208 protein-coding genes, 1 tRNA gene, 2 CRISPR repeat arrays and 1 riboswitch (2 of these 212 only partly in view) are annotated in these 230,686 nt (G+C 43.0%); of the genes, 77 read left to right on the forward strand and 132 right to left on the reverse strand.

What is annotated here, in order from left to right:
• The 38 genes from TOL2_RS04465 to TOL2_RS04630 form a co-directional block, all read right to left on the reverse strand.
• Positions 1-687 carry the 5' portion of an NAD-dependent epimerase/dehydratase family protein gene (locus tag TOL2_RS04465; RefSeq protein WP_014956342.1) on the reverse strand. 501 nt of this gene lie to the left of the window's left edge, so 687 of the gene's 1,188 nt are visible here — the first part of the coding sequence; its start codon is at positions 685-687; its stop codon lies off the left edge, out of view.
• A gap of 36 nt (positions 688-723) precedes the next feature.
• A complete protein-coding gene (locus TOL2_RS04470) occupies positions 724-1,803 on the reverse strand; it encodes a polysaccharide biosynthesis protein (RefSeq protein ID WP_014956343.1) in 1,080 nt (359 codons plus the stop codon).
• Between the two features lie 7 nt (positions 1,804-1,810).
• Positions 1,811-2,311: a DUF1353 domain-containing protein gene (locus TOL2_RS04475; protein ID WP_041279254.1), complete on the reverse strand. Its 501-nt coding sequence runs from the start codon at positions 2,309-2,311 to the stop codon at positions 1,811-1,813.
• 65 nt (positions 2,312-2,376) lie between these two features.
• Complete coding sequence (locus tag TOL2_RS04480; RefSeq protein WP_014956345.1) at positions 2,377-3,342, reverse strand: Rpn family recombination-promoting nuclease/putative transposase; 966 nt, start codon at positions 3,340-3,342, stop codon at positions 2,377-2,379.
• Positions 3,343-3,393: 51 nt separating this feature from the next.
• Complete coding sequence (locus tag TOL2_RS04485) at positions 3,394-3,804, reverse strand: glycoside hydrolase family protein (protein WP_014956346.1); 411 nt, start codon at positions 3,802-3,804, stop codon at positions 3,394-3,396.
• Between the two features lie 55 nt (positions 3,805-3,859).
• A complete protein-coding gene (locus TOL2_RS04490) occupies positions 3,860-4,108 on the reverse strand; it encodes an RpnC/YadD family protein (RefSeq protein ID WP_014956347.1) in 249 nt (82 codons plus the stop codon).
• Between the two features lie 6 nt (positions 4,109-4,114).
• The gene (locus TOL2_RS04495; protein ID WP_014956348.1) at positions 4,115-4,369 is read right to left on the reverse strand and encodes a hypothetical protein; all 255 of its coding nucleotides are present in this window, start codon (positions 4,367-4,369) and stop codon (positions 4,115-4,117) included.
• Between the two features lie 209 nt (positions 4,370-4,578).
• Entirely contained in the window at positions 4,579-4,827 is a 249-nt protein-coding gene (locus TOL2_RS04500; protein WP_041279255.1) for a glycoside hydrolase family protein, read from the reverse strand.
• Positions 4,828-4,844: 17 nt separating this feature from the next.
• The gene (locus TOL2_RS04505; protein WP_014956349.1) at positions 4,845-5,222 is read right to left on the reverse strand and encodes a DUF1353 domain-containing protein; all 378 of its coding nucleotides are present in this window, start codon (positions 5,220-5,222) and stop codon (positions 4,845-4,847) included.
• A 161-nt stretch (positions 5,223-5,383) separates the two neighbouring features.
• Positions 5,384-6,358, reverse strand: a complete 975-nt coding sequence (locus tag TOL2_RS04510; protein WP_014956350.1) for an RpnC/YadD family protein — start codon at positions 6,356-6,358, stop codon at positions 5,384-5,386.
• 120 nt (positions 6,359-6,478) lie between these two features.
• Positions 6,479-6,703: a type II toxin-antitoxin system HicA family toxin gene (locus tag TOL2_RS04515; RefSeq protein WP_014956351.1), complete on the reverse strand. Its 225-nt coding sequence runs from the start codon at positions 6,701-6,703 to the stop codon at positions 6,479-6,481.
• Complete coding sequence (locus tag TOL2_RS04520; protein WP_041279256.1) at positions 6,700-6,909, reverse strand: type II toxin-antitoxin system HicB family antitoxin; 210 nt, start codon at positions 6,907-6,909, stop codon at positions 6,700-6,702. Before TOL2_RS04520 ends, TOL2_RS04515 begins: the two co-directional genes overlap by 4 nt.
• Before the next feature lie 320 nt (positions 6,910-7,229).
• Positions 7,230-7,520: a DUF2442 domain-containing protein gene (locus TOL2_RS24480; protein WP_014956352.1), complete on the reverse strand. Its 291-nt coding sequence runs from the start codon at positions 7,518-7,520 to the stop codon at positions 7,230-7,232.
• Positions 7,513-7,680, reverse strand: a complete 168-nt coding sequence (locus tag TOL2_RS24575; RefSeq protein WP_198408355.1) for a type II toxin-antitoxin system HicB family antitoxin — start codon at positions 7,678-7,680, stop codon at positions 7,513-7,515. The genes TOL2_RS24480 and TOL2_RS24575 overlap by 8 nt, the downstream gene beginning before the upstream one ends.
• A 138-nt stretch (positions 7,681-7,818) precedes the next feature.
• Positions 7,819-9,078, reverse strand: coding sequence for an MBL fold metallo-hydrolase (locus TOL2_RS04530; RefSeq protein ID WP_014956353.1), 1,260 nt, complete (start codon positions 9,076-9,078; stop codon positions 7,819-7,821).
• A gap of 226 nt (positions 9,079-9,304) precedes the next feature.
• Positions 9,305-9,640, reverse strand: coding sequence for a HepT-like ribonuclease domain-containing protein (locus TOL2_RS04535; RefSeq protein WP_041279257.1), 336 nt, complete (start codon positions 9,638-9,640; stop codon positions 9,305-9,307).
• Between the two features lie 133 nt (positions 9,641-9,773).
• Positions 9,774-10,190 carry a glycoside hydrolase family protein gene (locus tag TOL2_RS04540; RefSeq protein ID WP_014956355.1) on the reverse strand — a complete coding sequence of 139 codons (417 nt, stop codon included), beginning with the start codon at positions 10,188-10,190 and terminating at the stop codon, positions 9,774-9,776.
• 31 nt (positions 10,191-10,221) lie between these two features.
• Positions 10,222-10,509, reverse strand: a complete 288-nt coding sequence (locus TOL2_RS04545; protein WP_014956356.1) for a DUF2442 domain-containing protein — start codon at positions 10,507-10,509, stop codon at positions 10,222-10,224.
• Positions 10,510-10,513: 4 nt separating this feature from the next.
• Complete coding sequence (locus tag TOL2_RS04550; RefSeq protein WP_014956357.1) at positions 10,514-10,771, reverse strand: DUF4160 domain-containing protein; 258 nt, start codon at positions 10,769-10,771, stop codon at positions 10,514-10,516.
• 322 nt (positions 10,772-11,093) lie between these two features.
• Positions 11,094-11,405 carry a type II toxin-antitoxin system RelE family toxin gene (locus tag TOL2_RS04555; protein ID WP_041279258.1) on the reverse strand — a complete coding sequence of 104 codons (312 nt, stop codon included), beginning with the start codon at positions 11,403-11,405 and terminating at the stop codon, positions 11,094-11,096.
• Positions 11,386-11,598 carry a hypothetical protein gene (locus TOL2_RS04560; protein WP_041279259.1) on the reverse strand — a complete coding sequence of 71 codons (213 nt, stop codon included), beginning with the start codon at positions 11,596-11,598 and terminating at the stop codon, positions 11,386-11,388. Before TOL2_RS04560 ends, TOL2_RS04555 begins: the two co-directional genes overlap by 20 nt.
• 249 nt (positions 11,599-11,847) lie before the next feature.
• Positions 11,848-13,017: an IS4 family transposase gene (locus TOL2_RS04565; protein WP_014955937.1), complete on the reverse strand. Its 1,170-nt coding sequence runs from the start codon at positions 13,015-13,017 to the stop codon at positions 11,848-11,850.
• A 185-nt stretch (positions 13,018-13,202) separates the two neighbouring features.
• Positions 13,203-13,376 carry a DUF2442 domain-containing protein gene (locus tag TOL2_RS25380; RefSeq protein WP_232508066.1) on the reverse strand — a complete coding sequence of 58 codons (174 nt, stop codon included), beginning with the start codon at positions 13,374-13,376 and terminating at the stop codon, positions 13,203-13,205.
• Positions 13,300-13,509 (reverse strand): DUF2442 domain-containing protein, encoded by a 210-nt coding sequence (locus TOL2_RS25385; RefSeq protein ID WP_232508067.1) that lies wholly within the window; start codon positions 13,507-13,509, stop codon positions 13,300-13,302. Before TOL2_RS25385 ends, TOL2_RS25380 begins: the two co-directional genes overlap by 77 nt.
• Positions 13,510-13,663: 154 nt before the next feature.
• Positions 13,664-13,888, reverse strand: coding sequence for a type II toxin-antitoxin system HicA family toxin (locus TOL2_RS04575; RefSeq protein ID WP_014956359.1), 225 nt, complete (start codon positions 13,886-13,888; stop codon positions 13,664-13,666).
• Entirely contained in the window at positions 13,885-14,094 is a 210-nt protein-coding gene (locus tag TOL2_RS04580) for a type II toxin-antitoxin system HicB family antitoxin (protein ID WP_041279256.1), read from the reverse strand. Before TOL2_RS04580 ends, TOL2_RS04575 begins: the two co-directional genes overlap by 4 nt.
• 83 nt (positions 14,095-14,177) lie before the next feature.
• On the reverse strand, positions 14,178-15,164 hold the full coding sequence (locus TOL2_RS04585; RefSeq protein WP_014956360.1) for an RpnC/YadD family protein: 987 nt from the start codon (positions 15,162-15,164) through the stop codon (positions 14,178-14,180).
• A 131-nt stretch (positions 15,165-15,295) separates the two neighbouring features.
• A complete protein-coding gene (locus tag TOL2_RS04590; protein ID WP_041279261.1) occupies positions 15,296-15,487 on the reverse strand; it encodes a hypothetical protein in 192 nt (63 codons plus the stop codon).
• A 147-nt stretch (positions 15,488-15,634) separates the two neighbouring features.
• Positions 15,635-16,507, reverse strand: coding sequence for a transposase (locus TOL2_RS04595; protein ID WP_014956361.1), 873 nt, complete (start codon positions 16,505-16,507; stop codon positions 15,635-15,637).
• Between the two features lie 138 nt (positions 16,508-16,645).
• The gene (locus tag TOL2_RS04600; RefSeq protein ID WP_041279262.1) at positions 16,646-16,981 is read right to left on the reverse strand and encodes a HepT-like ribonuclease domain-containing protein; all 336 of its coding nucleotides are present in this window, start codon (positions 16,979-16,981) and stop codon (positions 16,646-16,648) included.
• A complete protein-coding gene (locus tag TOL2_RS04605) occupies positions 16,971-17,270 on the reverse strand; it encodes a nucleotidyltransferase family protein (protein ID WP_014956362.1) in 300 nt (99 codons plus the stop codon). The genes TOL2_RS04600 and TOL2_RS04605 overlap by 11 nt, the downstream gene beginning before the upstream one ends.
• Positions 17,257-17,478, reverse strand: coding sequence for an MBL fold metallo-hydrolase (locus tag TOL2_RS25390; RefSeq protein ID WP_083863870.1), 222 nt, complete (start codon positions 17,476-17,478; stop codon positions 17,257-17,259). Before TOL2_RS25390 ends, TOL2_RS04605 begins: the two co-directional genes overlap by 14 nt.
• On the reverse strand, positions 17,460-17,648 hold the full coding sequence (locus tag TOL2_RS25395) for a hypothetical protein (RefSeq protein ID WP_232508068.1): 189 nt from the start codon (positions 17,646-17,648) through the stop codon (positions 17,460-17,462). Before TOL2_RS25395 ends, TOL2_RS25390 begins: the two co-directional genes overlap by 19 nt.
• Before the next feature lie 294 nt (positions 17,649-17,942).
• On the reverse strand, positions 17,943-18,470 hold the full coding sequence (locus tag TOL2_RS04610) for a GNAT family N-acetyltransferase (RefSeq protein ID WP_014956363.1): 528 nt from the start codon (positions 18,468-18,470) through the stop codon (positions 17,943-17,945).
• Positions 18,467-18,754, reverse strand: coding sequence for a type II toxin-antitoxin system TacA family antitoxin (locus tag TOL2_RS04615; protein WP_041279263.1), 288 nt, complete (start codon positions 18,752-18,754; stop codon positions 18,467-18,469). The genes TOL2_RS04610 and TOL2_RS04615 overlap by 4 nt, the downstream gene beginning before the upstream one ends.
• Before the next feature lie 197 nt (positions 18,755-18,951).
• Positions 18,952-19,269, reverse strand: a complete 318-nt coding sequence (locus TOL2_RS04620) for a hypothetical protein (protein WP_014956365.1) — start codon at positions 19,267-19,269, stop codon at positions 18,952-18,954.
• Complete coding sequence (locus tag TOL2_RS04625) at positions 19,269-19,526, reverse strand: hypothetical protein (RefSeq protein WP_014956366.1); 258 nt, start codon at positions 19,524-19,526, stop codon at positions 19,269-19,271. The genes TOL2_RS04620 and TOL2_RS04625 overlap by 1 nt, the downstream gene beginning before the upstream one ends.
• Before the next feature lie 768 nt (positions 19,527-20,294).
• Positions 20,295-21,269 carry an O-antigen ligase family protein gene (locus TOL2_RS04630; RefSeq protein WP_148278050.1) on the reverse strand — a complete coding sequence of 325 codons (975 nt, stop codon included), beginning with the start codon at positions 21,267-21,269 and terminating at the stop codon, positions 20,295-20,297.
• Here TOL2_RS04630 and TOL2_RS24585 point away from each other — a divergent pair.
• Positions 21,268-21,546: a hypothetical protein gene (locus TOL2_RS24585; protein ID WP_148278051.1), complete on the forward strand. Its 279-nt coding sequence runs from the start codon at positions 21,268-21,270 to the stop codon at positions 21,544-21,546. The genes TOL2_RS04630 and TOL2_RS24585 overlap by 2 nt on opposite strands.
• Positions 21,547-21,626: 80 nt before the next feature.
• On the opposite strand, the gene TOL2_RS04635 is transcribed toward TOL2_RS24585, so the two are convergent.
• From TOL2_RS04635 to pyrR, 5 genes are all read right to left on the reverse strand, one after another.
• Positions 21,627-23,177, reverse strand: a complete 1,551-nt coding sequence (locus tag TOL2_RS04635; RefSeq protein ID WP_014956368.1) for a tetratricopeptide repeat protein — start codon at positions 23,175-23,177, stop codon at positions 21,627-21,629.
• Positions 23,178-23,247: 70 nt separating this feature from the next.
• Entirely contained in the window at positions 23,248-24,939 is a 1,692-nt protein-coding gene (locus TOL2_RS04640) for a bifunctional sulfate adenylyltransferase/adenylylsulfate kinase (RefSeq protein WP_014956369.1), read from the reverse strand.
• 67 nt (positions 24,940-25,006) lie between these two features.
• Complete coding sequence (locus tag TOL2_RS04645) at positions 25,007-25,411, reverse strand: hypothetical protein (protein ID WP_014956370.1); 405 nt, start codon at positions 25,409-25,411, stop codon at positions 25,007-25,009.
• 3 nt (positions 25,412-25,414) lie between these two features.
• Positions 25,415-25,918: a MogA/MoaB family molybdenum cofactor biosynthesis protein gene (locus TOL2_RS04650; protein WP_014956371.1), complete on the reverse strand. Its 504-nt coding sequence runs from the start codon at positions 25,916-25,918 to the stop codon at positions 25,415-25,417.
• A gap of 2 nt (positions 25,919-25,920) precedes the next feature.
• Positions 25,921-26,454, reverse strand: coding sequence for a bifunctional pyr operon transcriptional regulator/uracil phosphoribosyltransferase PyrR (gene pyrR, locus TOL2_RS04655; RefSeq protein WP_014956372.1), 534 nt, complete (start codon positions 26,452-26,454; stop codon positions 25,921-25,923).
• Positions 26,455-26,593: 139 nt separating this feature from the next.
• Between pyrR and mobA the strand changes: the two genes are divergently transcribed.
• The 5 genes from mobA to mltA are packed head-to-tail and all read left to right on the forward strand — an operon-like array spanning position 26,594 to position 30,565.
• Positions 26,594-27,220 carry a molybdenum cofactor guanylyltransferase gene (gene mobA / locus TOL2_RS04660; protein ID WP_014956373.1) on the forward strand — a complete coding sequence of 209 codons (627 nt, stop codon included), beginning with the start codon at positions 26,594-26,596 and terminating at the stop codon, positions 27,218-27,220.
• Entirely contained in the window at positions 27,217-27,588 is a 372-nt protein-coding gene (locus TOL2_RS04665; protein ID WP_014956374.1) for a molybdenum cofactor biosynthesis protein MoaE, read from the forward strand. The genes mobA and TOL2_RS04665 overlap by 4 nt, the downstream gene beginning before the upstream one ends.
• A 1-nt stretch (position 27,589) precedes the next feature.
• Positions 27,590-28,087 (forward strand): cyclic pyranopterin monophosphate synthase MoaC, encoded by a 498-nt coding sequence (gene moaC, locus TOL2_RS04670; RefSeq protein ID WP_014956375.1) that lies wholly within the window; start codon positions 27,590-27,592, stop codon positions 28,085-28,087.
• A 5-nt stretch (positions 28,088-28,092) separates the two neighbouring features.
• On the forward strand, positions 28,093-29,280 hold the full coding sequence (locus TOL2_RS04675; protein ID WP_014956376.1) for a DNA recombination protein RmuC: 1,188 nt from the start codon (positions 28,093-28,095) through the stop codon (positions 29,278-29,280).
• Positions 29,270-30,565 (forward strand): murein transglycosylase A, encoded by a 1,296-nt coding sequence (mltA, locus tag TOL2_RS04680; protein WP_232508070.1) that lies wholly within the window; start codon positions 29,270-29,272, stop codon positions 30,563-30,565. The genes TOL2_RS04675 and mltA overlap by 11 nt, the downstream gene beginning before the upstream one ends.
• Before the next feature lie 25 nt (positions 30,566-30,590).
• On the opposite strand, the gene TOL2_RS04685 is transcribed toward mltA, so the two are convergent.
• The 6 genes from TOL2_RS04685 to TOL2_RS04710 all read right to left on the reverse strand — a co-directional run bounded on the left by TOL2_RS04685 (position 30,591) and on the right by TOL2_RS04710 (position 34,810).
• Entirely contained in the window at positions 30,591-31,655 is a 1,065-nt protein-coding gene (locus TOL2_RS04685) for an energy-coupling factor ABC transporter ATP-binding protein (protein ID WP_014956378.1), read from the reverse strand.
• On the reverse strand, positions 31,652-32,338 hold the full coding sequence (locus tag TOL2_RS04690; protein ID WP_014956379.1) for an ABC transporter permease: 687 nt from the start codon (positions 32,336-32,338) through the stop codon (positions 31,652-31,654). Before TOL2_RS04690 ends, TOL2_RS04685 begins: the two co-directional genes overlap by 4 nt.
• A 13-nt stretch (positions 32,339-32,351) precedes the next feature.
• Complete coding sequence (locus TOL2_RS04695; RefSeq protein WP_014956380.1) at positions 32,352-33,182, reverse strand: substrate-binding domain-containing protein; 831 nt, start codon at positions 33,180-33,182, stop codon at positions 32,352-32,354.
• Between the two features lie 193 nt (positions 33,183-33,375).
• Positions 33,376-33,624 carry a hypothetical protein gene (locus TOL2_RS04700; RefSeq protein WP_014956381.1) on the reverse strand — a complete coding sequence of 83 codons (249 nt, stop codon included), beginning with the start codon at positions 33,622-33,624 and terminating at the stop codon, positions 33,376-33,378.
• Between the two features lie 5 nt (positions 33,625-33,629).
• Positions 33,630-33,803, reverse strand: a complete 174-nt coding sequence (locus tag TOL2_RS25105) for a hypothetical protein (protein WP_041279264.1) — start codon at positions 33,801-33,803, stop codon at positions 33,630-33,632.
• 161 nt (positions 33,804-33,964) lie between these two features.
• The gene (locus TOL2_RS04710; RefSeq protein WP_014956382.1) at positions 33,965-34,810 is read right to left on the reverse strand and encodes an amidohydrolase family protein; all 846 of its coding nucleotides are present in this window, start codon (positions 34,808-34,810) and stop codon (positions 33,965-33,967) included.
• 101 nt (positions 34,811-34,911) lie between these two features.
• On the opposite strand from TOL2_RS04710, the gene TOL2_RS04715 reads away from it, so the two are divergent.
• From TOL2_RS04715 to TOL2_RS04740, 6 genes are all read left to right on the forward strand, one after another.
• Complete coding sequence (locus tag TOL2_RS04715; protein ID WP_014956383.1) at positions 34,912-35,580, forward strand: precorrin-2 dehydrogenase/sirohydrochlorin ferrochelatase family protein; 669 nt, start codon at positions 34,912-34,914, stop codon at positions 35,578-35,580.
• Positions 35,577-36,410 (forward strand): cytochrome c biogenesis protein CcsA, encoded by an 834-nt coding sequence (ccsA, locus tag TOL2_RS04720; protein ID WP_041279265.1) that lies wholly within the window; start codon positions 35,577-35,579, stop codon positions 36,408-36,410. Before TOL2_RS04715 ends, ccsA begins: the two co-directional genes overlap by 4 nt.
• A gap of 27 nt (positions 36,411-36,437) precedes the next feature.
• On the forward strand, positions 36,438-37,715 hold the full coding sequence (gene hemA / locus TOL2_RS04725) for a glutamyl-tRNA reductase (protein ID WP_014956385.1): 1,278 nt from the start codon (positions 36,438-36,440) through the stop codon (positions 37,713-37,715).
• A 127-nt stretch (positions 37,716-37,842) separates the two neighbouring features.
• Entirely contained in the window at positions 37,843-38,205 is a 363-nt protein-coding gene (gene dksA, locus TOL2_RS04730) for an RNA polymerase-binding protein DksA (protein WP_014956386.1), read from the forward strand.
• An 18-nt stretch (positions 38,206-38,223) separates the two neighbouring features.
• Positions 38,224-39,801 (forward strand): ribonuclease III, encoded by a 1,578-nt coding sequence (gene rnc, locus TOL2_RS04735; RefSeq protein WP_014956387.1) that lies wholly within the window; start codon positions 38,224-38,226, stop codon positions 39,799-39,801.
• Positions 39,802-39,823: 22 nt separating this feature from the next.
• Positions 39,824-40,903, forward strand: coding sequence for an elongator complex protein 3 (locus tag TOL2_RS04740; RefSeq protein ID WP_014956388.1), 1,080 nt, complete (start codon positions 39,824-39,826; stop codon positions 40,901-40,903).
• 50 nt (positions 40,904-40,953) lie between these two features.
• Here TOL2_RS04740 and TOL2_RS04745 read toward each other — a convergent pair whose 3' ends face one another.
• Positions 40,954-43,359, reverse strand: coding sequence for a penicillin-binding protein 1A (locus TOL2_RS04745; protein WP_014956389.1), 2,406 nt, complete (start codon positions 43,357-43,359; stop codon positions 40,954-40,956).
• Between the two features lie 106 nt (positions 43,360-43,465).
• On the opposite strand from TOL2_RS04745, the gene TOL2_RS04750 reads away from it, so the two are divergent.
• Positions 43,466-43,756: a hypothetical protein gene (locus TOL2_RS04750; protein WP_148278052.1), complete on the forward strand. Its 291-nt coding sequence runs from the start codon at positions 43,466-43,468 to the stop codon at positions 43,754-43,756.
• A gap of 112 nt (positions 43,757-43,868) precedes the next feature.
• On the opposite strand, the gene TOL2_RS04755 is transcribed toward TOL2_RS04750, so the two are convergent.
• The 3 genes from TOL2_RS04755 to TOL2_RS23425 form a co-directional block, all read right to left on the reverse strand.
• On the reverse strand, positions 43,869-44,489 hold the full coding sequence (locus TOL2_RS04755; protein ID WP_014956390.1) for a response regulator: 621 nt from the start codon (positions 44,487-44,489) through the stop codon (positions 43,869-43,871).
• 15 nt (positions 44,490-44,504) lie between these two features.
• The gene (locus TOL2_RS04760) at positions 44,505-45,413 is read right to left on the reverse strand and encodes a diguanylate cyclase domain-containing protein (protein WP_014956391.1); all 909 of its coding nucleotides are present in this window, start codon (positions 45,411-45,413) and stop codon (positions 44,505-44,507) included.
• A 226-nt stretch (positions 45,414-45,639) separates the two neighbouring features.
• Entirely contained in the window at positions 45,640-49,074 is a 3,435-nt protein-coding gene (locus TOL2_RS23425) for a PAS domain-containing hybrid sensor histidine kinase/response regulator (protein WP_014956392.1), read from the reverse strand.
• A gap of 179 nt (positions 49,075-49,253) precedes the next feature.
• Between TOL2_RS23425 and TOL2_RS04770 the strand changes: the two genes are divergently transcribed.
• The 3 genes from TOL2_RS04770 to TOL2_RS04780 are packed head-to-tail and all read left to right on the forward strand — an operon-like array spanning position 49,254 to position 53,952.
• Positions 49,254-50,942: a GH3 auxin-responsive promoter family protein gene (locus TOL2_RS04770; protein WP_014956393.1), complete on the forward strand. Its 1,689-nt coding sequence runs from the start codon at positions 49,254-49,256 to the stop codon at positions 50,940-50,942.
• Between the two features lie 28 nt (positions 50,943-50,970).
• A complete protein-coding gene (locus tag TOL2_RS04775) occupies positions 50,971-51,768 on the forward strand; it encodes a class I SAM-dependent methyltransferase (protein ID WP_014956394.1) in 798 nt (265 codons plus the stop codon).
• Positions 51,769-51,780: 12 nt separating this feature from the next.
• Entirely contained in the window at positions 51,781-53,952 is a 2,172-nt protein-coding gene (locus TOL2_RS04780; RefSeq protein ID WP_014956395.1) for a S9 family peptidase, read from the forward strand.
• Positions 53,953-53,961: 9 nt separating this feature from the next.
• Here TOL2_RS04780 and TOL2_RS04785 read toward each other — a convergent pair whose 3' ends face one another.
• The 7 genes from TOL2_RS04785 to thrS form a co-directional block, all read right to left on the reverse strand.
• Positions 53,962-56,775 (reverse strand): alkaline phosphatase family protein, encoded by a 2,814-nt coding sequence (locus TOL2_RS04785; RefSeq protein ID WP_051012262.1) that lies wholly within the window; start codon positions 56,773-56,775, stop codon positions 53,962-53,964.
• Complete coding sequence (locus TOL2_RS04790) at positions 56,772-57,782, reverse strand: hypothetical protein (protein ID WP_014956397.1); 1,011 nt, start codon at positions 57,780-57,782, stop codon at positions 56,772-56,774. The genes TOL2_RS04785 and TOL2_RS04790 overlap by 4 nt, the downstream gene beginning before the upstream one ends.
• Before the next feature lie 33 nt (positions 57,783-57,815).
• Positions 57,816-58,772 (reverse strand): phosphotransferase, encoded by a 957-nt coding sequence (locus tag TOL2_RS04795; RefSeq protein WP_232508073.1) that lies wholly within the window; start codon positions 58,770-58,772, stop codon positions 57,816-57,818.
• Positions 58,702-59,535, reverse strand: a complete 834-nt coding sequence (locus tag TOL2_RS04800; protein WP_014956399.1) for a class I SAM-dependent methyltransferase — start codon at positions 59,533-59,535, stop codon at positions 58,702-58,704. The genes TOL2_RS04795 and TOL2_RS04800 overlap by 71 nt, the downstream gene beginning before the upstream one ends.
• Before the next feature lie 6 nt (positions 59,536-59,541).
• Positions 59,542-60,663, reverse strand: a complete 1,122-nt coding sequence (locus TOL2_RS23430) for an ABC transporter substrate-binding protein (RefSeq protein WP_014956400.1) — start codon at positions 60,661-60,663, stop codon at positions 59,542-59,544.
• Between the two features lie 279 nt (positions 60,664-60,942).
• Positions 60,943-61,332, reverse strand: a complete 390-nt coding sequence (locus tag TOL2_RS04810) for a VanZ family protein (protein ID WP_051012267.1) — start codon at positions 61,330-61,332, stop codon at positions 60,943-60,945.
• Positions 61,316-63,229: a threonine--tRNA ligase gene (gene thrS, locus TOL2_RS04815; protein WP_014956402.1), complete on the reverse strand. Its 1,914-nt coding sequence runs from the start codon at positions 63,227-63,229 to the stop codon at positions 61,316-61,318. The genes TOL2_RS04810 and thrS overlap by 17 nt, the downstream gene beginning before the upstream one ends.
• A gap of 84 nt (positions 63,230-63,313) precedes the next feature.
• Between thrS and TOL2_RS04820 the strand changes: the two genes are divergently transcribed.
• The gene (locus TOL2_RS04820; protein WP_014956403.1) at positions 63,314-64,447 is read left to right on the forward strand and encodes a ribonuclease D; all 1,134 of its coding nucleotides are present in this window, start codon (positions 63,314-63,316) and stop codon (positions 64,445-64,447) included.
• A gap of 12 nt (positions 64,448-64,459) precedes the next feature.
• Entirely contained in the window at positions 64,460-65,305 is an 846-nt protein-coding gene (gene dapF / locus TOL2_RS04825; protein ID WP_014956404.1) for a diaminopimelate epimerase, read from the forward strand.
• Positions 65,306-65,417: 112 nt separating this feature from the next.
• Here the strand turns inward: dapF and TOL2_RS04830 are convergent, their stop codons facing one another.
• The 3 genes from TOL2_RS04830 to TOL2_RS04840 all read right to left on the reverse strand — a co-directional run bounded on the left by TOL2_RS04830 (position 65,418) and on the right by TOL2_RS04840 (position 69,992).
• Complete coding sequence (locus TOL2_RS04830; protein WP_014956405.1) at positions 65,418-65,915, reverse strand: PocR ligand-binding domain-containing protein; 498 nt, start codon at positions 65,913-65,915, stop codon at positions 65,418-65,420.
• Between the two features lie 208 nt (positions 65,916-66,123).
• Positions 66,124-67,332 (reverse strand): (Fe-S)-binding protein, encoded by a 1,209-nt coding sequence (locus tag TOL2_RS04835; protein ID WP_014956406.1) that lies wholly within the window; start codon positions 67,330-67,332, stop codon positions 66,124-66,126.
• Between the two features lie 101 nt (positions 67,333-67,433).
• Positions 67,434-69,992 carry a hydrogenase iron-sulfur subunit gene (locus TOL2_RS04840; protein ID WP_014956407.1) on the reverse strand — a complete coding sequence of 853 codons (2,559 nt, stop codon included), beginning with the start codon at positions 69,990-69,992 and terminating at the stop codon, positions 67,434-67,436.
• Between the two features lie 253 nt (positions 69,993-70,245).
• On the opposite strand from TOL2_RS04840, the gene TOL2_RS04845 reads away from it, so the two are divergent.
• Positions 70,246-71,952, forward strand: a complete 1,707-nt coding sequence (locus TOL2_RS04845; protein ID WP_014956408.1) for an FAD-dependent oxidoreductase — start codon at positions 70,246-70,248, stop codon at positions 71,950-71,952.
• Between the two features lie 154 nt (positions 71,953-72,106).
• Here TOL2_RS04845 and TOL2_RS23435 read toward each other — a convergent pair whose 3' ends face one another.
• On the reverse strand, positions 72,107-72,982 hold the full coding sequence (locus tag TOL2_RS23435; protein WP_014956409.1) for a rhomboid family intramembrane serine protease: 876 nt from the start codon (positions 72,980-72,982) through the stop codon (positions 72,107-72,109).
• Between the two features lie 414 nt (positions 72,983-73,396).
• Here TOL2_RS23435 and TOL2_RS04855 point away from each other — a divergent pair, with 414 nt between their 5' ends.
• Together TOL2_RS04855 and TOL2_RS04860 are read left to right on the forward strand one after the other, a co-directional pair.
• Positions 73,397-74,047 carry a flagellar brake domain-containing protein gene (locus tag TOL2_RS04855; RefSeq protein WP_014956410.1) on the forward strand — a complete coding sequence of 217 codons (651 nt, stop codon included), beginning with the start codon at positions 73,397-73,399 and terminating at the stop codon, positions 74,045-74,047.
• Between the two features lie 266 nt (positions 74,048-74,313).
• Positions 74,314-75,123, forward strand: a complete 810-nt coding sequence (locus tag TOL2_RS04860; RefSeq protein ID WP_014956411.1) for a fumarylacetoacetate hydrolase family protein — start codon at positions 74,314-74,316, stop codon at positions 75,121-75,123.
• A gap of 84 nt (positions 75,124-75,207) precedes the next feature.
• On the opposite strand, the gene TOL2_RS04865 is transcribed toward TOL2_RS04860, so the two are convergent.
• Entirely contained in the window at positions 75,208-75,699 is a 492-nt protein-coding gene (locus TOL2_RS04865; protein WP_014956412.1) for a Spy/CpxP family protein refolding chaperone, read from the reverse strand.
• A 262-nt stretch (positions 75,700-75,961) separates the two neighbouring features.
• Here TOL2_RS04865 and TOL2_RS04870 point away from each other — a divergent pair, with 262 nt between their 5' ends.
• The 3 genes from TOL2_RS04870 to TOL2_RS04880 are packed head-to-tail and all read left to right on the forward strand — an operon-like array spanning position 75,962 to position 79,378.
• The gene (locus TOL2_RS04870) at positions 75,962-77,773 is read left to right on the forward strand and encodes a PAS domain-containing sensor histidine kinase (RefSeq protein ID WP_014956413.1); all 1,812 of its coding nucleotides are present in this window, start codon (positions 75,962-75,964) and stop codon (positions 77,771-77,773) included.
• Between the two features lie 56 nt (positions 77,774-77,829).
• Positions 77,830-79,176 (forward strand): sigma-54-dependent transcriptional regulator, encoded by a 1,347-nt coding sequence (locus TOL2_RS04875; RefSeq protein WP_014956414.1) that lies wholly within the window; start codon positions 77,830-77,832, stop codon positions 79,174-79,176.
• Between the two features lie 4 nt (positions 79,177-79,180).
• On the forward strand, positions 79,181-79,378 hold the full coding sequence (locus tag TOL2_RS04880; protein ID WP_148278055.1) for a hypothetical protein: 198 nt from the start codon (positions 79,181-79,183) through the stop codon (positions 79,376-79,378).
• A gap of 2 nt (positions 79,379-79,380) precedes the next feature.
• Here TOL2_RS04880 and tyrA read toward each other — a convergent pair whose 3' ends face one another.
• Positions 79,381-80,523: a bifunctional chorismate mutase/prephenate dehydrogenase gene (tyrA, locus tag TOL2_RS04885; RefSeq protein ID WP_014956415.1), complete on the reverse strand. Its 1,143-nt coding sequence runs from the start codon at positions 80,521-80,523 to the stop codon at positions 79,381-79,383.
• A 367-nt stretch (positions 80,524-80,890) separates the two neighbouring features.
• Here tyrA and TOL2_RS04890 point away from each other — a divergent pair, with 367 nt between their 5' ends.
• Complete coding sequence (locus tag TOL2_RS04890; protein WP_014956416.1) at positions 80,891-82,468, forward strand: ATP-binding protein; 1,578 nt, start codon at positions 80,891-80,893, stop codon at positions 82,466-82,468.
• A 103-nt stretch (positions 82,469-82,571) separates the two neighbouring features.
• On the opposite strand, the gene TOL2_RS25865 is transcribed toward TOL2_RS04890, so the two are convergent.
• Positions 82,572-82,763, reverse strand: coding sequence for an SDR family oxidoreductase (locus TOL2_RS25865; RefSeq protein WP_083863873.1), 192 nt, complete (start codon positions 82,761-82,763; stop codon positions 82,572-82,574).
• A gap of 166 nt (positions 82,764-82,929) precedes the next feature.
• Between TOL2_RS25865 and TOL2_RS04895 the strand changes: the two genes are divergently transcribed.
• The 8 genes from TOL2_RS04895 to TOL2_RS04940 all read left to right on the forward strand — a co-directional run bounded on the left by TOL2_RS04895 (position 82,930) and on the right by TOL2_RS04940 (position 94,768).
• Entirely contained in the window at positions 82,930-84,753 is a 1,824-nt protein-coding gene (locus TOL2_RS04895; protein WP_014956417.1) for a PAS domain-containing sensor histidine kinase, read from the forward strand.
• A gap of 311 nt (positions 84,754-85,064) precedes the next feature.
• Positions 85,065-85,655: a response regulator gene (locus TOL2_RS04905; RefSeq protein WP_014956419.1), complete on the forward strand. Its 591-nt coding sequence runs from the start codon at positions 85,065-85,067 to the stop codon at positions 85,653-85,655.
• On the forward strand, positions 85,652-86,530 hold the full coding sequence (locus tag TOL2_RS04910; RefSeq protein ID WP_014956420.1) for a methylenetetrahydrofolate reductase: 879 nt from the start codon (positions 85,652-85,654) through the stop codon (positions 86,528-86,530). Before TOL2_RS04905 ends, TOL2_RS04910 begins: the two co-directional genes overlap by 4 nt.
• 64 nt (positions 86,531-86,594) lie before the next feature.
• Positions 86,595-87,881, forward strand: a complete 1,287-nt coding sequence (locus TOL2_RS24020; protein WP_014956421.1) for a (Fe-S)-binding protein — start codon at positions 86,595-86,597, stop codon at positions 87,879-87,881.
• 15 nt (positions 87,882-87,896) lie between these two features.
• The gene (locus TOL2_RS04925; RefSeq protein WP_014956422.1) at positions 87,897-92,330 is read left to right on the forward strand and encodes an NAD(P)-binding protein; all 4,434 of its coding nucleotides are present in this window, start codon (positions 87,897-87,899) and stop codon (positions 92,328-92,330) included.
• A 136-nt stretch (positions 92,331-92,466) separates the two neighbouring features.
• Positions 92,467-92,892 carry a hydrogenase iron-sulfur subunit gene (locus tag TOL2_RS04930; RefSeq protein WP_173391114.1) on the forward strand — a complete coding sequence of 142 codons (426 nt, stop codon included), beginning with the start codon at positions 92,467-92,469 and terminating at the stop codon, positions 92,890-92,892.
• Positions 92,893-92,986: 94 nt separating this feature from the next.
• The gene (locus TOL2_RS04935) at positions 92,987-93,664 is read left to right on the forward strand and encodes a methylenetetrahydrofolate reductase C-terminal domain-containing protein (protein ID WP_041279273.1); all 678 of its coding nucleotides are present in this window, start codon (positions 92,987-92,989) and stop codon (positions 93,662-93,664) included.
• Between the two features lie 135 nt (positions 93,665-93,799).
• Entirely contained in the window at positions 93,800-94,768 is a 969-nt protein-coding gene (locus TOL2_RS04940; RefSeq protein ID WP_014956425.1) for a methylenetetrahydrofolate reductase, read from the forward strand.
• A gap of 112 nt (positions 94,769-94,880) precedes the next feature.
• Here the strand turns inward: TOL2_RS04940 and TOL2_RS04945 are convergent, their stop codons facing one another.
• From TOL2_RS04945 to TOL2_RS23440, 3 genes are all read right to left on the reverse strand, one after another.
• Positions 94,881-96,116: a type II toxin-antitoxin system HipA family toxin gene (locus TOL2_RS04945; RefSeq protein WP_014956426.1), complete on the reverse strand. Its 1,236-nt coding sequence runs from the start codon at positions 96,114-96,116 to the stop codon at positions 94,881-94,883.
• Positions 96,113-96,409, reverse strand: coding sequence for a helix-turn-helix domain-containing protein (locus tag TOL2_RS04950; protein ID WP_014956427.1), 297 nt, complete (start codon positions 96,407-96,409; stop codon positions 96,113-96,115). Before TOL2_RS04950 ends, TOL2_RS04945 begins: the two co-directional genes overlap by 4 nt.
• A 180-nt stretch (positions 96,410-96,589) precedes the next feature.
• On the reverse strand, positions 96,590-97,318 hold the full coding sequence (locus TOL2_RS23440; protein WP_014956428.1) for a hypothetical protein: 729 nt from the start codon (positions 97,316-97,318) through the stop codon (positions 96,590-96,592).
• 746 nt (positions 97,319-98,064) lie between these two features.
• Here TOL2_RS23440 and TOL2_RS04965 point away from each other — a divergent pair.
• Positions 98,065-99,981 (forward strand): methyl-accepting chemotaxis protein, encoded by a 1,917-nt coding sequence (locus tag TOL2_RS04965; RefSeq protein ID WP_014956429.1) that lies wholly within the window; start codon positions 98,065-98,067, stop codon positions 99,979-99,981.
• A gap of 162 nt (positions 99,982-100,143) precedes the next feature.
• On the opposite strand, the gene TOL2_RS04970 is transcribed toward TOL2_RS04965, so the two are convergent.
• The 7 genes from TOL2_RS04970 to TOL2_RS23445 form a co-directional block, all read right to left on the reverse strand.
• A complete protein-coding gene (locus tag TOL2_RS04970) occupies positions 100,144-100,830 on the reverse strand; it encodes an MlaD family protein (protein ID WP_014956430.1) in 687 nt (228 codons plus the stop codon).
• A 218-nt stretch (positions 100,831-101,048) separates the two neighbouring features.
• Positions 101,049-104,096 carry an efflux RND transporter permease subunit gene (locus tag TOL2_RS04975; protein ID WP_014956431.1) on the reverse strand — a complete coding sequence of 1,016 codons (3,048 nt, stop codon included), beginning with the start codon at positions 104,094-104,096 and terminating at the stop codon, positions 101,049-101,051.
• Complete coding sequence (locus TOL2_RS04980; protein ID WP_014956432.1) at positions 104,093-105,214, reverse strand: efflux RND transporter periplasmic adaptor subunit; 1,122 nt, start codon at positions 105,212-105,214, stop codon at positions 104,093-104,095. The genes TOL2_RS04975 and TOL2_RS04980 overlap by 4 nt, the downstream gene beginning before the upstream one ends.
• A 63-nt stretch (positions 105,215-105,277) precedes the next feature.
• Positions 105,278-105,739, reverse strand: a complete 462-nt coding sequence (locus TOL2_RS04985) for a MarR family winged helix-turn-helix transcriptional regulator (protein WP_014956433.1) — start codon at positions 105,737-105,739, stop codon at positions 105,278-105,280.
• A gap of 258 nt (positions 105,740-105,997) precedes the next feature.
• Positions 105,998-107,095 carry an ABC transporter substrate-binding protein gene (locus TOL2_RS04990; RefSeq protein WP_014956434.1) on the reverse strand — a complete coding sequence of 366 codons (1,098 nt, stop codon included), beginning with the start codon at positions 107,093-107,095 and terminating at the stop codon, positions 105,998-106,000.
• 185 nt (positions 107,096-107,280) lie between these two features.
• Positions 107,281-109,356, reverse strand: a complete 2,076-nt coding sequence (locus TOL2_RS04995) for a TonB-dependent receptor (RefSeq protein ID WP_014956435.1) — start codon at positions 109,354-109,356, stop codon at positions 107,281-107,283.
• 193 nt (positions 109,357-109,549) lie between these two features.
• A complete protein-coding gene (locus tag TOL2_RS23445; RefSeq protein ID WP_014956436.1) occupies positions 109,550-110,530 on the reverse strand; it encodes a helix-turn-helix domain-containing protein in 981 nt (326 codons plus the stop codon).
• Between the two features lie 115 nt (positions 110,531-110,645).
• Positions 110,646-110,822: riboswitch (cobalamin riboswitch) on the reverse strand.
• A gap of 328 nt (positions 110,823-111,150) precedes the next feature.
• Between TOL2_RS23445 and TOL2_RS05010 the strand changes: the two genes are divergently transcribed.
• The 16 genes from TOL2_RS05010 (at position 111,151) to fdhF (TOL2_RS24025) (ending at position 129,177) form a co-directional block, all read left to right on the forward strand.
• Positions 111,151-113,169: a TonB-dependent receptor plug domain-containing protein gene (locus TOL2_RS05010; protein WP_232508074.1), complete on the forward strand. Its 2,019-nt coding sequence runs from the start codon at positions 111,151-111,153 to the stop codon at positions 113,167-113,169.
• Positions 113,170-113,247: 78 nt separating this feature from the next.
• A complete protein-coding gene (locus TOL2_RS05015; RefSeq protein WP_014956438.1) occupies positions 113,248-114,363 on the forward strand; it encodes an ABC transporter substrate-binding protein in 1,116 nt (371 codons plus the stop codon).
• A 79-nt stretch (positions 114,364-114,442) separates the two neighbouring features.
• Positions 114,443-115,396: a FecCD family ABC transporter permease gene (locus TOL2_RS05020; protein WP_269764191.1), complete on the forward strand. Its 954-nt coding sequence runs from the start codon at positions 114,443-114,445 to the stop codon at positions 115,394-115,396.
• 3 nt (positions 115,397-115,399) lie between these two features.
• Positions 115,400-116,242, forward strand: coding sequence for an ABC transporter ATP-binding protein (locus TOL2_RS05025; RefSeq protein ID WP_014956440.1), 843 nt, complete (start codon positions 115,400-115,402; stop codon positions 116,240-116,242).
• Positions 116,217-117,050 (forward strand): class I SAM-dependent methyltransferase, encoded by an 834-nt coding sequence (locus TOL2_RS05030; protein ID WP_041279276.1) that lies wholly within the window; start codon positions 116,217-116,219, stop codon positions 117,048-117,050. Before TOL2_RS05025 ends, TOL2_RS05030 begins: the two co-directional genes overlap by 26 nt.
• Positions 117,050-118,081, forward strand: a complete 1,032-nt coding sequence (locus TOL2_RS05035) for an ABC transporter substrate-binding protein (protein WP_014956442.1) — start codon at positions 117,050-117,052, stop codon at positions 118,079-118,081. The genes TOL2_RS05030 and TOL2_RS05035 overlap by 1 nt, the downstream gene beginning before the upstream one ends.
• Complete coding sequence (locus tag TOL2_RS05040) at positions 118,078-119,100, forward strand: FecCD family ABC transporter permease (RefSeq protein WP_014956443.1); 1,023 nt, start codon at positions 118,078-118,080, stop codon at positions 119,098-119,100. Before TOL2_RS05035 ends, TOL2_RS05040 begins: the two co-directional genes overlap by 4 nt.
• Positions 119,084-119,896, forward strand: a complete 813-nt coding sequence (locus tag TOL2_RS05045) for an ABC transporter ATP-binding protein (protein WP_041279277.1) — start codon at positions 119,084-119,086, stop codon at positions 119,894-119,896. The genes TOL2_RS05040 and TOL2_RS05045 overlap by 17 nt, the downstream gene beginning before the upstream one ends.
• Positions 119,893-120,939, forward strand: coding sequence for a radical SAM protein (locus TOL2_RS05050; RefSeq protein ID WP_014956445.1), 1,047 nt, complete (start codon positions 119,893-119,895; stop codon positions 120,937-120,939). The genes TOL2_RS05045 and TOL2_RS05050 overlap by 4 nt, the downstream gene beginning before the upstream one ends.
• Entirely contained in the window at positions 120,940-122,103 is a 1,164-nt protein-coding gene (locus TOL2_RS05055) for a hypothetical protein (RefSeq protein ID WP_014956446.1), read from the forward strand.
• 17 nt (positions 122,104-122,120) lie between these two features.
• Positions 122,121-122,768, forward strand: coding sequence for a nucleoside deaminase (locus TOL2_RS05060; protein WP_014956447.1), 648 nt, complete (start codon positions 122,121-122,123; stop codon positions 122,766-122,768).
• Positions 122,769-122,853: 85 nt separating this feature from the next.
• On the forward strand, positions 122,854-123,024 hold the full coding sequence (locus tag TOL2_RS25110) for a hypothetical protein (protein WP_173391115.1): 171 nt from the start codon (positions 122,854-122,856) through the stop codon (positions 123,022-123,024).
• Positions 123,025-123,678 carry a class I SAM-dependent methyltransferase gene (locus TOL2_RS05065; protein ID WP_014956448.1) on the forward strand — a complete coding sequence of 218 codons (654 nt, stop codon included), beginning with the start codon at positions 123,025-123,027 and terminating at the stop codon, positions 123,676-123,678.
• Positions 123,679-123,683: 5 nt separating this feature from the next.
• Positions 123,684-125,420 carry a radical SAM protein gene (locus TOL2_RS05070; RefSeq protein ID WP_014956449.1) on the forward strand — a complete coding sequence of 579 codons (1,737 nt, stop codon included), beginning with the start codon at positions 123,684-123,686 and terminating at the stop codon, positions 125,418-125,420.
• A gap of 56 nt (positions 125,421-125,476) precedes the next feature.
• The gene (locus TOL2_RS05075) at positions 125,477-126,202 is read left to right on the forward strand and encodes a Rossmann-like domain-containing protein (RefSeq protein ID WP_014956450.1); all 726 of its coding nucleotides are present in this window, start codon (positions 125,477-125,479) and stop codon (positions 126,200-126,202) included.
• 203 nt (positions 126,203-126,405) lie between these two features.
• Positions 126,406-129,177 (forward strand): formate dehydrogenase subunit alpha, encoded by a 2,772-nt coding sequence (gene fdhF, locus TOL2_RS24025; protein WP_014956451.1) that lies wholly within the window; start codon positions 126,406-126,408, stop codon positions 129,175-129,177.
• A 141-nt stretch (positions 129,178-129,318) separates the two neighbouring features.
• Here fdhF (TOL2_RS24025) and fdhF (TOL2_RS05090) read toward each other — a convergent pair whose 3' ends face one another.
• From fdhF (TOL2_RS05090) to TOL2_RS05175, 16 genes are all read right to left on the reverse strand, one after another.
• Positions 129,319-131,358: a formate dehydrogenase subunit alpha gene (gene fdhF / locus TOL2_RS05090; RefSeq protein WP_083863471.1), complete on the reverse strand. Its 2,040-nt coding sequence runs from the start codon at positions 131,356-131,358 to the stop codon at positions 129,319-129,321.
• A 286-nt stretch (positions 131,359-131,644) separates the two neighbouring features.
• A complete protein-coding gene (locus TOL2_RS05100) occupies positions 131,645-132,883 on the reverse strand; it encodes a purple acid phosphatase family protein (protein ID WP_014956454.1) in 1,239 nt (412 codons plus the stop codon).
• Between the two features lie 232 nt (positions 132,884-133,115).
• Positions 133,116-135,065 (reverse strand): histidine kinase dimerization/phosphoacceptor domain -containing protein, encoded by a 1,950-nt coding sequence (locus tag TOL2_RS23450; protein WP_014956455.1) that lies wholly within the window; start codon positions 135,063-135,065, stop codon positions 133,116-133,118.
• 8 nt (positions 135,066-135,073) lie between these two features.
• Positions 135,074-136,126 carry an ABC transporter substrate-binding protein gene (locus TOL2_RS05110; RefSeq protein WP_014956456.1) on the reverse strand — a complete coding sequence of 351 codons (1,053 nt, stop codon included), beginning with the start codon at positions 136,124-136,126 and terminating at the stop codon, positions 135,074-135,076.
• Positions 136,123-136,755 carry a response regulator gene (locus TOL2_RS05115; RefSeq protein ID WP_014956457.1) on the reverse strand — a complete coding sequence of 211 codons (633 nt, stop codon included), beginning with the start codon at positions 136,753-136,755 and terminating at the stop codon, positions 136,123-136,125. Before TOL2_RS05115 ends, TOL2_RS05110 begins: the two co-directional genes overlap by 4 nt.
• Positions 136,756-136,837: 82 nt before the next feature.
• Positions 136,838-138,580: a flotillin family protein gene (locus TOL2_RS05120; RefSeq protein ID WP_014956458.1), complete on the reverse strand. Its 1,743-nt coding sequence runs from the start codon at positions 138,578-138,580 to the stop codon at positions 136,838-136,840.
• 41 nt (positions 138,581-138,621) lie between these two features.
• Positions 138,622-139,344: a YqiJ family protein gene (locus tag TOL2_RS05125; protein WP_014956459.1), complete on the reverse strand. Its 723-nt coding sequence runs from the start codon at positions 139,342-139,344 to the stop codon at positions 138,622-138,624.
• Between the two features lie 2 nt (positions 139,345-139,346).
• On the reverse strand, positions 139,347-140,027 hold the full coding sequence (locus tag TOL2_RS05130) for a PspA/IM30 family protein (RefSeq protein ID WP_014956460.1): 681 nt from the start codon (positions 140,025-140,027) through the stop codon (positions 139,347-139,349).
• Positions 140,028-140,288: 261 nt separating this feature from the next.
• Complete coding sequence (locus TOL2_RS23455) at positions 140,289-140,750, reverse strand: hypothetical protein (protein ID WP_014956461.1); 462 nt, start codon at positions 140,748-140,750, stop codon at positions 140,289-140,291.
• Positions 140,751-140,862: 112 nt separating this feature from the next.
• Positions 140,863-141,639 carry a DUF4198 domain-containing protein gene (locus TOL2_RS05140; RefSeq protein ID WP_014956462.1) on the reverse strand — a complete coding sequence of 259 codons (777 nt, stop codon included), beginning with the start codon at positions 141,637-141,639 and terminating at the stop codon, positions 140,863-140,865.
• A 22-nt stretch (positions 141,640-141,661) separates the two neighbouring features.
• On the reverse strand, positions 141,662-143,611 hold the full coding sequence (locus tag TOL2_RS05145; protein ID WP_014956463.1) for a TonB-dependent receptor plug domain-containing protein: 1,950 nt from the start codon (positions 143,609-143,611) through the stop codon (positions 141,662-141,664).
• Positions 143,612-144,127: 516 nt separating this feature from the next.
• On the reverse strand, positions 144,128-145,195 hold the full coding sequence (locus TOL2_RS05155) for an ABC transporter substrate-binding protein (protein ID WP_014956464.1): 1,068 nt from the start codon (positions 145,193-145,195) through the stop codon (positions 144,128-144,130).
• Positions 145,192-146,010, reverse strand: a complete 819-nt coding sequence (locus tag TOL2_RS05160; protein WP_014956465.1) for an ABC transporter ATP-binding protein — start codon at positions 146,008-146,010, stop codon at positions 145,192-145,194. The genes TOL2_RS05155 and TOL2_RS05160 overlap by 4 nt, the downstream gene beginning before the upstream one ends.
• Positions 146,011-146,033: 23 nt before the next feature.
• Positions 146,034-147,053, reverse strand: a complete 1,020-nt coding sequence (locus TOL2_RS05165) for a FecCD family ABC transporter permease (RefSeq protein ID WP_041279284.1) — start codon at positions 147,051-147,053, stop codon at positions 146,034-146,036.
• A 7-nt stretch (positions 147,054-147,060) separates the two neighbouring features.
• Positions 147,061-147,810 carry a hypothetical protein gene (locus TOL2_RS05170; protein ID WP_014956467.1) on the reverse strand — a complete coding sequence of 250 codons (750 nt, stop codon included), beginning with the start codon at positions 147,808-147,810 and terminating at the stop codon, positions 147,061-147,063.
• Between the two features lie 66 nt (positions 147,811-147,876).
• Positions 147,877-149,853 (reverse strand): TonB-dependent receptor plug domain-containing protein, encoded by a 1,977-nt coding sequence (locus tag TOL2_RS05175; RefSeq protein ID WP_014956468.1) that lies wholly within the window; start codon positions 149,851-149,853, stop codon positions 147,877-147,879.
• 475 nt (positions 149,854-150,328) lie between these two features.
• Here TOL2_RS05175 and TOL2_RS05185 point away from each other — a divergent pair, with 475 nt between their 5' ends.
• The 13 genes from TOL2_RS05185 (at position 150,329) to cas2 (ending at position 163,084) form a co-directional block, all read left to right on the forward strand.
• Complete coding sequence (locus tag TOL2_RS05185) at positions 150,329-151,447, forward strand: ABC transporter substrate-binding protein (RefSeq protein WP_014956469.1); 1,119 nt, start codon at positions 150,329-150,331, stop codon at positions 151,445-151,447.
• Positions 151,448-151,452: 5 nt separating this feature from the next.
• Positions 151,453-152,478, forward strand: coding sequence for a FecCD family ABC transporter permease (locus TOL2_RS05190; protein ID WP_014956470.1), 1,026 nt, complete (start codon positions 151,453-151,455; stop codon positions 152,476-152,478).
• Positions 152,469-153,269, forward strand: a complete 801-nt coding sequence (locus TOL2_RS05195) for an ABC transporter ATP-binding protein (RefSeq protein WP_041279288.1) — start codon at positions 152,469-152,471, stop codon at positions 153,267-153,269. Before TOL2_RS05190 ends, TOL2_RS05195 begins: the two co-directional genes overlap by 10 nt.
• A 1-nt stretch (position 153,270) precedes the next feature.
• Complete coding sequence (locus TOL2_RS05200) at positions 153,271-153,987, forward strand: hypothetical protein (RefSeq protein WP_014956472.1); 717 nt, start codon at positions 153,271-153,273, stop codon at positions 153,985-153,987.
• A 12-nt stretch (positions 153,988-153,999) separates the two neighbouring features.
• Positions 154,000-154,791 (forward strand): hypothetical protein, encoded by a 792-nt coding sequence (locus TOL2_RS05205; RefSeq protein ID WP_014956473.1) that lies wholly within the window; start codon positions 154,000-154,002, stop codon positions 154,789-154,791.
• A gap of 273 nt (positions 154,792-155,064) precedes the next feature.
• Positions 155,065-155,643 (forward strand): hypothetical protein, encoded by a 579-nt coding sequence (locus TOL2_RS05210; RefSeq protein WP_014956474.1) that lies wholly within the window; start codon positions 155,065-155,067, stop codon positions 155,641-155,643.
• 2 nt (positions 155,644-155,645) lie between these two features.
• Positions 155,646-157,805 (forward strand): CRISPR-associated helicase/endonuclease Cas3, encoded by a 2,160-nt coding sequence (locus TOL2_RS05215; protein WP_014956475.1) that lies wholly within the window; start codon positions 155,646-155,648, stop codon positions 157,803-157,805.
• A gap of 13 nt (positions 157,806-157,818) precedes the next feature.
• Complete coding sequence (locus TOL2_RS05220) at positions 157,819-159,219, forward strand: hypothetical protein (RefSeq protein ID WP_014956476.1); 1,401 nt, start codon at positions 157,819-157,821, stop codon at positions 159,217-159,219.
• Positions 159,220-159,257: 38 nt separating this feature from the next.
• The gene (locus tag TOL2_RS05225) at positions 159,258-160,325 is read left to right on the forward strand and encodes a hypothetical protein (protein WP_014956477.1); all 1,068 of its coding nucleotides are present in this window, start codon (positions 159,258-159,260) and stop codon (positions 160,323-160,325) included.
• Positions 160,326-160,373: 48 nt separating this feature from the next.
• Complete coding sequence (cas6, locus tag TOL2_RS05230) at positions 160,374-161,183, forward strand: CRISPR-associated endoribonuclease Cas6 (RefSeq protein ID WP_232508079.1); 810 nt, start codon at positions 160,374-160,376, stop codon at positions 161,181-161,183.
• A 35-nt stretch (positions 161,184-161,218) separates the two neighbouring features.
• Positions 161,219-161,713 (forward strand): CRISPR-associated protein Cas4, encoded by a 495-nt coding sequence (gene cas4, locus TOL2_RS05235; RefSeq protein ID WP_041279291.1) that lies wholly within the window; start codon positions 161,219-161,221, stop codon positions 161,711-161,713.
• 97 nt (positions 161,714-161,810) lie between these two features.
• Positions 161,811-162,800, forward strand: coding sequence for a type I-B CRISPR-associated endonuclease Cas1b (gene cas1b / locus TOL2_RS05240; protein ID WP_014956480.1), 990 nt, complete (start codon positions 161,811-161,813; stop codon positions 162,798-162,800).
• Between the two features lie 2 nt (positions 162,801-162,802).
• On the forward strand, positions 162,803-163,084 hold the full coding sequence (cas2, locus tag TOL2_RS05245; RefSeq protein WP_014956481.1) for a CRISPR-associated endonuclease Cas2: 282 nt from the start codon (positions 162,803-162,805) through the stop codon (positions 163,082-163,084).
• Positions 163,085-163,212: 128 nt separating this feature from the next.
• A CRISPR array of direct repeats spans positions 163,213-167,717; the repeat unit is 30 nt; unit sequence CTTTTAATCAGACCAGTGTGGAATTGAAAC.
• Positions 167,718-167,754: 37 nt separating this feature from the next.
• On the opposite strand, the gene tnpC is transcribed toward cas2, so the two are convergent.
• From tnpC to lon, 8 genes are all read right to left on the reverse strand, one after another.
• Positions 167,755-169,287, reverse strand: a complete 1,533-nt coding sequence (tnpC, locus tag TOL2_RS05250) for an IS66 family transposase (protein WP_014956144.1) — start codon at positions 169,285-169,287, stop codon at positions 167,755-167,757.
• A 44-nt stretch (positions 169,288-169,331) separates the two neighbouring features.
• The gene (gene tnpB / locus TOL2_RS05255; protein ID WP_014956143.1) at positions 169,332-169,679 is read right to left on the reverse strand and encodes an IS66 family insertion sequence element accessory protein TnpB; all 348 of its coding nucleotides are present in this window, start codon (positions 169,677-169,679) and stop codon (positions 169,332-169,334) included.
• Positions 169,676-169,996, reverse strand: a complete 321-nt coding sequence (tnpA, locus tag TOL2_RS05260) for an IS66 family insertion sequence element accessory protein TnpA (protein ID WP_014956142.1) — start codon at positions 169,994-169,996, stop codon at positions 169,676-169,678. The genes tnpB and tnpA overlap by 4 nt, the downstream gene beginning before the upstream one ends.
• 129 nt (positions 169,997-170,125) lie before the next feature.
• A CRISPR array of direct repeats spans positions 170,126-170,418; the repeat unit is 30 nt; unit sequence CTTTTAATCAGACCAGTGTGGAATTGAAAC.
• Between the two features lie 226 nt (positions 170,419-170,644).
• Positions 170,645-171,163, reverse strand: a complete 519-nt coding sequence (locus TOL2_RS05265; RefSeq protein WP_041279292.1) for an MmgE/PrpD family protein — start codon at positions 171,161-171,163, stop codon at positions 170,645-170,647.
• Positions 171,164-171,181: 18 nt separating this feature from the next.
• Positions 171,182-171,985, reverse strand: a complete 804-nt coding sequence (locus TOL2_RS05270) for an MmgE/PrpD family protein (protein ID WP_041279294.1) — start codon at positions 171,983-171,985, stop codon at positions 171,182-171,184.
• Between the two features lie 23 nt (positions 171,986-172,008).
• The gene (locus TOL2_RS05275) at positions 172,009-173,679 is read right to left on the reverse strand and encodes a cache domain-containing protein (RefSeq protein ID WP_041279295.1); all 1,671 of its coding nucleotides are present in this window, start codon (positions 173,677-173,679) and stop codon (positions 172,009-172,011) included.
• 27 nt (positions 173,680-173,706) lie between these two features.
• Positions 173,707-174,876, reverse strand: coding sequence for an ABC transporter substrate-binding protein (locus TOL2_RS05280; protein ID WP_041279296.1), 1,170 nt, complete (start codon positions 174,874-174,876; stop codon positions 173,707-173,709).
• A 323-nt stretch (positions 174,877-175,199) separates the two neighbouring features.
• Entirely contained in the window at positions 175,200-177,605 is a 2,406-nt protein-coding gene (gene lon, locus TOL2_RS05285; RefSeq protein WP_014956485.1) for an endopeptidase La, read from the reverse strand.
• A gap of 499 nt (positions 177,606-178,104) precedes the next feature.
• On the opposite strand from lon, the gene TOL2_RS05290 reads away from it, so the two are divergent.
• Entirely contained in the window at positions 178,105-181,053 is a 2,949-nt protein-coding gene (locus tag TOL2_RS05290; RefSeq protein ID WP_014956486.1) for a chemotaxis protein CheB, read from the forward strand.
• An 11-nt stretch (positions 181,054-181,064) separates the two neighbouring features.
• Positions 181,065-183,227 carry a PAS domain-containing sensor histidine kinase gene (locus tag TOL2_RS23460; RefSeq protein ID WP_014956487.1) on the forward strand — a complete coding sequence of 721 codons (2,163 nt, stop codon included), beginning with the start codon at positions 181,065-181,067 and terminating at the stop codon, positions 183,225-183,227.
• Positions 183,228-183,254: 27 nt separating this feature from the next.
• Here the strand turns inward: TOL2_RS23460 and TOL2_RS05300 are convergent, their stop codons facing one another.
• The 14 genes from TOL2_RS05300 to TOL2_RS05365 form a co-directional block, all read right to left on the reverse strand.
• Positions 183,255-183,446 carry a Thivi_2564 family membrane protein gene (locus TOL2_RS05300; protein WP_041279297.1) on the reverse strand — a complete coding sequence of 64 codons (192 nt, stop codon included), beginning with the start codon at positions 183,444-183,446 and terminating at the stop codon, positions 183,255-183,257.
• A 173-nt stretch (positions 183,447-183,619) separates the two neighbouring features.
• A complete protein-coding gene (locus TOL2_RS05305) occupies positions 183,620-184,846 on the reverse strand; it encodes an OmpA family protein (protein ID WP_014956488.1) in 1,227 nt (408 codons plus the stop codon).
• Between the two features lie 198 nt (positions 184,847-185,044).
• Entirely contained in the window at positions 185,045-185,230 is a 186-nt protein-coding gene (locus tag TOL2_RS05310) for a pyruvate kinase (protein ID WP_041279298.1), read from the reverse strand.
• Entirely contained in the window at positions 185,230-185,547 is a 318-nt protein-coding gene (locus tag TOL2_RS05315) for a BON domain-containing protein (RefSeq protein WP_014956489.1), read from the reverse strand. The genes TOL2_RS05310 and TOL2_RS05315 overlap by 1 nt, the downstream gene beginning before the upstream one ends.
• Before the next feature lie 176 nt (positions 185,548-185,723).
• Complete coding sequence (locus TOL2_RS05320; RefSeq protein WP_014956490.1) at positions 185,724-188,393, reverse strand: bifunctional acetate--CoA ligase family protein/GNAT family N-acetyltransferase; 2,670 nt, start codon at positions 188,391-188,393, stop codon at positions 185,724-185,726.
• A 264-nt stretch (positions 188,394-188,657) separates the two neighbouring features.
• Positions 188,658-189,683 (reverse strand): prohibitin family protein, encoded by a 1,026-nt coding sequence (locus TOL2_RS05325; protein WP_014956491.1) that lies wholly within the window; start codon positions 189,681-189,683, stop codon positions 188,658-188,660.
• The gene (locus TOL2_RS05330; RefSeq protein ID WP_014956492.1) at positions 189,680-190,780 is read right to left on the reverse strand and encodes an SPFH domain-containing protein; all 1,101 of its coding nucleotides are present in this window, start codon (positions 190,778-190,780) and stop codon (positions 189,680-189,682) included. Before TOL2_RS05330 ends, TOL2_RS05325 begins: the two co-directional genes overlap by 4 nt.
• A 47-nt stretch (positions 190,781-190,827) precedes the next feature.
• Positions 190,828-192,306, reverse strand: a complete 1,479-nt coding sequence (locus TOL2_RS05335) for a B12-binding domain-containing radical SAM protein (RefSeq protein WP_014956493.1) — start codon at positions 192,304-192,306, stop codon at positions 190,828-190,830.
• Position 192,307: 1 nt separating this feature from the next.
• Positions 192,308-192,640: a putative quinol monooxygenase gene (locus TOL2_RS05340; RefSeq protein WP_041279299.1), complete on the reverse strand. Its 333-nt coding sequence runs from the start codon at positions 192,638-192,640 to the stop codon at positions 192,308-192,310.
• Between the two features lie 224 nt (positions 192,641-192,864).
• A complete protein-coding gene (locus tag TOL2_RS25400; protein ID WP_014956495.1) occupies positions 192,865-194,268 on the reverse strand; it encodes a hydroxylamine reductase (hybrid cluster protein) Hcp in 1,404 nt (467 codons plus the stop codon).
• Between the two features lie 267 nt (positions 194,269-194,535).
• The gene (locus TOL2_RS05350; protein ID WP_014956496.1) at positions 194,536-196,035 is read right to left on the reverse strand and encodes a sigma-54 interaction domain-containing protein; all 1,500 of its coding nucleotides are present in this window, start codon (positions 196,033-196,035) and stop codon (positions 194,536-194,538) included.
• Positions 196,036-196,135: 100 nt separating this feature from the next.
• Positions 196,136-198,751, reverse strand: a complete 2,616-nt coding sequence (gene cphA / locus TOL2_RS05355) for a cyanophycin synthetase (RefSeq protein ID WP_014956497.1) — start codon at positions 198,749-198,751, stop codon at positions 196,136-196,138.
• Positions 198,752-198,761: 10 nt separating this feature from the next.
• On the reverse strand, positions 198,762-199,583 hold the full coding sequence (locus TOL2_RS05360) for a cyanophycinase (RefSeq protein ID WP_014956498.1): 822 nt from the start codon (positions 199,581-199,583) through the stop codon (positions 198,762-198,764).
• A gap of 2 nt (positions 199,584-199,585) precedes the next feature.
• Positions 199,586-200,386: an isoaspartyl peptidase/L-asparaginase gene (locus tag TOL2_RS05365; RefSeq protein ID WP_014956499.1), complete on the reverse strand. Its 801-nt coding sequence runs from the start codon at positions 200,384-200,386 to the stop codon at positions 199,586-199,588.
• 122 nt (positions 200,387-200,508) lie between these two features.
• Between TOL2_RS05365 and TOL2_RS05370 the strand changes: the two genes are divergently transcribed.
• Positions 200,509-201,606, forward strand: coding sequence for a RelA/SpoT domain-containing protein (locus TOL2_RS05370; RefSeq protein ID WP_014956500.1), 1,098 nt, complete (start codon positions 200,509-200,511; stop codon positions 201,604-201,606).
• Between the two features lie 186 nt (positions 201,607-201,792).
• On the opposite strand, the gene TOL2_RS05375 is transcribed toward TOL2_RS05370, so the two are convergent.
• The 6 genes from TOL2_RS05375 to TOL2_RS05400 all read right to left on the reverse strand — a co-directional run bounded on the left by TOL2_RS05375 (position 201,793) and on the right by TOL2_RS05400 (position 206,176).
• Positions 201,793-201,879, reverse strand: a tRNA-Leu gene (locus TOL2_RS05375).
• 66 nt (positions 201,880-201,945) lie between these two features.
• Entirely contained in the window at positions 201,946-202,590 is a 645-nt protein-coding gene (locus TOL2_RS05380) for an L-threonylcarbamoyladenylate synthase (RefSeq protein WP_014956501.1), read from the reverse strand.
• Positions 202,583-204,346 (reverse strand): phosphoribosylamine--glycine ligase, encoded by a 1,764-nt coding sequence (gene purD / locus TOL2_RS05385; RefSeq protein WP_014956502.1) that lies wholly within the window; start codon positions 204,344-204,346, stop codon positions 202,583-202,585. Before purD ends, TOL2_RS05380 begins: the two co-directional genes overlap by 8 nt.
• On the reverse strand, positions 204,343-205,302 hold the full coding sequence (locus TOL2_RS05390; RefSeq protein WP_014956503.1) for a D-alanine--D-alanine ligase family protein: 960 nt from the start codon (positions 205,300-205,302) through the stop codon (positions 204,343-204,345). Before TOL2_RS05390 ends, purD begins: the two co-directional genes overlap by 4 nt.
• A 14-nt stretch (positions 205,303-205,316) precedes the next feature.
• Entirely contained in the window at positions 205,317-205,808 is a 492-nt protein-coding gene (locus tag TOL2_RS05395; protein WP_014956504.1) for a hypothetical protein, read from the reverse strand.
• Positions 205,805-206,176: a DnaJ family domain-containing protein gene (locus TOL2_RS05400; protein WP_014956505.1), complete on the reverse strand. Its 372-nt coding sequence runs from the start codon at positions 206,174-206,176 to the stop codon at positions 205,805-205,807. Before TOL2_RS05400 ends, TOL2_RS05395 begins: the two co-directional genes overlap by 4 nt.
• Before the next feature lie 177 nt (positions 206,177-206,353).
• Here TOL2_RS05400 and TOL2_RS23465 point away from each other — a divergent pair, with 177 nt between their 5' ends.
• Positions 206,354-206,899, forward strand: coding sequence for a GerMN domain-containing protein (locus tag TOL2_RS23465; protein WP_014956506.1), 546 nt, complete (start codon positions 206,354-206,356; stop codon positions 206,897-206,899).
• A complete protein-coding gene (fusA, locus tag TOL2_RS05410; protein ID WP_014956507.1) occupies positions 206,896-208,926 on the forward strand; it encodes an elongation factor G in 2,031 nt (676 codons plus the stop codon). Before TOL2_RS23465 ends, fusA begins: the two co-directional genes overlap by 4 nt.
• A 36-nt stretch (positions 208,927-208,962) precedes the next feature.
• Here the strand turns inward: fusA and TOL2_RS05415 are convergent, their stop codons facing one another.
• Both TOL2_RS05415 and TOL2_RS05420 read right to left on the reverse strand, forming a co-directional pair.
• Complete coding sequence (locus TOL2_RS05415; RefSeq protein ID WP_014956508.1) at positions 208,963-210,402, reverse strand: M48 family metallopeptidase; 1,440 nt, start codon at positions 210,400-210,402, stop codon at positions 208,963-208,965.
• Between the two features lie 17 nt (positions 210,403-210,419).
• On the reverse strand, positions 210,420-210,953 hold the full coding sequence (locus TOL2_RS05420) for a DUF3334 family protein (RefSeq protein WP_014956509.1): 534 nt from the start codon (positions 210,951-210,953) through the stop codon (positions 210,420-210,422).
• A 432-nt stretch (positions 210,954-211,385) separates the two neighbouring features.
• On the opposite strand from TOL2_RS05420, the gene TOL2_RS05425 reads away from it, so the two are divergent.
• The 4 genes from TOL2_RS05425 (at position 211,386) to TOL2_RS05440 (ending at position 214,122) form a co-directional block, all read left to right on the forward strand.
• Entirely contained in the window at positions 211,386-211,835 is a 450-nt protein-coding gene (locus tag TOL2_RS05425) for a Crp/Fnr family transcriptional regulator (RefSeq protein WP_014956510.1), read from the forward strand.
• A gap of 13 nt (positions 211,836-211,848) precedes the next feature.
• Entirely contained in the window at positions 211,849-212,310 is a 462-nt protein-coding gene (locus TOL2_RS05430; RefSeq protein ID WP_014956511.1) for an OadG family protein, read from the forward strand.
• Positions 212,311-212,352: 42 nt separating this feature from the next.
• Positions 212,353-213,480, forward strand: a complete 1,128-nt coding sequence (locus TOL2_RS05435) for a sodium ion-translocating decarboxylase subunit beta (protein WP_014956512.1) — start codon at positions 212,353-212,355, stop codon at positions 213,478-213,480.
• Between the two features lie 183 nt (positions 213,481-213,663).
• Positions 213,664-214,122, forward strand: coding sequence for a DUF1285 domain-containing protein (locus TOL2_RS05440; protein ID WP_014956513.1), 459 nt, complete (start codon positions 213,664-213,666; stop codon positions 214,120-214,122).
• A gap of 220 nt (positions 214,123-214,342) precedes the next feature.
• Here the strand turns inward: TOL2_RS05440 and TOL2_RS05445 are convergent, their stop codons facing one another.
• Positions 214,343-214,678 carry a hypothetical protein gene (locus TOL2_RS05445; RefSeq protein WP_014956514.1) on the reverse strand — a complete coding sequence of 112 codons (336 nt, stop codon included), beginning with the start codon at positions 214,676-214,678 and terminating at the stop codon, positions 214,343-214,345.
• Between the two features lie 156 nt (positions 214,679-214,834).
• Positions 214,835-215,977, reverse strand: coding sequence for a DUF362 domain-containing protein (locus TOL2_RS05450; RefSeq protein ID WP_014956515.1), 1,143 nt, complete (start codon positions 215,975-215,977; stop codon positions 214,835-214,837).
• 255 nt (positions 215,978-216,232) lie between these two features.
• On the opposite strand from TOL2_RS05450, the gene TOL2_RS05455 reads away from it, so the two are divergent.
• Both TOL2_RS05455 and TOL2_RS05460 read left to right on the forward strand, forming a co-directional pair.
• A complete protein-coding gene (locus tag TOL2_RS05455) occupies positions 216,233-217,636 on the forward strand; it encodes an amidophosphoribosyltransferase (RefSeq protein ID WP_014956516.1) in 1,404 nt (467 codons plus the stop codon).
• Positions 217,637-217,700: 64 nt separating this feature from the next.
• The gene (locus TOL2_RS05460; RefSeq protein WP_232508080.1) at positions 217,701-219,287 is read left to right on the forward strand and encodes an SDR family oxidoreductase; all 1,587 of its coding nucleotides are present in this window, start codon (positions 217,701-217,703) and stop codon (positions 219,285-219,287) included.
• A 7-nt stretch (positions 219,288-219,294) separates the two neighbouring features.
• Here TOL2_RS05460 and TOL2_RS24785 read toward each other — a convergent pair whose 3' ends face one another.
• The 3 genes from TOL2_RS24785 to TOL2_RS05470 form a co-directional block, all read right to left on the reverse strand.
• Positions 219,295-219,441: a hypothetical protein gene (locus TOL2_RS24785; protein WP_158406061.1), complete on the reverse strand. Its 147-nt coding sequence runs from the start codon at positions 219,439-219,441 to the stop codon at positions 219,295-219,297.
• 71 nt (positions 219,442-219,512) lie between these two features.
• Entirely contained in the window at positions 219,513-220,247 is a 735-nt protein-coding gene (locus TOL2_RS05465; protein WP_041279300.1) for a cytidylate kinase-like family protein, read from the reverse strand.
• Positions 220,248-220,529: 282 nt separating this feature from the next.
• On the reverse strand, positions 220,530-222,407 hold the full coding sequence (locus TOL2_RS05470) for a Glu/Leu/Phe/Val dehydrogenase dimerization domain-containing protein (protein ID WP_083863477.1): 1,878 nt from the start codon (positions 222,405-222,407) through the stop codon (positions 220,530-220,532).
• Between the two features lie 127 nt (positions 222,408-222,534).
• Between TOL2_RS05470 and TOL2_RS05475 the strand changes: the two genes are divergently transcribed.
• Positions 222,535-223,227, forward strand: a complete 693-nt coding sequence (locus TOL2_RS05475; RefSeq protein WP_051012276.1) for a hypothetical protein — start codon at positions 222,535-222,537, stop codon at positions 223,225-223,227.
• Here TOL2_RS05475 and TOL2_RS05480 read toward each other — a convergent pair.
• Genes TOL2_RS05480 through TOL2_RS05490 form a run of 3 tightly spaced genes read right to left on the reverse strand, consistent with a single transcriptional unit; the run spans position 223,215 to position 227,983 of the window.
• Positions 223,215-223,883, reverse strand: a complete 669-nt coding sequence (locus TOL2_RS05480; protein WP_014956521.1) for a response regulator — start codon at positions 223,881-223,883, stop codon at positions 223,215-223,217. The two genes, TOL2_RS05475 and TOL2_RS05480, sit on opposite strands and share 13 nt — an antisense overlap.
• A complete protein-coding gene (locus TOL2_RS23470; protein ID WP_148278059.1) occupies positions 223,873-226,449 on the reverse strand; it encodes an ATP-binding protein in 2,577 nt (858 codons plus the stop codon). Before TOL2_RS23470 ends, TOL2_RS05480 begins: the two co-directional genes overlap by 11 nt.
• The gene (locus TOL2_RS05490; RefSeq protein ID WP_014956523.1) at positions 226,415-227,983 is read right to left on the reverse strand and encodes an ABC transporter substrate-binding protein; all 1,569 of its coding nucleotides are present in this window, start codon (positions 227,981-227,983) and stop codon (positions 226,415-226,417) included. The genes TOL2_RS23470 and TOL2_RS05490 overlap by 35 nt, the downstream gene beginning before the upstream one ends.
• 333 nt (positions 227,984-228,316) lie before the next feature.
• Between TOL2_RS05490 and TOL2_RS05495 the strand changes: the two genes are divergently transcribed.
• Both TOL2_RS05495 and TOL2_RS05500 read left to right on the forward strand, forming a co-directional pair.
• Complete coding sequence (locus TOL2_RS05495) at positions 228,317-229,000, forward strand: phosphoribosylaminoimidazolecarboxamide formyltransferase PurH1 (RefSeq protein ID WP_014956524.1); 684 nt, start codon at positions 228,317-228,319, stop codon at positions 228,998-229,000.
• A gap of 3 nt (positions 229,001-229,003) precedes the next feature.
• A complete protein-coding gene (locus TOL2_RS05500) occupies positions 229,004-230,254 on the forward strand; it encodes a phosphoribosylaminoimidazolecarboxamide formyltransferase PurH2 (RefSeq protein WP_014956525.1) in 1,251 nt (416 codons plus the stop codon).
• A 196-nt stretch (positions 230,255-230,450) separates the two neighbouring features.
• Here TOL2_RS05500 and TOL2_RS05505 read toward each other — a convergent pair whose 3' ends face one another.
• Positions 230,451-230,686, reverse strand: the 3' end of a protein-coding gene (locus TOL2_RS05505; RefSeq protein WP_014956526.1) for a ribonuclease catalytic domain-containing protein. It continues 1,744 nt past the right edge of the window; the window shows 236 of its 1,980 coding nt (coding positions 1,745-1,980); the start codon falls outside the window, past its right edge; the stop codon is at positions 230,451-230,453.

Below are 230,686 nucleotides of genomic sequence, written 5' to 3' on the forward strand. Positions count from 1 at the left end.
TTCCACGCCATAGACAGGGCCTTGCATAAGGTCTGTAACGCGTAAATCCCACATCCGAACCCCAAACCAGAAAAGATCTGTATCCATGATTTTAGTGGTATGATACAAAGAACTCGCCTGTCGTGGAAAAAGAAAGGTATCTTTTTTGCCATTATGTTCGATCTCCAGCCACCCTTCTTCAATATCAATGTTGGGAGTACCATATTCCCCCATGGTGCCGACATGAACCACATGAGTTTCAGGGCTGAAATCTTTGAGAGCGAACACCAGATTGTTTGTAACCAGCAAATTATTGGAAAGCGTGATATTAGCGTGTTTGTAATCCATTAATGAATATGGTGCTGAAGGTTGTTCAGCATAATGGATTACGGTTTCCGGAATACCGGAAAATTTTTCATTCACCGCCCACTGATAACCGGCCCGACCATTAAAAAAGGAACGGGCAAATTCCGGATCGGTGAGGTCTCCAATGGCAACCTTGATCTCCCGGCCCGTTTTTTCATGCCAGATTTTTGCTCTTTCAATAAGCGTAGGAACGGGATAGAGCATTCCAACGTCCAGCTCGGTACATGCGTTTCGACGAAAATAATTATCAACTACAGTCACGTCGTATCCAAGCTCAGAAAAATGCATGGCCGTGGGCCAACCAAGATAGCCATCACCACCGAGAATAAGTATGTTGTTCATAACGTTTAGCTCCAGTTCATTAAAATTTTTCAAGATTTATGGCCAATAACGTTCCGGGGGCTGTGTTCGACGTTCGTCAAACTCTTCGATCAAGTTATTGGTCAGAAGGAAATCCAGGAGTTCATTTTTGTTCAGTGCAGGTTCGTTGGCTGAATGATAAGCTTTATCCAGAGTCGTATTCAGGACATCGGCATAGGAATAATCAATTTCCCTGTACAAAGACCTGAATGCCGGAAGAACTGCAAAATAACGTTCAAGTTCCCATGTTCGAAAGGTTTCTTCGTCGCTCATGAGTTCTTCGTACAATTTTTCTCCGGGTTTGGTTCCGATGGTATTGATTTTAAGATCATAGGGATTGTACCCATATCTTGGAGCAAGTTCTTCGATCATTACTTCTGCCAAATCTTCTATATGGATGACCGGCATTTTGGTAACGAATACCTCCCCACCTTTGGCAATAAAAGCAGAGTCAATTACCAAGCGCACGGCCTCGCGGATACTCATTATGAAGCGGGTCATTTTGGGGTCTGTCAAAGTCACGGGACCGCCCTTTTCAATCTGCTTTTTAAAGATAGGAATGACTGAGCCACGGGAACCCAGAACGTTCCCGAAACGGGTGGAGGCAAATATGGTTTTTCCAAAGCGCATGTTGCTGTTTGCCGCAGTCATAAGCCGCTCACCCATGAGCTTGGAAGTACCCATGACGTTGGTGGGATTCACTGCTTTATCCGAACTGGTAAAGATGACTTTTTCAACCCTATTTTCAGTAGCTGAATCAATGATATTACGAACTCCCATGATATTGGTCTGCACCGCTTCCATGGGCGAACGTTCGCATAGAATGACATGCTTGTACGCAGCGGAATGAAAGACAATATCAACGCCTTTAAACACTTTGAGCAATTTAGCATTGTCCCTGATATCTGCTAAAATGAAATGGGCATGTGGATACTTGGAAAATTGTTGTTCTAAAAAGAAAATTTCACTTTCATTATTATCGAGTCCAATGAGTTCTCCGATTTCGAAGTCTTCAAGGAGCTGTCTGACCAGTTCAGAACCTACTGTACCACAAGCACCAGTTACAGCTATTTTTTTATCTTTGAAAAATTTTTGCATACATTCCTCATTTTTTATTAACGAAAAAATTGGGGTCAGGGATGAGTTCCGGGGTGTTTTGTTTGCGGTTGCTGCGCCAGACCCACCATCCGGCCACGGTCAGGGTTACCCAGCCCAGTGTATCAATGACAGCCATGCCGTTCACTGCTTTGCCCACATCCTTAAAAATGGTGTCCCAGAAGTGTTGGCCCTGGCCTTTGCCGTATTTGTAAATGGTGCCGTCGGCTTTCCAGGCCCAGAGATAGTCGTAGCGATATCCGAAATCGTGGATCAACCCGGGGATCAGCAGCAGGCCGATGGGTGAGAGTACGCCCCACAAAGGCCTGGGGATGGAGGCCCCGTCAAACAGAAAACCCCTGGGGATGATGATGCGCGGGCCGCTGTTGGGCAGGGAGTATTCCCAGTTTTCCATGACTTCCCACTGCCGCACCGTGGTTACCCAGCGCCATAGGCGCTTTGCCACACCACACCCTTTGGTGTCGATGGGGCAAGGTCTAAGTATTGGCATTTGGTGTATTTTCATGGGGTCAGGCTTGGCTTATTGGCTTATTGGCGGATGAAGTATTTGGGAAATCAGTGGTTATTTTCCAAATCAAGAAGATGCAAAGGAATTTCAACTTTTTCATTATTCAGTATTTTTTTAACCAGGGTTATATCCAAGTTAACAATTTTAGCGATCGTTTCCACAGGAAATCCTTGTTTTTTTGCGTTTTTAACCAGAGAAAATATCATTTTATTACTGGCCTTCTGCATGCCTTTCTGCATGCCTTCCTGTCTGCCTTCCTGTCTAAGTCTTTCTGCAGTTGACATAGCGAATTCTCCTCCCTTTATTGTAATAGCGGCAATTGATTCAACAACAGTGTTTATTTCAATTTCAGTTGCCCTATACAGATAGTTTATCACCGATTCCAAAAAATTCAACCCTTGGGCTTCTTGAAAAATTGAACGGCCAAGTTCAAAAAAATTGCCCAGATTTTGTGCCAGAAGTTTCTGATCAAAAATATTCTTCATGATCAGCATTGCAATGCGCAGGGAAGCCAGCGTAAAAAAATGTTCTTTGATGAACTCGTTTGAATAGGCGGAAAGATTTACGAATATATATTCAAAATCAGGAACAAATGGCCTTACCGCATCGGGCAGATTTTTAAACCGGGAACTTAAAAGTCCTGGATTCCATTTATCTGCCCCGTGATACAGCACAATGGGAATGACCGGCATTCTGGGCTGTTTTTGTTTTGCACTGTTTTTCCAGAGGTTGGCCATGTAGCGATGCAGTTGGAACGGTAAATTGTTGTCCGGGTGACTTTTATGTTCAAGCAGCAATGCTATTTTGAGATCCGTCCCGGAAAAGCGACAGGAATAAACAGTATCGGAAAAGTATTCTGCAAGCTTGGTGTCAACATGAGAGTCTTTTTCAATGGTGACTGTGGCATAGTCAATTCCTTCCCTCAACTCAGGAGGAAGAATATGCTGAAGATAATCAACTGCATGCTCACGGATTGAAAAGGTCTGTTTGAAAAACAGATCGTGGTGTCCCATTGTTTTTGATCCTAATTGGGTATTTGGTTCTGGGTTTTGAAGCCGTTGGGTTCAGGCTTGTTTCATCATGTTAATGAGGGTTTCGGCCCTTTTACCCACCTGGGAATACCAGCGGGAATCCTTCATTTCCATGGCAGCCTGGTTAAAATTCTGGTGTTCAACGGCGGCAATCATTTTTTTGAAACGCCGGAAGCGGTTGGGACCCAGATTAAACCGCATATCCACAAGCACCCGCTGTACCGGTTCCGGCAGCAGATCAAACTCCTGAAAGATTGTTTTTAAATCTTCAAGGCACTCCTCAATATCATTTTCAAGCAGCAGTGCCGCTTCTTTTTCAGTGATGCCTTTGTCCTCAAGATTTCTGCCGACCCCGATGGTGAGCTTGCCGGCAGGGCAATGGTATGGCTTTAATCTCAGGCCTTCATGTTTTATCAACTGATCGGCTATTTTTTTATGATTCATGTCATGGGGTCAGGCTTGGCTTATTGGCTTATTGATGGATAAAGTATTTGAGGAATCAGTGGTTATTTTCCAAATCAAGAAGATGCAAAGGAATTTCCACTTTTTCATTATTCAGTATTTTTTTAACCAGGGTTATATCCAGGTTAACAATTTTAGCGATCGTTTCCACAGGAAATCCTTGTTTTTTTGCATTTTGGACCAGGGAAAATATCATTTTATTACTGGCCTCCTGCCTTCCTTCCTGTCTGCCTTCTTGTCTGCCTTCCTGCCTGCCTATTCTTTCAGCATTTGTAATATAAGGCATGTTTTTCTACTTAAAAATATCTTCAAAAGTATGCCATTGGGAGGTGCCATTACGAAGATTGGATTGCACATCAAGCAGTGCTTTAGAAAAATCGGGGTTAGAGAGGATGATCTCCATACTGTCTCCCTGGGCATGCCTCTTGAGTGCCAGAACAAATTGCGTCATCACATCTGCTACTGTGGTGCGGTTTTCTTGAACATATACCTTTACAAAATCTGCCAGATCCTGGTCAATACTGATATTTAAACGTGTTTTGGGCATGGTGGCTCTCCTTGTTTCATTGTTCCTAATATACACCCATGAGGAACAGTAGTCAAGCAGAGGCTGGGGTCAGGCTTGGCTTGTTGGCTTATTGGGCAAGCAGGGTCTGACCTCGCTAACCTTTTGTTATTATAATTAATTTGTTTTAAAAAAGTCCAAATTTATCTCTTAAACCCCACTTTTTGGGGGCAAAAACAGCAGTTTAAGCATCAAGTTCGCTCATCATCTTCACAAGGGTTCTGGCCCGTTGTCCCACCTGGGTGTACCAGCGGGAGTCTTTCATCTCTGCGGCTGCCTGGATGAAATTTTGGTTTTTTACGGCGGTGATCATTTTTTTGGTTTCGACCAATGCCGATGGTCAGCTTGCCGGCCGGGCAATGGTAGGGTTTCAGTCTCAGGCCTTCGTGCTTTGTCAACTGCTCCGTCAGCTTCTCATGAAAATCTTTTTCAGTGTTCATGGGTTGCTCCTGTGGGGTCAGGGATGAGTTCCGGGGTGTTTTGTTTGCGGTTGCTGCGCCAGGCCCACCATCCGGGCCACGGTCAGGGTGGCCCAGCCCAGTGTATCAATGACAGCCATGCCGTTCACCGCTTTGCCCACATCCTTGAAAATGGTGTCCCAGAAGTGTTGGCCCTGGCCTTTGCCGTATTTGTAAATGGTGCCGTCGGCTTCCCAGGCCCAGAGATAGTCGTAGCGATACCCGAAATCGTGGATCAACCCGGGAATCAGCAGCAGGCCGATGGGTGAGAGTACGCCCCATAAAGGCCTGGGTATGGAGGCCCCGTCAAACAGAAAACCCCTGGGGATGATGATGCGCGGGCCGCTGTTGGGCAGGGAGTATTCCCAGTTTTCCATGACTTCCCACTGCCGCACCGTGGTTACCCAGCGCCATAGGCGCTTTGCTACACCACACCCTTTGGTGTCGATGGGGCAAGGTCTAAGTATTGGCATTTGGTGTATTTTTATGGGGTCAGGCTTGGCTTATTGGCTTATTGGCGGATGAAGTATTTGGGAAATCAGTGGTTATTTTCCAAATCAAGAAGATGCAAAGGAATTTCCACTTTTTCATTATTCAGTATTTTTTTAACCAGGGTTATATCCAGGTTAACAATTTTAGCGATCGTTTCCACAGGAAATCCTTGTTTTTTTGCGTTTTGGACCAGGGAAAATATCATTTTATTACCGGCCTCCTGTCTGCCTTCCTGTCTGCCTTCTTGTCTGCCTTCTTGTCTGCCTTCCTGCCTGCCTATTCTTTCAGCATTTGTAATATAAGGCATGTTTTTCTCCTTTTCATATTCTTTCAGATCTTCAAGAAAACGTTTTTCAAGCGCTTCGGGCAAAGTCAAGACCCAGTCGATAAAACTATACAGATTTAAAACCCCTGTTTTCGAATATCCTTTTTCGTATAAAAGCTTTGTCAGCTCTATTTTCCACTGCTTTCTCAATGAGTGGTCTTTTTTTGTTTCAAGCGCTTTTAAATGCGCCATTACCACTATGGCAAAAGGGTTATCCTGTCTCTTAAGATAAGCCCATTTGTCTTTATAATCAAGGAGTTTCGTTTTCAGGTAGTTCAGACTCATGGTGGAACCCCACATCCCGTATTGAAATTGGACAGGACGCCAGGAGGGAGAATCATCCGCCAGAATAGCCACACTGGTTACCGGTATTTTATACCTGTCATAAATTCGATAATTGTACACAAACATTCGTTCTGGAAAATCCAGGTTTCGTTGGGACTGTACCTCTATATGAATCAATATCCATTTTTTGGAATTATTTTTAAGGGTTACTTCTATGAGCTTATCAGTATGTTTTTGACCAACAACGGAATTTTTTGTCAGCTTCTGCAATTCTTTATCAAGAAATTTGATCTCTGTGCCCCAATCAATGTCTTTTTCCGATCCGGGAACAAAAAATTCCATGAACTGAGGGAAAAAAAATTCTATGATCTCTTTCCAGGGCGTGTCGTATGTTTGATTTTTTTTGTTCATGTTTTGGGTACTGGGTACTGGGTCAAAGCCGTTGGGGTCAGGCTTGGCTTGTTGGCTTATTGATGTTTTGCAAAGTCGCTATATGGCAGAAGTAAATCAAAAAAAGGGTTAACCCGTTACTTACATCAGCTTTAAAAGATCGTCCCGTGACAATTCACAATCACGAAGAATTTTTGTCAGCAATCCTGGACCAATTGTTTCTCCTGAATGTACAGGAATAACGGTTGACCGGCCATCAACATGCCTTAAAAAATGATGGCTTCCTTTAATTCTGATAACAGAAAATTTTATTGCCTTGAGCACTTTAATGAGCTGTTTGCCCTGTAATGATGGAGATTGTGTCATATAGGAACCGAAATTCTTTGAAATCCGATAAATTGATTGGGAATATCAATTTCATTAACTTCCACACACAATACAATAGCTTCCTTAATACGGTCTAATAAAACATCCATAGATTTTGCTTGTGTATGACAGCCTTTTAACTCTGGGACACTAGCGACATAAAAGCCCTTATTGTCCTGCTCAATTATGACATTAAATGTTCTCATAGTTTTGGTCCTCTATATTTAAACTGATCTATTGGGGTCAGGCTTGGCTTGTTGGCTTATTGGCGGATAAAGTATTCAGGAAATCAGTGGTTATTCTCCGAATCAAGAAGATGCACTTTGATGGGGTCTGACCCAGCTAAGTATTTGATGTTAAGGGCGAATCGTTCCAAAACACTGCGTTTTCACCCCTTAGAGTCCAGTTTTCAGGGGTATAATCAGCATCGTAAGCAGTTTGGGATTCACTAATTGCATAATTTTGGGAATTATCATTTTCCCTGGAACTTGAATCATTATATCCGCAAAATTCCCAGTCGATAAAACTATACAAATGTTCTTGATGCAAGCCATTTTTTAAAAGAAGATTGGCTTTCACCCGAAGGTCGGCCTGCAAGAATTCCTTCAATGCTTATGTCTTCGTCAATAGATTCCCAGTGTATACCATTTCCTTTTCCTATCAGCCTCCAATTCTTTCTTTCTTTCTCTGATGCATGTAATAACCTGGGATACCATGCTGTTGGAACAGATACAGTTCTACCGTCGTCAAGCTCCACGACCAGGCTGTCATTGGTAACAATGACGTTATTGGCATTAAGTGACTCTATTTTAATCATTTTTCATCTCTTTATATGCAAGGACCATCTCAGAAAGTGCATCCCTGAGCATGAAACGACACTCTTCAAGATTTTTCCCTTCTGTTATTACTTCCGGCCATTCTATGAGTTGCCCCATGTAACCCTTCTCAAGTTTTGTATATTTAGCAGTATAACTCATAAACATGATAATGTCCTTTCTTGATAAAATTGACCATGGACAATATTACATCATTTTTCATTTATTGTACAGATTTTAGCCCTGGGGTGGCTCTGGGGTCAGGCTTGGCTTATTGGCTTATTGTGAGGGGGCAAGGGTTCACAACCCCAGTGCCCGGGCAAGGGCATTGCGGGCGCTGTCTTCCCCATGGACCAGCCGGATTTCCCTGGGTGGGCAGGGCATGGATTTCACCCAGTTGACCAGCATGGTTTGATCCGCATGGGCGGAGTAACCGGTAAGGGTATGGATGCCTGCTTTGACCGGTGTTTGTTTTTCAATCATTCGCCTTCCAGGAGTGCCCTTTGCCTGGTATCCCACAAAAAATATGTCGTTTGCCGGATCATCCAGCCCGTGTTCCAGGTGATCTACGATGCGTCCGCCCGTACACATGCCGGAACCTGCAATGATTACGGCAGGGCCGTTGATGTCCATCAGTTTTTTATGATCCCGGTATTTTTCCACGGCATACAGATTTTTAAAATCAATGGGGTGGTCGCCCCTTGCCTTGAGAACTTTTGCCTCTTTATCCCAGAACGCTTCAAGATCTGAATAAATTTTTGTAATTTTAAGCCCAAGGGGGGAATCTATAAACACGGGAACCGTTATTTTGATCCTGTCCAGTTCATAAATCAGCTCCTGGGTTCTGCCAAGGGAAAACGCGGGGATATATACAATGCCGTTGTCGGCAAGGGCTTTATGGAGCAGCGTTTCCAACGCCTTGAACCTGTCTTTTCTGCCAGTGTGGTTTCGATCGCCATAGGTGGATTCCAGAATGAGAAGATCACAGGCCTCGGGCGGATCAGGGTCCGGCAGTATGGGGGTGTCCGTGCAGCCAAGGTCTCCTGAGAAAATTACTCGATAGTTATTGGACGGATGTTCGGGAAACGTGAACAGGATAAAGCAGGACCCCAGGATATGCCCGGCATTGCCCAGCTTGAAGGTGATTTCCTGTTTAAGGGAAAAGGTTTCATGAAGTTCAAACCCCCATGACAGGTCATCGATAATGTTTTCCAGGCGATGGATCTCTTTGTCTGATCTGTTGGAAAAAGACAGGGCGTCATGGAGCATGGGGATCAACAGGGCTTTAGTGGCGTGGGTGCAGATGATTTCGCCTTGGAACCCGGCATCAATCAGGTCGGGCACCCTGCCGATGTGGTCGATGTGGGCATGGGTTAAAAACAGGTAATCAATGTTTTCAGGTTGAACCGGAAACCGGTCAAGGGGTAGTTCCGGGTCATGGCCATAGGCCTTGCCGCAGTCCACAAGGATGTTGATACCGCCAGCGGAACCCGGTCGGGTCTGCACCAGATGGCAGGAGCCTGTGACACAGTTTTTTGCTCCTATGTGTGTGAGTCTCATGATTGGGTTTTGGAAGGTCGATCCCAATGTTTATTATGTGATAGGAGTATATTTTTCATAATATGATATATTGTAAAAGTTAATTTTGCATATCATAGTACGAAATACTGTGTGCGTCAAGTCCATCATCATGGGGTCAGGCTTGGCTTGTTGGCTTATTGGCGGATAAAGTATTTGGGAGATCAGTGGTTATTTTCCAAATCCAGATAAGTTTTGGGCCTGGCTTTCAGGCTTCAAAAGCTTGAAGTTTTTCCATTAAGACAGGCAAATCTTTCTTAATGGTATTCCACAGCACATCATTATCAACGCCGAAATATTCATGGATAAGAATATTTCGCATTCCTTTCATCTGATACCAGGGAATATCTACATACAAATCCTGGATTTCCTGAGGTACATTCGCAGCAGCTTCTCCTATTATTTCAAGATTTCTAATAACAGCATCAATTGTCTTCTGATCTTTCATCCAGCCATCGTAATTTAAATCCTTCACATAATGGAATATTCGATCCAATGCTTCGATGATGTCTTCAATTCGAAATTTCCAACTTCTAGGCGACATGCACAGCATCCCTTAAAATAGAATCACCAAGCAGGGTCTGACCTCGCTAACCTTTTGTTATTATAATTAATTTGTTTTAAAAAGGTCCAAATTTATCTCTTAAACCCCACTTTTTGGTGGCAAAAACAGCAGTTTAAGCATCAGGTTCACTCATCATCTTCACAAGGGTTCTGGCCCGTTGTCCCACCTGGGTGTACCAGCGGGAGTCTTTCATCTCTGCGGCTGCCTGGATGAAATTTTGGTTTTTTACGGCGGTGATCATTTTTTTGAAGTGTCGGAATCGGTTGGGTCCCAGGTTAAACCGCATATCCACCAGAACCCGGCGAACGGGTTCCGGCAGTAGATCAAAGGCCTGGAAGATGGTTTTTAGATCTTGAATGCACTCCTGAATATCATTTTTAAGCAGCATCAGTGCTTCTTTTTCCGTGATGCCTTTGTCCTCAAGATTTCTGCCGACCCCGATGGTGAACTTGCCGGCAGGGCAATGGTATGGCTTTAATCTCAGGCCTTCGTGTTTTATCAACTGATCGGCTATTTTTTTATGATTCATGTTATGGGTCTTGGCTTGTTGGCTTATTGAATTAGTTAATGTATCCCCATTTTTTAAATTGATCTTGTAGATTTGGTATATTTTTAAATGCCTGAAAATATAGATATTCAGGTGCTAAATCTGCGCCATTAGGCCATACAATTGTATCTAATTCGTGATCAATTTTAAATTGTGAAAATATTTTTTTATTTTTTAAAGGATCAAAAACAGTTCCTTGTAAAGATTGACTCAAATCGACTATTCCCTTTTTCCCGTCATTAAATGAAACTTCGATACGATAATTTTCTAAATATTTGGCATCGGTAACATGTAAAATCATTTTTTTACTCCAATGGTTCGATTTGTTTAGGCATTTCCTTATTTCGACACAATTCCCAATTTTCAGACAATGCATCTTTATGTATTTCATACCATTCAAGTAATAATTTTAAAGCTCTTCGAGGAAATTTTCCCTCAATAACCCCGGTTTCAATATTCACAGTTATTTCATATTCTCCATACTTCGCATGAAAATGAGGTGGCAAATGATCATTCCAATACATTGAAATTATGATTCCGAGAAATCTGCTGATCACTGGCATTTTGTGGGTCCTTACTTTGGTACTTTGGGGTCAGGCTTGGCTTATTGGCGGATAAAGTATTCAGGAGATCAGTGGTTATTCTCAAAATCAAGAAGGTGCAAGCAGGGTCCAAGCAGGGTCTGACCCAGCTAACCTTTTGTTATTATAAGTAATTTGTTTTAAAAAAGTCCAAATTTATCTCTTAAACCCCACTTTTTGGGGTCAAAAACAGCATTGTAAGCATTTAATCCCGTATCCGGAGCACCTGGGGTCAGGCTTGGCTTAGGGGTAAAGTACCCTTTATCAGGGTCAATTATTGGATTTCGATCGCTGCATAACAGATTCAAGTTGATTTCATTAACAAAATTCTTTTCAATGCTATACGGTAGACTTCCATATCTTCCCGTTTATCAATGGCAATGATTTTAATTGTTTGTCCACTTTCATGATAGACAATCCTGATTTGCTTCCTGACTGCGTACAGTTTAAAATAGCCTTCAAGATTGATACCGGCTTTGTTGCCAAGGGGAGCACCATACTTTGGATTTTGTTCCAACTTGACAAGCTGTTTCAAAACTTGCTTTTTTACACTGCCATCCAGCTTGTTAAAGTCCGCATGGGCCTCTGGAATCAGTTCAACTTTCCAGGTCTGCACGGGTTAAGCCCTCTGCATCTATCAAATCATCCAGATTAAGCGTTGATTTAGTATCTCTGCGTTCTTTTATAATTCCGGCAAGGTAGATATGTTCAAGAATATCTTTTGCCTTCTCTGTTCGCTCCCACTCGTCAAAAGGAATGATTACGGCTGTTTTATTGCCTTTGATATCTGTCACAAATTGTGTTCCCATGATTAACCTCTATCAAATTTTTTATAACTATTGCATTATAACCCGCCATACTTTGAAAATAAAGCTATTCGGGGTCTATTCGGGGTCTGACCCAGCTAAGTATTTGTTGCTAAAGGGGAATCGTTCCAAAACACTGCGGTTTCATCCCTTAGAGTCCAGTTTTCAGGGGTATAATCAGCATCGTAAGCAGTTTGGGATTGACTAATTGCATAATTTTGGGAACTATCATTTTCCCTCAGTGATGTCCGGTTAGGTTTTTGCTTGCTTTAAATTTTTTTGATCTTTGACAATATTGTTCCCATTGGAATTACCCCGGTCCAGATTCTGGCCATTCATCAGTTCGTTCAAAATTGTGGTCCTCAATTGCCGGACCCTTTTGATTGATACTTTTTCATTAAACTGTTCCTGGCAGTATATGGCCATCAGTAAATATGTGATAAGGCCTCCGAGTATCTGAACCATGAGACCATACTCACTGCGGGCTATGAGATGGTAAACTTTTAAGTGTTCTTTCCACCATTTGAAAAAATTTTCAATGGTCCACCTGAGTTTATAAACACTTGCCACTTGTTCCGCCGTTAAATCATGTCGGTCTGTTGCAACATAATATTTAACCCCGGAAATCTCATAGCCGACCACCCGTACCGGATTTTTTGTCTGGTTTTGATTTGGTGTGCCAAGCAGCGTTGCGGCATCATAGAATACATGGCTGTCGGGTTTGATAGCATTTTGTTTAACTATTGTCCTGGTTGTTCTTGCTTTAATACGGCAGACAAAGTGTTTGCTCTCTTCCTGGAGGAGATCAAAATCTTTATGAGATTGATAACCCCGGTCCATGACACCAGTTTGCCCTTTAGAAAGGATGCGGCTCACAAAAGGGCGCTCTCCGCCGTTACCTTCAGTCAGGAATATTTTATTTGGAATGCCGTGATTGATATCAAATCCACAATGCGCTTTGGCCTTTTTAGAATTTTTTCTGTAGTCAGCCCAGTGCATTGAGAGTACAGCATCAATCAAACTGCCATCAATAGAGACTAAATCACCTAATTCAGCGTGAGCTTTTGGTAGCACGCCCACTGCCTGGTTATAGAGATTTTCGAAGATGAACTGTAATTGCTCAAGGCCCCGTCCATTTATTATTTCAGAGAAGCTGCTTCTGCTAATTCCACCATCGGGAGCGATGTTTTGTTTGGCAAATTCATTTTCATCCAGATCTTGAATCAGATGTCGGGCGGATTTGTGCTCTTGGAGGTGGAAGTATACCAGAGCGTTTAATTGATCTTCAAAGGTCATTTTTAATGGACGGTCTCCTCGTGAGTGTAGTTCGGGTGCAAGTGTGAGCAACTTTACCAAAGGGAACTTGAACTTGTCAAAAGTCAGGGACTGAATTTTATGTTTAGGGATTGAGATATGCGCCATGTTGGGTCTCCTTGAAAATTAAATTTTTTCAAGGCGCGCCAAAATTTTTGCGCACATTTGTCAACAAAAAAACGACAATATTGGCTATAAAATCGAACTTTTTTTCATGCAAAAAACTAACCGGACATCACTGATTTTCCCTGGAACTTGAATCATTATATCCGCAAAATTCCCAGTCGATAAAACTATAAAAATGTTCTTGATGCAAGCCATTTTTTAAAAGAAGATTGGCTTTCACCCGAAGGTCGGCCTGCAAGAATTCCTTCAATGCTTATGTCTTCGTCAATAGATTCCCAGTGTATACCATTTCCTTTTCCTATCAGCCTCCAATTCTTTCTTTCTTTCTTTCTCTGATGCATGTAATAACCTGGGATACCATGCTGTTGGAACAGATACAGTTCTACCGTCGTCAAGCTCCACGACCAGGCTGTCATTGGTAACAATGACGTTATTGGCATTAAGTGACTCTATTTTAATCATTAAAGTAGTCATTCCAGGCCTCCATTAACTTTAATTGATGTTTTTTGGCAATTGATAAAATCCGGTTAATTTCAGATCTGGGGTCAGGCTTGGCTTGTTGGCTTATTGATGTTTTGCAAAGTCGCTATATGGCATAAGTAAATCAAAAAAAGGGTTATCCCGTTACTTACATCAGCTTTAAAAGATCGTCCCGTGACAATTCACAATCACGAAGACTTTTTGTCAGCAATCCTGGACCAATTGTTTCTCCTGAATGTACAGGAATAAAGGTTGACCGGCCATCAACATGCCTTAAAAAATGATGGCTTCCTTTAATTCTGATAACAGAAAATTTTATTGCCTTGAGCACTTTAATGAGCTGTTTGCCCTGTAATGATGGAGATTGTGTCATATAGGAACCGAAATTCTTTGAAATCCGATAAATTGATTGGGAATATCAATTTCATTAACTTCCACACACAATACAATAGCTTCCTTAATACGGTCTAATAAAACATCCATAGATTTTGCTTGTGTATGACAGCCTTTTAACTCTGGGACACTAGCGACATAAAAGCCCTTATTGTCCTGCTCAATTATGACATTAAATGTTCTCATAGTTTTGGTCCTCTATATTTAAACTGATCTATTGGGGTCAGGCTTGGCTTGTTGACTTATTGGCGGATAAAGTATTTGGGAAATCAGTGGTTATTTTCCAAATCAAGAAGATGCAAAGGAATTTCCACTTTTTCATTATTCAGTATTTTTTTAACCAGGGTTATATCCAGGTTAACAATTTTAGCGATCGTTTCCACAGGAAATCCTTGTTTTTTTGCATTTTGGACCAGGGAAAATATCATTTTATTACTGGCCTCCTGCCTGCCTTCCTGTCTGCCTTCTTGTCTGCCTTCCTGTATGCCTTCTTGTCTGCCTTCCTGCCTGCCTATTCTTTCAGCATTTGTAATATAAGGCATGTTTTTCTCCTTTTCATATTCTTTCAGATCTTCAAGAAAACGTTTTTCAAGCGCTTCGGGCAAAGTCAAGACCCAGTCGATAAAACTATACAGATTTAAAACCCCTGTTTTCGAATATCCTTTTTCGTATAAAAGCTTTGTCAGCTCTATTTTCCACTGCTTTCTCAATGAGTGGTCTTTTCTTGTTTCAAGCGCTTTTAAATGTGCCATTACCACTATGGCAAAAGGGTTATCCTGTCTTTTAAGATAAGCCCATTTGTCTTTATAATCAAGGAGTTTCGTTTTCAGATAGTTCAGACTCATGGTGGAACCCCACATCCCGTATTGAAATGGGACAGGACGCCAGGAGGGAGAATCATCCGCCAGAATCGCCACACTGGTTACTGGTATTTTATACCTGTCATAAATTCGGTAATTGTACACAAACATTCGTTCTGAAAAATCCAGGTTTCGTTGGGACTGTACCTCTATATGAATCAATATCCATTTTTTGGAATTATTTTTAAGGGTTACTTCTATGAGCTTATCCGTATTTTTTTGGCCAACAACGGAATTTTTTGTCAGCTTTTGCAGTTCTTTATCAAGAAATTTGATTTTTGTGCCCCAATCAATGTCTTCTTCCGATCCGGGAACAAAAAATTCCATGAACTGAGGGAAAAAAAATTCTATGATCTCTTTCCAGGGCGTGTCGTATGTTTGATTTTTTTTGCTCATGTTTTGGTTACTGGGTGCTGGGTCAAAGCCGTTGGGGTCAGGCTTGGCTTGTTGGCTTATTGCGGGGTAACTATTGATCCACGAATGACACGAACAAGAAGTAAAAAAATATTTTCACCCAACACGTTTTCTCAAAATTCTGTAAAAACTTCGTCTCTTGACAAAAATTTGAAATCCTTTGATTCAGCAGCTTTTTTTCTTGTTAATAATTCCTGCCCTTCATCGTTAAGCAAAATGCAAAGCGTCTCAATCTCTTTTACATCCATATTATTTATCATCCCTGCAATATTTTCTATAGAAATCTCAATGCTCACTTGTGCCATAATTTTACCCCTCTATGGTTCTTTTTTTGCCCTTTGTCATCAAATACAATGCAAAGAGTTTTAATTTTTTTCATATCCATATTGTAATAACCTCAGACGGTAAAGTCAAATTCAACAGGGGGAGTAGGTAAGCAGGGTCTGACCCGGCTAATTGTCTGTTGCTAAAGGGCAATCGTTCCAAAATACTGCATTTTCACCCCTTAGAGCCCACTTTTCAGGGGTAAAATCAGCATCGTAAGCGGTTTGGGGTTCACTAATTACATAATCCCGGGGATGGTCATTTTTCCTTGAACTCGAATCAGTGTTGACTCTGATTTGACCATATTGTTTAATCTTAAAGGAAGGAGCCGGCAATGCCTTGATTTTATATTGTCTTCCAAATTTGTGTTGATTCTGTTCGATATATTGTCGGCTTCCCACTGCCAGGTTACTGGTCCATAAACTTTCCCGCTTCAAGCAGTCATGCTGCAACGTGTACTCAACCAAATCTTCATAATATGTTCTGAATTCATCCGGGTCAGTTATGCCACAGCAGGAAAGCAGGGCTTTTCGATCAATCAATCGATACCGCCTGGGAGGATCTAAAATTTCATTATATCCGCAAAATTCCCAGTCCTTTGGATGTGTTACTGCGCCTGCTCGAACCATATTCAACTCAATATACGCCATGCATCTTAACAGGTGAACCCCATTTTCAATGGCGGTGGTATAAAAACGATCTTCCCAGAAAGCACCTTTGCGGTTTTTCCGCCTGTTGTATGCCTGCCCTGTGGCGCCGGACACCAGCTGCATGCTTTTGGAGATAATCTCTTTGCGACTGTCCACGGCCAGCAGATGGATATGGTTGCATGTAACGGCATAGGTAATCACTTTGAGGCCATAGCGTTTTTTAGCCTTAAAAAGCCAGTCCCTCCAGGCTTTTCTGTCCTTTTCAAATTTTAAAAGGTGTTCTTTTTTGTGGCATCTGTGGGTGATATGCCACAAAAAACCCGGAATATGGATTCTTTTTCTACGCGGCATGGTTACATCCATTGGATAGCTGGGGTCCTGGGGTTACAGCCGTTGGGGTCAGGCTTGGCTTGTTGGCTTATTGGCGGATAAAGTATTTGGGAGATCAGTGGTTATTTTCCAAATCCAGATAAGTTTTGGGCCTGGCTTTCAGGCCTCAAAAGCTTGAAGTTTTTCCATTAAGACAGGCAAATCTTTCTTAATGGTATTCCACAGCACATCATTATCAACGCCGAAATATTCATGGATAAGAATATTTCGCATTCCTTTCATCTGATACCAGGGAATATCTACATACAAATCCTGGATTTCCTGAGGTACATTCGCAGCAGCTTCTCCTATTATTTCAAGATTTCTAATAACAGCATCAATTGTCTTCTGATCTTTCATCCAGCCATCGTAATTTAAATCCTTCACATAATGGAATATTCGATCCAATGCTTCGATGATGTCTTCAATTCGAAATTTCCAACTTCTATGCGACATGCACAGCATCCCTTAAAATAGAATCACGGAGTTGTTTTTTTAAGGCATTTTCTGTTACAAGATCGACCGGACGTCCAACAATAACTTCCAGATATTGTTTTAAATCAATGAATCCAAAAAGGCCGGGTGTGGTTTTAAATCTGATTAATATATCAATGTCACTATCAGATTTTGCTGTGCCTTTTGATATGGAACCGAAAATTGACATTGACTCAACAGAGAATTTTTCTTTTATAATATCTTTATGAGCTTCAATTGTTTTGATTATATTACGATCAATTTGGGTCATGATATCTCCTCATATTTTCAATGGAGTATTGCCATGAACAGAAACAGATATGCGTGCAATATCCCCAACTTTGGCGTAAATGCGGTGACTTCCCTATGGCTTTGGTTGCGTGAGTGCAGATGATTTCGCCCTGGAACCCGGCATCAATAAGCTCGGGTACTCTGCCGATGTGATCGATGTGGGCATGGGTTAAAAACAGGTAGTCGATGTTTGCGGGTTGAACCGGAAATTGGTCAAAGGGGGCAGTTCCGGGTCATGGCCATAGGCCTTGCCGCAGTCCACAAGGATGTTGATACCGCCGGGTGAATCTGGACGGGTCTGCACCAGATGCCAGGAGCCTGTGACACAGTTTTTTGCTCCTATGTGTGTGAGTCTCATGATTGGGTTTTGGGGGGACTATAGTTTGGGATGCAGATTTCTATATAAACTTCAAATAGTTAGTTGTTCAGGCACAGGTTCCTGACAATATAGCTCCGCCCTGTCGGTTACAAAGAACTATGTTCCCGATTAAAATACTATATTTTTAGTTAAGAAATATAGTTACTATGCTATGTTTCTCTTTTTGTAAAGGACTTTTTTTGGTCAAGCTTGGCTTGTTGGCTTGTTGTGTGATTTTATAGCATGTTTTTTTTCATTTTCATGCCGGGTGAAAGCAGATAACCGGGTAACAGGTTAATGGTGGCTGGGTTTTGGTTTGTCTTCAAAAGATTTTAAAGGCAGAAACAGTCTTGGGCTGTCATCGGTTAAGCGAGCAAACCCGAATTGCTCATAAAATCCTCTGGCATTGTCGTTAATGGCATCCACAATCATGGCATAGATTGCAATCTGCGCACTGACCGACAGGGTTCGCCTAATGGCATCTACCACCAGCATTTTACCGATACCGTATCCCTGAGCATTTTTGCTGACCGCCAACCTTCCAACCAAAGCAGCGGGAATCGGATGCTTCGGCAACTTTTGGGCCAGCTTTTTCGGCAATTGGCTCAGTTCAATGGATAATGTACTCAGGCTGTAATACCCCATCACTGCTTTGGGCCTGTCTGGCAGTGATGCAACAAAAAGACGACTGATGCGGCGTCTGATATCCTGCCCTGCCTGCTTATGAATATAATGATCCAGCGGCTCTATATTACAATGAAAGCCTGCTCTATCATGGGCGGCGTTCAGCGGCCCTATAACCAGATTCCGGTAATTGGTCATTTGCTGATGACGCGTTTATCATACTCTTCAAAGCTTGCGGTCAATTTTTGATTAAAACGCACTGGCTCAGCCAGGGCATCAAAGAAGATCCTTGAATCTTTTGTATTCAATGTCATCATCTGATGTTCCTGTACTGTTTCCGCTGCACGCTCCAGGGCACAGGTCAGTATAAAATGACTGACTGTCTTGCCCTCAAAACCTGCCGCAAGATCTATAAGGCGTTTTGCACTGCTTTTTATACGAAGATTGATCCGTTCGTTTTTATTTTGAGTTGCTGCATCCATGGTAGAATCCCCTGAGTTTTTATAAAAAATCGTCAAGAAAACCCCTGACTCTTCAGCTTATGAGGGTGTTGACTTACATTTACACACTGCATAAATGTACATCATAACGGTGCCTTTGTCAAATATTGGCTCTGGGGTGGCTCTGGGGTCAGGCTTGGCTTGTTGGCTTATTGGTGTTTTGCAAAGTTGGATAAACTTTAAGATTTTGTGCTGTATGCTTCATCATGTGGACCCATCAGTACAAATCGAATGGTTTCATCGGCAGTTGTTGAACAATCGGAACAGGCTACAAACGCTGAATTACCTTTTTTTCTGCAAGAGGCACAATACAAATAAATGATGATAAAGTTGCGCTTGAGCGGACATGAATAAAACCCTCGGAAATTGCCCTTCAGAGGTTCACCCAGTTCAACGGGGTGTTCCATTATCTGGCGAACTTTCTGTTCAATCTGCTTCTTGATACCGGAATGCTTTTTAACCGCTTTCAGAAAGGCTTTTTCAAATTGAGCTTTCATCAATCGCCAAAAACATCTTCAAAAGTATGCCATTGGGAGGTGCCGTTACGAAGATTGGATTGCACATCAAGCAGTGCTTTAGAAAAATCAGGGTTAGAGAGGATGATCTCCATACTGTCTCCCTGAGAATGCCTCTTGAGTGCCAGAACAAATTGCGTCACCACATCTGCCATTGTGGTTCTATTTTCTTGAACATATACCTTTACAAAATCTGCCAGATCCTGATCAATGCTTATATTTAAACGTGTTTTGGGCATGGTGAGCCTCCTTCTTGTTTCATTGTTCCTAATATACACCCATGAGGAGCAGCAGTCAAGCAGGGGCTGGGGTCACCCATTAAAAGGTACTTGTCAAGAGAATAAACCCCGCCATTACAAAAAAGTTTGTTTTTTTGTCAAGTTGTTTCCTAAAATGTCAGGGTCTGACCCAGCTAAGTTGTTATTATTAAAGACTAATTGATTCAAAAAATCTCGATTTCATTTCTTAAAATCCACTTTTAGGGGGCAAAAACAGCGTTGTAAGAATTCTATTGGAGGTCAGGCCTGCGTTGTTGTCGTCCTTAGAAGGTAGCGTATCCAATGTCATCATAATGAGCAACAATGCTGACTGTGATTACGCAGACGGAATCAGATTTTTTATCTTATGCACAAAAAAATTTTCACTCCACAAGCTCAGACTATACTGCTCCGACGGTCTGAGAAATCGTTGAACATCAGCTGCTGCAGTCTGCCAGTCAATGCTGGATGCTTTTCGGGTCAACTCATGTTTCAGCCATTTTATATTTAGATCTATTTTCTGGTTTGCCCATGGTCCCCACTGAATCGGAAAATCTTGTCATTCCATATAAAATCCGCAGGCTGGTAACTCCCTGGAATCCCGCCACTTCAAAAAAATCGGCACGCCACAAACCTTAGCAGTATAACTCATAAACATGATAATGTCCTTTCTTGATAAAATTGACCATGGACAATTTTACATCATTTTTCATTTGTTGTACAGATTTTAGCCCTGGGGTGGCTCTGGGGTCAGGCTTGGCTTATTGGCTTATTGTGTGATTTCATACTGTCCTGGACAGCAATTCCTGCTAAAATTGAGAACAATAAAGCATTGGCCGGGATGTTCAGATTAAAATCACTGAAGCTGTGGATAAGTATGGCAAACACACCTGCCATGGCACCAAGGGCAAACCCTCTTTTCTGGCGGCTGTGGCTTGTAAGTTTTTGAAAGCCTGATCTGAAAAAACAGAATAGTGTGAAAATCATTATTGGGATTAGTAAAATTCCAGTCTCTGAAATAAAATGCAGATAATCATTGTGTGCGTACCGGAACAACACAGCATATCCTGGAAGCTGATAGGCAGGGTATTCCACGGCAAAGCTGTCAGGGCCTGTCCCGATCATAAGATTCTCTTTGATCTGATCAATAGCTCCCTGCCAGCATCGTATCCGGCTGCTTAGCGTGTCTACCGGGTCCTGCTGGGTCAGGGTGGTAATTCTTTGAACAACCGGCAGGCTTGAAAGGATAAACAGAGAAATAATTGTAACACTGATTCCAATTGTCAGAATCACCTTTTTGTGGACATAGTCTTTTTGAGCTAACAATACACCTGCTATAAACAGTATGGCAGTTATTGTAGACACCCATCCTCCCCTGGACAGGGTGAATGCCTGGCTTGTCAGAAGAAATATAATAACAAGGATCATGCCTGTTGTTATTTCAAGGCTTCTTTGTCTGGTGATGAAAAGCACTGTTAACATGGGGATTGCCATGTCGAGGAACCCTGCCATGTGATTGCGGTTAACATAGGGGCCTGCAAAAGAATTGTTGTATCCCGGGTAGTCCCACCAAGGGAAAGGGTTTATATCTAATTGTTTTAGTATGGCGATAATGGAGATCAGGATGGCGGTTGAGATGATCACATATACCAGGATGCGCTGCTGTTTTCTGGTTTGAATGCTTGACAGGGTTATAAAATAGGCGGCTATGTATGTGAGCAGCATGAAAAGACCTTCAAGGGCAAAAGGTTTGTGGGTTGAAAATATAAACGACAATATGCACAAAAGGATTATAGCTGTTATGGGCTTGGTTAGTGGGTATTGGGTGCTGGATAGTGGGTTTTGGATGCTGGTGAGTGGGTATTTGTTATTGGGTTTTGGGTGCTGGATTAGTTGGAAGATGGCTGCCAGTATGATGCCAATCTGGATGATGGTTGTTGCCCATGGATGGACTGATCCCTTTGCCAGGGGAGAGAAGACTATCAGGGAGCAGATTATGTAAAAAGGTATGTTCATAAGGTCATGTTCCAGTCGTTTAATTCCAGAAGGCAGCAGAATTGTTTTCCGCTGTCTTACTTGTTGCTATTTATGGCTTAGAAGTCTTTTTTGCAGGTCTTTATAGTTCTGCTTATCCGGAGCAAGGTCAATGGCCTTTTGGATATAGGCCAGCCCTTCCTTGAAAAGTCCTTCCTGCTCATGGGCCAGGGCAATCCTATAGGCAAAACCACTGTGTTTATGGTTTATACTGAAGGCTTTTTTCCAGTCCTCGGCAGCGTCAGCATATTTTTTCTGGCTCCATCTGGTCCAGGCCCGGTAATTATAAAAGTTAGAGTTTTCTTTGGGGCTGTGCTGGATTGTCTTTGTGGCGACTTCTTCGGCATGGGCATATTTTTTCTGGTTATTTAAGGCCTGGGAAAGCAGATAGTAATAATAGGGATTATCCGGATCAAGCCGGGTGGCCTTCTGGCTTGCGATTTCCATCTGGTCCCAGTCTTTTTCTTTTTGGGCTGTCTGTGCCAGAAGATAATAGGCTGGTGCATAGGGTTCTGCTGCAATGATTTGGATCAGCCTTGCTTTCCCAAGTTGGGGCTGACCCTTGTCGATCCAGCATCTGGCAACGAGCATATCCAGGTTCCGGTTTCCCAGGTTGTTCTCCTGGAGATAAACGGAAAAATTTAAAAATTTTTCAAACAGTTTTTCCCTTTTAAAGACTGTATAAATCCGGTTGATGGTGGAATTTGAATTTTCAGTTAATAAAAGACTTTTTTTAAAAGCATCAAACCCTTTTTCATATTGTTTGTTTTTTAAATACAGCTGTCCCATATGGATATGGTCATAGTATGAATTTGAAGACGGCGTATGATTCAGAAGATCTGTGTAATAAGAAATGGATTTTTCAAAGTCATTTTTTGTTGCATATATATCAGCAAGTGCTTTTAATGCATCCCTTGGCAGAATTTCTTTTGCAATTGCCTGGTGAAGTCCCTGTTCAATGTAAGGCAGCAGGTCATCAGTATAAAAGTCCTCTTTTTTCAGATTCCTGTATGATGGAGGATGAATTTCCATCATATATTGGACAAGTTCGGGAATTTTTGCTTTCAATCCCTTGTATTGCAGATATCTCACATATGCATACCGTACCGTTATACCGGCAGGTCTTAAGTTAAGAGCTTTCTGGTAAAAGGTGTCGGCATTATAGGGGTTGTTTTTTTTGGGATAAAGCCATGCGTAAGCTTTTTCCAATCCTTCGTAGGTTCGTGTGAGCCAGTATGAGTTGATATAGTGTTCAGGTTCTATTTTATCTGCTTTATCAAGATAAGATTTTGCTTTGAGCAATATATCAAATGGGGCAGGGGATAAGCCCTGTTCTTTCCACTCTTTTATGGCCAGCTGATATAATGCCTGTCCATGATTGGTATAGATTCTGAACAGATCTGCCTGGGCAAACCAGTTCTCAATTGATTTGGGCATGGCCTGTTCTGCCCGTTTAAAATGATCAATAGCCTGGGTGTAGTTTTTTAACTTAAATTGGTTGATCCCTTCCTGGTATAAAAACCTGGGCCACAACAGGGAACAGCAGATGATGAGCAGGGTTGATAAAACACAGATCAGTAAGAGTTTAAGCTGTTTCATATTGGAAGCAAGCCTTCTGCTTTTTTTTCAATAAGCCAATAAGCCAAGCCTGACCCCATCAATGACCCCATCAAATGAATCCTTTACGGCTTATATAGAGCATGACTTGCTGGGCAGCTTCATCCGGTGTCAGGCTTGTGGTGTCAATTCGAAGTTCCGGATTGGTTGGATCTTCGTAAGGATCATCAACGCCGGTAAAGCCTTTTAAAAGTCCGGCTCTTGCTTTGGCATACATGCCTTTTCTGTCGCGTTTTTCACATTCCGTAATAGGAGTTGCAACATGGACTTCAAAAAAACCGCCGTGGGCTTCAATGGATTGTCTGATCCGGGTTCGGGTTTTTTCATAGGGTGCTATGGGAGCGCAGATTGCAACGCCCCTGTTTTTGGTGATTTCCGCTGCCACAAACCCGATTCGGTTGACGTTGATGTCCCGGTGTTCCTTGGAAAAGTTGAGTTCAGAAGAAAGGTTTCTTCGGACAATATCCCCGTCCAGAAGAGTGGCCGGTCTTGTTCCGATTTCAAGAAATTTTGAATAAAGAATCTTGGCAATGGTGGATTTGCCCGCACCTGACAGCCCTGTACAAAATATGGTCAACCCTTGTTTTGACGGCGGAGGATAGGACTTTTGAAGCTCCTGGATCACTTCCGGGAAGGTTGCCCAGTCCGGCACTCGTTTGCCGTTCCTGATTCTTTTCTGGATATCGGTTCCGTTAAAGGAAATGGTGTCAGTGTTCTTTGGTACCTGGCCTGCAATTTTGTATTCATCTTCAAAGGGAAGATAGACCATCTCTTTGAATGTGACGGTCTCAACATTCAGTTCTCTGGTGATTTCCCTTGTCAATTCTATGGCCTCGTCATATTTATAAAACGGGGTGTTGCCGCTGTCATTGCCCGGGGAGGCATGGTCGTGGCCAATCACAAAATGGGTGCAGCCAAAATTTTTCCCTATGATCATGTGGAGGATTGCTTCCCTGGGGCCTGCCATTCTCATGGCCAGGGGCAGCAGGTTGAGAACATAGGTGTCAGGAGGATAGTGAGCCGCCACTTTCTGGTAGCACCGCATACGGGTAAAATGGTCAAAGTCTCCCGGTTTTGTAACCCCTGCTATGGGGAGTAACAATAGATTGGCACGGGCTTTCTGCATGGCCTGGATGGTCATCTCAAACTGGGGCCGATGGATTGGCTGCCGGGTCTGGAAACCCACGATACGTTTCCATCCAAGTTTTGCAAATGTTTTTTGCACTTCTGCCGGAGTGTTTCTGATCTGTTTAAAATCCGAGTGGATTGGAAGGTTTACGGCCTGGATTTCACCACCGATATAGGTTTTGCCGGATTTGTTGTACAGATAGTCAACGCCAGGGTGGGATTTGTCCAGGGTACCGTATATGGCCATGGCCTCTTTTTCCATGTCCAGGGGCCAGATGTCTTCGATGTTCATGATGCCCAGAAGAAATCCTTCCGGGTCCCTCAAGGCCACAGACTGTCCGGTTTCAAGGGTACACGCAAGGCTGTCCTGAATATCCAGGCAGATGGGAATCGGCCACAGCTCTTTGGATTCCAGGCGCATGCGGTCCAGAACGGATTCATAATCAATCTGTTTCATAAAGCCTTTTAAAGGAGAGAACACTCCTGTTGCAAGCAGTTCAAAATCACAGATCTGCCGGTCATTTAAAATAACATCCGGCATGGAAGATGACAGTTTTTTTAAAACAGATTGCTGTTCATGGGAAACAAGAAGATTGACCAATGGATCAGGGTTCATTTTTTTGCCTGGTTATATTTCTTATTCGGTTTGCTGCTTTATCCGGTTTTGTTGTTTTTATCCGGTATTACTCTTTTGCATTCTCATAGGCCTGGGACAGCCTTTTTTTCAGGTATTGGATTTCATCTGCATCGTATTCATAGAGGTCAAAGCAATACCCGTCTTCACCCAGCAGGCCTTCGGGGATGAGGTCGCCGGTCTCGTCAGGGTCTGTAATCATCTCTCCGTAAAAACATACGGACAGCCAGCGTTCATCGGGATCATCATCAATGACATCCACCATGGCAAACAGGGAGCGGTTTTTCTGGCTGTTGTGCCGTGGACGAAGAGAGTAGCTGACCTTTGGGCGTGCATTAAATTCCAGGGTGGTATCCTCAAGTGTTTTCAAGTGGTCATATAATTCGATAAACGCCTGTCTGGTTTTTGTTTTAGTTTCATTCCATTTTTCAATAAAGTCGTTAATTTCTTTCATTTTTTATTCCTTAATATGTTTGAGCAAGTGTCCAAGTTCAGGGAAGATCAGTTCATTACAGGCCAGTTTACAGGCCTTGATACTGCCCGGCATGCAAAATACAATGGATTGTTGTATGATTCCAGCAGTGGCCCGGGAGAGAATGGCGGCTGAATCAATCTCTTCAAAACTCAGCTGGGCAAAAAGAGGTCCGAACGCGGTAAGTTCTTTTTTAAACAAAGGCTTGACAGCTTCGATGGTAACATCTTTGGGGCTGATACCGGTTCCGCCCGACATGATGATTGCATCCGGGCAGATTTTCTGGGTGATATGTTCGGTTAATTCCCTGATGGCTTCAATCTCATCGGTAACTACCTGATGAATCACCACTTCATGGCCCTCTTTTTTTGCCTGCTTTTTTATCCATGCACCTGACTTGTCCTCAGACAGACCCCTTGTGGTTGATACTGAAATTACGGCAATTTTAATATGATTTGGTGCATCTTTTTTGTGTAAATGTGTACTCATTTTTAATCCTGTTCAATATATACCATATCCTGGTTGTCATGTTCCAAAACCATGACATTGATCATGTCCTGGTGTTCGGTGCCTATGGATATTCCTTTGTAATCGGCCTGGATGGGAAGTTCTCTGTGTCCCCGGTCCACCAGAATGGCAAGCTCAATACGGGACGGTCTGCCAAAGTCCATCAACGCATCCATGGCAGCCCTGATGGTCCTGCCGGTAAACAATACATCATCCACAAGAATGATGTCCATGTCATCCACGCAAAAAGGAATTTTGGACGGCCGTACAATTGGCTGGCGGCTGATTTTTGTCCAGTCGTCCCGGTACATGTTGATATCCATGCTGCCCACTGGCAGGGTTACATTTTCTATCTTCTGGATTTGATCTGCCAGCCGTTTGGCCAGAAAATCCCCTCTTGTCTGGATTCCGACAAGGGCAAGGTTTTTTGTCCCTTTATGTTTTTCTATGATCTCATAAGCTATTCTTGTGATGATTCTTTTGAAATCCTGATCACTCAGAATGGTTTTTTTTTTCATATATCAACCTTCCCTTGACTTAATATGTGTTTAGAATCTGTATCATCTTTTTTTATAGCGGGCAATACCTTGATTTTAAGTTTGAGTTGCTATAATCTTTTACAAAATAAACATTTAATTTTTGGCAGGACAGGTGTGAATGAAATTTGACTGTACAGGTGTGATACTGGCCGGTGGTAAAAACAGCCGGCTTCCCGGAAAAAAAAAGACTTTTCGCAAAATCGGGGATTCAATGATTCTTGAAAATATTTACGGCATGTTTTCAGAATTGTTTCAAGAGATCATTATCGTGGTAAATGAGCCTGAAGAGTTTGCCGGCTGGGACATGACCGTGGTGACGGATATTATTCCTTCCCAATGCGCTCTGGCAGGTCTTCACGCAGGTCTTTTTTATGCATCCTGTCCATATGCTTATGTGACGGCTTGTGACACCCCTTTTGTTAAACAGTCTGTGATTGAGCATATTGTGGGTCAGATAGAACCAGGGTATGAAGTGATTCTTCCCAGGACGGATGACGGGCTTGAAACTTTGTCAGCCGTGTATTCAAAAGAGTGTATTCCCCTGATAGAAAATAATCTTGCAAAAAATATCTTCATGATTAAAAATTTTTTCAGAAAAAAAAAGGTTAAAGAAATTCCCGTAGAGCAATTAAAAGCACTGGACCCGGAAATGCGCTTTATATTTAATGTCAATACACCCGATGATCTTGCGGCTGCCAAGGTAATCGCCCATAAAAACAGGGCAAAAAAAAGGAGAAAAACATGAATATTACAACAATGATGGAACAGATAAAACAACACCCGGATTACCATAAGGCCGGGATGATTTTATGCCATAACGGTGTGGTCAGGGGAACCTCGAGGGAAGGTGATGAAGTCACCGGGCTTGAGCTTACTGTGGACCATGAAAGGCTTGACCAGATTCTCAGCGAACAGAAAAAAAGACCGGGGATTATTGAGATCCTGGTTCATATCAATGAGGGCAAATCCCTTGCGGTCGGTGATGATGTCATGTTTCTTGTGGTTGCAGGCGACATCAGAGAGAATGTGCTTGGATCATTGACTGATACACTCAATTTGATCAAAGCTGAAGTTACAAGCAAAAAACAATATTATAAACAGGCAAAAAAATAAAATGACAGATTTTACGCATCTTGATACAGATGGCAGGGTTAGAATGGTAGATGTGGGAGATAAGTTTGAAACCAAAAGAGTTGCCGTGGTTGCCGGCAAAATTTTCATGGAATCAGATACTCTTGACAGGATAATGGATGAAAAAGTGAAAAAGGGTAATGTGCTTGAAGCCGCAAGAATTGCAGGGGTCATGGCGGCAAAAAAAACATCAGACCTGATTCCCATGTGCCATCCTTTAAATATCACCCATGCCAGGGTTGATTTTTCCTTTGATACGCAAAACAGTGCAATTGATATTGAGGCGGAAGTCTCTTTGAGTGGAAAAACCGGTGTGGAAATGGAAGCATTGACAGCGGTTTCCGTTGCTGCCCTGACCATTTATGACATGTGCAAATCCTATGACAGGTCCATGAAAATATCTGATATTTATCTGAAATCCAAATCCGGGGGAAAAAGCGGAACCTATACTGCAAATGCTTCGAATGTTTCAAGTAGTTAAAAATAATGCAAAATAGTGTTATGACCCCTGAAAATCTGTTGTATCTTGGCATTGGTTTCTTTTTTGGCGTTATTTTATGTGCGGTTCTGGCAAAATCAGGGGTTCTGTTTTTTTCTAAAAATTTGAAAAAATTGTCTAATGAGGCTTTGTTTGATAATTCCGCCCAATTTATGGCCCTTGCCGACAAATATTTTTCTTCTTATGTGAAAGAGGCTAAAAAAGATTTTGATATCAAGGGAAACGAGATTTTAAGGACGGTTGATCCTGTCCGGCAGACCCTTGATAAGTATGAAGCCCATCTCAATTCCATGGAAAAAGACAGGGAAAAGGCCTATGGGGCGATCACGGAAAAACTCATGGAAATGGGTCGCCACCAGGCCCTGCTTCACATTGAAACCGGAAATCTTGTAAAGGCATTAAGAGTTCCCCATGTAAGGGGACGGTGGGGGGAGATCACCTTGAAGCGGGTGGCTGAACTGGCCGGGATGACAGATCACTGTGATTTTGACGAACAGGTTTCCACAGGGGGGGGGAAAGGTTCTGTAAGGCCGGATATGGTTGTCACCCTGCCGGAAAACCGTAAGATTGTTATTGATTCCAAGGTTCCTTTGATGGCCTATCTGGATGCTCTTGAAGCTTCTGGTGAAAAAGAGAGAAAAGCCCGGATGAAAGATCATGCGCGTCAGGTGATGATGCATATCACTGCCCTTTCATCCAAAAATTATTTTCAACAGATTTCTCCGACTCCTGAGTTTGTGGTGTTGTTTATTCCAGGGGAAAATTTTTTCAGTGCAGCCTTAACAGCTTACCCGGAAATGATTGAAAAAGGGATTGAAAAGGGTGTAGTTCTTGCCACTCCTACGACTCTCATTGCACTTTTAAAGGCGGTTTCCTATTCCTGGAAACAGAAAAAAAGCTATGAAAATGCAGAAGAGATAAGGTCACTCGGGGTTGAGCTGTTTTCAAGGATTTGCAGCATGACCGGCAATATCAACCGCCTTGGAAAGGATATTGAAAAGTGTGTGTCAACTTACAATACAACGGTGGGGGCAATGGAGACAAGGGTAATGTCAACTGCCAGAAAGCTGGAGAACCTTGATGTGTCTTCTCAATCCATGGATGATTTGCAAAAAATAGTATATTCCAAAATGTTTGCCAGGGAATTTAACAATCGGTATCAAAATGATAAATAATACAGCGTTTAAACTTATTCTGGTGTTTATGGTTATCATCATCATGGCCGGTTTTTTTTGCGGATGCCAGCCAAAAGTCAGAGAAAAAATTACACGTTTTAATTCATTGAAGAAATTGAAACCTAATACTTATCCTGTGTTTACGGACAGTCTGGGTTTTAAGGACAGTTCGGTGTTGACAGACAGTCTGGATTTTCAGGATCTTGTGGATTCAATTGATTACAGCCTTGTGTATTTTAAAAGAATTCCCCTGGAAAGAAAGTTTCAGTATGGAAAAGATGCCTACACGGCCGCCCATATGATTGAGTCTTTGGAAACCATCAAGGCTTTTTTGTTAAAAAATCCTTCCGCCAATGAATTGGATGAATTTATCCGGTCTTTGTTTGTTGTTTATGAAGCCGCCGGCAATGAGGACGGTGACGTGCTGTTTACCGGGTATTTTGAGCCGACCTATGAGGGAAGTCTTGAGAAAAAAGATGATTATCCTTTTTGCCTTTATTCCAGGCCTAAAGATTTGCTGGAAATTGATTTGTCAGCGTTTTCAGATAAGTATAAAGGTCACAAGCGTCTGGTGGCAAGGGTAAATGATTCAACAAAGAAAGTTGTGCCCTATTATTCAAGAGCGCAAATTAATTCTCTGAAAGGGTTTGATGTTGAATCCGAGCCAATTGTCTGGCTGAAAAGCCGTGTGGACAGGTTTTTTCTGGAAATTCAGGGTTCCGGAAGAATTGATCTGGGCCAGGGGGATATGGTACGGGTGCATTATGCCTGCAGCAATGGAAATGCATACAAATCAATTGGACGGTATCTGATTGAAAAAAATGAAATTTTAAAAGAAAATATGTCCATGCAGGCCATTCGAACCTGGCTTGAACAGCATCCAAAAAGAATGGATGAAGTGTTGCACGAAAACAAGAGTTTTGTGTTTTTTCAACGAGAAGAGGGCGGTCCCTATGGCAGTCTGGGCGTCGATGTTACAGCCTTGCGATCCATTGCAACAGACAGCAGCCTTTTTCCCAAAGGAGCTTTGTGTTTTGCCCGGGCCCAATTGCCGGATAAAACAAATTTCAATCTTGTAAAGGACGGGCCTGTCAAGAACAGGCCTGTAAAGGATTGGAAAAAAGCTTCTTTTTTTGTGTTGAACCAGGATACGGGAGGAGCCATTAAAGGCCCTGCCAGAGCGGATATCTTTTGTGGAAACGGTTCTTATGCAGAATTTACAGCAGGTCATATGAATGTATATGGAAAGTTGTTTTTTCTTGTGCTTAAACCGGGTAACTCATGAACAAAAGGGTCGTGATTGTCATTGGCTACAGCCATTCGGTATCTTTTGAGTGAAATTTGAGAACAACGCTTTTGCCGGGATACAGATCCATTTTTCTTGTTTGATCGGGAGCAAGTCTGAGTGTAAATGAAATGTCGTGAATAGAGATTGCGACCATGATATGGCCGCTTTTTTTTTCCAGAAGCATGGAAACTATATGGCCGGACAATTTATTGTCTTTGTCAGATCTATTGCCTTTGTCCGGTTGCTTACCCATACTGGCTCCGGATTTTTTTTCAAGGTCAATACAAATATTTTTTTTTCTGATCAAAGCGGTGTCGGAATGCCGGTCAGGGGATTTTAATATGATGCGCTGACCGTCTCCAAGAATTTTTACCAAGGTTTTTGGATCTGATTTTTCAAATGGTCCTGTCAGAATATTTTCCATGCCTGTAGAAAAAACAGTGCCTCTGAAAATGGCCAGTTGTATGTCGCTGATAGAGTAAAGCCATTGCAGATCATGGCTTGCAATAACAAGAGTTGTTCCCCAGTTTTTCCGTGCATTTAATGAGGCCTGGCGGATAAGTTTGGCACTTTTGGTGTCAACGCTTGCAATGGGTTCATCAAGGAGCAGTATTTCAGGTTTCAGGATGAGTCTGGCAGCCATGGCAACCCTTTGAGCCTCTCCCCCTGACAATTCGTGCCATTTTCTGGGAGCAAAGCTTTGATAATCAAGTCCGACATTTAAAAGGGCTTCTTTGATCCGTTGTTCAAGGTTTTTTTTGTCGTTCCTGATTTTTAATCCATAGGCAATATTGTCAAACACTGTTCTTTTTAACAAGTAGGGCTTCTGTGTCAAAAGGGTTACCTTTGAGCGGATGCCGGGTGAAAAGGGAACTTCGGGGCGGCCTTTGTAAAAGAGTTGTCCATAGGTTGGTTTGCCTGCAAAGGCCAATAATTTTAAAAGAGTGCTTTTGCCGCTGCCGTTGGGTCCGAGCAATCCTGTAATCGAACCAGTCTTGATTTTAAGGTCATCAATATCCAGAACTTTTTTGCTGCCGTAATAGTGTCGGATATTTTTCAAATGGTATGCCAAATGGGATGTTTTCATTGTTTCCTTAAAAAAGAGAGCAATAGATTCACAATAAAGGCAATGGTGATCAGCACAAGTCCTAAGGCAATGCCGTCGGCAAACATTCCCTTGTTGGTTTCAAGGGCAATGGCCGTGGTTACAGTTCTGGTGTGGTACTTGATATTGCCGCCCACCATCATGGAAATGCCGACTTCGGTCAATACCCTGCCATAGGCTGTGACGGAGGCTGCCAGGATGCCGTACCTCACTTCCCAAAGACAGGTGGCCATGATATGGCGTTTGCCTGCCCCTAAAGAGACAAGGGTCAATTTAAGATCCTGATCAATGTTCTCAATGGTAGACGCTGTAATGGCTGCAACAATGGGGAAGGCAAGGATGGTCTGGCCGACTGCAATCCCTGTAAGGGTGAACAGCAGTCCCAGTTCACCCAAAGGCCCCTGGCGGGAGATGACTGCATACACTGCAAGGCCCACAAAAACAGTTGGAAGCGCCAGCATTGTATCCAGCAGTGTTCTTAAATGTTTTTTCCCTTTAAAGTCAAAATATCCGAGAACAAACCCAAAGGGCAGACCTGCTCCCATGCTGAGCAGCATGGAGCAGGTGGATACTTGTAACGTGGCCCAGACTGCAGTCCAGGTTGAGCTGTCGCCGCTTACCAGAAGCTCGATGGCTTTGATAAAGCCTGCAACAATAAAATCCATAAAGTCCTTTAAACTATTTTGCGTTGGGTATAAACAGCTTTTGTCCAAGCAGTCTGAAGTTTTTGATCAGATCCTGAGCGTTTTGTGAAGCCATCCAGTCCGAGAATTGGAGTGCCAGGTCATATTTTGCTTTGGGGCAGTTTTCAGGGGCAAGTGTTAATACGCTGTATTGGTTCAACAGGATTTGATCCCCTTCCACCAGGACTTTTAAAGGGGCATTACCGCCTTTCTGGGACTGGTATTTGATGTATGTGCCTCGGTCCGTCATGGTATACCCTTCTCTTTCCTGGGCAATATGGATGGTTGACAGCATTCCCTGTCCTGTCTGAACATACCATTTTTCTTTGTCAGGCAGTGCAATACCGGCATTTTTCCATAAAAGTTTTTCTTTTTTGTTGGTGCCGGAATCATCCCCCCGGCTCATGAACACGGCTTGTTTGCTTTTGACCGCATTCAAGGCATCAGAGATGCTTTTGCCTTTAATCCCTGCCGGATCGGTTTCAGGTCCAATGATGACAAAGTCATTGTACATGACCTGTCTTCTGTCTTTTCCATATCCGTTTTCAATGTATTTTTTTTCTGCGGGCGGTGCGTGAACCAGCAGCACATCAACATCACAGTTCTGGCCCAGCTTTAATGCCTTGCCGGTTCCCGTGGCAGTCCATTTCAGGGCTATGCCGGTTTCTTTTTCAAAATGAGGGATCAGATAGTCCAGAAGTCCTGTGTTGTCGGTGCTGGTGGTGGTTGCCATCATCAGGCTCTTATTTTGAGCCTGTGCGCTGAATGCCAGGGTCATGACAAAAGCGACTGCTAACAAATTGATAAAAATTTTCTTTTTAATCATTTTTAACTCTCCTTATTCTTAAGTAATTAAATTTTGGGATTAAATTGCCTACTAGAATAGTAGGGAAATATGTCAAAAATGGCCAATAGTCAATAAAAATGCTTAAGAATACAGATAAAAAGCAAAGAACTTACCAATAAAAACCAAAGCTTACCCAAAATACAATACCCAAAACCTAAAATACAGCACCCACCTACCTGTCTTTTAAAAAAAGATCATGATATTCATCTTCACAAATATGCTGCTTCAATTTATTGTTAATGAACAGGTATATCTCTTCTAATTCATGGTCTGACAATCTTGGGATAAATGCTTTTAAAAAAGAATCTTCAGAAAATTTTTGAAGATAAAACATTATGGTTTCCTCATCTGTTTCCCGGTCAAGACCCAAAGCTCCCAGGCCTTTATATTCTTGAATAAAATTGTGCGTATCTTTTTTCATTTAAATCAATCCTCCGGGCCAAACCCTTTTTCCGTGATAAAATGGATGGGGCATGACGCCCTGTGTTTGCAGTAAAGTTTCGGGTCTTTGCATTCAAGGCATTCCCGGCAAAGATAGATATCATATTTTGCACATCGGTAAGAAGTTTCCCGATGCGGATGGCTCTTGCATTTTCCCAACCGTGTCTCCTGTTTTGTTATGCCGATAGGCGTAAGGGTTATTTTAAGATGTATCTTAAATTTTAATTGTCAATTTCAAATGAAAAGTATCAATGAAATGGTCCAATGAAATAGACCATGGCGGTGGAGCAGTTTTTCAGGCTCACCTCATATTAATCCATTCATATTAATCCATATAGAAGGGCTGCATTCTTTCCCAGTATCTGTTCTTTTTGGATTTCATTGATAGTGGAGTTATCAATATCCTTATAATACCTGGCAGGTGTCAGGAGAGGAAAATCAGTGCCCAGAAGAACTTTGTCGGCAACTCCCGCATCAACTGCAATATTATAGATTTGTGAATCATATAAATACGGTGAAGCTGCAGTGTCATACCAGATATTTTTAAAAGCGGCTTTTGTCTCTTTTTTCATGGTATTATAAAATAAGATTCCACCGCCCCAGTGGGCAAGTATGATCTTATTGTCCGGAAAGGTTTTGGCAAGCGTGTAGATCTGCTCCAGGGTAATGGGGGTTTTGCCGGGATAATAATGTCCCACAGGTTCATTTGTGTGGATCATGCAGGGCAGGTTGCCGTTATCCCTTAGCTCGGCCATGACAGGATCAAGAGCTTTTAAGGCTGCTTTGTCAATCCCGGAAAGATAGAATGCCAGTTCTCCTGCCCCACAAAGACCTGCATCAATACATCGTCGGGTTTCATTTGCCGCACCTTCCCACGCTGCATCAAAACATGCCAGACCCTTAATTTGATTAGGATATTTTTGAGCAGCCTCAATGATAACGTTATTATTTTGGACAGCAAATTCAGGATTTCTCCAGGGGAATCCGCAAATGATCGAGATATCCACTCTGTGAGTGTCCATTGATTCGATTAAATCATCAATAGTGCAGATTTTGGCTTTGGGTGAATCATAAAGAAGTTTGAATTCAGGTTCATTATCAAAATACCGTGATCTGTTCTGTTTTACGGTTTCCGGGAAAATATGGGTGTGTGAATCAATAATCATATCAATTGTCCTAAATAATGGGTTTAGATATTGAAAAATGTCATGGGGCAATATATATATTAATTTTTTTTGGCAGACAAGGGCTTATATAAAGGATAAAAATGAAGTATTATCCCATATTTCTTGATATAAAAGATAAGGACTGCCTGGTTGTCGGCGGAGGGTCCGTCGGTGCAAGAAAGGCTGTAACCCTTGAAAAATGCGGGGCAAATGTGACAATTGTCAGCGACCGGTTTTCAGCTGAATGTGATCGTTTAAAGTCAAGCCGCATTTGTCTTGAAAAAAAAGAATATGAAAAAAAAGATGCAAAGGGAATGTTTCTTGTTTTTGCTGCAACCAATAATGCGGATTTAAACCGGCAGATAAAAGCAGATGCTTTAAAGCTCAATATACTTTGTAATGTGGCGGATGCACCGGATAAAAGTGATTTTATACTTCCTTCGATAGTGGACAGAGGGGATCTGATGGTGGCGGTTTCAACATCAGGTTCAAGCCCTGCCATGGCAAAAAAAATCAGGCAGGATCTTGAATGTCATTTTGGACCGGAGTATGCAAAATTATTGCAGCTTATGGGAAATATTCGAAAAAAACTGTTATCATCGGGGCATGCCCCGGATGATCATAAACAGGTATTCCACACCCTTATCGGGAAGGGAATCCTTGAACTGATTGAATCAAATGATGAAATAAACATAAATGCAATCTTATGGGATGTTCTTGGAAAAGAATATACATATCAAGATTTAGTGTCTTCAAGGAGCGATGAATGAATCTTCAAACCGCTGGAATGGTGCTACACATAACAACCGTACTCTATTTTATCAGCATGGCAGGGTATGTGTTGTTTTTGTTCAATCAAAAGAAAGTCTATCAAAAAGCGGCCTTTCGCCTGATTACAGCGGCCATTGCGTTTCATTTGATCAGCATGGTGATTTACACGGCGGCAACCCGGCATGTGCCCATCCTGAATTTGTCCCAGAACTTGTCAATGGCGGCATTTGCTCTGGGCAGCATGTTTTTGTTTTTCCAGTACAAATTTGATCTTAAAATTCTCGGGGTGTTTGTCTCTGTTTTGTTGTCCGGCATTATGCTGATGGTATTGATTCTGCCTGATGTGCCGGTTGAAACAAATGATGTTTTAAAAGGGTTCTGGTTTTATTCCCACATTATTCTGGTTTTTACAGGCGATGCCGCCCTTGCACTGGCATGCGGGGCAGGGATTTTATACTTGCTGCAGGAAAAGGGGATTAAAACAAAAAGTCCGGGGTTCTTTTTTAAAAGGTTGCCGTCATTGGATCTTCTGGATAATGTCGGGTATACCTGTTTAAGCACGGGATTTGCCTTGCTCACCATTGGGCTTGTGACAGGCTTTGTGTATGCAAAGTTTGTCTGGGGAAGATTCTGGAGCTGGGACCCCAAAGAGGTCTTTTCAGTGGGAACCTGGCTTGTGTATGCGGCGTTACTGCATCTTCGGCTTTATTCAGGATGGCGGGGCAGAAAATCAGCCATAATGACCATTATCGGTTTTTTTATCATCATATTTACGTTTCTTGGGGTAAATATGATGATAGGCGGGCATCATCAAGTCTTTACAAAATAAAGAAAGAGCAAACATAAAGAAAGAATAATGTCAAAAATAATATTAATCGGCGCAAATCATAAAACCGCACCCGTAGAACTCAGGGAAAAACTATCGTTTTCTGATGAAGAGACTATTGCCGCACTTGAATTTTTAAAGCAGGACAAGGACATAAAAGAAGGGCTTGTGTTTTCTACCTGTAACCGGACGGAAGTGGTTTATATTCCGGAAACCGGAGAACAGGTGGATAAAATTATCAAGCTTATTGCACAACTTAAACAAATTGATATATCAGAGTTTAAAAGCGCTTTATATGTTTATCGGGAAGATGATGCCATCCGGCATTTGTTCAGGGTTGCATCAAGTCTGGATTCAATGGTGGTGGGGGAACCGCAGATTTTAGGCCAGATAAAGCAGGCGTATAGGGTCGCTGTTGAAAATAATGCTTCCAGCGTGCTGCTGAACCGTTTGATGCACAAATCTTTCAGTATTGCAAAAAAAGTCAGGAAAGAGACAGGAATCGGTGATAATGCGGTTTCCATAAGTTATGCAGCCATTGAACTTGCCAATAAGATTTTTTCGGATTTATCCCAAAAGAGTGTTATGCTGCTGGGTGCCGGTGAAATGGCAGAGCTGGCTGTGGAACATTTGATATCCCATAAAGTCAAGCAGATTCTGGTGGCCAACCGTACCTTTAAAAATGCCGTTGACCTTGCAGGCAAATTCAATGGGCAGGCTGTCCAGTTTGAAGAAAGGGTGGATGCGTTAAAAGATGTTGATATTATTATCAGTTCAACCGGTGCAACAGATTATGTAATGACCCGGGATCAGGTTAAGCCGGTTATGAAAAAAAGACATCATCAGACCCTTTTTTTCATTGATATTGCCGTTCCAAGGGATATTGATCCAGACATTAACACAATTTCCAATGCCTATGTCTATGACATTGATGATTTGAAGAATATTGTTGAGTCAAATATTGAGCAACGGGGAAAAGAGACGGTAAAGGCTGAAAGATATGTCGAAGAAGCAGTTGTGAAATTTCGCCAATGGCTGGAGGGTCTTTCCATTGTGCCCACGATTAAGGCATTGAACGATAAAATGTCTTCCATTGTTGATGTTGAATGTAAAAAAACCCTTTCTCACTTAAGGCACCTTTCCCAAGAAGATATCAAGGCAATCAAACGCATGACCCGGGCTATTGCCAGCAGAACCATTCATGACCCCATTGTTTTTTTGCGCAATACCGGTGACCATAGAGATGATTCCCTTTATCTGAATACCACCCGTCAGTTGTTTAACCTGGATATTCCCGGAGAAGAATAACAAAATATATTTCAGCAGGCGTATCACCCGGCTGAGTGTGTTATTTAATTCTTTACATTTTAATGAATTTTAGTATAATAATACACTTCGGATGTTCTTATAAAAAGTAAGATAAAGGGCAAATAAAATGAAAAAAGAAGATTTGGAATTTTTTAAAAATCTTTTAAATGACAGGCTTCATGAGCTTCTTTCCCATGCAGATTCCACTGTGACCGGTATGACCAAGCCAAAAGAAAATTTTGCCGATCCAACGGACAGGGCATCCCATGAAGCTGAAAGAAGCTTTGAACTTCGTATTCGCGACCGTGAACACAAATTGATCAAGAAAGTCAAAAAAGCGCTCGCGCGTGTTGAAAACGGTACATTTGGAATTTGTGAGGTTTGTGAGGAAGACATCTCCATTGAACGGCTTAAGGCAAGGCCGGTCACCACTCAATGTATTGATTGTAAAACACGGGAAGAAGATATGGAGAAAGCTCTTGGCATGTAAACGGTTCAAGATAGTTCGTTGATTGATCTGCACATACATTCAACAGCGTCAGACGGGTCATTTTCTCCTTTGGAAATTATGACTCTGGCCAAAGAAACCGGAGTCAGGGCAATTTCTATAACCGATCATGATACCCTGGACGGTATCAAAGAAATCCAAAAACATCCTCTGTTTGTTTGTCCCGAATTTATTGCCGGGGTTGAAATCAGTTGTGAACCGCCAACCGAGTTCAAATATTTGGGAAGCATTCATTTGCTGGGATACGGCTTCAGTGTTTATGATAAAAATCTTAACGCCATTCTTGATGAAGCAAAAAAAGCCAGGGCTCAACGAAATCCGGAGATTATCAAGAGATTAAACAGCCTGGGGTTTGACATCACTATCGAACAGGTTGAACAGCACTTTGGTGCAACTCAGACAGGCCGTCCTCACATTGCAGAGCTGATGAAGGAGCTGGGGTATGTCAAAACCTTTAAAGAAGCGTTTGACAAGTACCTGGGCAAAGATAAACCTGCATATGTGGATAAATATAAAGTATCCTGTCAAAAGGCAATTCAAACAATTCAACAGGCAGGCGGGATTTCTGTCCTGGCGCATCCTGGTCTGTTGACGTTCAATAAAACCCATCAGATGGAAACATTTATTGATGTCTTGATCAGCTATGGTCTGGAAGGCATAGAGGTGTATTATACGGATCATGATGCTGCGATGACATCGTATTATCAACGGCTTGCAATCCAAAAGAATCTTATGATGACAGGCGGTTCGGATTTTCATGGAGATTTTAATGACGGTGTCCGAATTGGTACTGGAAAAGATAATCTTAATATTGGATACTCATTGTTTAAAGCATTAACTGTGCGGCTGGAATCAATCAAAGAAGAATATGCCAAAGAAAAACATACATTGGTCAGCATCCTTGAAAAGAATATCGGGTATGTGTTTAAAGATATATCTTTTTTGAACACTGCGTTGTGCCATAGGTCGTATTTAAATGAAAACCAGGATTCCTGCACTGGTGATAACGAACGGCTTGAGTTCTTGGGAGATGCTGTTCTGGGGCTTTGCATCGGGCAACTGTTAATGGAAAAAAGTCCTTCTAAAAAAGAAGGAGAATTGTCAAAATTAAGATCCAATCTCGTCAGCGAGCCTGCCCTTGCAGATATGGCAAGATGCATTGATCTTGGCCGTTTTATCCGGCTTGGAAAAGGCGAAGCTCTTTCCAGGGGATTTGATAAAAATTCCATATTATCAGATGCCTTTGAAGCTGTTATTGCAGCCGTTTATCTGGACGGGGGATTTGATACTGCCTACCGGCTGATTCACGATCTTTTCAGCGACAGTCTTGACGAGCTTTTGTCCAATGAAAAGATCATTGATTATAAGAGTCTGTTGCAGGAATTTTCCCAGGAGCATGGTGGCATAACTCCTCAATATGTTGTTATCAATGAAACCGGTCCTGATCATGATAAAACTTTTGAGATCAGTTTGAACCTTTTTGGTATCAAGTCCAAAGGTCTTGGCAAAACAAAAAAAGCAGCAGAACAGGACTGTGCTAAAAAAGCCCTGAAGATGCTTAAAAAAATACATTTTTGATGATTTGCCTGATTTCTCACCCATGGCCCAGACAATAAAACCTCTTGTTATTCCAGTGTTTATTCCCCATTCAGGATGTCCCCATCAATGTGCATTCTGTAATCAAACCATTATTACCAATCAAGGTTTTATTCCCAATCAAAGATCAATACTGCCGGATAAAAAGATTATTCATGATATTGTGACACAATATTCCAGGTACAAAGGCAGGCGCAAACAGGTGGAACTTGCCTTTTTCGGAGGGAATTTTTTGGGACTGGATCACGACAACATCATTGAATTGCTTGATTTGGTCCAACCGTATATCCATGCAAACAAAATTGACGGCATAAGGTTTTCCACCCGGCCGGATACCATCACCCCAACAACACTTGATCTTATAAAACCGTATACTGTCTCTGCTGTTGAACTTGGGGTACAGTCAATGAATGATGCGGTCCTGTTAAATTCAAAAAGGGGCCATACCCAGATGGATACCCTGCATGCCATACGCTTGTTGAAAGAACATGCTCTCAACATTGGTGTCCAGGTTATGGTGGGGCTGCCCGGGGATACGGAAGAGTTATTGTTGGACAGTACAAAAGAATTGGCCGAACTTGCTCCGGATTTTGCAAGAATTTATCCTTTGGTGGTGCTGAAACACAGCTTGATGGCGCAATGGTATGATCAAGGCAGATATAAGCCGCTGAGCCTTGAAGATAGTGTGAGGTTGGTTAAAAAAATGTTTCATATATTTAAGACTGCTAACGTTAATGTTATTCGCATGGGGCTGCAGGCATCTGATATAATGGAAGATAAATCAATGGTGCTTGCCGGTCCCTGGCATCCGGCTTTTGGTCACCTGGTTTTTTCTCAAATTTTATATGACACGGCTTGTCATAAGATTGATCACTACCCGGACGTGTTAAACTCCCGGAAACTGGCCCTGACAATTCATCCAAAATCAGAATCGCGCTTGAGAGGCGATAAAAATTCCAATTTAAAAAAATTTAAGCAACGGTATCCAGGGCTTGATTTCGTTCTTTGTTTAAATGAAGCAATTGCCGAAAACCAGGTGCAAATCAATGAGATTAACAGCACCACCAAAGGAAAACGGCTGTAACATTAAACCCAAAAACCAGTAAGTACACCGTACCCAAAACCCAGTGCCAACTAAATTCCTTGTTTAAAAAGATCTTCAGTATCAGAAGCAGTATCTGATTTTGGGCTAAATTCAGTGGGTACAGTGCCTTCCTTAAAGCATTCAAAGACTGTTTTTTCCGATTCTTCAGTGGGAAGCAAACCTGTTTTGGCATCTATTTTGGCAAAAACAATGCCCTCTGGAACATTGAAAGTTCTGACAGGTTTTCCTTCCAGGGCATTTTTCATATACTCAAGCCAGATGGGGCTGGCGGCGCGGGAACCTGTCTCTCCTTTTCCAAGAGGGGCTTCCTGGTCAAGGCCCACCCATACCCCTGTTGTGTATCTTGGCGTATATCCCAGAAACCAGGCATCAAACAGATTGTTTGTTGTTCCGGTTTTCCCTGCCACAGGGCGTTTAAGGGCTTTGATGCGCCAGCCGGTTCCTGATTTTACAACGCTTTCCATGATATTGGTCATGATATAGGCCGTACTCATATCAATGACTTTTTTTCGAATCAGTTTGGAAGTTTCCAGCAGATTTTGGTCCCGGTCGTAAATTTTTGTGATAAATACCGGTTCAATCAGGTAACCCAGGTTTGAAAATACGGAGTAGGCATTGATAATTTCAAGCAATGAGAGTCCGGACGACCCCAGTGCAATGGAAAGATCATGACTGATATCCGAATGAATGCCAAGATTTCTTGCATAATCAATTATATAATCAATACCGATGTCTTTAAGAATTTTAATGGTTACAATATTTCTTGATTTTACAAGGGCTTCCCGGAACAGGGTCGGGCCGAAAAACGTCTCTTTATAATTTCTGGGTTTCCAGGTGAAATCACGTTTTGTGTCTTCGTAGACAACCGGTGAATCAATAATGACACTGGCAGCCGTATACCCCTTATCCAGCGCTGCAGCATAAATAATGGGTTTGAATGCGCTTCCCGGCTGGCGCCTGGATTGATAGGCCCGGTTGAACTGGCTGTTTTTATAGTCACGTCCGCCAATCATTGTTTTTACATGGCCTGTTTCCGCCTCAATGCTCAACAAGGCAGACTGAGCTAAGGGTTCCTGTTCCAGTGTAAATTCAAGCAGGTTGTCTTCAACACTGTCATTGACGACTTTAACCAGAATGACATCCCCGGATTTAAGTACCTGGGAAGGTTTTTGGATTTTGGTTTCATAATAAGCAAGCTTTGGGTCTGGTTTCCTTGCCCATGACATGGTTTCAAATTTAATTATACCCTTGAAATTTCCTGCTCTTACATTAGTGACACTGTTTTCATCATCAACACTTAATACAACTCCCTGATAGACTTGTCCTTTTTCCATCATCCGGTTGTCAAGTTCTTCTGAAATTTGCGCACAAAAAGCTTCAATTTTAAGTGCAGGGATGTTTTTCAATGGCCCTCTATACCCCGTTCGCCTGTCAAGTTCAATCAGCCCTTTGTTGACAGCTGCCCTTCCAATTTTCTGAAGTTCAATATTGACGGCGGTATGGATTTGAAGCCCTTGTTTGTATAGGGCATCTTTGCCATAATGTTTTTCCACATATCTTCTGACATGCTCGGTATAACAGGGCACTCTTTCAATAAACCAGTTTTTCCTGGGTTTGATATCCAGTTTCAGATCAATGGCTGCGGTGGCCTCAATATTTGTTATCAGACCGTCTTCCTTCATCCGGTTCAACACATATATCTGACGCTGTTTAGCACGGTCTGGAAATCTGAAAGGAGAATATCTGCTGGGTGCCTGGGGCAGCCCTGCCAGCATGGAACATTCGGCCAGGTTAAGATCTTTGGCGTGTTTGCCAAAATAGTTCTCCGATGCCGCTTCTACACCATATGCACCGTGGCCCAGATAGATCTGGTTCAGGTAAAGAAAAAGGATTTCATCTTTTGTGAATTTTTTTTCAATTCTGTAGGCCAAAATGGCTTCTTTAAGCTTTCTTTTATAAGTTCGTTCCGGAGACAGTAAAAAAGATTTGGTGACCTGCTGGGTGATCGTGGACCCACCCTGAACAATTGTACCGGCTTTAAAGTTTTTTAAAGAGGCCCTGAATATGGAAAGAATATCAATGCCCGGATGTTCCCGGAACCTTGAGTCTTCTGCTGCGACAAATGCATGGATCAAGTTGTCCGGCATCTCAGGCAATGGAATTACAATTCGCCGCTCCTCATAAAATTCTCCTATTTTTCTTCCATCATCTGAAAATACATTGGTAACTGTTGAGGGTCGGTAATCTTCTAATGTGTTTATTTTGGGCAGATCCTGGCTAAGATAATAGTAAAGACCGGCAAGTCCTGCACATCCCAAAAGGCCTGTAAGGATCAATAGAATAAAAAACCATTTAAAAAGAGAGCTGATAATGTTTTTTTCTTTTTTTTTGCTTCTTTGTTTAAGTACTTCTGATTTGCTTTTTATTTTTGCCATAACGACCTGAAAAATGATTCAAAAGTTATTATTTTTTTAGGTGGTTATTATCAGATTCCATGTCGCATGGCAATACTTATATGGTAGGGGATCAAGCCCAAATTATTTGATAATAAGTCTATGTTTCTTGTCTTTTGAGGGCTACAAATCCCAGTCTGCCATTGAACAAGTGATGGGTCAGAAGCATTATGACTATCGTAAAGTTGAACGCCAGGTCAAAATGGTGGGTCCAGTGATGCTCGCCAAATATGCCGGTAGGGGCAATGGCAAAATGGAATATCAGATATCCCGTTACAATCATCACCGCGACAAAGGCTGTCCGGCCATGACCAGGTTGTCCGGTATGCCGACCATACTGTCTGTCAAGCGTTCACTATTTATTCTTTTTATAGCATAGCAAATTCAATGCCAATGGATCTTCGTGACCTTTTTCATTGCCTTGCTTTATCGTTGCTGGCAGAGGCATAATATTTAAAGGTGAGGATATGTCCTTTGTTTTAAATTTTTATTTAAGGGCGTTTGAGTTGAGTTGTTTTCTTTTTTTGATACCAGTCATGATTCCCATATAGTTCGTCTGAGCAGTCCGGGCATATTCCATGACTGAATTTTGCATTTGAGTTTTTTTCCAGGTAAAGATCAACTTCGTTCCAATACCCTTGATCATCCCTGATTTTTTTACACTTTGCGCAGATGGGTAAAAGACCGCTTAATTTTTTGACTTTTGCCAGAGCTGCTTTTAAATCACGCATAGTTGTGCTGAGTTGGATATGCGTGTTAACTCTGGCTTTTACCGTAACAGGGTTAAACGGTTTTGTAATATAGTCTACCGCTCCAAGGTCAAACGCTTTGGCCTCATCCATTACCTCGGATACGGCCGTGACAAATATTATGGGTATATGGCGGTTTTTCTCATCCTTTTTAATGGCATTACATATCTCATATCCGTCCATTTCAGGCAATATGATGTCAAGAAGAATTAAATCCGGCGGGTTCGGCCCTCTGACTGCTTTCAAGGCCTGTTTGCCTGTTCTGGCAGCCATAATTTTATATTCGTCCTGTAAAAAATTGGTCAATAGTTTAATGTTTATCTTTTCGTCATCTACGATCAGAATTCGATTTTGTTTGTCCATTTCATTCCTTTGATTCTATTGGGAGGCGGAAACAACACAATTGCGGCCATTGGCTTTGGCCTGATAAAGGGCTGTGTCTGCTTTTTGTGTCAATTCTATTGGGTTGTCTTTCTTGCCTGAAAGCTTTGTTGCCACACCAATGCTAATGCTCAAATATTTCGACACCTTGGACGTGGCATGAGGAATACACAATCGTTGTACTGACTGTTGTGCCTGTCGGGCGATATGGATTGCGCCTTTTAAGTCTGTTTCCGGGAGAATCATGGCAAATTCTTCTCCGCCGTAACGGGCCACAAAGTCTCCTGGTCTTGAAATAACTTCCTTCAAAGCCAGAGCCACTTTTTTTAAACATGCATCTCCTTCAATATGGCCGTAATTGTCGTTAAACTTCTTAAAATGATCAATATCCATGAGAAGCAATGACAGCAAAGAGCCGTTCCTTAATGTTTTGCCTATCTCTTTTTCAAGGACCATATCAAAGTTCCGGCGATTGGGAATCTGAGTCAAGCCGTCAAATGACGCCAGGCGGTCAAGCAGATCTGTTTTTTGCTTCAGCTGTAAATGTGTCTTGAGTCTTGCCTTGACAATAACAGGCTTGAATGGCTTGGTAATATAATCCACAGCTCCCATCTCAAATCCCAGGCTCTCGTCATCGGTTGCATCTAAGGCTGTGATAAAAATAACAGGAATTTCTCTGGTTCTCTCATTTGACTTAAGCTGTTTAATAACTTCATAACCATTTATTCCCGGCATCATTATGTCCAACAGGATCAGATCCGGCAAGGTCGATTTTGTCAAGGCCGTAATCGCGGTTTCCCCATCTTTTGCCGCCATGATTTTATAATCATCCCTGAGGAATTCGGTTAAAATTTTAATATTCTGTCTTTCATCGTCAACAATCAAGATTCGATTAAATTCATCCATATTCCATATTCCTCATTTTTTTTCCTTAATAACGGCCATGGCAGATCGCTCTGCCACAACAAATAATGAAAGATATTTAATTTCAACAGGTTAAAAGTTCTTTCATATAACTGCCACGGGCAGATCTGGTTTTTCGCTCAGATTTGCCCACAACAAAGTTTGAAAGTCACTGTTTGGATTTTTAAAGACTTTCTTATAAAAAATAAATGGAAAAGCATAGCCCATTTTATGCCTCTTCACAAACTTCGTGTTTAAGGTCATGCATGTTAGACAGCAGAATGGTTTTTAGTTCATTAAAAGTGATAAGGGCTGCCTCAAAATCAAAATCACCTGATTGGGTTAACAGTGTTTCGGCCAGATCTGCACCTGCAATATGATTTTGTTTGAGAATCTGGTGTAATTTCCCTGCATTTTCTTCAGCATCAGGATCCATTTCTTCGATCATGAGCCGGATTTTTTCAAGCAGTGCATCTATTGCAGCATTATCAACAGGAGCGCTATCCGCATATGATTTATTCAGGGGTTCTTTTATATGGGGTGTGAGTCCGTCAACCAACTGTTGCAGGTCTTTTCTGAGTTGAGAAAATAGATCATTCTGGATATCGGTCTGGTTTTCTTTGAGGGATAATTCAAGTTTTTGAGAGGATTCATATAAAGAAATTGCACCGATTCCACCGGCAACGCCTTTTAATGTGTGAACAAGTCTCAGGGCCAGATCAAAATCATGTTTTTCAAAGGCATCTAAGATGCGTTCAGCATCATCTCCATGGCCTGCCAGAAAATCTTTCAGCAACTTATAATAAAAACCGGGATTATTGCCGGTTCTTCGAAGGCCGGTTTGCATATCAATGCCGTTCAGGTGTCCGGGGAGGTCTGTTTTGTTTTTGTGATCGGCAAGATTTGTATGCTGAGGCAATCTTGGAGCTGTTTCAGGCAGCCATTTGATAAGGGTTTTAAACAGGATATCGGGTTCAATGGGCTTGGGAATATGGTCATTCATTCCTGCATCAAGGCATTTTTCACGGTCACCTGCCATGGCATTGGCTGTCATGGCAATAATGGGCAGTTCAGAAAGAGCCGGGTTTTTCCTGATCATCCGGGTGGTCTCAAATCCGTCCATATTAGGCATTTGAATATCCATTAAAATACCGTCGAATACAGAATCGGTATCTTTTAAAACAGCCAGGGCCTCAAGCCCGTCTCCGGCCACGGTCACAATCAGCCCTGCACTTTCAAGCAGTTCGGTTGCCACCTGCTGATTGATCTTGTTATCTTCAACCAGAAGAATCCTGGCCCCGCAGACATAGTCTATACCATTGATTCGAGTGGTTTCCCTGCTGACAAGATCTTGATCAGGCAGGTTTGATCTGCCGAACAGGTCCATAATGGCATCAAATAATAACGAGCGATTGATCGGTTTGATCAAAAAACCGTCAAGGCCGACCGTTTGTGCCTGACTCATTACCTCTTCCCTGCCAAATGCAGTGACCATGAGAATTGCCGGAATTTTTGCTATGCCGCTGTCTTCTTTGATACGTCTTGCCGTTTCGATACCATCCATTCCATTCATCTGCCAGTCCATGAGTACAAGGTCGTAGGGCGCTTTTTTCGAGCTTGTCTTGAGTTCTGAAATAGCTGCTTCCCCAGACGGCACCTCTGATACGTTAAAGTGGAATTCTTTCATAAGATCCCTGAGAATTTCCCGTGACTTTTCATTGTCATCCACAATCAACACCCGCATTCCGTGAAGTTCTCCAGGGCTTATCATCGGTATAAAGGGCTTTTGGGTCTGAACGCCGAACTCAGCAGTAAAGGTAAAGGTGCTTCCCTCTCCGTAAATACTTTTTACTGATATTTCACCTCCCATCATGCCAACCAGCTGCTTGCTGATCGTAAGCCCCAGCCCGGTTCCTCCGTATTGTCTTGTGGTTGACCCGTCTGCCTGGCTAAAAGACTGGAAAAGTTTGCTGATCTGATCTTGGGTCATGCCTATACCGCTGTCTGAAACTGAAAACTGCAATCTGGCTCTGGCCTTTTCAGGATCTTCGTTCAGAAGGGCCACTTTGATCAGAATCTGGCCGTTAAGGGTGAACTTGATACTGTTTCCGGCAAGGTTAATCAAAATCTGGCCCAGCCTGAGGGGATCACCCACAAGACCGAGCGGGACGTCCCGGCTGACATCAAACAGAAGCTCAAGACCCTTTTCTTCCGCTTTAATATTGATCAGGTTGACCACATTGTCCAGAACTGCTTGAAGATCAAACTCAATAGACTCTATGCTCAGTTTGTTTGCCTCAATTTTGGAAAAATCCAGAATATCATTGATAATGCCGAGCAACGAGAGTCCCGATGCTTCTATCTTATTCAGGTAATCATTTTGTTTGGGTGTCATATCTGTTTTTTGTGCAAGATGGGCAAGACCGATAATTGCGTTCATCGGGGTTCTGATTTCATGGCTCATATTGGCCAGAAATTCGCTTTTGGACCGGGATGCCTCTTCAGCCGCAATCCTTGCTTTTTCCGCTTTGATTTTTTCTTTTTGCCCGGTAGTATCCACCAGGGAGCCTTCATAGTAGAGCAGGTTATCGTGTGAATCTTTTACAGACTGTCCCGATGCCACTCCCCAGAATATACTGCCGTCTTTGCGTTTGAACTGCCTCTCAAAACCCGTGAGCCTGATTTCTTTTTTAACCATATCTGTGAAATCGGCATGATCGTCAGGATTTGCATAGCATTGTTTTGAAACATCATTGACCAGGCGTATCATTTCGTCCGGATCTGCATATCCCAGCATTCTGGCCATGGCCGGGTTGGCGCTGATGATGCCGCCGGAAGGAGAAACCTGAAAAAGCCCTTCACTGGCATTTTCAAATATTTTCCGATACTTTTTTTCAGATTCCATAATGGATTTGGTTAACCGGCTTGAATTTTGAATCATCTTGTTAAAGCTCTCTTCGAGAATCTTTAATTCAGTTCCCGCTTTGGCCCGGAGATTGATTTTAATCCCTTCAAGATTCGTTAAATCCAGACGGGACACTTCCATGGCCATTTGGCGAAGAGGTCTGCTCAAGCGGCCGTGGGCTGCCCATAAAAAAAGGCACCACAAAGAAATTGTTTTTATAATGGCAAAGATAATGATCCGGATGAATCCGTTTTTTACCTTGGAAAAAATAATTTTTTTACTTGAATAAAGTGTGCCCCTGCCAATCTTTACCAGGGATGCCGGTTGATAAATAGTAAAGGAATGGTCAATGAGACTGCTTGCAGCATCTGATGAAGATCGGCTTTTCTCTTTTGCATTGATGATAATCTGTTGGCCGTCAGGTCCGATCACCGAGCCAATGGCAATGGATGTTACCGGGATATCGGGATTTACAGGTTCAATTTTAATCCCCACAAGTATCGGGACATTATACATGCCGTCTACAATGGAATTGAGCTGTTCATCGTTCATGTCAAACAAAGAAGTTGATAGGCCGTCCTCAAATGTCTTTTGAAGAAGAACAAGTTCATCTTTCACCATTTTTTTTGCCGACAGGTATTCCATGACCATATGTCCCAAGGTGATGGAAATAGAGATAAGAAAGTAAATGGCAAAAACAATTTTTAAGAGTTGATAAGCGACCGAATTCCTTAATTTAACGGACTGTTCTTTTTTCATTTATCTCTTTCCAATTGAGTAATTATACTATATTTTAGACCACGTTATCTGGAAAAATTTAAAGATCTTGGATTTTAAGCAACATTAAGGATGAACTATATATTAACCGATAATCATTAGTCAATTTAGAAAAACTATTTTTTTTAAAATAAAATATCTTCAATATTCGAGAGTAAATAATGTTAATTTTAAATTCGGAAAACTGGATCAAGAAAAGAAATAAATTCATAGACAAATGCCGAATCTGTCACAATGAATTGCTCAAAACCTGTTCAGAACCGGATGCGGTATCTGCTCAAATACTTTCCGATTGCGTTTCCCGCAACAGGGAAACCGATTTTGGCAGGCGACACAATTTCGGACAGATAAAAACCCTTACGGATTATCGCCGCGCAGTACCCATTCATCAATACGCTGATCTTGAACCATGGATACAACAGATTCTGGAAGGCAAAGAGCGTGTATTAACCGTTGATGCTCCCTATACCATGCTGAAAACTTCCGGAACAACCGGTTCTTCAAAAGCCATTCCCCATACAGCCCACTGGCGATACAGGTATCGCGGGCCGATTATTTATGCCTTGTGGGGGGCTTATGGGAAATATTTCCCCCAGCTCTGGGATCATCCTTACGCCACACTTGATTTCTTGTGGGAACGTGAACTTCCAAAGGACTTTATCGGAAAGATCCCTCATCAGGGAATTACCAACCGGGAGATCTCTCTGGGAAAAACAGATTTTACACCTCCTTGGTATAATGCTCCCTGGGTGGATTTCACAGATGACAGTTCCGGATTTATGGAACGCATATATCTGAGAATACGGCATTTTATCGGACAAAACTTGAGAATGCTTGCAGTTATCCAGCCCAACCGGCTGCTGTTAATGGTGCAGATTCTGTCAGACATGGCCGAACGTTTGATCGAGGATGTCCATAATGGTGAATTATGCGGAAAACCTTTGTTTGAACCCAAACCGGAACTTTCAGCCCGGCTTGAAAAACTGGTGCAAAAAGACGGGATCTTACTTCCCAAGTCTGTATGGCCGAATCTGGATTTGATTGCCTGCTGGAAGTCAAAACAGCTTGGTTTATATCTTGAACAGATACCGGCGTTGTTTCCTGACACGAAAATTCTGCCCCTGCTCACAGGGTCAACCGAAGCAATGGTCACCTGTCCTGTTGATGATCACCCTGAAGCAGGCATTCTTACTCTCACCCAGGGAATCTATGAATTCATTCCCCATGACGATGAAAATCCTGATTTTTCTGAAGAAAATCCGGAAACTCTTTCTTATGACCAGCTGACCGTGGGAAAAATCTATAATGTGATCACAACCCAGGCCAATGGGCTGTATCGCTATGATATTGGAGATCTTTACCAGGTGGTTGGTTACCATGGCCGGGTTCCCCGCCTGGCCTTTGTCCGAAGGCAGGGTGTATACAGTTCTTTTAACGGAGAGAAATTGACGGAAACTCAGGTTATGGATGCTTTTCAGGCCGCTCTGGGGCAGTTGGGGCTGCCGTCTGTTCTTTATTCATGCTTTCCTGTCTGGTCAAATCCGCCAAGGTATGTATTAATTGTCGAGGCCGGATCAGGCTGGCCAGTTTCGAGTATGGCCGGACTGCCCAAAGAATTTGACCTCGCCCTGGGCTATCTTAATTCGGAATATGAGGCAAGGATCAGGACAGGGCGGCTGGCCCGGTCTGTAGTCAAGCAGGTTGCTCCCGGAACTTTTCAGGACAATTGGAATGCCAAAGTGGCCCAAGGGGCCTGTGCCCCTCAGTTAAAACATCATTTTTGTCAGAAGGAGACCAGTCTGCTGGAAGAGATCGAATCTGCCGGTCTGGTCATTGAAACATTTTTTTGATTTTTTCGTTTGAAAAGGAACTCCGCCCATGGATCAAAATGCAAAAAGTCTGCTGTACAGACACCCTCACCTGTATGAAGCTCTCTACCCTACACCGGATCAGAAAACTTATGCAAGTCCCGCCATCTGTAACAAAATCTGCCATGCTTTTTTAAAGACCGGCCCACAATCAATTTTAGACATCGGCTGTGGAACAGGGCGTTACCTTAACTTTTTATCTGAAGGCTGTAAAAATTGCATTGGTGTGGATTTTCTGCCTGCCATGGTTGATTTTGCAGTATCCCAATATGATCACATTGATTTTTTTCAGGGGGATATGCGAGAATTTCGCCTCAACCGAACCTTTGATCTGCTGATCTGTATGGGCTCGACTTTTCTGCACGCATTGACAAACTCTGATATTGAAAGAACCCTGGAGACCTTTGCGGCACATTCCCACAGAGGAAGCCTACTGATACTGGATATCAAGAATTTTATGGGATTTGTCGACAACTCAGTGGAAGAAAAGGTGGAAAAAGAGATCAACACGGATGAATTCAAAGGCAAATCCGTTACCAGCCGGACATTCAACCGTGCAAAACAGCTCTGGATCTGGAAAAGAACCTGGTATATTCAAGATCATGACCCTGTGGAAGATTATCTGGAATTCAGAATGCTCTTTCCTCTGGAAATAGAACATTACCTTTCCCAAAGCGGCTTTTCCGTGATTGGGATGTTTGATAACCTTGATCTTGAGGAGAGCGATTTTAAAGGCGAACGGCTGTATATCGCGGCAACCTATACAGGAAAAAACCAAAGTCAGGTTTTAGCGGACGTTCAACCGTAACAAGGAGGAAGAATGAAACCTTTATCCCGTTGTTTTATCCTGATTTGTTTTTTGGCTCTTTTTGTGGTTTTCTGTGGTTTTGCCCATGCCTTTACCGTTAAGGATATCCTGAGTGCTCCCTACCCGGAAAATCTGACGGCCGGATCAAATCTGCTGGCATGGACCCTTAATGATGAGGGGGCGCGAAATATCTGGGTGGCCTCCGGGCCTGACTTCACTCCTGTGCAGGTGACACCGTACACTGGCGACAACGGCATAAAGCTGTCAAACCTTCTGGTGACCCCTGATGATGCCTATATCCTCTACAGCCGGGGCTCAGGCTCCATGCAACTGGAAACAACCGACATTGTTTCAGGGCCTTCCGGGTCCATCGGGGTTTACAGGCAGGGTGCTGCAACGCCGTCCAACCCTGCCAACAGCCCTGTGCAAACAGAGCGCGCCATCTGGGCGGTTTCTGTTAAAGGAGGGTTGCCTTGGAAACTTGCAAAGGGAAACAATCCTATGGTATCCCGGGACGGGAAAACCGTCACGTTCAACAGCCAGGGACAGTTCTTTGAGATTGCCTTTGATCCATCGGTCCGGGATGCAATGCCTGAACCCCGACCCATGTTCACCATCCAGGGCACAAATCAGAATGGTGTATGGTCTCCTGACGGTGAAACCCTGATGTTTGTCAGTGACCGTGACTCCCACAGCCTTATAGGGCTGTTTCACAGGAAAACAAGGCAGATTCAATGGATCATGCCCGGTGTTGACCGGGATATGAGTCCTGTCTGGTCAACCGACGGCAGAAGGGTCGCCTTTGCCCGTGTGCCCGGCAAAACAAAACATGAGCTGTTTGATTTGACCGCAGAGTTTACATTTTCCATATGTGTAGCCGATGTGGCCACCGGCAAAGGGGATATCATCTGGCAGACCCCGGAAACCGGAGGATGGGCCCAGTGGTATCCGCCCTATGCAGACTGGTTCGGTTCCGCTTTAAGGTGGACTCAAAACAACCGGCTGCTCTTTTATTCGGAACACCAGGGCAGGCTGCACATTTATTCAACAACACCTTCGGGAGAAGATCTCAAGGATCTGACACCGGGTGAATCCCAGGTTTGGGGCAGTACACTCACTTTGGACGGAACCATGCTTTATTACAGCAGCAACCGGAACACCCCTGATTACAGGCATATCTGGCAGACACCGACCAGTGGTGGCGACACGGTTCAGGTCACCAGGGGGGAGAGTGTTGAAACCAATCCGGTTATTTCTGGCAAGGGCGGGTTTATTGCATACCGGCGGGCCACCGGGGTGACGCCCCAGGCCGTTACTGTTCAGAAAATCAATGCCGACAAGTTCAGGACAATCTCTCCCAACCCGCTGCCCCAAAAGTTCCCTGATACCCTTGTTAAACCAAGGGTGATGATTTTTCCTTCAGATGATTTCCAGATCCACTGCCAGCTTTTCATGCCTGAATATGCAGCACCCGGTTATAAACTGCCTGCAATTATTTTTGTTCACGGCGGCCCTTTTCGTCAGATGCTCCTGGGATGGAGTCACCGGCCAAGCTATTCCAAAACCTATGCCATGAATCAATACCTTGCAAATAAAGGTTATATAGTGCTTTGTGTCAATTTTCGTTCAGGCACGGGATACGGACGTGCTTTTCGCCAGGCTGAAAATCAGGGTCCCCGGGGAGCTTCGGAATACAGGGATATCCAGGCGGCCATGGCCCGTCTGAGCCGTCTGCCAAATGTTGATCCCAAAAGGATCGGCATCTGGGGTGAGTCCTGCGGCGGGTATCTCACCGCCCTTTCCCTTGCCAGAAATTCTGATCTCTTTGCCGCCGGAGTGGCTCTGGCCGGCATTTATGATTTTTCCTTCAGGGCCACCAATATGTCTGTTCCGGGAGGAGAATGGGGACTTCAGGGTGCCGAAGGCCTGGAAATTGCCTTTCAGTCTTCGCCGGTTGCAGATGTGGAGAATTGGAAATCTCCTGTGCTGCTTGTCCATGGAGATGACGACCGTTCCGTTCTTTTTGCTCAGACCGTGAATCTTGTCCAGGACTTAAGAAAACAGGGTGTTCCTGTGGAATTCATGGTTCTTCCCGGCGAAGACCATGATTTTGTTCTGCACGAAAACTGGGTTCGCACCCTTGAAGCTGCCGGGGCCTTTTTTGACCGGGTGTTGAAAAACTAATCCGTCGGGTTAGTCATCATCAATTTTCCTTCCATGTTCTGATTCCAGTTCATGGGGGGAAAGGACTCTGGGGTCTCCGGGGTAAGGGGTGTCATACCCTTTTACAGTGTACCAGATTACCCGGTTCAGCATATCTTCGTCTGCGGCATCCGGTTTTGAGAAGTTCTGTTCAGCCATGGCCAGTGCCCATTCTTTTTCAAGGCCCTTCATAGCGGTCAGAGGCTTGTTCATCGTGTCCAGGGGAATTCTGGCTGGCTTTGCCTTAAAAGGCGTAAAGTCAGGCTTGTCCGTGAACACGGCCTTCATGGCCCGGGGATCAATGGCCATATCCATCTGGGTCATGGGCGGCAGTCCCAGAATATGTTCAATGGTCCGGGTGATATCGAGCTGGGTATAATAGTTGCTGTTTACCACTTCTCTTCTGGTATAAGGGCTTATTACAAATCCAAGGGTTCTGTGCCCGTCCACATGGTCCACCCCGTTTTGCGCATCATCCTCAATAATAAAAATAATTGAATTTTTCCAATAAGGGCTGTGGCTGATTTTTTCCACAATTCTGCCAAGTGCCAGGTCATTATCCGCAACCATGGCTTCAGGTGTAGGATAACCCGGAAGGTTTCCCTGGGTATGATCCTGGCATATCAGCATAACGGAAAGGTTCGGCAGGTTATTGTCTGCCACATATCGGTCAAACTCTTTCATCCACACTTGCACCCTGTACTGATCTGGAATTCCCGTGTTAAAGGGAGGAAACTCCCTGCAGAGCAGCCTGTCCAGGGAGGGAATATCAGATGAGGATCTTAATTTGACATGAAGTTCGCCGGTTTCCTCGCCGGCAAGGATACTGGTGTCTTGCCAAAAGGCTGCCCAGCTGCCGGCATTGGTTACACCTCCGCCCAGCCAGGGAGCCTTGACCTTTGCCGGCGGCTTTACAGTGGGATTGACCCACGGCCCCATTTCCAGTCCGTTGGCGGTCAGTCCGTTGGCATATTCTCCATAGACACGGACGGATTTACCCAGGTTCAGAGCGTTTTCCCAAAGAAAACCACTTGGTGCATATACCAGGGCATCTCCCCCGTTAAACGGATAGGTTCTGGCATAGGTGGTCAGATCTTTTGCCAGATAATCAACCACAAAGGCCTGGGTAATCCATTGATGCCCCTCAGAAGAAATTGATCCTGAGTCGTAAAGGTTGTCAAACAGCATAAACTGCCGGGCCAGGGCATGGTGGTTGGGGGTTACATCCTGGCCGAATTGTACAAGTTTCGGGTCTCCGTTGCCTTTGGGCTTTTTGTTTTTATCTTTAAAATCACCGAAAATCTGGTCATAGGTTCTGTTTTCTTTGATGATATAAAATACATGTTTGAAAACAGACGGGTCGCCTGTTTTCTCAGGCAGAGGAACAGGATCAGGCTTTTTTGTGCCGGTCTTTTTTGCATCTTTTCTCCTGGACAGAGCAATCCAGGAGTTGTTTTCAAGGGTTTGGCGTGTATGGGCCTGAAGGGTATGGTAATCGGGAAATTCTATCATGGAGGCACTTCCCATATAGGCCATGGAGTTATGGCCTTTCCCCTGTGTGGGAGGACTTCCTGCAGGGCTTTTCCAGATGGTTGCAGGCCCCAGTGCCCCCACCCCTTTTGTATTGGCAACCAAAAGTTGTCTTTTTTCATTGTCCACAGCGATTCCTGAAGGATACCAGCCTGTGGGAATCAATCCTTGAAATTCCACCCCGCCGAACCGATGCCCAAGAGCGTAGACAGCAAGGCAGTTGCCGGCTCCAAGGCTGACCACCAGGCGGTTGTCCATTATAGCCAGGGCATTGGGAGAACTGCCGAATAATGCATTTTCAAAGGGTTTTATGGAGATGGTTTTGATTACCTTGTCAGACTCAATATCAATTACAGAGACATTGTCGCTGTTTGAATTGGCCACAAAAAGGCGCTTGCCTGCCACCAGCAGGCCTGAAGGGTGAAGCCCCACCGGTATGGATGTGATTTGCTGATTTGTTTTGATATCCACCACAGATACGCTTCCTGTGATGGCACCGCCTGATATCGGGTCTGCAACAATGGGCGTGCCGCTTGAATCCACTGTAAAATCGCCTTGCCTTGCAGGACGTCCGCCCCTGTTGGACACATACACCTTACCATTACCGACAACCACGCCTGTTGGGACATTACCCACAGCAATCTCCTTCAGCACTGCCCGGGTTGAGATATCAAATACAGCCAGAGAATTGTTGCGGCTCAGGGCAATATAAAGGGTTTTGCCGTCATCGGAAACGGCCAGCCCTATGGGGTTGGGATTATAATCCGCCCCTGGATAGTGTATCTTGCTAAGGGGCAGGGCTAACTGCTGCTCAAGGAAAAGTGTATTGTCGGAAAGGACGTTTGCAATGAGCAGATACCCGTCCGATTGGGAGGCAAACAGGAATTTGCCGTCTTTGGAATAGACAATACCGTTGGAGGAGGCTTTGAAACCGTCCGGTGCAAACATTTGTTTGATTTCTCCTGTCCTGGAATCCATGACAATGATATTGTTTTTTGCGGCGTTGAGCAGTGCCACGGTTGTGCTGTCCGGACTCAGGGCAATACCGTTGGGACGTCCTTCAAATTCCACCTGGCGACCGGCGGGTTTAAGTATCCTGTTGGTGGGCAGGACAATGGTTCCGTCTTGTTGCCGACCCACTTGCCGCAATGGGTCATGCCCTGTATCAGAGCAATGAGCAGGGGTTTTGGTAAAGATGAGAAAAAAAGCAAGTAAAAACATCAAAATAAGGAAATTTGACCTTTTGGGCAATTGTATTGTTAAATTCATGTTCATTGGGCAGCTCCTGATGTTCTGTTTTTAATGTCGGTTTCAACAATTTTTTTTACAGGTAATAATTTTTGATTGGAACGGGTCACCTCGTTTAGATATGGATCATCATACATGGTAATATATGATTTGCCGCAGACCGTTTCCGGTTGAAACGCCGGTATGGAGGACATATCAATGACGGATTTGCAACTATCCCGGGTAATGATGTCAAAAAGACGCGTCTGATAGGTGTCATCTATATTGGTAGTTGCGATAAAACAGTGAAAAGGGTTGTCAAAGATTGTTTCTGGCAGTGTGTATAAAGAACATATCCTGAAGGGGTAGGGATTTTCTCTGTTTTTTTTGCGGAATTTTTTTGCAACTCTGGAAACCATTACCACGTTTTCATAATTGTTGGCACTTGCATACATGGCGACCTGCAGTGACAACATTCCTGCGCCTACAACAACAAGCGTATTGTCTTGTTTGCAGTCCGCCCATTTATTGATCAGGGAAAGGGAAAGGCCTTCATAATCGTCTGCTGCATAAAAATTGCGATTCTCCCGGATCTGTCTGGCTTTTTTTAATACTGTGTTTCCGAACTGCTGCATGATATGGCCGGAAGGCAATGAATTAACTGCCTGAGAAACCTGGTGATATATGAATTTTTCACCCAGGATGATGGATTTCACCCCGCAGCAGATTTTTATCAAACGGTTTTCAAGCTCAAATTTTTTTTTGATACGTCTGGCTTTGATTCCCAGAACAGCCTCAATAGGGTCTTTTTGGGGGGGGCAAGAAAAATAGACCTCTATTCTGTGGCATGTGCATACCAGCAGGGCATCTTTAAAGTGATCCAGGCTGTTCTGTTTTATTCTTGAGGAAAGCAAAGCCAGTTTTTTGGGATCAACAAAGGTGTGGTCAAGATAATAGCAGACATATTGATCATCAGTGGCCGTGGCTTGTGAAACTCTTAAATAGCTGTCTTTTCTATGATAACTGATAGTTCCCTCTCTTTTTCGGGATACCATGCCGTTATGTGAAAAATGGCACCTTTGTCCCGCTTATATTTGTTTAAACTCCACCCAGAGTCTTTCAAAATTCAGTTGATGGCCCCTGGCGATTTTCTGATAATCCAGATCAAGGGCATAGTGACTTTCCGCAACCGGGCTCCACAGGTATGTCCAGAGTTCTGATGCACATTTCAAGGCAATAAAACGCCGGCGCAATTCATCTGTCACCCTTGATTGAAAATAGGTTGCCAGAATCCGGTCTTCTTGATCCGGGTGCAGATCGCAAAAAGAACAGAAACATGCAAGATCAAATAAAGCCGTGTTAAATCCCGCATACTCCCAGTCAATTATCCAGAACCTTTGTCCGTCATCAATAAAATTGGATGCCAAAAGGTCGTTGTGAGTCACAACGGGTTTAATATTTCCAACCGCTTTCTCCAGAGCCGAATTTATGTTCATAAGACGGGGCAGTTGTACAGACAGCGGATGATTTGAATCCCTGAGGATGGCTGCATAATTACGGCAGACATGGAATACCCAGAACATGAGAACCGGTCCCCTGATGTGATGGATAATCTGCCGGTGGCATTCTTGAATCAACGGGACCAGGCGATTTAAATTGTTTTGTTTGGCAATGTCTTGTTTTGTAAGGGTTTTCCCTTGAATATACCGGGTTACCATGACACCGGGTTCGTGCCAGACGACTTCAGGAGAAATGCCTGCTGCATGTGCTGCCCTGGAAATTGCCAGTTCATTGGACCGCATCACGCAATGGACATCCAGATCATGCCCCAGGCGTACAAAAAAAGACTCTCCCCCATCCTCAACAAAAAAGTTGTGGTTGCTGTGTCCCCCTTTTATCTCTTCAGGGGTAACGTTTCCTTTCCAGCAGCCTAATCTGCAAATTTTGTCTTTCATTGCAACATTGGACTGTGAGTCAGTTTCGGGCAGCAGCAACAAAGGTGGTCTGGCCGATATGTTTCCTTGACCGGTCTTGGGTTTCAACATAAGATGCAAGTGTTCCGTCAGCCTCCATTTTGGAGACCTCATTTTGAATGCGTTTCAATTCTGTGTCAGTAACCAGTGCAAATGTGGAGTCCCCATCCCGCCATTCTTTTTTCAAGGGCCCCAGTTTGTCAAAATAGTCGGCACCGCGGCACATGGCATCCAGCGCCACAAACCGACCGTTTATGGAAAATCCTGATGCTGTCAACAACATGGCCAGGGTGTCCAGAGGCAGATAACGACGGCATAGTTTTTCCACAGCTTCCGGAATCAGTTTGTAGAACCAGTATCCATTCCTTATCTGTTCATGGGAGCTTGTGTTGATAATGAGGCTGCCGCCGGGCTTCAATACCCGATGAAATTCCATAAACACCCTGCGGCAGACTGGAAAGTCAGCATCTTGCATCTCCTCCAGATGATGCAGCACCTGGTTGACCATAATCGCATCAAAGCTCTTGTTTTTAAACGGCATTTGATCAATACTTGACTGGTGGAATTCAATTCGCCCCTGGTCAGCATGGGATTTAAATTTTTCCGCTGCAATGTCAAGCATTCCCTGGTTAAGATCGACAGCTTTGATCTGGCCTACATGAGGCAAGATTGACCGGGAGTAATTACCGGTTCCGCACCCGGCGTCCAGGAGCTTTATCTGATCAAGGGGGCGGCCCGGTTTTGCCAGAACACCGAGTATGATTTCCACACCTGCCGGTATCCGGGTTTTATCATAGCTTCTGGAAGTTTTTGTGTAGTTTTCGAATTTGCTCATGGATGCTTATTCTTGTTTGCTTTCTGTTAATGCCACATCTTTGCTGGCGTTTTTCCATAAAACTTTTAAGCCGTTGCGATCTCTTTTTTCTTTGATTGTGGGATAAAAATGATGGTATTTGGCAAGATAGTCAGGGTCATCAAGGTGGAACTCTTTTATTTTTTCCTGGGGCAGCCCGTCCACAATATTTCGGGTGACCGGCGCAGAGGTCAGGTAGTTCACAACCACCTCTATCTGATATTTTTTACCAAGGGTGTAATTAATCCATTCTTCAGCCACTTTTTTTAAAAATGGTTTGTTTTTCAGCGAATGGGCAATGGCATGGGAGTCAATCCAGGCAGGAGAGCCTTCCTGGGGGTCCACCATCTTCCATTTATCTTCTTTTTGATTAAGACCGGAGAGGGACCAGCCCCAGGATGTGCCAAGATACAATCCTTTGAAGTGGTGCGGAGAATCAATACCCGGCCAGAATGAATGTGCATTTTCCACCAGAGTTCTTAATTTTGCATGAAAAGTCTCATTATTAAGTTTTGCAAAATTAGACATGTCATGCACATCATATCCTAATGCCAGGGCTGTGATATAAATATTGACTTCTGTTGTGCCTTTGGTGATGGTGTATTTTCCCTTGTATTGCTCATCCCACAGTATATTCCAGGTTTTTGGCGGTGTGGGAAAGTATTTGGTATTGTACACCAAGCCGTATGCACCATGGGCAATTGGTGCGGCATACACTTTTCCGTTGAAGGTCGTATAGGGTTCAAATGATTTAAGCACATATTTGTAATTGGGAATGTTTTCCAGGTTGAGGGGGAGGGCCAGATTGTTATCTACGAATTTCCAGCGCCCGTCATTTAAAATATGCTGGGTCGGTACAAAAATATCTGCCTTACCTGTCCTGACCGGAACAAAGATTTCAGTTGTATCCTGAAGATAAGTCCGATTGATTTTTACTTTTTTGTCGTATTTTTGTTCAATAAAGGCCTCAAACTCAGCCACATATTTGTCTGGCGCATATCCATCCCAGGTCAGAAGATTTAAGATATTGTCTGCCTGCGCACAAGATGGTACAAAAAACAATACAATGCCCATCAAAAATGACAAAACCAGATATTTTGTTTTTTTCATATCCCCCCTAATTCATATGAAAGTCTTGAAAAATCCAAACAGTGACTTGCATATTTTGTTGTGGGCAAAACAATATGACCAGATTGTTGTATAAAATGGCCAGATCTGCCCGTGGCAGTTAGTAAAATTTATGACTTGAAAAATTTACACAAAGACTTTTAATCTTTGTTATGAGTAAATTTTAAATGAAAGAGTTAACTTTACTCATGAAGGTTTTATATAAAAGGTTTTGAAAAGAATCAATAGTGGAAAATTTATGTTTTGAAGAAAAATAAGGATTTATTTGTGGCGGGATAAAAATTTCATATAAAAAAGACAGCCCAATATGCTTCCGGCACAGTCTGCTATAAAGTCATAGACAGAGGCAGACCGTGCCGCCACAAATGCCTGGTGGACTTCATCTGATAATCCATAAAAACAGGCAAAAAGAATGGTAACAATCTTGATTTTTAAGGGGGACCAGAAGGGCTTTCCTTCTTTAAGGCTTATGGCAGTAAGGATAGCCAGAAAGGCATACCCCCCGAAATGAAGCACCTTGTCCGCATGGGGGAATGAAGATCCTGAAACCACTCCCGGATAGGAAGACTGCCAGAAAATTAAGGTACAAAATATAATTACCGGCAGTCTGTAAAAAACAATCCTGCCCAGGGTTCTAGAAAATGGGCTCATTCAGTGTTCTTTCCTTGATATGGTGCGATACCGGCGCAACAAAATCAAACATGTCGATTCCCATCCTGACCTCTCCGTCAAGGGTTCTCACGGAAAGTGTCTTGGTTTCCTTTTCCTTGTCCCCTATGGTGAGGATCAGCGGAACGTAATTTAGCTGGGCATCTCTGATTTTCTTTTTAAGGGTTTCGCTTCGTTTGTCCACCTCGCACCTGATTTGATACGTTTCAAGTTCTGATTTGAGTTGGTCGGCATAATCCGCCAGATCCTGGTTGATGGGCAAAAGGATTGCCTGGACAGGTGCCAGCCACAAGGGAAATTTGCCTGCAAAATGTTCCACAAGAATACCGAAAAACCGTTCCAAAGATCCGTAAATGACACGGTGGATCATTACTGGCCGGTGTTTTTCATTGTCCTTGCCCTTGTAGGTCAGGTCAAATCGTTCCGGCAACGACATGTCCAGCTGCACAGTTCCGCATTGCCAGGTTCTTCCTAAGGCATCCTTGATGTGAATATCAATTTTGGGGCCGTAGAATGCGCCGTCCCCTTCATTGATGAAAAATTTCTGGCCATAACGCTCTAAGGCGGACTTAAGACCGTTTGTTGCATTTTCCCATTGCTCGTCAGACCCGATTGATTTTTTGGGCCGGGTTGACAATTCCAGATGAAAATTCAGGCCGAACCGGCTGTAGATTACCTTTGCCAGTATCAATACCCTGAGAACTTCGCTTTCGATTTGATCCGGTGTCATGAAAATATGGGCGTCATCCTGATGAAAAGCCCTGACCCTGAAAAGGCCGGAAAGCGCACCGGAAAGCTCATGGCGGTGAACCATGCCGATTTCACCAACCCTCAAGGGCAGATCCCGGTAGGAGTAAGCTTTTGTTTTGTACAGCAGCATGCCGCCTGGGCAGTTCATGGGCTTGATGGCATATTCTTCATCATCAATTACCGAGGTGTACATGTTTTCCCGGTAATTTTCCCAGTGCCCGCTTTGCTCCCAGAGTTTGCGGTTGAGCATGACAGGAGTTTTTGTTTCCACATACCCTGCAGCTTTGTGTTCTTCGCGCCAGTAGTCCAGGAGTGTATTCCATACCTCAATGCCTTTTGCATGGAAAAAGGGCATGCCGGCTGCTTCATCATGAAAAGAGTAAAGATCCAGTTTGGTGCCAAGCTTGCGGTGATCCCTTTTTTTTGCTTCCTCAATCATGTGAATATATTTGTTGAGCTTTTTTTTATCAAAAAAGGATATGCCGTAAAGCCGCTGAAGCTGTTCTCTTGTCTGGTCCGCTCTCCAGTAGGCACCTGAGATTTTTAATAATTTAAATCCTTTGATCATGCCGGTATGGGGAATGTGGGGGCCCCGGCAAAGGTCAATAAATTTGCCGTTCTGGTAAAGGGATATTTCCTGTGCTTCGTCAAGGTCATTAATTATTTCAAGTTTAAACGGGTTGTCCTTGAATATCTCAAGGGCTTCTTGTTTTGAAACCACCTGTCGTTCAAAGGTATTCTTGGCCTTGATGATTTTTTTCATTTCATCTTCAATGGCACCAAGGTCATCTTTTGAAATCGGTTCCATGTCGATGTCATAGTAGAACCCGTCTTCCACCACAGGACCGATGGTCAGTTTTGCCTCTGCATAAATATTTAATACGGCTTCCGCCATGACATGGGCAGACGAATGTCTCAGGATCTCAAGCCCTTCATCGTCATTGGCAGTAATGAAACTGATGGCGGTGTCTTCTGTGATTTGTCCGTTTAAATCCAAAAGCCGGTCATCAATTTTCATTGCCACGCAGTTTCTGGCAAATCCGTCTGAAATACTTTTGGCAACATCCATGCCTGTGGGGATGTTTTCAAAGCTCTTTATACTATTGTCTGGAAATGTTATGTTAATCATCTTGTTTTCCATTGGGTTTTGTTATCTGTTAAAATAAAACATGAATTTTAGAAGAACTGGTGTAAACAATCAAGGGAAAAAATATTGAATTACAAGTTTATTGAATCTGAATCAGAATTGAACCATGTCTGTGATGATCTGTTAAAGGAAAAAATAATTGCTGTTGATCTGGAAGCGGATTCAATGCATTGTTTTAAGGAGAAAATCTGCCTGATCCAGATTGCCTCTGCAAAAGAAGCGTTTTTAGTTGATCCTTTTGAAATCAAGAAGATTTCATCTTTTTTAAACGTGCTTGAAAATAATGATGTTATGAAAGTGTTTCACGGGTCTGATTTTGATATCAGAAGTCTTGACAGGGATTATCATGTGCAGGTGAATAATCTTTTTGACACTGAGATCGCCTGCCGGTTTTTAGGCATCAAAGAGCGGGGGCTTGCAGCCCTGTTAAAAAGAAATTTTGACGTTGATGCAGACAAGAAATTTCAAAAGGTGGACTGGGCACAACGTCCGCTAAAGCAGGCAATGATTGAATATTCCGTGGGGGACGTGGCATACCTGGTAGAACTGCAGGATATTATTCATGGACGGCTTAAGGAAAAAAAACGTCTTGCCTGGGCAAAAGAAGAATTTGAAATACAGGCACAGGTCCGGTATGAAAATAATCATACATTTCCCTTGTTTAAAAAATTTAAGGGTGCCGGTAAAATGGATAACAGGAGCCTTGCGGTTCTGGAAAATCTGCTGCAGATGAGGCTTTCCATTGCCCAAAAAAAAGATCAGCCCTTGTTTAAAGTTATTTCAAATCCTTCGTTAATGACCATGGCCTGCGAGAAACCCTTGACAATCGATCGTATCCTGAAGATACGGGCATTGAGCAGAAAACAGGCGGACATGTATGGAAACCTTTGTGTGGAGGCTGTGGTTAAGGCCATGGAATTGGAGCATAGGGCGTTGCCCTCATATCCGAAAACCAGAAGACCCAAAAAGGATGATTTGATACAGGAACGGATCAAACGGCTGAAAAAGATGAGAGAAAAATTAAGCGGTTCCTTGGGAATTGAACCTGGGTTTTTATTGAACAATGCAGTGATTTCATGTGTTGCGGCTGAAAATCCTGCAACACCTGAAGAGCTTTTAAAAATTGAACAGGTCCGGCAGTGGCAGGTGGAAGCCATGGGCCGGGATATTATTTCACTGCTTGGATATTGCAGGGCATGACGGACGGAAAATATGGAAATTGAATTTATTAAAATGCAGGGCCTTGGCAATGATTTTATTCTTCTGGATAACAGGAAAGGTGACATCAGGCACCCTTATCCAGACCTGTCAAAAAAACTTTGTTCAAGGCATTTCGGCATTGGAGCCGATGGTATGATCCTTATTCTTAAATCCGTGGCCCAAGATATTAAATTCAGGATATATAATTCTGACGGATCACAGGCCCAGATGTGCGGCAACGGCATGCGTTGTTTTGCTAAAATCCTGTATGAGAACAAGATATTGCCACAAAAGAAAATGCGTGTGGATACAAAGGCAGGCACCGTTATTCCCGAGGTGATCACAGATGAGGCGGGTCGGGTAAGTTCGGTAAGGGTTGATATGGGCGAACCCGTGCTTTTTTGCCGGGATATTCCGTTTAAAAGCCCCAATGAGATTGCCGTAGAAGAGTTTTTGACCGTAGGGGACAAGGAGTGTGGCATTATCCCTGTGTCCATGGGAAACCCCCATGCCGTTATGTTTGTTGATGATCTGGAAAGAGTGGATGTCAAAAAAATCGGCCGGTCAATTGAGACTCATGAAAGGTTTCCTGAAAAGACAAATGTTGAGTTTGTTGAAGTGGTAAATGATAAGGAATTAAAAATGAAGGTATGGGAAAGGGGGGCGGGGATGACTCTGGCCTGCGGTACAGGTGCCTGTGCCGCTCTGGTTGCCGCTAACCTGACGGGCAGGACGTCAAAAAGCGCTGTTGTTCATCTTGATGGAGGAGACCTTGACATTCAATGGAACAAAGAGACCAACCATGTCTTTAAGACCGGTCCTGCCACAAAGGTATTTGAGGGGCGGATAAGAATTTGAAACCCTGAAGTTTGAGTTTTTTTAATCTGGTGGTTCAATACCAGGTGTTTTGATTTCAGGCGGGTTAATTTCAGGCAGCCAAAATTAACCCTGTTACTATCCTTGTGCCTGGTTATTTCGGCATGATGTCTTCCAGGTATGATTGAACAAAATCAATGAATGTTTTTATCTCTTGTTCAGACGTTTTTTTAACATTATCGACTTTTGATTCCAATTTCAGATCATCTTTGTCAATTGCTTTTTCAATAAAGAAAGTTTCAACTTCACAATCCGGGAGAAGATGACCGCAGCCGCCCACAGTACCCAAAAATTCCTGTTTATAAAAAATCGGGACGGCAAATTTAACAAACCCTGCATCACATTCATCCACAACAGGTTCTTTTGTTTTTTGGGTTTCTGATGTAAAATATTGATTTGCAATTGCACATATGGCGGCAATACCCTCAGGATAAGACTTGACGGTCGGGCAGACTTCATTCGCCCAGTTTGCATAGGATGTTATGCGGTTTCCGTTTTTGTCATACACACACGAATTCATTCCGGAGCGCTTGTGTAATTCTTTTTCAAAGGCTTCCCATTTTTCTATGGAAGTGATGTCGGTAAGATCCATTTGATTCCTCTTTATTTGTTGTGGCAGAGTGAACTGCCATGGCCGTTATTACGTCAGTAATATACGCGATGATCATGTTTTTTGAAAGTCTGTTTGAAAATTATTTGTAACACATAATATAGCATCAGCTTAATTCGCATCAACTTGTTTGACTCTTTAAACCAAGTAAGTGAGCGTCTGCTAAGCTTAAGTCCGAAATTTGAGTAGCTTACATTATCAGAGACTCAGATGCCAGATAAGCCACTGTATGGATTTTTATGCCCAGATTATAATGAGCGGACAATTCTTCTATCTGCCGGTAGCATGACAGACATGCCGTGGCAAGATGAGGCAGACTGGCTGCCTTTATCTGGTCGGCTTTTGGTTTTCCTGTGATCATTCTTTTTTTTGTGCTGTTACCGTCCTGCAACATGCCTCCTCCTCCTCCGCAGCAGATTGCGTCTTCCCTGTTGGGGGTAAGTTCCACAACTCCCTGGCAGACCATGGAAAGCAATTGTCTCGGGGCGTCATATCCTCCTGATTTTCTGGAAATATTGCAGGGATCATGGTATGCGATTTTATAGGGATGTACGCCGGGGTCAAATTTAAGAATTCCTTTTCGGGCATACTGCACAACCAGTTCGGGCATGCTGACAACTTCAAATTTTGGTTTTCTTCCGATAATGTCTTCAAGGAGGTATTTTAATACATGGTAACCATGGCCGCATTCTCCAAGCACAAGGGTTTCAATGCCGAGTTCTTCAGCCGGTTCAACCACCATCAGTGCCATTTTTTTTGTGATGTCATCCTTGCCCACAAAATATCCCCAGTTGGTGACGTCTGAATGGCGGGCAGACATGGTCCATGGTTCTTTTATGGCATAAAAAAGTTTTGCCATGGCCGTCAATTGAAGCAGGTTGACGCCCAGTTCTCTTGGGTTGGGAAGGTAGAGAAGCTTTGCACCTTTTTGATCATGGGGGATTTGAGCTTTAGGATCATTTATTTCATCAGCAAATTCTTCGCTGACCCATTCAACGGTTTCTACAAATTCTTCTTTGCTCAGACCGTTGACATCGCCCACTTCCATTCGGTTTTTAATTCCTTGTTTAAGATCTTCAGGGATTTTCTCATCTGCAATGGCAAGGCTTCTGGCTTTTGCTACAATTTTGTCCATGCAGATCCCCATGGGGCAAACCTGGGTGCAGCGGTTGCAGATCAGGCAGTCCCAGAGCATATGGCTGTTTACAAGCTGCTCGTCAAGCCCAAGGGCGGCCATGCGGATGATCTGGCGGGGCAGGGGGCCGCCTTCCCCTTCAAACCAGGTACACCTGGAGGTACATGCCCCGCAGGTGAGGCATTCAAGACTATTGTGACCCGGAGACAATTGTTTGAGCAGGGTATACAGAACAGAATCTTTATTTATCGTTGCATGATCCATATGTTTTTCCTTTTTATAAAAAAGTCTTTAAAAATCCACACATAGACTTTCAATCTTTGTTGTGGCAAACCAAGATGAAAGACCAGGTCTGCGCATGCCAGTTATTCTGATGCCTTTGCAATAATGCGTTTGAATTTTGCAGTTTCATTGGCTGCAACAGGTTCCCACATTATTTTGGATGCCGCAACTCCCGGAAGACGCGATATGTTTTTCACGCTGGTCTCGGCAACACGGCTGCCAGCAAAAGAACGGCAGTTTTCTTCGTGGCACCCGCTGACAATCACTTGTGCAGCACCGTTTAAAAGAGCTTTTAAAATGATGTCGCTGCTGATTCTGCAGACACAGGGAATTTTAATCAATGTGATATTATCCGGCAGGCAAAGATTGTTTGCAGCAAGGGCAGCCGACCGTTCGCAGGCCAGGATGACAATTTTGTTTGTTTCAATTTTTTGGGCAATCAGGTCATTGCTCAGTTCTTTTGACTCAATGGCATATGCCGGGCAGTTGGACACACAAAGATGACATGAAAAACATGAGTTTGGTACAATCTGGGGCCGGTTTTTTTCATTCATGACAATGGCGCCATGAGGGCAGATCCGTATACAGGTAAGACACTGGGCACATTTTTTCTGATTGATTTCAACCCCGGTATCTATTTGAGGTGAATCCAATTTGGCCTGATCCAATTTAGTCCAATAAGGTGCCTGGGAAGAAAGTTCAGATAAAATATCTTTTATTTCATTGTTTAAATCCTCCTGGTCTGTCTCGTCATGACCGCTTCCGGCAAAAAAGATGCCTTTTCTGGAAGACCTGGTCAACCTGTGGCGGGTGTTGGCAGATTGCAGAAAGCCTTGTTTGTCAAGGGGCTGCCGTAGAAGGGCTGCAGCATCTTTAAATTCTGTGCCGGGAAGGACGACCGGGGGCAATACAAGGCAGTCACAATTGAGGTTCAGCTCAATGAAAGGCAAGGTGGCCTCTTTGAGTTTGATTAAAAAGCCGTTGCCTGAATCCCGGATATCAATGTCATCACTGGTTTCAAATCTGAGGAAATCAACACCTTGCTGTCTGGCCGTGTCGTAGAGGCGCTGGCCGGATTCTCCGTGTACCAGCATTTTGTTCATGATGACAGAGATGTTTTTTCTCAGCGATCGTGCTTTGATGGCAGTATTAAGGGCGAGCCTTGCAGATGATTTGAATTCAGGGCCGTGATAATCCAGCAGGACGGCAATGTTGTCCGGGCAATCATCAGGTGTTTTCTCAATCATTTGGGAGAGTGCATCAAGGCTTGCGGGCTTGTTGGTCAGGCCTGAAAGCGGCTTTTGTGACTGTATGGGCTCATGGGCCGCAATGATGGCGGCGCAGGTCAATGTTGTTTTTTTACTCCCAATAGATTCATCAAAAGGAGATTCATAAAAGATGGAAAAGTTTCCGGCAGTGCCGGATATGGAAATAAGTTTGCTGTTGTTCAAGATTGTTACCTGGGTATCATCGCAAAGATTTGTTCCCGGTCCGAAAAGATAGGTGCTATATCCTTTTGCAGCGATGGCCATTGCGGTCTGGTCGGCCTGTGAACCTTGTCCGAAAACCGCAATGCCCGGTTTTTTGTCGTGTGTCAACCCGAGTTCGTCAATGATCCTGGCTGCTGCCATTCTGCCATCCTGTTGAGAGGCAAGTATGTCTTTGGGGCCCTTGGCACACCCTGCAACACTTACATCAGCTGACAGCATTGCCTGGTCTGTATTGAAAAAACCCCATGAATTGGGGCTTATGCCCAGCAGCTTTGCTGTGTTCTCAAGGTTCTGGGACGGCTGCATGCCAACGGACAGAACAATAAGATCAAAGGCTCTGGCAATCCTGGTTTGATTTTTTGGGGTTTGATTGTTTTTAGTTTGGTTCTCTTTGGCTTCCGTCATGATGGTCAGCATCTTGGTTTCCGCATCTTCAAGTATTTCGGCAGGAACGCCCTGGATCAGCTCAATATTTTTAGAAAGGGTGCTAAAAAGGGGTCTTACCTCTTTGCCAATGATCTGAAGATCCATGTGGAAGAGGGTGATATCGGCCTCAGGGTAAAGATGAACCAGTTTGTTGGCATGGCGCATGGAGATTTTACAGCAGACCTGGGAACAATAATCTTTTCCCTGCTCACGGTTCCTGGACCCAACGCACTGGATAAAGGCGATTTTTGGGTCAGCTTTTCCGTTCAAGTATTCTGAAAGGGTTTCTTCTTTCAAAAGGGTATTTAGCCGGGCCGTGGTAATTACGTTTTCATATGCATCATGGTGAAGGGACTTGATCTGAACAGGATCAAAAGGTGAAAATCCTGTGGCCAGTATTATTTTTTCAACAAAAAAGGTCTCTTTGTTGTTAAGGCCCACCTCATACCCTTGGTCTTTTTTGATCAGGGTTTCAACCATGGCATCAAGGTGACAAGTCACATTTTTCTGTTTCAGGATCTGATCTGCCATTTCAATACTCAGGCATGCCCCGCAGTTTTCACAGCTGCCGGTTGCCATGCATGCCCACAGGGCGGCATGCCCGCCAAGGGTGTCGTCTTTTTCCACCAGGTGTACGATAATATCCTGATGGGAAAGGGTTTGCGCCGCAGATATTCCTGCAACGCCCCCTCCTATAATCAGGATACTCGGGGTTGTTTTTTTCATATGAATTTTCCTTACCGATCCAGAGGTTTTAAAAATTTGTTTTTTAAAAGAGATCATGTGCTTTAAGATGACATTTTCAAAATATAAAAAGAACAGGTATGATGTCAAACGATTATTGTTTTTAAATCGGATGTGTTATTTTATGGAGATTTCAAATTTGAAATCTTTGATTATAATAAATATGGAATAACAATAAAAAGGTCACTTGTTTTGTAAAAACATGGTTTTAATCAAAGTGACAAAAGGGAGTAGAATGGTGAAACGCGTTATTATTGTCGGAGCGGTTGCTTTGGGGCCCAAAGTAGCCTGCAGACTGAGAAGACTTGATCCTGAAATCCAGATCACGGTTGTAGACCGGGATAACCTTATTTCTTACGGGGGCTGCGGCATCCCTTATTATGTGGGTGGGGATATTGCTGATATAGAAGGGCTTTGTTCAACTTCATCTCATGTTGTAAGAGACCCTGAATTTTTCAGAACCTGTAAAGGCGTTAAAATTATGCCCGGGGTTGAAGCCATGGGTATCAACAGAAAAGAAAAAAAACTGGATATTCAACATCTGTCAGACGGGAGAAAAGAATCCCTGGAATATGACAAACTCGTGATTGCCACAGGTGCAACACCCTTCAGACCACCAATCCCCGGGGCAGACCTTCCCATGGTCTTCACGGTGTCAAATCTTCATAATGCCAAGGACATCAAGGATAAAATTTCAAAGGGCCATGTGGGAAAAGCCGTGGTCATCGGTGCAGGTGCCATTGGTATTGAAATGGCTGAAGCGCTTACCGATCTGTGGGGGGTTGAAACCACCATCATAGAAATGGCAGATCAGGTTCTGCCTACGGCCCTGGGAAAAAATATGTCAAAAGTTGTGGAAAATCAGCTTGAAAAACATGGTGTCAAAGTAATGCTGTCTGAAAAGGTGGAATGCATCAATGGTGATGCCGACTCACAGGTCACCTCGGTTGAAACCGGCAACGGCACCATGGAATGTGATATGGTTGTGCTGTCTGCGGGTGTCAGGCCAAATACGAAGTTTGCCGCAGATTCGGGCCTGGCCGTGGGCCTTTCCGGTGCCCTGCTTGTGGACAGGTGTATGAAGACAACTGATCCCGACATTTATGCCGGGGGGGATTGTGTCGAGCTTAGAAATCTTGTGAGCGGCGAAAATATGACCATGCCTCTGGGATCTCTTGCCAACAGGCAGGGCAGGATCATTGCCAACAATATTCATGGCAGGGCAAGTCAGTTCAACGGAACCGTTGGGACTTTTTGCATCAAGGTGTTTGACATGGGGGTTGCCACAGCAGGGTTGACATCTGATCAGGCAAAGGCAAACGGTTTTGATCCGGTTCATGCCATTGTATCACAGCCTGACCGGGCTCATTTTTATCCTTCTGCCCAGCTTATGTTCATCAAACTGATTGCGGACAGTAAAACTAGAAAAATTTTAGGAATTGAGGCTGTGGGCGGACAGGACGATGCCATCAAGGCCCGTGTTGATGCGATTGCGCCTTTATTACAGCTCGGTCTGAATGTGGATGATGTGTGTGTGCTTGAAACAGGGTATGCACCGCCGTTTGCATCTGCCATGGACATTATCAACAACGCGGGCAATGCGCTGGACAATATCCTGGAAAATCTGAACAAGCCCATAGATGTTATTGATTTTGTGGAAGCGTTTAAAAATGATGAAATCAAGGTACTGGATGTCAGGGAGCCTAAAGAGGCGGAACCGTTTGTTGAAAAATACCGGGACCGCTGGATGAATATTCCCCAGTCTGAACTGCGGGAAAGATTTAATGAAGTATCAAGAACAGATCCTGTATGTCTTGTGTGCGGTACAGGGGCCCGCTCTTATGAATGCCAGACCCTGTTTGTCCACAACGGATTTACCAATACAATAAATGTTCAGGGCGGCCATGCCATGATCAGTATTATTGATCCTGAATTCATCTAAATTCGCTTGCGTTAAGTTTTAGATACAACGGTCTCAAATTTTTTTTTGAGGCCGTTGTTGTTTTGTTTTCAGGGACACATTTGAATGGATTTTTTGTCTGAAACTGCCCATGGATCACAGAATAAAATAAACTGTTGCCTCAAGTCCGGGTGTCCTACATCTGCGTTGCAGATAAAAGCGCTGCTGCAATTATAAGCAGGGAGATGAACAGTGCCATGGTATTTTTTTGAGGAAAATTGATCGTTCTGTTCAAAGGAAAAAAAAAGATGCCGGACAACACTCCGCAAAGGAAACCAAAAACATGTGCCCACACATCTGTTCGCTCTCCCTGGCTGAACATGCCGACCAGAACGGCACCGGCAATCATGGGCAAAAGCGTGTTCCAGCGAAAGGGTTTTCCTGTTTGCGTTATCCGGAAGGCCACAAGAAGCCCGGCTGCTCCCATGACGGATGTGGATGCGCCAATGGAAAGATGGGCGGTTTTATGAAAATGGGCATTGATAAGATTACCGGCGGTTCCGGTAAACAACAGCATAAAAGGTCCTGCGCCAAATCCTGAAAGACTTATGACAGGTGCCCCGAAAATGAGCAGGCCTGCCATATTTCCCAGCAGATGACGGGCATCCGAATGCAGCAGCAGGGCTGTAACAGCTCTGTAGGTCTCTCCCTGGAGGATGAAAAGAGCTGATACTCCATATTTGAATATCATATCCTCGTGGATGTGATATTCAAGGCAGCTCACATGAATCAGGCAGAGAAGCCCCATGATAAAAAAAGCAGGAATTGATTTAAAGGAAGAGATTGGAATTTGCTGCAATTGCTGTTTGAGCCTGTTATATTTATTTTCTTTATAATATGCCTCAATCGTTGCCAGGGCTTTTTGTCGGTCTTTGGAGCTTACCAGGATATCAAAGGCTTTGTGTAAACCTTCTGCATGTGCCTTAATATTTTGAGAAGTCAAAATCAGGATAATCAGATCTGCCTTTTCGCCGGAAAGGCCGGTAAATAACTTTTCTAAATCCTTGCTCATGGGTTAAAGGGTTTTACTCTTTTGGAGCAATGGTTTTAAAATGATAGCCACGGCCATATTTGGTCTTTTTAAGACTTTACTATAATTTAAAACAGTGTTTTTCATTTTAAATTGTATATAAGATTATCAGGAGAAAAGAAATATGCAAATATTCGGATTTAAAATTAATGGCAATAAAATTGATAAGGTGTATTTTTTTGCTGATTTGAAATAGCAAACCTCAAGGGATTGCTTATTGAACAAAATTATTGTGGTTTTTATAATACAGGTAATCAATTCTGGTGTAATACAATAAAATGTGATACCTGATTTTAGTTGGGTGGATAAACTATTTTTCTCTAATGAGAAGATGAAAATCATGGTTATTTTTTCAAAGTTATAATACTTTTATTTTTAAAAAAGATTGATTCTATTATGGAAAAAAGAATAAACATCGGCAGGGACCTGATTTGTGATATTGATATTGGAACCAAACTTAGCATTAAGATTGAAGACATTGCACTTCCCATTACCAGCAGCTTTGTGGGTATGGAAAAAGGGGAATATTTCATACTCAAACAACCGTCTCCTTTTTCCACTATCAAGCCTAAACTTTTTCCCGGTAATCAGCTGATTGTTAAATATCTGTCAAATGGTATGATATATGTTTTTGCCAGTAATATTATTGAGACTCTTTCCAAACCGATCCGTGTTGTTATTTTAGAATACCCTGCCAGGGTTATTGAGCGAAAACTTCGTTCGGAAGACAGGGCCGGTTGCAGTCTTGCAGCCGGTATCGTTTTTAAAGGTACGCCCAAGAATGTGGTTATCCGGGATATTAATATGACAGGCTGTCGTATTACCGTCACATATAAGCCCAGCGAGAAAAATCATATTGCAAAAAAGTCAGACGCTTTGAAAATATCCATTCGCTTGCCTGGAACAAGCCGGGATATCATGATTGCCGGAATCGTCAGAAATGTCCAAAAGAAAGGTCTGTCCGTATCCTACGGTGTTCAGTTTGATACTGTTCCTGTTGATGTCCAGGACAGTATTAAAAATTATATTGCAACAATTCAGATATAGGCATATCAAATATTTGTAATATTAGAAAATCTGACGTTCCGGTTAAGGAAAGACCGGTCAATAGTTTTTTAAAATTTCCGCTCACAGGTTTATTTTTATATGAAAGTCTTCAAAAATCCAAACAGCGACTTTCATGTTTTATTGTGGGCAAACCGGAATGAAATACCAGGTCTGCCCGTGGCAGTTATATGAAGGAACTTATAACTATTTGGAATCAAAACTATTTTGTTTTTAATTGTATATAGAATTATCAGGGGAAAATAAACATGCAAATACTAAGGTTTGAAAGTGATGACAATAAAATTTATACAGGGTGTGACTTTGATAACGGCAAAGCATCCGTGATTGAGGGGGATATTTATTCTGATTTTTTCATTACGGAAAAACAAAAACCGGTTAAAACATTTTTACCGCCGGTTTCTCCGGCTGTTATTTTCTGCATTGGCTTGAATTATAAGCTCCATGCAAAAGAGACCGGCATGGCATTGCCGAAATATCCGGTGGTTTTTATGAAAAATATCAGTTCTGCAGCAGGCCATCTGGAGGATGTCAGGATTCCGGCCTCCTGCGTAAAAGTCCCGGAAGTGGATTATGAGGCCGAGCTTGCCGTGGTCATCAAGAAAAACACCAGAAATGTCTCGCCGGAAAAGGCGCTGGATCATGTCCTGGGATATACCTGCGCCAATGATATATCCGCCAGAAGATGGCAGAAGCATGGCGGCGGCGGGCAATGGATAAAGGGGAAAAGCTTTGACACCTTTTGTCCCCTTGGCCCTTGCCTTGTGACTGCAGATGAACTTGAAGCCCCGGATCAACTGGATATTGAATGTGTGTTAAACGGTAATACCATGCAGAAAAGCAATACCAGCGACATGATTTTTTCAGTGGGCCAAATCATTTCTTATCTGTCTGAGTCAACCACCCTGGTTCCGGGAACCCTTATTCTTACAGGAACTCCCAGCGGTGTCGGATTTACCAGAAAACCGCCGGTTTATCTTGCTCCTGGGGATGTGCTGGAAACAAAAATTGAAAAAATCGGTGTGCTGAAAAATCAGATAAGCCTTGACCGGGAATAAACATGCCTTGAACAAGAATAAAAAACCCGCCCGAAAGATGGTGTCATCCTTTCGGGCGGTTAAGATCGCAAATCATATCAGCATTTAATTGTTATACCTTCCGCAGCCCTGTCCCTGTGATCCTCTGTGTTTGCCTTTGCCTGACCATCCGTCATGGCCCCGGCCAAAACCCTGGCCCATATTCAGTCCGGGAGCGATCTTTTTTGCTTCCAGTTGAAAGTCGATCCGTTTATCTCTTAACTTTTTTTGCAGGTCTGCAAGATCCTGGGAAAAGCTGTCCAGCTTTGCCCTGTCAGGCTGGGAGGTTTCCATAAGCAGTCTCATTTCCTGCTTTTTTTGAAATTTTTCAGACCTGATTGCATAGGTCTCGTCAATGAATTTTTGCCGAAGGGTGTTGAGTTCATCTTTTTGTTCTTTGGACAGATCGTTCCATATGGCCTGTCCTCCATATCCGGGGCAGTTTTGATTAAAACCCTGGCCCATGCTTTGGCCTTTGGCCGGTCCCCATGCAAATACGCTTCCTGCCACCATGGCAACCATAAGTAAAGAACTGATGATAAGAGTTAGTTTTTTCATAATAATCTCCTGTTGTTATTGGTTTGTTTGTCAAATGATCTTTTTGATCGTTTTCTGAAATAGATTAAAGCAAATGGTGTGCCACGAAAAATAATATTTCTTAATTCATTGAATTTTAAGAATATATTGGAAATAATGTGAAATAAGAGATTGATAGTGAATTTGGGGTAGTGTATACTTTTTACCCATGCTAAAGTATCCAGTTGGATATAAAATACCCGGAATCAGGGTGTCTGAAAATTAATGGAGACTTTGAATAAAAATGAAAAAACATGCGGTTTTTTTTGTATCACCCCTTTTAATGGCAGGTGTGCTATTGATCCTGCTGCCTATCTTTACACTTATGACCCTGGACCGGCTTGAACGGCAAAAGGAATTTTCTTTTCAACGGCTGCTGGAAAAGGGAGTCTCTTTGATCAGGACCTTTGAGGCAGGAACAAGAACCGGGATGTTCACCATGCGGTGGGGGGCACAAAGAATCCAGGCAATGCTGTTGGAAACCTCGTTTCAGCCTGAAGTTGTTTATATGATGATCACATCAAAGGACGGCCGTATACTGGCACACTCGGATGCTGCCATGGTAGGGCAAATCTTTGATGCCATGCCGGATACGGCTAAGATAAACAAAGATACTGCAAAGGTCTATCACAGGGTCAGGCAGCAAAAAGACAAGGATGAGGTATTTGAAGTTTTCAAGCGGTTTGTGCCGATCCGTCCACGATTCAAGCGCGGACATATGCGGATGCACGGCATGCCGATCCGTCTGCAGGATAACCTTCCAAACCGGCAGGAGAGCTTTCAGGACCGGCAGGAGAGGCAAAGAGAAACAATGGACTGGAGCCGGCCGTATTTTCAGGGCCAGGGTGAAGAACTGACGGAAATGGCGGAGCATTATCTTTTTGCAGGGCTTTCAATGGAACGAGAAAAATTTGCACGGACCAGGCTTTTAAAGGAGACGGTATGGCGCGGGACATTCTTTTTTCTGCTGGGATGTGCCGGAATGGTTGCATTGTTCGCATTCCAGGCATACCGTTCTGCCAGGGCATCTTTGACCAGCGTAAAGGCGTTTTCCGATACTGTGATCCAGAACATGCCGTCAGGACTGGTGACCATGAATTTATATCATGACATCACCTCGGTTAACCGGTCTGCAAAAAAAATCTTTGGCGGGGATTTAACATCGCCGTTTCCGCAATTGGTTGAATTAATTGAATTGATTGATGAGATGACCAGCTCCCAGGAGATGGTCAACCGGGAGATCACTCTTAAAAGTGTTAGCGGCAGTAATATTCGCCTGGATGTCACGGCATCTCCTATCAGGGACAGTGAAAATCAAGTCATGGGATTTTTATTTCTTTTCAGGGATCTCACCCAGATATGGGAGTTGAAAAAACAGGTGGAAACAAACAAGCGGCTTGCAGCCATCGGAAAGCTTGCAGCAGGCGTTGCCCATGAGATCCGAAATCCTTTGAGTTCCATCAAAGGGTTTGCCACCTATTTCAGCAAGCGGTATGAAGATAATGCCACAGATAGTGAGACAGCCCTGATAATGGTCAAGGAAGTTGAACGGATCAACCGGTCAATTACTCAATTGCTTGAATTTGCAAAACCCATGGTGGTTGAAAAAAAACAGGTGGATCTACATGATCTGGTTGATCATTCTCTCAAACTTGTTCACCATGACCTGATTCAAAAGAAAATAGAGACCAAGGTTGATATTGATTTAAAACAACCGTTCATTTATACGGATGGCGACCGTATGAATCAGGTGCTGTTAAATTTATATATCAATGCCATTCAGGCATTGGGGGACCGGGGGCGACTGGAAATCCGGGTGCAGGATGCCGCAAAAATACCAGGACACATTGAAATAAGGGTTATGGATAACGGCAGCGGTATTGATGAACAGGCCATTGACCTGGTTTTTGATCCTTATTTTACAACCCGCTCCACAGGAACGGGGCTTGGGCTTTCAATTGTTCACAGGATAATTGAAAACCTTAACGGCAGCATCCGTGTGGAAAGTACAAAAGGGCGCGGCACCTGTTTTATTATTAATTTGCCGGTTTCATAAAAGAAAAAAAGCCGGATATAACAGCCTGAGGATAAAATTCAGAGGATAAAAAATAAATGAAAAAAATACTTGTGGTTGACGATGACAGGGCACATGCCATGATGCTCAAAACTTTGATGACGGATTGGGGGTATCAGGTTCTTCTGGCAGATGACGGGATAATTGGCGTGGAAATGGTAAAAGCACAGCCTTTTGATTTGATTCTGATGGACATGAAAATGGTGAAAATGTCGGGAATGGAAGCATTGCAGCATATAAAAGCTTATAATCCGTCCCTGCCGGTGATTATCATGACTGCCTATTCATCGGTTCAAACCGCTATAAAGGCCTTGAAAATAGGTGCTTATGACTATCTGACCAAACCCCTGGATTTTGATAAGCTCAAACTTACCATTGAACGTATATTTGAAAGTATTTTTTTGAAAACCGAAAATCAGGATTTGAAAACCCGGTTAAAGGCGCGATCCTTTGACCATGATATTATCGGCAAAAGCCCTGCCATACTTTCTTTGCTGGATACCATCCATATGGTGGCCCCCACGGATGCCAATGTGCTGGTTACAGGGGAATCCGGAACCGGCAAGGAGCTGGTTTCATCTGCCATTCATTTTAATTCGTTGAGAAAAGATCAGCCTTTTGTGCGAATCAATTGCGCTGCTATCACTGAAACCCTTCTGGAATCAGAGCTGTTCGGTCATGAAAAAGGAGCCTTCACCGGTGCGGACAGAAGAAGGAAAGGAAAGTTTCTGCTGGCTGACAAGGGCAGTATTCTGCTGGATGAGATTGGTGAGATGAGTCTTGGCATGCAGGCAAAATTGTTGAGGGTGATCCAGGAGAAGGAAATTACACCCGTGGGAAGTGATCAAAACATTAATACGGATGTTCGGATTATTGCGGCAACCAATAAAGACTTAAAAAAATGGTCTGAACAGGGAAAATTTAGACAGGATTTATATTATCGGCTTAATGTTGTGACTGTTGAAATACCTGCGTTGAGAGAGAGAAAAGAAGATATTCCAACCCTTGCCCTTCATTTTCTGGAAATGTTTGCAAAGAAAAACAAACGTGATATCAAAGGTTTTTCACCCGATGCCATGGATGCCATGATCAGGTATGGGTGGGAAGGCAATGTCAGGGAGTTGATGAACAGTGTGGAAAGGGGGGTTGTGCTTGCCAGGTCCGATTTTATCTGTCTTGAAGACCTGCCATTTGCCACAATCAAAGAAGCAGACGGCATTGATGCAGGAACGGACTTTGGAAACATCAGGCTGTCACAGGTAGAGCAAAAAGCCATTCTTTCCACCCTTGAATCCGCCGGCGGCAACAAGAGTGAGGCGGCCAGGAGACTTGGGATTACAAGAAAAACCTTATTTAAAAAATTAAAACAATATGGGAAAATCTAAATCAATGAAAAATTTAAAAACAGATATCAAACTTAAGGACTGCATGGTTGAAGCCATTGGGGGCATATCAGACTTTATCACCCGGACAACAGGGACAAAACCTGAACAAGAAGAAATTGCCGCAGCACTATCAAAGTATTTCGTGCTAAAGGAAATACTTGAATTTATTCAAATGGAACGGCAGGAAAAAAAAGACCAGTAAAGTTAAAACCGTTCCGTAAGCTTGTTGATTAAAAATGTGCTTTCACGCATGGCCTGTTCACTGAACGGGCCAAACCACCGGGCAATGTGTTTGAATTTTGAAATAAAGAGGTCTTTATCATTTTTTTCCAGCATTTCAAAATGCTGGCTTAAAGAAGAAATAAACTCTTTTAAAAGATTCCGACGTTCCGGGGTCGCAAAAATTATTTCCGCATAAAGCGAGCTGTCCTGGGCAAATAAGCGCCCTACCATTCCCAGCTCAAGGCGGTAAATCGGGCTTGAAAATTCAAGGGTTCTTTCAAGAGGTGTGCCCCGTTCATATAAAAACTGCCCGAAACAGAACGTGGCGAAATGGCGAAGTGCCTGGACAATTTCCATTATTTCGTCATGCTCTGCAGCGCTGGATTCAACAATAATCCCCCCCCATAGCGTAAGCTGTTCTTTCAGCCACTTGCAGCGATCTGAATCTCTTCCCGGTGTGACCACAATGATCTGTTTGTCAAGGGAACCCGACGTGGGTCCGAATATGGGATGAAGTCCTGTCACAGGTCCCGGATGGGCAGCAAGCATTTTTTCCAATGGTTTGGTTTTTATGCTGGTCAGATCCGCAAGAAGGGTTTTGGGTTCAAGAAAGGGTACGATCTGTTCAATAATAGTTTCGGTTTTTTCAATGGGAACTGAAATCAGGCAAAGATCAACGTTTTTGCAAAGTTGTTTTGCATTGTCCCAATCTTGTCTCGTAAGGATTTTAACGTCATAACCGGATTTGAGAAACAGTGAAGCAAAAAATCTTCCCATCTGGCCCGCCCCCCCGACGATCAGTACCTTGGCACCCGGTCTGATGCCTTTGTGTTCCATCTGGCCGGTCTGCTCGACACGGGACTGCCTTAAAATCACCCGGTAAAGGTCTTCCATGAAATCCGGGTCAAGATTGGCGTTTTGTGCCTGAATTCTCAGTTTTGAGATCAGATCTTCTTCCCTGGCAGGATGATATACGGGTATCTGGTGTTTTTTCTTTAGCTTGACCACATGTTCAACCTGAGCATGGCGTTGCTTGAGAAGGGAAAGAATTTGTGAATCAATGTTATCTATTTTTGTTCGTAACGGAATGATTTTTGTGTTAAATGTTTGATCGTCGTTTCCCATATTATCTCTTCTTTTAAATCGTTAACCCCAAAATGGCATGAATTATCACTAAATTATGATAATTTCAAGAACAATTGATGGTTTTAATGAACCAATGCTGTGGCCAGGGTTAATTATCCAAAGGGGTGCAGGATTAGAGGGTGATGTATTATAAACGTTTTAAATATTGTATGACCATGATTTTTATATGGATTTTATTATGAAAATAGTTTAAATAAATAAAATCACTCTTTAAAAATAAAAAATCCTTTAACGTGATTCTCAATTGGCCTTTTTCTATTTAAGATATCGCGCTTATTTCAATTTCACCTTCACATGAAAATGGCTGAATAGGAATTCTTAAAAATATTATAACAGGATATTTAATATGACTTATCGACGAGAAGATATTGAAAATCAGTTAAAAAATTCAGGTGATCAGTTTATCCATGTTCTGGATAATCTTAATTCCGCCATATCTGTTGTGGACATGGATACTTATGAATTGTTGTTTGTCAATAAAACCTTTGCCCGATATTTTGGAAAGTGTACATCTGATTTGATGGGAAGGATCTGCTGGGACGTGTTTTTTGAAAATAAGAAAACGCCATGCAGGTATTGTACTAACGGGAAAATGGTGGATAAAAACGGTCAGCCAACCGGGCTTCATGTCCGTGACTTTGAAAATAGATATTTAAATAGAGTATTTGAAATTACAGATCAGGCCATCCAGTGGTCAGATGGCAGGTTGGTAAAATTGAGTGTTGCAACGGATATTACAGAACGCAAATTAAGGGAAAAAGAAAAGGTTGATGCATTGAAGTTTTCATTTGATCAGGGAAAATATGCTCTGGTCGGTCAGGTGGCAGGGAAAATGGCTCATGATTTTAATAATATACTGGGGGCCATCATGGGAAATGCTGAGATTTCGCTTCTGGATTGCCGGGAAGAAGAGACCATAGAAAACTTGCAAATTATCCTGGAACAGACAATACGGGGGAAAAATCTGACCCGGAACCTTGTGGCATTTGCAAAAGACCAGGAAATTAAAGAAGAATATTTTAATATTCATTCAATGATCAATCTGGTAATTCACTTGCTGGACAAAGATCTTGACGATACAGTTGTCGTGAGAAACTTTAACTCTGATCTGCCTGAACTGCTGGCTGATCCCGGTATGATCGAGCATGCGCTGGTTAACCTTGTTCAGAACGCGATTCATGCCATGAGTCTTGTAAAAAAACCGGAGCTTACCATAAAAACATATGTCAGATCAAAAAATCTGTTTGTTGAGATCATTGACAATGGGTGCGGGATTCCTGATGAATATCATGAGGATATCTATTCTCCATCATTTACCTTGAAAGGCAGCAGAGATTTTACAGGGGCATACAGAGTTGGTATCAAAGGGACAGGATATGGCCTGTCCAATGTTAAAAAGTATATTGAAAAACATAAGGGCAGCATTTGTTTTGAAAGCAAAACAAATCAAGGAACCAAATTTATTATTTCCGTTCCTATCATTAAAAAAGACCTGACAAAAAATGAAAAACGCCTTGTTTTACAAAAAAAAGTCATCAAAGGAAGAAGAATCCTTTTGGTGGAAGATGAGCCTTCCATATCAAAAGTTCAATATAAAATATTATCAAGTGAGCCATTTTGTCACAAGATCACAATTGCGCAAACCGGTGAAATAGCCATGGATGAATATGATAACGGTGAATTTGATCTGATCAGCCTGGATTATTTACTGCCGGGAAATTTTAACGGGTTTGACATATACAGGCATATTCGTACAAAAGATAAGAATCTCCCCATTATTTTTGTGTCTGGAAATTTCGCTTTCCTGGAATCCATAAAAGAGTTGTTAAAAACCGATAAAAATATGGATTATGTGTCCAAACCATGTGAAAATATTGTGTATGCCACGACCATTAATAAATGGCTTCAAAAGCAATCAAGTTAAAAAAGAGCAATTGGTTTAAAACGGAAGATCACAAATTATCATATCTGTTTTTTTTCATGGCAAGTCATGGTCAGAAAACCTACGGATAAAGATCAAGTCCATTTTACAGCACGCCTCCATTGATACCTATCACCTGGCCGGTAATATATCCGGCGTCTTTTGAACATAAAAAAACAACTGCGGCGGCAACTTCTTCGGGTTTGCCAAGTCTGCCGGCAGGTATGTTTTCTCCTTTATTTATCCCGCTTAACCATAAAACTTCATGTTCTGCTCTTTGAAAAGTGAAAATAATTATTTGTTTTCACTTCTAATATAGCCGGAGGCTTTAGTCAACCGTCTCATAAGCTTAACAAAAGGTTTGGTTTGTGTCAGTATGGAATATGCGGGATCTTGACAAAAAATAAGGCGGCAAGTATTAATTGAAGTCATACTTACATTTTTCGTTTATAAGGAGATATCTCATGGCTGATCACACTCCAAAGCTCCTGGATGCACTGGATGCATTTGAGGAAGGTATTTATATCATCAATGAAGATTATACCGTGGAATACATGAATAAATTCATGAAAGAGTTGTTTGGGGACGGGGTAGGCAAAAAATGCCATGAGGTGCTGATCGGATCTGGCATCCCTTGCACCTGGTGTAAATATACTGAAATATTTGACCAAAATGAAACCCATCACAGCGAGGTGCATATTGAATCGGTTGATAAAATATTTGCCCTGTCTGAACTTCCTGTAACCAACCAGGACGGAACCAAATCCAAGTTGTCCATATACCGGGATATTACTCACAGTGTTCGGCAGGAGGAAAAACTCAAATCCTCCGAGGAAAGTTATCAGCGGCTGTTTAAACATGTGGGGTGTGGCGTGTTTATCAGCAGCCGGGAGGGGCGGTTCCTTGATGTTAATCCTGCTTTGTTGAAAATGCTCGGTTATACGGACAAGGAAGAGTTTCTTTTGCTTGATCTTGCAAGGGACGTTTATTTGACGCCCGGAGACAGACAAAAATATACACAGATAATAGAAAAAACAGGCCATGTTGTTGATTACGAGTTAAAATGGCGGCGGCGGGACGGGAATATTATCCATATTCTGTTAACCAGCACTGTCCGTTATGATGCCAATGGGGAAAGTCTTGGCTATGAAGGCATTGTCGTGGATCAGACCCGGAGAAAAAAACACGAGGACCAGATCAAAAAAGCCCATGATTTTTTGGATAAGATCATTTCGTGTTCTCCCAACGCCATTATGGCAATGGACTTGAGAGGAGTGATCCGGCTGTGGAATAAGAGTGCAGAAGATATCTTCGGGTTTAAGGCTGCCCAGGTGGTTAAAAAAATGACCATTCAGCAGATTTTTTCAAAAAAACTGGCTAAAACGGTTATGGAAATGATGCGCAGCGAAAATTATGGGGGCAAAGGAAAACTGAACTCCTATCCATTGAATTTTGAACGCGATGACGGCGAATTGGTTGAAGGAAATCTTTCTGCAGGCATTATTTATGATGAAAAAGGCAATGAATGGGCAACGGTCGGGCTGTTTGTGGATTTAAAGGAGCGGCTTAAAACAGAAAGAGAACTCAGTGCGGCAAGACAGCACCTGCTTCAGTCGGAAAAACTGGCTGCCATGGGTCGGCTCACCTCCCAGATCGCACACGAACTGAACAATCCGCTGTTTGGCATCATGAACACCCTGGAGTTGATGAAAACCGAGATTTCACCTCAAAATAAGCGAAGAAAACTTCTGGACATGTCGTTGTCGGAAATTGAACGGCTGGCGGATATGCTCAAAAAAATGCTGTCGTTTTCAAAACCGGATCAGGACAAACGCATTAAGATTGATATTAATGTTGTGCTTGATGAGCTGCTGTTGCTTTACGAAAAACGGTTCAGGGAAAGCGGCATAAAATTAAAACTTGATCTTGTTCGTGATTCGGAGGAAATCCTGGCCTCAAGGGATCAATTGCGCCAGGTTTTTATCAACCTGTTCTCCAATTCCATGTATGCCATGCCTGACGGCGGTACGCTTGAAATATCTACAAAAATTATTTCAGACAATCTTTATGTAAGTGTCAAGGACACTGGAACCGGAATCAAGCCCGAACATATTGAAAAGGTGTTTCATTCTTTTTTTACAACCAAGAAACAGAATGTTCAGGGCGTGGGGCTGGGCCTTTCCGTCTGCTATGGGTTTATCAAGGATCATGGTGGAGATATTGTTGTTGAATCTGAAGAGGGAAAATGGACAAAGTTTACCATTATGCTTCCCCTTGCCGGCAAATAGGCGACAATCAGTTTGCCGCGGTACTGATTATCGCCGTGAACGGCTTGTTTGGCGGCTGATTTGCGAAAAGATTTCTTTGTATCATGGATTTATTTAAAAAAAACAGGCGGTTGTTTTTTTTAAAATAGATTTGATTTTTTTTATGTTTGCTGTTTTCATGAAAAGCCTTTGTGGTCTTGTGTTTTTCGCCGAATCGGGTGCTTGTTGTGTAAGCTATGGTTATTATAGGAATTAATAATGCTTGACAAAGTATATTATATAAAATAACTATAATAACTGAACCCATAAAAAATCGTCTAGAAGGAGGTGTTATGGAAGACACGTTGACTGTATTCACTGCAAGCAAATACTGCAATGTTTCGTCTAAGACCATCATCAACTGGGTGGAAGCCGGTCATATTAAGGCGTATCGCACTGTTGGCGGACATCGCAGGATCAAAAAATCTGATCTTGAAGCGTTTATGCAAAGCCAGGGAATTCCCATTCCTGAGGCGAAAGAAGGCGGCTCCGGAAAAAAGATTCTTGTTGTGGATGACGATATGATCATTGTAGAGTCAATCGTACAGGCATTGGAAGAAGATGAATTTGACTATGAAGTTATTTCAGCCTCGGACGGTTTTGAAGCCGGGCTTCAAGTCAATCATTTTCATCCGGATCTGTTGATTCTGGACATTATGATGCCGGATATCAAAGGCTATGATGTCTGTAAAAAGATCAAGGCAAACGAAAAAACAAAACATACCAAGATTATCGTGTTATCAGCATACCTGGATGACGATAAATTTGCCCGTATGAAAGAGTATGGTGCTGATGTTTGTTTTTCAAAGCCGTTGCCCCTGCCCAAGCTCAAAAAAGAAGTGGCTAAATTGCTTGGATTAACAGCTGAAGGAGGCAGATCATGAATTTAAAAGAATCATTAGAAAAAAAGAGATTTGTCGTGACATCCGAAGTACAGGTTCCCCTCGGTGATGAAGAATCCGAGGGGCTGGTTGAAAGCCTTGGACGGGTAAAAGGCCGCGTGGACGGTTTGTCAATCGCTGAAATAGAACTTGAAGGTGTTGTAAGCGACACCATTAAAACCTGCGGTCTGTTAAAAGAGAACAACCTGAATGCAATTTATCAAACCACCACAAGAGATAAAAACCGGTTTCAGTTGCAAAAGGATTTGACACTGGCCCATGAAACAGGTGTTGACAATCTTCTGGTGTTTACCGAAGACTACAGGATTTCCGGGGATACACTTCAGGAATCCATGTTCTTTCATGTTGATTCCGGCAAACTGGGATCAGTCCTGAATCACTTGAAACAAGGGGTGACCATTGAAGGAAAAGAGCTTGAGAGTAAAGTTGAATTTTCCCTTGGCTCCGGGATTGAAACCCCCTGGGGAAAAAGCATGCCAAAACGCGGCATGGAGGAAATGGAAGATATGATGAATGTGGGGGCGGGATATTTTTTGACAACGCCTATTTTTGATATTGATCAGTTTGCAAAGTTCATGAAGCAGGTTGAGCCTTTTAGAGTTCCGGTTATTGCCGAAGTCATGATTCTAAGAACAGCAGGAATGGGAAAATTTTTGAATCGCCATTTTAAATCCGGACTTGTGCCTGAATGGGTTATCCAAAAGCTGATGAATGCAACAAACAAAAAAAAGGCAAGTATGGAGCTTTTCGCCGACACGGTTAAAAGTTTGAAAGATATCTGCCAGGGGGTTCATATTGTAACTCTTGGGGGGGTTGATAACCTGGTGCAGTATTTGAATGCTGCCAAATTAAGATAAAAAAACACCAGAACAAGAAAGCATTAAGACAAGGGAGAATTATTAAGTAAGGGGGAATTTTAAAATGGCAGAGGCAATTAAGATTGATGAACTGGACATTGAACTTAAAGATGCCGTCCTGGAAAAGGTGCCGGACGCAAATTTTGATCTTTGTCTGACGTGCGGAACCTGTACCGGGGGGTGTGCAGCCTCGGAACTGTTTGATATGGACCCCAGAAAACTTATTCGGATGCTGAATCTGGGCATGGACGATGAAATTCTCAAAAGCGACTGGAAATGGGTGTGCAGCATGTGCGCACGATGCGTGGCAGCCTGTCCCATGAACATCAATATTCCGGCCCTGGTTTATAATATTCGCAATATGGTTCCACGGGAAAAACGGCCCAAGGGGATTCTCGGGTCTTGTGACCAGCATATCAAGACAGGCAGTGCCATGGGCGCGAAAAAGGATGATTTTGAATTCACTGTGCTGGATGTAGCTGATGAGATAAGAGAAGACCATCCCGGGTTTGAGGATCTTCAGGTGTCTGTGGACCGGGAAGGCGCGGCAATGGTTTTGAACCAGAACTCAAGAGAACCTGTGACCGAACCCGAGGAAATGGGGCCGTTATGGAAAATTCTTCACACTGTGGGTGCTGACTGGACCTATCCTTCGGTGATGTGGGCCGGAGAAAATTATTGCATGTTCATGGCTGATAATGAGGGATGGAAATATATTATCGAGGAATTTGTTCATCATGTGGACAATAACTTGAAAAGCCCCCTTGTGGTCAATACAGAGTGAGGTCACTCATATTTTGCGATCCTGGAAGGATTGCGAAGATTTAACATTCCCCATAAGTTTAAACTTGTTACGATTATTGAACTCTACGCACAGTGGATCAGGGAAGGCAAACTCAAGGTAAATTCAGACTGGAATAAAGAGATCGGCGCTAAATTTACAGTGCAGGACCCCTGCAATATCGGACGAAAAACCGGGTCAAATAAAATTGTGGATGATTTGCGGTTTGTCATTAAAACCGTTGTGGGTGAGCAAAATTTTATTGATACGGTTCCCAACCGGGAGAACAACTATTGCTGCGGCGGCGGCGGTGGTGCTTTGCAGGCTGGATTTCCCGATCAGAGAAGGGCCTACGGCAGAACCAAATTCAATCAGCTTGCGGCAACCGGTGCAACTTATGTGATCGCACCCTGTCACAATTGTCACGGCCAGATTGAAGATATTGGCGAGCAATTTGGCGGCAATTATCATGTGGTTCATTTGTGGACTATCATTTGCCTTGCCATGGGGGTGCTTGCCGATACGGAACGAACCTATCTTGGGCCGGATCTGGCCGGCGTGGGACTATAAAAAGGAGGAATCCAAATGGCCGAAAAAGGTAGAGGGTCGGTAATGGTTGTGGGTGCCGGCATTGCAGGTATCCAGGCGTCACTGGATCTGGCGGATTCGGGATATTTTGTATACCTTGCGGATAAAAACACAGCCATCGGCGGAACAATGGCGCAACTGGATAAAACCTTTCCCACCAATGACTGCTCCATGTGCATTATTTCGCCAAAACTGGTTGAAGCAGGCAGACACCTGAACATAAAATTGTTAACCATGACCGAGATTGATGGAGTTACCGGCGTTGAAGGGGATTTTACAATAACATTAAAGGAAAAACCGCGATTTATTGACCTGGAAAAATGCACGGCCTGCGGGGAATGTTCCGCTGTCTGCCCGGTGGAGCTTCCCAGCCGGTTTGACGAGGAGCTGGGAAACCGCAAGGCCGCGTTTAAACTGTATCCCCAGGCCATGCCGTCGGGTTATGCCATTGAGAAAAAAGACAAGGCCCCCTGTCGTCTGACATGTCCTGCCGGGCTGAATGTTCAAGGATATGTCCAGATGGTCAAGCAGGGTAAGTACAGAGAATCATTGGAAATCATCATGGAACAGCTTCCCCTGCCCGGAGTGCTGGGTCGTATCTGTCCTCATGAATGCGAGGATGCCTGCCGAAGGTGCCAGGTGGATGAGCCAGTGGCCATCCGGGATTTGAAACGGCTTGCAGCAGACAGTTTTGATCCAAGGGATGTGAAGATTGAGTGTGCGCTCAGGATCGGCAAAAAAGTGGCTGTCATCGGTTCCGGCCCGGCTGGTTTGTCAGCAGGATATCATTTGGCCAGAAAAGGGGTGGATGTAACCATATTTGAAGCATTGCCCGAGGCCGGAGGTATGCTGAGGGTGGGCATTCCCGACCATCGCCTGCCCCGGGAGGTACTGGACAAAGATATTGAAGTGGTCACCAACCTGGGTGTTGACATTAAATTTAATGTCTGTCTTGGCAGGGATTTTACCGTGGACAGCCTTATGGCGGATGGTTTTGATGCGGTTTTCCTCGGTCTGGGCGCCCATAAGGGAATTGCCCTGGGCATTCCAGGAGAAGGATTTGACGGGGTGAGGCAGGGCGTGGATTTTCTGCGGGAACTCAACCTGTCCGGGAAAACCAGGGTGGGCAAGCAAGTGGCGATTGTCGGCGGCGGCAATGTGGCCATTGACGTGGCCAGGTCTGCGGTCAGGCTGGGGGCAAAAGAGGTCACCATCCTCTATCGCAGAACCAGAAAAGAGATGCCGGCCTGGGAAGAGGAGATCCGGGCTGCAGAAGAGGAAGGCGTTGATATCGTCTATCTTGCCGCCCCTCAGAAGCTCATGGAAGAAAACGGGAAACTGGCTGCTGTGCGGGTGATCAAAATGGAACTGGGCGAACCTGATGCCTCGGGCAGAAGACGTCCCATCCCTGTGCCGGGCAGTGAATACGATATTGAAATTGATCAGCTTATTTGCGCAATCGGTCAGCGCCCGGATCTTACCGCCCTGAAAGATATGGCAGGTGTGAACATCACCAAATGGGACACCACCCGGGTGAATCCGTTGACCCTTGCCACGGACCGGGAAGGGGTGTTTGCGGGCGGGGATCTTCAGACAGGTCCCAGTGTCGCCATTGCAGCCGTGGCAGCCGGTATGGAGGCGGCTGAATCCATTTTCCGGTATCTTCAAGGATTGGATATGGAAGAGGGAAGACAACTGCCAGTGGTTGAAAATCCAAAGTTCCAGCCGATTGCAGAAGATATGAAAACTGAAAACCGTTATAAAATGCCTGAACTTGCCCTGGAAGACCGGGCCGGTAATTTTAATGAGGTGGAGCTGGGATTAGGTGAGGCAGAAGGCAGAAAAGAGGCGGCAAGATGCCTGAACTGCGGATATTGTTCCGAATGCATGCAGTGCGTGGATGCCTGCCTTGCCAATGCAGTGGATCATTCCATGACCGGCAGAACCCACACCATCAACGTGGGGGCGGTTATTCTTTCTCCCGGGTTTACCCCTTTTGAACCAACGCAGATGACCTCCTATTGTTACGGCCACAGCCCCAATGTCATGACCAGCCTGGAGTTTGAAAGAATTTTGTCGGCTTCCGGGCCATATGGCGGTCACCTGGTCCGGCCCTCAGACAATGAGGAACCCAGAAAGATCGCCTGGCTTCAGTGCGTGGGATCAAGGGATATCAATAAAGGTGATCATTCATATTGTTCGGGAGTCTGCTGCATGTATGCCAACAAACAGGCGGTGATTGCCAAGGAACACAGTGGCAAAAATCTTGATACTGCAATTTTTTTCATGGATATGAGAACCCATGGAAAAGAGTTTGACAAGTATAATATGAGAGCCCAGGATGACAGCGGGGTCCGGTTTATTCGGTCAAGAATTCATTCCGTATTTCCCGAACCCGGAGATTTCTACAGGATTGTGTACTCTTCTGAGGCCGGTCACATGGTTGAGGAAATTTTTGACATGGTGGTGCTGTCCATAGGGCTTTCACCCAATAAGGACGCCCAAAGATTGGCGGATAAAATGGGCATTGAACTGAATCATCACGGGTTTGCCCGTACTGATAACCTGTCGCCTGTGTGTACCAGCAAAAAAGGGATCTATGTGTGCGGCACTTTCCAGGAGCCCAAGGATATTCCCGCTTGTGTTATGGAAGCTTCGGCGGCTGCGGCCAGTGCATCCATGGCCTTACAGGATGCCAGGTGGAGCCAGACCAGAACCAAAGAACTGCCGCCGGAGAGCGATTTTTCAGGGCAGGCTCCCCGCATCGGTGTGTTTGTGTGTAACTGCGGCATCAATATCGGCGGTATTGCCGATGTTCCGGCAGTCAGGGATTATGCGGCAACATTGCCCCATGTCGTCCATGTGGAGGACAATTTGTTTACCTGTTCCCAGGATTCCCAGGATCACATGAAACAGGTGATTCAAGAGCATGATCTTAACCGGGTGGTGGTGGCATCCTGTTCACCCCGAACCCATGAACCATTGTTCCAGGAGACCATAAGGGATGCAGGCCTGAACAAATATCTGTTTGAGATGGCTAATATTCGGGATCAAAATACCTGGGTTCACATGAACGACCCGGATAAAGCCACTCAAAAAGCCAAGGACCTGGTTCGAATGGCCGTGGCCAAAGCCGCATTTGTAGAACCCTTGCACCAGGTGGCCCTGGAGATTAAAAAATCTTTGCTTGTGGTGGGCGGCGGCGTGGCTGGTATGGAAGCAGCTCTTTGTGCAGCAGGCCAGGGGGTTGACGTTCATCTGGTGGAAAAAACAGCAGTTCTGGGGGGTGTTGCCAGGAATCTGAATGCCACCTGGAAAGGGGAAAATATCCCTGATTATCTTGAAAGCCTGATTGCCAAAACCCATGCAAGTGAAGCTATTCATCTGTATCTGGATTCTCAAATAGAATCCTTTACAGGCTCCATGGGCAATTTTATCACCATCGTTAAAAACAATGAAACCGGACAGCAAAGCAGCATTGAACATGGGGCCGCCGTTCTTGCCACCGGCGGAAAAGAATACAAGCCCCATGAATATCTTTACGGCGAACACCCCGATGTCCTGACTCATCTGGATATGGATGCGGCATTGCGGGAAAAGGACTCTCGAATTGAAAAGGCAAAGTCTGTTGTGTTTATCCAGTGTGTAGGCTCCAGAAATGAGCAGAACCCTTATTGCAGCAAGGTTTGCTGCACCCATAGCCTGAAAAGTGCCATTGCCTTAAAAGAAATGGACAGGCGAAAAAAAGTTTATGTTATTTACCGGGATCTTCGCTCTTATGGTTTCAGAGAAGACCTGTACCAGACAGCACGGGGCCTGGGCATTTTGTTTATCCGGTATGATCTGGAAAAAATGCCGGTCTTGAGGGAAAATGCCAATAAACTGCTGGAATTGTCCGTGATTGATCATATCCTGCAGATGCCGGTGACCATTCATCCCGACCTGGTGGTTCTGGCTTCGGGGGTTGTGCCGGGGGACAACAAGAATTTGTTTGAAAAATTAAAAGTGCCGACAAACGCTGAAGGGTTCCTGGTGGAGGCCCATGCCAAGCTGCGGCCCGTGGATTTCGCATCGGACGGGTTGTTTGTGGCGGGCCTTGCCCATTATCCCAAACCTGTTGAAGAGAGTATTGCCCAGGCAAGGGCGGCGGTTGCCAGGGCCATGACCATTCTTTCCAGGGACTCGTTGATGGTGGGCGGTGTGGTGGCCAGGGTGACTCCTGAAAAATGTGCGGTCTGCCTGACCTGTGTGAGGACCTGTCCCTATGGTATTCCTTATATCCATGAGGACGGATATGCTCAGATTGATGCTTCCGAGTGTCATGGATGCGGGGCTTGTGTGGCGGAGTGTCCGGGCAAGGCAATCCGGCTGGATCATTTTACGGATCAGCAGATAATGGCAAAGACGGATGCGCTTTTTGAAGATGCATAAAAGGTTTATGATGTTTGATTGTTTGCAGGCTTTTAGTGTTTATAAGCTTTGAATGTTTGTAAAATTTGAACGGTTGTAAAATTTGTATGTTTATAAGTTTTTAATATTCATAAGCGTTGATGAACGGAGGTTAAACATGACCCGGGAATTTGAACCCAGGATAATCGCATTCTGCTGCCAGTATTGAGCTTATGCAGCCGGGGACCTGGCAGGTTCCATGAGACTGTCCTATCCAGCAGACGTTAAAATTATTCAGGTGCCCTGCACGGGACGGGTGGACATTCTTCACCTGCTGAATGCCATTGAAGACGGAGCGGACGGGGTTTATGTGGCGGGATGCCTTGAAGGAGAGTGCCATTTTAAAGAGGGCAATTTTAAGGCCCGAAAAAAAGTGGAATATGTTCAACGGACATTGACGGAGCTTGGCATTGAGCCTGAACGGGTGCGGATGTACAATCTTTCGTCGGCCCAGGGTGCGAGATTTGCCGAGATTGCCAATGAGATGGTGGCCTGCATCAGGGAGTTGGGGCCAAGTCCGGTGAAAAAACACCATGCAGCGTGAAGTTTTAAGCGAAACAAAAATTTTCATACTGTTAAATTGTGCCAAAAAAAAATTCAAGTTTTTGGAATGGTTAAAAAAACAATAGAGGTGAATCATGATAGTAGCAGATCGAAAATCTCTTCCTGAGATATTGGCGATGGTTGAAAATGATAAAAAAATTCTCATCATCGGGTGCAAAGGGTGCGTTACTGTCTGTAATGTCGGGGGATTAAAGGAGGTTGAAATACTGGCCTCGGTAATTAAAATCGCCAGAAAGAAAAATGGAAACGACATTGAAATTGATACTCAGGTTCTGGAAAGACAGTGCGACACCGAATATGTGGCCGGGATAAGCGATACCGTAGGGGATTATGATGCGGTTGTATCTCTTGCCTGCGGCGTGGGGCCCCAGTTTTTATCTGAAATGTACAAAGACCAGACCTTTTATCCCGGGGTCAACACCACCTTTTTCGGCGGTGCCACCCAGCACGGGATCTGGGAGGAGAGGTGCGCGGGCTGCGGCACCTGTGTGATTCACGATTTCGGCGGGCTGTGCCCCATATCAAGGTGTGCCAAAAGCCTTATGAACGGCCCCTGCGGCGGATCATCCAACGGGATTTGCGAGGTAAACAAAGACACGGTGTGTGTCTGGGATTTGATTGTCCGCAAAAAAATGGAGGCTGGAAAACTCGAAGACCTGATGGGTCTCAAGGGGATAAAAAACTGGCGCACGGCACGGGATGGCGGACCGAGAAGAAGCATACGCGAAGAATTGGTCAAGGGCAACATATAAATGCCACAGGCAGAGTCGGGATTTTATTTGGATCTGTCCGCAATATCCTAAAGGGCAGAAACCAAAGATGTAACGTTTTTTGTTTGAATTTTTTGAGAAGTTTTAGATAAAAAACTGACAAAGGAGAAGACTCAAATGAATGAGCTTAAGTCAGGCAGCGAATTTAAACCAGGAAATGATCTTAAGTCGGGAAGTAATCTTGAAAAGGTTCTAAAGGCCGGTTATTTCGCATTCACAGGAGAGTGCGGCCCCCCCAAAGGTGCCAATGTCCGGCATCTGAAAGAAAAATTTCAATATCTCAAAGGCAATGTGGATGCTGTGAATATGACCGATAACCAGACAGCAGTGGTCAGGATGTCTTCTCTTGCAGGGTCGGCTCTGTTGGTTGAAGAAGGGCTGGAACCCAATTTTCAGATGGTCTGCCGGGACCGCAACCGCCTGGCCATCATGAGCGATATTTTGGGTGCCTATGCCCTGGGTATTCGGAATATGCTGTGTCTTTCCGGGGATCACCAGACATTTGGCAACCATCCTGAAGCCAAAAATGTTCATGATATTGATTCCATGCAGCTTATCTCAGTAGTAAAAAAGATGAGGGATGAGGAAAAGTTCATTAACGGTGAGGAAATTGATGTTGCACCCCGGATGTTCATTGGTGCGGCATGCAACCCTTTTGCCGACCCCTATGAATACCGGGTATACCGGCTGGCCAATAAAATAGAAGCCGGGGCTGATTTTATTCAGACCCAGTGTATCTTTAACATGGAAAAGTTCCGGGATTTCATGAAAAAGGCTGTGGACATGGGGCTTCATGAACGCTGCTATATTCTGGCCGGAGTTACCCCCATGAAAAATGCGGGTATGGCCAATTTCATGTCAAAATTCGTGCCTGGCATGGACATTCCCGATTCTCTGATCAAGCGCCTCAAGGGTGTGGACAAGCGTGACCAGGCAGAAGAGGGCATCAAGTTCGCCCTGGAACAGGTGGAAGAATTCAAACAGATGGAAGGGGTTTCAGGGGTACACATGATGGCCATTGAATGGGAACACAAGATGCCTGAAATCGCCGAACGGGCGGGGATGTTGCCCAGGCCTGCGGTGTAGGGCATGGCATCCGGTTGTTTGACCTGGGTATCAAAAGCAGCGCGGCCTTACGGAAGCTGTTTTCCGGGCCGCTCTTTTTTGAAAACCGTTTAAGCCCTAAGGCAGCTGAACGTTATTTCTCCGGGATATCCGCAGGTTTCTCCAGGGCGCTTAATCTTCTTTGAATTCCCCATTCAAGTCTCTGGATGTCAAATTCAGGAACACGGTATTGTTGGAAAATTTCCTTCCATTTTGAGACGGCGGAAAGGACGTCGTCAATAATACCCTCTGTCCGGGGAATTTTAAGTTTTTTACCGATTTGCTGTAATGTAAGCCGGTTGGGAGGCAACTGCCCGGATCCCATCGGGAAAGATAAAACATGCTCTCTTCTTTCATATAAATCCGGCAACACATCGTATGCCGGAGACAAACAAAAACCAGGCTCTTTATGGAGTATGCAGAAATTTTTCAGATGATCATCGGTATTCCCGATTGCCGCATTGAAAGTCATCTGGCGAAACAGCATGGGGATATCGACAGATGGTTGAAAACTGTATTTTCTGAGGATTTCAAACAGGTCTTTGTATCCCAGTTGATAGTATCCTTCCGCCTGCAGCAGTGTCTGCATGCTGATCATGTGATACCGACCGCCGTGTTCGGAAATATCAAATCTCTTTATCAGTAAAATATTTCGGCCGCCAACTTCCCTGATTTCAAAATCAGGTACATCCAGGCCGGACAACCTTGCCATTTCAAGGCATCCAGCCTCAATCCGTTCAACGCAAAAAGAATCATCATGCTTTGGGAATTTTGCAAGGCACAGATATCCAGGCTCCCTTTGAACAAGGGTTTTTGGCCTGGCTCCGCCGGGAGAACTGCCATGGACAAACAGCAATTTTAATTGTTTTTCATTCACCGGCAGTCCCGCATCATATCGCAGGGCCGCCTCTAAAAGATCCGGCAGGCTTACAATATCAGCCGGCTGATTGATATGCGTTATCTGCCCTTTTGGCGCAAATGACAAGGCCCCCAATCCATTGGCTCCCAAAACCCCAAGCAGATTTGGCGGGCGCTGTTCGCTGCGGGGCAGCCCGGCTTTCTGTATCAGGATTTTCCTGCCCCAATTATCTGGCAGAGCGTCTTCAAAAACAGCGTGAATCCCTTCCGGCCTTTGTACGGTAAACTCTTCCTGTCTCAGAGGAAGGGTTACGGGATCCAAAGGGAAAGCCTTTGGATGCTCAAGATATTCCCGGGTATATTGAAAGGCCCCGGGAATGATACCTTTTTTGTCTGGTTCCCTGGTGACGATTTCCCCGCAATTGATGGTTGTGTTATCGGGAAGGGTGATGTTAACGTCCAGCCAGATCATTTTTTTATCCTCTTTTTGCCAGCCCGTTGCCTGGGTTTGTCCCGCTTTTGATTCCGGACCTCTTCAAATAAGGATTTTCGGGGGGCCAGCAGATAATCCAGGTCGTCAAGCCTGTCAAGCACGGCCAAGGCTTTTTCCCACTTGCCGATTGATATTGAAGGGTCCCCTTGTTCCATTTTATAGAGTGTGGGAATCGACACGCCGATTCGAAAGGCAAACTCCCTTTGCGGATCATTACGTTCCAGCCGGGCTTTTTTCAGGCGTTGCCCCAATTGTTTTATTTTATCATCCACGGGTTCTATCCATCCTGAAATTGATTCAATATAAAACTAATAAATATTCTTTTTATATAATTAAATTGTAAATAAAACAAATATTATTTAATGTTATTTTTTATAAAAATTAAAAGTCCGCTATCAAAAAGGGAGCCAGCCTGACGGGAATATTTTTCAGGCTGGCTCTTTTTTTTAAATTTATCTATCAAGACGGTTTAGATATTCGAGAATTTGTTCGTTATTCATACGGCTTTGGCGGTCTCCCATTTTTTTATTCATGTTGATTCGGGTCTCATATTCTGAAATCAAGTCACGATGCCCTGTACTATCTGCCTGGGTTAGAAAAGTTGTGCCATAGGGAAGGTGACTTGGATCAAAGGACAATATTGCATGATCAAGCAAGGATATTTCACCGGCATCATATAATTTTTGCGACAACTCAGCGGTCTCATCCGTAGTTATATTGCGGACGTCGTATTTTGAGGCTGTTTTTTGCCAAATGGATTCAGATCCTGTCAAAGCCGCATTCCCGGCGGAATCATCCTGCATGGCAGATTCAGCCGCAAGACGTTTCTGGATCTCTTCTGAGATGGTTTTTTCAATGGCAGCACGGTCTTTGGGCGACATTTTGCCAAGGTCTTCTTGTGTAATCCCCATTGCCATAAGGATTTCATCTCTGAGTTTCTCTATTCTTCGTACCCGAAGTTCCTTGAAATAGCCGGCAAACCCTTTTTCTTTGATTATGGCGACATCGTCACTCGCATGGGAATTATCTGCCTGGTTTTGCCTGGTATTGACAGTATTTTCCATCTGCTTTTCCAAAAGCTCGGCAAACTGGCCTAATGTGTCTGTTATCTTTTGATTACAGGGTACTATGGTCGTCAGGGATAGTGATTTTACAGGAATTGAAGTCGTTTCAATGGTCATATTTTTCTCCTTTTGTCCTTGTTGTAGTCCTCATGTTATAAAAAGCAAAATTCCGGCCAGGCTAAATATTATTTTGAGGAACAGGGATTCAATAATACTCGAATTTAATAAAGATCAAGTTCATGTGTGTTTGTTTTAAGAAATTTTCATATTGACGCACGACACAAAGTCGTGACACATTAATGTCGCTCTTTAGTGTCGTGCATTGTGAATGCGTGACAGATAAATTTGTTTTTCACAAATTTTATAAAGGAAAGAATGCATGTCGCGTGTCATGCCTGCCTAAGAGTTTGATCTATCTGGTGCTGCTGAAAGCCTCAGTCATTCTCAATAGAAAACAATTAAGTGATCTGGCTGTTAATCATGCATTGTCACTTTGGACTGGTTGAGAGATTGAAATTATGGGGCTGTTGTACGGTGAATACAGTTTTAAATGTATAACGCATTAAAAACTGGACAATCGAATAATATATTGATAATACATATGAAATCAATTTTATTTCATGTCTCCAGTTCATATTGCTCACAAATTGATCCGCTGATTCAAAAATATTGATTAGGTGCTGACAACAAACACGATTTCATCCGTTGAGGGAGACTTGTAAATAATTATATTTTACTCAAAGCTCCGTTTTTTTTATTCTGATTTTTTAAAACAACTGTTTATCCAGCCTTTTTCAGTTTACTGAAAACCGGACAATTGAGTTTTATCAAAGCACTTAAAATCATAAAAAGGAGAAGAGCAAATGTTTAAAAACATGAAACTTGGTACGAAAATTTTCAGTGGGTTCGCCCTGGTACTTGTTTTTCTTTGTATCGTTGCCTTTATCGGGTTTAAAAGCCTGTCAGGAGTGATTGACCGGGTGGACAAGGCCGATGATGTGAATCGTATCGTTAAAATGATTTTGGACACCCGCCAGCAGGAGAAAAATTATATTATCAGGGGGGATCACTCTTATATAAAAAAAGTTGAAGAAGATATAGAAAAGCTTGTGGAACAGGCTATTAAAACAAAAAACAAGTTTGATCAGGCCATAAACAAAGATCAGATGGACCAGGTGATTGAAAAAGCAACTGCTTATTCCAATGCATTTAAGGAATATGTGGAACTGGATCATCAAAAAGAGAATGCCATGAAAGAAATGCGCTCCATGGCAAGAAAAGTTTTAGCACAGTCTGAAGCCATAAGGGAAGATCAAAAACTACAATTGACTCAAGCAATGAAAAAATTTGCCGGCGATGATGTTATCAATGATAAGCTTAAAAAAGCGGATGATGCCAACAGGCTGATCAAATGGTTTATGGACGGTCGTAAAAACGAAAAAGAATTCATCATATCCAAAGGAGAAAACAAGTGGCGGGAGAATGTTGATACAAACCTGGCAAAAATCCTGGCGTTGTCATATGATTTGAAATTACGGTTTAAACAAAGCCGGAATATTGAACAGATAACTTCTGTTATTGCGGCTATCCGGCAATATGATAAAGCTTTTAATAATTTTGCAGAACTTATGAAAACACAAAAAATTACCGATGACAGGATGGTCAAGTCAGCAAGGGGTGTCAATGAAGTCTGTACGGCAGCAAGGGGGGATCAAAAGGCAAAAATGGGACGGCAGATTTCAACTGCAAATAGCATCATGCTAACCGGAACAATTATTGCGATTTTTCTGGGTCTTTTATTTGCATTCATTATTACAAGAATCATTACCAAGCCACTGAACATAGTAATCCAGGGTCTGGGCGAAGGAGCCAGCCAAGTTGCCTCAGCTTCTGGCCAAGTGTCTTCAACCAGTCAGTCACTGGCTGAGGGCTCTTCAGAGCAAGCAGCTTCCATAGAAGAGACTTCGTCATCCATGGAGGAAATGTCTTCAATGACAAAGAGAAATGCTGAAAATGCAGGACAGGCCGATGCGATCATGAAAGATTCAAGTAAGGTTGTCAGCGCTGCCAATGAATCAATGACTCAACTGACCCAATCCATGAAAGAGATTTCAAACGCCAGTAAAAAAACTTCTAAAATCATAAAAACCATTGATGAGATTGCTTTTCAAACCAATCTTCTGGCGCTTAATGCTGCTGTTGAGGCTGCCAGAGCAGGAGAAGCAGGCGCAGGATTTGCCGTTGTGGCAGATGAAGTAAGAAACCTGGCCATGAGGGCCGCAGATGCTGCAAATGAAACTTCTTCGCTGATAGAAGGAACCGTTAACAAGGTCAATAATGGTTCCAGGCTGGTTTCAACTGCCAATGAAGCATTTTGTAAAGTTACTGAAAGTTCAGGACAGGTAGCCGCTCTAATATCAGAGATATCACATGCTTCCAAAGAGCAGTCTGATGGAATCGAGCAGGTTAACAGTGCTATCGGTGAGATGGATAAGGTTATTCAACAAAATGCGGCTAATGCTGAAGAATCTGCTTCTGCATCAGAAGAGTTGAGTGCCCAGGCAGAACATCTCAAAGAATTTGTAGCAGACCTTGTTTCTCTTGTTACCGGGGACAAGAATAGAAGCTCTGGAAGGTCTTATGGAATAATAACCCGAAAGATTTCAGCAAAACATGACGAAGCTTCAGTTCAGGGCAATAAAATATTGTCCGGTGCAAAGGAAGTCCGGCCGGACCAGGAGATACGGTTTGTCAAAGATGATGATTTTGAATCTTTTTGATTGATTTCTGGCGAGCTTTGTCTGAAAAAGGCATCCCTTCCGTGCGACTACTTGCCTCACTGCTTCTATCCGGTACTGTTCGCACAGACACATGAAAACATCGACAAGGCCAACACGGGTGCTGGCAGACTGCAGACAAAGCCGCCGCTGTATTTTTCCCTGTTAAATCTCCTGAAGCTTGCCAAAATCTTTTTCCAGTTCCCTGGCCTTGTCGTTTTGTCCCTGCTGCTCAAGGCTTTTGATGATTTCTTTGAATTTTTCTTCCAGTTTTGGAAGAATATCGTTACGGATGTTTTCCTGCATCTCTTTGCTTGATGATTCAAGCCTGGTTTTAAGTTCTGATAATTTTTTTTTCAAGTTTTTATATTGATCTGATTCCGGGATTTTTTCAATGTCTGTAAGCATTTTGGAAAAAGCATTTTCAAGTGTCTGGCCCAGGGATTCAAGGGCTTTGGCATAAGGGATGAGAGTACGTTTAGAGGTGCCTTGAACAATTGTGCCTGGGTCAAGTTTTTTGCCGCCCGGATTGTTCTGTTCCAAAAAAACAGCTTTGGATTCTGATTTTGAGTTTGAGGAAAGAGGCGATACATCAATGTAAAACTGTGTATCTTCGGTGGCTGCATGGGAAAATTCTTTCTGGATTTGGATTGAGACAAGAAAGTCGGCATCCTTGGTATAGGATATGGTTTTGACTTTACCTATGGTGGTTGAGTTGAAGATCACCGGGTCATTTTGTTTAAGACCGTCAATTTGTTTGAATTGAACAGACAGGGTTAGACCGGTGCAGGCGCTCAAAAAAAAGAGGCTTGCAAGCAGGCCAAAAATTGTGGATTTTAACGTCAGAGTCATGACTTCGTGTTCTCCTTGATCTTTTTTGTAAGTGTTTCTTTGTTTTATCGAATCCAATAAAGCAAAAATTTGATTTTATTATTTGATCACATCGTAATATTCATAACCTTTATTGTATCATTTTTAGAAATATCCACAACAAATTTGTCGTTACATGAGGAGAAGCCCAAGTATTTGTAGTCAGTAATTTATGAAAAATAAATTCATATGATCTGTTCCTAAAAATGCTTAACACCAGGCCTGCGGACTGAAAACAGCGTGCTGAAAAACACCGGCACGACAAACAGGGTCAGCAGCGTGGCAAAGCTGAGGCCTCCCATGATGGTTGCGGCCATGGGGCTGAAAAAGGCATCTGTCAGCAGCGGAATCATGCCGAGTACGGTGGTGAAGGTCGCCATGGTGACCGGGCGGATACGGCTGGCGGAAGACTCAACCACAGCCGTAAACGGTTCCTTTCCGTCGGCGAGTTCCGCCTTGATCTGATCGAGCAAGACGATTTCGTTTTTGATCAACATGCCAAACAGACTTAAAAAACCGAGCATGGCCATGAATCCGAATGCCTTGTCGGCAATGAGCATGCCGGGGGCTACGCCCACAACAACAAGCGGCAGTCCCATGAAAATGATAAGGGGATACCGCAGGCTGTTAAAGAGAAGAACGGTGACAAGAAACATTCCGGCAAAGGCAATTGGAAAATTGGACATCAGTTTGGTGTTGGCTTCGATTTGCTCCTCATGTTCGCCGCCCCATTCCAGGTTGTAGCCTGGAGGCAGTTTTAATTTTTTCTCAATGATCGGGGATAATTGGCGAAACAGCGCGTCAGTGGTGCCTTCACGCTGTTTGCAGAGGACCCGCAGGGTGCGTTTCTGGTTGAGGCGGTGGATGACGCTGTCCTCCACCCCGGTGATTGTCCTGTTGGTCACCTGTTGCACGGGCACCCATTTATTTTTTGCTTGGCTGAACACCTGCACCTCATCAAAAAAGTCGATATTATTACGCTGCTTTTTCGGCGGCCGCAGGATAATGGGGAGCAAATCATCTCTATGCCTGTACTGGCCAACAACAGAGCCGGTAAAGTTCATGGCAATGGAGGAGCCAATCTCCGGACGGGAAATCCCCAGACCCTGTGCCCGAAGGTCTGCAAAATCAACTTTGCTGACCTTGATCTGGTTGCCCCAGTCCGTACGGATACTGCGGCTGTTGGGATTTTCAGCCATGATTTTTTTGACCTGCCCGGCAAGATTGCGCAGAATTTTTGTTTCCGGCCCACTCAGACGGGCTATCACGGCACCGCCACCCGGGCCGAGTTTAAAGGCGTCTACACTGCCTATGACCTGTGGAACCTCCTTGTCCAGGTATTGTTGAATGTTTTTTTTCAGTTCAGGAACCCGGCGGAAATCATCCACATCAATCAGCAGTTGAGCATATGCACTGTCCGGCATCTCCGGGGAAAAGGTCAGCAGAAAGCGCAGCGGCCCCCGACCGATAAAGCCTGAAATATTCTGCACTCCTTCAAGGCGGGCAACGTATTTTTCAACCTGTTCAAGCTGCTTTTCAGTGCTGTTGATATGAGTCCCCTGGGGCATCCAGATATCAACGGTGAACTGTGAGCGGTTTGTATCGGGCATAAAATCCTGCTTAACATGACTAAAGCCCCACACGGCGACCACCAGCAATCCTATGACTCCTGTCAGGGTCAGCCACCGGTGATCAATGGCTTTTCCGACAATGGTTTTGTAATATTTGAAAAAGCGTTGTGAATGTTTTTTTTTGCCATTGTTTTTGGGAACAGGCAATATCATGACACAAAAACAGGGTACAGTGGTGATGGCGAAAAACCAGCTCAGTCCCAAAGAGATACATATCACCTGGAACAGACTGGCCAGCCATTCGCCGGTCATATCCTTGGACAGGGAGATGGCGGCAAAGGCCAGAATGGCGATAATGGTCGCGCCCAGCAGGGGCCACATGGTCTCTTTGACCGACTGATCGGCGGCTTCTTCTCGCCCGATGCCCTGGCGCATTTTGATGATGATTCCTTCCGTAACAACGATGGCATTGTCCACCAGCATGCCAAGGGCGATAATCAACGCACCCAGAGAGATTCGCTGCAAGGTGATGCCATAGGATTTCATGACCATCAGGGTCGCAAAAATGGTGAGAATCAGCACAAAACCGATGATAATACCCTCGCGCCAGCCCATGAAAACAACCAGCAGCAGAATAACAATGACAACTGCACTGATAAGGTTGGAGACAAATCCTGAAACCGACTTTTCAACTATTTTGGATTGACTGGTGATGGTATGGATGTTTATGCCAAAGGGGGTATTTGCCTGCAGTTCTTGAAGGCGTTGATCAATGGAATCGCCCATGGAAATGACATTACCGCCGGATATGGTTGAGATGCCTATGGCCACGGCCTCTTTTCCGTTGTAGCACATGAGTTCCGCAGCCGGTGTGATAATGTCATGTCTTATCCTGGCAATTTCTTTCAGCCTGATCATGCTACCTTCGGAGCCGCTTATGAGCTGGTTGGCGATATCCTCTATTGAGGTGTAATCTCCTGTAATGCGAAAAGGGATGTATTCCGAACCTACCTGCACGGCTCCTGCCGGGGTGACGCTGTTTTGACCGTTGAGAGTGTCAAAGATTGTGTTGGGATTCAAGCCAAGTTGTGTCAGTTTGGCCCGGTCAATTTCGATAAAAACAGCTTCTCTGGGAAGGCCCCAGAAATCAATTCGGCCTACATCGTTGCAGGTGAGCAGTTCCCGGCGCAAATCTTCCGCATATGCCTTAAGCTGCTTTTTATCATATCCGTCTCCGGTGATGGCAAAAAGTACCCCGTAAACATCACCGAAATCATCATTGACTATTGGCGTCTGACATCCCGCAGGCAGTTGGCCGTTGACAGAACCCACCTTGCGGCGCAGCTCGTCCCATACCTGGGGAAGATTGTGTTTGTCGTAAATTTCTTGTGTCTCTGCAAAAATAATCGAAACGCCTGCTCTGGATATGGAGCGGACCTCCTTGAGCTGTTTTAATTGCTGGATGGCAGTTTCAATGGGTTCGGTCACCTCAAGCTCCACCTGTTTTGCAGACGCTCCAGGGTAATGGGTATGGATCACTGTTTCTTTGATGGTGAATTCCGGGTCTTCCAGGCGTCCGATATTCAGGAAACTGAATATTCCGCCAAGGGCAATAATGGTGCTGAAAACCAGGGTGACCACTTTGTAGCGGACAGCATATAAACATAGATTATTCATCCTTCCAGTCCTTTTTTACCGGCCTTCATCGGGCGAACTCGTTGTTCTTCGTCAAGGCTGTGTAAACCGGCGGTTGCCACCAGTTCATCAGATCTTATCCCTTTGGTCACTTCGATGCTGTTGCCATGCATTGGGCCTATAACTACCTGCTGTTTTCGGGCTTTTTGTGTTTGTGGATCGACAATCCAGACATATGGATCAGCATTGGGATCAAAAACCACGGCCTCAACCGGAATCAGTACGGAGAAATTTTTTGCCTTGGTTTTTGCAGATTGTTTAACAATACCGCTGACCGTTGCCGTCATGCCGGGGAGAATATGCATATCTGCCGGAGAGGGCAGTTTGATAATCAAGGCGTAGGTGCGGGTGTCATTGCTTGATTCCATTCTCAGCTCCATTGCCTCGGCTGCAAATGTGAGATCCGGATTTGCATCAAAACAGACATTCAGCTGATCCAGTATCTCTGTCCCTCCAAGGGCAACCAGTTGTTCCGGCAACTGCACTTCAACTTCTATTCCGGAAACATCCTGCAGCAGGAGAACCGGTTCTCCTTTGTTCACATGCTCTTTTCTCTCTGCATAGCGTTTTGATACCAGGCCGTCAAAGGGAGTGATAAGCCGGGTATCGGTCAGGGCCTTTTCCTTCATGTCCAGTTCAGCCCGGGCGATATCATGGACGGATTGCGCAGTATCAAACTGGGCTTTGCTCACCACATTTTCCTTATAAAGCTTTGAAGTACGCTGAAAATTCAGTTTTGAAGCCTGATATCCGGCCCTTGCCGCCCTGACTGCGTATAGATGATTCTTATGTTCAAGAGATGCAAGCAAATATCCTTTTTTTACCTGTTGTCCTTCAAGAATGTTCAGCTGTTCGATCTGGCCCGCTATTTGAAAAGACAGTTCAGCTCGTCGAGCAGCTTTAACTTTACCTGGAAACCGGAAGTTCTGTGCATTCAGGTATGGTTTTGCCAGGGCCGTTGGAATCGGTTGGACAATGTGTTTTTCTGCTCGATTCTGCACAGAAATGATTTTGGAAAGCAGCAGATCTTCAGTGCCCGGGAAAAGCAGTATAAAAGCCGGCAGCGCTAAAGCGACTATACATGCGATTGTTTTTTTCATGATTATTTCCTTTTGCAAGTCTATTAAGTTACTTAACTATTTTTATAAAAAAATATAGCACCGTTATTTGGTGTTCAACCGTTCATCCATAATAGAATTAAGGTTGTCCAATAATTCGTTCAACCGTATCAGAACGTCAATTTCCACACAGTCAAATGTTTTCAGAATACGTTTAAGATCCTGGCTATGCATCCTGGCGTGCGCTTCAAAGGTCTGCCAACCCAGAGGTGTCAGGGAAAGCTGTAACTCCTTATTGCTGTGGCCGGCCTGTTTTTTGATCACAAATCCCTGCATAGTTAATTTGGAGACCAGTTGGGAAGCTGCGCTTTTGGTAAAACCGAAATATTTGGCGATTTCTGTCACATTGGTACACTTTTTTTCACCAATGCTTTCAATGGCGTGGGCTTCACGCGTTGAAACACTTACGTCGCAGGTAACGCCAATGGACAATGTTTCCACCTCGGCAAACTTGCGGGTAATCTGCATGAGAGTATTTATAACTTTTTTTTTCAGTTCCTGATTCATAAAATAGATAATAAAGCACCTTAACTATTTTTGCAATATTTTTTTAACGCTGCCGTCCGGATCAGGTGGCATCGATTCATAACAAACTGACGGCAAAGATTGTTTACAGCCTATGTGAAACCATCAAAACACGACAGTATGTTGTTGTTTTTCGCACAAATTTAGTTATAGTGACGACCTATAATCTCATTTCAAGCAGATCTCGGTATTTTTAAAAAAACATTAATTCGGTCAAAATTTTGATACCGGCGAAAAAGATTAGAATCCGGGATAAACAAAGATTCCGCGTTTGCTAAGATCAATGTCTGTGCCTATAAACCGGGTAAGGTATTCCTGGTGAACAGAACGCGGATCAAAATTTAAAAACAGATCGGGATGAAACCATTTGGCAAGATATGCAAGGGAAATGACAAAGGCGGGTGTATAAAGAAAATGCGGACTTATCATGTACACGGCATTGTTTTTGACTGCTTTGCACTCGGCCAGAAAAGGAATTTGCATAAGCTGTTGTCTGTAAGAAGAAACAATTGAGCTGTCAACCATATCCGGGCCAAAACCATTTGAAATTGAATCTTCACAGATGATAATATCAATGTCCTGCTGTGTCAGCCATTCAGGATCAATTGATTGTATCCATCCTCCATAGGCATTTAAATCCGCGGCAACATTTATTCCGCCTGCGATTTCATTGATTGTCGTCATGCCGATGAATCGATTGGACATGGTCGTGAATTTTTCAACTTTTCCCGGACTCCATTTTAAAAAATATCTTTTTTTCTGTTCGGTCGCAAGTTTTGAAGTTTTGTCAAGAATTCTTTTCAGCACATTTTCATACCAACTTATATATTCTGAAATCTTATCGGTTTTTCCGAATATTGTGCCCAGAATTTCAAAATTTCTTTTTATGGTATGACGATCAAACAGATTCAGGGCAACCACCGGGATATGGGATTGGATTTTTTCGGCCATTTCTTCAAATCCCTTCATGGGAGCTTTAAAGGTCAGAAAACAATCGGCATTCAGCTCTAAAAGTCTTTCAAAATTGAGGCTGTAAGGAGATCCTTTTGTTGTATTGGAAGCGGGAATGCGATCAATGTCCGGATAAAAACCAGGGTTTAACACAACAATTTCCCGGGCAACGATTTTATCCCATGCCCCGGCTATTTTAAGGGCATCGGTAAGGCAAATGCCGGTGAAGGCCACTTTTTGCACAGGCTTTTTAATGGTAACAACCCGATTCAGAGCATCGGTCAAGGTTGTTTTTGTGCTATTATAATCTGCATTTGCAGCGATTGCTGAACAAAATATCAGTACGCATAACAAGCAAAGTGTTAAGCAAATTGATTCTCGCCTCATAACACCACCTCGTTTTTATATTCCTTAAATGATGCACTTTGATTCCTAAGCTTTTAGCGCTTTTATCACTGTTATCATCGGCATTTATTTTGTGTAGTTGTTTTTTTATTTTTCACACCGCATCAGTTCATTATGCTTTCTTGGTTTATGCTTTCTTCGTTTATTTTAAATTATATTTTGGTTTTTTAAAATTTGAGAGCGGCTATCAGGCCAAATACTCTGGGAGAGCCAACATTATTGAGAACCCCTATGTTTGTAAAATATTCCTGATCAAAGATATTTTTACCATAACAATATAGTTCCCATGATGAAGCTTCGTATCCTATTTTTGCATTGTATATCTCATAAGCTTTTTGTTTTTTTGTATTAGCCGAGTCAAAATAGCTGTCACCATAGCCGATAATATCAGCACGGGCAAAAAAGCCTGAGTCGTGAAGGTACGAAATGGCAAAATTAAAACTGTATTCCGGTGTTCGGATCAATTTTTTTCCAGAATAATCCGTGGTTTCATCAAAAATATACTCATCATATTCTCCGCCAATCATTCCTAAAGCAGCAGTAATATCAAGGCCGTTCATCACATTTAATATAGCTTCAATTTCAATGCCCTGGCTGTGTGCCGCTCCTGCATTTGATGCCACAAATGTTCCGCTGTCAATGCCTTCTATCAGAACATGTATATCTTTGATGTCCATATAATACATGGCTGCATTTAATATGAGTCTGTTATCAAAACTTTTTGTTTTAATTCCCATCTCATAATTGACGGATGTTTGATTATCAATTCTTGCAAAATCTTTATTTGCCTCGCAAAAATTGTATCCTCCGGCCAGATACCCCTTGGCCACACTTGTATAAACCATGAAATTGTCATTGTGATTCCATGAAAGAACGCCTTTGGGAATAAAGGTATCCCAGTCATCTTCAGCATGATAGGTTACAGGATCTTTTACAAGCTCTTTGGTATCTGTGCGGCTTTCTTCATATCTGTAATCCATTTCAATATCTGTTTGCTCATATCTCAGGCCGGTGGTGAAATTGAATTTTCCAAAGGGCAGGGTAACTTCTCCAAATGCCGCCAGAGTATCATTATATGTTTTTGCAGGCCAATCCATATATGTATCATAGCCCAGCATAGCAGTGGTATTAAATGCAGCAAACATATTTTTATTATCCACGTCCTCTTTTGAGAAAAACAGTCCGCCCATCCATTTTAAAGCATTGGGGCCGGGTGATTGAATACGCAGTTCCTGTGTAAAACCGGTTACCTCCTGGTCCATACCCCCGTCAATCATGGATGCCCCTTCATGCAGTCTTTCGCTGAATCGTTCAATTTTTGAATCACTGTATGTGGTAATTGATTTGAGTTCTGCATTCTCCAGGCTGTAATTTATGCCAAGACTGGAATTAAAGATGTCTTTTGTTAATTCATCATCTGGGTTTTTATATGAGTGATAGCTGACTTGATTTTCAGTCTTGTAAATTGTCGGTGTGTGTCCGCCTGAACGGTTGGCAAACGATGTATTAAAATCCATTTCCATTTTATCTGTTGGAAGCCAGTTGAGCCTGGCTCTAAAGCTGCTTTTATGAAAGCCGTCATAGGTGTCTTCATCAGGATGATCATTTGTCATATATCCGTCTGTTTGCCTGTAGTTTTCCGAAAGGCTGAAAAATAATTTATTATTGATGATGGGGCCGTTTATATACGCTTTTACCCCATATGTTTGATCTTCAGCAATCTCAGTGCTTATTTTTCCCTCCATAGTATTGCCTGGTTGCTTGGTGATAATGTTAACAATTCCTCCAATGGCATTTTTCCCATACAATACGCCCTGGGCGCCTCTCAATACTTCTACTCTTTCCACATTATTCAGATCTATATCCATAAACGGCACTTTATCGTTGGGAACACCATCAATATATATGACCACGGGATTTTTAAATGTGTATTTGCTGCTGCTTAATCCTCTGAAGCTAACTTCTCTAAACCCGCCATTGTCATTTGCTTTAAAGTTGGGTACTAAATTCATAATGTCGGATAAATTATTAATATTTGCATCTTTGATATCTGTTTGAGTAAAAACACTTACCGCCGCCGGGATTTCCTGGATTTTTTGTTCATGTTTATTTGCTGTAACCGTTATGTCATCAAAAGCATGTGTTTTGCTTTCATTTGCATTTGCTTTATTGAGAAAGATCAGCAGTACAACACTGAAAAAGAGAACAAAAATTGTATGGTATTTTTTTGTTTGAATAGTCACTCCTTGCTCCTTGATATTGTATGATTAGGGTTCAGGTTAAAATTATCAACAGTGTCATGGGCATGCCGTCAATATGGATCACAATGGAACTTTTGTTCATAAGCCACAGGACCGAACAGGTTCAAAGCAATCTTGCAGATATCTATATGCATAAAAAAAATATTTATGGCTATCACTTGCGTTCATTTTTTTATCACCATCGTTCATTTTGACGATATCGGCTGGGGGGTATGCCAAAATAATCCCTGAAGGCCTTTGCAAAATGGCTGGAACTTGAGTAACCAAGGGAATAAGCTATTTGAGTCATACTTAAGCTTTCGTCTTTAACAAGGGTTCTGGCTTTTTCAGCGCGTTTGAAACGAAGGTATTCTATAGGGGAAGTGCCGTAGAATTGATTGAAATCATTATAAAACTTGGTGCGGGAGACACCGACGGTCTTGGCCAGTTCAATTATATTTGGAGGGGTTTGAAGGTTATTGGACAATAATTGCCCTGCATAATGTATTTTGTCGATATCATTGGCTTTTAAGCGTGGAGTCGGTTTTTGCTTGTGGGAGGCAGGTTTTATCTGGTTTAGTTTGCAAGCAATAAGTTCCATTGCTTTGGCTTCGATAAAAAAGCGATGGCTTGCTCCTTCATAAGGGCAGTGGATGATTTGTTGCAGTATCATGTGCATGGAAGGGGTGATGATTTCCGTACAATTAAAAGGATCGCCGCTGTTCTTGTTATCTGTTAAAGGGGCTTTAAATTTTATGGGGATGTCGTGCAGTTCATCTTCCATCAATGTGTCCCAATAAGAGGGAGATATCAATATTACAACCATATATATCGGAGTCCCGGGCATATCTTCATAAAATCCATCCCGGTTCGGGAAATAAAAAAATCCGCTTTCTCCATGGGTTATGGTCAGGCTTTGTTTTAAACAATGCAGAGTTAATTTTGTAGTGCCTGAAAGACAAAATCTGAAACCGAATTTGGGGGTGTCTCCATAGTGTTTGGCTTTGAGTCTGTCGGATTTGTTGTAATTACAGACATATACCTGGATACCACTTTTTAACCTGAACTCTTTTATGGTTCCTTTGCCTATTTTGTGGGGTAGTTTCCAGCAGGTCTCAAAATTGCCTTTTTCTACCGGAAAAGAATCCAACGTGTGACGTTTTAATTTTTTTTCCATTTTTTCATTTCTTTGCCCAAAATAAAAAATCCCCGAACCGTAAATAGTTTACGATCCGGGGATATCCCTTTTTTATCCAATAGATCCAATGGAAACCGGCATTGCCGTACACGGTTTTCCTATGTTTTACCAGGCAGGTATTCTGACTTGCGGATCATCCTCATGCCGCGCCTTCCCATTATATCAACAGTGGCATATTGCAGCATTTGTCACCGATTACAGCGGCGGGCCCGTTTCCGAATTACACGAAATTCCCTATTAAGCCGATGGCACCAGATAAAATTTACTTTGTGCTACAGAATAAGCAATGAAAAGTCAAGCATATTTTCAGTGTGGCAACTTGTGTGGTTTTTATGAGTGTTTATATGTTGTTTTTAGTTCTTAATTGCAACCCAATGGTTATTTTTTGCTGCAAGATGATGAATAATTACAGTATATCATTGACAAGAGGCTACAATGTAATTATGAAGTAACTTGTTTGTTTTAAGGGAAAATAAACCGTTTAAAAAAACGGATTGATTGCAATATCAGATAGCCTGTTGGGTGCTGGTGCAGTCAAAGAGATGGGATGGATAGAAAATGAATCCATGAGTAAAAAAAATCAACCTAAAGGAGAAAAAATGAAAAATTTGAGCAGGCTCGGGGATTTTTATGTTTTGTTAATATTGTTAATATGCTTCAGTCCTTATTGCGCATGGGCAGAGGATACGGCTGGGGCGGACAAAAATGTTTTTGATCTTGGTGAGGTCGTTGTCAGTGGACAGGCTGAAACCATTACAAGGGTAAGTACAGTGGAAACAGTTGATTTGGAACAAATTGAACTGACCAATTCACAAAATATATCACAAGCTCTTTCCGGTTTGCCCGGTGTCACCTTGTCCAACGGAGGGAGAAAAGCGGAAAGCTCTATTAATGTCAGGGGATTTGGTTCTCGGTATGTCCCTATTTTTTATGACGGTATCCCCTTATACATTCCCAATGACGGATATGTGGACGCAGGTAACCTTACAACGGATAATATTTCAAGGATTGATTTGAGCAAAGGGGTCAGTTCCGTTCTCTACGGGTTTAATACCATGGGCGGGGTCATTAATATTGTGAGCCAAAAACCGCAGGAAAAATTAGAAGGTTCCTACGGGGTTGAAGTTACTGACAACAGTGATGTAAAAGGAAATTTTAATATTGGATCAAGCCAGGATAAATTTTATTTTACCCTGGGAGGAGGGTTCACAAATTCCAATGGATGGGATGTGTCGGATGATTTTGATGCAAACCAGTATGAAGACGGAGACACAAGGGAGAACTCGGATCTTGATGACTGGAATGTGGCTGCAAAATTAGGGTGGACCCCGGCACAAGGCCATGAATATGCAATTGGATTCAACACCATTGAAAAGGAAAAAGGGCTTCCTCCCACTGCAGATCCCGATACATCGGCAAGAAGGGTAAAATACTGGCGGTTTACGGACTGGGACAAGGAAACCATTTATTTTATCGGGAACACGGAGTTGACGGATCAATTATCCGTTAAAACAAGAGTGTTTTACGACACCTATTATAATGCGCTGGAAGACTATAGCGACAACACCTATTCAAATGCCCGCTGGCACTCCACCTATGACGACCACAGCTATGGAGGCTCTTTGGTGGCCAGAGTTGACTACATACCTAAAAACACTTTAAGCTGTTCTTTTCATTATAAAAAAGACGTTCATGAGGAACAAGATGACATAGGCGATCCATGGGAAAACTATGAACAGGAAATGGTTTCCTTTGGTATTGAAGATGATATTAAACTTACGGATAATCTTGCCTTTGTTCTGGGAAGCAGTTATGACATCCAGAATCCCCAGAAAGCCAATGACGGTGTGAACAACGGGTTTGTCAGGGAATCCAAATCAGCCTTCAATCCCCAGGCAGGTGTGTTGCTGACGGTTCTTGAAGATCTTGACATGCATTTTTCCCTGGGGAAAAAATCAAGATGGCCCACCCTCCAGGAACTTTATACAGATGGACTGGACAATGACAGAATAGCCAATCCCGACCTGGCAGAGGAAGTGGCAACCAATTATGAACTGGGTTTTGAAAAACCCCTTCCCAAAAATAATCGTATAGGGCTGACCTTTTTTTATTCCAAAGTTGAAGATTTAATTCAAGACGAGATTGTCGGTACTGATCCTGTTTCCGGGGATGATATCGAGCAATACCAGAATATTGATGAATCAAGTTTCAAAGGCCTTGAATTCACCTTCACCTCTTATATGATTGCCGATAATGATTTTCAACTGCATTATACATATCTGGATGCAAAAAATGAGTCTGACGGTGCAGATAACGATCATCTCGAGGGTATATCCGAGCATAAACTTTACCTGAGTGATTTGTACAGATTCAATGATCGGTTTTCCGTTTTCGGGAGTGCTGAATACAATTCAAAAAGATACGATGAGGATGCTAATTACGATGAGGTTGAACTTGACGGATTCTGGGTTGTAAATTTTAAAACCATGGTAAGGCTTGATCAATCTTTTGTGTTTGAAATCGGCGTTAAAAATCTTTTTGATGAAAATTATGAGATGGAAGTGGGATACCCCCGCCAGGGAAGAAGTTTTTTCATTGGATTTAAAGGAGAATTTTAATTATCCGGCATTAGCCTATACCCAGGTTCTCCGGGGCATCCGGGGAACCTGTCGGTTTTTGCGTTTTTAAAATATATCATGACAAAAAAAAGAATTTTTCTGCTTCTGTTTTCAGCATGTTTTGTTTTTTTATTTTACAGAATATATTATCATCCTGAAACCAGAGCCCGCGAAAATCATGATCGCACCCGCATTGTCACCGACATGAAAGGCCGCGCATTTCAAGTTGCAGATCCCATTAGGCGCATTGCACTGCTGGGTGGTCCCACAGGCCAGGTGGCTTTTATACTGGGGGTACAGGATCATTTGTGCGCCGTGACCAACACCCTTAAAATGTCAAAACTTGTCCAAGAAATGTATCCGGCCATCAAAGCATTGCCCGGTCCCAGGACCACTTCGGGCAATATCAATATAGAGGAATTGATCAATTCAAACCCGGATATCGCCATTGCAGGAGATATTGACGGTCAAATCGTGCTTGATAAAACCCGTATACCGGTTGCCTTTCTTGAAGACGGCATGGGCGAGGGCATGGAGGATATTAAAAGGGAAATCCGGTTTTACGGAACCATTTTCCAAGCCCCGGACCGGGCTGAAAAATATGTTGCGTTTTTAGAACGGGTCATGCATCTGATAGAACAGAGAACCCGTGATATTCCGGTCCAAAAGAGGAAAAATGTTTTTCAGGGGTTCAGCCCCAGCCATCTTGTGACCCTGGGCGGAGATACCTTTATGCAGGAACGCATCAAGCTTTCCGGGTGTGAAAATGCCGCTGAAACCGTCACTACCATCGGCAAAAGAACCGGGCTGCATTCCGGCCTGGCCGAAGTCTCCATGGAACAGGTTCTGGAATGGGACCCGGATATTCTGGTGATCAATTACGGAAAACCAGCCGACCTGTACAAAGATCCCCAGTGGAGAAATATCCGGGCGGTTCGAAATAAACAAATTTATTCCCAGCCGGCAGGTGTTTTTATTTTCAACCGCCCCACGGCGGAATCTGCCGTGATTTTCCCCTTGTGGCTGGCCGCCATTGCTTATCCCGACCTGTTTGAAAATATTTCCATTAACGGTATTGTCAAAACTTTTTACCGGGAAATTTTTGATTTTGACCTTACAGACCTTCAGGTTCATGATATATTGCTGGGCACTTATGAATTCAAGATGATGAAAGGAATTAAAAATAGAGGATAACAGACCATATGGCAAGCGGTTTGGCAAATCCCTTGCTCCCGAATCCTGGATACGTTTTTTTTGGGGCCTTCTTATTCTGGTGGTTTTGTTTTCCTTAAGCCTTGGCCGGGTGGATATTTCCTGTATGACAGTGCTGAAAATTTTGTTTTCATCTGTTTTTCCCCTGGAACCGGACTGGTCCGTGACAACCTATGCCGTTGTCATTGATGTCAGACTGCCCAGAATCCTGGCAGGCATTCTTGTGGGAGCCGCTTTGTCCATATCCGGTGCATCCTTTCAAGGGGTGTTCCAGAATCCCCTGGTAAGCCCCCATATCCTGGGGGTGGCGTCCGGTGCAGGGTTTGGCGCAGCTCTGGCCATTCTTTTGTTTGACAATATATTGATGATTCATCTGGTGTCTTTTTTCTTCGGTCTTTTGTCCGTGGGCATGACCTATTCCCTGTCAAGAGTCTACAAGATTACCCCGATCCTTATGCTGGTGCTTTCCGGCATTGTGGTGGGATCTCTTTTTTCCGCATTGACCTCTTTTTTAAAATATATTGCCGATCCCATGAACAAAATGCCTGCCATTGTTTTCTGGCTGCTGGGTTCTTTAAATCATGTTTCGTCAAAAGATTTGTTGATTACGGCACCGGTTTTTATTGTCTGTATTTCAGCCCTGCTCATGGTGCGCTGGAGGATCAATCTTCTGGCCATGGGAGAGGAGGATGCAAAATCCCTGGGCGTCAACACGGAAACCTTAAAAGCCGTCATCATTGTCAGCGCCACAATTGCCACGGCATCAGCAGTGTGCATCAGCGGAATCATCGGCTGGATAGGCATCATGATCCCCCATATCGGCCGTTTGATTGTGGGGCCCGACCATAAATATCTTTTGCCTGTGTCCATGCTGATCGGTGCCGCTTATCTTGTGGCAGTTGATACCATTGCAAGAACAGCTCTTGTGACGGAAATCCCAATTGGCATTCTGACGGCTATTTTTGGTGCCCCTGTGTTTGCCTTTTTACTTCGAAAAAGTCAGAAAGCGGATTGAATCATGACAGGTCGGGTAAACATCAGCAATCTTTGTTTCGGGTATACGGGCAGGGAAAAAGACCTGGTATTTTCAAAGATCAGTTTTGATCTGGAACAAGGAGAAGTGTTTTGTCTTCTCGGGCCCAATGGCTCGGGAAAGTCCACCCTGCTCAAATGCATGGCACGGCTGCTGAACCCACTTGAAGGCAGTGTTTGCCTTGACGGTGAAAACTTGAACACTCTGGGTGCCGGGAAAATCGCCCGAAAGATCGGGTTTGTCCCCCAGAGTCTTGTTTGTGTTTTTCCGTTCACTGTGGAAGATATAGTGATCATGGGACGGGCATCCAGGATCGGCATGATCTCTTCTCCTTCCAAAACAGACCGGCGCAAGGCGTTTGAATCAATGGAAAGGATCGGGATTTCCCATCTGGCCAAAAGGCCATGCAACCGGCTGTCGGGCGGGGAGTGGCAGCTGGTATTGATTGCAAGGGCTCTGACCCAGTCGCCCGGGGTGCTGCTTTTGGATGAACCCACCTCCCACCTGGACCTGGGCAACCAGATAAAAATTTTAGAGGTGGTGGACAGTCTTGCAAAAGAGGGCATCACCATTATCATGGCATCCCATTTCCCGGATCATGCCTTTTTGAATGCTGATAAGGTTGGAATTCTAAAGGATCGTACCATGATTGCCCTGGGAGATCCAAACAAGGTGTTGTCTGAAGATGTTCTTGAAATAACGTATGGCATCACCATAAAAATCGTCACAATAGATGAAGGGATTAATCGAAAAATCTGCGTCCCGGTTTTAAATCAGAAGAAAACAAAACAACAGGTGAAAAATGGAAGCATTGACGGATTGGTATAAATTGTGGAATCAGCTTTGTGAGATTCAGAACAAGGCCTTTGGCAGAAAAAAGGAATACTCGGAGGATGACTTCTGGAAGCACAAGGCAAGGCATTTTGATAAAATGGTGGATGAAAGATGGGAAAAGCCGGATTCGTCCAGGGATTTTCTGATTCAAAAATTAAAGGACAATCCAGGCGCAACCTTGCTGGATATCGGTGCAGGCACCGGCAAATGGTCCCTTCTTGTTTCCCCTTATGCGGCAAAAGTCACGGCATTGGACCCTTCGTTGGCCATGCAGGAGATTTTGAAGGAAAAGATTCAAAAACAGGGGATTAACAATATTGATATTGTCACCGGGACTTGGCCCAGGGATTATGTGGCATCCCATGATTTTGTCCTGGCATCTCATTCCATGTATGGTGTGCCTGATTTTAAAGCCTTTGCAGACAAAATGTCGGCCACGGCAACCAAAGCCTGTATTATGCTGCTGCGGGCGCCTTTTGCTGATTCCGTAATGGCAATAGCCTCCCGTTATGTTTTGGGGCAGCCGTATGACAGCCCGAACTTTCAGGTTGCCTATAATGCCCTTCTGGGCATGGATATTTATCCTGACGTGATCATGGAAGCTGCGGGCACCTGGCCTGCCTGGACACATGATTCTTTTGAAGAGGCCCTGGACGATTTGAAGAATCGTCTGAATATTTGTGAGACATCACAATATGATGATTTCCTTTCAGATTTGCTGGAAAAACATCTTATTTTGAAAGACTGTAAATTTGTCTGGCCGTCCGGAAACCGCTCAGCCCTTGTGTACTGGGAGGTGTGATGGCTGCCGTTAAATTTTTCAGGAGCCTTATTATCTGTGTGTTTGTGTTCGGTTCTGTTGCAGGGTGTGATTTTTCAGGCAAAGCCCAAAAGGATTTTATCACCATCACGGATCAAATTGGCCGCAAGGTTAAGATTCCGTCACAGATCAAACGAATGGCCGCCTTTCACCATTTTGGCGGCAAACTCGTCTATGCCTTGAATCAGCAGCACCTGCTGGTTGAAAAAAGTATCTACGGCAGGGAGGCCCTGGCATTGAACAGGATTGATAAAGCCTTTGCCGCTCTGCCAAATATGGCACAGGGGCACGGTTATAATATTGAAAGTCTGGTCAGCCTGAATCCCGACGTCGTTTTTTTATATGCATCCAGCGACCAGGGCGAGATAGAACAGTTTGAAAATGCCGGTATCCCGGTTATCGGCGTAAAAGGTGAGACCTTTGAAGAAAGCTTTGAGGCGATCCGACTGATGGCCGACGTCCTGAAATGCCGGGATCAGGGGGAAGTTTATATTCAAGAGTGCAATCGTCTTATCGAGCTGGTTCGGGTGAGGCTGGAGCAACATGGGGCACCCCCTTTGAATGTCATGTTTTCAGGACCCAAAAGCATTTATTCCGTGGCCACGGGCAATATGCTTCAAAACCGGATTCTGGAACTTTCCGGTGCCAGAAACGTGGCTGCCGGATTAAAAGGTTTTTGGGCTGATGTGTCACCCGAGCAGATTGCAAAATGGAATCCTGATGTTGTGTTTTTAGGCTCATCCTTTGATGCTTACGGCAAAGACAAAATTTTTAAAAATTCTCATTTCCAGACCGTCAAAGCTATTAAAGAGAAAAAAGTCTTTTCATTTCCTTCCGAAATCGGGTGGTGGGATTACCCGGCTCCCCATTGTGTACTGGGGGTGGTCTGGTCTGCTAAAACTCTTTACCCGGAACTTTTTTCAGATATTGACATGATGATGGTTGCCAACCGGTTTTATAAAAAATTTATGGGGTATACCTTTGAAGAGCTGGGGGGCAGGCTGGAGCAATGAAAAAGTTTGGTCTCATGATCCTGGTTTTCCTGGTGACAGTGTTTATCTGTCTGTGTACCGGACGCTATCCCATAAGTCCCGGGCATGTTGTTGGACTGCTTTTGTCGGGCGCTGGAATTGAAAGCCATGGCTTTGCTGCTCCGCCGGAAATGATGATGATTTTCTGGAACATCAGGGTGCCCAGAATCCTTCTCAGCATTATGATCGGTGCCGGGATTTCCATTTCAGGGGCCGTGTTCCAGGCGCTTTTCAGGAATCCCCTGGCCGCACCGGATATTCTGGGGGTGACGGCTGGCTCCTGTTTTGGTGCGGCCCTGGCCATCATGTTTTTAACTCCTCTTGCCTGGGTCATCCAAACCAGTGCCTTTATATTCGGTATTGTAGCGGTGACGCTTGCCTATATCCTGGCGTCCTGGAGCCGGGACAGTTCTCCCTCGGTACTTGTGATTTCCGGGATTGTCATTTCAGCCGTATTCCAGGCAGGACTTTCCTTTATAATGTACCTTGCCAATCCATATGACCAGATGGCACAGATCGTATTCTGGATCATGGGCAGTTTCCATATGGCGTCCTGGACCAAGGTTCAGGTGACCCTTCCGGTTCTGGTTCCAGGTATTTTTTTGATGACGATTTTTTCCTGGCGCCTGAACATCATGACTCAGGGAGAAGAAGATGTATTGTCCATGGGAATCAATATTTTTCGGTGGCGGATTTTTTATGTCCTGGTCAGCACGCTTATGGTGGCCTGTGCCGTGGCATCCGTGGGAACGGTTGCCTGGATCGGGCTGATTGTACCTCACATTGCAAGATACCTGGCCGGAGCGGAACATAGCAGGCTGATTCCTGTTACGGCGGTTTTAGGCGGGGTTTTCCTCATGGTCATGGACAGCGTTGCCAGAAGTGTCATGCTGTCTGAAATTCCTATCAGCATTGTCACATCCATATTTGGCGCACCCTTTTTAGGTTATCTGGTTATCAGTGCCGGTCAAGCGAGGTTTGGACATGAATCTGGCCGTTGAAAATATCAGCGCAGGATACGGGAAAACCCAGGTGATTTCTAACATCAACCTGGCTGTCGGGCCGGGCAGGATCTGTGCCCTCATGGGCAGAAACGGATCAGGGAAAACCACATTGTTACGCTGTATTAACGGAGTTATCTCCCCGTTTGAAGGCAAGGTTTCGATCATGGGCAAGGATATTTGCAGGCTTTCCCGGGACCGGATTGCCGGGATGATCAGCGTGGTTCCCCAGGTAAGCTTTTCTCCATTTTCCTTTTCCTGCATGGATATGGTGCTTATGGCCGGGGCGTCACGGATCAAGGCATGGTCAGCCCCGTCAAAAAAAGACAGGGAAAAGGCTTTTTCAGTGATGGCTGAAGCAGGTATCGATCATATGGCCGACAGTGCTTTTAATTCCATATCCGGCGGCGAACGCCAGCTGGTCATGCTGGCAAGGGGGCTGTTCCAGGACACGCCGGTTATGCTCCTGGACGAACCCAATTCCCACCTTGATTTTACCAACCAGCACAGAATCATGGCTCTGATGCAGACGCTTGTGAAAAAAAGGAAGACAACGGTTTTAATCACCCTGCATGATCCCAATCTGGTCTATTATTATTGTGATGAAGTGGTCCTTCTTCACAATGGCGGTGTGGTGGCTTCAGGAGAAACCCGGACGACCATGACGGATGATGTTCTGTCCAGGGTGCTGGGAGACAATATCCAGTGTGATGTCACCCTGAAAGGTGTTTTTGTAGTTACCCCGAAACAGATAAATTCCCCAAATAATAACTCCGGTATAAAGGTGAAGATATGAAATGCAATTTTTGTGAACGCAGATGTGACCTTACGGCAGGCAAAAGCTTTTGCGGTATGTACAGAGAAGATGGGGGCCGGGTGGTTGAAACCTATCCTGATAAATGGTGTACCTATTTTGTATCCCGGGTTGAATCTGTCCCGTTTTACCATGCCTATCCAGGTTCCCGGTCTATGATCATCGGGACGGCCGGCTGCAATTTTCGTTGCAGGTACTGTTCCAACGGATTTATTGCCTGCCGTAACCCTGCCGATGTCCAGGATGTGATGTATGAATTTTCCCCTGAAAAACTGGTGGCCATGGCTCAAAAGCTTGGATGCCACAATATTGTTTTCAATGTAAATGAACCGGCTGTGTCTCTGCCAAGTCTTTTGCGGGTAAAAGCGTATGCCAAAAAAGCGGGTATACCCATGGGATGTCTGACCAATGGGTATACCACGCAAGAGTCCACCCGGATGATGGCGGATATTTTTTCTTTTGTTCATGTGGGCCTCAAGGGATTTTCCAATGCATTTTATAAAAAATATGTGGGAGTGGACAGCATTGAGCCTATTCTTCGCAATATAAAATTTTTTGCAGACCATTGCCATTTGGAGATTGCCTCTCCTGTGATCGAAGATGTCAATGATCATGAATTATTTGATATTGCAACATTTATTCATGATATTCATCCCCATATCCCCTGGCATGTGTTCAGGCTTTTGCCGGAGCATAATATGAAGGGTTCGGTGTATCCGAATATCGAACGGATGAACCAGGCCCTTGAATCTTCCAGAAATCTGTTGCCTTATGTCTATTTTCATAATTTTGTGGGGTCTGACTGGGTTAACACTCTTTGTCCCAATTGCGGTGCAACAGTTATTAAACGGTTCAGTCTGGGATGTTCCGGGGACCAGCTGGATGAATTTTTAGCCCCTGACAACACCTGCATAAATTGCTGCACAAAGATTGCCATGCTGGGCACCAAGGTGGCCTGGGATGAAAAAAGCGGTAATATAAAAAGCGGGGATGCAAAAAACCATACGGTAAAGGAGGTGGGTTAAATGAGCCTGGCAATGATTGACGCAAGGGAATGGCAGAACCTGTTTGACCTTGAAACCGGTCAAAAAAGGGCGGATGACAGCCCTATTGTTTCCATGGTCAGCCAGGTGCTGGACAATAATCCTTATCCCGGAGATATTGATGAAAAAGCCAATCAATGGGTCAGCAAAACCGCACTGGACCTGATTGAACGTTATGACCCCGGCCTGGTATGCTTGAGTTATGTTCAGCAGTTTTTTGCCAACCGGTATTTTGATCATCCGAAACCGGAAAAGCACAGGATGTTTTGTGCTGCCATGACAGAGGCTTTGCAGTTTATTGAAACATCCGGCTACACTCCTGTTATTGTCGGAACCGGCGGTATGGTTCCTTTGCAAGGGGATATTGATCTGTCAGGGCTGGACGGCCTTGCCATTTCCTCCAACTGGTCCGCCCGGTACTGCGGAGTGCATTCTCCAAGTTCTGCCGACATGGTGTTTCTCAAGTCCCTTAAATCAAAGGGTCTCATTGAGAGGATCATTTCAAAAGAAGAATGGATAAATCTGTTTGCATCGGTTCAGACGGATCTGGACAGGGCTGAGGATGAAGGTCTCATGCCGGATTTTCTGGTTGTATCAACCCAGGGGTTTGCCTTTAAAACCATGGGAACCACCTTGCGAAAGCCTGTCAATGTTCCGGAAAACAATTTTAAAATTCCCGTTTACACCCCTTTGGGAAGGATTGAAGATTTAAGGCAGATCAAAAGTTTGATCCGGTCAAACCTGGGCCATCATAAAATTGCTTTGATTCTGGTGGAGGGCGTGGGTCAAGAGTATTTTCCAGGCAACAGCTTTTTATGCGGAAACGGTCCTGGATGGTTCTGCAATGAACCAGGAGACGCATTTTACCTGACTCTCTCCACAGGCAAATATCAGCCCTTTGCCTATCCTGCCGGATACCGTTATTTTGATCAGGATGTGGAAAACATCCGGTTTCCTTTTTCCGGGTACATGACCAACATCCCGGAAAATACCCTGGCCCTGGACCATGCCGGTAAAAGCATTGCCGTGGGCAATCGCAGTATTTTCATGCACATGGTGTTCGGGGTGGATATTGCTGTTGAGTGTTTTGCCAGAAATTTGTTCAATCAGGGCTGTATGGCTGTTATTCACAATAAGGACAAGTAGGTTAAAGGAGAGGCAAAATGATAAAAAGATTTTATATGTTATTTTTTGTTGTTCTTTTTTTTGCCGGTATCACCTGGGCATTTGACGGAGACAAAGAAAAGCTCATCACACTCGAAAAGAGAATCGCGTCGTACTCCATAAATAATTCCTTTAAAGACGATTTGTTCGGTCTGGCCGTTGTGAAAAATGCTCTTGTGTCAATTCAAGAAGGCTCCGGCGGCATCGGGGCCTGTCTTGTGGACAGTTCAACCGGCAAGGTTGTGGAATATGGCCGTAACCGCCAGTATACGACTTATTTTCGCAGTGATCTTCATGCTGAAATGGATCTTCTTAACAGGTATGAAGACAGGGTGCAAAAAAAACGGACATCAAATAAAGATAACACTCCCAGGGACTGTAAAGATCTTGTTTTGATTACTTCGGTGGAACCCTGTCCCATGTGCCTGACACGAATCATCAATTCGGGAATCAAAACAGTTCTTTATGTGGTGGAAGACAAACAGGGGGGGATGGCGACGCGCATTGACAGCCTGCCGCCGTTCTGGCGCAAGTTTGCTGCTGACCGGGAATTCAGACAAGCAGACTGTTCGCCGGAAATCAGGAAAATCGCCCATGACCTGTTTCATTTTTCTCATAGAAACTTTGTTGGAAAAAGAGTAAAGTAAAATAAGCGCAATGCTTATAGTTCAAACGATTCCCGTCACACGTCCGGGGATCAAATCTAACCATAATAATAAAAAGGAGATAACCATGTGTGATTGCAATTGCCAACACCCGGAAAAACTCAAAGACAAACCTGAAAACTGTACGCCCCAACAGGTAGAAGAATGCCATGGGAAAACAGGTGACCATCCCTGCACCTGCCATTCCGAATCAGGAAAAAAAATCAGCAGCAAAATGCCGGATAAAAAGGAAGATTAAATGACGACCGAGAATCCATACAAAGATGATACAGAAGATCGTAAAGCTGCCAGAGCAATGGATGAGATTGTCAAAACCGTGTTTGCACCTATTTATCCGTTGATTGCCGAACAGATCAAATCCAAACACGGCATTGTCACCGGCAACTGCATTGATCTTGGCAGCGGCCCTGCAGCCCTGTCCATTGCTCTTGCCAGGATTACGGATCTGAACCTGTATGCCCTGGATCAGTCAGTACACAGCTATGCCATTGCAACTGCCAATATTGAAGAACAGGGCCTGGCTGAAAGGATTACCCCGGTGAGAGGAAATGTAGAAGACATGCCTTTTGATGATAATTATGCCGATCTTATTGTTTCCAGGGGTTCTGTTTTTTTCTGGGAAGATCTGAAAGCTGCGTTTAACGAAATTTACAGGGTACTTAAACCCGGCGGGAAAACTCATATAGGCGGCGGATTTGGCTCTGCTGAACTGAAAAAATCCATTTTCATGGAAATGGCCAAAAAAGATGGTGAGTTTGCTCAAAAAAGCAAAGGCCGGATGAATCCTGAAAATATGAAAAGGATTAAAACCGCCCTGAACAACTCCCATGCGTCTCAATATGACATGACACAGTCGGATGCTGGATTCTGGATTCACATTACAAAGGAGTAAAACTCATGAAATGCCCTGTTTGTGAACTGGGGTGTAATATTAAAGAAGGGGAATACGGCCGGTGCCGGATGATGACCAACCGGGACGATGCCATTGAAGAACGTTTTGCCGACCGCTATTCCACCTTGTTTCCCATTTCTATTGAGACCATGCCCACCCTGCATTTCTACCCCAGGCATAAATTTTTGCAGGTGTCTTCCATTGGCTGCAATTTTTCCTGTCCCGGATGTATTTCCGAGGTCCTGACCATGGGAACGGAAACCATCTGTGCTGCATTGAAACATTTGCCGCCTGAAAAGGTCATTGCAAAGGCCATCAAAGAAAACTGCAAGGGCATTGCCTTTTGCATCAATGATCCCACCGTATCTTTTTTCACCTTTCTTAAGCTTGCAAAGGCGGCGAAAAAAAAGGGCCTTCTGGTGGGATTTTCAACCAACGGTTATTTTACCCGAGACGCGCTTGAGCAGCTTATTGAGTTTACTGATTTTGTCAATATCGGTTTCAAAGGGTTTTGTGACGACCGGTATAAATCCTGCGGGGTGAGTTCATCCGCACCTGTTTTCAGGAATTTAACCCACCTGTTTGAGGCGGGTGTCCATGTGGAAGCTGCAGCCATTCATATGAAGGGATATGAGGACGAAGTCAGGCAGATTGCACGGTTTGTGGAATCATTGTCAGCAGATATTCCTTTCCAGGTGATGCGTTTTGTGCCCTTTGGAGAGGCGGATATTGAATTTGAACCCACCATCCGGGAATCCGAGGCTCTGTGCCTGGATCTGAAACAACAATTGAACCATGTATATTTGTTCAATTGTCCTGGTACTGAGCTGCTGAACACATGCTGCCCGGACTGTGGCACAACTGTGATCACCCGGGAATTTTTCGGCCCAATGGGCTCCAGGATCATTAAAACCCTGCCGGATGCGATCTGCCAATGTGGCCGGCAGCCTGTTATCAAAGGAGATATCGCACAACTGCGGTATGATGAACACGGTTTTTTCGGGGGATACCGTACGACCAGGGCATTTGAAATGCTGCATGCCATAATGGTCTGCATTGGTGCTGATGACCCTGAAAAGGTATCCCGATTATGGTTTGATCTTTTTGAATCAAACTATCTTAAAGAATTTCATGAGACCGTACAGCTGCCGGGAGAATATGGGAATATTATTGACCGGCTGTCGCAAAAAACCGATTGTGTTGAAACCGGCAACCGGCTCAAACAGACCATCAACACAACCCTGGATTTGATCTCCTCAAAAACCCGTGATGTTGAACGGCCAACCGTATATTATGCAATGGGATACCCTTTGTTTGCCCTGAATGCGGAACGCTTTGAAACCAACCTTGTGGAGGCTGCCGGGGGCAACTGCCTGAACAAACGCCTGACCCGGAAAGGCAAACCCGGCGTGACCATCACCCGTGAGGAATTAATGGCATGGAACCCGGATATTATTTTTATTTCAGGTTTTTTGTCCTGTCCTGCGTCTGATTTTTATGACTATTGCATCAAGCATGATATTCGGGTAAGCGCAGTTGAAAACAACCGGATATATGACCATTTCCCGCTGTGGGATTTTGGCAGCCCTCGGTGGATGCTGGGGTTGATGTACATTGCCAATACGCTTCACCCCCAAATTTTTAATTTTGATATGGAAAAAGAAGCCAATCGGTTTTATACTGCATTTTTTAATCGACCCTTTGATGCAAAAAAAGCCAACAGATCTTTTTACAGGGTCTGACTTATATCTGAAACTTATGTATGATAAAGGGTCTGATAACCATAGAGAGGCATGTTATGACCGATATTTATACCCAGTTGAAAAATCGCGCCCAAACCTTATGGGAACCTGAAAATCTGCTCAATGAAAAAATCGTGATCACGGCCAGGGCCTTGTCAACCCAGGAAGCCATTGGAAATCCTGAAGATGATGATTACCCCATCCAGAAGGGAAATGAAAAACTGATGCAGGCTGAATTCAAAGGTTCGTGCGGCCAGGCATTCACAGATCATTTCGGTAATTTTGAAGGCACTTTAAAAGATATCCTTGATATGCCTCTTACCAATAATTTTCAAAAAGCCGTTTTTATATCCGCTTTGAATGCTGTTTTAAGGTTTCAGGGAAAAGCTGATAAAACCATTCATTGCCATGATGAGGAACCTGTGGCCTGTGCCGTAAAACTTGTTGCCTATATCCGGGAACACTACGGGGATGTGAAAATAACCCAGATCGGATTTCAACCGAGAATGGCCCAGCACCTGGTCCCTGTTTTTCCTTTGCGCTTGATTGATCTTGACCCGGAGAATATCGGGCAGAAAAAACAGGGAGTACTGATCGAAGGAGCTGATGCCACGGATGACGCCATTGACTGGTGCGATCTTCTCCTGGTCACCGGCACCACGGTTGCCAACGGCTCCATTGAATTGTTTTTAAACCGCAAACCCATTTTGTTTTACGGCACAACCATTGCCGGGGCTGCCGAACTCATGGGATGGGACAGGTTCTGCCTTAAAGCCACCTGACAAAGAAGAAGCAAATTCTTTGGATATTCCATAGTTTTTCTGGAGGTGGCCAACCTGTTTCTGCCGGCCACCTTTGTTTATTTGACCCGCCTGTTTTAACTCTGCTGATTCCGATACTTGACAAATGCAAACACTCATACTAATAATCATCGCTATGTCAAATTTGACATAACACTAAGCAATGAAATAATATGGAGAAGCTCATGATAAGCGGCGGCATTGTTTTAAATGGCAGGGAATACCCATTTAAGAAGGGGCAAACCATTCTGGATGTGGCAAGGCAGAATCGGATTGATATTCCGACCCTTTGTTATTTCAAAGGCGTTGTGTCCAAAGGTTCTTGCAATATCTGCGTGGTGGAAGTAAAAGGTGTCAAAGATCTTGTGCCGGCTTGCAGCACAGAAATTATGGGCAGGATGGATATTCGGACCGAATCTCCCCGTGTGGTGGCTGCCAGGAAAAAAACATTGAAGGCCATTCTTGAGTCCGGTAATCACAATTGCAGTATCGGTGCTTCCCAGGGAGATTCCTGGACCCGGTTTCAACTGGACGTAATGCAGATGGAAAATCATCATGAGCTTTGTCCCAAATGGGGGGATTGTGAACTCCAGGATCTGGCCTATCGCTACCAGGTTCAATGGAATCGCACCTCTCTTTCAGATTGCAGGTTTCCCAGGGAAACGGTTAATCCACTGATCATAAGGGATTTTTCCAGATGTATTTTGTGCGGCAGGTGTGTGGCAGCGTGCAATGATATCCAGGTCAACCAGGCTATACGAATGCCCAAACAAACGGAAAATCAGCGGATTATTGCCGGTATGGACGATGTGGCCTTGAAAGATTCGGATTGTGTTTTTTGTGGAGAGTGTGTTCAGGCATGTCCGGTTGGAGCGCTGGTGGAAAAAAAAATCGAGCATCAATGGCGGCCCTGGGAAATTGAAAAAATCAGGACAACCTGTCCATATTGTGGTGTGGGGTGTCAGCTCTGGCTTCATGTCAAGGAAGATAAAATTCTCAAGGTGACTGGAGTGGAAGATGCCGCTCCCAATAAGGGAAGGCTGTGTGTAAAGGGGCGGTTTGGATTTGATTTTATTTATTCACAAGAAAGACTGACAACTCCCTTGATCAAAAAAAATGGCGCATTTCAACAAGCATCCTGGGATGAAGCCCTGGACCTTGTGGCTGAAAAATTCAAGACAATTATCAGAGAAAGCGGGCCCGATGCCCTGGCAGGCGTTTCCTGCGCCAGGAGCATTAATGAAGATTCCTATCAAATGCAAAAACTGTTTCGGGCCGTGTTCAAGACCAATAATATCGACCATTGCGCCCGCACCTGACATGCTCCAACGGTTGCCGGGCTGGCAACCACATTTGGTTCAGGCGCAATGACCAACTCGTTTTCAGAATTTGCCAGGGCAAAAATGATCCTGGTGATAGGGTCCAATATGACACAGGCCCATCCGGTTGCAGCGACTTTTGTGAAAAATGCCGTGCAGAACGGAGCCGGGCTTATTGTGGTGGATCCCAGGAAACACAGGTTGACGGATTTTGCCGATATTCACCTCCAGTTGAAGGTGGGAAGTGACATTGCCCTGCTGAACGGGATTATGCATGTATTGATCAAAGAAGAGCTTTACGACAAAGAGTTCTCTTTGAACAAGTGTACGGGATTTGAAGACCTTGAAAAGACTGTGGCCCAATATTCTCCTGATAAAGCGGCCCGGATCAGCGGAGTGGATGAAGACACAATTATTCAAACCGCGCGGCTTCTGGCATCTGTCAAACCGGCCATGGTCTGCTACACACTTGGCATCACAGAGCATACCTGCGGGAAAAACAATGTCATGACCGTTGCCAACCTGCAGATGCTTCTGGGAAACATGGGTATGGAACTTGGCGGGGTAAATCCTTTAAGGGGGCAGAACAATGTCCAGGGTGCCTGTGATATGGGGGCTTTGCCCAATGTTTTTCACGGGTATCAGAATGTGGCTGATCCCAATGCACGCCAAAAATTTGAAACTGCATGGCAGGTTACAAATCTGCCTGAAAAGCCGGGGCTTATGATTCCCCAGATGATGCATGGCCTGACAAATGGATCAGTTAGGGCATTTTATATATTCGGAGAAAATCTTGCCAATACGGAACCGGATATGAACAAGGTGGCAAAAGAGCTGGAAGCCGCAGAATTTACAGTATGCCAGGATTTGTTCCTGACGGAAACCACGCGGTTTGCCGATGTGGTTTTACCGGCAGCTGCCTGGAGCGAGAACAACGGAACATTTACTAACAGTGAGCGCCGGGTGAGCCGGGTTCGAACCGCCGGCCGGCCGCCAGGACTTGCCAGACCCAACTGGTGGATTTTTAAACAGATTGCCAAAAGGTTCGGCCATGACTGGTCTGCATCAAGCGCCAGGGAAATATGGGACAAAGAAATCAGTCCTCTTGCCCCGGCTCTGGAGGGTATCAAATACCACAGGATCGGCCGGGACGGTCTTCAATGGCCTTGTCCCACACTTGACCATCCGGGTACGCCATACCTTCATCAGGACGGTAATTTTACCCATGGCAAAGGTGTTTTTATGCCGACGCAATGGACCCCGCCGGCCGAAGTCCCGGATGAGGAATATCCCTTTGTTCTGAGTACGGGCAGACGGCTTTATCATTACCACACAAGGACCCAGACCGGCAGGTGTGAAGGATTAAACGACCTTCTGGGTGAAGAAACAGCCGATATTTCACAGGCAGATGCCGATAGAATGGGAATTGCCCCGGGTGAACGGATAAGGGTCCGATCCAGGCGGGGCGAGGTGTGTGTATCTGCCAATGTTACCCATGAAGTCCCCCTGGGAATGGTCTGGATGGCTTTTCATTTTACCGAAGGCAATGCCAACTGGTTAACCAACTCTGCCCTGGACCCGTCTACCTTGACGGCGGAATACAAGGCCTGTGCAGTTCAGTTAGAGAAGATATTGTAATCAAGCTTATGTTGTAATGGTGGCAACAAAACCAGCCACCCGGAAATTTATTAATTGTATTTCCGGGTGGCTGGATCATTTATTGTCTGATGTATTTAAACTTTGGAGCCTTGCATTGATGCTTATATTTTTTTTAAAGTTTTAAGGGGTGTGTTTTTCAAACTGAACCGCGCATACTTTATAATCGGGGGTTTTGGACACAGGATCCAGGAAAGTACCCAGCAGTTTGTTTGAATTTGCATTTTTAAAATGGAAATCCATGAATATGGCCCCTTTGGGAACAACATCTCCAATGGATATGGGTGTGACAACTTCCCCACGCCGTGAAGAGACTTTGATTTGATCTCCGTTATTGAGTCCCATCTGTTTTGCATCTTCAATATTTATCTGTGCAACCGGTGCTGGAAATTCGTTGATTAATGTTTTACATCTGCCGGTCATTGAACTTGTGTTATAGTGCGCATATCGCCTTCCTGTTGTCAGGGTGAACGGGTATTGGCTGTCCGGCTCTTCTTTTGATTTTTGATGTTCAATGGCATGGAATTTGCCTTTGCCACGGGTGAATTTTCCCTGGTGTAAAAATGTAGTGCCCGGATGCTCAGAAGACGGACACGGCCATTGGATACCTTGAGTATCAATGCGATCGTATGATATCCCGGCAAAACTAGGGGTCAGCTTTGTCATTTCCTGAAATATTTCTTCGGCAGAGTCATATTTCATTTCAACACCTAATCGTGTTCCTAATTCTGAAAAAATTTTCCAGTTCGGCAGGGCTTCTCCCGGCGGTTCAACTGCTTTGCGAATCCGCTGTACTCTGCGTTCACTATTTGTGAAAGTTCCGTCCACTTCTGCCCAGCAGCCTCCGGGCAAGACAACGTCTGCCATTTGGGCCGTGGATGTGAGAAAAATATCGTGAACAACCAGAAATTCTGCGGATTCAAGTGCCCGGCGAACATGATCCGTATTGGGATCACCCTCAACCGAATTTTCACCAAATATATATAATCCCTTGACAGAACCGTCAATTAGTCCGTCCATGATGTCCGGGATTGTTTTGCCCACTTCCTTTGAAAGCTCAGTTCCCCATGCTTCCTGGAATTTATCACAAACACTTTGATCGGTTACGGCCTGATAACCGGGATAAACATTGGGTAATGCCCCCATATCGCAGGCACCCTGGACATTGTTCTGCCCTCTTAAAGGGTTGACTCCGCTTGATTTTTTACCGATTTGACCGGTAAGCATTGTAAGGTTGGCAAGGGTTTTTACATTATCTACACCGTGTGAATGTTCTGTGATGCCAAGGGTGTACAGTATACTGGAATTTTTTGATGTTGCATATATTTTTGCCACTTGTTTGATGTCTTCAACACTTACCCCGGTTATTTTAGATACATGTTCAGGGGTGTATTTTTTAACGGTTTCTTTTAAAGCTTCAAAATCTTCGGTACGATTTGCTATGAATTTTTCATCATGCAGGTTGTTTTTAATGATTTCATGCATTACCCCGTTTATAAAAGCGATATCTGTTCCAAATTTTAACCGGATATGGATGTCGCAAATATTTGTTAATTGTATTTTTCTTGGGTCAACAACAATGAGTTTTGCATTTTTTGCCTTTGCCTTGAATATTCGGTATGCAATCAATGGATGCGCTTCCGTGGTATTTGATCCGACCACAAGCAGACAATCTGCATCTTCAATTTCAGCAATAGAATTGGTCATTGCCCCACTTCCAAACGCTGCGGCAAGACCTGCCACAGTCGGAGCGTGTCACAGCCGGGCGCAGTGATCAACGTTATTTGTCTTAAAGGCGGCCCTGCAAAGTTTCTGACAAAGATAATTTTCTTCATTGGTGCTGCGAGCTGAACTGAAAAAACCAATACTGTCTCCGCCATATTGATTTTTGATCTGGGAAAATTTTGATGATATTACGTTAAAAGCATCTTCCCAGGTCGTTTTTTCAAGTTTGCCGTTTTTTCGGATCAGGGGATGGGTGAGTCGATCCTTGCTGTGGACAAATTCATGTGCTGTGTGTCCTTTGATACATAATTTGCCCTGGTTCATATGGGGTTCTTTTGAGGGCAGGGTGTTCACCACTTGTCCGTCAAGAACTTCAAGCAGCATCTGACACCCGCAACCACAATAAGGGCAGGTGGTTTTCACACATTTGTAATCCATATAATACTCTCCTTTATCGTTATGTCATGATTGATATAACGAAATTGTTTAATATGCCCTGTTCCATTTGTCAAGTGGCCCAATTGCTTATATGCTAATGTAAGCAAGCCTGTTGAAGTTGTGTTGTCGTGGGAATTTAACGGAAAATCATTGCCGGTTCCGCCAAGCTTTTAAGGCGGAGCCGGATTTGATTTAAAATAATTTTACAATCAAGATGATGATGGTGTTGCCGATAGCCGTGTCTGGTATGGGCCTCTTTTGATATGGAACACCATGAAAGGTAAGTCTATTTGTGTATTTCAAAGGTGTCGTACACCTTGTTTGTGACGGTACGTGCAGTGTAGTGCAATGTGTTTTTGTCCACCCGGACGGATTGAAACAGCATTTCCCGGCTGCTGGTTTTCGCCATAAGATGATCATACCTTGAACTGGGCGGATAAAATTTGGGACCGGCATTGGATATGACATAGACGGTTCCTTTTTCCCCGTCCGGCACCTGCAGGTGGTTTTTCAATGGAAAGGTTCGGCAGTAGCCGTGATCATGCCCCTGCAGAACCAGATCCACTGAATACCGGTCAAATATCGGCACCAGTATTTCCTGGAATTGTGTTCTGTTTCTTCGTTTGGAAATGGAATATACTGGCTGATGAATGGCCACAATGATCCAGGGCTGTTTGTTGTGTGATAATATTTTTTCCAGCCACCCGGCCTGTGTTTCAATCTGTTCATTTCCATTGAGCATGATAAAGCAAACTCCCTGGTAATCAAAACTGAATACGGTTTCTTCCAGTCCTTTGGGGCCGTTTTCAGGCAGGGTGAAATGGGGTCTCCACAGGTTTGTGATGTGATAGTCTTTTGGAAGAATAAACCGCCTGTCCGGGTACTCGTGGTTTCCCGGCAGCAGGACCAATGGAACGGTCCTGGGAATCCAGCCCAGGGCATTGAAAAATTTTTCCCATTCCATGTCATCCGGGCCGTTGTTTACCATATCTCCTGCAAACAGCCAGAATTTTGATTCAGGGTTTGTCTGGAGGGCGGTTCGAAAAATCCTGGAACACATTGAGTGGATTTGCTCTTGTATATCTCCAAAATAAAGAAAGGTGAACGGCTCTGAAGTCATTGAAGCTGTTCTGAAATGGTTCCATTCACTCCAGCAAGAATCGTCTCCCACACGATATGCATACAAGGTACTGGGTTCCAATGAATCTAATACCACTGAATGGTGATACGCAGTGGTTTTTTTGTCAAGATCAACTGCAGTTGTCCGGGCTGAAAATATTTTCGATGTGCTTTCCGGATTCAACAGTTCAGCCGCCCGGATAACCTGGACTCTGGGATAGGTTGATGTTTCTCTGGTTTTCCAGGTAATTGCCTGGCTGTTGTGTGGGGTCTGAGTGATGTTCAGCACAATTCGTTCAGGAAAGGAGTTTAATGCGTTTTCAGCGGCCAGCAGGCTATGGTTGAACATAAAAAACAGGCAAACCCCGGTAAACAGCAAATATCGACTTATTCTGAGAACTTTCATTACTCCATTATCCTCCTATGCATTAATTGATTGTTAAAGTACTATATTAATGAACTGACATTTTATTTTATAAAAGTAATCGGTTAATGAACAAAACCTTATTTTAATAATAGTAGTATCAAACTTTTGTGGCCATACCACACTATGTTGATACTGTATCAAATCATATTTTGAATTGTAAGCAATTAATACATCAAGACAATATGACGATATTTTTTAAGACTAAACATTGTTATAAGGGTGTTTCAGTTTCTCCTGCTGTCAACCGCTTTAATTCTTTTTCATTGGAATAGGGAAAAAGGATTTCAATCCGGGTGCCTTTGTCGCAGATAAATTGGATGCTGCCTTCCAGTTGGTGGGTCACAATATTGTTCACAAGCTTAAGGCCCAGGCTTTGGTTTGCATCAATATCAAAGTCCTTGGGGATTCCGGGTCCGGTATCCGCAATTATCATCTGGGCGGTTTGTTTGTCATGCAATTGAAATAACATTGAAATTTCACCTTTTTCTCCGGGCTTAACGGAATATTTAAAGGCATTGGAAATCAGTTCATTGACGATGAGGCCGCAGGGAACAGCCGTGTCCACCCCCATGGATTTGTGCCGGATATCCATTGTTAAGTGAATCAGGTTGCTATCCGTGCCAAAAGAGTATTGAAGGCTGTGGACAAGGTCAACGATATAGGTGCTGAAATCAATGACAGCCAGGTTGTCGGATTTGTAGAGCTGTTCATGGACAAGGGCCATGGCGGCAATTCTGTTCTGGCTTTCTTGAAATATCCGTATAATATGTTCATCTGTTATGAGGCTGGACTGCATTTTCAGGAGACTTGATACCACCTGTAAATTGTTTTTCACCCGGTGGTGAATCTCTTTGAGCAGGATATTCTTTTCCGTCAGGGATGCTTTGATCTGCCGTTCCATCTGTTTGCGCATATATATATTATCAAAAATTATTAATAGATGGGGTTGTCCTTCCATAGTAAATCGTGAAAACCGGCATTCTATCCAGAAATCCTTGCCAAAGGTGCTGATTGTTCTGGCTTCCATTGATCTTTGCCGGCCGTCTGTGAGTACCTTGTCCGCCATGTGGGCAAGACCGGATGTTTTCCAGGACTTGAGTTTATAAAAATTCTGGCTCAATAACTGCTCCTGGGTTCCGGAAATAATTTTGCAGGCAGCATCATTGGCAAGGACACACTTTCCTTTTCCATCGTAGACCGTGATGCCGAGACTTGAGGCGGAAATAATTTCCCGGTTGAAATTCAGTGCTTCGGAAATTCGTTTTTCACTTTGCCGTAAATCGGCCTCGGAAATTTTTTTTATTTTGATTTCTTTTTCAAGTGAGGCATTGAGCCTGTGCAAGTTTTTTGTGTTTCGCTGAATTTCGGATTCAAGATAAAAATGCCAGTTGTGCTGTTTTTTGCGGTACTCCTTGATGGCAGCGGCCATACGTTCCATGCTGCGTGCAAGATTTCCGAGTTCATCTGCTGAATGGATATCAATTTTTCCGACATCCTTTAAATCGGCAATGTCTTCAGCTGCCTGTTTCAGTTTGTCCATCGGCCTGCCAAAAAAAATCCTGAAACATAAAATTATAAAAAATGATCCTGTGGCAATACAGGCAATCGAGATTAAAATAGCGGTATTTCGAACTTTTTGCCGGGGTATCAGGATCAATTCCCGGGACACGGAATAAACCAGGTGCCAGTTCCAGGGCGCAAAGGTTTGGGTTGCAAAAATTCTTTCTCCTGTTTCTGGCTCCATGATGGTTGTTTTGTCGGTTGCTGCTGATTTTATCATGGATGGCATAATTTTTGATGTTGATAGATATGCGTTTGGAAGTGTTTTATCATCGACAGTACCTGCCAGAACTTTTCCTTTGGTATCCAGGATGATCAGGCTTCCGGTTTTAATCAGATGAAAGTCATCAAGAGAATTAAATATTTTCTGCTGATAGTTAGTGACAAAGGAGCCCACATTTTCCAGCCTGTTTTTTTGCAGCACTTCATAATGGGTCTGGATGTTGAATTTCACAAAATGTTCCAGTTCCTGGATCATTAACTGGTGAATAGCGCCTTCAATAGGCTGCTGAGCAGTTCTTAAAGACCAGAATCCCATAAAAAAAATAGAGAATGCCATCAGGGGCAAGATGATCAGGCAGATTTTGGTTTGAAAATGCATGATAGATGCTAACGATAGACCTGATCACCGGCCAGGCTCAAAATATCCGGAGGGATGACAATCCCTTGTGCCAATGCCGTGGTGATATTTATACCAAGAGATATGCTTTGAGGCGGTTTTACCGAAATGTTACCTGGGTGCAGGCCCTTTAAAACAGCGTCAGCCATCAAAGCCGCCTCCCGTCCGGAACTTTCCGGGTCAGGAGTCAAGTGAAACAATGCCCCCAGACGGACACTTTCAAGTTTGGTTCCCATGATCACGGGTATGTTGCTTTTTTCCAGCAGCAGTCTGGTATATGCCAATAGCTCCCCTAAAGGGCCTGAGGGTTCCCACCAGAAGTCCACCCGCCCCTGAAGGGACTGGATTCCTTTTTTTACATCCGCCAGCATAGGGTCAAGTCCTTTGGGCATTTCCCGGTAATCAAGGCCATAGGGTACAAATTCAATATCCTTTCTGCTGGCTGTTGCCAGTTGAAGCTGTTTTAAATCCCCCACAGAGGACGGGTATGTGCTGTGGATAAATCCGATTTTAACCCGGCCTTGTTTTTTTCTGTTCTCCAGAAGGCGCATGGCCATATTAATCCTGGTTTTTCGTTCAATCATATGCACCACCCCGGTGATATGGTTGTGGGTGGGCTTCCCGATCTCCTTGATCAGCCCGGCACCCACTGGGTCGGAAACCGTAAAAAAAATTTGGGGAATATCTTTTTCATGTAGCAGGTCATGGGCGATCTGAGAGGCAAGGGTGGCGCAGGTGGCCACAAGATCAGGCCGTGCCTGTTTTAATTCCTGTTTTAAGAGGTGTTCCCCCCGTTTTTTATCTCCGTTGACCTTTAGGATGATCAGATCCATATTTTTTTTATCTTCATACCCCAATTCTGCCAGTTGCCGAACAAACCATTGACTGTGAGCTGTCACAACCGGTACTGGCATGGTTTCCACAAGAAGAATGCGAAATTTTTTTTCGCCGGCTGCCAGGGTTTCTGTGCCACTGAAGGCACAGACTGCGGATATTGCCAAAGCCACAGGCATGAGGCACCCAAACCTGTGAAATATTTTCATGACAGGATGTCCTTGTCTTTCATTTCCCTGTACCAGTTCTCGTCGCCATACTGTTTGTCCATGCAATCAGGGCAGATCCCGTGGGAAAAAGTGGCCTCGGAATGTTTATGGATAAAGCTTTCCACCTTTTCCCAATACCCTTTATCATTCCTTATCTTTTTGCAAAAGGAACATATGGGCAAAAGGCCGCTTAAAAGCTTGACCTTTTCAAGGGCCTGTTTCAATTCCCTGATCAGCTGTTCTCTTTCTTTTTCCATTTTCTGTTTATATATTGCCATTTCAATGGCAGCCTTCAGCTCCCTGTCCCTGAAAGGCTTGATAAGGTATCCAAAAGGCAGGGTCTCCTTTGCCCGTTTCAGTATCCCGTCATCTGAATAGGCAGACAGGAAAATAACGGAGATATTGAATTTTTTTTGGATTTTTGCAGCGGTTTCAATACCGTCCATATTTCCTTTGAGCATAATATCCATCAAGATGAGATCCGGGGAAAGATCTTTTGCAAGAGCCAGGGCTTTTTTGCCCGAGGCGGCCATTCCGCAGACCTCGTATCCCATGCTTTCCAGGCTGGTCTGTATGTCGTTGGCAATAATATATTCGTCTTCCACAATCAATATGTTGATTTTTTCCATAATCTCAGTCCTTCTTTCAGAGGATACCGGTCTTCAGGCTGATCAACCGGGCTTGTAAAATTGATTACAAGCCCGGAAATCTTCAGTTCGGGGGATCTTGATCTTTTAATCCGGCTGTGAAGCCGTTAATATCCCCGGCTTTTATTCCAATTTCTTCCATCAAAGAATCAATCAGAGGCGCTTGTCCCCTGTATCGGAGCGCACTGTTGACAAGCTGGTCTGAAAGACACTGGCCGCCGCCTTGCACAGTTGATTCTTCGTTTGAAGTGCCATTGTTGCCGGCTGCCAGACCATCCACATGAATAATTTTTATGCCGTCGATATTTTCCATTGGCTTGACACTTTCTTTGATAATATCCGGCAGGTTTTTGATTAAGCCCATGCGAACCTGCATGGCGATCTGCTGATCGGAAAGAATATTATGGGCTTCATTTATTGCTCTTCGCCCTTCAGCATCAACTGCATACCTCTTTGCCGCAGCATCAGCCTTTAATTTTTCAGCGTCTGCTTCGCCCTGGGCTTTAATTCTTTGTTCATCAGCTTTTGCATTGGCTGTTGTTCTGACTGCTTCAGCATGATCCATGGCGGAAATTTTTTCAGTTTCAGCGGCAATTTTAATTTTTATGGCCTCTCTTTCCGCATTCTCACGTGCTTTGACCAGTTCAACGGATTTTGCCCGTTCTGCAATTTCAGTTTCTCTCACTGTTGTAACGGCCTCTTCTTCTTTAACTGCAACTGCTCTTGCCCGGTCTGCATCAGCCTGGGCTTCCGACTGCTCTTTTGATTTCTGGGCAATGGCAATGGCACGATCCTGTTCCGCAAGTTCCAGGGTCTTCTTTTTTTCAATTTCAGAACTCTCAATGGCCCGTTCTTTTAAAATTTCTTTTTCTTTTAATAATTTGTCTTTATCAATTCGTTCTTCTTCAACAGACCTTTCCGCAAGGATACTTGACATGTCAACATTCTTTTTAGCTTCAATCTGTGACTGTTCGGCTTCCCGCTTTTTTTCAGCTTGCTCCATTGCAATTTCAGACATTTGAGCGGCCCGCCGGATTTCAATTTCTCTTTCCTGTTTTAATTTTGCGTACTCTTCTTCCTTGATGATTTCAAGTTTTTGGCGCTCGGCTTCAAGATTTTTATTGGCAATGGCAACTTCTGTATCCTGCTCAATATCATTTCTTTTTTTTCGTCTTTCTTCAATTTTTTCCGTCAGTTTGGTCAATCCTTCAGCATCAAATGCATTGTCAGGATTAAAATGTTTTTTACTGGTCTGGTCCAGACCTGTTAATGAAACCGTTTCAAGTTCCAGACCGTTTTTCAATAAATCTTCGGTGACAACCTGCTGCACCTTTTGAACAAAATCAACCCGCTGTTCATGAAGTTCTTCCATGGCCATTTCCGCTGCAACAGCACGCAGGGCATCTACAAATTTGCCCTCCACCAGCTCTTTTAATTGTTCGGGATTCATGGTTTTCAACCCCAGGGTTTGAGCCGCGCTTGCAATGGCTTCTTCCGTTGGTTTGGCCCGGACATAAAATTCGGCAGCCACATCAACTCTCATACGGTCCCTGGTGATCAATGCCTGTTCATTGTTGCGCTGAACTTCAAGCCTGAGCGTATTCATGTTGACCGGGATTAATTCATGGAATACCGGCAAAACCAGTGCGCCTCCATTCATGACCACTTTTTGCCCGCCCAGACCTGTCCTGACAAATGAAATTTCTTTGGTGGCACGTTTGTATAATTTGGCAAAAATCAATGCCATTGCGATTAAGGCGATTAAAATAACACCTGCAATTATAAGGATACTCATCATGTTCGGCATTTTATGTTATTCCTTTTCAACTATTGATTATGAGGTTTTATTTATTCATCCATTTCCTGCAATGCTGCCGTTGCATTATGGATTGCTTTGTACCCGAAACCTGTCTGTTTTACGATCAAAACCTGATCTCCTTGTGCAAAATTTTCATCATCAATGTCCGGTTCAACCATTACATAGTGGGCCGTTCCGAATTTATCTCTTACTTTGGCCTGGGCAGGGTTGTTTTTGGATGCTTTGCCCAAAGTAATGACGGCAATACGTCCGATAAAACTTTTTTCAGCAACCGCCTGGGTTTCATCTTTTGGCATTATCTTTACGATTATGCCGGTCGCTGCCCGTACAAGGGGCAATGTCAATAAAAATGAGATTGCTGAGGCAATGATGCCGGGTAACAGATGACCGGTTATTTTAACGACAGCTGATTGGATAAAAAGACCGACCAGGCCAAAGATGGTCAGAAAAGCAATCAGTATGATTAAAACAGGTATTTGACCTATTCGTAACCAGCCAAAGGTTTTGGTTAATATACCTGTTGTTGAGATGTTGGGATGGTCCGGACCAATACCAGAATTGGCACCAGCATTGGCATCAACATCCATATCTGCATCAACATCCATATTAAAATCAGGTATAAGAGATTCTATCATACTTGAAAATCCCATGCCGATCAGGGTTGAAACACCTTCCAAACAGGCAATCATGACCATAATGGTCAAGGAGACCATAAAGGGCCAATTCTGGCTTTGCAGCATAAACCCAATCATTCTTATTGATGATCTCCCTTGATTTTAGACAATCTTTCCCGGATCTTATTTTTCCTGGCAATTTCTTCCAATTCAGCCAGTTGGGCAGCTGATTTTCTTTCAGATATTCCATTTGATCCTGGAATACCGGTTGCTTTTTCAATTACTCGTTCAAAAGCTGATTCAGCTTTTGCGATTTTACTTTCCACTCTTTCCGGGGTTTCAGATGATCCGCCGGACCCGGATGTCTTGGCAGCTTCCTTGATTGTTTTTCGAAACTGGATCAGCTCTTCTTTCATTTCCCGTTTTTTCGCCTGCAACGCATGGATATAGTTTTCAAGCTCTTTTTCCTGGGTTTTACAATCATCAACAGTGGTCTCAAGTATGGGGATCTGAGCCTCAATATCCAATTGTCTTGCTATGGCGGCTTCTGCTAAATCATCCCGGTTTTCCTTGATGGCTATTTTGGTTTTTTCACTCAAATCCTCATGTTTTTTATTCTCTTCCATGAGCTTTGAGGTGGCAAGATGTTTTTTTGCAACAATCAGTCCCAACTCGTTTTGGACGTCATCAATTGCAGATTCAATTTCCCGGATGGATTCTGACAAAACCGTTTCCGGTGCTGAATTTTCCAATGAATCAATGAGGGAATGAACGCTGCCGCTGATAATCCGGCCAACACGGCTGATTAATTTCTCTTTCATGCTTGTCTCCCTTTTTTAGAAGTAAAATTGTATTGATACCATGGTAGCATTGCTACCCCTTTTATTAATAATCTCAATGAGTTTACTACACTTTCGGTGTAACTTGGATAGCCTGTACATGAATCTTATTAATGCATATAGCATTAGCAGAAATATTAGCTGAAAACAAGTGGGGAGCCGTGAGATATTAGGCAAACAAATTTGTGTATGCCTAACGTGTTGCTTGATGGGAAAAAGACGTAATCTGCCGGAGGATTCCTATCAGTTTCTTTTACCTTTACACAAAGAAACGACACCAAAAGTTCCAAAAATAAATGCAAGCCCCATAATAATTTTTTGAAATCCGGAAAAGGATCGTGAATTCTCGACTGACTTGGCTTGGCTGCCTTGCTCAATTAAAACCAGGTTCTCATCAACATTTGTTTTTAATGTAAGTTGATGCCCCATTCCATCATTAACAATGACTTTCCAGTCACCCTTTTTATCAGGGAAGAACACGAATCTGCCGTTCCGGTCAGTTCGTCCGGATTGAAAGCAAATTGTTTCCATGGGGCTGTAAACTTCAACATCTGCATATCCCATAGCTTCGCCATCGTCATATTCAGATTCCACCATTAGGGCTTTTTGTGAGGATATCCTTCCCCTTACACCATGGGCTAAAGTATGATCTGATATTAAAAGGGTGCAGGCCATACACCACAAGCAAATATATATAATTTTCATGAGCAGCTCCTTTTTTCGGATATTAAAATTTTAGGTTTGATTTTCAGGAAAAGCATTGCAAGTGTTAAATAAAATCGGATTCAAAAGGAACACTTGCAATGCTTTTTTTTATTTAATTTACTTCAAATGTCAAGGTTGCAATAAAAGACTCAATATCACATACTTTTTCATCAGGATAATGTTGTTCTTGGCTTGCTTTAATCATCCAAACTCCCGGTTTTAGAATTCTGATTTTTCCGTTGCCTTTTTTATCTGTTTTAGCGGCATAGGCAAAGGTTTCCTTTTCTGTGGAAAATCCTGCATATGTTGCAAAAACATACCCATTAAATGGTTTACCATTGCATAGAACCCGAATCGGCATATAATCTCCTGTATTTAAATCAACCGGGTTTTTCAAAGGGAGTATCTCCATTGGATGTCCAATTACATTATCAACCTTACCCTTTCCGTCTCCTGCATTGACAATCGCCTTCATACACATGTGGGAAAAGGAGCATGCGATAACATTTTTTAAATTTTCTTTTGATGCTTGTTTGCCGCCTTGTGCCGTTTTTGTGTAAAAGCCGGCTTTTCTTGTGGCTGCCACAACATATGCGCCTGGCGTGCTGATACTCTCTTGTGACTTGATTTCCATGTCAGAGATAAATTTTAAATTTGACTTTTCAGGCCCTGTGATTTCCAAAGTTTCCACGGCGCTTTTTTTAAGAAAACCTGCCAAAGGATACTTGTGTCCCCATCCTATGGTCATTTCAAGAGCTGACCCTGTTTCGGGTGTATAGTCAGATAGATTTATCCAGGGATAATGCGCATAAACAGGCGCGGAAAAGAAAATCATACAAATAATTGAAATGCCGAACAAACAGGTTTTTTTAGTAATATTTTTTTCCATTTTTATTTCCTTAAATTTAAGATTAAAATTCAATATCCAGTTTTGCGGTAAAGGTTCTGCCGGCGTGGAAGCTTCCATCCCTTGCCGGGACAGAATCAAAAATGTCGTCAGCTTCAAAAGAGAGCTTTGCTGTTTTTGAAAGCTGTTTATAAATTTTTGCATCAAAAACCGCACCCGCATCTATCTGCTGGGTGTTGTCTGTATTGGTATATTGTTTTGAGTTGTATGCGATGCTGGCACTTACGCCAATACCATATTTATCCCAGTCGTATGCCGGGCTGAACGAGGCGCTGTGCCGTGAAACATATGTCAGCTCTTTGCCTGATTCTTCATTTTCCGTATCCGTATAAGTATATGAAAATGAGGCTGTTAATTCATCGGTCAAATATGCCCTGCACATGAACTCTATTCCCTGGGTCCAGGCTTTTTCAACATTTTTATACCTCATCAGGGTAAGGCCGTTGTACAAAGTACCGGTATCTTCACTGATGACCATGTCTTCTATCTCATTTCTGAAATAACCAAGATCAACCATCATTTTCTGGCTCATGAACCATTGTTCAATACTTACACCGTATCCAACAGCAGTTTCCGGTTTTAACTCCGGATTGGACTGGGCATAAAAACTCCCATGCCTGTAAGGCGTATTATAATAGAGCTGACGAATTGTGGGAGATTTAAAAGAGGTGCCAAAGCAAGCCCTTATTGTAGTGGTCTCCTGTGGTTGATACATCAGGCTGAATTTGGGATTTACTTCTTTTCCAAATGTTGAATGGTGATCATACCTCGCACTTCCAACCAGTGTGAGCTTGTCAAGCAAAACTGCCTCATCCTGGATATAGAGGCTTGATGTTTTAACATCTTCATTGACACTCACAACACTTCCGTCATCATTTTCAATGGTATAATCAATTCCCTGCAGCTGTGTTTCGCCTCCAAGTACAAGGGTATTCCAGTTGTTGATATCCCAGGTGTATTGCAGTTCAGCCTGGTGATATCCCACATCACCATATTTATATCCATAAGAGTAACCAGGATATCCATGGGTGAAATCCCAGTTGTATGTATATCCTTTTAAAGAAAGAGAATGATTTTGGCTAAGGTGCCAGTCGATTATGCCTGAAAGCCGATAGCTGTCTTCCTCGCGGTTGTCCTCTTTTTCATAATCACTGAATTCCGTTTTCAAGAAAATATCGGTTTTTTCGTTTATTTTGGCATCCAGTTTGCCAAGAAATGAGTGTTTCCAGGATTTAACCGGGTCTTCAGCAATATCATCAGCACTTTCATAGTTGTAATGAATAAAATAACCGACATTATCGGTGATTCTGTCGCCATAAGATACATAAGTTTTGGACATCTTTCTGGAGCCATTGGCATCTTCCTCAGAGCCATCACTGTTTTCTCTTTTTACATCATACTGCCCATAAGCTACGCCTGCGCTTCCAGTTGCCTTTTGGGGTGCTCTTTTCGTAATGATGTTGACAACTCCTGCCATTGCATCACTGCCGTACAATGCAGATCCCGGCCCTTTAACTATTTCTATGCGTTCAATCATTTCCACCGGGATCTGGTTGATTCCAACGCCATATTCCCCCATACCACCGCTCTGGCCGCAACCCATGGCTCTTTGGCCGTCAATAAGTATAAGGGCGTATCCACTGTTAAAGTCTAACCCCCTCATCTTTGCAAGCCATGTATATGTTCCAAATACATCGTTATGATATGATGTCTGTATCCCTGGAACATCCTTTAAAAGATCCATAATATTTTGTGAGTTCTTTTTTTGAATGTCTTCTCTGGTGATGACAATTGTTTCAACAGGAACATCCTGCAAGGTATGCTGAGTTTTTGTTCCTGTGATGACAATATCATCCAATCTGTTTATCTTATTATCAGCAAGCGCAATGGAAGCTGAAAATGTAAAGATAAAAGACAGGATAATTAAAACAATCTTTTTTTGTTTCCCTTTCATTTAAATCAATTCTCCACAGTAATTGTTTGTGATTAATCCACAAAAATTACCTTGGATTGACGAAGGGATGCTTCAATGGTATAGAAAAAAAGAAGCATCCTGCAATCCAAGGAATGTTTCGTTTCAGAAGGCAGCCTGCTAAAACCCTGGTCGGTTCAGGCTGCCTTCTTTTGCTTGTTTATAGTAGTTTTTTTAACCTCCTTTTATTCACTTTTCTACTTCCAAAGGTAAAAATAAAAAAAAGCCACAAAGAAATTTTTTCTGTTCTCAGAAAAATGCCTTCATGGCTTTTAAACACAAATATAACTAAATTATCTTTTATTCTCACCTTCTGGTGATTTGTTGTTGCCTTTCATATTCAATTCACCAGGCGATGTCAATAATTTTCTTTTTCATTCAGATCCTTTATGATCAAGCAGATTAAAATTCCTTTCTTTTTGCTTTATCTTGAAGACTTTGGGGGTTCAAGGCTTTGTGAACAACGAAATAAAGCAGATTGTTGAAACTTAATATTTGCTAAGATGTGGGATGCCGCATGCCTTTGTTGCCCAGGATTTTATTGACCATGGTTTTGTCCAGGTCAAGATTGAAAAAAGTTTTATAAAATAAAGTAATTTCTTTTTTCAGGTCAATATCCTGGAACAGATCAGGATAGACTTTTTTGGCAGTCCATAAAATTGCCAGGGGAGTCTCAAGTCCCCCAGGATGTCCCCACCTGGAGATACCCACGGGGATGGCAAATACTTTTTTGTCTTGAACCGCTTGAATGGGAGACCATTTTTTGTCGTTCATTATCAATTGATCCACTCCTTCTTCATTGACAATTATCACTTCTGGATTCCACATCAGAATCTGTTCAATGTCTGCAAATTTTTTATTGTTTTTTCCATTCAAGGATGCTCCGACAGAAACATTGTTGACGCCGCAGGCACGGGTCCAGTCAGCCTCAATAGTGCCCGGAGCATCGGTTCTGCGGGCTTCGTTTACCGAGTGGTACAGACGTGTTTTGTTGTTTGCCAAAAGATGGGATGTTCTTGCGCTGACCATGGCAATGATTTTTTTATAATGCCGGGTGTATTCAAGGGCTTTTTCGTGGCAGCCAATGGCCTTGCCCATCATTTCAATAATGGTCATCTGTTCTGCCATGCTGTGGTAGCCTGCCACAAAATAAGGAATATTGAACCGTTCCAGTTTCTTTATTTCCGCTGTGCTGGCAGCGGTTTCAGGTTTGAGAAATACAAAGTCAGCTTTTGTGTTCAAAAGGGCTTCAATGTTGATGATTCCCCCGTTTGCCGGAACCGCCATCTGCTTGATGCCTGGAACGATTTTTTGCAGAAGCAAGTCTTTTTTTAATCCGTTGACAATGGCCACCATATCGTTACCTCTGCCCAGCATTGTGACCACATGTCCGCAAAATGCATACAGGCAGGCAATTTTTTGGGGTGGCCGAGTGATGGTTACGGTGTTGCCGGTGGAGTCAATGGTTGTAATTGTATTAAAACTCATGGTTGTACCCGGAAGAGCAAGGCAGATCATGAGGCATAAAAAAAACAGGGGTTTGACTTGCAGATGGATTTTTTTCATTTGTCCGTGTCCATGGTTTGAATGGGAATAATTTGTTTGACAAGGCCTTTGCCTGGAATTGTATGGGTCATTATCGATGTTTTTACTTTGTAAAAAGATTCAAGATTGTCTTCAGTCAATGCTGCAGAGGGGGAACCTGCCAGGTGAACCTTTTGCCTGTCCATGAATGCCACTTGAACCGGGATGCCTTCATTTTCAAGATAAAAAGCATGGTTGGGAAAATGGGTGGCCATGACAAGAGTCAGGCCTCGTTCTTTAACCAGCCTGACAATGGTTTCCAGCACGATGAGTTCATGTTTGAAATCAAGATGGGCTGTGGGTTCATCCATGACAATCACGGGAGTATCCTGGATCAAGGCCCGCATGATCATTACAAGCTGGGTTTCTCCACCGCTCAGGCGGGTGTAGTCACGGTTTTTCAGGTGATAAAGACCCAATGAGTCAAGGGTATCTTCTGCTATTTCAATATCTGCAGCATCCGGTGCTGAATAAAAAGAGGTATAGGGTGCCCGGCCCATGAGAAGGATATCCATAACGGAAAAGGAAAAGTGTCTGACATGTTTTTGAGGTACATAGGCGATCATTTGTGCGATCTGTCTGGGGGAAAGCCCTGTGATAAGATTGTCGCCAAGCCTTATCTCTCCTTTGTGCAGCGTGTTGATGCCGAGAATGCAGTCGATGAGAGTGGTTTTTCCACATCCGTTGGGGCCAAGTATGCAAAGGGTTTCTCCCTTTGATACGCTGAAATTAACCTCTGTAAAGATTTGGGTTTTTCCAAAGGAAAATTTGCCGTTTTTCAAGGCTAAAATGGTCATATGCACTCCTTAGTTTTTTACCATCACCATTCCCGGCCCTTGGTCTGTTTTAACAGATAAATAAAAAACGGGCCGCCGATCAAAGCGGTTAAAATTCCCAGGGGCATTTCACTGGTGCTGATCAACCGGCTGATGTCATCAACAATAACCAGGAAAGTGGCACCAATGGAAAAGGTGACCGGTATGAGATCCCGGTTGTTGTTTCCAATCATCATCCTGCCCATGTGAGGCACCACAAGACCTACCCAGCCGATAACTCCGCTGACGCAAACCGCTCCTGCAGTGGCCAGGGTGGCGCAGATAATAATGAATACCCGGTTGAGATTGACCTTTACCCCAAGAGATTGTGCCTCTTTGTCTCCCATGGCAAGAACATTCAGACGCCACCTGATTATCATCAGCCCGGCAGATCCCATAAACATTGGTATTCCCGCCGTAAGGATCTGGCTGTATTCCGCACGGGAAAGGCTTCCCATGAGCCAGAACACAATGGCCGGCAGTTCATCGTAAGGGTCTGCAACATATTTTAAAAATGAAATCAGGGCTGAAAATATGGAACCAACGATAACTCCGCCCAGCACCAGGGTAATGGCCTGGGTGGAAGATGTGATACGGCCGATAAAAAAGCACAGAAATACGGCAACAAGGCCGAATCCGAAAGAAAACGGATATACATAAAAAAAATTTTTAAACAAAATAATGGCCAGGGCCGCACCAAACCCTGCACCAGAACTGACTCCAAGCATACCGGAACTGACCAGGGGATTTCTGAAAAGCCCCTGGAAAGCCGCTCCGCTGACTGCAAGACAACCGCCCACCATGGCTCCGAGCAGAACCCTGGGCAGCCGGACATGCAAGATGATGCTAAAATGGGTGGCATTGATATCCTGGCCGGTGAAGGGCGAGGCCAGGATGGTTAAAATGTCTGAAATGGATATTGGATAACGGCCCAGAAAAACGGAAATGAAAATCAGAACAAGAGGTGACCCAAAAAGGAGGATATAGAAGCGTATCCGGCTCAAGCGGTTGGATTGTTTCATCATGATTTGCTTAATACAGTTTTGCTTCCTGCTTTGTAATGGTACGGTAGAAAATGCCCGTCTGATCTGAGTTTTCATTTGCCACTGCTATCAACACCTGGCGGCTGCCCATGCGGACGGTTTTTGTTTTTTCCGATCCAATATGAACCTGGGAATCAAGCGGCAACACGATTCCGGACCGGGTTACCAATTGGTCGATAAACGGATGCTTGCACAACTCGTCAACGCCGACAATATCTCCCGGTCGGCCCAGGTGATACCATCCCCTGTACCTGCCGTCATCCCCGGAAATTCTCAGGCCGATACCGGCAACAGCCCCGACAACACCGTCGCCTGTGCCGCCGTGTTCTGACAGGTGAATTCCGACTTTTTCGGCAAGGGCATAGGCTGCAGCTTTGGACGATACATTTTGTTTGGCGTTTTTACCAAATTCAATGAGGCTGTTTTGATCAAGATCTTCAGTCAGGCCTGCCACGCAAAGCCCTGGATCCGAGCCTTTTTCAGCGCGGGTTTTCAGAAAATTTGCCATAAGCTCTATGACAGGGTCAATGGTCCCGTTTTTAAGGGTTAATTCAAAACACATGGAAGAGTTGTGGGATGTGTAGGGAATGTCTTCGTGGACAAAGAGCTGGTGGCGGCTGATGGCTGAACAGTCTGCCAACCCTTTTGTTGAAATTATATTGCATAATTCCTCAACCAGCCATCCGGTTCCCTTGGTTCCGGGCATGTCCGTGTCATCAATACAGACCAGGTAATTCATTGTTCTTTCCTTTGCTTGCGATAAAAAAAATAACAGCCCTTTTTTGCAAAAGGGCTGTTTTGCATCTTAAAATTTAACCCGGACTCCTGCATAGGCGGTGCGTCCTTCACGGGGATATCCTATGGTTTCTTCATAATCGTCATCAAAGAGGTTGTCCACCCCGACATAGACGAAATAATTTTCTTTGAACAGTTTTTGTTCCAGCTTCAGGTTGACAACTGTGTAGTCATCCAGTTCACTTTGTACAGTCTCGTCGTTGTTGTAATAATATTGATTGGCAATGTGAATGAAATCGGCATGGGCGCTCAAGCCAAAATCCCATGTGTAGTTCAGTTCAATGGTGAACTTGTGTTCCGGCCGGTTCTGGAGTTCATCTCTCAATGAATCCTTTGATTGATCCTCGCTGTCCAGCAATGAATAGCCAAGAGCCATGGAGCCGGTTTCCAGGAAATGCTTGGACAGGCGGAAATCCATCCCCCTGAATTGATATTCATCGTAGTTTGAAGTGTTTCCACTGCTGTCTTCTTCAATAAAATCTTCCACATTATTCTGATAAACCGCCAGATCCAGTTGCATCTCCCAGGGCAGTTGCTGGGTGATACCCACCTCATAGTTGTCTGACTGTTCCGTTGTCAGGTCTTCATTTCCATCACTGCCATAAAGCTGTTTGATGGAGGGAAACCTTATTTTTCGTGCATAAGAGGCCCGCAGGATGGTCTCATCGGTCAGATTATAGGCAGTGGCGATCATATAACTGCCCTTATCGTCATCATTTCCGCTTTCTTTGGACAGCCAGTGATGACTGTATCCCAATACAAAGTCCAGGCTGGAAAAAAGTTGTCTTTTATATTCAAATGCTGCCGAGTAGATATCAAGATCATGGTTTTCATGTGAGGAAACAATATTCAGCTTTTTATCAATCTCATCCAGATCAGATGTGTATTCATCTTTTTCGCCTGAAAAAGAGAACACTGCCTCACCTGATGCTTCAAAATCAAAGCTTGTCTGAAGAGTGACTCCCTGAATTGATGTTTTGCTGTTCTGTGTATAAGAGCCGCTCTTGGTGATGGCGCTGTAGGTGTCGTCATCATATCTGGCCGTATCTTCCTCGTATTCATTGGCAAAGGCCCAGGCCCTGAACCCCATGATGCCGTCTGGGTCGTAGCTCATGGATATCTGGCCTGACAGGGTGTCGAAATCTTCTGTTCTGTCGTATTTTATTTTTTTATAATAAGAGTCGTCATTGTTGTTGATATACTGAGTAACTGGAGGTATTCCGAATTCTCCGGAAGATTTTTCAAGGGTTAGGCCCAGTTCGAATTTTTCATTAACCTCAAAACCGATATTGCCGAAAAAGGAAAGCCTTTCATCATCGCTGTTTTCCCGGAGGCCACCGTCTTCATATTCGGCGTCCGTGAAACTGTCCGACAGGGAAAATCCGTCTGAATCCGTATTGTTGACGCTTAAAAAGAAATTGACCTTTTCTTTGCCCCCGGAAATATTGGCCTGGGTGTAGTGGTTGCCCCGCTCATTTATCTGGGCGGAGGCATCCGTATGAAGCCCTTGGGTGCCCTGTTTGGTGATGATGTTTATGGCACCTGCCAAGCCGCCCTGTCCATAAAGCACGGAATTGTTACCATAGGAAACTTTTATTTTTGAAATATTTTCTGTGGAAATGAGGTGAGGGTCAAATTGTCCGTCATAGGTTGAATTGATGGGAATGCCGTTTAAAAGCAGGATGACGTGCCGACTTCTGAACCCCCGCATGTCGATCCTGGGGGTGCCTTTGGCGCGAACACTCACATTCAGGCCGGGCACAAGTTCCAATGCCTTGTCAAGGGTTTTGGCATTCCGGTTTTTGATTTCCACATCAGTAACTTCTATGGTGGGAATGGTCTCTTTGCCCGGCATCTCAGCTGATACGACCACCTCACCCAGAGAATAGGGTTTTGTATCTGCAGGGGTTTGGCTTGCCTGGGCAGATGAAAGGTTCATCCCTATCCAGATGATAAATAAAAATTGATAAAATTTTGACCCTGTCATTATTTTTTAGTCTCCTTTTTGATGTTAATATTTTTATTAAGCCACAGTATCAAACATATCTGTTTGTATTTGTCAATTAAATCATGATTATACGATTGTTATTTGCATTTTGCTAATATATTACCAAAAAAAACGATAGTTCACCGCTATCTGTATTGATTTGATTTTTTTAATATTTTTTGCACATCAAAGTTGCAGGCCCACTAATTTTCTCGTGCTTAAAATATTATGATACCAAGGAGATTTTTGCTGCCAGGCTGGGTTTTGGATGAAATAGAAGATGCTTTGGATGCAAAAACAACATTTGATTGAATTTTCTCTGATATCAATACCTTTGTAAGCAAATATTGATAAATATATTCTAAGCTGGTGGTTATAAGTTGCCATTGGCAGTTATTGCTGGAAGTTTTTTGTTCAATCCTTGACAAGACAAACCAGAAAGCATATTTGAATTTAGCTATAAGTGAGGATAAATATGAGACATAAAAAAACAATAGATCAAAGAGGGTTTGTATCCTGTATTACTTTATCGGGTATTATTTTATCGGGGGTTGTACTGCTGCTTATCCCGGGCATTTTGGGGGCTACACAAATAAAGTCCCGCATCATAACAGATATGGCAGGACGAACAGTTTTGATTAAAGATCCGGTTGAGAAAATCGTCACCACGTTCAAGCCAGCAAGCCTTTGTATGCTTTCCCTGGGGCTTGCGCACAAGCTGGTCGGCATTGACACTCATTCCAAACAGGACCGCCTGCAACTATCTGTGTTTCCGGATGTGGCAATGCTTACCGGGGTGGGATCAAAAACCATGGGCATTAATTTTGAAACCCTGGTCTCTTTGAAACCCGACCTTGTGATTCTCTATTCGCAAAAAGACGGTCTTGCACTTGCCGACCGTTTGATTGCTTTGGGTATTTCTTCCATTGTGATCATGCCGGAAACATTTGACAGTATAAAGAAATCCCTGCGAGTAATTGCGCTGGCAGCAGGAGAGTTGAAAAAAAGCCGGATTATAGAAAGACAGATGGATAAAACTTTAGATTTGTTGTCACAGCGGCTGGCAGGAGTGCCACAAAATCTGAAAAAGACAGGATATTTTGCCTCATCCAAGGGAATTTTCAGTACGACCACCGGTAATATGCTTCAGAATGAAATTTTTAACGCAGCCGGTGTTGAAAATGTTTCCAGCCACTTAACCGGATATTTCCAGAATATTTCTCCGGAGCAACTGGTGAAATGGAACCCGGATATCATAGTTTTGTCCCAGCACATGAAAAAGAGCGAGAATCAACGAATTTTTGATAAAGCCCTGCAGAAAGTAACAGCCATATCTCAAAAAAATGTTTACAGGTGCCCGTCAAGTATTGCCCCGTGGGATTTTCCTTCTCCATTGTCGGTGCTGGCAAGCCTCTGGATTGCTCAAAAAATTTATCCTGAAAGGTTTTCAGACCTTGAGATTGAAAAAAAAGCAGATGAATTTCACCAGGCTGTTTTTGGAAAAACATTAACACAAATGGGCGGCACCCTCAGTGATACTGTTAATAATGAAACAGATTATCACGTCACAGATCATAACGACACAGACAATTAAAAAAAATGAAAACTTTTTCTTCATCCAGGCAAGTGATTTATCTGCTGATTTTTGTTTTAACGGCTGCATTTGCCGTATCCGCTATATCGGGCAGGGTGACAATCAAAATTTGCGATCTGACGGCTATTTTTTCAAACCTGTATAATGGCAGGGATTCGGTGGGAGATCTGATTCCAAAGGAACTTGTTTTTTTATGGATACGCTTGCCCAGATGCATTATGGCTGTTCTGGTGGGTTCAAGTCTTGCCGTATCGGGAGCTGTTTACCAGGCGTTGTTCAGAAATCCGCTGGTGTCACCGGATATTCTGGGGGTGTCGGCAGGATGCACCTTTGGTGCGGCCCTGGGGCTTATTCTTCCTTTTGACTCTTTTTCTCTTGTCCATATTCTGTCTTTTGGATTCGGGATTCTTGCGGTTTCCATGAGTGTGGGACTTGCAAAGGTGATTTCCATTAAACCAATGATTGTCCTGGTGCTGGCAGGTATGGTTGTGCTGTCTTTTTTTAATGCCCTGCTCATGGCGATCAAATATTTTTCAGATCCCTATGACGAGCTTCCCAGCATTGTTTTCTGGGTCATGGGCAGTTTAAGCCGGGTGACCTGGGATACTATTCTGGTGATGGCACCTTTTACCCTGGCAGGATTGATCTTGTTCATTGTGCTGAGTTTCAGGCTTAATATTCTTTCCCTGGGGGATGTTCAGGCAAAATCCCTGGGTATGAACCCGTCTTTTTTCAGGATTATCCTGATTACGGCAAGTTCATTCATGGTGGCTGTTTCCGTTGCAACCTGCGGGCAGATATCATGGATAGGGCTTGTGATCCCCCATATGGCAAGATCTTTTGTGGGGCCGGAGCATGAAAAGATGATTCCAGTGACAGCGCTTATGGGAGGTTTGTTTCTTTTGATTGCGGATTCTGCCGCAAGAAGTGTCTCTTCTGCTGAAATTCCAGTGGGGATTCTTACCGCCCTGACAGGAGCCCCGATTTTCGGTTATTTTATGTTTAAGAACCGGAGTACCGGATGGCTGTAACATTAGAATGCTGCAGCCTCGGTTTTGATTACGGGGATAAAAAGATTTTGAAAGACATTTGCTTTCAGGTGCAATCGGGCACTTTCTGTGCCGTTCTGGGCAGAAACGGTTCCGGCAAAACCACTTTGATTCATTGCCTGAACAGGATACTGACAAAAATTTCAGGCCGGATACTGGTTCATGGAAGACCGTTGATGTCCCTTGCCCAGAACGAGATCGCACAATTGATCAGTCTGGTGCCCCAGGAGCATATTGATGTTTTTCCCTATAAGGTGATTGATGTGGTGGTAATGGGAAGGGCACCTTTTTTAAAGATTGCGGCCAAGCCGGATGAGACAGATTATCAGATTGCCGCAAATGCCCTGAGGGAATTAAACGCCCAGGGGCTGGCCCATAAAAATTTCAACCGGATATCCGGCGGGGAACGTCAGATTACCCTGCTTGCCCGTGCCCTTGCCCAGACAACAAAGATCATGCTGTTAGATGAGCCAACAAATCACCTTGATTTTAATAACCAGTATCATCTGCTGTCATCCATCAAACAGCTTTGCCGTTCAAAAGGTATCAGTATTGTGGCTTCCATGCATGATCCCAATATGGCAACTTTGTTTGCCGATGATGTGATCATGTTGAAAAACGGTGAAATCATGGTCCAGGGAGATAAAAATTTGGTGATGACAACAAAAAATATTTCAGAACTTTATGGCACAAATACATCTGAGATCCGGCTGAATGCTCAACAAAAAATATTTCTTCCAAGCCATATATTAGAGGATCAGGAAAATGGTTAAAATGATACAGATATTTCCAACCCTTGTCTATTGGATCATGTTCCTGCTGTTTGCAGGAGAACTTGTACTCCTTTTGCTGAAAAAAGATACGATCGCAAAGTGGTTCAGGCACTTGGAGATCTTGACTTGCCTGGCAGGCGTGCTGTTCATTGTATTTGTCACTGGACGGCCTCCGCTTTTCGGACCTTTTGAGGCTTGTGTTTACATCATATTTGTCGTGGTACTGCTGGCAAGAGGGTGCACAGGAAATGTTTTTTTAGTAAATTCAATTGTTGTTTTGCTGATATTGGCACTTGTGCTGGGAAAGCCCATGGCTGTAAATGATGACTATTATATGTATGACAATATATGGGTGATGCTGTTTTTTGATTTAAGACTTGTGGCAGCCGCCTTTTTTGTTCATGTCATGGTATTGCATCTGACTTGCTTTTTTGAAGGATTCAGGGAAAAGGCGGTCTTGTTAAAACAGGCACGGCATAAAATCCTTGTGGGCGCGCTTATTTATCTTTGCGGCGAGTGGTCAGGATCAGTCTGGTGCCTGAACTGGTTCGGGGATTCCTGGCAATGGAGCAATGGATTTTTTAAAGCCTCTTTGTTGTTTGTGCTGGTTATGATTGTCTGTCATATGCCTCCGGCTTTTGGAAATAACCGGTTGATACGAACGTTATCTGGGTCGCTTCCCGGGATTTTTGCCCTGTGGATGATATTTTATCATTAGAGGAAAACCATTATGATTCAAAAACTAAGCTCCATAAAATTTGCTTTTTATAATCTTGTTTGCCTGGTTTGCTTTATGGGGGCAGGAGTTTATTTGAGCCGCTGGTATAAAAACGATTTCAAGGTAATGAATGAGACCCTTATTTTTGAATGGCTTAAATCAGCCTGGTCACAAACCCCGGTTCTGGTGGTATGGTTTGCACTGCTGTGTCTGAGTGCTGGTTTGCTTTTTGTGAATACACTTTGCTGCAGTTTTACAAAACAGATCCAGGTGGCCAGAAAATCAGGCAAATTTGAAAAGTGGCTGTTTTTTGTGCTTCACTGCCTGTTTATTGTGGTACTGGCCTGTCATGGGCTCATCCTTGTGGTTGGTCACAAGCAGGGTAATATAACACTTTTTTCCAATTCAAAAATGCTGTTTCAAAACCAATATCTCATTGAAGTTTCTGATATCGTGTTCAAGGATGATATTAATATTTTAAAAGCCGGTAAACAAGAGCAGCGAATAATGATGACACGGGACAATATTCATCGCAAACAAAATTTTGCCATAGTATCGCTTTATCAGGCCTCAACCCTTATGGAAACAAAAAAAGTGATGATGCTGTCGCCGCTTCGGCATGGATCCATCCAGGTTGCCTTGACGGACTTTATTGTTAAAAAAGCCGACAACCAGGAGCGCGTCGGGGTGAAGCTGACAATAACGGATAACCCTTTGAATATATTCTTTTTTACGATTTACGCCTTGATGATTTTAAGCCTTGGGGGGTATATTATAACAATATCCTGGGGTGGCCGGGACTGATAAATAAATACCTGACGCACCTATATGCATTGGTTTTAAAATCTGATTTTACCTTACAGGCAGCTTTTACTCTAAAATAAATTAATCTCTTGAAGTAATGGATGAAAAGAATATATAAGCTATATATTTCGCATATTGCGAAAAAATCAGTGCAAATAGTAAGACAAAATACAGGAATCGGCTATTATATGCACAAATGAATCGGCTATATGCAAAGGTATCGTAATATGCAAAAGTTATCGTAAATGAAAAATAAAAGGATCTTATGCCATTATGTATTTTGTTAATTATACCGGCCCCTTTGGATTCATCAAACCCTGGACAGCAGTCAGGGACAGCGAAACTTTCAGTCAACAGTTCCTGACTCCTTCAATCGTGGCGGGTATGGAAAGGAAGCTGTTTCCCGATCTTTTATCCGAGACTTATGGTCTGTATAAAATTAAACGACACAGATTATCGTATAAACAGATCTCTCATCAGCAGGAACAGATTCAGCCCAGGGGATGGAATAAAAAAAACAACAATTTTTTCAGGAAATACTCGATAATCGTTCGGGGCGTTCTTATCGAACCTGTTTTATATCTTGGGTTTGACAATGAACAAGATGCTGTTCATGCGGCAAAACAGCACATCTGTCTTTGCAGGAATGAAGATATATTATTTCCAGGCAGAAAAATTCTTGAAGTGCCTGAAAAAGAATTTGATACCCAAGAGGATTTTTTCAACGGGTTTGAGTTGGTGTTTGAACAAACAGATCAATCTTTTTTGGTCGGATATAACCGTTTTGATAATAATGCGCCCATGTACGGCTGGCTGAAGGTCGTTGGTAATCCTGTAAAACATATCTGTTGATCATGGATGTCTGTGATCACATAAAAGCCAAGGGCGCTCCTGAGTTCACGACTTTATATGCTCATCTTTGTCAGGTTAAATCCGCCATTAAAGTGTTTGCCGGTTATTTGAATTTTGACGTTGAAACTGCAAAACTGGGGGCGGTTTTTCATGATATCGGAAAAGCAAGTCCGATTTTTCAAGAACGGCTTGTATCTAAATATAAAACCGGGCAATCAACATTCCGTCATGAAATTGCGTCCTGTTTTTTTCTCTCGCTGGTTGAAAAAACATATCATCCCCAACTCATTGAAATGATCATCGCCCATCATAAGTCTATTGAAAATGACAAAGGGTTAAAAGGCATTCTTGATCTTGAAGAAAATGAAGATGATATTTTTGAGTTTCATATTGAACACTGGGATGTTTGGAAGCTTGATGCCTTAAAGATTCTCGCAGGTTTTGGAATTAATTCCAGGGACATTGGCTATGACGAAGCAAAGGAAAATTATTTCAAGGTTCTGGAATATTGTGAAAATACAATTATGAATAACGGCTATTCAGAATGGCGCGGTCTTCTGATGTCGGCTGATCATTTTGCATCGGCTTTATCTTCTGCCGCACCCGATTATCTGCCTCATACATTTAAAAAACCCATACTGGAATTTTACAACAGAACGTCCCAACTTTATCCCTTATCCTTAAAAAAAGCCTCATCCAATCGACCCCATACCATGGTGGTGGCGTGTACTGGTGCGGGGAAAACCGATTATCTTTTTCGCCGTTGCAGGGGCAGGGTTTTTTATACATTGCCGTTTCAAGCCTCCATCAACGCCATGTTCAAAAGGGTGAAAACAGATTTGATTAAATTGAATCCCAATCTGGATATCCGGGTTCTTCATTCATCTTCCAAAATTTCATCAGGTGCTGAATCCCATGAAGATATGCTTCTTCAAAGGCTTGTGGGGTCGAGCGTAAAGGTGCTTACCCCTTATCAACTGGCGTCAATTATTTTTGCCACCAGGGGATTTGAGTCCATGATTGAAGATTTAAAAGGATGTGATGTTATTCTGGATGAAATTCATACCTATGACAATGTTTCAAAATCAATCGTATTAAAAATAGTTGAGGTGTTGAACCATATTGGCTGCCGGATTCATATCGGCACCGCCACAATGTCCTCTTCCCTGTATAATGAAATTATTGATTTGCTGGGCAGGGATTTTGTGTCTGAAATTTCGCTGGATTCCATTGAACTTGAAAAATTCGACCGCCATATCCTGCATAAGATCGGCTCTTGGGATGATGCCCATGCCGTTATCAAGGAGGCCATCAAGAAAAATAATAAAATTTTGCTTGTTTGTAACCGTGTGGATTCAGCCCAGGAGATGTTTGAAATTGTAAAAGAGGCATTCTCTGACATTCCTTTGCTTCTTATTCACAGCCGGTTTAAACGGGGAGACCGGCGGGATAAGGAAGCCAGTCTATTGGGATTGGACAGCCAGGGAAATACTACCTTTGAATTCAATACCTCTTCAAACGCCTGCATTGTTGTTTCCACCCAGGTGGTTGAGGTCAGTCTGGATATCAGTTTTGATCTGATGATAACCGAAACAGCCCCCATTGATTCCTTGATCCAAAGATTTGGCAGGATTAATAGAAAACGGACACCCGCCACCATCGGCACATATAAACCTGTTTATGTCATAGCTCCGCCAGAGGATGAAAAAGCAGCCCGGCCATATGAGCTTGAAATTTTAAGGAAAAGTTATGCTGTACTGGATCATGATCAAGTTCTACATGAATCGGATTATCAGGAAAAAATCAATTGTGTTTATCCTGATTTGTCTTATACCAGCATTGAAAATCACACTGCCTATAAAGGAAACGGCAGATGGAATGTACCAATGCTCACCCACCGGGATCGGTCCATACTACTTGAACTTCTTGAGGTGGACAGCGTGAACTGTATTGTTGATTCGGATTGCCAAGCCTATGAACAAGCAGGTTTTGAAGACCAGATGATGCTGGAAATTCCAGTGCGATATTATGCAGTAAAAAATTATTTTCAACTCAATTTCGGCAGCAATCCTTTTGTTATCCCGGACTCGGGATACAGCCGGGAAACTGGGTTGGATCTGGCTAAAGCAAACGATAGAAAAGCGGACTTAAATTTTTTATAGAAAAGATTTTATTATGATTTCCATGACTATTGGCCGGACATTTTTGACGGCATTTAACAAAAAGTACAACAAGTCCTATACGTCAAAGCAATTTTTTGAAACAGTATTTTTTGAGCTGTTTTTCAATCATCCAAAATACATGCTTTGGCAAACCAATTCACCTTTTGTGCAGATGAAAAAGGGTCAAAAACCGCATCTTCTGAGAGAAGAAGATAGAATTGAAAAATTAAATAATCTGGCGGAAAAGATAACAACCGGAGACAGGGATGCCAGTATTGCCATTGGTTTTCCTGCATCGGAAGCCAATGAATTTGCCACTACCTCGGGGCTTGTAAGTGATATTGATATTCCTGCAGATGAATTCGGGATTTACGATTCCTGGATCGGTGCTGGTCTGGGTATTGGTGTTTCAGGGGGGTATTGCATTTTTTTTAATGATCCTGAAATCCTTTTAACCCTCTATGACGGCTGGCAGGTGTATCGTGGTTTTCTCAATGAGAATAGCATTGACAAATTGGCTCCCAATAAAATTAACACCTGGAATGGTCAATGGCTTAATTATTATCATGGAAAAAAATTTAGAAAAGGTTTTGATTTTGGGGTTTTGGATAATATGAAAATGTTCAGCCATGATAAACAAGGAAACATTCTCATAAATACTGTTAAATGGAGTCAACTTTTTTTTAATCTTTCAAGCAAATTTCCAGACCAGACCTTGATGGGCTATCTGTACAGTCTTGGACAAACCAACAAAACCATTGGATTTATCCCTTTTCATTTTCAACAGGCCAGAAGAATCAAGGATTTTTACAAAATTTTATTTGGAAAAAACAACGCGATCAAAGACAGCCGGGCCTATGAAGAGATGTTTGGCATCCATATCAAAAGGGCCTGTGAATTGGGGGCAATCGGGCTCCATGCCTTGCAGCCCAAAGATCTTAAAAAGTATTTCAAACAGGGCAAAACCCCGAATTTCAAGAAGACGGCGATTCCCGTTTTAAAAAAAGGAGAGTCTGCAGAGGATTTTCAAACAAGGAAACAAAAGGCGTCAAATAAAGAGTATGAAAAAGTAATATTGTTCAGAACCTATAAAACATGGTTGGTTGCTATGCTTACAAAAAACAAGGAAGACATGCTGGATTACACAGAGAAAATTGCCAGGGCACTCCATGAGTATCGTGAAGACGGCCGCAAAACAGATCGAAAAAACCTCATTGAAAAAGAACTGCTCATTGCCGCATCCAGGAAAAAGTTCATAGATGCCCTGGCAGTGGTTATCAAAGATGTTCAGAGCGAATATCTGGAAATTATCAGGGAGTTGAAAAAAAGGGTGCATTTGATGACTTCCGAGGATTTTGCTTATTTTGTTGTTCTGCTGCGGTTTGATTATGCTTATGAGGAAAGAAATATTTAACCACTTTATAATCAATAGTTAATTTCAGGGAGAAATTTATGAACACCATATATATAAGAACTTTAAAACGGGCGGAACATACTGTGTTCTGTGTGGCTGATGGTCAGAAAACCTACTATGACCCTCAATTTAACCGGTATATCCCATATTCAAGCGGACAGCAGATAAAGCGGTCTTTAATAGATACATTGGCTCGCCAGTTAAACCAATTGCCTGCACCCACAACCTTTATATTTGATGTTACAAAGAAAAAAGAGATCACGGAAGGAGAGGTTTTCGGCACATGTGATCCTTCTCATTTTGATCAATTATTGGGCGGGTGGATGAAAGCTTCCAAGGGGGGGAAGGAAAAAACCATAAAACGAAGAAGCCCGCTTTCCATATCAGCCATGCGGGCTTTGCACCCTTTGCTTGCCGGTATAGACAGGGAAAACATAACCTTTGACCGCAGTGACCGGCCCAATAACACGGTCATTGTCAGGGACCCAAATGGGAAAGAGCTTTGTGAAGATGATATCATAACATTGCTTCAGGATAAGGACAGGAGTTTGATACGAAAATGGATACCGGATAATAAAAGGGCAACCGGATTATTTGTGCAGGATATTGCCATTGATTTAAGGCGGCTTTTTTGTGTTACTCAAAGTGTTTTTGAGCCGGAAATCACAAAGGAAACCGAAGACAGATTAAAAGAATCCGGTTGGCTTGAATCCAACAATATTTTTGGAAACTGCCTTGTTGCACCGCCTGAAACAAGGAACAAACTTATACCTGCCATTGCAAAGGCCATCATCAACTGGCGTATCACCTCAAACCAGTCAAGAACCTTCAGTCTCATGGAGACCCTGGCCGTTTCCATCAGCACCAATGCCAATAAAATCGCCGGCAGTATCAGGGCAAAATTAAGTGAAGAAGATGAAAAAAAAGCAATTCCTGTCATTGAAGAGGATCTGGAAGGTGTTGAAACTTTTGTGACCCTTTCTGCAGGGGGGTATTTTCTGACAAAGTCTGAAACTGCGGAAGCCCTGGAAGAGGCAGAAAAAAACTTAATAGACAGAATGATGGCCTTTGACTATGAAGACCAGATTATTAAAATAAATGATTAACTTTAAATGATTGCAGGCTTCACTAACCCTGAAGCCTTCCGGAAAGGTATGATTTTGCGTATAAAAATAACAGCAATAACGAATCAACCGGCCTTTTTTCCCTATAATTATCAATATGCAGTTCATTCAGCTTTGTACTCTTTAATTCAAGAATCATCAGCAAACTATTCAAGTTTTTTACATGATAAAGGGTATGTAAAAGATGGCATCAATAAGCTTTTTAAACTATTTACCTTTTCAAAGCTCAACTTTAGTCCTAAAAATAATGGGAATGGCGGTTTTTATAAGGTTTCAAAAATACAATTTGTGTTTTCCACCATCATGGAAAAAAGCATGAGACATTTAATCCTCGGCATATTTTCAAATCAGAAAATGATGTTAAACTTGAGCGGGCAAAGACATTTTTTTGATATTGTAAATGTTGATATTCAGGAAGATTGTCAGTTTACCAATACTGAAAAATTTATTTGTTTGTCGCCCATAACCGTTTCAAGCATAATGATCAAAGAAAAAGGTAAAAGGGTGCAACATTTTTTAAACTATATGGTGCCCGCGGAAAGAGATCATTTTGTTGAAAATTTAAAGAAAAATCTTATTAACAAATATGAAACCATCAATAATATCCCATATGAAAATATGAAATTTCCTTTTCAGTTTCATTTTGAAAACAACTATATCGTAAAAAGAAATGGCAGAATATCAAAATTGATTGAATTTAAAAATAATATTAAAGTCAAAGCCATGGAAGCCCCTTTTTATATAGAGGCAGATCCTGAGTTAATTAAAATCGGGTATGATTGCGGATGGGGTGAAAAAAACAGCGCCGGTTTTGGTTGTGTTGAAAAAGCAGCAAAATAAAATTCATTTTGAACCGGTTTTTAATGGGAGAAAATATGGATAATATTAATTTTACCGGCACACAGATTAATTATTATTTTGTCTGTAAGCGAAAACTCTGGTTGTTTACAAGAGCTATTCGGTTTGAAGATGAAAATGAATATGTGCAGTTGGGAAAACTCATTGATGAAAGCACTTATAAACGCAATAAAAAGCAGATTGAAATCGGCAATATCAAAATTGATTTCATTGATAATACGGGGGTTATTCATGAAATCAAGAAATCAAACAAGATTGAAAAAGCCCATATTTATCAGCTGAAGTACTATATATATTTTTTAAATAAAATGGGGGTTAAAAACATAATCGGTGAAATAGATTATCCAAAACTGAAGCAAAGACAAAAAGTGATATTGGATGCTGAAGATGAAATGGAATTTAAGACTATTTTTTCTGATATCCATGAAATCCTTGACAGGAAAAAACCTCCGGCAATAATAAACAAACCGTATTGTAAAAAATGCGCTTATTATGAATTTTGTTTTGTCTAACTGCCATGGGAATACCTGATATTTCATCCGGGGTTGCCAATAATAAAACATTAAAGTCGCTGTTTTGATTTTGAATATTTTTATATAAAGGTGTCATATGAAACAATCCTTATATCTTTTTTCAAATAGTACCATCAAAAGAAAAGACAATTCTTTGATGTTTGAAATTGACGGAGAAAAGAAATACCGTCCTGTTGAATCAATTTGTGACCTTTTTCTTTTCAATGAACATACTCTGAATACAAAATTGCTGAATTTTCTGGGGCAACAAAAAATTCCCGTTCATATTTTTAATTATTACGGATTTTATTCCGGTTCATTTGTCCCAAGAGAGCAATATCTTTCAGGGCATGTCACCATCAGTCAGGCAAAGCATTATCTTGACGATAAAAAAAGAATGGTTTTGGCCTATGAATTATTGAATGCCGCAGCTTCAAATATTATCACCAATTTAACCTATTATAAAAACAGGGAAAGAGATATCGGTGAAAAAATTTTAAAGATAAAAGAGTTAAAAAAATCATTAAAAAATGCGGATTCAATTTCATATTTAATGGGCATAGAAGGAAATATCAGGGATTTGTATTATTCTGCTTTTAATGAAATTGTTCAAAATAAGGTTGAATTTAAAAAACGTATTAAAAGACCGCCGGATAATTTTATAAATTCCCTGATTTCATTTGGTAATTCCCTTGTTTATACAACGGTTCTGTCTGAAATTTATAGAACCCAGCTTGATCCTACCGTGAGTTTTCTTCATGAGCCGGGTTACAGGCGGTACTCCCTTGCCCTTGATATATCGGAAATTTTTAAGCCCATCCTCCTTGATAGAATGATCTTTACCATGATCAACAAAAAAGAATTAACGGAAAAAGATACGGATAAAGACCTTAACTATTGTTATCTGAAAGATCAGGGCCGGATGAAATTTTTAAGAAAATATGATGAAAGGCTGAAAAAGACTATTAAACATAAGAAACTCAATCGCAATGTTTCTTACAAACGGCTTATACGGCTGGAGTGTTATAAAATTGTTAAACATATTCTGGGTGAAGAAAAATATACCGGGTTCAAGATGTGGTGGTAATTATGTATATTATTGCAATGTATGATATAAATACTGAAACAAAGGCGGGTCGGAAAAGATTAAGACATATGTTTAAATTATTGAAAAAATACCTTATCCGTATTCAGAATTCTGTCTTTGAGGGGGAGCTTACCAAAGCTAAATTTGAGAAAATGAAGTATGAAGTCAACGATATTATTGATAGCTCAAAAGATTCGGTTATTTTTTTCAAAAGCCGTGATATCAAATGGATGGACAAAGATATCTGCGGGTTTGAAAAAGATGATACGGATAATTTTTTATGAGTGCTTGTTCTTTGACAATTTATAAAAATCCGTCGATCTTCCTATGATTTTACGCTATTGGGGGTTGACGGAAAAAACAGTTTGATTTATTAATACAACCTGTTAATTTTATATTGTTTTTTTGATGGCTTTTAATCAGACCAGTGTGGAATTGAAACCTGGTTATCAGAAGTGTTATGGACGGGGGGACCGTCTTTTAATCAGACCAGTGTGGAATTGAAACTAGTGTATGACGAGTACTTATATGCTATTGTACCGCTTTTAATCAGACCAGTGTGGAATTGAAACTTTTTCAATAACTCCTTAATTTTACGTTCATTATTTCTTTTAATCAGACCAGTGTGGAATTGAAACATGTGTCAGCTGACACAGAACGAGAAGGATGGACAGACTTTTAATCAGACCAGTGTGGAATTGAAACGATTGAATCTAATAAACTGGCCTTAGATATTGTAAGCCTTTTAATCAGACCAGTGTGGAATTGAAACAACTGCCACGCCTCATTATCAAACTCATACTCTGATCTTTTAATCAGACCAGTGTGGAATTGAAACTTCTGTGCTGTTGATTGGTGTGTTTATGATATCCATTCTTTTAATCAGACCAGTGTGGAATTGAAACAACTCCTGCTTAAGCGCCTTTGACTTTGCAAATTCTCTTTTAATCAGACCAGTGTGGAATTGAAACTAAGCACATTCACCCCAAACAACATCACCAGTTGTCCTTTTAATCAGACCAGTGTGGAATTGAAACGTGGAAAACCCAGGCGGCGACCGGATACAAATAACTCTTTTAATCAGACCAGTGTGGAATTGAAACATAACTCATTGAGTTTATTCCTGAAGCAGCCACGGCTTTTAATCAGACCAGTGTGGAATTGAAACCCCCTTGTAAAGGATGGACAGAAACTCGAAGCAAAAGCTTTTAATCAGACCAGTGTGGAATTGAAACCTGTAACCTGACTCATATCAATTGCCGTCTGGGGCGCTTTTAATCAGACCAGTGTGGAATTGAAACAGATTCTCAGAGATGGTACGCTTGTCAATCTTGGTTCTTTTAATCAGACCAGTGTGGAATTGAAACAGCGTTGGGAGGATGAGGCCGCGCTCGTTATTCAGGGCTTTTAATCAGACCAGTGTGGAATTGAAACAATAGTTCTGGGTATTTTTCCCGCGTCCGGCGTAGCTTTTAATCAGACCAGTGTGGAATTGAAACTTCCGACATGGCGGTATCAGCTAACCTGCAACCATCTTTTAATCAGACCAGTGTGGAATTGAAACAGTGTTTGTTCTTCGTCACCTCCAGAATCTTGAGACCTTTTAATCAGACCAGTGTGGAATTGAAACATCAAAAAACCACTGGTCACTTTATAATCTCTCGGACTTTTAATCAGACCAGTGTGGAATTGAAACTGATATGCAAAATAATCAAGTACTTCTTTAGATCCCTCTTTTAATCAGACCAGTGTGGAATTGAAACTTATGATTTCAAAATCCTTGTAATTGCTCGAAATAACTTTTAATCAGACCAGTGTGGAATTGAAACTTTTGCATCTCTTTTTCTTGCTCATGACTTTTTATCTCCTTTTAATCAGACCAGTGTGGAATTGAAACGCATTTCTCTGTTGAAAACTAAAAACTTTCCTTCATCTTTTAATCAGACCAGTGTGGAATTGAAACAATTTTATCGCCATAGTGACGATGGGTATCAAAATACTTTTAATCAGACCAGTGTGGAATTGAAACCATAATTATTCCTTTGGTACAAGCATTGTCATATCACTTTTAATCAGACCAGTGTGGAATTGAAACTTTTATGTGAAAATTACTTTTAACGGAAAAGAGCCTACTTTTAATCAGACCAGTGTGGAATTGAAACATCCATAGTGGAGAAACGCATCATAGGGCAACTATACTTTTAATCAGACCAGTGTGGAATTGAAACCTTGAAGGGCAAGCCAATCCAGCAATTGACATGCCCTTTTAATCAGACCAGTGTGGAATTGAAACTTAAAAGGGCCAGTAGCAAAATCAGGAACGGGCACTTTTAATCAGACCAGTGTGGAATTGAAACTGCTGATACCCACCCTGCTGGTTCTGCTGGCCCTGCTTTTAATCAGACCAGTGTGGAATTGAAACTAATTAACTTTTGAATTGGAAAAAAAATATGACATCTTTTAATCAGACCAGTGTGGAATTGAAACCAATAACCCATTTTCTTAGTGACCCACCAAGAAGCTTTTAATCAGACCAGTGTGGAATTGAAACATACTCTGCGCTTTGACATTTATCTTCGCTAAATTCTTTTAATCAGACCAGTGTGGAATTGAAACTAAAATCAGTATAATCAGTAATGGCAGGTTCGATAACTTTTAATCAGACCAGTGTGGAATTGAAACCGAAGAAACTCAAACCATATTGAATTTGTCAACAAACTTTTAATCAGACCAGTGTGGAATTGAAACACGGTTGATAGATTCCCTGTTCCTGGCTTTGCTACTCTTTTAATCAGACCAGTGTGGAATTGAAACTTGGTACATTAAGATATTTAATCATTTCTACCTCTCTTCTTTTAATCAGACCAGTGTGGAATTGAAACAGGCTTGTATTGACTGTATCAATTGCAAGAGATCCTTCTTTTAATCAGACCAGTGTGGAATTGAAACTCCATTATATTCAATTCAGCAGCGGTTGCCGTAACCTCTTTTAATCAGACCAGTGTGGAATTGAAACTGACGTAGTGACTAATTTCCCGACCTTGTTGACTTCTTTTAATCAGACCAGTGTGGAATTGAAACTGTTATAGTATTACAACATGGGTTTATTATTTTATTACTTTTAATCAGACCAGTGTGGAATTGAAACTGAGACAATGAAACTTTAATGTCTTGGATCTGCATACTTTTAATCAGACCAGTGTGGAATTGAAACTTATTAATCTTTAGTTTTTGAATGGCTCCGAGAAAACTTTTAATCAGACCAGTGTGGAATTGAAACTTCGGGAAAAAGAAATTCATGGCAGGTGGCGAAGTCTTTTAATCAGACCAGTGTGGAATTGAAACACATCGCAAAGCGGCCTTACTTCAGCCATATCAAACTTTTAATCAGACCAGTGTGGAATTGAAACAAGGGAACATTGCTTTTTTACCACCAACAATAAAATACTTTTAATCAGACCAGTGTGGAATTGAAACATGTCCTGTAAGCCAGTCCCGATATTTTGAACATTCTTTTAATCAGACCAGTGTGGAATTGAAACAACGGTGAAGTGGTAGAAAAAAAGATAAAAAAGCACCTTTTAATCAGACCAGTGTGGAATTGAAACACTTGTACCAATATTTTTCGTGTCAATCAGCTCGTCTTTTAATCAGACCAGTGTGGAATTGAAACTGTGGTGAGATGCTCTTGTTTACAAGATATTGATGCTTTTAATCAGACCAGTGTGGAATTGAAACCCAATACCCCGGTTGATCGCATCGAGATAATCACCAACTTTTAATCAGACCAGTGTGGAATTGAAACTTCGCTGTTTTCAGTCCACCACTGTTGGAATAACACGTCTTTTAATCAGACCAGTGTGGAATTGAAACAGGTTTGCGCGACGTGGAAAATTTACCGTGACATATCTTTTAATCAGACCAGTGTGGAATTGAAACTTTGGAGGGCAAACAGGAGACTCAAGGAAAAGCTGTTCTTTTAATCAGACCAGTGTGGAATTGAAACCGAAACAGACGTGTGGGCGCTAATCGAAAAAATCAACTTTTAATCAGACCAGTGTGGAATTGAAACTTGTAAGATTGAAAAACCTGTTTCAGAGTTTTACAACTTTTAATCAGACCAGTGTGGAATTGAAACTAATATCCTATTTTTTTGGTGATCCACCAAGAAGTTCTTTTAATCAGACCAGTGTGGAATTGAAACATACTAAAATACAAACGAATAAATATCCACATTGCCATCTTTTAATCAGACCAGTGTGGAATTGAAACTAATATCCTATTTTTTTGGTGATCCACCAAGAAGTTCTTTTAATCAGACCAGTGTGGAATTGAAACATACTAAAATACAAATGCTTTTCTGCTTTTAATCAGACCAGTGTGGAATTGAAACACGGAATAACCAGAGATATTTCTCAAAACGCAATACTTTTAATCAGACCAGTGTGGAATTGAAACAGGATAAGCGGATTGCATTCAAGCAGTATGGACCAAACTTTTAATCAGACCAGTGTGGAATTGAAACGTATCCACGGCGTATGGGTCAGATAATGCTTTTCTGCTTTTAATCAGACCAGTGTGGAATTGAAACACGGAATAACCAGAGATATTTCTCAAAACGCAATACTTTTAATCAGACCAGTGTGGAATTGAAACATGGTTCCAATAAGCTTTAGAACGGCCTCTTTCAACTTTTAATCAGACCAGTGTGGAATTGAAACTAGGGATGTTCCGACCATTGAACAATTAGAATGGCTTTTAATCAGACCAGTGTGGAATTGAAACGCAGAAACCAAATAGCCGATGAATCAGACACGTTTGCTTTTAATCAGACCAGTGTGGAATTGAAACGGTTATAGAGTATATGATCCATGTTTTTTATACCAGCTTTTAATCAGACCAGTGTGGAATTGAAACGTAAGCGATGTTTTAACCCCACTCAGGGGGCGGAAGGTCAAGCCAACTGTTTTTTATCGACATTGTATGGAAGCAACGCCTTAAAATCATCTTCCGTCATAGCCTCAGGCAAGTGTTCAAACAGATATTTGAGATACCAATATGGCTCCAGCCCATTTGATTTGGCTGTTTCAATCAAGCTGTAAATCAGTGCACTGGCCCGGGCACCCTTAACGGTGTCCGAGAAAAGCCAATTCTTTCGTCCGACCACAAAAGGTCGGATGGCATTTTCAACCAGATTGTTATCAGGCCTGATGATTCCGTCGGTCGTGTATTGGATGAGCCTGTGCCATTGGTTGAGAGTATAATGGATCGCCTTGCCAAGCAGACTTTTGGGAGGAACTTTTTCCACTCTTGCATCAAGCCATTTCTTGAACTCTTCTAAAATTGGAACCGCTTCTTTTTGCCTCCGAGCATATAATTGGTCAGGCGTTAATTCCTGCACCCGGGCTTCTTTTTCAATTTTATAAAGCAGACTGATATACTTTAAAGCGGTGCCGGCATTGCCCGACGAACTCTTTTTATTCCCTGCAGCTTTTGTTACATTTTTAAATCCCCTGCGGGCGTGAGTCCAGCATGCCACATGAATGATATCTGTTATTTTGTCCAGAAAATCATATCCTTTATAGCCATCCGTCTGAACAATGCCTTTGTATCCATTCAAAAATGATGCGGCAACATCTCCGGATCGTGTCGGATGATATTGGAATTGAATAATTGGCATATCAGGCGGACCACCTCTAAAAATCCACATATATGATTTTGATTTCCGGGGGCCCTTTAAGACCAGAAGAGGTGTTTCATCAGCACCAATCATCGGGCTTGCCAGTATGTCCTTTTGCATCATGTCGATTAGAATATCACAGGCGTCAGCGACTTTCATGGCCCATGTACACATGGTCGACCGGCCAAGTTCAATACCGATCCTGGTAAATTGCTTTTCCTGACGGTAAAACGGCAGGGCATCTGCAAATTTTGCGGTCAGAATATGTGCCAGAAGGCCTGGGGTAGCAATGCTTTTGGGGATAATCTGTTCAGGCATCCTGGCAATTGACACGGTGGGGCCGTCGTCTTCCACACCTTCACAATTTTTGCAGGCGTATTTATACCGGATGTTTCGAAGTACCCTTACTTTGGCAGGGATATAGTCCAGTTGTTCTGACTCTTCCTGGCCGATGCGTTCCTTAAGGCAACCGCAGTTGCACTGTCTTTCATCCTCGCTGAGTTCATGTATAACATCTATACGGGGAAGATCGGCGGGTAAAGGCTTGCGGCCACGTTTTTTACGGGTATGTTCACCAATCGTTACGTCTTCCTCCTCTTTTTCCAGGATAGGAAGTTCGGGTTCAGGCATATCGAACAGAGACATTTGCCCGTCATCTTTAGGCGTTTTCTCTGATTTGCGACCAAAGATCATATTCTGAAGTGATTTAACCTGCTCTTTAAGGATTTGATTCTCATCAATCAAATCACAAGCAATTTTCTTCACTTCATCCAGATTCCGATTACCTTTTACCTTGCCTTTAGTCATGGACTGTATATACCATAACCACGGGCTTTTTCATAGTTTTAACATCAATAAATCATGGAATATTTCAAGGGTTTATGTGCCTGATTTATATTCAGGCCGTCAACTAACCAGGACAACTCTCGACTGGTAATATTCATGACATCGTCAGATGTTTTCGGCCACTTGAAACGGTCTTTTTCAAGACGTTTCTGCCACATACAGAAGCCATTTTTATCCCAGTATAAAATTTTTAAAATGGTCTGCGTCCGGTTGCAGAATACAAACAAGTTGGAGGAAAATATGTCAAGTTGCATCTGTTCACTGACAATGACGGACAATCCGTTAATAGCTTTGCGCATATCCGTTGCGCCTAAGAATAGATAGACCTTGGTGTCTGACGGAAAATTCATCATTGGACAGCCTTCAATACAGAAAGCACCTGCTCAAGGGTTTCTTTCTTAAAACCGTCAGGGATTTCCACTTGCAGTTCCCGGCCTATATTCAGTTTTAGCCCTGCTTGACAAAAGTGAGTCGGCACAGGAACCTGAACCAGTCCTGTGGGCTGATTTGGTTTACCGAATTTAATCTTCCAATAGGTGAACCTGTTCGGCCTCAGGCCATTCTGGCGGCAGTACTCTATTTGGGACAGGCGGGATTCAGTCCATTGATCGATATGTGTTTTCCAGAATATTGCCTTTTCTTCGTTTATTTTCTTCCACGATTTGCTCAATACACACCTCCTTTTTGAGAAGAGATATTAAGCGAAATCTGGAGGCCTTAGTAGATGGGGTTTAATTACCGCTTACAGTGTGGAATTGAAACATTTTTTCACTACGTTGGTATGTGTTTGGCTCTAAGGCTTTTAATCAGACCAGTGTGGAATTGAAACATTTTCTGGGGGCACAACGGTAGAAATGGGAAAAGCTTTTAATCAGACCAGTGTGGAATTGAAACTACATTAATAGTTCTGAATTGCAGCAAAAATTTGAACTTTTAATCAGACCAGTGTGGAATTGAAACTGACCACGGATTATGGATCATCATAAATGCATTTTCCTTTTAATCAGACCAGTGTGGAATTGAAACATGTAAAAGCAAAATTAAACGAACGAGGTAAAGCCTCTTTTAATCAGACCAGTGTGGAATTGAAACACAAGCTGCTTATCAAGCTGGAATCCCTCAATATGATTTTGAGGCAAAAAGGCAGATGGCCTCGAAGCCACATCTGAAAAGTCAATACTGGGTTACATAATCAATCAGTACCCATGCATCCGTCCCTGTGATCATTGCTACCGGAGGTGCTGCCTTTACCATGACTGTACATCATTCAAACCGTAACCGGTGGTGTACAATGATTACGGTTTGAGCAGTTCAACGGTCAGGCATTGGGGTGAATCGTCAATGCCACGATTTCATTCATATTATTGATCTGTTCCAGGGATTTGATTTTTTTGATCAGGTTTTCTGTTTTTTCTTTGGAAATGGCCATAATGGCTGCATTACGGTATTTTTCAGCCAGTTGCTCAAAGGTCAGGGGATTGTCCGGATCTCCCTTGGGTTTGGCCAGAAACCGGGCGTATTTGGTGCCGTCTTTCATCAAAATTTTCACTCTGGCACCAAAACCGATTCGCGGGTCAAGTGAGGTGTGGATCTTTTTGCACAGGGTTACAAGTCGCGGGGAGTTGACTTTTTCATCGGTAAATTTAGCCAGAGTGACATTGCCTTCGGCCAAGGCCAGGGCAGCCAGAAACCATACGCTGAATTTGCCTTCAACACCTATTTTGGGGGCTTTTATGGTTGCGGCTGTTGAGGCCACAGGGCCGATTTCAAGATCAATGCGGTCCACATTTTCAATATCAATATTTTCTTGAGTCCTGATCTCCTCCAGGAGATTCATCGTCGAATGCGTTCAGGCTCATGTGGGGTAAGGTTTTATACTCAACCGGTTAATATGAAATTTTTGCCCCAGCTGATCAAGCATGATTGCTTGGTCAGGTGTCTCGGTCAGCACATCAAGCAGTCCCAGTTCCCCTTCAAGCATATTCTGGGAAGCGGTAAATCCCATGGAAGCCAGTGATGCAGACATTATGCCTTCCATGGAGACTTTGCCGGCATGAAAAGGTTTGCACATGGTTCCAAAGACTTGCCGCAGTCCGCTGGCCTGGGTGCCGCAGATGCCAAAGGCGGTAACCAGTTGATCGGCATTGAGTCCCATGAGTTTTGCCGCGCCGGCAGTGGCTCCGAAAGTGCCGGCTGTGGCTGTAGTGTGCCAGCCTCGCTGGTAATGATAGTCTCCCAGGGCTAATCCTATGCGGATGCACACATCAACTCCCAGAACCATGGCGGTGATAAACTCCCTGCCGCTGGTGTTGAATTTTTCCGCCAGTGCCAGGATCGCCGGTACGCAGGCGGCAGAGGCATGGATGACGGTTTCATCATGATAGTCGTCAAAATCAAGAGCGTGGCCGATCATACCGTTGGCCAGGGCGGCGTTGGCTATATCTGTTTTAAGTGATGAACCAATGACGCTTGCTTCCGGTTTTCCTCCAACGGCCATAACATAATGCATCATGACTTTGGAGCCAGGGTCAGTGGTGCCGGCTAATGCCACTCCCTGCCAGTCAAGAAAACACTCCTTGGCTTTGTTAACTACAGGTTCAGGAAGGTCTTCAAACCGTGTGGCACATACAAATTGAGCTAATCTTCGGGTAAGTTCCATCGCTATTGTTTCCTTTCATTTTCCTATGGAGTTTGATGTGGCGGATTTTGGTTTCTCAATTTTTTGTTCTTACTTTTAATATACCAGGCATTATGGCCGTAAAGTTTATCAGCACACGTTTGACACAGGCCATGGGTGAACAATACATCGGAATGACTTTCAATATAGTCTTCCAATTCATTCCAATCCCCTTTATCATTGCGGATTTTGTTACAGTTAGAACAAATCGGGAGTAAACCGCTTAACATTTTAACGTTATCAAGAGCTTTTTGGAGTTCTTTGATCAATTTATTGTGTTTTTCCTCTAACCGTTTTCGTTCCTGAATTTCTTTTGTAAGGTCTTTATTGGTATCTGACAGTGCTTTGGTTCTTATTTCGATCAGATGTTCTAAATTCTGCTGATAATTTTTTAAATCAAGCAGGTTTTTTTTAAGTTCGAATTCCATGAATGCAAATGCATCAGCAAGTTGCTTTATCTCATCATTCCTATCATTTGCTCTGATAGATTTCAGCAATGGATCGTCGTGTAATTTAAAATTACTGTTTGCCAGATTTTTTGCATATTGCGTCAGATCTGCAAGCGGAGACGCTATTTTTTTGCTGATAAAAACAGCAAAAGCAATTCCAATCATAGAAAACATCAAAATGATGGCAGAGTGTCTGGCAGCAATTGCAGAACCTGGTTTTTTTAATGTTTGGTTATCAACAAAAGCTGCAACATACCAGTCCATGGATTTAAAATAATCTACAAAAGCGCTCTGGGTCATTTGCTTTTGGTTCTTATTGGGATATGGATATTCAACAGGCTGGCTAAAATTACCGGTTGATTTTTTTAAATAATTTTGAATTGATGGGTTAAGCGTCATTCCGGACAGCTTTAAATCAATATCTTTTAAATTCGAAGTATGGAGGATAACTTTTCCATGGCTGTTAAAAATGATAATTCCGCCAACATTGCTCAGACTTACCTGACCCAGTATTTTGTTTAGCTTTGAAAGGATCAGTTTCTCTTTTGCACAAGAAATTTTTTCAATATAACCCATTTCCAAGGCTGTCCCGATGATCCATTTCCATTGGGGATAATACATGAAAAATCCTATCTGCTTTACAGGTTTCATATCTTCAAGCCGTGGCCACATAAAAACAGTGAAATTTTTTTTTTCGGTTTTTAAATTTTCCCGGACCAGTTGCAATGCATCTCTTTTCTTGAGATCTTCGAATCCGGACCAGTTTTTCCCCACCATCTCTTTGCTTGGATGTGATAATCCGGTCAAATTCAAATCATAAACAAAAAAATAGTTGTTCTTCTTATACCGATATTCCTCTATGTTTTTCAGACACAGCTCTTTAGCTGTCAGTTCGGTTAAAAATCCGGTTTTATGAAGATCATAAAATGAATTGATCATTAACAAAAGGTTTTTGCCTGTGTTTTCCATAAGTGACCGTTGTGTTTTTATGGAATTGATTTCATACGATAGAAGATCATTGTATTCAGAATCAATGATTCGTATTGTTGACGAAAGTGTTTCTTTGCTCAGTTTATGATAATGAGCGGTTAGTTCCCGTTGATAATTTTTTGTCGTAATAAATGTGAACACCATTGAAGTGAAAACCATAAGGCCGATAATAAGGGTGAGAATCTTTGATCTTATGGTTCTGAGGCGCGTTTTCTTTTTTAATATTGATAAATTCATTGAGTGCATTTTTACTTTCTATGCTCTTTATTCTTTATTTTCTGGGTGGTGAATGGTTTCATGTATCTCAAAGGCACCTGCAAGGATGTCAAGGGGTATGCGAAATCCGATCTGTTTTGAGCTTTCAAGATTGACAACGATTTTAAGGGGGCTTTTAAATTCCTGTGGAAGATCTCCAGGTTTTTTGCCATTCAATATTCCGGCCAAAATTTCAGTATAGAATCGTGCGTCGGCCTTGAAATCAGACCTTCCAGCACCCATTAAAATTCCATATTTTACCAAATCATAGCGTGTTTGAGCAAAAGTTGCCACTTTGTTTTCGAATAGAGGCATTAAAAGTTTGTTGAGATTTTTTTTTGTCAATCCAGCATAATCGGTGATATACATTGAATCAATTTTTTGGGCAAGCTGCTCATAACATTTTACTAATTCAGCTTCTTCATGAGATGTTCCTGAAGCCTGACCGGGCAGATGACATTCAATGATTTGGAACCCAAGTTCCCGTGATAAGTTTTGCACATCCTCTACAGCAGAATAAGATCTGCCATCTAAATCATTCTCATAGGCTATGCCCAATTTTTTGAAACCTGTTATCTTATGAAACAAGCGCAGCTGACGTTCGGATTTATTGGGATCTATCCAGGCATGTATGTGATCAAATCCGGAATTTTCAACACTTTTTATAATGCCGGAACGAATTGCATTGGAAGCCGATAATACCATGGTGGGAGTGTTGTGCTGATTGTTTGCAAGATCTTGACCGGCCCATGTGCCAAAAGCAAGCATCAGATTGATATCTTTAGATTCATTCAAACGTTTTATGATGTCATGTTTTAAACTTTTACGTTTTGCATCACACCATTCAGCAGACCAATAGGCATCAGACACAAATTCAAGATAGTTGCTTTGAATTTGCGTGGAAAGAAACTTCCATAATGTTTTGGTTTCAATTTCATCCCGACATTCAGGAATGGATGAGTGCTGTATCCAACCCGCATCCATAAGTGTTTTTGTTATTGATTTTAGAATAGACTGGTAATTGGCATAGGGCCCCCCCTCAAGATAGCCAATGCGCCATTTTTTACCTTTGTTTGTGATGGGGGTAGTCTCAAATGGCATTTGAGCCCAGGCATCAATCAGAAATACGGTTAATACAAAGTATAGACCAATGACAGTTAAAGTTATGACCCTATTCATTTTTTCTCCCGGCTTTGGCAATAAGTCCGATAAATTGCTAAATGAATTTGTAATTCAATTTAATTTATAAGGCACGAAGTCAAAATTAAATCGTCCGAATTATACATGATAGCAGAGTATGTCAACCGCTCATTTTTCAATTTCCGCCCATTTTTCAATTTCAATGATTAGGCAGATCTTAACTCGCTATGTTTTTTGCATGGCTTTTTTTGTTAAGCCAAACTTTTTTTGATAGCATTTTTTTACGATATTAACAACTTTCGAATTGCATTCCAACTTTCGGATTGACTTTCCAGGTCATTGGTCTGAGGCTCAACTTTTTATCATTCAAGTTGATTTTTAAATGCGATTTTAAACACATCTTTGTATTTGTCAGCAAAATGAAACTCGATACCTTCTTTGATGTGCGCAGGAAGTTTTTTTATCTGAGTCATACTCCCTTCAGGTATTATAATCTCATTTATTCCTGATCGTTTTGCGGCAATGATTTTTTCTCTGATACCACCGACAGGAAGCACCTTGCCTGTAAGCGTAATTTCTCCTGTCATGGCAAGAGGTCGATTGATTGCTTTTCCGGTTGCAAGTGATACGAGTGCCGTTGCAATGGTGATGCCTGCGCTGGGGCCGTCCTTTGGGGTTGCTCCTTCCGGCACATGAATATGGATAAATGCTTTGTCAAAATATTTTTTATTGATGTTAAACAAGCCCATGTTTGCCCTGACATGACTGTAGGCAATGGCTGCTGACTCCTGCATAACTTCACCGAGTTTTCCCGTTAGTTTAAATCCCGGTTTTTTTTCATGAATTCTTACAGCCTCAATGGAAAGGGTTGCTCCTCCCATCTGGGTCCAGGCAAGGCCGGTTACGACACCAACTCCTGACATCTGTTTTTCATGTTTAAAAGTCGGTGACCCAAGTAACTTGTCTAACGATTCGATATTAATCCTGATTTTCTTTTTCTTTTCTTTCAATATGGTTACAATGCTCTTTCTGATTATTTTATTTAAGAGTTTTTCAAGATCTCTGACCCCTGCTTCCCTGGCAAATCCTTCAATCAGATACCGGATAGTCGGATTCGTAATGGTGATCACCTTTGAAGTCATGTTGTTCCGCCTTAAGAGTTTTGGCCACAGGTGTTTTCTGGCAATCTGAATTTTTTCTTCAGTGATATAGCCGGAAAGCTTGATTTTGTCCATCCTGTCCAGAAGCGGTCTTGGAATGGTATCAAGCTGATTTGCCGTGCAAATAAACAAAACTTTTGACAGATCCATCCGAAGATCCATGTAATGATCCATAAATTCGACATTCTGTTCCGGGTCAAGCACTTCAAGCAATGCAGATGCAGGATCTCCCTGGTAAGAGACCCCGATTTTATCAACTTCATCGAGCATGATTACAGGATTGGATACTTCTGTATCTTTTAATGCCTGAACCAGTCTTCCTGGCAATGCGCCCACATAAGTTCTTCGATGCCCTTTGATTTCAGCTTCATCTCTCATTCCGCCAAGGCTGAAGCGGTAAAATTTTCTTCCAAGGGCTTGTGCAATTGATTTTCCAATGGAGGTTTTACCGACACCCGGAGGCCCTACAAACAGGATAATGGAGCCTGCAATATCTTTTCTGTAAATTCCGGCAGCGAAAAATTCTATTATTCTGTCCTTTACATCACTTAATCCAGCATGGTCCCGGTCAAGAACTTTCTGGGCCAGATCAATATCGATATTGTCCTTGGAATGGATTCCCCAGGGAAAAGACGTGACCCAATCCAGGTAATTTCGAGTGACCCCATATTCCGCAGATCCTATCTCCAGCACTGATAGTTTTTTGATTTCATCATCAAAACGCTTCACCACCTGGTCTGTTGGAAAAAGTGCTGCAAATCTTTTTTTAAATTTATCCACATCCGATGTTTTATCATCTTTGAGCAGTCCAAGTTCCTTTTGAATTGCACGCATTTGTTCTTTTAAGAAAAATGTTCGTTTGTTGTCTTCCATCTGATGGTTGAGATCTTTTTTGATTTTATTTTGAAGTTTTGCAATTTCAATCTCTTTTTGCAGCATCATCATTGCTTTTTTCATTCGATCCATAACAAGAGGTAACTCTAAGATTTCCTGTAATTCATCTCCTGAAGCCATTGTAATGCCTGTGGCAAAATCCGTCAGTGGTGCCGGTTTATCCGGACTGAACATTGACAGGAATAGTCTTACTTGTTCCGAGTATAAAGGGCTCAATGCGAGCAATTGTTTAATGGAGTTAATAATTGAAATGGCATAGGCTTTTAATTCAATTTCATTTTCCTCAATTTTTTCAAAATATTCTACCTGAACTGCAAAAGGCGGTTTATCAGAAAGAAATTTTTTTATTCGGAATCTTTCAAGTCCCTGGGCAATAAATTGAACACTTTCTTGAACTTTCACTATATTCTCTATTCTGACAACACAACCGACTTTGGGAAAATCTTCTTTATAAACGTCTTTGCTTTTTATCTTTTTTAAATAAGCCAGGCCCAAAAGGCTTTTCGCCTGACTTGATACCTTGTTCAGCGTTTCTTCCCATAGTTTCTTATTGACCATAAGAGGTTGAACTTGTCCGGGCATGTGGGGACGTCCTGTAATGGGGAGAAGATACAGCATATCAGGCTTTGTTTCTTGTTTGATTAATTGCCCCTTTTTGTTTTCATCCCTATTTTCAACTGTTTTTGGTACAATGGGCCTGTTTTCATAAGTCATAACTCACCTCATAAAAAAAAATTAATATGAAACTAATCGGCCAGTTTGTTCTGATTGATTTCAAAGCGCACTTTTTTCGGACATTAAAATTTTTTTTCCATCCCTTTAGAAAATTAGAGTTTCAACATTTGTGCCGTAACTGCAATTATATGCACATCACATCACAACTGCTTGATTTGTTAAAATAATTTCCTTATTGAAAATGCCTGTTAAGCACTGCCAATTGTTGAAAAAACGGTCACATGCGCTCAAAAGGTCATATTTAACCTAATTCAACAGCATTCCGCATCTGTCATTGCAAGATTCCCGGTATGAAATAAAACATCCTTATTCATATTTATTCTTCTGGAAATTTTGCAATATCCGATTGTTTGATATAATTTGAATTGTTAAATATTGGGGCAGTCAATCTTTATGCATGTTATTGTTAAGTTCAAGACTAAAGTATTTCGATTATAGTAGCCTTAACTTTTTTTACCGCTCATTTGAGGTAGTGAATATGCCGACAAAGAAGAAAAAAGTACTTATAGCCAAAGAAAAATTTTTGGAAACAGTTGATCAAGAGAAAAAAATCAAAAAAAGCGACCGTTTCTTCATCGTCGGGATCGGTGCTTCAGCCGGTGGTCTGGAAACCCTCAATGTTTTTTTTTCCATCATGCCGCCCGACAGTGGTATGGCATTTGTGATCATTCAGCATTTGAGTCCGCAGCACAAAAGCATTATGGCATCGCTTCTGGAAAAGCAAACTCGTATGGCTGTCAAGCAGATTGAAGATGGCACAAAGGTTTTGCCAAACCATGTTTATCTGAATCCCCCGGGCAAAAATGTGGCCATGTTCAATCGCAGCCTTCATTTAATAGAGCCGATGAAAACTGGTGTCATTAATATGCCGGTTGATTTCTTTTTCAGATCCCTGTCGGAAGATCAGAAGGGAAAAGCCATCGGCATCATCCTGTCAGGGACGGCATCAGATGGAACACTGGGAATTAAAGCGATCAAAAGTGAAGGGGGAATGGCCATGGTCCAGCAGCCGGACACGGCAAAATACGATGGCATGCCCAGAAGTGCTGTCGAAACCGGGCTTATTGATTTTGTCCTTCCGGTTGAAAAAATGCCGGAAGCGTTAACCCGGTATACACAGCATCCATACCTTGGATTACCGGACAAAATCAAAATCACAGACTCTCCGAATAAAAATTATATTCAGAAAATTTTTGCTCTGATCCGCAGCAAAACCGGCCACGATTTTTCCCACTACAAACCAAACACCATTTCCCGCAGAATTGAGCGCCGTCTTGCCGTTCATCAGATAACAAGGTTGTCTGACTATATTCAGTTCATTCAGAAAAATCCCGTTGAAATAGACACTCTTTTTAAAAACCTTGTCATAGGGGTAACCAGTTTTTTCAGAGACCCGGAAGTCTTTGAAGTCATTGAAAAAGAGGTGATTCCAAATATGTTAAAAGACAAACCACCGGACTCGACAATCCGTTTCTGGGTTACTGGCTGCTCAACCGGTGAAGAGGCATATTCACTGGCCATAATTGTTTCTGAAATAATGGATAACATCAAAAAATATTTCAATGTCAGAATTTTTGCCACGGATATTGATCCTTCTGCCATAGACATTGCCCGTCGGGGAATTTACCCGGAGAATATCTGTGCGGATATTTCCCCTGAACGTTTATATCAATTTTTCACAAAAACCCATGATGGTTTTCATGTTAAAAAGCAGATCCGGGACATGATTGTTTTTTCAATTCAAAACGTCATTAAGGACCCGCCATTTTCACGATTGGATCTGGTGAGCTGCCGGAATCTTTTGATTTATATGGACAGCACTCTCCAGAAAAAAAATATTCCTCTGTTTCATTACACCTTGAATCCGGGAGGCATATTGTTACTGGGAACATCAGAGAGTATTGGGGAACATACGGATCTTTTTGAGCCGTTCAACAGTAAATTGAAAATTTTTATACGGAGTAAATCCTTTGTGGGCAAAGGGATAGATTTTTCCGGTAAAATCTACCATGATGCACAGCCGGGAATCAAAGCGGATGAAGATGTACATCTGTCTGCGAAAACGGATATTCAAGCCGTTATTGAAAGAACGATTCTTGATGTCTATGCTCCTGCCGGGGTTTTGATAAACGACAAATATGAAATTCTTTATTTCGCAGGAATAACAGCCAAATACTTATCACCGCCCACTGGAAAACCAAGCTTTAATGTACTGGATATGGCCTGCGGAGATTTAAAAAACAAACTGACAATAGCCCTTCACAAAGCAGCTCAAAAGAAAACGGCCACGGTCTGTAAGGATGTGAAAATTAGCCGGAATGGTACTTTTTGTAGTATCGACATATTGATTCGACCGATAACAGACCAGGGGCTGCCAAAAGGATCTATGCTGATCATGTTTGACGATAAAATTCCTGCAGATGCGTCAGGTGAAAAAACAATGGGAGCTGTCAAGACCCGAAAAAAAAGTATGGCCCTGCAAAGTCTTGAGCAGGAGCTTCAATCAACCCGGGAATATCTTCAGGCAACAATTGAGGAGCTGGAAACTTCCAATGAAGAGCTTAAGTCAGCCAATGAAGAACTGCAATCTTTTAATGAGGAGATACAAAGCTCCAATGAAGAGCTGGAAACCTCCAAGGAAGAGCTTCAATCTACAAACGAGGAACTGGCAACAGTCAATGCGGAGCTTCAAACTAAAGTAGAAGAGTACTCCAAGACCAGAAATGATATGAACAACCTTCTGGCTGCTACTGAAATTGCCACACTTTTCATTGATACGAACCTGTGTATCAAAAACTACACCCCTGCTGCCGACAACTTAATAAATCTGATCCGGACCGATATCGGCAGGCCGCTCGATGACCTCAAAACTTGTTTTGGGGATGTCAATCTTGTAGGTTTGGCCAGAAATGTCCTCAAAGATCTCAATACCATTGAAATAGAAATCTTGTCTTTGGATGATATCTGGTATACCTTGAAGATGATTCCCTATCGGACGGTTGAGAATCTCATTGATGGCGTGGTGATGACCTTTATCAATGTAAACAAAATAAAACAGGCGGACAAATTCAGGCGGCTGGCAACAGTTTTGGAGGATTCTAATGATGCCATTACCGTTCTGGGCCTAAACGGTGATATACGGGCCTGGAACAAGGGTGCGCAGGCAATGTACGGCTGGACTGAATCTGAGGCGCTTAAAATGAATATCAGCGAATTTCTGCCCAAGGACAAACAAGGCGAACTGAATTCGATCATTGAAAAATTAAAAAGACATGAACCCATCCCCCCATTCAAAAGCAGGAGGAAGACAAGTACCGGGAAAAATCTGGAGGTATGGTTGACTATCACGGCTTTAATGGATGAAACAGGTCAGCCCATTGAGATTGCAACAACAGAAAGGAATCTTGCTTGGTTGATCGAAAAATAAGTGAGAACAAGATGGGCAATAAGAAAGAAATTCCGGATAATTCTGAACTCAGGCAAAGAGCCGAAAAGGCATTGAAAGTATCATCTGTTAACAATGACTGCCCTGTTGAATTTTCTCCTGATGAAATGAAGACTCTGATTCATGATCTTGAGGTTCATCAAATCGAACTGGAAATGCAGAACGATGAACTGAGAAGATTCCAGGCGGAATTGTACACTGAACGAGCTCGCTATTTTGACTTGTACAATATGGCCCCGGTAGGCTTTTTTAGCATCAACGAGCAGAAGCTGATCTTTGAATGCAATCTCACCGCTGCCAAAATGCTGGGAACAACCCGGAGTACTATTGTCAAACAGCCTGTCACCCGGTTTATCCTGAAAGAAGATCAAGACATATACTATCTGCATAACAAACAGCTTTTTGAAACCGATGTTCCGCAGGAGTGTGATCTCAGGATGCTGAAAAATAACGGCTCGGCAATTTGGGTGCGCTTGGCAACAACCGTTGTGCAGAATTCCGAAGGCATCACATCAAGGCGAATGGTGATGAGCGACATCACCGAGCGCAAAAAGGTTGAAAATATCCTGAAGGAAAGGGAAACTTTTCTTAAAACGCTGATCAATGCGATACCCATACCGGTTTTCTATAAAGACAAAAAGGGTCGATATCTTGAATTCAACGAAGCGTTTGAAGTTTTTTTTGGGAAAAAGAGGGAAGATCTGATAGGCAAGTCCGTATTTGATATCAGCCCAAGGCATTTGGCGGAAAAATATACTGCACAAGACAATGAGCTGTTTGCGATCGGTGGTAAACAGCAATACGAATCTCAGGTCAAAAATACAAATGGCAAACTGCGGGATGTGATCTTCAGCACATCTGTTGTTCCGGGCAACAAGGGCTCTTTTATCGGCCTGATCGGAGCAATATTGGATATCACGGACCGAAAGAGAGATGAAGAAGATATCAGTAATTTACGCAATTATCTTTCCAATATTATCGACTCCATGCCCTCGGTGATAATCGGAGTGGACAAAGATGGTCGAGTGAACCAATGGAACCATAAAGCACAAATAATAACAGGGATATCAAAAGAATCAGCAAAAGGACAATTATTTGAAAAAGCCTTCCCGCTTCTTTCAAGTGAGTCAGAGCGTTTAAAACAAGCCATTAGCATGAGGAAAATATGCTCAAATCCACGGCAGTTCAGAAAAGAGGAAGATCAGGTAATATTTGAAAATATCACCATCTATCCTTTGACGGCTAACGGGCGGGCAGGTGCGGTTGTCAGGGTTGATGATGTTACGGAACAAGTTAAATTGGAAGAAATGATGGTTCAGTCAGAGAAGATGCTTTCTCTTGGCGGCTTTTCAGCCGCTATGGCCCATGAGATCAATAATCCTTTGGCCGGTGTTATCCAAAATACAAATGTATTGTCAAATCGATTAACCATGAAGGATATGCCTGCCAATATAAAAGCGGCGGAATCATCCGGAACAACAATGGAAGCTATTCATGAATTCATGCATGCCCGTAAAGTTCCCCGAATGCTTGAGGCGATAACAGAATCGGGTTTAAGAATTGCTGATATAGTGAGAAATATCCTGAGTTTTTCACGAAAAAGCGACTCTTTTTTTTCAACTCATAACCCAAAAGTTCTTATGGAAAAAATTTTGGCATTGGCTTCATCAGGCTATGATTTAAAGAAAAAATTTGACTTTAAATCCATTGTTATTGAAAAAAAGTATGAAAAGGATCTGCCAGTGATTGTCTGTAGAGGAAGTGAAATTCAGCAGGTTTTATTGAATGTTTTTAATAATGGTGCATATGCCATGTTTGAAAAACAATTTTCAGAAAAGGATTATCAACCAAAATTTTGTCTCAAGCTTTCAGAAGAAAGAGAATTCAATATGCTACGGATTGAAGTTAAAGATAATGGGCCTGGGATTGATAAAGAGACTTGTAAAAGGATTTTTGAACCTTTTTTTACAACAAAACCGATTGGTTCTGGTACGGGTCTTGGCTTGTCTGTCTCTTATTTTATCATAACCAAGAATCACAATGGAACAATGGAAGTTGAATCTGAATTAGGAAAAGGCACTAATTTTATAATTCGTCTGCCGATGGGCGCTTGCAGCATCAAAGACAAACATCTGTTCGGCCTCGGAGAATTTTAAAGTATAACAACTGCACACCGCAGCAGGTTATTTGCCAATGTGAAATCCTTGAAAGAAATCAAACACGCCGAACAGGTTGCACACCCATAGTGCTACAGCAACCACCATGACGATGTTCAGGATCTGCTTGATCTTCCTGTCCATCGGGATATAAGCATTTACAACCCACAGCAGTGCCCCGATAATTGCTAAAGTGATTACGAACTGCATAAGATCCATGATCTGTTCTCCCTTTGTTAAATTGATATTCAATGGTTACAATCAAAATTCATTATTTGACTTGTCAGGGTCAGGGAAAAGGTCCAAAAGACATAGTGCCCCAAAAAGACCTTCGTGCCGGTATTTTCCTGTCCTGCGCTAAAACGATACCGTGAACTGTTTTAAATGTCTGTCTATTTTACAGGATAAATCTCAACACGTCGGTTCAATGCCCGGCCTTTATCTGTCTTGTTGGAAGCTACCGGTTTGGAAAATGCAAATCCCTGGCAAGCCAACCGGTTTTTCTCTATCCCCTTGTTTGTAAGATATGTCTTTACTGCCTCGGCACGTCTCAGGGACAGGACATCATTATAGGCTTTGGTTCCAATATTGTCTGTATGACCATTGATGTTAATAAAAACTTCAGGATTGTTTTTTAAAAATTCTGCAATATTGTCAAGGAACTCAAAGGCCGAGGGTTTGACAACAGCTTTATCAAAATCAAAATAGGCCTCATCAATCACCCAGGCACCTTGTGCATTCAAAGTTTCGGTTATGGCTGGGGCAGGCTTCTGTGTTACAGGAGGACATCCGTCAGCATTTACCATGGTTCCATGAGGGGTTCCCGGACATTTGTCCATATTATCCGTAACGCCGTCATTGTCACTGTCTTTGGGAGCCATCGGCCTAATTGTTTTTTGAGTAAGGAAAACATCTTTGACAAACCGTGCCATGCCGTCACCTGTCAAAAGCGTATCCGCATTTGTGGCAAATCCGCATTCACCCATACCGGAGATTTTTTCCATGAGATCTGTTCCTTTGTTATTATCCCCAATAATGACAGGATAATAGCAAAGTCCTGGGCCCAGCTGATTCTTAAGTGCCTGAGCCGCTGCCAGGGTTATGGAATGCCCCATTCCGTATGCTTCCTGGCCGTCACTGATAATAACCATTGCGGTTTTGCCGGAAACGCCATTGAGATCCTGCCCGGCTTCAGTCAAAGCCGAATGCATGGGACTTGTTCCTCCAGAGGTTTTTATCAGATTCAGCTTTTCTTTCAGTGCCTTTGTGGAATAGGGTTCCATGCCGTAAAAAAGAACCGTATTTTTTTCAGATACAGCCTTGTCATGACCAAAAGATCTAAGGCCTCCGTTTTGCAACAGTTCCGGCAGGGTCAGATTCAGGCGGTTTATTATTTCAAGGGCAATGATAAATTTTTTATTCCCCATGTAATCATCATCCATAGAGCTTGATGCATCCATAATAATCAAAAAATTATCCACGGCAGAAGCATATTCGTTTGAATCAAATTGGGTTGCGGTAAAGTCCGGAATAGAATGAACCTGCTGTCGGGCATAACACCCGAACAGGAACAAAGTTCCCAATAATAACGGAATTATTTTCATACTGAATACTTTCATGGTGATTCTCCTTTTTATGTTGTTTTCTTTATTTTACAGATCTGATATTAATCTATAGATTAAGAAATTGCAGTCTGTTTGCAGGTTAATTAAATGTGCAAAGATTCCCATCAGCAATATTCCTCATTTTTATTCTATGTGTTCTTTGGCTGTTTCCAGAGCAAGTTTTTCATCCTTTTACAGACATCGTAACTTTATTCAGATTTTTTTTTCATGCTCGCCATGTGTCCCGTGAGAAAAATTCAATCGGGCAATCCGCATACCGACTGCAATCAATTTGCGAATCATCCCGGGTGTGTCACTGATGGTGCAGACGATTTTTATTTTGGGTATGGTAAGTACCTGACCAAAATTAATTCGGTATTTTTGATTTCGATTTAACATTAATTTTTGATGACAAGGCTGTTTTTAACCGATTGAACGCCCCTTACCGAGCGTGCGACTTCCACCGCTCTGGCAGAGGCCTTGGCTGAATTTACAAACCCGCTCAGCTGTACCACTCCCTTGAAAGTTTCAACATTGATCTGGAGTACCTTGAGTTCAGGGTCATTAAATATTTTTGTCTTGACCTTGGTGGTCAGCACGCTGTCATCTATATATTCGCCTGTGCTTTCCTTTTGATATGTTCCGGCACACCCGGCAACAAAGACAAACAGAAACAGTCCGATGAAAAAACATCTGATGAAATTTAAATTTCTCATAATTCCTCCCTTAAATAGTATGATTCTTTTTTTGCGATTCCCGGAATCCTTTTTCCGGGCGGTTTTTTGGCTCTCACAGTGTTTATATTTCAATAATATTCAGAATCTGCTTGATCTTCCTGTCCAATCGTAAAAAACCATCCGTTATGGCAATATAGGTTTTTCTCCCAGAAATATCATGATACGTTATCTCCCAGATGGATGACCAGTTGATTGTCGCTGGAGCCAGGCTCCCTGCTGATGTCAAACCCCAGTTTTTTCCCCAGCGCCAGCATATTCCTGTTCTGCGCTAAAACGATGCCGTGAACTTTTTTTAATCCATGTTTTTGAGCAATAGACAGACATTTTTTCAACAGGTTTGAACCAATGCCCTTGCCTTGCCAGGTATCTCCCACCAGAATGGCAAATTCACCGGTCTCTCCATCTGGTTCATTGATGATTCTGGCTACCCCCAGCAGGATATCGGTTTGAGCATCTTCATCCAGGGCGACCAAGGCAATCTCTCGATCATAGTCAATCTGGGTGAACCGGGCCAGAAGCTTGGGCTTTAACTCTTTTAATCTTCCGAAAAAACGGAAATAAATCGTTGTAGGGGTAAGTTTTTTGAATAATTCCGTAAAAATAGGGGCGTCCTCCGGCTTGACCGGCCGAATAAAAATTCTGCGGCCGTCGCTGCTTCTCATATGAGACTCATTTTCTTCAGGGTATGGACCGATGACCAGATGCAGGGAGGACGGCACATCAATGGGGGAAATCCGTATTCTTGCATCCACTGCTGCAGGACTGCCGTCCTTGATCAGAACAGGATTCATGTCCAGTTCGGCAATTTGAGGGAAATCAATCAGAAGTTGGGAGAGCCGGATGATCATTTCTTCGAGTTTTTCCATGTCTGCGGCCGGCCGGTTCCGAAATCCTTTTAATAACGCATATACTTTGGTTTCCTGCATGAGGTGCCGGGCAAGAAGGCGATTCATGGGAGGAAGCCCGAGAGACCTGTCTTTTAAGGCTTCGGTATAAATTCCGCCCATTCCGAACAGGATCACCGGGCCGAAATTGGGGTCACGCTTGGCACCCAATAAAATTTCAAAATCAGGGTTAGGCAAATAGGGCTGGATTGTTACGCCTTCAATTTTTGCATCAGGGTTATACCTGGCGGCTGAGGAAATAATCCGGTTGTAGGCTTGGGAAACATCTTTATCGCTCCGCAAATCAAGCTGGACACCGCCGGCATCGGTTTTGTGAATGATATCGGGGGACATGATTTTCATTACCAGGGGGAATCCTGTTTCCCGGCCGATACTCAAAGCCTCTGATTCTGTCTTTGCAGTTTTTATCCTGATCATGGGCATGCCATATGCCCTGAGAATTTCTGCGGCATCTGCTTCGGGTATGAAATCTGTTACTCCGGTGATAAGACTGCTGGCTTTTTCAGGGTCAAAATCCATATTCCCGATTATTTTGGGAGGAACTTCCAAAAGCATTTCAAGATTTTTCGCATATTCAACCATATATAAAAACGCCCGAACCGCCCGTTCCGGAGTATCATAGGTCGGAATCCCGGCTTCATTCAGCGCATTAACAGCCGCCTCTATTTGTTTGCCGCCCATCCAGCAGGCAAAGACCGGATATTTGCGGCTGCTAAAGGCACTGATAAGAGCTTGGGCCACTGAAAGCGGATCAGTCACGGCCTGGGGTGCCAGAATAACCAGGATGCTATCCAGATTATTTGAATTAAAGCAGACCTCCATGGCTTGACCAAATCTTCGGGCAGATGCATCCCCAAGGATATCGATGGGGTTATCCCGGCTCCAGAAAGGCGGCAGGAACGCGTCAAATGCTGCCATGGTTTCAGGATCAAGTGCTCCAGGATTTTTTCCATACTTGGCAAGGGTGTCCGCCGCCATTACACCCGGACCTCCGCCATTGGTAAGAATTGCAAGCCTGGGGCCCATTGGAAGCGGTTGCTTGGCCATGAGCTCTGCACAGTCAAAAAGCTCTTCAATAGACTCCACCCGCACGATGCCGGCACGCTTGAAGGCTGCGTCATAAACCGCATCTTCTCCTGCCATGGCACCTGTGTGAGAGGCTGCAGCCTTGGCACCTGCAGGACTCCTGCCGGATTTAAGCACAATAATGGGTTTCACACGGGACACCGAACGGGCAGCACTCATGAATTTGCGAACATTTGTCAGGTTTTCAATATACAATAAAATGCTTTTTGTTGTTGGGTCATTACCGAGATAATCAATCATGTCTCCGAAATCGATATCCAGCATGGAACCGATGCTGACAAAATGGCTGAATCCAATGCGCTCCTTAAAGGCCATATCCAGAATGGCTGAACAGATGGCACCGCTCTGGGAGACGAATCCCAGGTTCCCGGTCAGGGGCATTTCAGATGCAAAACTGGCATTCAGATTTATACCGGGCCGGAGAATTCCCATGCAATTGGGTCCCAGTATTCGAAGCCCGCCGGCAGAGGCGGCATGTTGTATCTTGGTTTCTATCTCTCTGCCCTGTTTGCCGATTTCCTTTCCTCCTGCAGAGATAATGATCGCGCTCCTTACCTTTTTTTCAATACAGTCATGCACTATATCAATGGTGCTGTGAATGGGTGTGGCTATAATGGCAAGGTCTACCTCTGTATCAAGATCGCGAATGGATTGAACACATTCATGTTCGTGCAGTGTCTTATGTTTGGGATTCACCGGCAGCAAACTTCCGGAAAATCCCCCGCAGATAAGGTTTTTCATCAATGCATTGCCAATGGTTCCAGGCGTTTCACTGGCACCCACCACTGCGATCCTGTGTGGATCAAAGAGGTTTTTCAGGTTATATTGTCCCATGTGTTCTTCCTCGTATAAATTATCAAAAAAAGGATGCTTAAAAAGACTACCCACAATACTGCTGCCAATACTTTTTTATTGTATTTTCATTGAAAAGGGTTGAATGCAATGCTTTCATATCTTTTCTACTGCAAACGCCCTTACGATGGTGCCATCAAAAGGGCGTTCGAGGGCAAAGGTCTTATTTGACCAATATTTCTCTTGGTTTTGCTTCAAGTGCCTTGCGCAGTGTCAAAGACAGTACCCCTTCCTTCTTAATAAATTTTAATTTTTTGACAAAGCCTTTACCCCCAAAGTTTCAATCAACCGATTGATGTTTGTGGTTTTCAGGTTCATTCCCCCCTCGGACACCGGCAGCAGTATGATCCGTTTTCCTTCAAGCGCTTCGGCTATTTTCAATTTCACTATGATCTCGCCGCCTTCTCCTGCCAGGGCGTTGTTCATTTCCCGGATGCCTTTGGCTTCGGCAATCCCTTCTGCTTCAATGGCCTGGGCAAGAAGCTGCTGCTGCTCCTGGTAAACATCAGCCTCAATCTTGTCCTTAAGGTATTGGCCGTCAGCATCTGCAACCATCTTATTGACCTCGCCCCTGGCTTCTTCCAGTTTTCGCTTGTATTCTTCAAGTGCTGCGTGCTGGGCGGATTTGTTTTTCTCCACCTGCTGATCAGCCACTTTCTTGTCCTCTATTGCCTTTGTGTATTCCGCGTTGAACCGGTAGTCGTTGGTGAGCACTTTTTCCACAACAATTCCCATGGGTCCAAGGATTTTGTCCAATGCTGCTTTGGCCTTGTTAGACTGAGTTTCCCTGGCCTCTGCAACATAAAAGGCTTCTGTTTTAAGCTCCCCGAAAATATCCCTTGGTTTGCTTCTGGCAACGGTCCTGACAATGGTATCCCGCAAAATGGTATCGTCCCTTGCTACATACTGAAGAATATAAGGGGCCTTTGCGGCATCAATACGGTAGGCAATGATCACGTCAAGGCTGATATCATTTCCGTCGGTTGTTTTAAATAACAGGTCATCCTGACTTCTGCGGTCTCCACGGGTTTTGGAGAACGTCATCTCCAGATTCTGCAGCTTGGTGTCAAACACATGCCAATCATTGATAAACGGCAGAAAAAAATAGGTGGAACCCTGGGCATATACCCGGTTTTCCACGCCTTTGGGCGCAAACAGTCCGATTTTACGGCTCCTGACCCCCACCTCGGTTTCTCCTGTGGTATGAGGCATACAGCCGGTGAAAGTAAATAAAAGGATCAGGTATATGAATAAAATTAACAAGCGGTTCATTTTTCACCTCTCTTTCGAACGTCGAACAATTGAAGTGTATTGTTTAAATCCAATGGGTTGACCCCGTGAGCCCCGTCACTGGGAAGGATGATCAGATCAAGTCCCTTGTATGCCTGGGCCATCTTCAATCCCACCATACGATCTGAACCAATTCCTTTTAAGGCAGCATTTTTCAGACGCACCCGTTCGGCTTCGGCAAGCTTTACCAAAAGATCGGCATTGGCTTTAATGCTGCGGACATAGAGATCCTTTTCCGCGATTTTCCGGGTGACATACGCCTTTCCATTTTCCATTTCAACTGCAGCAATCACCATGCCTTCCTGCACAATCTTTTTGAGCTGCGCTTCTTCTTTTGCGGCTCGGGCGGCGGCTCGATTAGTAAAGACCATCTGGTCCTGGAGTTTTTTTGCCTCAATATTTTTCTGGATTTCCGGGCTGTATTTAAAATAACGCACCAGCACCTGATCCACCTCAATCCCCTTTAGATTTAATTCCATGTTGAGTTGGTACTTGGCTTCTTCAGCTTTTTTCACCCGCATGGGACTGTTGTAAAATTCTTCGGTTGTCAGCTTTCCCAGAGTCTCTTTCAAGGCAGGTTCGGCTTTGGGAATAATGCCGTTGTCTTCATACAGGGTTCCCGGACCTATGGTGGTAAACACAAGGTAGGGGTCCTTGATGTGGTAAAGCATGGACACATCCACATCTACAAAAAAACCATCCGAAGTCTGGATGTGTGCGGCCCTGTCTTTTCTGGCCCCACCTGCGGCGGTTTCGGGAAAATTGGTCAGTTCCAGTACCTGGATGCCTTTGGGCAGGCGATACATCTGCTGCAGGCCAAAAGGCATTACAAAGGTGAGTCCGGCATGATAAATCTGCTTTTGAACACCTCTGTTCAAGCCCACCCGTACCACTTTGATGCCATATTCATCCGGTTGTACATACACAAATAAAAATGCAAAGCATAGATACGCAATGGCAGCCAGTACAAGCAGAATTTTTAAGGCCTTTCCAGGACGTAGAAATTTTGATAATTTGCCACCTCCCTCTTTAATTTGCTTCATATAAATTGATAGGTTATCCGGCTGGATATTTATCATGGGGTGTTACTCCTTTTATAAAGATACCGTCTATGCAGGCGGTTTTTTTAATAAATATATCGTTCGCATATTTTCCTGTAATGATAGCCAAATATGGATAGAGTGATTGCGGTTGACATACACCTGGGTTTTCGAATCAACGTCCAAATGATGAGATACCAGTAATGAAAGCGCTCTTTACCGAAAACACCGAGCTTTACTGCTGAACGGAAAATGGATAAAAACCGCTGAAGATCCAAAGGCTCAACCACCTCAGGTGGTTTGAGTTCTTTTAACAGGGTTCGGACCCGCCGGTAGTAGTATTTGGGCGAATAAATTTGTTTCATGATCATTTGATACCCGTTCAAAAGCGTGTCCATTCCCATTTGCGGAAGAATATTGGTCGTGCCGTCCACATTATCTCCGGAAAATTGTTCTGACAAACGGTTCTGCCCTTGAAGCCGTTCAAAAAGCCGGGTTCCCGGAATGGCCTGGAGCATTCCAACCATTGCCGTCACAATCCCGCTTTTTTGAATAAATTCGATCTGTCGCTGAAAAATAGAGGGTTTATCACTGTCGAATCCCACAATGAAACCACCCATGACCTGCAGCCCTGATCGGTGGATAATGGAAACACTGTCCAGCAGATCTCTGTTTCTATTCTGGTTTTTTTGACATTCGCTCAAAGCAACCTCATCCGGGGACTCGATCCCGATAAACACAGAATCAAAACCGGCTTTTACCATCATGGATAAAAGTCTTTCATCATCTGCCAGGTTGATGGAAGATTCCGTAAAAAAAATGCACCCTTTTTTATCCTTTCGCCACAGGGCCAGGGCAGGCAGAAGTTGTTCTTTTAAAAACCGTTTGTTGCCGATAAAATTATCATCAACAAAGAAGATACTGCCCCGCCAGCCCAGCGAATAAATAATATCCAGTTCCAGAATGATCTGGTCTGTTGTTTTTAACCGGGGTTTGTGGCCGAACAGGGCTGTTACATTGCAAAAATCACAGTTGAACGGGCAGCCTCTGGAAAACTGGATATTCATGGATGCATATCGCTTGATATTTATTAGATTCCATAGCGGAAAAGGCGTTTGGGTAAGATCACAAAACCCTTCGGCCCTGTAAATTCTTTTGGGTTGATGATTTTCAAGGTCTGACAAAAAACTTGGCAATGTCAGTTCGGCTTCATCAAGGACCAGATGATCCACTGTCTTGAACGCATCCGGCTCCGATGTAAAAAGCGGTCCGCCTGCAACAATGGTTGCATTCAAGGACTTACACCGGTCTATGATCCGGCTGGTGGATTTGCGCTGAACCGCCATACCGCCGATGAAGACCAGGTCTGCCCATAAAATATCCTCGTCTTTCAAGCGGTCGACATTCATGTCCTTCAGACGTTTAGACCATTTTTCCGGTAACAGGGCTGCCACAGTGAGAAGCCCCAGTGGCGGAAACGCAGCTTTTTTCCCGATAAAACCAATAGCGTATGTAAACGACCAGAAGGTTTCGGGAAATTTCGGGTAAATCAGCAGGATATTCATCTTATTCTCCTCCTTGGGCCCTGGCCTCTTCAACAGCGGCCATTCCTTGAACACCGGCTTTGGTGTGAATCCGGACAATTGGCGGTTTTTGTAAAAGAGGTTTTGTTCCAAGCAAAACTCCGAATCGAAGCGATTTTAAATGACGGTTCAAATCTTTTTGGGTTGTCCATTCTTCCATTATACAAAAACTGTTTTTGTCTTTGATGTCACAAAAGATAGCGTAGCTTTTGCAGCCTTTTTCTTTTTTAACAGGTTCGATCAACGAAAGAAGGGTCTGTAAAAGTTCCATTTGCTTTTCGGCACGCACGTTTAGCGTTATTCTGACAACGATCATTACGATCACCTCATAAATTAGTGTTAATCTGTACTGGAAACCATTTTTTTTGATTTTGTTTCTCTTTTTGTGTCAGCTTTTCTTTTTTTTTGCTCTTCCCGCTTTCCTTTGTCTTTTTTTTCCTTGTCACCAATAATTGCCTCTTTTCTTTAAAGTGTTAATCTGTTTGTCTCTGTCACAGACGGTTTTGATAATTTTTATTTTTTCGGCCGTTTGCGTTTTTTTCATACCGGCTGAATCTGAACGCTGTCAGGCGCGGTGACCGGCTTGATGTCGAATGATTTGACCAGCGTTCCCAATATATTCTCAGACAAGAAAGCAGGAGCAGATAATCCCGGCAGGATGTCAGCCACATTCAAAACCGCGTTTTCAGCAAGACCAACCATGACCTCGCCTTGCACTTTGTCTTCCAAAAATCCGGGCAGGGAAAGCGATTTGTCAATTAAAGGCTGGAAGCTGAATCCGGAAATATGATGAATACCAGGCCAGCCAACCATTCCCGATGTAAAAATATTGTTTTGGATTGTTTTTTTGGGCCTTTGACTGCAACGGGTGGTCATTAATATTGCTCCCGGAAAAGTTGAGAAGTCCGATATCTGTTTTAGCCGGTCGACACCAAACTGACCGAAAAAATGGCTGAATTTTTTTAGTTTGGGGTATGCATGGGCACAAAGCATCTCTCCGTGAGTATAGACTGTGATTCCTTTTTCTTGAGTCTGTTTGAGAAGATGCTCAAGATTTTTGAGATCATAACCTGATACAAGGATTGCTTTACCTTTCTTAACCCCAAACTGTACTTTTGTCGGAATCGGACGCCCATAGGCTTGTATCATGCCTGAATTGAGCATCTCTACTGCCATTAGAACGATTTTTCCGCATTTAAGTGAAAGCTTAACCCCGTCCTCAAGGGTCAAGTCTGTCCGTTGAACAGCGGCTAATCCTTCATGAATAAATGCATAAACACGATCATCTTCCTGATCAATTCTAAGGGCGTGATCCGCATAGGCACTCAGCCATTTTATCCCGTATAGAGCGGTTTGCTTGAGCAATGCAATATCCGGTGTATCTGACCGGTAATTTTGCATCCCGACCGATTCTCCTATTTTGATCATTTTCTCAAGGCCAGATGAAGGCATAAACCGGGCAGGGCCGTCAGGCAGGAATCCTTCTATCAAATTGGTTCGAATTTTTAATTTAAGGGTATCTCGAAGTAAAACTGCTTCATGAATCAGCTTGAAAAATCGATCAGGATCATAGTTGACATCGGTCAGTGTTGAGAAAAGGGCTTTGACGGTAAACCTGTTTATCCTATGATCGGTAATGTCTGATTTTTGTCCGAATAGAACAACCTGTGACAATCCAGTCAGCACATAGATTAAAAGATCCTTTAATGCCGTTACATTCGGTTTTTCAGCAATGAGCGGTGCAGTGCCGGCGACATCTGATACAGGTCTGATTTTCATCATATCAAATATCGGCACCTTTTTTACCATATCATTATCAACAGCTTGCTCCATAACTAATTTCATGTTTTCTCCACAGCACATAAGGTTTCCCTCTCCACCACGGAGCACTTCAATCTGACTGCCGCAAACGTCACAGTTGTATTTTTGATCTGTTTGTTTCATTAGTTTTTCCTTTTAAATGATACGATTTGCTGGGGGTAAAACCTTCAATAAAAGGATATAACGCAATCATTGTGCCAGGTGTGTAACCTTTGGCTCACTTCTCCTATCATATTGATTTATTAAGATAAATCACTTGTGGGGGTTTGTTTTGATACGATGCTGTCAAGACCAGGAAAAGGTCTTATTTGATTAATAGGTCATATATAACCCATTAATCAATTGATCTGACAGAACGACAGTCAATAAATGGCAGGACAGGATTAAAAATCAGGGTTTGACGATGTTAAGCTTTCGCATACGGGCGCGAAGGGTGCTGCGGTTGAGACCGAGAATCTGGGCGGCGCTGTTGGCACCACTGACTTTCCAATTGGTCTGCTCAAGCACGTCCAAGATATAATCGCGTTCCAACGCCTTCAGTGTTTTTTGATTTTTACTTAAATGTTTATAAGACTTGTCAAGGTCATCAACCAGGTGCAGTTTTGGGCCCGAAGAATTTATCACAGCGCGCTCAAGGACATTTTCCAACTCGCGGACATTGCCGGGCCAGTGATAGTTTTGTATTGTACTCATTACGTTTTGGGGAACAAGATCAACGGTTTTTCCCAGCCGTCTGGATATTTTTTGGACATAATAATCAACAAGCAGGGGGATATCGGTTACTCTTTCTCTAAGTGGGGGCATTGTAATCGGGAACACATTCAACCGATACCACAGATCTTTTCGAAAACGCCCCTTTTCAACTTCTTCTTCGAGATTTCGATTTGTGGCCGCAATAATTCTTGCGTCCACTTTGATGGTTTTTGAACTTCCCACCCTTTCAAATTCACCATCTTGAAAAACACGAAGCAGTTTAGACTGCAATTCCAGAGGCAGTTCACCTATTTCATCCAGAAAAAGGGTAGCACCATCGGCAATCTCAAATCGCCCCAGCTGCAGGCGGTTAGAACTGGTGAATGCCCCTTTTTCATGACCGAACAATTCACTTTCGATAAGATTCGGAGGCAATGCCGCACAATTGACTTTTACCAGCGACCTGTTTTTTCGCTTGCTGAAACCGTGAATTGACCTGGCAACCAGTTCTTTACCTGTTCCGGTCTCCCCAAGGACCAGTACGGTGGTATTGCTGTCCGCAATCTGCTCAACTTTATACAGGACGTATTTGAGCCCGTCGCTGTTGCCGATAATATTCTCATGATTATGTTCAAGCTTGATTTCTTCTTTCAGGTACGCCCGCTCTGCTTCCAATTGTTCTTTGAGCGCTTTTATTTCACACAGAGCGGTTTCTGCGGCATGCTTCCCCTGTTCCGCCTCTTGTTTCGCAGTAGCAAGCTGCGCAGTACGGTTTTTAACGATTTTTTCAAGATGTCGTTTATAATATTCCTGTTCGGTTACATCTTCAATAGCCAGCAGAATCAACTGGGTATGTTTTGTGTCTTTGTAAATCCTTCTGGCATTGAGACGCATAACCTTAGTCCCTATTATTTCAAAATCATGTTCCACTTCAAAATTATTGAATACGGTATTTTGGGGAAGAATTTCTTCAAGCAGTTCCTTGAGTTTGGGGATATTCCATTGCCGGTTGCCAAGATCGTATATTAATACCCCTTCGGTATTTTCAGGTTTCACACAAAACGTCATGTAAAAGGAGAGATTGGCTTTAACAACCTTTAAATCAGGATCAAGCAGCAAAAGAGGCTCGCGGATCGAATCCAGGAATTTGGTGAAAATATCTAAAAAGGCTTTTTGCTCAAAAAAAACTTCCGGCATTGATGAATCCTTCACGTCGTAGTCATAATAGAATAATCTGATCACAAAATTTTGTCAAAAAAAAATCTGAGCAAGCAAAAAAAAAAAAAATGAATTATTTTCAAGTTGGCAACGTGATCGTCTGTCGGTATCTTTCCATTATTTGACCCATGACAGGTTCGAGTTCATCAGGCTGAATGACGAGCAGGTCACCCTTTTTTACCTTTGAAAAAATATAATCCACTGCTTTTTCAGGGTCTTGAATTATTTCAATATTTTCTTTGCTGAATCCACCCCTGATGAGTCCCTCATAAACCAGTTTTGGGGTTTCTCCCAAAGGTCTGTTACGGGGATCGAAATCAGTCAGCATAATATAATCGTACACCAGAGCCAGCGCCTTTCCATAATCTATCAGTTGTTCATTTGTCCGGTTGCCTGTTCCATGGGATAAACCAATCTTTCTTCCTGGTGATAGGCGGGGTAATAACCTTGCCAATGCACGGGCTGAATCAGTATTATGGCCGTAATCCAATAAAACCTTATATTTTTGGAAATCGAATAAATTCATTCTGCCCGGATTCTGGTTTGCCGATGGATAAAATGTCATGATTCCGTTTCGAATCTGTTCAAGGGTCAGCCCAAGTCCGTGAAGGGCACCAATGGCGGCAAGGGCGTTGGCCGTGTTGAAATCAATGATACCGCCAAATGTAATGGGAATCTCTTCGAGTGTGCAGACGATGATATCCAATACCATCGTTCTGATAACAGCATTTCTCCCATCCAGGATGATAACGGTTCCCCCTTCCCTTATATGCTTTTTTATCTTCGGGTTTTCGGGGTCTAAGGAAAATAAAATTATGTTTCCGCGGGCTCGTTCAAGAACACTCATTGAAGCATTATCATCTGCGTTCAAAACAGAGGTTCCCGTTTTTTTGACCACTTCTACCACTGTTGATTTTACCATGCATAATTCGTCCTGGGATTCAATCCAGTCTGTTCCAAGGTGATCCTCTCCAATATTTAACAATACTCCTACGTCCACTTCATCAACACCAAGGCCTCTGCGTACAATTCCACCACGGGCTATTTCCAGAACAATGTGGTCTACTGTTGGTTCCCTGACAACAATTCCGGCCCCCTCCGGCCCGCTGTAATCGCCTGTTAAAATTGAATTTCCATCAATTGCAATCCCGGTTGTGCAGGTCAGGCCGACTTTTTTCCCCGAATATTTCAATGTATGGGCAATGAGTTTACAGGTAGTGGTTTTACCATTTGTTCCTGTTACAGCCAAAACTGGAACTTGGATATAACCTTCAGGAAAGAGCATATCTACTATGGGTTTTGCCACGTTCCGGGGCCGACCTTTTGTGGGTTCCAGGTGCATCCTGAATCCCGGAGCGGCATTTACTTCAACAACTTTTATGCCGGATGGCCCAAGGGGTTGAGATATGTCCTCGGCCAGAGCGTCTATGCCAACGCAATCCAATCCGATGATACGGGCAGCCCGTTCCGCCATAAGCCGGATATCCGGGTTCACCTCATCTGTAACATCAGTGGCAGTCCCTCCCTGGCTGAGATTGGCTGTGGCCTTAAGATAAACGATCTGTTTTTCTTGTGGAACGGAATTTATAGACAGCCCGTTCAAGGATAAGAGCCTTTCAGTCATTTCGTCAACTTCGATTTGTGTCAGCACTTTTTCATGTCCAAATCCACGAAGCGGATCTGAATTTACCTGTTTAATCAGATCGTTGATGGACGATTTTCCGTCACCAATGATATGGGCTGGTTCCCGCCTGGCTGCCGCAATAAATTTTCCATCTATAACCAAGAGCCGATAATCTCCACCATGAACATATTCTTCAACAATCACGTCGGGGTGGTAAGCTTTCGCTGCTTGAAAAGCCTTCTTTAATTGATCAGGATTGGTAATATTAATCGTAGACCCGTTGCCATGATTCCCCACATCCGGCTTTACAACAACAGCCGTGCCGATTTCATTAAACGCATCCATGGCCTCATCCTGGGTTGTAACCACCCGTCCGTTGGGAACCGGTATCCCTGCTTTCTTTAGATACACCTTTACTGCTGTTTTTTCATCGGCGGTTTCCACGGCAATGGCAGAAGTGTTACTGGTTATGGAGGCTTGAATCCGTTTTTGGCCGGCACCATAACCCAGCTGGATATGGCTGTCTTGATTCAGTCGAATAAAAGGAATGCCTCTGGATTTTGCTTCTTTAACAATACTCCAGGTGGTGGGACCAAGCATATCTTCTTCACGCAGAACCTTGAGATCGGATACGATCTTGTTGACATCGAACTCCTTGCCTTCCGCAACCGCTTCGAACAGGGATACGGCATCTTTGGCCGCCTTTAATCCTGCGGATTCGACAAGATAGCGGAAGACAATAATATATGTTCCTTTTTGGGGTGTACTCAGCGATTTCCCATATCCAACTTCCATTCCAGCCAGACATTGAAGCTCAATGGCAATGTGTTCAATAATATGACCGGCCCAGGTTCCGTTTTGAAGTCTCTGGATAAATCCGCCGGGTTTTCCAATGGAACAACCGTGCGACTGAAGTGTTGGAATAAGCGTTAATAAACGATCTGAGAATCCCTTTATTTTATCCGAAGGTCGGCTCTCATACTCATTGATATCCAAAACCATGAAGATAGCTGTATGGCGAGTATGCCGATTTGGACCTCGCAGTGCCCGTAACTCTTTTATGTCAATCATTCATATTCCTCTATTTTATTGTGGAAGTTAAAAATTGTCGTTTCTTGAAATCATACCCATATCCGTTCACTAACGAATGAATTCTAACATTCTCAACGGCAATGGGCTCACCCGGCTTAATATCCATAATGTTTGAATGCCCGATATCTCTGCCGTCCACGATAATGACCTGTCCTGTACCCACCGCCTCGGCAACTCCGTCCCCTTTGAGAACCACTGCTGAATCTTCTCCGATACCGACCCCTATACAGGTTGGATTGGTTGTAATAATCTGCATCAGGCGTCCAATACGACCTCTTGCCATAAAATGGGTGTCAAAAATAATTTTTTCAACAAAACCAAATCCTGATGTGGTGAGGACGCTGCCTTTGAATAAACCGTCCTCACTTTTTCCTTCATAGATCATGGTATCTGAAAACACGGTTGCCCCTGCGCTGGTTCCAGCGATAAGAGCCCCTGCTTCAAGCCGGCTTTGAACGGCGGCAAGGACTTGTGATCCTCCCAATATCGTTGTCAGTCTTAATTGGTCGCCACCTGTAATAAAAATCAAATCGGTATTTTCAAGACTTTTGACCAATTTTTTATCGTTTGCCTGGGTTCTTTGTGTTATGTTCAATATTTCAATGCTGGAAGCGCCGAGCTTGGTAAATACCGTATGATACTCTTTGCCCCGTTGCTCGGGATCTTCACTTGCCGTAGTGATAACGCCAACTTTATAATCGGTTTTTCCAATTTCCCGTACAACCCTTTTGAGGACGACCAATTCATTTGCTTTATCTTCATTCCCGCCAATTGCAATCAGACGTCCTAAAAAAAAAGGATTCAATGCCATAATTATCTGATCTCCATAAGATGAGAGCATGCCATGCCATTTCGGGAATTTAATGCGAATTGAGTCTGGGTTAAGATGATCAGTCCGATATCAACCCGGTCATCAAACAGTCCCATGGCTTTTAGTGCCGCTTTTTTGGGGCTAATATTATTTTCCAGCCAGCCGTATACTTCCTTTGCCAGGATTTTAAGTGCTATGGATTCACCATCTCCGGTACAGGCGACAGCACCTGATGGACCGCAAAAAAGACCGCATCCAGGCAAAGGCACGTCACCAACACGTCCGATAGCTGCTTTTTCCAAACCTCCTGAACTTAAGGCGGCAGCAAATATTGTCCCATCAAAGGCAATAGCACCCACCGTATCACAGGAAGAAGGCAGTGAAATGCTACGATCCATATCCCCCATCGGTATCATGGGAATATTGTTTTCATCTGCAAAGGCTTTCGCGCCATCACCAACAATGAGAAAATGCGGGGAATGCATCAATACCCCCAGGGCTAAATCAACAGGGTTTTGAATGCCTTCGACACAGGCAACCGCCCCAAATTTGCCGATACTTGTCATACATGACGCATCCAACTGAATTGTGGTGTTATCGGCCCGGATTTGAGAACCGATTCCGGCATTAAACCGTGGATCATCCTCTAAATATCTCACCGCTTGAACCACTGCATTTAAAGCTGTTTGTCCATTTGCCATTAAATTCATTCCTATTTTTGCAGCAGTCTTGGGACCATCGAAATTTTGTGGGTCCGAACCTGCACCGCCATGGGTTAAAATGGCCCGTTGAAAAATTGACACTCAAAACCTCCGATTTTTATTAAAGAATAAAGGAATAGTTCTTTGATTTTTATTGTATGATAAGCTTATTAATTCTACTATGCAAGGTAATATGATGAACCGACTGAAAGGACAAAGGATACATGAGAAAACGTCAGAAAGACGCTATTTTAATTTCATTTTTCAAAGAAAAAGAAAAATATGAAAAACTGGCCGAGTATATTGTTTCTCTGATCGGAGATGATCCTTCAGCACCGAAAGAAAGCCTTCATACAATTAAATACCGCATAAAAGATAAAATTCGACTCATAGAGAAAATAGATGAAGAGAACAAAAAACCTGAGAATAAGGCAGCAGCTATCACACAAAAAAATTTTCAGAAAAAAATCGAAGACCTGCTGGGTATCAGACTGATCTGTCTTCGACTTTCAGATATCGACAGAGTCAAAACGTATCTTGAACTATTGGCGGATGAAAAAATATTGAGATTCATCCGGGAACCGGATCATAAAAGATCATTCATACTTCCAGTTGATCCCGGAAAGACAATTCCCGAGGGTCTTGATCTTCGATACAGTGGATACTCATCCATTCATTATCAAGTCGAACTGGGAGAGAATTCAGGTGCTGACGATGAATTGAAAGGGCTTCAGGTTGAGTTTCAATTGAGGACTATTCTTGAGGAGGCCTGGGGTGAAATTGATCATAAATACAGATATGTGTTCAGTCGAAGGGGAGATGACCTTCCTGACTATATACACACGGGCTTTTATAGCTTGAGCGCTTACCTTCAGGCTGCTGCCCTTCAAGCAGAGCATATATGCCGCCAAGCAGAGGCGCATAGGTTAGCAAAAACCCGAAAAGTTAAAAGCAAGGTTGTCCAAGTGCCTGTTCAGGAAACCATAACCCCTGCATTTCCAGTTTTGCTGAAAAAGACTTTTGGCTTTAAACCTACGGTCAGAACGCTCACATATTTAGAAAAACGTTTCATGGAGTCAGGATACACAGGACTGCCTCAAGATATTTTTAAGAAGATTTTTACAAACGAAAGACTGTTGGAATTTAAAGCTATTTTTATTGAAGTTGTGAATCATGAACCTTTTGAGAATAACAGCAAGAAAAATATTGATGTGATAAATGCCGTAAATTTTATACTATCCATTGAAACTCAAGGCAAACGGGTTGCAAAAGAAGGGCTGAAATCAGTCTTGATAAGGAAGAAAAAGCGATCAAGGTGGTAGTGGAATTTATAACGTGAATGTGTGGCTTTTCTGGCAAAAATCAAAACACAATATAGTATTATCCATTGGGGCTGTAGAACTGGCTGTGAAAGGTTCATGGAGGTCTTTGATGGCTGAATTTGTTTCGGGCATAAAAAAAAGGGTTTGAACTTTTCTTTCGAAAAGGCTCAAACCCTTGTTATTAGCTGGTACCGGAGGCGAGACTTGAACTCGCAAGGGCTTGCGCCCGGAGGATTTTGAGTCCTCTGCGTCTACCAATTCCACCACTCCGGCATGAATCGTTTTCTTATTTAAGGTAAAATATGAACTTTGTCAATGAATTTATGCTGTATTGTGATATCAATTTGTCAGGATTTTTTTGATCTGGTCAGCCGTAACTTCTCCTTCCCGGAGAATATGAATATTTGAACCGGTAACATCTACAATGGTTGATCCGGTTCCTCCCTTTAGAATGCCGGCATCCAATACCAGATCCGCCTGGTCAATCACAGCAGTATCCAGCCGGTCGGTCCGGCTGCAGCCTGCCTGCCCGGACAGATTTGCGCTGGTGCCGGTAAGGGGAACGCCCATTAATTCAACAAGGGCCCGGGCAACCGGATGCACGGGGAGTCTCACTCCTATCTTGCCTGTGTCGGCAGTTAATAGAGTTGGAATATTATTTTTGGCTTCAAACACAAGGGTCATATTTCCGGGCCAGAATGTGTCCATAAGTTTTTCAGCCGGTTTTGAGATGGATTTGACCAGATCCTTAAGCATTGCCCTGTAAGGGATAAGGACAAGAATAGGGTTGTTCAACGGCCGCTGTTTTAAGTCAAAAACTTTTTTTACGGCTTTTTCATCCAAAGCCCTGGCTGCAATTCCATAAAGACATTTGGCCGGGAAAATGACGACTCCATTGTTCCGGAGTATTTTCCCGGCTTTGATAATGTTTTCGGGTTCCGGATTTATCGGATCAACAGCAATTATTTTATTTGCATCATGCAAACGACTGCGCCTTTTTATTGACCTTGTCAGCCATTTCCTGTTTAAAGGCTGAAAGTTTTTCCGCAAGCAGGGGATTTGAGACCGCAAGGATCTGGGCGGCAAAAATACCGGCATTATATGCCCCTGGTTTTCCAATGGCCATGGTGGATACCGGAATTCCCGGAGGCATCTGTACGGTTGCCAGAAGGGAATCCATTCCCTGGAGTGCGGATGAGTCTATGGGAACACCCAAAACAGGCAGTGTTGTATGGGCTGCAATAACACCTGCAAGGTGGGCGGCGTGACCTGCTCCGCAGATGATAACTTTAATCCCTTTTCTTTTTGCTTCACTTGCAAATTCGGTTGCCCTGTCAGGGGTACGATGGGCGGAAGCCACTGTGACAGTGTAGGGGATATCAAATTTTTTCAGTATGGACAATGCCTTTTCCATGACCGGGAAATCAGAGTCGCTTCCCATGATCACTCCCACTTGGGGAGGTATGGACAGCCGTTGTAAAGCCTTTGCCCCGATATCTTTTCTGTAAAAATGATTGTTAAAAGAAATCTTTTCACACGCTTCATATGCCTTTTCAATGGCTCTTTTGACGGTTTGGCCCAGGGAGGTTACCCCAAGGACTCTGCCGCCTGCCGTCACGACTTTTCCTTCTTTTAGTGCAGTGCCTGCATGAAAGACAACCGTATCTTGAACCTGGCCGGCTTCATCAAGACCTAAGATCTCTTCTCCTGTTTCATAGGAGCCGGGATAACCGCCTGAAGAAACTACAACACACATGGCAGCTCTCGGGTCTATTTGGGTGGAGTGCTGGTGCAGGGTTCCGTCACAACAGGCTTCCATCAATGGTACAAGGTCATTTTTAAGTCTCATGAGAATGGGCTGTGTTTCAGGGTCCCCCAGTCTTGTGTTAAACTCAAGGACTTTTATCTGGTCTTTATCCACCATAAGGCCTGCATAAAGGACTCCTTTAAAAGGTGTGCCTTCTTTTGCCATGCCTTGAACAGCCGGGATCATAACCTCGTTCATGGCTTTCTGGCGAAGCATGTGATCCAGAACCGGTGCAGGGGAGTATGCGCCCATGCCGCCTGTATTGGGGCCTTCATCATTGTCAAAAATTCTTTTGTGATCCTGTGATTCTGGCAATGGCAAAACGGTTTTTCCGTCTGTTAATGCAATAAAAGAGGCTTCTTCCCCTTTGAGGCATTCTTCTACAACCACAACAGCACCGGCCTCTCCAAATGCGTTTTCATTGATCATGGCATCAATGGCCTCATTGGCCTGATCAAGGGTGGAACAGATGATCACGCCTTTTCCTGCTGCAAGGCCGTCTGCTTTAACCACGCATGGTGCCCCAAGGGCTTTGGCATAGGTTTTGGCTTTGCCGGCATCAGTGAATGCCTTTCCTGCGGCACAGGGGATATTGTACTTTTGCATGTGCTGTTTGGAAAAGACTTTGCTGCCTTCAAGTCTTGCAGCAGCTTTGCTGGGACCGAACACGTTTAACCCCTTTTCCTGGAAAACATCTGCAATGCCTTTTACCAGGGGGCCTTCCGGGCCTACTACTGTCAGATCAATTTCATTTTCCAGGGCAAAAGCAGCCAATGCGTCAATATCGTCGGCATTGATGGGGACAGATTGTGCAAGCGTTTGGGTGCCAGCGTTTCCCGGGGCGCAATATATTTTTTCCACCATCGGGCTTTTTGATATTTTCCATACCAGCGTATGTTCACGGCCACCACCACCAACCACTAGAATCTTCATGTTGATCTCCTTAGATTTTGTTTTGTATGTTCTTTAATTGAAAGTTGAATGAGTCTGTCTAAGAGTTCTGTAAACGTGTATCCTGCAACCTGTGCAGACTGGGGATAAAGGCTGGTTGCGGTCATTCCCGGAATTGTATTGGTTTCAAGAACCAATAATTCAGTGTTGTGAAGGATCATGTCCGTCCTGGAATATCCTTTCAGAAAAAGCGCCTTGTGCGCTTTGACGGCAAGTTCCTGGACTTTTTTTCTTGTTGTTTCATCAATGCGGGCCGGGCAGATTTCTTTGGTTTCTCCGGCGGTATATTTTGCTGTGTAATCGAAAAATTCATGATTTTTTCCAGGAACGATTTCAATGACCGGCAACGCTTCAAGTGTGTCATTGCCCAGAACACCACAGGTCAGTTCAATACCTTTGACATATTTTTCTATGATGATGCAGTCGTCATGGGCAAATCCCAAAGCAACTGCTGATTCCAGGTCTTTAGCCTGTTTGACAAGGCTCATTCCCACGCTTGACCCGGCACAGGCCGGTTTTACTACCAGCGGCAGGTCCATGGCTTCCACAATGGCTGAAAAGTTGATTTTGTCAGTCAGTGAAAAAGACAGATATGAGGGGGTGGGAACCTTTGCCCCTTCATAAAGTCTTTTGGCCACAAGCTTGTTCATGGCCATTGCACTGCCTAACACCCCGGCACCTTGATAAGGAATGTCAAGCAGGTCTAAAAGTCCTTGAACAGTTCCATCTTCACCAAAGGGGCCGTGCAGGATGATCAGGGCGGCATCGATTTGTTCCGCATCAATAACAAGCTGTTTTAAATCGGTTTTGGGATCATACAAGGTGATATCATACCGGCTCTTGTCAAGGGCATTCAATACTTGTTTGCCGCTGCTAAGGGAAACCTGTCTTTCTGAAGACACACCACCGGATAAAAGCGCCAACCTGATTTTTTCCATTGTCAACTCCTGATTTATCCCTGGATAAGGTTTTGTTTTGCCTTCTCAAATTCTTCCCGGGTGATGAGATCTTTTTCAAAAAGTGCGGTCAGTTCAAGAATTTTTTGTTCGGTCCTGTTGACGGCGTCTTCAATGAGCAGTCTGTTCGGATGTGCTGGCATGTGATGGCCGATGCGAAGTGCATGATTGTCTTTCGGAGTTATTTTAAAAGATGCAAGTCCCCCCATGAGCTTGACTTCAACTGTTCTGTCCTGAAACTCCGGCATGGACAGGATATCTTTAATGTCAGTTGTGCTGTTTTTCATCCGCCGGTAGAAAATCCAGGCAATGGATAATACTAAAATGCCGATACCTGCCATTATCCAGGGAAGATAGTGATATACACCTTTGAACAATATTATGGAAACCCCCACGCCTGCCAGTAAAAAAACATGTAACAGCAAAATGAAATAGGCAGTGAAAATACTTTTGAAAAGTCCGTCTTTATCTTTGTTTTTAAAATTCATGATATCTTTTTAATTAAATTCTCCCTATATGCATCGGTCAGAATTGGAGAGCATTGTCTGTCTCCCCTTGTGGTGTTTAGTTTTGTTAAAAGGTAGTTGAGTTTTTTTTGGATTTTCATCCTTTCCGGGGAATCAATCTGTGCTGCTTCAAGCAATTGTTCAGTCTGTGTAATCTTTTTTTTAATTTCAACTTCAGGGGGAAGAAACCCTGCATTTTTAAGTATTTTGTGAGCAAGACGAAACTCCTCCGGAACATGCTGATCCTCAAACTTCAATGGTTTGTTTTTGCCTTCCAGATTGTCAAACGCACCTTCTTTCTGGGCTTTTTTTATTCTTTCTTCAACAATTGCTTCAAATCCCGGAATCATAAAATTTTATTTACTCCTGTTCTTAAATTATAGTATCAAATATTTGATATGCAATTTTTTAAGCTTATAATTTTATTAAACCCTTAACCGATTTGCAAGGGATATTTTCTTGACACCTATCAGGCAATACTGTATCAGATATCATTTTAAGGTAAAGTATCCATCAAGAGTGTAAGCATGAAATCCAGGCAAAAAAGATTTATTTTATTTGTTTTTCTGACCGGTTTTTTGCTGTCAGGTGTGTGTGTTGCACAAAACGGCATGGAAGTGGATGAGGATGGGATTTTGGCTTATGAAGATCTTTTTGAGGGCTTTGTTTATTATGCAGACCAGCAGAAAACCGGCTTGAAATCAGTAAACATAAGATTTTCTTCAACACTGGATTCGCACCAGCTGGGCCGGGAAATCATAAAAGCCCTGATTGCAGGTCCTTCACTGCCTTTGCTTGAGCCAACCTGGCCAAGAGATGCAAAAATAAATTCTTTTTTTATTACAGATGACGGAAAAGCATATGTTGATCTGTACCTGGAAAAGGAAATGATTGAAAATATGGATACCGGGTCAGAGTTGCTGGCCATATATTCACTGGTGAATTCCCTGACCTTGAATATTCCAAAAATAAAAATGGTTAAAATACTGATTCAGGGTAAGGATGCCTTGACCCTTGCCGGTCACATCGACCTTGAATTTTTTTATCAAACAAATATGATGATTGTGAAATGAGCAAAAAAAAAAATATCAGTCAGTTTAGAAATATAGGGATCATGGCCCACATTGATGCGGGTAAAACCACTGTAACGGAAAGAATTCTTTACTACACTGGAAAATCTTATAAAATCGGGGAAGTTCATGATGGAGAAGCGGTCATGGACTGGATGCAGGATGAACAGGACAGGGGTATTACAATCACCTCTGCTGTGACCACATGTGAATGGGGAAAATCTCTTATCCAGATTATTGATACTCCGGGCCATGTGGATTTTACTGTTGAGGTGGAGAGAGCATTGAGAATCCTTGACGGTGCTGTGGGGGTTTTTTGTGCCGTGGGCGGTGTTGAGCCTCAATCCGAGACAGTATGGCGTCAGGCAGACCGGTATTCGGTGCCCAGGGTGGCCTTTATCAACAAAATGGACAGGACAGGTGCGGATTTTTTTGCCGCTGTCAGATCCATCAAAGAAAAACTGGCTGCAAATCCCGTGATGCTTCAATTGCCCATGGGGGCGGAAGATAATTTTTCCGGTGTCATTGATTTGGTTCATATGCAGCAGATCAAATGGGTTGATCAAACCCAGGGAGCCGAGTATTCAACAGAAGATATTGCCCCTGAATTTGAAGATATTGCAGCAGACTATCGGGACAAACTGCTTGAAGCCATATCCGAAGTCAATGATGAAATAATGGAAAAATATCTTTCAGAAGAAGATATTTCCGCTGTAGAGTTGATCAGCGCCATACGGTCTGCTACCATTTCAAGGCGGATAGTACCGGTCTTTTGCGGGAGTGCGTTGAAAAATAAAGGCATTCAGCCGCTGTTGGACGGCATTGTAGCATATCTGCCCAGTCCCCTGGATGTTCCCCCGGTTAAAGGACTGCATCCGGATACGGAAGAAGAACTGGAATTTTTACCCAAAAAAAACGGTCCCCTGGCTGCCTTGATTTTTAAAGTTTCCATGATTGAAGGCAGAAAACTTTCTTTTGCAAGGATTTATTCCGGCAGAATTGAGGCAGGGTCAGAGGTGTTTAATCCTCTGTTGAAGAAAAAAGAAAAATTGTCCAGAATTCTTCAAATGCATGCCAACAAACGAGAGCGGCTCAAAGAGGCAACAGCCGGTGATATTATCGGGATTGTCGGTCTCAAGGATTCCGGAACCGGGGATACCCTGTGTTCACAGGACTATCCTGTTTTTCTTGAAAAAATGGAATACGAAGATCCTGTTATTTCCATTGCCATTGAGCCCAAAACCCATGCCGACCAGGAAAAACTTGATACAGTGCTTGAAAAGTTCACTATTGAAGATCCGACCTTAAAGGTGAGCAAGGATGAGGAGACTGGCCAGACCATTCTATCCGGTATGGGCGAACTCCATCTTGAGATTATTATTTCAAGGATGCTCAAAGAGTTTCAAACCAATGTGAATGTGGGAAATCCTCAGGTAGTGTATAGGGAAGTTGTTACAGCAAAGGTAAAAGGCAGTGCTGTCTTTGAAAGAGAAATTTCCGGAAAATCTCATTATGCAAGTGTCAGTATCAGCCTTTCACCGTTAAACCGGGGTGAGGGTGTTACATTTGAATCAAAAGTCACGGAAGACAAGGTTCCTGAACAGTATATTCCTGCCATTGAAAAAGGCATCCGTGAGAGTTTGGACGGCGGATACCTTAAAGGATATCCCTTGGTTGATGTCGCAATTGTGCTGGAAGACGGAGGATTTGATGAGCGAAGTTCCGAGCTTGCTTTTTCCGTAGGCGCGTCCATGGCATGCAAGGATGCGTTGGAAAAGGCGTCTTTAGGTCTTCTTGAACCCATCATGGAGGTTGAAGTATTTGTTCCTGATGCCCACATGGGGGATGCCATATCCGATCTTAATGCAAGAGGGGGGAAGGTGGAATCCATTAATCCCAAGGCAGGCATTCAAATTGTCAAAGCTGTGGTGCCACTGGCTAAAATGTTTGGATATTCCACGGCACTTAGATCTGCAAGCCAAGGCAGGGGGACTTTTTCCATGCAGTTCTCCCGATTTGACAAAGTTTAATAAATTTTGACAAGTTTTAATGATCTTTTATAAGGTTTAATGCTGTTCTTTTTCCCGGTTTTTGGAAAATTCTTTTTTCAATTGATGGAGGCGGTCTTTTGCCTTTTTGATGTCGTCCTTATCCTTTAAATGTTCTAATGCCTTGTTTAAATGGATAATAGCGGTTTTATTATTGTTAATTTCAGCATAATACAGGCCCAGATAATAATGGGAAAGGCCTTTTTTCTTTTCAAGGGACAAAATATTTGCCAGGTGGTAGTATGCTTTGGGATAAGTTTCAGGTGCCTGGTTTAAAACATTATTGAAAAGATCTTTTGCCGTTGACAGATTACGCAGTTCAAGGTGTGCTGCAGCCTGATGAAATTTGGCCATCACCCCCATGACAGGTTCTGACTCAATTCCTTTAAGGGTGTTGAGTGCTTTTTGGGGCTCACCATTCATCAGATAGATCCTGCCCAGTTCAACAAGGATCATTGGATCGAAAATATTGATGGAAAGCGCTTTTTTCAGATGAAAGATAGCTTGTTCTCTCATGGATTTTCTGGCATAAACAAGACCCAGACCATAATGGATAGCGGCAGCATCAGTGCCTGAAGGGTTGTCTTTTAATTGGGTATTTAATGTGTTAAATGTGGGTTTAATTTCTGCATAAAGCCCTAAAAGTCTGTATTTTACCATATTAAATCTGAAATCAGTATCGCAGTCAGCCTTGTTTTCAGGCGGGATATAGTCGGATAAAATAGTTTCAACATGGGCAATCCTGCTGGCTGTTCCAGGATGGGTTTTGACATAATCCGGTATTCCTTCTGTTCCCCGAAAGTCCAAGGCCCTTATTTTCATCAGGCCTGATTGAAGACCTTCTGGTGAGAAACAGCTTCTTTTTAAAAACATAATCCCTTTTTCATCGGCTTCTGTTTCATTTTCCCGGGTAAAGGCGAGCATGGCAGTCTGGCCGATGGCCATGGACCCTTTCATAAGTGTGGCACCGGCATCACTATCGGAACCTGATTGGCTGCCGATGATGGCACCTGCCAGCATTCCTGCAAGGCTCCCGATACTGATAAATTTTGAGCGGTCAATGGATTCGGATACATGACGGCTGGCAGCATGGGCAATCTCATGTCCAATGATGCCTGCAAGCTCATCAATGGAATCAAGGGATGTAATCAACCCCCGATAGGCAAAAATATGGGCACCCGGGCCTGCAAATGCATTAAAAACGTCATCGTTTACAATGTAAAATGAATATTTAAAGGGCTGGGGCGGCAGAAAAGACAGAATATGGTTGCCAACCTGTCTTATCATATGATTGGCAATGGGATCATTCAATATCTTCTGCTGCTTTTGTATCATTGTCATGAATTTTTTGGCAACTTCATTTTCTTCCGGAATGGATATGGCAAGACTGTTGCTCAAAGGAAATGAAAAGAACAAAAGAAAGCTTAAAAAAATAAAAAAAGATTTAATGGGATTCATAAAAAAAGGTATTTCAGTTAAATGATTATAAATTCGGCATGTTCCATTGCAATCTCAATCCGGAAACTGTAATTGCCTATTTTAAAAGACAATCTACGGTTTTCGCCGTAATCGGAATCAATGACAAGGGTGATGGAGCTGTTCAGGGTAAGGGCTTTGGGTTGTCCCAAGACGGTATTCAGGTTGTAGTGTTCTTCAACTTCCTGGATCAGATGACCCATGACCTGGTTGGTAATCTCGCCGATGGTATCCGTAACTTCCGGGGAGGCAACTGTTGAGGCAAGTTCCTCTTTGGGCATTCCCATGGCCGTCATATAGGATTCATAGATTGCAAATGCGGCATCAGCTGAAAAGTTCATCACCACAAGTCCATTATAATCTCCATTGAACTGGACAAAACAGGTCAGATCGGGTTTCATGGAAATTTTAGGTGTTTTCTGGATGGTTGAAGAATAGGTTATATTCTGTTTGGTGGTGGCTTCAAGGGTCTGTCGGGCAGATTTTAAAAATATTTTTGAGATTTCATCAATGGATATTATTGGTTTGGACATAGTGTCTCCTTATTCTTTTTTTTATATGAAAGTCTTCACAAATCCAAACAGTGACTTTCATGTTTTGTCTTGGGCAAACCAGGATGAAATACCAGTTCTGCCCGTGGCAGTTTATATGAAACGAAAAATGACTTTTAATTATCAATAATATCTAATGAAAAGTCAAAAGGTTTGTTATCTTTGACCCCGTCCTATCCAATTCTTTGCTGATATAATTAAAATTCTTTGAAAAATAAGACAGTTAAGTGATGACAGTTAACTGTTATGATCTGTTTGATTCAGGGACTTTTTTATAGGAAATAAACGTTTAATCAGTGAAATTAAATTATATGCTTAAAAGGTAATATTTTCTATCGACAGGGCCCATAAAATATGTTTGAATAAACCGCTTTTTGCAAAAAAAAACAGTTAATTTTTTTTGATGAGGAAATCATGGGCGATCTTAAAGACATTCTAACCACATCATCAGTTTTCAGTTCTCTTGAAAAAACTGATATTGAAAGGCTGGAAGCACTTTTTGACAGACGTGAAATACATCCGGGAGATATCCTTGCACAAGCTGAAAATAAGGCAGAGTACTTTTTTCTATTAGGAAAAGGAACTGTTCTGCTGGCTATGGATAAAGGCAAGGGTGTTGTTTTGAAAACACCCGGGGATTTTATCGGGATGGAACTCTTGTCTGTCAAGGGGATATATAAAACCACTTTAAGCGTCCTTGAAAAAGGATATGTGTTTGCGGTGTCGCGGAATGATTTTTTAACCGTTATCAGGGAGGATTCGGCTTGTGCAGAGGCCATTATGAATGCCTGGCAGGTGTATCTTGATAACACCGCATCATTTGCAAAAAATATTGAAGACATAAGTCTTCCTGAACAATTTTAATGGAGGTATACGTTTGTACGGAATAGAAGCAATTAATGCCAACAACGGGTGGGCTATTTCCATTGTCGGTGTATCAATCGTATTTTCAGGCCTGGTCACGCTTTCTTTGGTGATCTCTAGACTCTACAAGGTTCTTGCCTTGTGGGAAAACCCTTCTTTGATCAAAGAGTTTTTTTCGGCAAAAAAGCCGGAAGATGATTTTGAAGAAGTATCGATAGATATACCAGCGGAAATGAAGGTAGAGGATATCAAGGATCTGGCTGGTTTTAAGGAGGTTGCCAAACAATTTGCTCTTCTTGTGAGGACCATGGAAGATCATTTTTCATTGTCCAGGCTGCTTCATCTTGCCAAGACCAGTGATTTAAAAGATCCCCATGAGAATTTGAATAATCTTCTGGCAACACGGATAATTATTTCCGATGGAGCAGGGCTTTTCACCTGGGATAAAGAGCGGTTTGATAAAGCTGTTTCATGACGGAATTGATCTGAAGGAATTGATAAGTTAAGAGGACATAATATGGATGCGTTATTTTTAGATTTTTTTCAAAACACAGGTTTTTATCTGTGTGATTACCGTAATATTATCATGATCGTTGTTGGGCTGGTGTTTGTCTATCTCGGCATTGCCAAGGATTATGAACCATTGCTTTTAGTGCCCATCGGGTTTGGTATGCTGGTTGGAAATATTCCGATTTTTATTGGGCTGGGATTAGGGATTTATGAACCCAATTCAGTGCTTCATTATCTGTATTTCGGTGTTACCCAGGGTATTTATCCCCCGCTCATTTTTCTGGGGATCGGTGCTATGACTGATTTTTCAACTCTGTTGGCCAGGCCGGTTCTTATGCTGCTGGGTGCGGCTGCCCAGGCAGGTATTTTTATTACATTTTTAGGGGCACTGGCCCTTGGGTTTGAGCCGCTTGAAGCTGCTTCCATCGGTATTATCGGTGGCGCTGACGGTCCTACCGCTATATTTTTAACGGCAAAACTGGCACCGCATTTGATTGGCCCCATTGCCGTGGCTGCCTATTCTTACATGGCTCTGGTTCCCGTTATCCAGCCGCCGATCATGAAGCTTTTGACAACCCGCAAAGAACGTCTGATTCGAATGGAAGAACCAAGGGATGTTACAAAAAGAGAAAAAATTATTTTTCCTGTTGTTGCATTTCTTCTTTGCTGCTTTATAGCACCTGCCGCCCTTCCGCTGCTTGGAATGCTCTGTTTTGGAAATGTTTTAAAAGAGGCTGTTGTAACTGAAAGGCTTGCCAATACGGCAAGAAATTCACTCATTGATATTGCCACCATACTATTGGGACTTACAGTTGGTGCCAGTACCCAGGGTGATGTTTTCCTTACTCCAAGTTCAGTTGGTATATTTGCTCTTGGCGCGTTTTCATTTGCCTTGGCAACCGCATGCGGCCTGCTTTTTGCAAAATTCATGAATCTGTTTTTAAAATCCAAGATCAATCCGTTGTTAGGCGCTGCCGGAGTTTCTGCCGTACCGGATTCAGCCCGTGTTGTTCAAATCGTTGGTCAAAGAGAAGATCCGACTAACTTTTTGCTGATGCATGCTATGGCACCCAATGTGTCCGGTGTTATCGGCTCAGCCATTGCTGCGGGTGTATTATGGAGCCTGATGCTTTGATTTAAATTTGATTTTTTTTGACCGGGAACATCCGGAATTTTAGCGGGTGCAAAAATATCTTGTTTTTGCACCCGTTTTTATTCCGGCCAATAATGTTTTAATTGCCTTGTGCGGGTGAGGATGATATCACCGGAGTAAAGGCAAATAAAACAATATGAAATTGTAAAATTGAAGGTGCTATGAATGTTGTCACAAGAGCGTAAACAGATTATTGTATCAAAAGAAGATGCTGTTTTCTGGATGGATAAAAACGGTAACTGGAATAATGAACACGGAAAATTTGAACACCCTAAAATCATAAAATATTTTAATTCATCCATAAAAAAAGATGAAAACGGGTACTATGTTCATCAGGTAAGCGATGAGGTTGAAGAAAAAGTATATTTTAACTATGAAGATACAGCACTATTCGTGGTTGATATAAAAGAAAAAGAAGGAATGTTTTTTGTTTTAAATAACAATGACACAGTTGAGTTTGATTCGGAACAACTTTTTATCAAAGATGATAACCTCTATTTTCAAACTTCTGAACACAGGGTTAAATTTACCCCGCGCGCATTGTTAAAAATCTCAAAATTCATGGAAGAAAAAAATGGGCAATTGTCTTTTGTCATAAACGGCAAGACTCATCATGTTGAATAAACACATAGCTAAGACCGTTTTCTCGTATGGCTGTTTTTACATGAAAGTCTTAAAAAATTAATAAAGCAACTTTCAATCTTTGTTGTGGGCAAACCAAGGTGAACGAACAAGTCTGCCCGTGGCAGTCATATGAAAGAACTTCTAACTTGTTGGAAGTAGATCTCTTTTGTTTGTTGTGGCAGTTTAATCTGCCATGGCCGTTAGTTGGTATTTGTTGAAATCATCTGCGACGTATCGTATCTACAATAAACGGGGTACATCGAATCGCGATGCTCTGTTTTTTTACCCAGATACGAACCATTGAAACAGATTCACCTTCCAGGTTGGCGATGCTGGGCAGTTCTTCAGCAAAGGCAATATCTTCAACTCTGAATTCATAATAAAAGGTGTTGTCCGTAAACGGGTCGGCAATTAAAATTACCCTGAATTTCTCATATGGATGTTTTCGGGGGGAACCGGAAAATGGGATATGATTTCGTTTATCCAGTGTGTCGGGTTTTCGGTAGGCCTGAAGCTCAAATTTTTCTTTGAGTTCAAGAAAATTAATAATGGACATGAGGACTCTCCTCCTAATCTAAAGTCTAAAATTTCATAGAACTAATATATCAAAAAATAATGGACGGGGTAAAAAATACAGACAATTTTTTACCCCGTCCAATGTATATTTGATTTTTTTTAGAAAATTGCGAATCTAAGATGTAATTGTCTTTCATTATCCGTGATTTGACTGCTTATATGAGAGTGTTTCTAATTTGATCAGTTTATATTTTCGAGTGCCCAGTTTAAGTTTTTCAGCATACTCCAGTTGATGCTCCCAGTCAACAGATGGATAAAGTCCTTTGAATTTGTCCTCACCCGGATTCAGGTTTGTCGCAAGAACAGTTCCGGGAAGAGCTTGCTGCTGGTTGACAAGGTCTGCACTTGCCTGATCAATGGCTACGGGGTCTGTAGATGCAAGGACTCCGATGTTGCTGACAATAGGGGACTCAGTATAAGACAGGCAATCGCATTTAGGAGCAATATCAGTAATAAAATTGATGAAAATTTTTTTATTTTCTTTGTTTTTAAGAACCCCCATAGTGTATTCCATCATTTTTTCCAGGAAAACAGGAACCGTCTGGTTCCAGTTGATATTTACAGATTCAGTCGGGCACCTGACAATGCATTCACCGCACCCTATACATTTTTTTTTGTCAATGTAGGCTTTTTTTTCTTTCAGGGATATAGCTCCGGAAGGGCAGTGTTTTTCACATTCGCCACATCCTATACATGTTTTTCTTTTTATTTTGGGGCTCACATTGGAATGCTGATCAAGCTTTCCCCGTCTGGAGGCACATCCCATTCCCAGATTTTTGAGAGTTCCGCCAAATCCGGAAAGTTCATGGCCTTTAAAATGGGCCACTGAAACCAGTGCGTCCGCATTGATGATTTCAGAGCCTATATAGACCTGTTTGCAGTGTTTCTGGTCAACAGTAACCGGTGTCTCGCCTTTTCCCCTTAACCCGTCGGCAATAATAATGGGGGTTGCGTCCATTGAGGAATAAGAAAATCCGTTTTCAATGGCAGTATGAATGTGAGACACCGAGTCTGATCGCGTTCCCACATACAGGGTGTTGGCATCGGTAAGAAAGGGGGTTGCCTTAAATTCTTTGATGGTTTGGATGATTTTCCGGATAAATACCGGTCTGATATAAGCTGTATTGCCCTGTTCTCCGAAATGGATTTTTACGGCGGTCAGATCTTTTTCGTTTAAACATTTTTCAATACCGGCAGTTTTGATCAGTCTTGAAAGTTTTTGGGGAAGATTTTCTCTGGAAGTGGCCTCTAAATCCATAAAAAATATATCGGCAGTCATTTTTTTTCTCCTGACAGAGGGGTATATGGTTCGGTTGTGAGAATATATTGTTAATTTGATTTTGTTCCATACAATCTCTTATTAAATACGTTAATCAGTTGATAATTACAATATAAAAGCATGCTTCAAGCATGGCAACGAGTTTTATTTGTTTGACATCTTAAATAATAATTATTAATTGATCGTGGTGGTATGAAAATAGAAATGTGAACGAGAATGGGAAAGATCAATTTAAAAAAATGAAAGAGAGACATTATGGGTGGTTTTTTCGGCTGTGCTTTTAAAAGGTCGTGCAATAAAGAGCTTTTTTATGGGACAGATTATTTGTCACACTTAGGAACCAAACGCGGTGGCATGGCGACTGTGGATAAAAAAGAATTTCAGAGGACAATTCATAACCTTGAAAATGCATATTTCAGATCAAAATTTGAGTCGGATATTGATAAACTGACCGGAAATATGGGAATAGGGGTCATCAGTGATACCGATTCCCAGCCGATTATCATTCATTCTCATCTTGGAAAATTTGCTGTTGTTACAGTGGGTAGAATTTCAAATCTTGATGAGCTTGCCCAGCAAGCATTTTTACAGAATATTCATTTTGCGGAAACCAGCCAGGGTGATATCAATCCCACAGAGCTTGTAGCAATTCTGATCAGCCAGAAAGAGTCTTTTGAGGAAGGCATTGCAAATGCCCAGTCAAAGATTAAAGGGTCCTGTTCAATGCTGATTTTAACTGATTCAGGAATCTATGCTGCAAGAGATAAGTTGGGCAGAACTCCCATTGTGATAGGCAAAGGCGAGGATGCCTATGCAGCCAGTTCCGAATCAAGTGCATTTTCAAATCTTGGTTTTGAGGTGGAGCATTATGTCGGCCCAAATGAAATCATAAAAATAACACCCGAAGGGATTGAACAGGTTCAGCCGCCGGGTAAAGAGATGCAGGTTTGTTCATTTTTATGGGTATACTATGGCTATCCGGCATCTTCTTATGAAGGAATTAATACGGAAAAGGTAAGGTATAATTGTGGTGCGGCCCTGGCCAAAAGAGAAACTGAAAACGTGGATCTTGTAGCGGGTATACCTGATTCCGGTATCGGACATGCCATTGGATTTGCCAATGCCAGCAAGGTTCCTTTTATGCGGCCTTATGTGAAGTACACGCCCACCTGGCCCAGAAGCTTTATGCCCCAGAACCAGGACATGAGAGATCTTGTGGCCAGGATGAAACTGATTCCCGTAAGAGAACTTATTGAGGGAAAGCGTATTATATTTTGTGATGATTCTGTTGTAAGGGGCACCCAGTTAAAAGAAAATACACAGATTTTATATGAATATGGTGCAAAGGAAGTTCATATGCGAGTTGCCTGCCCAAGCCTTATACACCCCTGTGAGTTTTTGAATTTTTCAACCTCACGATCAACCCTTGACCTTGCGGGCAGGAAAGCTATTTATGATATTGAAGGAACTGAAGATATTGATTTGACAGATTATGCCGTGGATGGATCTGAAAAACATTCAGCCATGATCGGCAGAATTATTGACCGGTTAAACCTGAGCAGCATCAGGTTCCAGAAACTGGATGATCTGGTTGCTGCCATTGGTCTTCCCAAAAATAAACTTTGTACACACTGCTGGGATGGCTCCAGTCATTTTTAGATATTAAGTGTGTTAGATTTGTGTTTCTTATAGATTTTGTCCGGAACAAGGATGTTAAAACAAGGTGAGCAACATCAGTATAAATATAAAGAGTGCAGATACAATGAACAAAGACGAACTGGAAATTTTGGCAGCCTTGCGCGGTTGTATTCCTTTTTTGGAAAAACTTGCGGACCGGTCCGAACTTCTGGCTTGCCTGCCGGATCAAGAACGGATTGCCCTGATCACTGCGGCCGGAAAAATATCCAGACCTGACCGGGCGGAAATTAAAAAACGCAAAAAAGACAGAAAACGACAAAAGCGCCTTGCCATTGTGGAAAAAGAGCGTCGGATGAGAGCGGGTACAGGGATTCGCAAGGCCAGGCAATCTGATGTGTTTACCGCTCCGCGACAGATTTCATTCCAGGAAAGGCAAACCGATAAAAAAGCAAATGAACAGCATCTGGAAACACCGAGGAACTGCTATGTGTGCAAAGCTGAATTTACACGGCTGCATCATTTTTATGATGCCATGTGCCCGGAATGTGCGGAACTCAATTATCAGAAACGTTTCCAGACGGCATCCTTAAAAGGGCAGGTGGCATTGATAACAGGCTCACGGCTAAAGATCGGTTACCAGGCCACCTTGATGATGCTCAAGGCCGGGGCAAGGGTGATTGCCACCACCCGTTTCCCCAACGACTCTGCCCTTCGGTTTTCCAGGGAGCCTGATTTTTCCCAATGGGGACACAGGCTCCAGGTTTACGGGCTGGATCTTCGCCACACCCCCAGTGTGGAGTTGTTTTGTGATTATATCAAGCAAAACTATCAGCGCCTGGATATTCTCATCAACAATGCAGCCCAGACAGTAAGGCGGCCACCCGGGTTTTATGCCCATCTCATGGAAAATGAAACAGCAGCGGTGACCCAGTTGCCAAAGGATGCCCAGTCACTTCTGGGTCAGTACCAGACCTGTATTTCCCGGCTGGAATACGGGCAGACAGAAAATGTGGGTACGGAAAAGGCACTGCCTGTTACCTGGAACGGCACTGCGCCCGGCGTGGGTTTGCGCATGTCTGCCCGGCTGTCCCAGATTCCTTATTCCTATGATCATACCCTGGATGTGCCAAAGGCCTTTCCCGCAGAAAAGCTGGATGCAGACCTCCAGCAGGTGGATCTTCGGAAAACCAATTCCTGGCGGTTGAGGCTGGGGGATATCCAGACTTCGGAAATGCTGGAAATTCAACTGGTCAATTCCGTGGCTCCTTTTGTTTTGTGCAATCGGCTGGCAGACTTGATGAAACAGGATTACACAGGGCAAAAACACATTGTCAATGTTTCTGCCATGGAAGGCAAGTTTTTGCGGTTCAAAAAAGGCAGCCGACATCCCCATACAAATATGGCAAAGGCTGCATTGAATATGCTCACCCATACGGCAGCAAGTGATCTGGCTAAATACGGGATTTTTATGAATGCAGTGGATACAGGCTGGGTAACGGATGAAGATCCTGCTGTCCTGGCAAGACTCAAGCAGGATCGCCATGATTTTCAGCCTCCTTTGGATATTGTGGATGGTGCGGCAAGGATATGTGACCCGTTTTTTCACGGGATATTGACGGGTAAACACTGGTGCGGGAGATTTTTAAAAGATTATTTCCCAATTGACTGGTAGCAGCGGGTTAATCAAATACAGCTAAAACTACAATGGTTTTGTTTGCCAAAAGGGCAAGAGTGATACTCTTGCCCCTTTTTTTTGCAATACCCTCTTTTGCAATGGCCTCAAGGGTCTGTTTTGTAGTGGTGTTGTTTTCTATGAAAGTCTTCAAAAACTCAAACAAAGACTTTCAATTTTTGTTGTGGGCAAACATGGATGAAAGGCCAGGTCTGACTGTGGCAGTTATCCGAATTTTTGTTTGTATGCACACGCCACTATTTGGGCGGCCTGATCTGCCTCTGTAATATAGTCCCGGTTGATTACCAGGTCAAATTCTTCGGCAGGCGCTTCTTTTTTCTGATAAACAGTTTTAAAAAATTGATGTTGTTCATTGTCAATTATCTTTAACTGTTTTTCAGCCTTTGACGGGTTCATATCCATCATTTTGGCAAGACGTTCCACCCGGTATTCATTGCTGCATATAAATCTTACAGCTAAAACACTATTACGGGGCAGGATCAGATGGGTTCCCCTGCCCACGAAAATGGTTGGCTCGGTATTGGCCAGGGCTGTGACTGTCTTTGCCAATTGTCTTGCATAATCACTTTTGATAAAGGTTTTTTCATGGATGAGCATGGAGAATAATTCGCTCATTTTACCGGGATAGCGTTCATCATAAAATGCAATTATTTTTTGAGTCAGTTCGGTATCTTTTGCCATATGTTCCAGAATTTCTCTGTCAATCACACGATATTGGATGATTTCAGACAGAAGGTCTGCAATTTCCAGGGCACCCACTCCAATTTGCCGTGAAAAACAAATACTATTGTATACTGCTGGTTTTTTTTCTTCCTGTTTTTTATTCTCCTGATCTTTGCTCCATTTTTTGATATTAGAATCTGTCCAGGCTGATATACTCAGTCTTTTTTTACCATAATATCCAGGTTTATAAACGGTTTCTTTTGAACTTTGAGTCATTGTTTTCTCCTTCCAGGAATAAATATTTGCTATCCTAAACATACTGATTTTTTTTGGCATTTGTGATTGATAAGAGCAATAACAATACCAGGCCTGTAGAATAATTGAAAAAATCAAGCAAACAAATTCCGGATGACGTCGAACCGCTGATGACAGGAGATAAAAGTTTTGAAAAAGAAATCATCATATCAAAAAAGTATGACTTGGCAAGTCAGGTAACTTAACATACTGGAAAGCAACCTGACAAGTTTTTGTGCTTTCAAGCAATTGCCACATGATTGTTTATTTCATGGTTTGCAACAGCCTGAAAAGGGTTCTTCTGGCAAGGATGTCACCTGAAATAAATCCAACGACTTTGTCTTCTTCAACAATGGGCATTGCAGAAATTTCATGATGTTCCAGCTTTCGGATACAGTCAATAATGGTGGCATCAGGATGGTTTGTGATGACATCAGCCGTCATGACGCGGGTTAAAGGGGAATCCATGGACAGGTTTGATGCCATGGCCTGGGTAATATCCCAGTTGGTCACTATGCCGACGAGTTTGCCTTTTTCAGATATGACATTGACAATGGGAACATGAGCATCTATCAATAAACAGGCCGCATCGGTCATGCTTTTGTCTACACCGATTGTGGGGGCGTTTTCCATGATATCCCGGGCGGTTCGTGATTTTTCCATGGTGGCAATCCGCTGGACACTGATCTGTTCTGCAATTTCACAAGGCAGGCTGTCGGCATCCTTGCAAAGGCCGTCAATGAGTTCTTTCATGTTTCGCCGGATAACGGTTTCAAGTTTTTCAACTGCAGCTTTTCTTCGGCGTTCCGCAAGCATTTCAAATTCATCACGGTTTTTTTCAAGCCAGCCGTCAATGGCGCTTGAGTTGCCTAAAATATTTTTTGGAATCAGCAGGTGATCAGGTGTGGGGATAATTCTTTCATGAGCTGCATAGATGACTCCACCCGAGTTCACCAGGTAATCTGTTGCAATCAGGACTCCTTTATCCCTGTATACATGACGTTCCATTCTCTTGCGCTCGGCTTTTCTTGTCGGGTTCGGCGAATAGGTGTTGGCCCCTTCGACAATGATCTGCCAGGTGCCCATTCTGTCGGTTGTCATGGCGGGGTTGGTTGAGGTATCCACATCCAGGTAATTGAAGACTGGTGAGGCGGGAATCAGGCAGAACGCAGATTCGGTTAAAAGGTTGTTGCAGGAGTTGGAAAAGACCATCCGGTTTAAGTCAGGGTGCTTTTTGTGCAGGACGTGATCATGGAAATATTTTTGTGTAACAGTGGCAGATTCTTTCCACATGTCAAACAACTGTTTCCAGGGAAGACCATCTGAATTTAAAAGATAACCGTTTTCGTCACTGATTCCTTTGATAACAGGACAGTTGTCCTGGTCATACTCATGGAAAAGTCTTGCCACGTTGGCACCCACAGCACCGAATCCCTGGATGAGAATATCCAGGTCAGACGGTTTGGGAATGACCAGGTTTTTAAACTGGGGCAGTTGTTTCAACCGGGGAAGGTGTTCAAGCAGCGCTTTTGTGGCCACAACAATGCCGCTGGCGGCCCCTCCCAGTTCATCAATTCGGTTGCCGCCCATATCTGCCGGTTTTGAGACCACATTGTTCAGGCCGTTTTCAATGGCAAAGGTTTTCATATCCGAATCATTGGTTCCCACATCCGGCCCTGGGATATATATTTTTTTGTACCGCCGTAACAGCTGTCCAAATCCTTTGATGACCGCATATCGCTCTTTTTTGCTGAGATTTTCAGGCCGGACAATACCTGATTTGCCGCCGCCAAAGGGAAGATCAGCAGCGGCATTTTTAAGGGTCATGCCCCTTGCCAGGTTATGGATGCAATCCGGTGTGATGTCCGGCAACATTCTTGTTCCGCCCATGGAGGGCTGTCCCATGGCAAGGTTGTCCACCACAAGAAATCCGCCGATCTCCACCGAGCTATCTTCATTCCACATGCACGATACCAGACGTGGCCCCAGACGGTCCACTTTAATCCCCAAGCGCTGAAGACGGTCAACATCCAGAGGGCCGAACTCAAGAAACCTGAACGGCCCGTCCTTGATCAGGCGGTTTTTCCAGATAAGATCGGGCAGGGCATTATGAAGAAACTGATGCATTCTTGTTGGAATCATATTTTATATCCTTATTTTTGTCTCCAAACCAGGACAATAAATTTGACTGTTTGTATAAATTAGAGTAAATGCAGAACAAAGTTAATTTAAAAATAACCAAGTTTGTTAAAAAAATAAAGGGTTTTAATTGAAAAATCAGAGGGGTAATCCTGGTATTGAACGGTTGAAAAAAATCTATTCGCTTTACGATGATGCAATTGACCATATGGAAGGAGTCTGCCAAAAAAAATGTTCCTCCTGCTGCACCTGTAATGTCACTCTGACAAGCCTTGAAGCCGATTTTTTGTTTGGCGCTTTGACCCTGCTGGAAAAAAAAGCGCTTCAGGACCGAATCAATCGTCATTTTCCAGAAAAAAGATATATTCCAAAAATGACCACAAACAGTTTTGCCCGACTGTGCATGGAAGGCAAAGAAATTCCTGAAGAAGAAAATGATCCTTCCTGGGGAAAATGCCCCTTGCTTGTGAATGACCTGTGTTCCATATATGAGGTCCGCCCCTTTGGCTGCAGGGCGCTGATGTCCCGAGTTCATTGCAGTGAAAAAGGGTATGCACAGGTTCCGCCCATTGTCTTGACCCTCAACAACCTGTTTTTACAAGCCATAGAGCATATGGATGAAAACGGGTTTTCCGGGAATTTATCCGATATGCTGACCCAGTTGCTTCCGGATAACACTTCTGTTAATTTTTCAGATCCCGCCAAAATACATGATAACGGCAGGTTTGTGTTCAATGAAAAAATTCCGGTTCTGATGATTCCGCCCGAGCATCGGGAAAATGTCAGGCCTGTTTGGGAGAAGCTTTATTATTATTTTTGCTGATTTTTAATTTCAATATACCATTCTTCTTCGCCATATAATTTTTCTGAGCATTCAGGACACAGCCCATGGCTGAATTCTGCTTCCGAGTGATTTTGAATATACTCTTCTATTTGATTCCAGTATCCTGAATCGTCCCGGATTTTTTTACAGGAAGCGCAAATAGGAAGAATTCCTTTTAACGTTTTGATTTCATCCAGGGCGGACTGCAGTTTTGTATTTATTTGCTCCAAATGGTTGTTCCGGTTTTTAAGATCTTTTTTTAATTTTTGAAGGGTCAGGTGGGTTTTTATTCTGGCCAGCAGCTCTTTTTCCTGAAATGGTTTTGTAACATAATCCACACCACCGGCAGAAAAACTTTTCACTTTGTCCTCCAAAGTATCCAGGGCACTGATAAAAATGATGGGAACATCTTTTAATCTTTTGTCTTTTTTTAATTTTTCCGCCACCTGATATCCGTTCATCACCGGCATCATGATATCCAGTAAAATTAAATCCGGTGTTTTTTTCCGGGCAGCAGTAATTGCCAGTTCACCGTTTAATGCAGGGCGGACGTTGTAGCCTTCATCCCCTAAGATTTTGACCATAAATTTTAGATTTTCCTGTGTATCATCAACTACAAGGATGTTTTTCCTGGATGCTGAAATTTTATTCGTCAATATGATGCTCCTTTTCCAGAATCAATAAAATTTTTCCATATTCAAATTGTTCGGCCAGAGCTTGAAATTTTTTGGCAAGACGGATGTCTTCACTCTTCAAACGGATGATCATCAGGTTGATCAAGTCCATATCCGCCTGCTGTACAGCATCTTTCAACTCTTCGCGTATTGCGGGTGAAAGTGCCATGGACCGGGAGCGCCAGAACATAGTGTTTTTCTTTTTTATTCCTGCAACTTCGGATTTGTAACCTTTATGGGTGCCGGTCTTGCTGTCTTCTTTTTCAGACGGATTTAAGGGATCTGAATTTGACCGGACCATTCCTGCTGGAATATCAAAAAAAAATCGAGATCCTTTTCCCACAGTGCTGTTAATAAAAAGTTGACCTCCCAGGACTGTCACAAGTTTCTCACTGATGGTCAACCCCAGGCCGGTACCTTCCTTTTTATGGCGCCCTGCTGATGCCTGTTCAAATGCCAGGAAAATGGAGTTGATATCTTTTTGTGCAATTCCAATGCCGGTGTCAGCCACTTCAAAAAAGAGCCGGATCTCTTGCCCGGACTGTTTCCCGGGTATTGCCGTATCCTGCTTCGTCCCGATCCTGACGCATACCTTACCGTTTTTCGTAAATTTCAATGCATTGTTGACAAGGTTGATCAGAATCTGGCGTAATTTCATCTGATCAGTTTTGATAAAACGGGGGACTGCCGCCGTACATTCAAAAAACAGATGTATCCCCTTTTTAGACGCTATCAGGCCCAGCATGGACTTGATTTCATCCAGGAGTCCATAAAGATCAAACACCATATTGTCAATGTTCACCCGTCCGGCTTCGATGGCAGAGAGGTCAAGCGTTTGGTTGATCAGCATCAGCAGGTGTCTGCCGCTGCGATTAATAATGTCAATGGACTCTTTTTCATGGGAAAGAAGAGTTTTATTTTTTTTTAACATATTGGAGAATCCAAGTATTGCGTTGAGCGGAGTACGAAGTTCATGGCTCATGGTGGCCAGGAAATCAGTTTTGGCCTGGTTGGCTGATTCGGCCAAATTCTTGGCTGTTTTATACTCTTTTGCCCGTTTTTGTTCGGAAATATCCTGAATATTGCCTTCAAAGTATCTTACCGATGCATCTTTTCCCCTTACAACGTGGGCATTGATGGATACATCCATAACTGTCCCGTTTTTATGATAAAATTGGGTTTCAAAATTTTGAACAATTCCAAAGGAATGTAGAAGATTATTAAGTTTTTGCTGATCTTCCGGCTTAACGTAAATTTGTTTAAAATTTTTAATTGATTTTCTCAATTCTTTCTGGGATACAAATCCCAGAATACGAAGAAAAGAGGGATTGCTTGTCATCACTTTTCCTTTGAAAGTGATTTGAAAGATTCCTTCATGGGCATTGTTAAATATGTTTCGATATTTTGCCTCGGTTTTTTCTATTGTTTCATTCATGGATTGAAGATTGTGAATTTGTTTCTTAATGGCATTTTGCATATGGTAAAAACTTTTGGCAAGAACTCCGATTTCATCGGCTCGATCCACGGGTAAAGGCTGATCCCATTGGCCTTGAGCCAGGTTTTTTGCCATGCGGCTTAAGCTGAGAATGGGCCGGGTAAATGTTTTTGCAGTAAAATAACTCATTACCAGGGCTATGATAAAAACCATAATGGCTGAAAACAGGAGAATTTGCAGGGTATCTTTTTTGTTATGGGTCAATACTTGTTCATCAACCAGGACAGTAAAGATACCAATAGTGGTTTTAAATTGATTTTTCATGGTTTCATAGCTTGTAGTGTAACGCCTGCCCGCAATCCATTCACCGGATCGGGTCTGGATCTCGTCCAGGGAATGGATATCAGTCAGTGCCGTGGGCCATATTTTTGTCAATGAAATTCCATGGTTTTGCTGGATACTGCTGACAATATCCCCCTGCCGATTCCATTGCAGGGTCACCTCAGCCTTGATCTGTTCTTTAAATGCCTGCATCAGTCTGTCATTAAACGGGTAAGTGACAACTACAATCCCGGTAAGCTCAAGTCTGGACATATCCATTATGGGTATCATGCTTTTCAGGGTTAATCCGCTGGGATAGAGAAAATAATCGGAAATTTTTTCCAGCCCAAGGCCCTGTTCAAGGATGGGATCAGTTGACGCCGTCAGATAGGCATCAATTGATCCGCTTTCCGTATGGCTCAGGGCAATTCGTTTTTTATCCGGATTAAACACCTCCACAATGGCAGTGTACCAGAGATCTCTTTTTGATTCCAGGAATTCCCGGATACCAGTGGGGTGATCAAATTGTTGTATTTCCTTGCTCTGGGCCAGGAGTTCCGCAATGTTTTGAGATCGACTCTCATAGTGCATCAGCTCACGTTTGAGATCCTCCATGGACCGCCGGCTTTGCTCTTGAAGTCCCTGTTCAAGCCGTTCCAGAGAGAACCACATGCCAAGGGATATGGACATAGCTGTGGGGATAAAGATAATGACAAGAAAAATCAGTATCAATTTTTTTTGAATGGAAAAAAAGGCGTCAGTCAATCCAGGCATTTTTAAACCGAATCTCAATCAATACCTGCTCAATGGCATGGATGGTCTTTTGGAAGGCCAGTATGGATTTTGCGTGAACCAACGGCACCCAGGGAGCATTTTCATGGATAATTTTTTGTGCATTACGATATAAAACAGACCGCTTTTCCTTGTTCATGATCTGCTGGGCACGGACCAGCAGATCATGGGAGCGGTCATTTTTGAAAAAAGCGAAATTACTTGAGTTGGGTTTTACAGCATTGTCCTTGTCCAGGAGTACATAAAGAAAGTTATCCGGATCACCATTGTCGCCTACCCATCCGAAAAGAACCATTTCATGTTCTCCATTGAAAACTTTTTTAAGATACTCTTTCCAGGGCCAGGTTGCCAGAGTGACTTTTATGCCCACGGCAGCCAGATTGGCTTTGATGGCCCGGGCAATCTCCGGGGGCTGGGGCATATAAATATTGGGTTTGGGAGGATACCAGAGCTTTGTTTTGAATCCGTTTTCAAAACCGGCTTCTCGTAAAAGCTGTTTTGCTTTTTTTGGATTATACTCATAATCAATGATATCGTCATTATGGGACCAAAGGGTGGGGGGAATGGGGTTTTTGGCCGGTATACCCAGATCCTGGAAAAAGAATTTCACCAGATTTTTTTTGTTAACAGCATGGTTGACGGCCAACCTCACCTTTAGCTGATCAAAGGGTTTTTTGTCCATATTCATGGCCATATATCCCACATTGAGACCCGGTTTCATATCCAGAGTCAATTGATCACTTTTTATGATTTTTTTCAAGATATTAGGATCCAACCCGTCCATGGCATGGATGGCGGATGTATTTAATGCCAGCAGCCGGCTTTTATTGTTTCTGATGATTTTAAATATCACTTGATCAAGAAACGCCGGTCTGTCCCAATAGGTGTTGTTTTTTTTGATGATGATCCTGTCACCCGGAACCCATTCCTTGAAAATAAACGGGCCGGTCCCCACTGCGGTTTTTTCAATATCACCGTTCATTTTTTTAACGGTTACCGGGTTTACGATAGCAGAGGGAATCATGGCAAGGTTTGCCAGAAAAGGGGCATAAGGTCTTTCCAGAGTTATTTTTACGGTATGGGCATCCAGTGCGGTAACAGTTTGTATATACTCATACATGAATCCTGCATAGTGACAATTTTTTTGGTGATATGTGTGGGTCGGGTCAAGTTGCCGCATGATGCTGAACACCACTGCATCTGCTGTCAGTGGGGTGCCGTCGTGGAATAAAACATCCTTTCTCAGGTGAAAAATCCACTGGGTATTTTCTTCCAGGGTTTTCCAGGATGAGGCCAGGGCAGGTTCAATGGCACCTGAATCATCTTTATACCTCACCAGTCCTTCAAAAATATTTGCTGCAACCTTCCAGGATTCCGTGTCGGAAATTTTGGCCGGATCAAGGGTGATAGCATCCTCACCGCGGCCAAAAACAAGGGTCCCCCCCATTTTAGGAGACTTTTCTGCCAGGGTTATGGGCGCAAAGATGGTGATGGCAAAACAGATGGCAAAAAATTTAATCAAAGTTTTTTTCATACATATCACTCGGTGAAATATAATAAACTCAATTTTCAGACTTAATCGCTATCATACGCGTCAAACTTGCATTTATCAAAATATATCATCAAACCTGCAAAAAAAAACGCAAGAATACAAGCCAGATCCCATTTATCAGCATCTTTTGTTATTTTGCGTTTCTATATGAAATTTTTTCATTAAATCATAATACCGCTGGAATATCAACTTAATTGGTAGCTGAGTTGAGCCGTTATGGGGATAGAAACTTGACTTTAAGATGTTAATTATATTATTTATCTGGATCATAAAAAGAAAAATAGTAACCGTTTATAATAAATTTAAGGAAAAATTATGGGCAAGAATGTGGTCGAAAAAATTGATGACCAGGTGAAAATCAAGACCATTCTGGTGAGCGTGTCTGATAAATCCGGTTTGGACACCTTTATTCCGGGGCTGGTCGATTTGAATCCGGAGATTTTGATCCTGTCAACCGGCGGAACCTATGGCAAGATAAAAGAGATTTTAGGGGAAAAAGCCGATACATGTTTAAAACAGGTGTCTGACTATACAGGCCAGCCGGAAACTCAGGGGGGACTTGTCAAAACCCTTGATTTTAAAATTTATCTGGGTCTGTTGACGGAAACCTATAATGCTGCCCACCAGGACGATTTAAAAAGAACAGATGCCCGTGCCATTGACATGGTAGTTGTTAATCTCTATCCGTTCAGTGAAACCATTGCCAGGGAGGGTGTAACCTGTGAAGATGCCAGGGGTAATATTGATATTGGCGGCCCTACAATGATCCGTGCATCTGCCAAAAATTTTATCCGGGTGGCATCGGTGGTTGATCCTGCCACATATCCGGCTATACTGGAAAATCTTAAAGTCAATAACGGAGCTTTATCTCTTGAAGACAGGTTTGGGCTTGCCCAGAAAGCGTTTGAGCATACAGCAATCTATGACCGCACCATTGCTGATTATTTGGCCGCAAGATCTATCAACGACATTAAATCATGCTATACATCAGGAGAATAAACCATGTCCAAAGATCTCAAACAAATGTATAAAACAATTATGGATGATCATTTCACCCCGCAGCTGGAGGTCTCTTTTGTGGATGGTGACAACCGGCAGACCCTGTTTTATGAAAAGGTGTCATGGGTAATTGACGGGGTTAACAAGGGGTTGCGTTATGGTGAAAATCCAGGACAGGAAGCGGCACTTTACCGGCTTGTCAACGGAAATCTCGTTTTGGGGGATGCCCGAACCATTGTTCCTGGCAAATATCTGGTGTCTGACATTGAACTGCTTCAATCCGGCAAGCATCCTGGTAAAACCAATCTGACCGATTCAGACAATGCATTGAATATTTTGCGATATTTTACAGATACCCCCTGTGCCGTGATTGTCAAACATAACAACCCCTGCGGGGCTGCAAGGGCACAGAGTCTTGAAGATGCATATAACAAAGCTTATATGGCAGACCGCGTGGCTGCTTTTGGCGGCACTATTGCGTTGAACAAAGCCGTGGATAAAGCTACGGCCGAGGCTATTGCCAACCAGTATGCAGAAGTTGTGGTGGCCCCGGAATTTGAAGACGGGGTAATTGACATCCTTGGTGCCCGGAAAAACTTGAGGGTGATCCGGATCAATGCCATTGATAAACTTCAGAATTTTATCGGCGAACGGGTCATTGATTTTAAAACCCTTATGGACGGAGGTATGGTAGCTCAGTGGTCTTTTGTACCCCAGACCCTGTCTGAAAAAGACCTGGTTATAGCATCCACTGAATACAAGGGAAAAACATACACTGTCAACCGTGAACCCACCCCACAGGAATACGAAGACATGCTGTTCGGGTGGCTTGTGGAATCAGGAATTACCTCCAATTCCGTGATTTATGTGAAAGACAATGTCACTGTCGGGATAGGCACTGGTGAGCAGGACAGGGTGGGGGTGGCGGAAATCGCTGTGGACAAGGCTTATCGGAAACTGGCTGACCGGTACTGCTTTGAACGGTATCAGGTCTCTTTTGCGGATTTAACTGATGCTGATAAGAAAGCCCAGATTGAAAAAGATGTGAAGGATGTCAAAGGCGGTCTGATCGGATCTTCCATGGTGTCTGATGCATTTTTTCCTTTCCGGGATGGTATTGACGTGGGACTGCGGCAGGGAATCAAAGCTGTGGTTCAGCCCGGCGGATCTTTGAACGATTACCAGTCCATTGAAGCGTGTAATGAAAATGATGCGACAATGGTTTACACGGGGCAGAGAAATTTTAAACATTAAGAATTAAGGCTTGGTATTTCATTTGTTTGGAGCCGGAATTTTAACAACAAAAAATTTTGGCTCTATTCTCTTCACCCAAAACTCAGCACCTAAAACCCAATGTAAATTTATATGAAAGTCTTCAAAAATCCAAACAGTGACTCTAATGTTTTGTTGTGGGTAAATATGAGCGAAAGACAAGGTCTGCCCGTGGCAGTTATAAAAATAAAGACAACTGATCTCTTCTGGCGTCGGCATGTTGTATGGTAACCTGAATGATATCCCCGTGCTTGAGTTTGACGCCGCTTACAGGAAGCTTTGCTTCATACATGAATTCCTTGATCAGCACGTTATAATGATCTCTGTGACAGTCAAGCACAAGTGCTTCATAAGTGTTGCCCCTCTTGGATTCCAGGTACTTGATGATCCAGTATCGCTTTCTTGACGATTGTA

Source organism: Desulfobacula toluolica Tol2, from assembly GCF_000307105.1.
Taxonomy (GTDB): Bacteria; Desulfobacterota; Desulfobacteria; order Desulfobacterales; family Desulfobacteraceae; genus Desulfobacula; species Desulfobacula toluolica.

Excerpts from the sequence above, each read along its gene's own strand:
- TOL2_RS05270 (WP_041279294.1), bottom strand. The coding sequence starts at position 171,985 with ATGGAACTTACCCGAAGATTAGCTCAATTTGTATGTGCCACACGGTTT.
- TOL2_RS05210 (WP_014956474.1), top strand. The coding sequence starts at position 155,065 with ATGTATTTTGTTAATTATACCGGCCCCTTTGGATTCATCAAACCCTGG.
- TOL2_RS05015 (WP_014956438.1), top strand. The coding sequence starts at position 113,248 with ATGACAAAAAAAAGAATTTTTCTGCTTCTGTTTTCAGCATGTTTTGTT.
- TOL2_RS05195 (WP_041279288.1), top strand. The coding sequence starts at position 152,469 with ATGGCTGTAACATTAGAATGCTGCAGCCTCGGTTTTGATTACGGGGAT.
- TOL2_RS04610 (WP_014956363.1), bottom strand. The coding sequence starts at position 18,470 with ATGACCAATTACCGGAATCTGGTTATAGGGCCGCTGAACGCCGCCCAT.
- TOL2_RS05115 (WP_014956457.1), bottom strand. The coding sequence starts at position 136,755 with ATGGAAAAAATCAACATATTGATTGTGGAAGACGAATATATTATTGCC.
- TOL2_RS04965 (WP_014956429.1), top strand. The coding sequence starts at position 98,065 with ATGTTTAAAAACATGAAACTTGGTACGAAAATTTTCAGTGGGTTCGCC.
- TOL2_RS05050 (WP_014956445.1), top strand. The coding sequence starts at position 119,893 with ATGAAATGCAATTTTTGTGAACGCAGATGTGACCTTACGGCAGGCAAA.
- TOL2_RS05165 (WP_041279284.1), bottom strand. The coding sequence starts at position 147,053 with ATGATGAAACAATCCAACCGCTTGAGCCGGATACGCTTCTATATCCTC.
- TOL2_RS05140 (WP_014956462.1), bottom strand. The coding sequence starts at position 141,639 with ATGGAAAAAAATATTACTAAAAAAACCTGTTTGTTCGGCATTTCAATT.
- TOL2_RS04645 (WP_014956370.1), bottom strand. The coding sequence starts at position 25,411 with ATGAAAGAAATTAACGACTTTATTGAAAAATGGAATGAAACTAAAACA.
- TOL2_RS05265 (WP_041279292.1), bottom strand. The coding sequence starts at position 171,163 with ATGAATCTCCTGGAGGAGATCAGGACTCAAGAAAATATTGATATTGAA.
- TOL2_RS24480 (WP_014956352.1), bottom strand. The coding sequence starts at position 7,520 with ATGATTAAAATAGAGTCACTTAATGCCAATAACGTCATTGTTACCAAT.
- TOL2_RS05100 (WP_014956454.1), bottom strand. The coding sequence starts at position 132,883 with ATGAAAGTTCTCAGAATAAGTCGATATTTGCTGTTTACCGGGGTTTGC.
- TOL2_RS05205 (WP_014956473.1), top strand. The coding sequence starts at position 154,000 with ATGATTCAAAAACTAAGCTCCATAAAATTTGCTTTTTATAATCTTGTT.
- TOL2_RS04490 (WP_014956347.1), bottom strand. The coding sequence starts at position 4,108 with ATGCCTTATATTACAAATGCTGAAAGAATAGGCAGGCAGGAAGGCAGA.
- TOL2_RS05370 (WP_014956500.1), top strand. The coding sequence starts at position 200,509 with ATGAGAAAACGTCAGAAAGACGCTATTTTAATTTCATTTTTCAAAGAA.
- TOL2_RS04760 (WP_014956391.1), bottom strand. The coding sequence starts at position 45,413 with ATGGATGAATTTAATCGAATCTTGATTGTTGACGATGAAAGACAGAAT.
- TOL2_RS04895 (WP_014956417.1), top strand. The coding sequence starts at position 82,930 with ATGGCTGATCACACTCCAAAGCTCCTGGATGCACTGGATGCATTTGAG.
- TOL2_RS04590 (WP_041279261.1), bottom strand. The coding sequence starts at position 15,487 with ATGGCACAAGTGAGCATTGAGATTTCTATAGAAAATATTGCAGGGATG.
- TOL2_RS04650 (WP_014956371.1), bottom strand. The coding sequence starts at position 25,918 with ATGAGTACACATTTACACAAAAAAGATGCACCAAATCATATTAAAATT.
- TOL2_RS05300 (WP_041279297.1), bottom strand. The coding sequence starts at position 183,446 with ATGGATCTTATGCAGTTCGTAATCACTTTAGCAATTATCGGGGCACTG.
- mltA (WP_232508070.1), top strand. The coding sequence starts at position 29,270 with ATGATAAATAATACAGCGTTTAAACTTATTCTGGTGTTTATGGTTATC.
- moaC (WP_014956375.1), top strand. The coding sequence starts at position 27,590 with ATGACAGATTTTACGCATCTTGATACAGATGGCAGGGTTAGAATGGTA.
- TOL2_RS23455 (WP_014956461.1), bottom strand. The coding sequence starts at position 140,750 with ATGAAAATTATATATATTTGCTTGTGGTGTATGGCCTGCACCCTTTTA.
- TOL2_RS04565 (WP_014955937.1), bottom strand. The coding sequence starts at position 13,017 with ATGGCGCATATCTCAATCCCTAAACATAAAATTCAGTCCCTGACTTTT.
- TOL2_RS04795 (WP_232508073.1), bottom strand. The coding sequence starts at position 58,772 with ATGTTGAAACCCAAGACCGGTCAAGGAAACATATCGGCCAGACCACCT.
- TOL2_RS04575 (WP_014956359.1), bottom strand. The coding sequence starts at position 13,888 with ATGACACAATCTCCATCATTACAGGGCAAACAGCTCATTAAAGTGCTC.
- TOL2_RS04585 (WP_014956360.1), bottom strand. The coding sequence starts at position 15,164 with ATGAGCAAAAAAAATCAAACATACGACACGCCCTGGAAAGAGATCATA.
- TOL2_RS05350 (WP_014956496.1), bottom strand. The coding sequence starts at position 196,035 with ATGCCGGAAGTTTTTTTTGAGCAAAAAGCCTTTTTAGATATTTTCACC.
- TOL2_RS05465 (WP_041279300.1), bottom strand. The coding sequence starts at position 220,247 with ATGACTCAAAGTTCAAAAGAAACCGTTTATAAACCTGGATATTATGGT.
- TOL2_RS04620 (WP_014956365.1), bottom strand. The coding sequence starts at position 19,269 with ATGAAAGCTCAATTTGAAAAAGCCTTTCTGAAAGCGGTTAAAAAGCAT.
- pyrR (WP_014956372.1), bottom strand. The coding sequence starts at position 26,454 with ATGAAAAAAAAAACCATTCTGAGTGATCAGGATTTCAAAAGAATCATC.
- TOL2_RS04515 (WP_014956351.1), bottom strand. The coding sequence starts at position 6,703 with ATGACACAATCTCCATCATTACAGGGCAAACAGCTCATTAAAGTGCTC.
- TOL2_RS04975 (WP_014956431.1), bottom strand. The coding sequence starts at position 104,096 with ATGAATAATCTATGTTTATATGCTGTCCGCTACAAAGTGGTCACCCTG.
- TOL2_RS04845 (WP_014956408.1), top strand. The coding sequence starts at position 70,246 with ATGGTGAAACGCGTTATTATTGTCGGAGCGGTTGCTTTGGGGCCCAAA.
- TOL2_RS25110 (WP_173391115.1), top strand. The coding sequence starts at position 122,854 with ATGTGTGATTGCAATTGCCAACACCCGGAAAAACTCAAAGACAAACCT.
- TOL2_RS04665 (WP_014956374.1), top strand. The coding sequence starts at position 27,217 with ATGAATATTACAACAATGATGGAACAGATAAAACAACACCCGGATTAC.
- TOL2_RS05225 (WP_014956477.1), top strand. The coding sequence starts at position 159,258 with ATGAACACCATATATATAAGAACTTTAAAACGGGCGGAACATACTGTG.
- TOL2_RS04985 (WP_014956433.1), bottom strand. The coding sequence starts at position 105,739 with ATGAATCAGGAACTGAAAAAAAAAGTTATAAATACTCTCATGCAGATT.
- TOL2_RS05175 (WP_014956468.1), bottom strand. The coding sequence starts at position 149,853 with ATGACAGGGTCAAAATTTTATCAATTTTTATTTATCATCTGGATAGGG.
- TOL2_RS04685 (WP_014956378.1), bottom strand. The coding sequence starts at position 31,655 with ATGAAAACATCCCATTTGGCATACCATTTGAAAAATATCCGACACTAT.
- TOL2_RS04780 (WP_014956395.1), top strand. The coding sequence starts at position 51,781 with ATGAAACCTTTATCCCGTTGTTTTATCCTGATTTGTTTTTTGGCTCTT.
- TOL2_RS04520 (WP_041279256.1), bottom strand. The coding sequence starts at position 6,909 with ATGAGAACATTTAATGTCATAATTGAGCAGGACAATAAGGGCTTTTAT.
- dksA (WP_014956386.1), top strand. The coding sequence starts at position 37,843 with ATGAAAAAAGAAGATTTGGAATTTTTTAAAAATCTTTTAAATGACAGG.
- TOL2_RS23445 (WP_014956436.1), bottom strand. The coding sequence starts at position 110,530 with ATGGAAAAAAAATTAAAACGTCACACGTTGGATTCTTTTCCGGTAGAA.
- TOL2_RS23435 (WP_014956409.1), bottom strand. The coding sequence starts at position 72,982 with ATGAGCAAGGATTTAGAAAAGTTATTTACCGGCCTTTCCGGCGAAAAG.
- TOL2_RS04835 (WP_014956406.1), bottom strand. The coding sequence starts at position 67,332 with ATGGATCATGCAACGATAAATAAAGATTCTGTTCTGTATACCCTGCTC.
- TOL2_RS05495 (WP_014956524.1), top strand. The coding sequence starts at position 228,317 with ATGGGCAAGAATGTGGTCGAAAAAATTGATGACCAGGTGAAAATCAAG.
- TOL2_RS04880 (WP_148278055.1), top strand. The coding sequence starts at position 79,181 with ATGAAAAATTTAAAAACAGATATCAAACTTAAGGACTGCATGGTTGAA.
- TOL2_RS05390 (WP_014956503.1), bottom strand. The coding sequence starts at position 205,302 with ATGGAAAAAATCAGGTTGGCGCTTTTATCCGGTGGTGTGTCTTCAGAA.
- TOL2_RS04790 (WP_014956397.1), bottom strand. The coding sequence starts at position 57,782 with ATGGTATCCCGAAAAAGAGAGGGAACTATCAGTTATCATAGAAAAGAC.
- TOL2_RS05400 (WP_014956505.1), bottom strand. The coding sequence starts at position 206,176 with ATGATTCCGGGATTTGAAGCAATTGTTGAAGAAAGAATAAAAAAAGCC.
- TOL2_RS04905 (WP_014956419.1), top strand. The coding sequence starts at position 85,065 with ATGGAAGACACGTTGACTGTATTCACTGCAAGCAAATACTGCAATGTT.
- TOL2_RS04800 (WP_014956399.1), bottom strand. The coding sequence starts at position 59,535 with ATGAGCAAATTCGAAAACTACACAAAAACTTCCAGAAGCTATGATAAA.
- TOL2_RS04770 (WP_014956393.1), top strand. The coding sequence starts at position 49,254 with ATGTTAATTTTAAATTCGGAAAACTGGATCAAGAAAAGAAATAAATTC.
- TOL2_RS04550 (WP_014956357.1), bottom strand. The coding sequence starts at position 10,771 with ATGCCAGTGATCAGCAGATTTCTCGGAATCATAATTTCAATGTATTGG.
- TOL2_RS04505 (WP_014956349.1), bottom strand. The coding sequence starts at position 5,222 with ATGGAAAACTGGGAATACTCCCTGCCCAACAGCGGCCCGCGCATCATC.
- dapF (WP_014956404.1), top strand. The coding sequence starts at position 64,460 with ATGGAAATTGAATTTATTAAAATGCAGGGCCTTGGCAATGATTTTATT.
- TOL2_RS05160 (WP_014956465.1), bottom strand. The coding sequence starts at position 146,010 with ATGACCATTTTAGCCTTGAAAAACGGCAAATTTTCCTTTGGAAAAACC.
- TOL2_RS05455 (WP_014956516.1), top strand. The coding sequence starts at position 216,233 with ATGGGTGGTTTTTTCGGCTGTGCTTTTAAAAGGTCGTGCAATAAAGAG.
- TOL2_RS04615 (WP_041279263.1), bottom strand. The coding sequence starts at position 18,754 with ATGGATGCAGCAACTCAAAATAAAAACGAACGGATCAATCTTCGTATA.
- TOL2_RS05395 (WP_014956504.1), bottom strand. The coding sequence starts at position 205,808 with ATGAATTTTAAAAACAAAGATAAAGACGGACTTTTCAAAAGTATTTTC.
- TOL2_RS04775 (WP_014956394.1), top strand. The coding sequence starts at position 50,971 with ATGGATCAAAATGCAAAAAGTCTGCTGTACAGACACCCTCACCTGTAT.
- TOL2_RS05290 (WP_014956486.1), top strand. The coding sequence starts at position 178,105 with ATGCCGACAAAGAAGAAAAAAGTACTTATAGCCAAAGAAAAATTTTTG.
- TOL2_RS05035 (WP_014956442.1), top strand. The coding sequence starts at position 117,050 with ATGGCTGCCGTTAAATTTTTCAGGAGCCTTATTATCTGTGTGTTTGTG.
- TOL2_RS05070 (WP_014956449.1), top strand. The coding sequence starts at position 123,684 with ATGAAATGCCCTGTTTGTGAACTGGGGTGTAATATTAAAGAAGGGGAA.
- TOL2_RS24575 (WP_198408355.1), bottom strand. The coding sequence starts at position 7,680 with ATGAGTTATACTGCTAAATATACAAAACTTGAGAAGGGTTACATGGGG.
- TOL2_RS05130 (WP_014956460.1), bottom strand. The coding sequence starts at position 140,027 with ATGAAAGAGAAATTAATCAGCCGTGTTGGCCGGATTATCAGCGGCAGC.
- TOL2_RS05190 (WP_014956470.1), top strand. The coding sequence starts at position 151,453 with ATGAAAACTTTTTCTTCATCCAGGCAAGTGATTTATCTGCTGATTTTT.
- TOL2_RS04865 (WP_014956412.1), bottom strand. The coding sequence starts at position 75,699 with ATGAAAAAACTAACTCTTATCATCAGTTCTTTACTTATGGTTGCCATG.
- TOL2_RS04830 (WP_014956405.1), bottom strand. The coding sequence starts at position 65,915 with ATGGATCTTACCGACATCACTTCCATAGAAAAATGGGAAGCCTTTGAA.
- cas1b (WP_014956480.1), top strand. The coding sequence starts at position 161,811 with ATGAAACAATCCTTATATCTTTTTTCAAATAGTACCATCAAAAGAAAA.
- TOL2_RS05200 (WP_014956472.1), top strand. The coding sequence starts at position 153,271 with ATGATACAGATATTTCCAACCCTTGTCTATTGGATCATGTTCCTGCTG.
- TOL2_RS04580 (WP_041279256.1), bottom strand. The coding sequence starts at position 14,094 with ATGAGAACATTTAATGTCATAATTGAGCAGGACAATAAGGGCTTTTAT.
- TOL2_RS05320 (WP_014956490.1), bottom strand. The coding sequence starts at position 188,393 with ATGGGACAATATAACCTGAAAAACCTCTTTGATCCACACAGGATCGCA.
- cas4 (WP_041279291.1), top strand. The coding sequence starts at position 161,219 with ATGGATAATATTAATTTTACCGGCACACAGATTAATTATTATTTTGTC.
- TOL2_RS05170 (WP_014956467.1), bottom strand. The coding sequence starts at position 147,810 with ATGAATTACCTGGTCTGTATTGATGACACGGACATGCCCGGAACCAAG.
- TOL2_RS05340 (WP_041279299.1), bottom strand. The coding sequence starts at position 192,640 with ATGATCGTTGTCAGAATAACGCTAAACGTGCGTGCCGAAAAGCAAATG.
- TOL2_RS05360 (WP_014956498.1), bottom strand. The coding sequence starts at position 199,583 with ATGGCATTGAATCCTTTTTTTTTAGGACGTCTGATTGCAATTGGCGGG.
- TOL2_RS05315 (WP_014956489.1), bottom strand. The coding sequence starts at position 185,547 with ATGAGAAATTTAAATTTCATCAGATGTTTTTTCATCGGACTGTTTCTG.
- TOL2_RS04860 (WP_014956411.1), top strand. The coding sequence starts at position 74,314 with ATGCAAATACTAAGGTTTGAAAGTGATGACAATAAAATTTATACAGGG.
- TOL2_RS04600 (WP_041279262.1), bottom strand. The coding sequence starts at position 16,981 with ATGTCGCATAGAAGTTGGAAATTTCGAATTGAAGACATCATCGAAGCA.
- TOL2_RS04755 (WP_014956390.1), bottom strand. The coding sequence starts at position 44,489 with ATGGACAAACAAAATCGAATTCTGATCGTAGATGACGAAAAGATAAAC.
- TOL2_RS04690 (WP_014956379.1), bottom strand. The coding sequence starts at position 32,338 with ATGGATTTTATTGTTGCAGGCTTTATCAAAGCCATCGAGCTTCTGGTA.
- TOL2_RS04870 (WP_014956413.1), top strand. The coding sequence starts at position 75,962 with ATGAAAAAACATGCGGTTTTTTTTGTATCACCCCTTTTAATGGCAGGT.
- TOL2_RS05145 (WP_014956463.1), bottom strand. The coding sequence starts at position 143,611 with ATGAAAGGGAAACAAAAAAAGATTGTTTTAATTATCCTGTCTTTTATC.
- TOL2_RS04810 (WP_051012267.1), bottom strand. The coding sequence starts at position 61,332 with ATGAGCCCATTTTCTAGAACCCTGGGCAGGATTGTTTTTTACAGACTG.
- TOL2_RS04595 (WP_014956361.1), bottom strand. The coding sequence starts at position 16,507 with ATGCCGCGTAGAAAAAGAATCCATATTCCGGGTTTTTTGTGGCATATC.
- TOL2_RS05310 (WP_041279298.1), bottom strand. The coding sequence starts at position 185,230 with ATGTTAAATCGAAATCAAAAATACCGAATTAATTTTGGTCAGGTACTT.
- tyrA (WP_014956415.1), bottom strand. The coding sequence starts at position 80,523 with ATGGGAAACGACGATCAAACATTTAACACAAAAATCATTCCGTTACGA.
- TOL2_RS04675 (WP_014956376.1), top strand. The coding sequence starts at position 28,093 with ATGCAAAATAGTGTTATGACCCCTGAAAATCTGTTGTATCTTGGCATT.
- TOL2_RS04935 (WP_041279273.1), top strand. The coding sequence starts at position 92,987 with ATGATAGTAGCAGATCGAAAATCTCTTCCTGAGATATTGGCGATGGTT.
- TOL2_RS05280 (WP_041279296.1), bottom strand. The coding sequence starts at position 174,876 with ATGAATAGGGTCATAACTTTAACTGTCATTGGTCTATACTTTGTATTA.
- TOL2_RS04495 (WP_014956348.1), bottom strand. The coding sequence starts at position 4,369 with ATGCCCAAAACACGTTTAAATATCAGTATTGACCAGGATCTGGCAGAT.
- TOL2_RS04990 (WP_014956434.1), bottom strand. The coding sequence starts at position 107,095 with ATGAGGCGAGAATCAATTTGCTTAACACTTTGCTTGTTATGCGTACTG.
- TOL2_RS05325 (WP_014956491.1), bottom strand. The coding sequence starts at position 189,683 with ATGAACCGCTTGTTAATTTTATTCATATACCTGATCCTTTTATTTACT.
- TOL2_RS23425 (WP_014956392.1), bottom strand. The coding sequence starts at position 49,074 with ATGAAAAAAGAACAGTCCGTTAAATTAAGGAATTCGGTCGCTTATCAA.
- TOL2_RS23450 (WP_014956455.1), bottom strand. The coding sequence starts at position 135,065 with ATGCATTTTCAAACCAAAATCTGCCTGATCATCTTGCCCCTGATGGCA.
- TOL2_RS05060 (WP_014956447.1), top strand. The coding sequence starts at position 122,121 with ATGATAAAAAGATTTTATATGTTATTTTTTGTTGTTCTTTTTTTTGCC.
- TOL2_RS04635 (WP_014956368.1), bottom strand. The coding sequence starts at position 23,177 with ATGAAACAGCTTAAACTCTTACTGATCTGTGTTTTATCAACCCTGCTC.
- TOL2_RS04630 (WP_148278050.1), bottom strand. The coding sequence starts at position 21,269 with ATGCTGCTCACATACATAGCCGCCTATTTTATAACCCTGTCAAGCATT.
- TOL2_RS05435 (WP_014956512.1), top strand. The coding sequence starts at position 212,353 with ATGGATGCGTTATTTTTAGATTTTTTTCAAAACACAGGTTTTTATCTG.
- TOL2_RS05040 (WP_014956443.1), top strand. The coding sequence starts at position 118,078 with ATGAAAAAGTTTGGTCTCATGATCCTGGTTTTCCTGGTGACAGTGTTT.
- TOL2_RS04945 (WP_014956426.1), bottom strand. The coding sequence starts at position 96,116 with ATGATCTGGCTGGACGTTAACATCACCCTTCCCGATAACACAACCATC.
- TOL2_RS05470 (WP_083863477.1), bottom strand. The coding sequence starts at position 222,407 with ATGATTCCAACAAGAATGCATCAGTTTCTTCATAATGCCCTGCCCGAT.
- ccsA (WP_041279265.1), top strand. The coding sequence starts at position 35,577 with ATGAATCTTCAAACCGCTGGAATGGTGCTACACATAACAACCGTACTC.
- TOL2_RS05125 (WP_014956459.1), bottom strand. The coding sequence starts at position 139,344 with ATGATTGGGTTTATGCTGCAAAGCCAGAATTGGCCCTTTATGGTCTCC.
- TOL2_RS04970 (WP_014956430.1), bottom strand. The coding sequence starts at position 100,830 with ATGACTCTGACGTTAAAATCCACAATTTTTGGCCTGCTTGCAAGCCTC.
- TOL2_RS25385 (WP_232508067.1), bottom strand. The coding sequence starts at position 13,509 with ATGACTACTTTAATGATTAAAATAGAGTCACTTAATGCCAATAACGTC.
- TOL2_RS04745 (WP_014956389.1), bottom strand. The coding sequence starts at position 43,359 with ATGGCAAAAATAAAAAGCAAATCAGAAGTACTTAAACAAAGAAGCAAA.
- TOL2_RS05075 (WP_014956450.1), top strand. The coding sequence starts at position 125,477 with ATGACCGATATTTATACCCAGTTGAAAAATCGCGCCCAAACCTTATGG.
- cas2 (WP_014956481.1), top strand. The coding sequence starts at position 162,803 with ATGTATATTATTGCAATGTATGATATAAATACTGAAACAAAGGCGGGT.
- TOL2_RS05450 (WP_014956515.1), bottom strand. The coding sequence starts at position 215,977 with ATGACTGCCGATATATTTTTTATGGATTTAGAGGCCACTTCCAGAGAA.
- TOL2_RS25380 (WP_232508066.1), bottom strand. The coding sequence starts at position 13,376 with ATGCATCAGAGAAAGAAAGAAAGAAAGAATTGGAGGCTGATAGGAAAA.
- tnpB (WP_014956143.1), bottom strand. The coding sequence starts at position 169,679 with ATGATGAATTTTCCGTCAGACACCAAGGTCTATCTATTCTTAGGCGCA.
- TOL2_RS04560 (WP_041279259.1), bottom strand. The coding sequence starts at position 11,598 with ATGGGAACACAATTTGTGACAGATATCAAAGGCAATAAAACAGCCGTA.
- TOL2_RS04475 (WP_041279254.1), bottom strand. The coding sequence starts at position 2,311 with ATGCCAATACTTAGACCTTGCCCCATCGACACCAAAGGGTGTGGTGTG.
- TOL2_RS05065 (WP_014956448.1), top strand. The coding sequence starts at position 123,025 with ATGACGACCGAGAATCCATACAAAGATGATACAGAAGATCGTAAAGCT.
- TOL2_RS24585 (WP_148278051.1), top strand. The coding sequence starts at position 21,268 with ATGAAAAGACCTTCAAGGGCAAAAGGTTTGTGGGTTGAAAATATAAAC.
- TOL2_RS05110 (WP_014956456.1), bottom strand. The coding sequence starts at position 136,126 with ATGAAAATATTTCACAGGTTTGGGTGCCTCATGCCTGTGGCTTTGGCA.
- TOL2_RS04540 (WP_014956355.1), bottom strand. The coding sequence starts at position 10,190 with ATGAATCATAAAAAAATAGCCGATCAGTTGATAAAACACGAAGGCCTG.
- TOL2_RS04785 (WP_051012262.1), bottom strand. The coding sequence starts at position 56,775 with ATGAACATGAATTTAACAATACAATTGCCCAAAAGGTCAAATTTCCTT.
- TOL2_RS05155 (WP_014956464.1), bottom strand. The coding sequence starts at position 145,195 with ATGAAAAAAATCCATCTGCAAGTCAAACCCCTGTTTTTTTTATGCCTC.
- fusA (WP_014956507.1), top strand. The coding sequence starts at position 206,896 with ATGAGCAAAAAAAAAAATATCAGTCAGTTTAGAAATATAGGGATCATG.
- lon (WP_014956485.1), bottom strand. The coding sequence starts at position 177,605 with ATGACTTATGAAAACAGGCCCATTGTACCAAAAACAGTTGAAAATAGG.
- TOL2_RS05030 (WP_041279276.1), top strand. The coding sequence starts at position 116,217 with ATGGAAGCATTGACGGATTGGTATAAATTGTGGAATCAGCTTTGTGAG.
- TOL2_RS04710 (WP_014956382.1), bottom strand. The coding sequence starts at position 34,810 with ATGATTATTGATTCACACACCCATATTTTCCCGGAAACCGTAAAACAG.
- TOL2_RS23460 (WP_014956487.1), top strand. The coding sequence starts at position 181,065 with ATGGGCAATAAGAAAGAAATTCCGGATAATTCTGAACTCAGGCAAAGA.
- purD (WP_014956502.1), bottom strand. The coding sequence starts at position 204,346 with ATGAAGATTCTAGTGGTTGGTGGTGGTGGCCGTGAACATACGCTGGTA.
- TOL2_RS05025 (WP_014956440.1), top strand. The coding sequence starts at position 115,400 with ATGACAGGTCGGGTAAACATCAGCAATCTTTGTTTCGGGTATACGGGC.
- TOL2_RS05215 (WP_014956475.1), top strand. The coding sequence starts at position 155,646 with ATGGATGTCTGTGATCACATAAAAGCCAAGGGCGCTCCTGAGTTCACG.
- TOL2_RS04485 (WP_014956346.1), bottom strand. The coding sequence starts at position 3,804 with ATGAATCATAAAAAAATAGCCGATCAGTTGATAAAACATGAAGGCCTG.
- TOL2_RS04980 (WP_014956432.1), bottom strand. The coding sequence starts at position 105,214 with ATGAAAAAAACAATCGCATGTATAGTCGCTTTAGCGCTGCCGGCTTTT.
- tnpC (WP_014956144.1), bottom strand. The coding sequence starts at position 169,287 with ATGACTAAAGGCAAGGTAAAAGGTAATCGGAATCTGGATGAAGTGAAG.
- TOL2_RS04640 (WP_014956369.1), bottom strand. The coding sequence starts at position 24,939 with ATGAACCCTGATCCATTGGTCAATCTTCTTGTTTCCCATGAACAGCAA.
- TOL2_RS04890 (WP_014956416.1), top strand. The coding sequence starts at position 80,891 with ATGACTTATCGACGAGAAGATATTGAAAATCAGTTAAAAAATTCAGGT.
- TOL2_RS05120 (WP_014956458.1), bottom strand. The coding sequence starts at position 138,580 with ATGCCGAACATGATGAGTATCCTTATAATTGCAGGTGTTATTTTAATC.
- TOL2_RS05415 (WP_014956508.1), bottom strand. The coding sequence starts at position 210,402 with ATGAATCCCATTAAATCTTTTTTTATTTTTTTAAGCTTTCTTTTGTTC.
- TOL2_RS05330 (WP_014956492.1), bottom strand. The coding sequence starts at position 190,780 with ATGATAAATATCCAGCCGGATAACCTATCAATTTATATGAAGCAAATT.
- TOL2_RS04480 (WP_014956345.1), bottom strand. The coding sequence starts at position 3,342 with ATGGGACACCACGATCTGTTTTTCAAACAGACCTTTTCAATCCGTGAG.
- TOL2_RS04625 (WP_014956366.1), bottom strand. The coding sequence starts at position 19,526 with ATGCCCAAAACACGTTTAAATATAAGCATTGATCAGGATCTGGCAGAT.
- thrS (WP_014956402.1), bottom strand. The coding sequence starts at position 63,229 with ATGATTAACATAACATTTCCAGACAATAGTATAAAGAGCTTTGAAAAC.
- TOL2_RS04910 (WP_014956420.1), top strand. The coding sequence starts at position 85,652 with ATGAATTTAAAAGAATCATTAGAAAAAAAGAGATTTGTCGTGACATCC.
- TOL2_RS05335 (WP_014956493.1), bottom strand. The coding sequence starts at position 192,306 with ATGAATATCCTGCTGATTTACCCGAAATTTCCCGAAACCTTCTGGTCG.
- TOL2_RS05185 (WP_014956469.1), top strand. The coding sequence starts at position 150,329 with ATGAGACATAAAAAAACAATAGATCAAAGAGGGTTTGTATCCTGTATT.
- TOL2_RS04470 (WP_014956343.1), bottom strand. The coding sequence starts at position 1,803 with ATGCAAAAATTTTTCAAAGATAAAAAAATAGCTGTAACTGGTGCTTGT.
- TOL2_RS04715 (WP_014956383.1), top strand. The coding sequence starts at position 34,912 with ATGAAGTATTATCCCATATTTCTTGATATAAAAGATAAGGACTGCCTG.
- TOL2_RS23430 (WP_014956400.1), bottom strand. The coding sequence starts at position 60,663 with ATGAAAAAAACAAAATATCTGGTTTTGTCATTTTTGATGGGCATTGTA.
- TOL2_RS25395 (WP_232508068.1), bottom strand. The coding sequence starts at position 17,648 with ATGAGACTCACACACATAGGAGCAAAAAACTGTGTCACAGGCTCCTGG.
- TOL2_RS05010 (WP_232508074.1), top strand. The coding sequence starts at position 111,151 with ATGAAAAATTTGAGCAGGCTCGGGGATTTTTATGTTTTGTTAATATTG.
- cphA (WP_014956497.1), bottom strand. The coding sequence starts at position 198,751 with ATGATTGACATAAAAGAGTTACGGGCACTGCGAGGTCCAAATCGGCAT.
- TOL2_RS04545 (WP_014956356.1), bottom strand. The coding sequence starts at position 10,509 with ATGATTTTACATGTTACCGATGCCAAATATTTAGAAAATTATCGTATC.
- TOL2_RS05425 (WP_014956510.1), top strand. The coding sequence starts at position 211,386 with ATGGGCGATCTTAAAGACATTCTAACCACATCATCAGTTTTCAGTTCT.
- TOL2_RS05445 (WP_014956514.1), bottom strand. The coding sequence starts at position 214,678 with ATGTCCATTATTAATTTTCTTGAACTCAAAGAAAAATTTGAGCTTCAG.
- TOL2_RS04535 (WP_041279257.1), bottom strand. The coding sequence starts at position 9,640 with ATGTCGCCTAGAAGTTGGAAATTTCGAATTGAAGACATCATCGAAGCA.
- TOL2_RS04875 (WP_014956414.1), top strand. The coding sequence starts at position 77,830 with ATGAAAAAAATACTTGTGGTTGACGATGACAGGGCACATGCCATGATG.
- TOL2_RS04740 (WP_014956388.1), top strand. The coding sequence starts at position 39,824 with ATGGCCCAGACAATAAAACCTCTTGTTATTCCAGTGTTTATTCCCCAT.
- TOL2_RS04855 (WP_014956410.1), top strand. The coding sequence starts at position 73,397 with ATGGAAAAAAGAATAAACATCGGCAGGGACCTGATTTGTGATATTGAT.
- TOL2_RS05055 (WP_014956446.1), top strand. The coding sequence starts at position 120,940 with ATGAGCCTGGCAATGATTGACGCAAGGGAATGGCAGAACCTGTTTGAC.
- cas6 (WP_232508079.1), top strand. The coding sequence starts at position 160,374 with ATGATTTTGCGTATAAAAATAACAGCAATAACGAATCAACCGGCCTTT.
- TOL2_RS04940 (WP_014956425.1), top strand. The coding sequence starts at position 93,800 with ATGAATGAGCTTAAGTCAGGCAGCGAATTTAAACCAGGAAATGATCTT.
- TOL2_RS23465 (WP_014956506.1), top strand. The coding sequence starts at position 206,354 with ATGAAATCCAGGCAAAAAAGATTTATTTTATTTGTTTTTCTGACCGGT.
- TOL2_RS23440 (WP_014956428.1), bottom strand. The coding sequence starts at position 97,318 with ATGACCATTGAAACGACTTCAATTCCTGTAAAATCACTATCCCTGACG.
- TOL2_RS05500 (WP_014956525.1), top strand. The coding sequence starts at position 229,004 with ATGTCCAAAGATCTCAAACAAATGTATAAAACAATTATGGATGATCAT.
- TOL2_RS05220 (WP_014956476.1), top strand. The coding sequence starts at position 157,819 with ATGATTTCCATGACTATTGGCCGGACATTTTTGACGGCATTTAACAAA.
- TOL2_RS04605 (WP_014956362.1), bottom strand. The coding sequence starts at position 17,270 with ATGACCCAAATTGATCGTAATATAATCAAAACAATTGAAGCTCATAAA.
- mobA (WP_014956373.1), top strand. The coding sequence starts at position 26,594 with ATGAAATTTGACTGTACAGGTGTGATACTGGCCGGTGGTAAAAACAGC.
- TOL2_RS05045 (WP_041279277.1), top strand. The coding sequence starts at position 119,084 with ATGAATCTGGCCGTTGAAAATATCAGCGCAGGATACGGGAAAACCCAG.
- hemA (WP_014956385.1), top strand. The coding sequence starts at position 36,438 with ATGTCAAAAATAATATTAATCGGCGCAAATCATAAAACCGCACCCGTA.
- TOL2_RS04925 (WP_014956422.1), top strand. The coding sequence starts at position 87,897 with ATGGCCGAAAAAGGTAGAGGGTCGGTAATGGTTGTGGGTGCCGGCATT.
- TOL2_RS04530 (WP_014956353.1), bottom strand. The coding sequence starts at position 9,078 with ATGAGACTCACACACATAGGAGCAAAAAACTGTGTCACAGGCTCCTGC.
- TOL2_RS04500 (WP_041279255.1), bottom strand. The coding sequence starts at position 4,827 with ATGAACACTGAAAAAGATTTTCATGAGAAGCTGACGGAGCAGTTGACA.
- TOL2_RS25400 (WP_014956495.1), bottom strand. The coding sequence starts at position 194,268 with ATGAAACAAACAGATCAAAAATACAACTGTGACGTTTGCGGCAGTCAG.
- TOL2_RS05440 (WP_014956513.1), top strand. The coding sequence starts at position 213,664 with ATGTTGTCACAAGAGCGTAAACAGATTATTGTATCAAAAGAAGATGCT.
- TOL2_RS04700 (WP_014956381.1), bottom strand. The coding sequence starts at position 33,624 with ATGAAAAAAGATACGCACAATTTTATTCAAGAATATAAAGGCCTGGGA.
- TOL2_RS05490 (WP_014956523.1), bottom strand. The coding sequence starts at position 227,983 with ATGAAAAAAACTTTGATTAAATTTTTTGCCATCTGTTTTGCCATCACC.
- TOL2_RS05305 (WP_014956488.1), bottom strand. The coding sequence starts at position 184,846 with ATGAAAGTATTCAGTATGAAAATAATTCCGTTATTATTGGGAACTTTG.
- TOL2_RS05275 (WP_041279295.1), bottom strand. The coding sequence starts at position 173,679 with ATGAATTTATCAATATTAAAAAAGAAAACGCGCCTCAGAACCATAAGA.
- TOL2_RS04840 (WP_014956407.1), bottom strand. The coding sequence starts at position 69,992 with ATGAAAAAAACAACCCCGAGTATCCTGATTATAGGAGGGGGCGTTGCA.
- TOL2_RS04695 (WP_014956380.1), bottom strand. The coding sequence starts at position 33,182 with ATGATTAAAAAGAAAATTTTTATCAATTTGTTAGCAGTCGCTTTTGTC.
- TOL2_RS05420 (WP_014956509.1), bottom strand. The coding sequence starts at position 210,953 with ATGTCCAAACCAATAATATCCATTGATGAAATCTCAAAAATATTTTTA.
- TOL2_RS04510 (WP_014956350.1), bottom strand. The coding sequence starts at position 6,358 with ATGAACAAAAAAAATCAAACATACGACACGCCCTGGAAAGAGATCATA.